Here is a 230,686-nt window from a genome sequence, read left to right on the forward strand (position 1 = left end):
ATCTGCACTTTGGTCTCTACCTTGTTCACGTTCTGACCGCCAGCTCCTCCTGAACGAGAAGTATGAAACTCAATATCTGCCGGATTGATTTCTATTTCGATGTCATCATCTACTATAGGTGATACATACACTGACGCAAACGAAGTATGTCTTCTTCCTCCTGAATCGAACGGAGAAATACGTACCAATCGGTGTACTCCTATCTCTGATTTCAGGTTACCGTAAGCGAAATCACCTTCAATTTCTAAAGTAGCAGATTTAATTCCGGCCACATCCCCAGGCTGATAGTTTACTTGCTTCACCGTATAGCCATGAGACTCACCCCACATGATGTACATCCTATTCAGAATATCTGACCAATCCTGACTCTCCGTACCTCCAGCTCCGGGATTGATCTCAAGAATGGCTCCTAGCTGATCTTCTTCACTGCTAAGCATCTTCTTAAACTCAAGATCTTCAACCGCCTTTTCTGCTTTGGCAAATTCCTTATTCATATCCTCGTCACTCACTTCATCTTCCTGATAAAATTCATTGAGTGTTTCCAGATCTTCCATAAGCTGATTCACCTTAGCAAAGCTATCAGTCCATGTTTTTTTGGCTCTTATGCCTTTCATTACCTTTTCGGCTTCTGAGGGATTATCCCAAAACCCGGGCTGGGCGGTAACCAGCTCTTCTTCTTGTACCTCGGCTAACTTTTTATCGTAGTCAAAGGTACCTCCTCAAGGCCTCTACACGCGCCTTCAAGTCTTTCAACTCGTCTGTAGTCATAGTTTATATTTAATTTAAAAAAAGCAAATGTATAACTTAAAAGAGAATTATAAACAGGAAATGGAGGAGATTAAATTTCACCCACCCTTAGTTTAAATTTCTTACCTATTTTCACATTTTTACGTTGCAAAAGGTAGAGGGTGACGGCCCCTGCTGCCAAAAACGCTCCTACCTTTAATGATTTGGTATCTACGCCTTCGCCATTCACTACTACTCCATTAAGAATATCTAACGCAGGAAACCCAATAGCCCCGATCGCTACAATAGAGGTTACAGTAGGCAAAAGAGTACTTTTCCGTTTCCTTGTGATATCTATTTTATCTATTTCTGACAAGGCTATTTTCGTATTATGAAGAGTTACATATCCATTACCTAACCCTTCAATAGTTCCCGTGCTCCAATAATTATCACCTTTAAGTTTTAACCTTATTTTATCCCCTGGCCAAAAAGAATACTTGGGAGGCATACCCTTTTTAGCAATAATCAATCTATCTTGAGATATAGCAGGAAATGAAAGAACAACAATAAAAGCTGAGAGAAGAAGTTTTTTCCAAATCATACTTAATATAGGATTTTTAATATTGACTTTTATGATATAAAAAAGAGGTTACTATTGATAGTAACCTCTTTTTGTTATGGTACAAGTTGATTATATCTTTCTTAACCAACCAAATTGATCTTCCTTATTACCATATTTAATATCATCCAGCTCTTTAAGAACTTTATTAGAAAATTCTCTCTTAGCTATATCAGGCAAAGTATAATCCTTTCCTTCATATGCTATTACCTCAATATGAGCAATGGTAGCTGCAGTTCCTGCACCAAAGGCTTCTTGAAGAGATCCATCTTTAATAGCGGCCATAACCTCTGCCACCTCCACTTTTCTCTCTTCTACTTCTACTCCCCATGCCTGAGCAAGTTCGATAACGCTTCTTCTAGTAATACCGTTCAAAATGCTATCTCCTGTTTCAGGTGTTACTAACTTACCGTTGATGATAAACATCAAGTTCATAGTACCAGATTCCTCCACGTATTTATGCTCTCTACCGTCTGTCCAGATTAATTGATCATAACCTTGAGATTTAGCCAGCTGAGCAGGATACAAGGTAGGCCCATAATTACAGCCCGTTTTGCAAGCTCCACTACCTCCTTTTACTGCTCTTACAAATTCCGTTTCGATCTTTACTCTTACCGGCTTAGCATAATAAGCTCCCACAGGGCAAGTAATGATCATAAATTTAAAATTCACAGAAGGAGTAACTCCAATGTAATCATCATCAGAAATAACAAATGGTCTTATATAAAGCGCTGTACCCGGCACAGAAGGAACCCACTGTTTATCTAGCGCCAAAAGTGTATCTAATCCATCATAGTATACTGATTCATCTAGCTCCGGCATACACATTCTTCTGGCTGAGAAGTTTAATCTTTCCAGATTTTTATCTGGTCTGAAAACCGCTACATCACCGTTTTCATGTTTATAAGCTTTCAAGCCTTCAAAAATAGATACACCATAGTGCAAAGATGGGTTGGCAGGGCTCATCTCAATCGGCGCATAAGGATTAATATTTAGGTTTTTCCAATCACCTTCCGCATAGTCTGCCATAAACATATGGTCTGAGTAAACCTTCCCAAAAGGGATATTATTAAAGTCTACCTGACCTATTTTACTGTTCTCAATTTTCTGAACATGTATATTTTGAGTATCTATCATAACATAAAAATTAAATTCTTAAGGAGAGCAAACAAAATTATCAAAAAATTTAGTACCTAAGATGAAATTGTTTACATTTTTGGCTTCCATGCAACCTCTTCCGCTTGCAGGTCATCTGACATTTTGCGGGCAAGCATAAATAAATAATCAGAGAGGCGATTAAGGTATTGAATTACCAATTCATCTACAGGCTCTACCTCGTTGAGAGCTACCACCAGGCGTTCTGCCCGGCGACAAACACAACGGGCAATATGGCAAAAAGAAACAGACTGAGCTCCTCCGGGAAGCACGAAACTTTTCATAGGTAGCAAACTAGCATCCATGATGTCTATTTCTTTCTCAAGGCATTCAATATCTTCATGAGAAAGATGAGGCACTTTCACTTGAGTATTACCAGGCTCAGTAGCTAAAATAGAACCTATGGTAAACAATCGATCCTGAATTTCAATAAGAAAAGCTTTTCGGAGTTCATTAACTTTTTGATCTCGCACCAAGCCTATGTATGAGTTCAACTCATCAATAGTGCCATAGCTATCTATTCTTAAATCAGACTTCGAAACTCTCTTTCCGCCAAACAGAGCTGTCTGGCCTTTATCTCCAGTTTTTGTATATATCTTCATCTACACTATACTGACTGCCGCTCGGGGCGAGTCACATTCTCATTTATCACATCCGTTTCTACTACTCCATCTCTTAACCTTATTATTCTGTGTGCATAATGAGCAATATCATCTTCGTGGGTAACCATAATGATGGAGTTTCCCTTATCATGTAACTGCTGAAAGAGTTCCATAATATCATAAGAAGTCTTGGTATCTAAGTTACCTGTAGGCTCATCTGCCAGAATAATACTAGGGTTATTTACCAGCGCTCTGGCAATGGCTACCCTTTGGCGCTGCCCACCAGAAAGTTCATTAGGCTTATGATCATAGCGTGTACCCAAGCCTACATTATTCAAAGCCTCCATCGCTATTTCTTCACGCTCAGACTTTTTATAGCCAGCATAAATAAGTGGCAAAGCTACATTTTCTAACGAAGACGCTCTGGGCAGCAGGTTAAAAGTCTGAAACACAAAGCCTATTTCCTTATTTCTTATTTCGGCAAGTTCATTTTCAGTAAGGTCACTAACATTTTGATTATTAAGAATATAAGCACCGTTAGTAGGTGTATCCAAACAACCTATAATATTCATTAGAGTGGATTTACCTGAACCTGAAGGCCCCATAAAAGCCACATATTCACCTTTATCTATACTAATAGAAATGGTTTTAAGTGCTTCCACGGTTTGGCTACCCATTTTATACACCTTAGAAATGTCGTGTGTTTCAATAATTTTTGTCATATAGGAGATAGGCTTATCTATTCAAAAATAATAAATATTGCTGTTATCCACTAATAACGTAAAGCCGGAATGTATAATGTATAATTATTCCTTAAACGGCAAATTACTCTACTGAATGAGTCTTATGCCCTCTGAGCATTATTTCTCCTTACAGATGCTTCAGAACTGCCTCTATCACCTGATCATCTTTAAGTATTCGCGTATGTCCCAGCCCCTTAGTCGTTACCCTCTTGGCTTGCGGGTAAACATCCATGAAACCTGTGGAGTTGCTCAAATCTACCTCATTATCATCTTCGTCATGAATCAGCAGTATATCTATAGGGCGCAGCGACTGAGCTATATACACGGCGTCGTACGTTTCAAAAGGCTGACCGTATTTCTTTTGCACATAGTTCTCCAAATACAACTTAGAACCTTCTGAAGCTTTGATACTCTTTTTAAAAGGTTCGATAATTTTCCCCTTTAATGTAGGGCTGCTTATCATTACTAATTTACTGGCCTCCACACCTTGATGTATGGCATGCAAAGCAGCTACTCCTCCTAAAGAATGTCCTACTATCATTTCGAATGGACCAAATTCCTCATGCATCATGATTGTGATGTCAGCAAATTCCATCAAATGTGATTTCTTCCCTTCAGATAATCCATGTGCTTTGGCATCAAATGATACAACTTGATAGCCGGCATTGTTAAACACAGGAATAAATTTTCTAAACTGGGTGCCTCTTCCCATCCAGCCGTGGCAGAATAAAACAGGCTTCCCCTCACCCCAGATGTAATATTGTATTTTGTTACCATTATACTCTAACGTTCCTTTTTTAGCTTCAATACGAGCATCTTGCTCTCCATAAGGCACCTTAAAGCGTACCGGACTAAAAAAGATATGAACAAACCACCTTTTAGCTATAGATGGTGCTAACTTTTCTACTTTTGGAAACAACCACCCAATTATTTTTATAGGTAATGGATGTTTAATTTTCTTCTTTTTACTCATAAAATTAAGACCGAACGGTCTTTTCTAATCCAAATTTTTTTACTTCCTTAACAGCTTCTCACTAATATAATTCTTTAAATAGTCAGCTGCTATATCTATGCTTTCTCGGCTATCTTTCACTCGAGAAATCACCAAAGCACCCTCTAAAGTAGCAATAAAAAGAGTTGCCATCTGAGAGATATTGATATCTTCCACAAATTCGCGTGCCTCTATTCCCTCCTTAAGCTTCATTTCAATATAACATTGTAAGCCATTAACCCCTTCCTGAGCCTTAGCTTTAAGCAAAGGGTGCGTATTCGCAGCATCCATCGCTGTGTTAAAAACCGGACAGCCCCCACCCATAACCATAGGGTCATCATAAATAGACACGAATACATCTATTAGAGAATTTAACTTCTGAAAACAAGTTGTATCTTCCGCCAGCCTGTCTTTAAAACGTTTTAAGAGTCTTTTATAATTATAGTTGAAAGCTTCAAGTGCTATTTCATCTTTGTTTTTAAAATGATTATAAATACCCCCCTTCTTGAGCTTCGTGGCATCCATTATATGAGTCAATGAACACCCATGATACCCATATACGTTAAACAATTCGGCCGAATGTTGTATTATTTTCTCCTTTGTTGCAGCACCTTTCATATATAATATCTATCATCTAATAAACTAATGAATCACACTAACTCTAAAATAAAAATAATTTTATCATTTTAAAACATCACGCAAATGGACCCGTTCTAGACATAGAATAATCATATTTCACACACCCCATATTACCAGAGAATGTATGGAATATTTCAACAACCTAAACCCCTCATAAAAATGATGCTATTAAGAAAACATTTGACTATTCTTTTCATTTGCATTTTGTGCTATTCCTGCACAGAAAATGAAATCCTCGAAGAGCCTAAAGCTACGCCAGAAGATTTTCAAAGTAATAATGTAAGCCCGTCTGGATTTATTGAATTGGGAGGAAACACCGTGTCTCACGATCCCTGTCTAATCAAAGAACCGAATGGACTTTGGTGGGCTTTTATGACAGGCACTGGAGTAGGCGTAAAATACTCTTCTGATGGTGTAAACTGGACGCAAGGTGTACAAGTTTTCCCTAACGAACTCTCATGGTGGCGAAATTACGCACCAAATATGGGGCGCAATGATGTTTGGGCTCCTGACTGCTTCTACCATAATGGTCGATATTGGCTATACTATTCCGTATCAGAATTTGGAAAAAACAACTCTGCCATAGGACTCACTTCATGCTCGAGCATTGTAAGAGGAGATTGGCGTGATGATGGTGTAGTAGTAAGCACATCTCGAGGTAATAACGCAGCCAATGCCATAGATCCTAATATTATTAGAGACGCGAGCAACAATTTATGGATGGTGTACGGATCATGGTTCGATGGTATAAGATTGGTTAGGCTGAATAGCTCAACTATGAAACCCACCGGCACTCATTATGCTATAGCTAGAAGAGGTGGTGGCATAGAAAACACCGATATAGTGTACAATAATGGCTATTATTACCTATTCGTATCACTTGGTGTGTGTTGCAACGGTGTAAACAGCACCTATCGTATTGCCTATGGAAGATCTACCAACATTACAGGTCCTTATTATGACAAAAATGGTGTAAACATGCTCAATGGTGGAGCAACTATCCTGGATGCCGGCAATGTAAGATGGAAAGGCCCCGGAGCCCCTGACATTTATAATAACAACGGTAATTACCTATTAATAAGACATGCCTATGACGCTCAGCAAAACGGCACTCCTAAAATGCTTATTAGCGATCTGTTTTTCGTAAATGGCTGGCCTACTTATTAAAGATACTATACTCATTCTTACTCACTGAAAAATGTGGGTGGGAATGGGTTTCAAACCTTCACTTCAACATCACTCTTTCCTTCCGCTAAATAACTTCTCTCAAAAAAGTTAATTACTCCGTTATCTTCAACCATAATTACGGTAGAGCACCTGGAGCCATAGTCAGGGCTTTTTATAAACATAGGGGAGAGCATCCGTTCCATTTCCACGCCCACACCTGTATCGGGCAAACTTGTATCTGGCGGTTTCACATCATCGTGAAGCGTTTCTATCAATTCATGAGGTAGTAGATTGCCCTTTTTAATTTGATCGGCTAGCTTTTGCTTGCCTCGCTCCACTTTTGGCCACGGAGTATCCAGCAAAGCATTACTTAGCCCATGAATACCAGCATCAATCTTATGAACGCCTTGCTGGTAGTTCCCATAATAATAAAGGCCATTTACATCTCCGCATATAAGATTGAATCCATTGTACTGCTGACCTTTAGCCTCCACCTTTTCTAAATAGCCCTTCGCATCTTCTTTTCCTGAAAGGAAATCTGACACCAAATGCCCTCTGGAGGGTGCATTATCTTTGATGTTTCGCAAGTCACGATAATTGGTAATCATAGCCAGTCGGCCATTTTTATTTACCCCCATCCAGGTACCACCAGCCTCCAAATCCCGCCCTGCTAATACTTGAGGATTATCGCTCCAAAAATGCGCTGACTCTGTCTTCCTGACATAGAATTCATCACGGTTAGCAGCTACTACTAAAGGGTATTTTTCATGCTGCTTGTAAGCTAAAAGAATAAGACACATATTAAAAAAGCTCTAATTGCTCTGGCAGTAAGCGAAATGATTTTCTATGATAATCAGTGACCCCATGACTTCTGATAGCTTCTCTATGATTTTTAGTTGGGTAGCCCACATTGCTCTCCCACTGATAAGCAGGAAATTCCTTGGCCAATTTATACATATACTCATCTCGGTAGGTTTTGGCTAAAATAGAAGCCGCAGCAATTGATAAGTACTTGCCATCACCTTTTATAATACATTCAAATGGTATTTCATTATGAGGTTTATACCTGTTTCCATCTATCAGCAGCAGTTCAGGCTGTGTCTCAAGTTGATCCACCGCTCTATTCATGGCTAAAAAAGAAGCATTCAGAATATTTACCTCATCTATTTCATTATTATCTACAAATGAAACAGCCCAGGCAATGGCTTCTTTCTCCACATCTAGCCGTATTGCTTCTCTTTGTTTTCGACTAAGCTGCTTACTATCATTAAGCACTTTATGCTTATAATCATGGGGAAGCACCACTGCGGCGGCCACAACAGGCCCAGCCAAACAGCCTCTGCCTGCTTCATCACAACCCGCCTCTATTTTATCTTCACTGAAAAAGGATAATAACATATTTAACAAAAATAATTTATCCACGTTACATCCAAAAAAATATCAACCGCTTTTAACCTCACTTAGCAAAACCTTTTTTCTATTACTATTTTAATAGATTTGCAGCGCCTTGCCTATCAACTGACTAATTATGAAAAAACAAGAAAAAAATCCCTGGACCACGCTTGACCGAAAGCAAATGTATGAAAACCCTTGGATAAAACTGGAAGAGCATCAGATCATTAACCCCGGGGGTGGAGAAGGAGTGTATGGAAAAGTGTTCTTTAAAAACAAAGCGATTGGTATTATCCCTATAGATGAAGAAGGTAATACGTGGCTTGTTGGTCAGTATAGATACACTATTGATGAATACTCTTGGGAAATACCCGAAGGTGGCGGCCCTATGCATGAGGAACCTTTAACCTCCGCTAAAAGAGAACTGAAAGAGGAAACAGGCCTAATAGCTAACCACTGGGAAATGATTATGCGCTTTCACACTTCTAACTCTGTTACTGACGAGGTGGGTTACATTTATCTGGCTAAAGAATTAACACAAGGTGAACAAAACCTGGAAGAATCCGAATCTGACTTAATAGTTAAAAAACTGCCTTTTACAGAAGCTCTGAAAATGGTAATGAACCAGGAGATAACAGATAGCATGAGTGTAGCCGGCATATTAAAAACGGCTCGCATATTAGGAATATAACAGTTAATAGAAGTAGGCAGAGCGCCTGGAGAGCATGAAGAAGAAATTATTTATTGGCCACTTCAAAAAAAACCTGGCACTGGCACTACCTGTAATGATCAGTCAGCTAGGCCACATGATGGTCAACGTAGCCGATAGCATGATGGTAGGGCAGCTCGGTGCTTTGCCTCTGGCAGGAGCCTCTTTAGCCAATGTAGTATTTAACCTCATACTTATGTTTGGGATAGGGGTTTCTTATGCTATAACCCCACTTGTGGCAGCAGCTGATGGTGAGAAAAACACTTCCAAATCAAGTGAGTATTTAAAGCATGCCTTCCTTATCAATCTGATTACCGGATTCATTTTATTTTCTCTTGTAAAAATAGGAGGAAATGTACTTCATCACATGAATCAACCGGAAGATGTGGTGGACATATCTTTACCTTACCTGAATATCATTACACTTTCAATGGTGCCATTAATGATATTTCAAACCTTTCGCCAATTTGCAGAAGGGCTATCTCACACTACCCAGGCAATGATTATCGTGATAGGCTCTAACCTTATCAATGTAGGGTTGAATTATCTATTCATCTATGGTTACGAACCATTACACATACCTATGATGGGGCTTAATGGTGCCGGTTGGTCTTCTTTGATTTCAAGGATTATCCTGGCATTATGGATGGCACTTTATATTTACAGAGGAAAACCATTTCAAGACTTCAAGGCAGGTTTTAGTTTTAAAAACTATAAAGCTATAATTATCAGAAGACTGTTATCCTTAGGACTGCCTGCTGGTTTCCAATTTGTATTTGAAGTTGGAGCCTTCGGCTTTGCGGTAATTATGATAGGATGGCTGGGAACTAAACCACTAGCATCACACCAAATAGCTATTAATCTGGCCGCAATTAGTTACATGATGGTTTCAGGCCTTTCGGCGGCAGCCACAATACGAGTAGGAAATCAACTGGGTAAAAAGAATATTCACTCATTGAAAATGGCTGCTACGACGCTTTTCATTATGTCTCTCATCTTTATGAGTTTTACAGCCATTCTTTTTATTGTTGGCCGGCATTGGCTTCCTTCACTATATATCCATGATCCTGAAGTAATCGAGATCGCCTCTACTTTACTCATTATTGCTGGTTTTTTCCAACTTTCTGATGGTATACAGGTAGTTAGCCTCGGCGCTCTAAGAGGCCTGTCAGATGTAAAAGTACCAACAGCACTTACCTTTATTGCCTACTGGGTTCTGGCATTGCCTTCAGGCTATTTTCTGGCCTTTGAACTGGAAATGGGGCCGAGAGGTGTCTGGTATGGACTATTAATAGGCCTCTCTCTAGTAGCCGTAATTATGATCACCAGATTCTATGGGTTAGTAAAAAAACTAGACGGAAAATGGTCCGGTATCCAACCTTCAAACCCGTAAATAGAATTTATATATTGATCCGAATATAATTCACTTTTCGCGTTTTTACACTTATCTTTGTTATTCATGAATAAAGATCAGACCATAGCTCTATACCAGCCGGTACTGCATCAGATCGCCCTTAGAATGGTGGGATCTATTGCTGATGCTGAAGATATAGTTCAGGACACCTTCCTGAAGTGGCTAACTGTGAATCATGAAAAAATAGAAAATACTAAGGCCTATCTCATACGAGCGGTAACAAACAATTGCCTCAATCACCTTGAAGCTCTTAAGAGAAAAAAAGATGAATGCCTGCAAAATCTTAATCCTGCCGAACTAATAGATTGGTACAAGGAAAAAGATTTATTCCATTTCGATATGGAAAATGAAGTTTCTGCGGCCTTAGCCATTATCCATAAAAGACTAGAGCCTGTAGAAAAAGGAATCTATGTACTTAGAGAGTTTTTCAACTTTGATTATGAAGAATTGCAGCATATCTTCGACAAGAAAAAAGATAACTGCAGGCAGCTTTTTAGTCGTGCAAAGGATAAGCTTACTCAAGAAACCAATAAAATTAAAATAGACTTACCTCAAACTAATTTTATAGAGAATTTTAAAAAGGCTTGTCATATAGGCTCTCCTGCAGATTTTATAAAAGGAGTGAAGCAAGAGATTATGGAGAAACTAGAAGGAAAATCTTTTTAAAAAATTTTCTTCTTTTTTTGTCACAAATCAAAAACCCACCTGTCTTTATACTAAACGGGGTGTTACAGCCCACAATAACCACCTTAAACAAATAATTGATGGAAGTAATATTCATATTTTTTATAGCGCATTGGTATTTGTCTCTGTTTTTTCAGACATTTTTCCTGCACCGATACGCTTCTCACAAAGCTTTTACCATGAGTAAAGGGTGGGAGAAAGTTTTCTTTATACTCACATGGTTCTTCCAGGGGTCTAACTATCTCAGTCCTTATGGCTATGGAATAATGCATCGCATGCACCATGCTTACGCTGATACACCTAATGATCCGCATTCTCCAAAATATGACGAAACCATATGGAAAATGATGTGGAAAACGAAAACCATTTATTCGGACATCACCAGCAAAAAAATGAAGGTAGATGCTCGTTTTACTCAAGATGTACCTGAATGGGAGGCATTCGACAAATTTGCCAGATCATGGGTATCAAGACTCATTTGGGCAGCTATTTATGTAGCCATATACTGGCAATTCGCTACCGTATGGTGGTTATGGTTATTGCTACCGGTTCAATTTTTATTATCTCCTATACATGGCGCTATCATCAACTGGTTTGCTCATAAGTATGGATACACTAACTTTAAAGTAGGTGATACCTCTAAAAACTTCTTACCAGTGGATTTCTTAATGATGGGAGAAAGCTATCATAACAACCATCATAAACACGGGGGCAGACCTAACTTTGGTGGCATAAGATGGCATGAAATAGACCCTACTTACGTAGTTATAAAAATACTAGATGGATTAAAAATCATCAAAATCCAGAAATACAAAGAAATAGAGCTTACAGAAGTTAAAAAAGCTGCGTAAAAATATTTAGCATATAAGAATTGTAAAGGGGTAAGGATATTTTATATCTTTACCCTTATTTTTTTAAACTTATTCAATACTTACTTATTATGTTAGAAATTTTTGCTATCATTTTTATCTGCCGTAAAAATTCAGAGATTGTTAAGAACAAAGGCCTAAAACCGACTAAATACATCATTTTTACAGTAGTTCTATGGATACTTTTTGAAATCATAGGCATGTTCCTCGGTATGATTGTGGTTCAAGATTCTGTAGCTGGTTATATATTTGCTCTAATAGGCGCTGCTTTGGGAGGTTTTATTGCTTACCAAATAGCCAAAAATGCTACACCTGCTAATGATTCATTAGAGATAGACAATGTACTAGATTCTGGTCTAAGATAATGTTATCCATAAATGAATGGCCTGATTTTAATCATTAAGTCAGGCCTCAATACAATATTGTCAAGGCTAGTAATTTTCTTCCTCCTATTTATTTACTTTCCCCTCACAGTCCATCTCATCGCCTTATATAAAAAATATTTAAAAGAAGGCTTCTAAAACAACAACATTACATTAAAATCATTATCTTTTGTCTACTAAAAGACAATCGACCTAATGATTCACCCTAACACGAAACTCCAATACATCAGCAAGGCTCTGGGGTATGGAGTAGTCGCCACCAAATTTATACCTGCAGGCACCATAACTTGGGTTTTAGACGAACTGGATCAGGAATTCACCCCTTCTCAGGTAGACGAAATGGATGACATTTACAAAAACATCTTAGATATATATTCATACCGTAACAACAAAGGAAATTATGTACTCTGTTGGGATAACGGTCGCTTTGTAAACCACAGCTTCAACTCTAATTGCTTCACCACTCCCTATGAATTTGAGATAGCTGTACGAGATATTCAGCCAGGAGAGCAATTGACGGATGATTATGGCTATTTAAATGTAAGCTCCCCGTTCAGAGGAATACCTGAAGGCACTAAAAGAAAGGTAGTTTATCCGGATGACTTAGTGAAATACGCAAAAGTTTGGGACAAAAAACTGGCTCCTGCATTTATGAAAATCCTCTCTCGTGAGCAGCCGCTAAAAAGACTCTTTACTGAAGAAAAATGGGGAAAAATTGAATCAATAATGGCCGGAGAACAGCCGTTAGACTCATTACTTACCTGTCATTATCAAGAAACTGAAGTATAAGCGAGACTATGGTTTTAGTGGTTTTTTAAAAATAATGCTATCTTCATGCCATGCAAGCAGGAAAAAAAGTTAGTTTTTCAAAAACCACTATTACCGAATTAATGATTCCATCCTATGCTAATTTCGGTGGAAAAATCCATGGAGGTATACTCCTTTCTCTTATAGATAAAGTAGCCTATGCATGCGCCTCCAAGCATGCCGCAAATTATTGCGTAACCGTATCAGTAGATAATGTAGAGTTTTTACAGCCGGTAGAAGTGGGTGACCTCGTATCTTTACATGCATCAGTTAACTATGTTGGGAAAACCTCTCTGATAGTAGGCATTAAGGTAATAGCTGAAAATGTAAAACAAGGAAGTGTAAAACACACCAACACTTCGTATGTAACCATGGTGGCCAAAGATGAAAATGACAAACCTACAGAGGTCCCACCACTTATATTAGAAGAAAGTGATGAAGTAAGGCGGTTTTTTGAAGCTATGAAGCGGAAAGAACTTAAGTTCTCTTTCAATAAAAAAATGCATGAAACCAAAGAAGCCATGAATTTAAAAGAGGCTGTAGAATTATTAAGCGATCAAAAATGTGACATTCGTTTGCCTCGATAAAATTAACAGGTTATCAAACATTATTAAATGATAACCTTTATATTCGCTTTCATTATCATTCATTTTTAACAGTTATTTGCCCATGAAATTCATACGCGGTATTCATGCTGCCTATGCAATGCTCATTTTTGGTCTGTCCTTTTTGGTGTTCTTCCCTTTACTGATGATCCCTATCATCTTCCCTAAACACCACTATCTGGCAGGAGTATTTAACCGCTGGTGGGCCATTGTTTTTCTATCTCTCATTTTTATACCTTTTGAAAATGACATCAGGTACAAAAGGGAGAAGAATAAAAATTATATATTTTGCCCTAATCACTTTTCTTACATGGACATCCCCTCAATGGGCCTCAATCCTGAAAACAGCATATTTGTCGGGAAAAATGACATGGAAAAGATTCCATTTTTCGGGTTCATGTATAAAAAATTACATATTACAGTAGACCGAAATAGTCTTAAAAGTCGCTATTCTACCATAGTAAAAAGCGGACAAGCAATAGATGAAGGTAAAAACCTAACCATCTTTCCTGAAGGAGGGATACTTTCTAACAATCCTCCACAAATGAGCCGCTTCAAAGATGGCGCATTCAGAATAGCCATAGAGAAACAAATTGACATTATTCCTGTAACTATTCCCTTTAATTGGATAATTTTGCCAGAGCATACGGTGCTGCCCAGGCGACGTAAAATGAAGATCATTTACCACGAAGCCATCAGTACTAAGGGCTTAACGCTCGAAGATGTTGACATGATCAAGCAAAAAACTTATGATGTCATAAGTGCGGAATTAAATAAAACTATTGCATGAACATAGACAAAGACCTTCTGAATAAAATCGCTCATCTGGCCAGGCTTGAATTTGATGAAAGCACTGCTGAAGAAATGATGGCAGACATGACGAAGATCCTTACCTGGGTAGAGAAGCTAAATGAACTCGATACTGATAATGTAGAGCCGCTTACCACTATGTCTCATGAGGTGAATGTATTACGCGAAGATGAAGTAAAACCTCACCTAAGCCATGAACGCGCCCTAAAAAACGCTCCAAAAAAAGACTCCGATTATTTCAGAGTTCCTAAAGTACTAGAGTAAACTATAACTATGCAATCCAGATTATTTTGGAAGGATTGGCCCAAGCCTCTTAAGACCCTATATTTTATTCTCTTAACCCTGGCTTTAGCCTCCGTATTGTGGTTTGCTTTTAATTATATCATTGGTGCTGAAGGTGCCATTGGCTGGGAGACTCTTGCAAAAACAGAAAGAGTAAAAGTACTTATTGACTCCTTTAAACTCGGCCCCTTTACCCTCAACACAGCAGATGACAATATACTATTCCTTCAGTCATTTACCAGCCCTGAAATACACATCAGTGTTTTTTCCTATTACCTCCTTTTAGGAATTACAGTAATAGGAATGGTGATTTTTATCACCATAGTATCTGATCTCAATAATTTTTGGTTCTTCGTTGGCCTCACTATATTCCTGGCCATATTAGTAAATTTCAAGCTTGAAATATTACTCCTTATGGGTAGCTCTGATAAATGGGGACTTATCATTGCCATTATCTGCTACCTACCGATCAGTTATTATTTTAACAGAGTAAATAACACTATTTCATTTACTACCCGGCTTGCTGTTTACGGCATCATAACAATGGCATTAGGAGCTGGCATTTATTTCACCGCTGAAGTTGACCAGCCATTTCTTTATATGGCAGCCTATAGCGTAATTAACCCTTTGCTGGTATCTCTACTTTTCATCATAGTAATAGCGCATGAAATTATAGCTGGCTTTATATATATATTAACGAAATCAAATAGTGCCTCTTCTAAAAACACTGTCACCCATTTCTATGTGATCTCTGCCATCTATATTGTAAATGTACTACTACTTTACTTACGCGAAAGACATATAGTAGAGTGGGATATTATTTATCTTAACCTATTCATTTTACTCACTATTTCAGCTATTTTAGGCATATGGGGGTTTCAGCAAAGAACTATTCAGTTTAAAAACATTTTGACCTCTGAATATAATGGCGCTCTACTTTTCATTATCATGTTTGTTTGCTGCTTTTGCACAATAGCTCACTTTGCAATCACCTTTAATGATCCCGCTATTGAGATATATAGAGACATTATTGTATACTCACATCTTGGATTTGGCATTATATTCCTGATCTATATTACTAGCAACTTCATTGGCCCTCTAGGCAATAATATGCAAGTATATAAAGTGCTATATGCGCCTACCCAAATGCCTTATTTCACTTTCTGTCTCGCTGGGCTAATAGCTTCTTCCGCATTTCTTTTTTCAGCAGGTTGGAAGACAACGGTAAACCAGGGTTATGCCACTTATTATAACGGCATTGCCGATCTACACTACCTTAATAACGAGCTAACTTTAGCGGAAGCATACTATAAGCAAGGTGCCTTTTTTGGCTACAATAATCACAAATCGCACTTTATGCTTGCTACCATTTCAGAGAAAAAGCAAGACGAGATTCAGACGGTGGTTAATTATAAAAAAGCCACTGCCAAAAACCCAACACCGCAAGCATTTGCTAATCTCAGCAGCATTTACAGCGATCAAGACAGATTTTTCGATGCACTTTTCACCCTAAACGAAGGTCTGGAGAAATTTCCAGAGCACCCTTTATTAGAAAATAACCTAGGCATAGTGTACTCCAAAACCAACATTGTAGATACTGCGCTATATTACCTTGATAAGGCCATCTCCGCAGAAGAAGCAAAGAAGGCGACTCAAAGCAACTTACTAGCCCTTTTAGTTAAAAATCAAATACCTGTAAATGCAGATTCTCTTTTTGAAGATTGGGATATAGCCAATGACCTTATTTCATTGAACAATAAACTGGCGCTTAAAAACCAATTGAGGGAGCCTGCCCAATCGGATTACTTTCCATCTGATTCAGTAATTTCTTTTTTAGAAGCATCAGTTTTATACAATCAAAGTTTCAATCGTCTTTTCGCACAAGATTCTCTAAACAGCGCGCCCATTTTAGCACTAACTAATAATGATGCTAATGCCTCTACCTATGAAATGTTATCCTTTGGATTAAGCATGAATTGGTACAAGCAAAACAACATTAACGCTGCCTTTAGAAAAATGAACTGGCTAGCCAATAACAGTCCTTATAGCGAAGGTAAGTACTTCAATACTTTGGGGTTATGGGCTTTACAGCAAGATGCGCCCGAAATAGCCGCAGAGCATTTCCGATGGGCTGAAGACCAATATTCAAAAGAAGCTACTTATAACAAGGCTATCGCTTTAACCGAAGCTTCTCAGATACCTTTAGCATTGGAAACATGGGGCCAGCTTGCAGAGTCTGGAGACCAAAAAACCAAAGAAATAGCTGCTACGATGCTCACTATTTTGAATCCTAGCCAACCAGACTTCAATCTTCTGGCAGAAAATCAAAAATATTTATTCTTAAGATATCAGCTCAGCTATAGAGACACAACGCTTTTCAACCAACTGGTAAACGGGCTTGCAGACAGTAATTATAAAGGCCAGGCCATTTTAGACATGTCTAAGAAGCTTTGGAAAAAAGATATGGAAGAGGCTGCCGTCACTTATTACACCATGCTTTCAGGCCTGCTGATATCAGATAAATCGCTTTTCGAGAGTATACAGTGGTATGAATTAAAAATGCTGGCCGCCCAAGGCAATATCAGAGGGCTAAGCACAAAAATTAATCAAGGGATTGCATTTGATAAGGCTCATAATATAGAAAGGCATTATTATACCGGTCTCATCAATGAAGCCAGTGGCGACACTACACAAGCCCGTAAAAATTATGAAGCCATCGCTTACATGAACCCTTTTAAAGAGGAAGCCACCATTGCCGCTGCCAATTTCATAGGCACCCAAGATAAGTTTGAAGCCTATAATATCCTCTTGAGTGCTATCGAGATCAACCCTAACTCAGTAAGACTCCTAAAAGCTTATATATTACAATGCGCCCGGGTAAGGCTGACCAATTACGCAGAATTAAGTCTTCAAGACCTAAGATCGCTGATATCAGCCGATGCCTACAATCGCTTTGTGAATAAATATTACCAACTGGTAAAACAGGTGGAAGAAGAGGACGCAAATTTTTAAAACCGGCCTTTGGCCTTAAAACAAAAACCCATGGATTTAAAAAAAGTACAGCTAAACGACATACACGAAAAACTTGGTGCTAAGATGGTGCCATTTGCCGGATATAACATGCCGGTAAGATATACCAAAGACATTGAAGAACACAATAAGGTGAGAAATAGTGTAGGTATTTTCGATGTATCTCACATGGGTGAATTTATATTAAAAGGCCCTAAAGCTTTGGATTTGATCCAAAGAGTAACCAGTAATGATGCCTCTAAAATTGTAATCGGCCAAGCTCAATATTCTTGCCTTCCTAATGAAGATGGTGGTATCGTAGATGATCTTTTGGTTTATAAAATGGCCGAAGAAGAATACATGGTGGTAGTGAACGCATCTAACATAGAGAAAGACTGGAACTGGATTTCCAAATACAATACTGATGGTGTAGACATGACCAACATTTCTGATGACATGTCATTATTTGCCGTACAAGGGCCTAAAGCCACACAGGTTTTACAAAAGCTAACTACCACCGATCTTTCTGCCATCAAATTCTACCATTTCTCAGTAGGTACTTTTGGTGGAGTTCAAGATGTAATCATGTCAGCTACTGGCTACACCGGAGCTGGTGGTTTTGAGATTTACGTTAAAAATTCAGATGCCGAAAAAATATGGAATGAAATACTAAAAGCTGGGGAGCCTGAAGGTATTCAACCTATCGGATTAGGCGCTAGAGACACACTACGAATGGAAATGGGCTTTTGTCTGTATGGTAACGATATAGATGACACTACCTCACCTCTAGAAGCAGGCTTAGGCTGGATCACTAAATTCACAAAAGACTTTACTAACTCTGCTTCTCTGAAACAGCAAAAGGAAGAAGGTATCACTAAAAAACTGGTAGGTTTTAAAATGGAAGATAAAGGTATTCCTAGAAAAGACTATGAAATCCATGATGCTGATGGCAATGTAATAGGCCGTGTTACTTCTGGCACCATGTCTCCTACGCTGGGTCAAGGCATAGGACTAGGCTATCTTGAAAAAGAGTTTGCTTCACCGGAAACTGAGATCTTCATTTCGGTAAGAAATAAACCTCTAAAAGCCTTGGTTAAAAAATTGCCTTTAATCTAAAAAACTGTTAATGAAGACTATTGATGTTTGTTTGAGCCCTGAGCTCATTCATCTATTTGATTTAAAGGGTAAGCTGGTGGTCATCGTAGATATTCTACGAGCCACCTCTTGTATGACTACAGGTATGGCCCATGGAGTAAAGGCTATTCGCCCTTTTGCTGATCAGGCTGCTTGCCGCGAAATGAAAAAGCAGAATTACTTTTTGGCTGGAGAAAGAAACGGCATCAAAGTGGAAGACTTTGATCTGGGCAACTCCCCTTTCGACTATATGCAAGAAGAGGTAAAAGGAAATAAAGTGGCCGTTACTACCACTAATGGCACTGTAGCCATTGAAAAATCAGCCGAAGCAGATGAGATAGTAATTGGCTCTTTCTTAAATATAACAGCCGTAGCCGAATACCTAAAAAATCAGGACAAAGATGTTATTGTATTCTGTGCTGGCTGGAAGGGCAAGGTAAACCTGGAAGACTCACTCTTCGCAGGGGCTTTGGTAGCTAAACTAAAAGATGATTTCGAATCTGCTTGTGATGCCCCGCTGTTTGCTCAAGCGGCTTTTGAATACACTGAGGCCAGCTTGCTAGAAGCAGTAAAAAACTCATCTCATGCCAAGCGGCTAAATGGCATGAACATTCATGAAGATATTGAATTCTGCATGAAGCTAGATGAATATAAAGTAGTGCCCGTAATTAGAGATGGAGAAATTACGCTAAGCAACTAATTACTTTAGCTTCTCATTGTTTTTATGCCTGTCCTTATCCCGGATAGATTTCTTCTCCAGGTTCTTTTTAAAGGCCTCTGTTAAATCTATTCCGGTTTGATTGGCCAGGCATATCAATACCCATAATACGTCCGCCATTTCATCTCCAAGATCTTTATCTTTATCTGATTCCTTTTCTGACTGCTCCCCGTATCTACGAGCCATTATCCGAGCCACCTCTCCTACTTCTTCTGTAAGAATAGCCATATTAGTAAGCTCGTTAAAATACCTCACTCCAGTGGTGTTAATCCACTTATCCACTATTTCTTGGGCTTCTTCTATCGTCATTTTTTGTCTTTCGAATCAATAATTATGGTCACCGGCCCATCATTTACCAGACTCACCTTCATATCAGCTCCAAACTCACCGGTTTGAATCTTCTTTCCAAAATCGGCTTCTACCTGAGCAATAAATTTTTTATATAGAGGAATAGCTACATCCGGCTTAGCCGCCCTTATGTAAGAAGGCCTATTCCCTTTTTTTGTACTGGCATGTAACGTAAACTGACTTATCAATAAAATATCTCCATTAACATCTTGCACACTCTTATTCATAACCTCGTCATCATCATTAAAAATGCGCATATTGGTTATTTTCTTTGAAAGCCACTGAATATCTTCAGTATCATCAGCATCTTCTATACCTAACAGCACCATCAGTCCTGCACCAATCTCACCTTTAACTTCGCCTTCTATTTTTACTGAAGATTCTGAAACTCTTTGAACAACTGCAATCATTAAAAACTAATATTTTTGTAATTCTTCTGATTCGTGAATATGCACTCCTTTGGTTTTATCCTTAGCTAGAGCTAACATAGCCTGAGCCACTTTACTTGATTCTACGGGCTTATATTTCTTCAATGCACCTACAAATGCAAAAGAAAAAAGCTTAGAGATTACACTAGCAGCAGCTTCTCCTGGCCTTTTCTCTTCTCTATCTCCTAACAGCAAAGACGGTCTAAATATATGAACCGACCTGTATTTCATTTTAGCTAAGGCCTCCTCCACTTCACCCTTAATTCTATTGTAGAAAAAAGTAGATTTCTTATCAGCTCCCATTGCTGATATTAGTAAGTACTTACTAGCTCCCTGCTTCAAACCTTTTTGAGCTACTTTTAAAGGATAATCAAGGTCTATTTGTTTAAAAGCCTCTTTATTTCCTGCCTTTTTTATCGTAGTGCCTAAGCAGCAATAAATATCGTTAAAAGCAAGCCCCTCTATGCGCTCATCCACGTTGTCAAAATCGGCAATAACAGTTACTAGCCGATCATTCTTAAATTCTAACTCATGCCTACTTACAGCATAAACCTTGTAATAATAATGATCTTTTAATAAAATATGAAGTAACTGATTACCGATGAGCCCGGTACTGCCTAAAACAAGTGCTGACTTTTTTGTGGAATTCATCCTTAGTTAACCTTTAAACTCAGCTAATGTTATTTTTCTGCAGATCTTCCCAATCAAGAAACCGATCTATTTCGTCCTGAATTTTCTTATAAACCCAGAGCATAATACCAAAGTCATCAATCAAACCAGTTACAGGAATAAAATCAGGAATGAGGTCTATAGGCATTACAAAATAAATGAGCGCGGCTATGGCCAGCAAAATGCTACTGGTTTGAACATCTCTATAAGCGCCATTAATATAAGCCTTCACCATACGTATGAGAGTAAGAGCATTTTGGAGCGGCCTATTGCTTTTATTTTTATCCAGCACATCTTGAATTTTCTCCATAGCTCTTTTCAAAAGATCATTAAGCTTGCCTCTGTTCTGATACATATCAGAAGCCATTTGTTGAGCCTTTCGAAAAAACTTATTATCCTGACCTGTAGTACTCATTTAAAAAGCCTGTCTAATTTCATTTTTTAAAGCCAAAAGAGTGGATTGAATTTTATCATCATTCTGATTTACCGATTTCTCAAAAAGCTGTTTAGCAAGATCCAGGTTATCTGCCTCTGGCTTTAGCTCACTCATGGCCTCGTTAATCATGGTAATTAACCCTTCTTTAGAACTCTTCACCATTTCCCAGACCTCGTCACTCATATATAGCTGCTGAGAAACGTTATGATTATATTCCTCACGAATTTCATTAATCATTATCTGCTGAAACTCTCTGGCTGTATACTTACCATTATTTAATCGTAAAATAAGACTATTGAGCGTAATCCTCTCTAAAAACAAGCAAACACGCTCATATGCATGCAGTCGGTTAGGCAGTACTGTTTCAATGCTTTTGCCTCTAATTTCCATGCTTTGTTTAGCCAGCTCTTTATCCAAAAAAGATTTTACTACCAGGTACATAGCGTATAATACTATAGCCGCCGGGATTAATAGTTTAGCAAATTCAATAACTAATTCCATATATTTTGTTTGTTCTGTCTCTAAATTAATGAATTCGATGAGTATACCATCAAAATATTTCCACTACGAAGATATTGAGCTTAGCCGTTATTTAAAAAGTGTGAATTCCGAAATTAATTTTTTCTTTTCTAAGTTTACAAATAGAAACATAAAAGAGAAATTCATGGATGGATTAGTGCCCGTAACGCTTACCCCAAAAGCAGTGGAGGAAGTGAAAAATATCATGACAAACAAGAACATTCCTGAAGGCTATTCATTGAGAATAGGCATAAAAGGAGCCGGAGGATGTGCGGGCTTTACTTATATGCTTGGGTTTGATCAAAAAAAAGACAACGACTTAGAATATAAACAAGACGGGATACCTGTACTAGTTCAGAAAAGGGAAACTATGTACCTACTAGGACTCGAGGTAGATTTTTATGAAGGAGCAGATGCTCGAGGATTCACTTTCGTGAAAACAGGAGAGAATGTACCTCAATAACTTTGAAGCTTCTCTCCTTTTTACATTTATCGTTTAGCCTTTAGAGTTACTTTAGACTCTCTACAGTCACCTCCAATAGGTGGGTTAAACTTAGATAAAGATACTTTAACCTTATCCACTGCTTTTATTTCTTTTATTACCCGGTCGGTAATCCTTTTTACCACGTGCTCCAATAACTTGGAAGGGATTCCCATCTCTTCCTTCACTATTTTATAGAGTTGCTCGTAGTCTACTGTATTATCAAGGTCATCATTTTCAGCCGCTTTTAGGAAAACAGTCTTTACAGCTATGTTTACTTCAAACTGATTTCCTTTTTGTCTTTCCTCATCATAATAACCGTGGTATGCCTTAAACTTCAGGCCTTTCAAAGCTACTTTACCCATTACTCTATATCATCAAAAAAAGATGTACTCTTACTACTCTTTTTTACTGTATTTTTCTTTACTGTATTCTTTTTTACTTCTTTGGGCTTCACCGGGGCGGATTCCACTACTGGTTCAGGTTTAGGTTCTGGCTTAGGCGCTGGTTTTTCCTCCACTACCACTTCTGGCTCAGGCTCCAGATCCTCTTCCGCCTCAAAATGATCTATTTCCTCATCAGGATAGCTTTCATCCTCTTCTTCCAGCTCAGGAGAATATTGAGATTGAGATACAGTAACCGGCTCTTCCTCTTCTAGCTCTTCCTCCTCAACCTCCTGCTCTTTCTCTTGGTCCTGCATATATTTCCTTCTATAATCATCCTCCATCTTCAGCAAGGCCTCTTTGTCCAGCTTCCGTTCTTCCCTAATAGGACTTTCTTTACTATCTTCTGATTCTGAAGACACATTACCTACTACCTCAAAAGTAATTTCATTAAGCGTTTCCTTTTCAAATTTAAGGGCACTTTTAGCAGCCTTATCTATTGATTCACGCTTAATGCGTAACATTTCTTCTTCAATATTAAACTTCTTTTTATGGGCTTTCACTCGCTCTACTTTATCTAAGGCTTCAGTAGCAAAAGTCTTAATATCAGATAAAAGATCTTCCTTAGCATTATCAAGAGTACGGTACATCTGAGCTATGGTTTTCACTTCGGCTTCCATATCCTCAATGGTAGTTCTTGATTTTATTTCAGCCTCCTCCATAATATCTTTAGCTCGGTTCTTGGCATCATTAAGTAAAGCTTCGGCTTTCATTTGTGCCTCTCTAAGATGTAGCTCGGCAGTTCTATTAGCCTGATCGATCATATTAGCGCCCGTATCTTCGGCAGTCTTCAAGGTCTTGAATAGCGAGTTTTCAACTTCCCGAAGCTTCTCCACTTCTTTTTCAGAAGATTCTAATTTTATTTTAAGTTCTTTATTTTCATCAACGAGCTTCTCCCATTCTTGTGACATAGTTACTAAAAAAGCAGTAACCTCGTCTTTATCTAAACCTCGAAATGCTTTCTCAAATGTTTTTTGTCGTATTTCTAAAGGCGTTATTTTCATAGCATAATTTTGAGTGTAGTTGAACCAACTATTAATTATTAAACTGAATATCCCATACTGATATTGCCCTATCATCTCCGGCACTAATCAAAAGGTTATCATACTTAGACCACAATAATTTATTTACAGAAGTTCCATGTCCTGCATGTCTGGCCTTATCTATAACCTTCAACAAACGAAAGCTATTATTATCCCAAACTTTTATGGATTTATCCATGCTACAAGTTACAAAATGTTTACCATCAGGACTAAAATCCAAATGATTAATGGCGTACATGTGAGCCACAATATCCTCTAGCAACAAATATCCTGCTTTACTATCCCATATTTTCAGGTGTGCATCTCTACCCGCGCTCATTAAAAACTGAGTATCAGGCGCATACTTTACTGTAAACACTGAGTTATCATGAGCCTTAAACTCATACTTAAGCTCAAAGTCTTCTAAGGAATAGATTCTAATTTTGTTATCACTATACCCCACTGCCATCTCACCTAGGGTTTTGTTTATCGCAATAGTTCTGGCGCTGTAATCTGCCGAGGCAATCTTATATACTACTCTTAAGTCACCTGCATTGACTATAGTTATTGTACCCTTCTTATCTCCTATAATCAAGAAATCGTGATAAGACTGAATATCAAATATAGCCTCGTCTGTTAGCTTTAAAGAACCTATTTCCTTTCTATTTTCCCAGTCTATGATATGAATGCCATCATAGTTATGCCCTACTGCCAGTAAGTTTTTAGATTGCATGTAATGCAAGGCATAAATAGAATTAGGTAATTTAGCTATCAGCTGTCCGTTTTCAGAAGCTTCCAGGTTCCAGTACACCACCATACCATCTCCAGCACCTGAAAAGAAAATGTGATCATATTGCGTTCTCTCCAGGGTATACACACAATCATTATGTCCGGTAAAGGTTTTGAGTTTGGAAACATTAACTTTGCCCATGAATAATGATTATTTTACAAAATTTTAAAGCAAAGAAGCAAGTTTCCATTCAGTAATCAAATGCCACTTCATAAAATCGAAAAAATAAATAGCAACAGATTTCTGGCTTTATGGCACATAGAAGAATCTTACGAGCATCTGTTTGAAGCTGTAAAAAAAGAAACCGAAGAGTATACTATGCTTACGGCCTTTCGGCATGAAGACAAAAAGAAAGAATGGCTGGCTTGTAGGCTTACCATTATGTCCTTATGCCAAGAACTAAACTTGCCCTATCATGGTGTAGTAAAGGATGAACACGGCAAACCATTTCTTAAAGGCTGTGACGCAGAAATTTCATTATCTCATTCTTATCCGTATGTATCTGTATTACTAGACCTGAAAACCGATGTAGGTATAGATTTGGAACAAAAAAAAGAAAAACTTATAAAAGTGCAGCACAAATTCCTTAGTGAAGCAGAAACTCAAAATGCTGATAACAACATAGAAAAACTTGGGATTTACTGGTGTGCTAAAGAAGCCTTATACAAAATTTGCAGCTCTGAGAAGCTCTCTTTCAAAGAGAATATCAAAATAGCACCTTTTGACTTAAAACCTAAAGGAACCATATTTGGCAAAATAATTGTCAATAGTATTACCAAAAGCTATGAATTAGAATATAGAGTAGAAGAAAACTATATCTTAGCTTTTAACATTAATTAAAGTCATGAATAAAATATTGATCATAGCATTATTGACCATAGTACAGCTACCATTGGCTTTAGGGCAAAAGGTAGATGACTTTACATTAAACAACGTTACCAATAACCAAAAGGTATCCCTCTCTGATTATAAAGACAGCAAAGGGGTAGTGGTAATTTTCACCAGTAACGTCTGTCCTTACTCTGTTTACTACGAAGGAAGGATCACTCAGATCATCTCAGAATACAGCAAAAAGGGTATCAGTTTTATTTTGATCAATGCGCATAATGAAGATAAAGAATCTGAAAGTGACATGAAGAACAAAATGAACACTTGGGGTCTTAATGTTGCTTATTTGTCTGATAAAGAACAAAAAGTAATGAATGCCCTACATGCAAGCAAGAGCCCCCATGCCTTTTTACTTAAAAATAATGGAAGCCATTTTTCAGTTTTTTACCAGGGAGCCATAGATAATAACCCACAGGTAGCTTCAGACGTAAAAGAGCAGTATTTAAAAATTAATATTGACAACTTACTCTCAGGACAACCTGCAACTAGCAATGTTAGACCTATAGGATGCATGGTAAAAAGGGGATAACCCCCTTTTATATACCTAAATGCCCATGATCCCCTACGCTTTCAAGCAGAGTCTTTATTTCTTCTGACTTTGAATGATCTCCTATTTTATCAAAAGAAACAACCAAGTTTCTTAAAACTCTAAGTACAATATCTCTATTATCGCAAGGCTGATAGAAGGTTTCCTCAGGGTTCATCCTTAGCTCATGAATATAATTATCTATATCATCTTTAGAGAAAATAAGTCCCCTATTAAAGGCATTAATATAAAACTGAGAATAATTCTCATTTTCGCTCTTATAAGTAAGAATAAACAAGTTTGGCAAATTAACACCATAAACAGGCATCTTTAGCTTTCGCGCTACGAGCATATAAAGCACACAGAGAGATATAGGATTCCCTTTTCTTGACTCCAAAACCATATTTATCATAGAGTTACTCGGAGAGTGAAAATTCTTAGTATTAGCGCCAAATTTTAGTTTGCTGAAAATCACACTATTCAAAAGTCTCACCTGATCATAAGGGTGAATATCTGGTTTAAACTCTAACCAAGCGTCATAATAGATCTGCTCAAGATCCTGCTTAAGTTTAGTATACTCTAAATCAGGATATTGATAGGTCGCCACTATCCACATACCTTCGAGCAAGTCAGGCTCATCTTCAGAAAACCATTTCACTAACCGCTCCTGTATCAGATCGAACTGCAATACATGTATCAGCTCCTCTATGCGCTCCTGAACCAAAGGATTTAAATTACTTTCCCATTCTGTTTCTAAGATAGGAATCATGTTTTCTCCCAGTGAGATAATCTTTTTCTCTACATGCGCAATAATTTCAGCGTCTTCATCATCCAATAACGATACTAAAGCCTTCAGTTCTTCTTGTTTCATTCAATAATTTAAGTTTGAATAACCCCAACATTAAACTTTTCTACAGGAGCATGGTTTGCCGCCTCTATGCCCATAGATATCACCTTTCTTGTTTCTCTAGGGTCAACAATGCCATCCACCCACATTCGTGCTGCTGCATAATATGGGCTAAGTTCTTCATTATATTTATCAGTAATTTCTTTTAAAAGAGTTTCTTCTTCCTCTTTAGATATTTCTTTACCTTGAGCTTTTAATGTAGCTACTTTTATTTGTAGCAGTGTTTTAGCCGCAGAGGCACCACTCATTACCGCCATTTGGGCAGAAGGCCAGGCATATATAAACCTGGGATCATAGGCTTTACCACACATGGCATAATTACCTGCACCATAAGAATTACCTATTACAATGGTAAATTTAGGAACAGTAGAGTTAGCCATAGCATTCACCATTTTAGCTCCATCTTTAATAATTCCACCATGTTCCGCCTTACTTCCCACCATAAAGCCGCTCACATCCTGTAAAAACACCAAAGGTATCTTACGCTGATTACAGTTCATAATAAAACGTGCAGCTTTATCTGCAGAATCAGAATAAATCACCCCCCCCATCTGCATCTCTCCTTGCTTACTCTTTACTACTTTTCTTTGATTCGCCACTATTCCAACAGCCCAACCATCAACACGAGCATAGCCGCATACTATGGTTTTACCATAGAGCTCTTTGTATTCGTCAAACTCGCTTCCATCTACCAGCTTCCTAATAATATCCTTTATATCATAAGGCGCTGCTCTATCTTTAGGGAAAGTGCCCAGCAAATCATCAAAGCTTTCTGGCTTCATGGTTTCTTTTCTACTAAAGCCTGCTTTCTCGGCCTCTCCTAGTTTATCAAAAAGTGATTTTATATAGTCAAGGCAAGCCTCATCATTATCAAATTTATTATCAGTAACACCTGAAATTTCACAGTGGGTAGTAGCTCCACCTAGGGTCTCATTGTCTATATTCTCTCCTATAGCTGCTTTTACCAAATAAGAACCCGCTAAGAAAATAGAGCCTGTTTTGTCTACGATCATAGCCTCATCAGACATAATAGGTAAGTAAGCCCCGCCAGCAACACAACTGCCCATGATAGCCGCTATTTGCACTATACCCATAGCTGACATTTTAGCATTGTTTCTGAACTGACGCCCAAAATGCTCCTTGTCTGGAAAAATTTCGTCTTGCATTGGTAAGAATACACCAGCGCTATCCACCAGATAAATAATTGGCAGATGGTTTTCCATTGCTATCTCCTGTGCTCGAAGATTCTTTTTGGCCGTGATAGGGAACCAGGCTCCAGCTTTTACAGTGGCATCATTAGCCACCACTATGCACATACGACCCTGCACTTTAGCTAATACGGTTACCACTCCTCCAGAAGGGCAGCCTCCAACATCAGCATACATGCCCTCTCCTGCCAGCAGGCCTATTTCTAAAAGATCACTATCATCATCTACCAGATAGGCAATACGCTCCCGCGCTGTCAGTTTGCCTTTATGGTGTTGCTTTTCAATTTTTTTCTCTCCTCCACCAAGCTTTGTCTGATCGCTCTTTTTTTTAAGCTTGTAGATCAGCTGCTTGTGGTGGTCTTCATTTTTATTAAATTCAATATTCATAAGGGATAGCACACAGTAATAAAAGCTCAGTATTAAAACCTAAGCTTCCATCTCCTGCTTTTTTTGTGTAAAAAGAGATTTCATCTCTTATAAATTTAAAACAAAACAGGCAAAATCCAGTGCTATTAATGAAGGAGAGTAGTTAAAAGCAATAGTTAATCCTCTTCTTCCTTATTACGATTACGTTCTATTTTAGACTTTTTCCTGCCAAATGGGGAGAAAAAATCTTTGGGTTGGGTGTCTAAATGGATCAGTAATTGATCCAGTGTTTCAAAAGTATTATTGAGATTATTATAAAGTGAATCCTCATTTATAAGCTTACCCAATGTACCTTCATTATTAGAAAAATGCTCTATAGCCTCATTAAGGTTAGTTAAGGCCTTGTTTGCCTGATCCACAGTATGGTTCAACTCCAATCTCTTTAAAGAGTCACTAAATACAGTAAGATTAGATAAAAGTGGTTGAGTTTGTTTCAAAGTAGTATTAAGCTCACCTCCTACCTGATCAAAAGTAGTATTGATAGATCCTAATTTTTGCTTTACATCTGCAATAGTAGCATTCAAAATGACAGGAGTCTTTTCAAAGCCATCCATCATCCTGTTAATTTTTTCGCTATTGCCATTGAGATTATCTAATATGGCGTTTATTTTCTTAATAGTAGCCTCCAAGTTATTAGCCACTGGCTGAGCACTTTCTGCTAAGATATCTGCAATCCCTTTATCTAACACGGCTAAGATAGTATCACCAGGTTCATGAAGTTTTTTAGCATTTCCTGTGCTCAATAGAATAGATTTATTGCCAAGAAAATCACTATTCAACTTAGCTGTAGCTGAGTCTCCTAACACGATATCTCCACTGATATCCATTTCGACCAAAATCTGATCATCGTGATTTTGAAGTAAGTTAATTCTACTCACTCTACCCACAGCAAAACCATTTACCAGCACAGGGTTAGACACACTTAGTCCGTCTACATTTTCATAAATAGCATAGTATTTATTATTAGATGAGAAAAAATCCTGTCCTTTTAAATAGTTAAAGCCTAAATAAAGTATGGCGATTGAGAATACCATAAATACGCCTACTTTTAATTCTTTTGACACCTTCACTTAATAATTATTTATTTAAAGACTCTATTTCATTTTTATAGTCTCGGAAAGCTCTAAAGATTCCTGAAGCTATGTTACCTTGAACAGATGAATTGTTCAGTTGTTCTTCCTCGGTACTATTAGAAAGATAACCAATTTCTACCAGAACACTGGGCATGGCCGTACTCCATAATACATAAAGGCTAGATTGCTTAACACCTAAGCTATGTCTTCCTGCCCGGGTTTTAAACTGATTCTCTATCTGTGTTGCCAAGTAAATACTTTTTTCTTGAAAAGCAGACTGAGTTAACGAAAAAAGGATGTATGATTCCGGAGAATTGGGATCAAAATCATAAGTTTTTTCGTAGTCTTCCTCTAAAAGGATCACAGAGTTTTCCCTTTTCGCTACTTCTAAATTTCTACCTGTGTTTTGTGCGCCCATCACATAAGTTTCCGTTCCTCTTATCTGATTTTTTCTAGTGGTACTTACGCTTTCGGGCAAGGAGTTAGCATGAATAGAAATAAAAACATCAGCTTTATTTTTATTTGCTATTTCCGCCCTGCCTTTCAGGGTCACAAAAGTATCATCATCCCTGGTGTAAATGACTTTTACATCAGGTAAATACTCTTCTATGTAGCTGCCTAATTTCAGCGCTACTTTCAATACAAGGTCCTTCTCTTTCGTGCTACTGCCATGAGTACCAGGGTCATGTCCACCATGCCCAGCATCTATTACAACTGTTTTTACTTTAAAATCAGTTTTTTTTATCTGAGATGATGAACTTAGCAAGGTAATTGCTAAGAGAAGAAAAACTATGGTAATATTCTTCACAATCTTTCGCTTCTTAAAAGTTATTCCAATAACTTTGCACAAAATTGTAATTTTTTCTCTAAAACCGAAAAATCCGCTACTCAAATTGAAATTCTGGTATTTAGCCAAACACGGTTTACTTTTAGTTTTTTTTGGTTTCTTCATTGCTTTAGGTCATGCTCAAACTCCTGAAAAAAATATTAGTACACCTAAGGAGGTTCTAGGTAATGAAAACATGGAAGCTGACACTATCTCTAATAACAGTGACAGCACCGCATTTGTTGCAGATTCCACAAAAAGTGAGACTCCGAAGAGTGATATTGAAACAACAATCAATTACTCTGCCAGAGACTCTATTAACTTTTCTGTCGACTCAAAGATAGTGAAACTTTATGGTGATGCTAAAATTGATTATGGAGCTATCAAGCTAGAAGCCGATCACATAGAAATAGACTATAACAATCATACACTTACTGCACACGGCAAAGAAGACTCTTTAGGTAGGAAGGTGGGCTACCCCATATTTAAAAATGGTGCAGAGACCTATGAAACCAAAGACATTAGTTATAATTTCAAAACCGGAGAAGCAAGAATATCAGAGGTAGTAACCCAACAGGGAGAAGGGTACCTTCATGGAGAAACCGTTTATAAAAACTCAAAAGATGAGCTCTTTAGCATCAATAACACCTATACTACCTGCGACCTGGCTCATCCGCATTATCGCATAAGGGCTAGAAAAACCAAAGCCATACCTAATGATAAAATAGTTTCAGGTCCGTTCAATCTGGAAATTAACGATGTACCAACGCCTTTAGGTTTTATCTTTGGTATGTTCCCTGCTAAAAACGAAGCTTCATCAGGAATTATAATTCCTTCTTACGGAGAGGAACGACGTAGGGGATTTTATTTAAGAGGTGGGGGTTATTTCTTTGATATTAGCGAATATGTAAAAATAGCCGTACGTGGAGATGTATATTCTAAAGGGGGGCATGGAGTACATGTAAACAGTGTTTACAAAAAAAGATATGCTTATAACGGTAATGTGAACTTTGACTACACCAAGCTAAGACTCTCAAACAACATAGAAGACGAAGACACTCGAAATGACTACCGCTTGGCTTGGAGTCACTCGCCTCAATCTAAAGGTAATAGCAGATTTTCGGCTTCAGTTAACGCTGCTACCTCTAGCTATAATACCAATAATTATTTGGGTATAAATACACCTGAAGCTCAAAACAGCATTAACAACTTTACCCGTAAGTTAAGCTCGAACATATCTTACTCCAAGACCTTTCAGGGAACACCTTTTTCTTTAGGCTTAAGCATGAGACATAATCAAGATGTTCAAACTAGAGAAGTAGATCTATTACTTCCTTCTCTAACTTTCAACATGTCAAACATCTATCCATTTAAAAATAAAAATGGAGCCTCTAACAGCTGGGTAGAAAAGATAAATGTTAGATATTCATTAACAGGAACAAATACTCTCACTAACAATTTAGGAAAAATTGGATCTGATCCCACTATTGATAGTATAGCTCCTTTTGATTTCCAAAATTTTGGGACCTTCTTAGAAAACTCTAACAAAGGCTTACAACATAGAATACCATTAAGCACATCATTTAAAGTACTAAAGCACTTTACGGCCTCCCCGTCTATCAACTATACAGAAAACTGGTATTTTGATAAGCTGGCCTGGGAACTAGATGAAGACAACCCTAACCAGGCTGTAGTGGCAGACACTATTAATGGCTTCAACAGGGTTTATGAATATAACTTCAGCACTAGCTTCAGTACCAGGCTATATGGCTTTTTCAATCTAAAAAAAGGAAAAGTGAAGATCCGACATGTAATGAACCCTAATATTTCATTATCATATAGGCCTGACTTTGGAGCAGAAAAATACGGCTATTACCAAGAGTTAACCACTGAAGAAGGAGAAACTATTCTAAGATCTAGATACCAAGGGTATGCTTACGGAGCCCCTTCATATGGTGAAAGCGGTTCTATTAGCTTTTCATTAAACAATAGTTTGGAAATGAAAAATGAAGCTAAAACAGACTCCACTAATAAAGCGACCAAAGTACCGATCCTTAACAATTTCGGTTTTAATACCGCTTATAATTTTGTTGCGGACTCATTCAAGCTGTCAAACATCACTTTCAGAGCTAATACATCTGTATTCAAAAAGAAAGTAAATATTAATTTAACAGGTACTGTTGATCCTTATGTTTATGTTTTAAATGATGTTACGGTTAATTCACAAGGAGACAACATATATGATCAAGACAGAATAGACCAATACACTTGGAATAACGGACAAGGACTCGGACAGCTCTCTAATGCCAACCTAGCCATAAGCACGAATCTCAACCCTAGCGGGCAGAAAAGTGATGAAAAAACACGTGAACGGATAAATAACTCTGATTTAAATCAAGCTGACAAAGACTTTTTACTTAATAACTCGGCCTCTTATGTAGACTTCACTATACCTTGGAGCTTAAGAGTTAACTACAGTTTTAATTATTCTAAAGTGGGCTTCAGAGATGCCAAGATCACTCAAACAGTAAGACTATCAGGAGATTTTTCTCTTTCTGAGAAATGGAAAGTAACTTTTAATACTGGCTATGATTTCGAGGAAAAAGCCGTTTCTCTTACCAACTTTGGTATATCGAGAGATCTACACTGCTGGGAAATGAATATGAACTGGACTCCTTTCGGTGTATATACCAACTATAATTTTACTATAAGAGTGAAGTCATCCTTACTTCAGGATCTTAAACTGAACAGAACACGAAGCTTCTACGATAATTAAGAGATCAAAACAAGGCATAAAAAAAGGAGTTACTATTCAAGCAACTCCTTTTTTTATGCCTTGTATCTGCTTATCCTTCAATCCAAGCAGTAACTTCTTCTAAAGTCGGATTTTTAACATCCTTCATTTTTAGTTTCTTCCTTGTACCACATACATCATTAAACAATTTACTAGGCGTAGCCTCTTTCAGTTGCTTAATAGTAAGAATACCTAATTTCTGAAGGATAGGCACTAATTCTTCTCTAACGCCTACTTCTACAAAATCAGCTGCGGTGGCATATTCAACTTTCTTCTCTGGTTTCATCTGAGGGAAGAAAAGCACATCTTGGATAGAATTAGAATTGGTCATGATCATGGTTAACCTATCAATACCTACACCTAGACCTGCTGTAGGAGGCATTCCATATTCCAGGGCTCTTAAGAAATCTTCATCAAGAGTCATAGCTTCTTCATCTCCTCTTTTTCCTAACTCTAGCTGCTCCTCAAATCTCTTTCTCTGGTCTATCGCATCATTAAGCTCAGAAAATGCATTACAAATTTCTTTACCATTAGCTATAGCCTCAAACCTTTCTACTAACCCTTCTTTTTCTCTATGTTTTTTAGCTAAAGGAGACATTTCTACAGGATAGTCAGTAATAAAAGTAGGCTGTATAAGCAACCCTTCACATTTCTCTCCAAAAATCTCATCTATAAGCTTTCCTTTACCCATTGTTTCATCAATAGGAACATTCAGCTCTTTAGCAGTTTTTCTAAGTTCAGTCTCATCCATTTCAGAAATATCAATTCCTGTGAAGTGCTCAATGGCTTCAAACATGGTAAACCTTTTCCATGGTCTCTTGAAGTCGATAACATTTTCGCCCACTTGCACCTTTGTAGTTCCGTGCAAATCCAAAGCTACCTTCTCTATCATCTCTTCTACCAAGTCCATCATCCAGTAGTAGTCTTTATAGGCTACGTATAGCTCTACTTGCGTAAACTCAGGATTATGAAAACGTGACATACCTTCATTTCTAAAATCTTTAGAAAATTCGTATACACCATCAAACCCCCCTACGATCAATCTTTTCAAATACAACTCATTTGCTATTCGCAAATAAAGCGTCATATCTAAAGTATTATGATGTGTCTTGAATGGTCTTGCAGCTGCTCCTCCATAGAGGGGTTGCAAAATTGGCGTCTCTACCTCAAGATATCCCTTATCATTTAGGTAATTTCTCATTGAGTTCACCAACTGCGTTCTTTTTATGAAAGTATCTTTAACATCAGAGTTTACTACCAAATCAACATAACGCCTTCTATACCTTAACTCAGGTGATGAAAAAGCATCATGTTTCACTACGTTGCCCTCTTCATCTTTTGTCTCTTTTACTACTGGCAACGGCTTTAGTGATTTTGAAAGCACTACAAGGGAAGTCACATGAATAGATAACTCTCCTGTTTGGGTAGTAAAAACATATCCTTTTATACCAATAAAATCACCTCTATCAAGTAATTTTTTAAATACAGTATTATAAAGTGTTTTATCCTCATCCGGACATATATCATCTCTCCGAACATAGATCTGAATCTTACCTTTAGAGTCTTGCAATTCAGCAAAAGAGGCTGATCCCATCACTCTTTTACTCATGAGTCGTCCTGCCAGCGAAATATTCTTATAATCGATCTTCTGCTTCTCGTAGTTTTCCTTTATTTCCTGAGTTGAAACATTCACCTCAAATAATTCTGACGGATAGGGATTAATGCCTAATTTTTCTAATTCGGCCTTCGCTTCTCTCCTAACGAGCTCTTGTTCGCTTAACTGCATAATTTTTTAATAATTCGGATTTTCAAATACTGAAACTGCAAAGATAGATTAAACTACCAAAATTAACTTATTATTTTTCTAGACTAATAGAAATAGAATGAAATTATAGAATATTTCGTATATTAGAATTGCATTTTCCTTGAATAAATCATTTAAACGATTTAGGTCATAAAATAGTAACAACTTTTGTCTATAGTGTTTTGTTATTTATTTAACTATGTGATTACTAACTAGTAAAACCATTACAATATGAAGATACAATTACGGCTTTTAAGAATCTTCGCCTTTTGCATTTTTGTCAGTTCAACTATTATGTTGAAGGCACAAACTCCCGACCCTACAAAGATGTTAAGTTGTGGAGAAATAAATATAGGAGATAAATTATACAGTGCATCTTCCTTTGAAGGAAGTGACAACTATACTTTGGCCATTTCGGATTTATTCTATCAGCTACCGGCCGGTACAGTTACCAATTTCAGCTTTATTGAAGGACAGCTACTTATAAAGGGTAATCAAGGCTTTTTATATGGTAGATTAAAACTGTCAAAAAATGGCTATGGAGTAAATCCTGTAGGTTCAGAGTGGCATATGGTTTTACAACTGGATGCTACCACTCATAACACCCCTAATGCTTCTTTAGGTCAACCTAAATCCGTTACTGACCAATGGCAATATTTTCAACTGAATACAACCGAATCTAAGCTATACAATAAGAATAGACCTACTGAACCAATTACATTTCAGAACCTGGCTACTGACTTCATAGTACAAGTAGGTAAAGGTGCTAATAATCAAAACGCTAATATTTTTGGGGCATCATCTAATTTCGATTGGTTATATGCCAGCTCAGGAGGAAGTGGTAAGTTAGCCATAACGGCCAACAGTATCTGCCCTGAACTAAACGCTTCTATAGCAGGAACTGCTACAACATGTCCGGGTGAATCTACTACACTTTCTATAGGATTAGAAGGTAAAGCTCCTTGGGAAGTCATTTACAAAATAAACAGTGTCACTCACACTGAAACTGTAACAAGTTCACCATATACTTTTAAAGTAACAGAAACAGGGCAATACTCATTAGTCTCTGTACTCGACGATAATGGCTTTTATGCTAAGGTGTCTGGTTCAGCTACCGTTAATAATTACACACTTCCTAATGTTTCTACTTTACCTACCACGAAAACGATTTGCTCTGGAACAGATGCTACTATAAGTATTTCTTTTTCAGGAACTGCTCCATATAGTCTAACCTATAATGATGGTGGTTCAAATAAAACATTCACATCCAACAGTACTACGGCTAACCTAATACTTCCTGTAGGATCATACCACTTTACTGCAGTAGGTGATGATAATTGTTCAAAAGCTATTGATTACACTGTTGAGGTAAAGAAGGAAGATCCCTTGTCAATCGCCATAAATACTCCTGATGCTTTCTGTTATAACAATGGAAAAGTCTCTTTAACCCTAACAGGAACTGGCACTGCTAATACGGCCAATTGGTCAAAAATAGGAGGAGCAGGACTCCTTGAAGTAAACGGAATATCTGCTACATATACACCCGCTAAGGAAGACGAAGGCAAAGAAATAACTTTTAATGTTGAAGCAGCTAATGGATGTACACCAAAAGCTACTGCCACTAAAACTGTTAAAATATATAATGCAGTTGCTGGTTTTACCGTTTCTCCCGAGCCTGTGGAAGGACTTTATATACCAGGCATAGAATACACTTTCAAGGCTAATGACCAAGGCCAGGCAAATTATACTTGGGACTTTGGGAATTCGAATAACAGCAATGAGCCTGTAGTTACTTATACTTATTCAGAAAAAGGAGAGTATAATGTAGTGCTCGATGTTAAAAATGAGGTATGTACCGCTACAGAGAGCATGCTAATCAAAGTTAGATCTGGCAATGTTCTCTATATACCTAATGTATTCAGTCCAAATGCTTCCAACCCTGAGAACCAGGTAGTAAAAGTATATGGAGAGAATATCTTAGATAAAAATTTCACCTTCCAAATCTACAACCGATGGGGATCAGTAGTTTATAGAACTAATAACCTTACTGAGGCACAAGCAACAGGGTGGAAAGGTAGTTCTAAAGGAGAAGAGCAAGAAAATAATGTATTTACTTATATAGTTCGCGGACAATTTGAAAATGGAGAATCTTTTGAAAAAACAGGTACAATTACACTGGCCAAATAACCAAGAGTTTCGCGAAAAAGTAAGAGTTTGTTGTTTAATAGTTGTTTGCATAGTAGGCTTTAATTATAACCTTCAGGCTCAAGACGCTGTATTCTCTCAGTTTTATAATACTTCCTTATATCTTAACCCCGCCTTGGCAGGGTTTGAAGAGAACTTTACGATTGGTGTTTCGCACAGGTCACAGTGGAGAAGTTTAAACTTCCCCTACACCACAAGTCAGGTTTCTTTGATTTTACCTTATTACGAATCAAAGCACACTAAGCCTTTTGGACATATAGGTGGTTTTGGTGTTTCTGTATATAATGATGTAGCAGGAGAAAATAAAAACTTTAAGACTACTGGTGCTAATGCCAGCTTTGCTTATAACCTTCCGCTAGATAAACAATATGTTAATCAGATTTCATTTGGTTTACAAGCAGGTATAATTAACAAAAGAATTGACTCTGATGGTTTACAATGGGGGGAGCAGTACACCCCTTTTCTTGGATTTGATCCCTCTACTACTCCTTCTGATGGTGAGACTTTTGATCCAAGAACATTTTTGGACATAAATTCTGGAATATTCTGGTTTCATAACCCTATTCAAGAAGGGAGAAAAATCATCAAAAGTATAAACTCAGGATTCTCTGTTGCACATATGAATCACCCTAATGAATCTTTATATGAGGAAGATAACAACAGACTACCTTTACTTTATAAATATCACGGAGGTATTGTATTTAACCTATCTCAGAAGGCAACAATCTCAGCCAACATATTCAGTTCACAACAAGATAAAGAATGGCAGCATAATCTGGGTTCCTATTTAAGCTATAAGTTAGGATCGAATACAGGGGGGCAATTCAAGTATGTGATCGCTAGAATAGGTGGATGGTATAGAATAGAGGATTCATTTATTTTTCTGACAGAATTTGAAACCTCTGCATTTAAAGTAGCCTTCAGTTACGACTTCAATAACTCTTCTCTAAGATATAATGATCGAGGCATAGGCACATACGAAGTTCATTTATCTATGCATTTCGCAGATCTAGCCCCGGCCAAATCAAGATATTAATAATGATCAAACATTTTATTTATATACTCATTACATGTCTAGTTCTTACTAGCCAGGCCAATGCTCAAAAAACACTATGGGCATCTAAAGTTATTGAATTTTCATCTGAAAGAAAGACACCTATTCACCTGGCCCAATTGGCAGGAGAATCATATAAGGCGAGTCAAATTCTAGGAGAACCAGACATTTATCCTGGCAGCCAGGGCTCTAGCCGGGCTTGGACTCCGCAAAAAACGGACAAGGTAGACTACATTAAAGTAGGTTTTGCTGAGGCCATACAGATTCAGCAAATAGCCATTGCCGAATCTATTAACCCTACAGCAATATGGAAAGTCTACGCTTATGATGAAAGCGGCAAGGAGCACTTTATTAACGAGTTTACTCCTAGAAGCATCCCTCTAAAAGGCAGAATCCTCAATATTTTCACTGATCTAACCCCTTATAAGGTAACAGCAGTAAAGGTAGAAATCAACGGGAAGACTGTACCTGGTTATAATGGAATTGACGCAATTGCAATATCAGACTCCCAGACGCCTATAAGAATAGATATGAAAATTGCAGATGGCATTTATAAGTCTGTTCAAGCTCAAAAGTTAAGTGATAGCATCAACAGCCCTTACAAAGATCTAAAACCGCTACTTACACCCGATGGTAAAACCATGTTTTTCAGTCGTGTAGGGGACCCTGAAAATATTGGAGGGGCAAATGACTTGGAAGATATATGGTTTTCAGAAAAAAACAGTGACGGTGAATGGTTGAAAGCAAAAAATATAGGAACTAGCCTTAATAACAAGGGACCCAATTTTATTTGCAGCGTCACACCCAAAGGTGATGGTTATGTCCTTTTGTTAGGAAACCGTTACTTAAAAAACAAAATGACTCAAGGTCTTTCCATTGCTACCCAAACTAAAGAAGGGCTTTCTGGTATAGAACCAGTCATTATCGAAAATGAGGAAAATTTCTCTCCTTTTGCTAATTACTATTTGGGGATTAACCAACAAATTATCATTATGTCTGTTCAAAGAAGAATTAGCATAGGTGGCCGTGATCTATACGTTAGCTTCAAGCAAGAAAATGGACACTGGTCTACTCCTAAGAATCTTGGCAGCACTATAAATACTATAGACGAAGAGTCCTCCCCTTTTTTGGCAGCTGATGGTAAAACATTATATTTCTCATCTAAAGGCCATCTAGGTTTTGGGGGTAGTGATGTATATGTATCCAGAAGACTTGATGACACATGGACCAACTGGAGTACGCCAGAAAACCTGGGACCGTACATTAACTCTGCTGATGACGAAATATTCTTTCACTTGGCATATGACAGCAAATATGCCTATTACACCAGAGGCAACGGAGAAGATGCAGATATATATAAACTGGAACTACCTGCTTATGAACTCCCAGACCCTACTGTAGAGATAAATGTTAAAGTCATCAATAAAAACACACAAGAACTAATACCTGAAGCCAAATTAGTAGTTTATAACAAAAGCATGGATATAGCCGAATGGCGTCCTTCCACAGATAATAGCGGAATCTTTGACTTCATAATTCCAAAGGGGTATGCCTATGAAATTTTCGCTAAAGCTAGCCAATTCCTATCTGTAGATACTCACCAGATAGATCTAACTAGAGTATATGAAAGTGATACATTAGAGTATGTATTACACATGACTCCCATAGAAGTGGGAGAAAGGGTGCCTTTAGACAATATCTATTTCGACTTTGACAAAGCTACCTTACGAGATGAATCAATACCACAATTAAACAAGGTCATTAGGTTCATGGAAGAAAACCCAAAAGTAACTATTCAGCTAGATGGCCATACCTGTTCTATAGGCTCTAAAAGCTACAATCAAAAGTTATCTGAAGACCGCGCGAAATCTGTAATGAATTATCTTTTAAAGGAAGGGATAAAAAAGAAAAGAGTTTCTTCTTTAGGTTATGGAGAAGCTAATCCTATTGCTTCTAATCAATCAGAAACTGGTAGGGTTAAAAACAGACGGGTGGAGTTTGTAATCACTAACAAATAATACATCTAGGGCTTCACCTTACAATCTGTTGATTGTAAGGTGAAGCCCTTCTTTAATTATCTTTTTTCAATTCTCTTCTTCTCTTCATTTCAGCCCTTATTAATGTAAGCTCTCTACTACTTTGCCCTTCTACTGATGTGTTTTCAGTAGCCCTTCTAAACAAATAGGGCATAACCGCTCTCACTGGGCCATAAGGCAAATATTTACCCACATTATACCCTGCTTGCGCCAAGTTAAATGAGATATTATCACTCATACCGTACAGCTGAGCAAAGAAAACCCTAGGATCGTCATTTTTCATACCATGCTTTTCCATTAGCAAGGTAAGGTAAAGGTTACTGTACTCATTATGAGATCCACACATAAAGCTTATTCGCTGTTTATTATCCATGCAAAAAGAAAGTGCTTCATTATAATCCTTATCCACCGCATCTTTATTAGCATGGATAGGACTCTTGTACCCCTTATCTTCGGCTCTTTCTCTTTCCTTTTCCATATAGGCACCTCTCACCAGCTTGGCTCCTAGGTGATAATTACCCATAGCAGCATCATGAAATGCTTTTTTCAAATTGCCAAGCATATCTGACCTATATAACTGATAGGTATTAAACACTATCGCCTTTTCCTTATTATACTTGGCCATCATTTCATATACTAACTCATCAATAGAATCCTGTATCCATGATTCCTCGGCATCAATCAAGATAGGAACATTATGTTGATAGGCTGCCTCACAGATATCTTCTACCCTACCCTTTAACTTCTCATAATTACTATGATCCTTCTTATTAAATTTTTCCTTTGATTGTCTCTTTCTCAAAGCAGATGTAGAACCTATACCTGTCACTTTAAACACGCTAAACGGAATACCTTCCGTTTTAGAAGCAGTAACTATAGTATCTATAATCTGCTTTTTCACCTTCTCATAATTGCTAGTAGTATCAACACCTTCAACCGAATAATCAAGAATAGAACCTACATTATACTCATTTAATTCTTTTATCGATTTTAAACTATCCTGAATAGTTTCTCCTCCACAAAAATGTTCGAACACTGTTCTCTTAATAATCCATTTTATTGGCAAGCGCATCGCAAGTGCTGCTTTTACTGCCACCATAGAAATCTTAGATATGTGTGGATTATTTACCACTGAAAATACAAAGTTGGCCTTAGCCAATGCCTTATCAGATTTAGACTGAAATGCTACTGCCGTATCGTTAAAAGATATGTTAGATTTTAATTGCATAGTAATGAATAATTGTGCGAATATATAATATTAATCATTTAGCTCTCTCTTCTTTCAATTTTTAAATATCTTTATTCCGCGATGAAACAAGTTGTAAACATAGACGAACTCAGAGACAAAATAGACTCCATAGATCATCAGCTTTTAAAGCTACTTAATGAACGTATGGAACTCGTGAAAACAATAGGTCATATTAAAAAAACCACCAACGCGAGTATCTACCGCCCAGAAAGAGAAAAAGCCATCATAGATAGACTAACCTCTGACAGCAAGGGAATGTTAGATAAAGGAGCGATTGAAGCCATATTTCTTGAAATTTTTGCTGTTAGCCGAAATATCGAGCTACCGGAAAAAGTTGCATACTTAGGGCCTGAAGGTAGCTTTACTCACCAGGCAGCAGAAGCCCGATTTGGTGCCATGGGCGAATATATTAGCCTTAAAACCATTCAATCGGTCTTTGAGGCAGTAAATACCGAGCGCGTAAGGTTTGGAATCATCCCTATTGAAAATAATCAGCAAGGCATGGTTAGCGATACAATTAATGTTCTTTGTGAATATGACATTAACATAGTAGCTGAGGTACCTATGCCTATCCAGTTTTCATTTGCTTCAAAAAATGAGAATATAAAAACCATCAAAAAAGTATACTCTAAAGACATTGCTTTTAAACAGTGTGGTAAATTTGTAGATGAATATTTTGACAAAAGTGTAGAGCTTATACCAGTAGAGTCTACCTCCAAAGCCTCCAAACTAGCTTCTGCAGAAGAAAATTCCGCGGCCATATGCTCTCATATCGCGGCTAAAATGTATCATCTGCCCATTTTATTTCAAAACATTGAAGATAGCCCTGACAACTATACCCGCTTTTTGATCATTAGTAAAAACTTCAATAATGTATCTAGCGGAAATGACAAGACTACAATTCTTGTAAAGCTATCTAACGACAATGAACCAGGTAGTCTAGCCTCATTCCTTCAGAGTTTTCATGAAAACAGCATTAACCTCACTAAAATAGAAAGCTACCCGGCAAAAGAGGGGAAAGGCTTCAAATATTGGTTCTTAGTAGAATTTGAAGGGCATAAGGACGATGAAAAAGTGAAAGTAATTATGCAAGATCCTAACATCACTGTAAAATGGCTAGGTAGCTACCCAAAATTCTGTTAATAATTTCAAATCATCAAAAAGTTTATTCGTGGAAATAAGTGAAAGCATAAAATTCACAGAGAAAGCGGCGGAAGAATTGATAAACCTTCTCAATACCAGCAGCTATAATAAAATAGCTGTTCTAGTAGATGAAAATACCAAAGCTCACTGTTACCCTCTACTGGAAGCTCACCTTCCGCAGCATTTACTCATTGAAATAAGCAGTGGAGAAAGCCATAAAACTCTTGATACCTGCACCTTAATATGGCAGGAACTTACTGCTACTGCCTTTGATCGTAAATCATTATTTATTAATCTAGGAGGAGGGGTTATTGGTGATATGGGCGGCTTTTGTGCCAGCACGTACAAAAGGGGCATAGATTTTATTAACATCCCCACAACTTTACTATCTCAGGTAGATGCCAGCGTAGGAGGAAAGTTAGGGATAGACTTCAATGGGTACAAAAATCATATTGGCCTATTTAAAGACCCTGTTGCAGTTATTATCGATCATTTTTTCTTAAAAACACTCCCTGCAAATGAACTTCGCTCAGGTTTTGCTGAGGTGATCAAACACCATCTCATTGCTGATAAAAACGGATGGAGCAAGTTACAAACACATGCCTTCCCTAATATCGACTGGACGGAATGTGTGAAACACTCTGTGAAAATAAAATCGGGCGTAGTAGACAACGACCCTTTAGAATCTGGTTTGAGAAAAATTCTAAATTTTGGTCATACTATTGGCCATGCTATTGAAAGTTATTTACTCAATAATAATAGAGCGGTGTTACATGGAGAGGCTGTAGCGGCAGGAATGATTTGCGAGAGCTACTTAAGCCTAAAACGTGGATACATAAACAAAGAAGAACTTCAGGAAATAGAAACCTATATCCTAAGCATATTTGATAAACTTAATATTCTAGAAGCTGACCTCGAAGGCATCAATCAATACCTCGTTCAGGATAAGAAAAATAAGGAAAATAGAGTAATGGCTTCTCTACTTCAAAAAGTGGGAGAAGCTAATTGGGATATAAGCATATCAAATACAGAAGCTAATGAGGCTATTATATACTATAATAACCTTTAAATATAATATGCTTCTATATCATCATTTATATCAGCAATCTTTCTTTGTGAAGATTTTAAATCGGATGATCTGGTGGGTAAAGTATTTCTTCCCCTTCCTGCAGAAGCTACTGTTAAAAGAGCGCCTACAGATAAACTTAAAGCTAAAGCCAACCTTCTTCTGTTTTTCATTTTCTTAAAACTGTTGTTTTTTCTTAGTATAATGTCATAAATAATGCCATTTTTAAAAACGCTGACTTAAGCCAATTGTTACATTAATATTTCGAATCGTGGACATAAAAAAAATCTCAATAAAAAAACATAACAAACTACAGCCTACTACTATATCATTGCCAGCATCAAAAAGCATTGCTAATCGGGCTTTAATCATAGATGCGCTATGCAAATCACAGTCTGACATTAAAAATATTTCAGAGGCCAGAGATACTCAAACCATGCTGCGTCTACTAGCCTCTAACGATGCAACCTGGGATGTGCTGGATGCCGGAACCACAATGAGATTTCTAACTGCTTTTTCAGCTGTTACTCAAACCGAAAAGATATTAACCGGCACACCCAGAATGCAGGAAAGGCCAATAAAGGTATTAGTAGATGCACTAAGTAAGCTTGGCGCTAATATTACTTATTTAAAGAATGAAGGGTACCCTCCTATTAAAGTAAATAAAATAGAGAATCAGGTTACTGATCGACTGGAAGTTCCTGGTAATATCAGTAGCCAATACATATCCGCCTTATTAATGATTGCCCCAATATTACCTCAGGGCCTTGAAATACAGCTCATTGGAGAAATAGGGAGCAAGCCATACATTGATATGACGCTAGCTGTAATGAAGTCTTTTGGTGTAACTGCCAGCTGGGAAGGAAGCAGCATTATTATAACGCCACAACAATATCAACCAAACCAATACACAGTAGAGCCCGACTGGTCAGCTGCCAGCTATTGGTATAGCTTTGTCGCCCTTTCAGACGAAGCCCAGATAGTACTAACAGACCTCAAGGATAACTCCATTCAAGGAGACAGGAAAATGGCAGATTTCATGACTGACTTAGGTGTTACTACCACCTTTACAGAAGAAGGAGCCGTTCTCACTAAAAGCACTCATAAAAAACAGGCCAGCATAGACTTCACCCATTGTCCTGATTTAGCCCAAACAGTAGCTGTAATCTGCGCCATCAAAGGAATAGAGTGCCACATGACAGGCCTTGATAGCTTAAGGATAAAAGAAACCGATAGAATTAGTGCATTACAAAATGAATTAGGAAAATTCGGAGGACAACTAACAGAAAATTCCAGCCAGTGGACATTAATTCCAGCCACTGAACCTTCAAAATTAAGCACCCCTGAGTTTGACACCTACCATGATCATAGGATGGCTATGGCTTTTGCTCCTTTAGCTACTCATTTTGACATTACGATCAATGATCCTTCTGTGGTAAACAAATCATACCCAAGCTATTGGGAGGATGTAAAAAAAGCAGGTTTCGAAATATTAGAATTGTAAAGAATTGAAATAAGAGAGAGCTTGGATTATTCTAGATCCATACCAAGAGAACATTTCACCATCTACCAGATGAATATTTGAAAGAGCACTTACCCTTTCAAGTTCTCTTTTATGCTTTTCTTTAAAAGGAAATGGCTCTGAAGATAGCAATATCAAATCAGGCTTAAGCTCATTAATTTCCTCCAAAGATAATTCAGGATACCTTGGCACTTCTTTAAGCACATTTTTCAATCCTAAAGTCTCTAGCACGTTATTAATATAGGTATCTCCTCCCACAGCCATATATGGTTTTCTCCAAATCAGATAAAGTACTCTTTTAGCCTCCCTTTTATGGAGACTCTCCAGCCCATTATTGATCTTATCAATAATACTTTGTGCCCGTCTTGCCCTGCCGGTAATAGCACCTATATCTCTGATCATTTCAATAGCCTCTGGAATGCTCTTGATATCAGTAAGTAAAAGTGAGTATTTAGTTTGAAGGAGTTCTATTCCTTCTTTATAGTTCTCTTCTTTATTGCCAATAATTAAGTCAGGAGTGAGTTCATCAATAACATCAAACTTAAAGTTCTTTGTTCCTCCTATTTTGGGAATAGACTTAGTAAGCTCTTTGGGGTGTACACAAAATTTAGTAACACCTATTATTTGATCTTGAAGTTCTAAGTTAAAGAGAAGTTCTGTGATGGAGGGCACTAGGGATATGATCTTCGGGCAATGAGGCCCCTTCCCCTCATTACCCATATGATCATTAAGCTCTTTTATTGCATAACTTTGCATATTACAAAGTTAGGGCAACACTAGTTATATTAAAAAATAAGCCTAACAAGCTTCAATCAGACTCTGGTGGACAAGTTAAAAAAATTTGGTATCACGGTGGTAAAAGCTTTTAGCTTTTACCACCTTTAGCTTTAATAAACTCAATTAGTCCACCTAGTTATATCAATCGCATTTTTTTTACACCTGCAAAGTTCCTTTTGCAATGTTACATAGCACTAATACAATGATATATTGAGAATAAGGCTAATGATACCAATAAGTTTAAAAAATGATTATCCTTGATTAACTTAAAAAATGATTATCCTTAATCAGCTATATCAAGATTGCCATGCTTGACAACTGACCTGAAACTTTTAATTGAGACTGCTCAATAACTTTTTGGTTCAATTCGAAAGCCAATTTGTTATTTACAGTTCTAAAATTGATTCCGCTACCTTTTTGCCCTAAGCCCGGTTTATCTGTAATTATAAGTGTAGAGCTATTAGACAATTTACCTCTGATTTCGTCGAAGTCTTTGCTACTTCCCTTAGCCACGTACAAGATGTGGCAAGATGAAATTTCAGAAGGACTATTAAATTTCTTTACGACAAATTTTTTGTTACCACGTAACTTGCCGCCATACCACGTATTCAACGTGTTATACACCTCATCATCACCTATTACAGCAATAACAAAATTTTGGGACTGATCTGAACTTGGCCATTGGATATACTTGATGAAGTTATAAATCATCATCGAGTGAATCTCATGAATTGGCCGTCCTTGTGCACGAGTGGTTCCGAAGAACGCTACCAGCATAAATGCTGTCAACAGAGTTGTAGATTTTAATATTTTCATAATTCTTTACTAGTTGGACTCTTACCCAATAACCAAAGCCAGTGCCAATCATGAAAACATCTTTAACGCGTAATAAAAGGGGTTTTTAGAAGAGTTAAAAAGTGAAATATTCCCAATTAGAGATTTTAATTCTCTAATTGGGAGGTAATGTTTTTTATTTTATGTATCGAAAATCCTGACCATCTTGAACATTTAACAAGAATTGGTATATAAGCTGGATTACATTTTCTACATCAGCTCTATGAACAGTTTCCACGGTAGTATGCATGTATTTCAGAGGCAGCGATATTAAAGCAGAAGCCACACCTTCATTAGAATAAGCAAAAGCATCAGTATCCGTACCCGTAGCCCTAGAAGCCGCTGCCCTTTGGAAAGGGATATCATTTTTTTCAGCAGATTCAATGATAAGCTTCAGCACATTATTGTGCACTGCAGGGCCATAAGTGAGCACTGGGCCATCACCAGCCTTTTGTAATCCATTTTTAATACGATCATATAGTGGTGACGTAGTTTCATGACAAACATCTGTAACTATAGCCAAATTCGGCTTTATCCTCTCAGCAATCATTTGTGCCCCTCTAAGACCTACCTCTTCCTGTACAGCATTAACGATGTACAAGCCAAAAGGAAGCTCCTTTTTATTTTCCTTCAGCCTTCTTGCCACTTCGGCTATCATATAGCCACCCATGCGGTTATCTAGCGCTCGGCCTACCAAAAAGTCCTTTCCTAGCTCCATTAGTTCATCATCGAAAGTCATAACACTTCCTACATGAACACCCAGCTCTTCCACCTCTTCTTTATTATTACAGCCAATATCAACTATAATATTTTTCAAAGTAGGTTTTTCTTCGTTTTCTTTATTTCTAACATGTATAGCAGGCCAGCCGAAAACACCTTTCACAATGCCATTTTCAGTATGAATATTTACTCTCTTAGAAGGTGCTATCTGATGATCAGATCCTCCGTTTCTCTGCACGTAGATATACCCCTCATCATTAATATAGTTAACAAACCACGAAATTTCATCGGCATGAGCCTCTATTACGACCTTATATTTAGCTGAAGGATTTATTACACCTACCACAGAACCATAAGTATCTGTGAAATACTCATCGATATAGGGTTTTATGTATTCTAACCATATTTCCTGACCTGATGACTCAAAACCAGTAGGTGAAGAATTGTTTAAGTACTTCTCTAAAAATGATTTACTCTTATTATCCATTCTTTGTTTTTATTTATATAACAGACCTTGTAAGGCCTCCATCTACTTTTATATTTTGCCCGGTGATATATGCAGCATCATCCGAAAGTAAAAATTTCACTGTTTTTGCCACTTCTTCCATAAGCCCCTGCCTTTTCATAGGTATTTTATTTACTATTTCTGCAGTTGCTTTAAAGCTATTAATATAACCAGGCAGTACATTATTCATTCTTATATTATTAACAGCAAATTCATCAGCATAAAGTTTAGCATAATTAGCTAATCCTGCTCTTAAAACAGAAGAAACAGGAAATGCCGCAGAAGGCTCCGTAGCAGCAAATGTAGAAATATTAACATAGACGCCTGATCCTTGCTTTTTCATAATAGGCGTAACTAAAGCTGCCATTTTTGCCACATTTAATAAAACCAGGTTTAAGCCATGATGCCACTCTTCCTCAGAAATCTCTAAAAGACTTCCTCCTGCCGGATGCCCTGTATTATTCACCACGCTATCAATTCTTCCGAATTTTCCCATAGTGAGATTAACTAGCTTTTTGAGATCACTTTTTTCAGTAACAGATCCTTGAACCCCTAAGGCTCCTAACTCTTCAGCCAGCATCATCACTTTTTCTGACCGTGACAATAGGGCCAATTCATATTCAGCTTTTAATGCTATAGCGCATGCTCGTCCAATACCCCCACTGGAACCGGTAATAATTGCTACTTTTTTCATTTACAACGGTATATTGCCATGCTTTTTCCTAGGCAAAGTGGCTACTTTATTCTCTAACATTTTAAATGCTCTGATCAGCTTAGACCTGGTATCTTCAGGCAGAATCACTTCATCAATATATCCACGATGTGCAGCACGATAAGGGTTAGCAAACTTACCGGTATATTCATCAATTTTCTCCTGAAGCTTAACTTCTGGGTCATCAGCGGCACTTATTTCTTTTCTAAATATAATTTCTGCGGCACCTTTGGCTCCCATTACAGCTATTTCTGCCATAGGCCAAGCATAGTTCATATCTGCGCCTATGTGTTTAGAGTTCATTACATCATAAGCCCCACCATAGGCTTTTCTGGTAATAACGGTAATACGTGGAACTGTAGCTTCACTGAATGCATATAGAAGTTTGGCTCCATTCGTGATTATGCCGTTCCACTCCTGATCAGTACCTGGTAAAAAGCCGGGTACGTCTTCCAGTACCAACAAGGGGATATTAAAACAATCACAAAACCGAACAAAACGAGCGCCTTTGGTACTGGCATTTATATCTAACACTCCCGCCAATGAGGCCGGCTGATTTCCCACTACACCAATACTACGCCCTCCTATCCGTGCCATGCCTACTACTATATTTTCAGCAAAATTTTCATGCACTTCTAAAAAGCTATCTGCATCTACAATACCATTGATGACTTCCTTCATGTCATAGGGTTTATTAGGATTATCTGGAATAAGATCATTCAGCTTAGCCACTGTTTCATCTTCCTTCACTTCATATGGATATACAGGTGCATCTTCCTCACAGTTTTGAGGAACATAAGATAGCAGTTTTTTTATCTCATTTATACAAACGGCTTCATTGGCACAGGCAAAATGCGTTACTCCACTTTTAGTGCTATGGGCACTAGCCCCACCTAGCTCCTCTGCTGTTACATTCTCCTGAGTTACGGTTTTAACTACATTAGGCCCCGTTACAAACATATAAGAGGTGTTTTCCACCATAAAAATAAAATCTGTTATGGCTGGTGAGTACACTGCTCCTCCGGCACATGGCCCCATTATGGCAGAAATCTGAGGAATAACCCCAGAGGCCATGGTGTTTTTAAAGAAAATATCAGCGTATCCTGCTAGTGACACCACTCCTTCCTGTATCCTGGCTCCACCTGAATCATTCAATCCAATTATAGGAGCTCCGTTTTGCATAGCTAAGTCCATTAACTTCACTATTTTCTCAGCATGTGTTTCTGATAAAGAGCCGCCAAAGACTGTGAAATCTTGCGAAAAGACATATACTAGCCGGCCATTTACAGTGCCATAACCCGTAATCACACCATCACCAGGGTAATATTGCTGATCTAGACCAAAATCTTTACAGCGATGCATTACAAACTTACCGATCTCCTCAAAAGAGCCTTCATCTAACAGCAAGTGTATTCTCTCTCGAGCGGTGAGCTTCCCTTTATCATGCTGGGTCTGAATTCTATCTTCTCCCCCTCCTAAAAGTGCTTCTTTTTCTTTCTCTTTTAGTAAGGCATACTTTTCCTTGTTAGTAGGCAGAGTGTAAACAGGCTTTTTTGATTTCTTTTCGTCCATTTTTCATGAGTTAGTCTATATCAAATATAAAGAAATTGATATGGATAAACTTGCTTAGAATACATTTTCCCGTCATAAAAGAGTAAGAGCCAATAGAGTTTACTTAACTTCGAACAAATTTTTATTATATATGAACAAAGTAGCCATCATTGATTGCGGAACTAACACTTTTCATCTACTTATAGCTGAGTTAAGTAATGGTTCTTTTAATATTTTATATTCAATAAAGACTCCGGTACGAATTGGAAAAGGAGGTATTAGCAATGGTATGATCATGGATGATGCTGTACTGCGTGCCACTAAAGTACTTAAGAGTTTTTCTGAAACCATTCAAAAATATGAAGTGACTGATATACGCGCTTTCGCTACCAGTGCTTTCAGAAATGCTAAGAATGGGGAAGAAATTAAGCTGCAGATAAAAGAAGTTACAGGAATAGACATTCAGATTATTTCAGGAGATGAAGAGGCTTCACTAATTTTTTCAGGGGTAAAAGCAGCGGTAAAGCTAGGCAGTGCCCCTTGTTTGATCATGGACATAGGAGGCGGCAGTATTGAATTTATCATTGGCACAGAAAAAGAAATGCTTTGGAAAAGAAGCTTTGAAGTAGGAGCCCAAAGACTTTTAGATCAATTTCATAAAAACGACCCCATAACTGAAGAAGAGATCAGTGATCTGGAATCATATCTTGACAAGCAACTAGCCCCTTTGCTTGAAGCTATTGAAACACACACACCAACAACCTTGGTAGGCTCCTCCGGCACCTTTGACACGCTGAGTGAGATATATTGCAGAAGCAAAAATATAGCTTTTGCAGAAACCTCAAGCGAACTACCTCTAACCTTGCAGGCTTACGAAAATATTCATAAAGAATTACTCATTAAAAACCGTGATGAGCGTATGAACATTCCGGGCATGATAGAGATGCGAGTAGATATGATAGTGGTAGCTTCTTGTGTAATTAACTGGTTATTAAGGAAGAGTGTATTTAATAAGTTGAAAGTTTCTACTTACTCCCTTAAGGAGGGGGCACTGTATGAGCTATCTTAAGCTATTTTAACCGTCTGATCTCACAATACTTGCATGATATGCCTTAAATTTGCGAACTATGGAGGATAACATATATTCTGAAAGCAAATTAAGAGAATTTACAGAGGCTGTATTTCTAAAAATGGGATGCAGCGCTGAAGATGCTGAAAAAGCCACAGACGTATTACTCAAAGCTGACTTACGCGGCATAGACTCACATGGTGTGGCCCGATTAACGGGTTATGTAAGACTTTGGGAAGCAGGGAGAATTAACCCAACGCCAGAGGTAACGATAGTTCATGAAACGCCAAGCACTGCAGTAATAGATGGAGACGGAGGTCTGGGACTAATAGTAGCCATTAAAGCTATGGAAATAGCCATGAAAAAGGCCGAGCAAGTAGGTACAGGCTGGGTGAGTGTTAAAAATTCAAATCACTTTGGTATAGCTGGCTATCATGCCATGCTGGCAGCAGAAAAAGATATGGTGGGAATGGCTATGACTAATGCCAGTCCACTAGTAGCACCTACCTTTGCTACCGAACGCATGCTAGGCACTAACCCAATAGCTGTGGCCATACCCACTGCCAAACAACCTATGTTTGTTGCCGATATGGCCACTACTACTGCAGCAAATGGTAAGCTTGAAATTTTGCAAAGACAAGAAAAAGATGCCCCTGTAGGCTGGATTCAGAACAAAGAGGGTAATAATTCCACTAATCCTTTTGAGCTTAAAGACGGTGGAGCTTTACTTCCACTAGGCAGCGACAGGGAACACGGCAGCCATAAAGGTTACGCCCTGGGTTCTATTGTAGATATTTTTTCAGCAGTATTTTCAGGAGCCAACTATGGCCCATGGGCACCTCCTTTTGTGAGCTTTTTACCACTGGCCAAAGATCCTGTAGGAGAAGGGCTTGGGCATTTTCTCGGAGCAATGCGTATAGATGCTTTTAGACCAGCGGAAGAGTTCAAACATCATATGGATAACTGGATAAGCAGATTTAGAGACACGAAGGCTGTAGAAGGTAAGACAGTACTTATTCCTGGTGACCCTGAGAGAGAAGCTGAAGCTAAAAGAAAAACTGATGGTATACCTCTCAACCCTAAAGTGGTAGCTGACCTCAACGAGGTAGCTGAAAAGATGGGACTTTCTTTACTTTGATTATATAATTAAGATAAAAAACAAGGCCGTTTTTTAAAAGAAGCGGCCTTATTTTTTGCCTGTTCTCACCCCGCTTTTAATTAGGGCAAGAAACCTCCTGTTTAACACCAGAAGGCTTAGCTTAAAAAATGACACTACAGCGCCGACCTATAATTTACAACCAACAACCACTACAAAATTGGAAGCAAGCCGGCTCTGCTGTATATGTCAATCAATTTTTTAATCTACATTGTCATGAAGAAATCTATTATTACCTAAAATCTGATTATCATCATTCAGGTTATATTTAGATACATGAGGCTCAGAAGAATGAGGTACATTTTGCAGTCTGATGTCTTTTCTAAGATAAGCAGGCACATCCAGCTTCTCTTTAAATTCATCGGCATTCATCTCATTTCTATTAAGCCCTTTCAATCGATCTATTCTTTCCTGAGCCTTTTTACGCATAACGTCTTTAGTGCTCTTGTTGAGATCCATCATACCATCATCATTAATAAGCTGATCAGAGCCATCACCTTCCTGCATGAACTCGAACTCATCTTCTAACTCAGAAAATAGGCCATCGTCACCGTCATCATCATTAAAATCAGAATTTACGGGACTAGTAAAAGAGTAGCTTCTATTTGGTTCTGAAAATTTATTATCAAAAGATGAAGCATCATTACCATTATTGATATTGCGCTTAGTAATTTCTCCTGAATTATGATTTACAGAATTATCATTATCAAACATGTTTATCTGCTTATTAGCATCTAAATCATATACCTTACGAGCCGACCCTTCCTCCTGCTGCTTTTTTTCTCTATTCTTTGGCAAGTAGGCATGATCATGGTCGAACCCCGTTGCAATTACAGTTACTCTAATGCTATCTCCTAAATCAGGATCTACACCATGGCCGAATATCACCTCAGCATCATCTCCAGCTTCTTCCTGAATGTACTCGGTAATTTCAGTAAGCTCATCCATTTGTAGCTCAGCCTGCTCACCAGAAATAATAGAAAGCAATATTTTCTGTGCTCCATGAATGTCTTTGTTATCCAACAGAGGTGAAGCTAAAGCTTCTTCAGCCGCTTTTCTAGCTCTGTTTTCTCCTTTAGTTTCTGCAGACCCCATTACTGCGGCACCTGCATTGTGCATTACAGTGCGCACATCTTGAAAGTCAACGTTAACATAGCCAGCCACCGTAATTATTTCTGCAATACCTTTAGCTGCGGTAGTTAACACGTTATCAGCCTGAGCAAATGCAGTACCGATAGAGAGATTTCCATAGATTTCTCTCAGTTTATCATTAAGAATTACCAGCACGGTATCACAACTTTCTTTTAGAGAGTTGATCCCCGCTTCAGCCTGATTAGCCTTTTTCTTTCCTTCAAAACCAAATGGAGCCGTAACGATACCCACCGTAAGGATATCCATTTCTTTAGCTATTTTGGCGATTACAGGAGCAGCTCCGGTTCCGGTACCACCTCCCATACCTGCTGTAATAAATACCATTTTAGTATCATTTCCTAACAGGTCTCTAATATCTTCTTTACTCTCTAGAGCAGCATTTTTACCTACTTCAGGGTTGGCTCCTGCCCCCAGTCCTTCGGTAAGGTTAACCCCTATCTGTATTTTACCTGGAACAGAACTTGTTTTCAGGGCTTGTGAATCTGTGTTACAAACTACAAATTCAACATCTTTAATACCCTGGCTAAACATGTGATTAACAGCGTTGCTCCCTCCGCCACCAACTCCAATCACCTTTATGATGGACTTGTGATGTTTGGGTATATCAAATTTATAAGCGTTTTCAGACATAGTATTTTTTGTTTAGTGGTTGCAAATTTTTGACCTTCTTAATAATCATTTTTACTATCCAAATCGTCGATCAAAAGGCCTTTAGTTTTATTTAAAATCTTACTGAAGAAGTCTCCACTTCCAGCCTTTTTCTTCTGTTGTATACCGGGACGTCCGGATACCTTCACCTCATTGTATCTGTTTTCTCGCTCATCAAGAGCTCTAAAGCCAGACAGCACCAACCCAACAGAAGTAGCATACATAGGACTCTTCACTATGTCCATCTTGCTTCTGCCAAGATGTTCATTAGGATAACCTATGCGGGCATCCATGCCAGTCATATACTCTACCAGTTGCTTTAGACAGCTGAGCTGCCCACCACCACCAGTGATCACAATGCCACCGGCTAATCTGTTTTCAAAACCAGACGTAATAATTTCTGTATGAGCCAGTTCTACAATCTCTTCCATCCTTGCCTCAATAATGTGTGCCAGGTTCTTAACAGAGATCTCTTTCGGCGCACGATTTCTAATGCCAGGAATAGAAACAATTTCATTAGGACTTGCCTCTTCAGCAATAGCCTTACCAAATTTAGTCTTCAATACCTCAGCCTGGTGCTGCATTACCATACACCCCTGTTTTATATCTGAGGTAATAATATTCCCTCCAAAAGGTATCACTGCTGTATGACGAATAATATTATCATGGAAAATAGCAATATCAGTAGTACCACCACCAATATCAATAAGGCAGATGCCTGCTTCTTTTTCTTCGTCACTTAGCACAGCCATACTAGATGCTAATGGCTCTAAAATCAGATGTTCTATCTCCAGACCTGCTCTTTTCACACACTTATTAATGTTATTAATAGCATTAGTCTGTGCAGTAATAATATGAAAATCAGCTTCTAGCTTTACACCAGACATACCTACAGGATCTTTAATACCATCTTCATAATCTACTGTATAGTCCTGTGGCATAACGTGAATAATTTCACTGCCAGGAGGAATTACAATCCTGTACATATCATTATTGAGGCGATTGATATCCTCAATAGTAATTTCATCATCCTTGGTATTACGAGTGATACTTCCATGATGTACAGAGCTTCTTATGTGCTGACCAGCTATACCTACATTAACAACTCTAATATCAATACCTGATTGATCTTCTGCCTCACGAACGGCCTTCTCAATAGCATTTACCGTTTTGTCAATATTTGTAACTATGCCTCTGATCACTCCATCTGACTCGGCCTTACCCATACCAAGAACTTCCAGCTTGCCGTACTCATTCTTCCTTCCTACTATGGCGCAAATCTTGGTGGTGCCGATATCGAGCCCTACAACGATTTTATCATTTTCCATGGTTGTAAATTTATTTTTAAGTGGTTGTTTTCTTTATTTCTTTTATTTCTTACTATCGTTATTCCGCTATTATCTGTCCCTCATATTCCAGGTTTACCCTTGTATAAGTATTCCATCCTTTTTGCGGTAAGATGTGATCGTAGAATATTTTTAACTTTCTAAACTTTCTTTCCAAATCTTCAGGCTTACCAAACTCCACATACTGCTTTGTTACCTGAGGATATAAAAGCACATTTAATTTTTTATCGATATCAATCTGAGCTATCTGTGCCTTCCAGAATTTGTCATTATTGATATATCTTATTAAATCATAAATCTTCTTTCCTTCATCAGTAGAGGTCAGATCATGCTTTACCAGCTCCCTCCCGTAGTCTCCACTAATGAGCGTGACTCTAGATGTATATTTGCTAGAAACAGGCAGAACCGCTCCATCTTCAGAGATATAGGCATCCGGACCTTGGTTTTGAATAACACGAGCTAATGGACGACGAAGCTCTACCTTAACTAAAAGATTACCTTTTAAATCTTTATAAATCTCAGCTTCTTTGATGAACTTGTCCATCTCCACACTTTGCTCTATGTCTCTAAGGTTCAACTCTTTAAAGCTAGTACCCTTCACTGCTTTATTTCCATTATCAGTCATAAGGGCCAAAACATCAGCCTCATCTACATAATAGTTTTCATACTGATTAGCAATTCTAATCACTACATCTTTACATACTTCTCCACTTTGCCTGCTATCAGTAAAGCCAATAACAGATATCAGCACCACACCTGCTATAAGCAGCTTAGCCCCGATCTTCATCTTATACTTCTTTAACATGATACCTGCTCTTTAACATTTCTTTAATCGGCTCCACCAGCTTATCTATATCTCCCGCTCCGATGGTGGCCACTACTTCTAGTTCTTTTTCTTTTAAGTTATCTATCAGCTGCTCTTTAGAACACTGCTCTTTTTTATTAATAGTAATATTATCTAACAAAAGTTTTGAAGAAACTCCTTCAATAGGTTCTTCTCTGGCCGGGTAAATATCTAGCAAGATGACTTCGTCAGCCAAGCTTAGGCTTTCTGAAAATTCATTAGCGAAGTCCCTAGTTCTTGTAAACAAATGTGGTTGAAAAATAGCTGTTACTTTTTTATCAGGATACAAGGCCTTCAATGAACTTAAAAAAGCCTTAATCTCTACCGGATGATGAGCATAATCATCTACAAAAACTATTTGCTCAGATCTCAGCACATATTCAAACCTCCTTTTTACTCCCAGATACGACTCCACTCCCTTACGAATATCTTCCTCACTCAACCCCAACTCTAGACCTATGGCTATAGCTGCTGTTACATTCTCCACATTATGAAAGCCTGGAACCCCAAGCCTCAATCCTTCTATCTTAACCTGCGCATCTTGATAATCAAATTGAAAAAAGCCATTATCTAAGGTGACATTATCGGCGAAAAACTCACCGTACTCCATTCCATAGGTCTTGACTTTTCCTTCGAATGAATCATCTACAAGCTCATTTACTATTTTATTATTTATGTATAGCTTTCCATTATGTCTTAATTTATGTATAAAGTCTTTAAACGAATTCTGAAGTTTATTCTTATCTCCATAAATATCCAGGTGATCAGCATCAGCTGATGTCACCACGGCTAAATTGGGAGATAACGTCAAAAACGACCTGTCAAACTCGTCAGCTTCTACCACGGCTATTGCTTTATCAGTATTATTAGCTATGAAATTAGAGTTGTAATTAGTAGCTATTCCTCCCAAAAACACTGTAATATCCTTACCTGCCGATTTCAAAATATGCGACACCATAGAAGACGTGGTAGTTTTACCATGCGTTCCTGCCACCGCCACTGTAAAAAACTGCTCACTAATAAGTCCGAGCACTGCCGATCTCTTCTTAATTTCATATCCAAGATCTTTCAGATGGTTATATTCCTTATGTGAAGCAGGTATAGCCGGGGTATATATCACCAGGCTGCTTTTCTTATCATCTATAATCTCTGCAGGAATATTTTCTATCTTATCTTCATAATGAATAACTATACCCTCCTCTTCCAGCCTTTTGGTAAGAGCTGTAGGCGTACGATCATAGCCGCTTACCTTATAACCATTATGGGAGAACCACCTGGCTAAGGCACTCATACCAATACCTCCTACACCTATAAAATACACGCTATGGTAGCTATCCAACTTCAATTCAGTATACTTATCAATTCGTTTACTATATCATTTGCTGCATTAGGCCTTCCCATATTCTTAATATTAGCTCCTAATGCTGTTTGTCTTTCTTTATCATTTAAAAGCTTCAATGCTTCCGGAATCAACTTCTCCTTTGCTTCACTATCTTTAATCATTATAGCAGCATCTATCTGTACCAAAGCCATCGCATTCTTTGTTTGATGATCTTCCGCCACATTAGGAGAAGGTATCAAAACCACTGGCTTACCTACCAGACATAACTCCGAAATAGACAATGCACCTGCTCTTGATAGTATCAAATCAGCTGCTGCATAAGCCAAGTCCATCTCTTTTATAAATTCCATTACCCTAATATCCGTCAGATCAAAGCGCTCTGCCTTACCCTTCATTTCGGTATAATAGAACTTACCCGTTTGCCAAATCAGTTGCACATCAGCATCTAGTACCTTTTGCAACTGATCGATAATACTATTATTTATCGTTCGAGCCCCCAAGCTTCCTCCGAGAACGAGAATAGTTTTCTTACTTGATGAAAAATTAAAATGCTTTAATGCTTCATCTCTTTTTTCATTCACTTTTAAAATATCCCTTCTAACAGGATTACCGGTGAAGACTATTTTCTCTTCAGGGAAATATTTTTCCATCTTATCATATGCTACGCATACTTTTTTGGCTTTATCTCCCAACCTTTTATTAGTAATTCCTGCGTGAGAATTCTGCTCCTGAACCATAGCAGGAATACCCTTAGCAGTAGCAGCTAACATAGTAGGCCCACTAGCATATCCTCCGAAGCCAATCACCGCATCAGGCTTAAACTGCTTTACCAATTTCTGAGCCTTCATATAGCTAGAGATAAGCTTAACAGGAAAAAGCAGATTATCTATGGTTAGCCTTCTTTGAAGTCCACTTATCCAAAGCCCCTTTATTTCATAGCCAGCTTCCGGAACTTTAGTCATTTCCATTTTACCTTCCGCTCCTACAAAAAGAATTTCAGCATCAGCATAGCGATGCTTAATTTCATTAGCTACAGCTATAGCAGGATAGATATGACCACCCGTGCCACCACCACTAATAATAAATCTATATGGTCTGTTTTTACTCAATCTATTTACGCCGCTCTCGCTACATTTTTTGTTATCCCTGAACTTTCCTTCCAGCTGGTATCGGTCTCTCCACGGCTCACACTTAGTATTATACCTAGTGATAAACCTGTAAATAATAGAGATGTACCTCCCATACTCACCATAGGTAGTGGCAAACCTGTAACTGGCCCAAGTCCCACTACAACCCCCATATTCACCAAGGCCTGTAACACTAATGAGAAACTTAGCCCTGCAGACAACAGCCCTCCATAAGCTCGCTCACTCTTTACTACGGCCTTCATGCCTCTGGAAAGTAGCACCAGATAAAGTACTAGCACTACTACGCCGCCCACCATACCATATTCTTCTATGATTATTGCATACACAAAATCTGAATACGGGTGAGGCAATATATTTCTTTGCTGACTTTGACCGGGCCCTTTACCTGCAACACCACCAGTAGCTACAGCCAAGCGAGCTTGCATGGCCTGAAAAGGCAGCTTATCCTCATTTAAAAAGCTCTCAATACGACTTTTTGCAGTCTCTCCTCTCACTCCAAATTTCAATGCTACAACGCCAGAAAGTGTTCCTACAAAAACCAACATAGCCAAGTATTTTACAGGCACCCTACCTATAAACATGATAAGCATACAGGTGAGGAATAATAAAATGGCTGATGACAGGTTGGTTAATGCTATTAAACCACAAATAACGCCACACCAGATCAGTATAGGAATCAATGACTCTTTAAAATCTGCTATGTTTTGCTGCCTTTTGGATAGCATGCTGGCCAAGCTGGTTATCAAAGCCAAACTAGCTAAGTCTGAAGGCTGAAAAGTAGCATGAATAATAGGAACACTAATCCAACGGGAGGCATCATTTAGACTTACTCCGTTAGTAAATGTATATAGCAATAATGGCACACTCACCCACAAGGCAAGTCTGGATATTCTTGAATAATACCTATAATCCACTCTGTGAGCCAGCCACATAGCAAAAAGCCCTACTCCAATAAGGATAGTATGCTTTAGCAAGTAGCTCTCAGGATTTTTCATATGCTTAAAAGCCAATGTACCTGTAGCACTATACACCACCAAAATACTGATGAGTGACAGCGCAAACACCACAGCCCAGATCACAGGATCTCCCTTCAAATGCTCATCTACCCATGCCTTGATCTTAGTCATTGCTCAATTTTCTTACTTTCAAACTCTTCTTTCAATTCTAATACTGCCTTTTTAAACTGATCTCCACGATCTATATAATTATTAAAAAGGTCGAAACTGGCACACGCAGGCGAAAGTAATACCACATCATGCGCCTCCGCATATTGCAATGCAGACCGTACTGCATCTTTTATATTAACTGTTTCCAGCAAATCTATTATCTGATCATGAAAAGCCTCTCTCAGTTTGGTGTTGTCTTTTCCAAGACATATTAATGCTTTTACTTTAGCATTAACACGCTCCATGATCAAGTTATAATCATTTCCTTTATCGACTCCTCCGGCTATCCAAATCAGCTGCTCACTAAAGCTATCTAATGCATACTTTACTGAGTCTACATTGGTTGCTTTAGAATCGTTTATAAAATCCACTTCATTGATAGTGGCCACATACTCTAGCCTATGAGGCGCATTTTTAAAGCTTTTTAGACCTTTACGAATCGCTTGCTCACTTACTCCAACTATCATTGCCGCCCTTATGGCAGACATCATATTGATGGCATTATGTGGACCTCTTAGGGTAGTTTCCGCCTGACTGACAACTATATCATTGCCAATATTCATCTCTGTTCCTGAAAGATAGTTTTCTGCCTTTTCTGTAATAGACACAGGGTGTTTAACTCCTGAAAAACTACTCTCAGCAAGTCCATTTATTACCAGTTCATCATCTGAATAAAATATGAAATGATCTGTCTCATTCATATTCTTAATTAACCCAAACTTAGAATCGACATAATTAGATAAATCGTAATTATATCGATCAAGATGATCTGGTGTAATATTTAAGAGAACCCCCACAAATGGCTTAAAAGACTTCGTACCATCAAGCTGGAAGCTGCTCATTTCAACTACATAGTAGTCAAAAGAATCTTCTATCACCTGTTTGGCTAGGCTATGCCCTACATTACCCGCCAAGCCTACACTAAAACCCGCTTCTTTTAGCAAGTGGTAGGTTAGTAGAGTAGTGGTAGTTTTACCATTAGTGCCAGTAATAGCAATAATAGACGCTTGAGTAAAGCTAGATGCAAACTCTATTTCATCAATAATTTCAATTTGCTTCGCCTTACACTTTTGAATGATGTCTGCTTTTTCAGGTATACCAGGGCTTTTGATAATAATAGAAGAACTAAGAATTTCTTCTTGAGAATGCACACCCTCTTCAAAGACAATAGCTGCGGCTATCAGCTCTGCTTTATAGCTGTCTTTGATAGTGCCGGCATCAGAAACAAACACATCATATCCTTTAGCTTTCGCCAAAAGAGCTGCGCCTGTTCCGCTCTCTCCCGCTCCTAATATGGTTACCTTATTTTTTACCATTCAATTTGTAACTGTTCCATCTCTCTTATTGATGCGAAAATCATCGAAAAGCGTTTCCTCATGGGATTGGTTGCTCTTTTCAGTAATTCCGTCATCAATGAAAATAACTTTAAATAAATGTCTGCTACTGTTATCATTATCAAGAAGTTAATTTTTGCACTTTCTTATAATTCCAACATCACTAGCCTCTACGAAAATTCTACCTCAGCTTAAGAGTAGCCAAACTTATAATGGCCAATAGTATTCCTACTATCCAGAACCTGGTAACTATTTTCGCTTCATGTAAATTTTTCTTTTGGTAATGGTGATGTAGCGGAGACATTAAAAATATCCGTCTACCTTCTCCATATTTTTTCCGAGTGTACTTAAAATAAGACACCTGCAGTATTACTGATAGGTTCTCAATAAGAAACACCCCACATAATATAGGAATCATTAATTCCTTTCGCACTACTAATGCTATTACGGCAATTATTCCCCCTAAAGAAAGACTTCCAGTGTCTCCCATAAAAACCTGAGCTGGATAAGAATTGTACCACAAAAAGCCCAAACAAGCCCCTACAAACGCAGTGCAAAAAATCACCACCTCTCCCAAATTGGGAATATGTAAAATATTGAGATAATCACTGAAATCCACCCTACCAGATAAGTAGACAAAGATGGCCAGTGTAAGCCCAATAATGGCGGATGTACCCGCCGCGAGCCCATCAATACCATCAGTAATATTAGCCCCATTAGATACTGCAGTGATAATAAAAATCACGATCAGCACGTAAATCAGCCAAGTATAATCATGACCTAAAAAGGAGAATACATTATCATAATCAAGTTCATTATCTTTAAAAAAGGGTACAGTAGTTTTGGTAGACTTTACATCTTCATATTCTCTCACTATTTCATTATTCTCTACAATACGTGTATCAGAATATTCTCTGATCACCACATCATCATTAAAGTAAAGCGTTACTCCCACTATGAGGCCGATGCCTATCTGACCTACAATTTTAAATTTACCGGCTAAGCCATCTTTATTCTTTCTGAATACCTTTATATAATCATCGAGAAATCCGATAATACCCAACCATAGTGTAGACACTATCAATAATATTACATACACATTATCCAACTTGGCAAAAAGCAGAACAGGAATGAGAATACCACTCAAAATGATAATCCCTCCCATGGTTGGTGTTCCCTTTTTTTCCATCTGCCCTTCAAGGCCAAGATCTCTTACCGTTTCACCTACCTGCTTCCATCTGAGATAGTTGATAAGCTTTTTTCCGAACGTGATAGTAATTAACAAAGAGATAAGCGCAGACATACCTGCACGAAACGAAATGTATTGAAATACACTCGCTCCAATCAAATCAAAATGTTTCTCCAGATAGTCAAAAATATAGTATAACATCTATCTCATTTCTCAAATAAGTTCAACATCCTTCCAAGTACTTCCTTATCATCAAAAGGATGTTTTACGCCCTTTATTTCCTGATAAGTCTCATGCCCTTTACCAGCTACGAGTATTATATCATTTGCTCCAGCCATCATACAAGAGGTTTTAATTGCCTCTTCTCTATCAGCTATCACAACTGTCTTTTTATATTCTACAGGACTTACTCCTTCCTGCATTTCCTTTATAATTTCCATAGGATCTTCATCTCTAGGATTATCAGAGGTGAGTATCACCTTATCACTCCATTTACAAGCGATAGATGCCATCAGAGGCCTTTTTGTTTTATCTCTATTTCCACCACACCCTACCACAGTTATCACCTGCTCGTTGCCTGTGCGAAAATTGCTTATGGTTTCCAATACATTTTGAAGTGCATCAGGAGTATGCGCATAATCCACAATAGCTGTAATCTGCGACCCAGATTTTACTTGTTCGAACCTACCCGTAGCACCCTCTAATAATGACAACTCCGTAAGTACATCATCAGCATCCTGCTCTAAAAGAATAGCTGTTGCATATACTGCCAAAAGGTTATAAGCATTAAAATCACCTATAAGCCTGAACCAAACATTTTTATTATTAATGTCCATTTCCAGACCCTGAATAGTGTTCGCCACAATCTTTCCTTTAAACTCGGCTACACTTTTTAGTGCAAAGGTGTTTTTAGTGGCTTTAGTATTTTGCAGCATTATACGACCACGCTTATCATCTACATTCACCAACGCAAAAGCTGAAGCAGGCAAATCATCAAACAACTTTTTCTTGGCTGCTATGTATGAATCAAATGTTTTATGATAATCCAGGTGATCATGAGTAATATTCGTAAATATCGCTCCAGCAAATAGCTGCCCTGCAATTCGCTCCTGATGAATAGCATGGGAGCTCACTTCCATAAAAGCATATTCACACCCCTGGTCTACCATTTCTGCTAAGAGCTGATTAAGACTGATAGGGTCAGGTGTAGTATGAGAAGCAGGTATCACCGAATCTCCTATTCTGTTATTCACTGTAGATAACAACCCTACATAATATCCCATTTTACTAAACAGGTTAAAAAGTAAAGTAGCTACAGTGGTTTTGCCATTCGTACCTGTAACACCTACCAGCTTTAGCTTTGTAGAAGGCTCTCCATAAAAATTAGACGCCATTAAACCCAAAGCCTTCGCGCTATCCTTTACTGCCACGTAGGTAACATCACTACCAATAGCCTCCGGCATAGTTTCACAAACAATTACTTTGGCGCCTTTGGCTATAGAAGATCCGATATAATCATGCCCATCTGACTGTGTTCCTTTTACAGCAACAAACAAAGTACCTTCTTTTACTTTCCTTGAATCAAAAGCAATATCATTCACCTCACGGTCCATATCACCGCTGGTAGAAACTAAAGATACTTTATACAATATGTCTTTTAAAATAGGCATTAACTCAATTCTATTGTTACTGTACTTCCTTTCAATGCTTTACTTCCTGGGTACTGTGATTGATTCACCACTCTACCCTTACCTTTTATATTTACTCTGAGGCCACAACTTTCCAATAAATAGAGAGCATCTCTCAGAGTCATTCCTTTTACATCAGGCACATACTTAGTGCTTACCTGATTGTCTTTCCAGGAAATAGAATTTCCCTTTAGGGCCGTAGTAACCCAATCGTCCTGGCTGTCTCCTCTATGATTAGAAATGCCCAACTGATTACAGATATAACTCAGCTCCTCGTAGTTGCCTGACTTTATAATAGGGAATACATCTTTCTCTGCTATAAACTCTTTAGGCATAGCCTTGTGCATATCAATATCTCTAGAATAAATATTATCAGCTATTTCCTTAAAAACAGGAGCAGCTACACTACTTCCATACTGCCTCCATCCTTTTGGATTTTTTATCACCACTATAGCACTGTATTTAGGGTCATCAGCAGGGAAATAACCAGCAAAAGACGTGATATACTTCTTGGTGTATCTTCCATTTTCTAAAATCTGGGCAGTACCTGTTTTACCTGCTATTTTATAATAGCTATTTCTTATATTCTGAGCCGTTCCTCTCTCCACTACTCCTTCTAGCATAATTTTCAGCTTGCTCAAAGTCTCTTTAGAGCAAATTTCATCGTTTAGCACTACGGTATTATATTCATCCAATATCTTATCTGCCCTTCTTATGCTTTTCACCAAAATGGGCTTTATTAACTTTCCATCATTAGCCACAGCATTATACATAGCCAGCGATTGAATAGGGGTAAGCTCCAAACCATATCCATAAGCCATCCATGGTAAAGTGATACCGCTCCATCCTTTATCTGTTGGCCTTTTTATCTTAGGTATACCTTCTCCTTTTATCTGCAAACCCAAAGGTTGAGACAAGCCAAGGTTGTCGATATATTGTAAATACCTTTCTGGGTTAAGCCCGAAATATTTATCCACCAACTTAGCCATAGCCACGTTTGATGATTTTTCAAAAGCCTGTTGTACTGTAATAGTACCATACCCTCCAAGGTCATGATCTCTCACTGTATTGTCATAAAACTTCAAGATACCATCTCCGGTATTCACACTGTCGTTTAAACTGATATTGGTATCCTCTAAAAGTGCTATCATGGTAGCTAACTTAAAAGTTGAACCTGGCTCTCTTAATCCACCTACAGCATAATTATACCTTTCAAAATAATAACCTGCTTTACTTCTGCTCAAATTAGAAATAGCCTTAATCTCACCAGTATTTACCTCCATAACTACTACCACACCATAATCTGCCTCATGATATTCCAATGCTTTAAGCAGTGCTGTTTCAGTAACATCTTGCAGGTTAATGTCTATAGTACTTTCAATATCGTATCCATTTTCGGTTTTTATATCATTGCTATCAAATAGAGGCTTCTCACCACCACCTGCAAGCTTTTGATATAGAGCTTCTCCATCTTTGCCTGACAGCTGCTCATTAAAGCTATATTCTAGCCCGGCACCTCTGTGGTTTTCATTCACAAAACCAATAGTCCTTCTGCTCAGGTTAGCAAATGGATGAAACCTTTTATCTACTTTTTCGAAAATTACCCCTCCCCTCAATTGTCCTTCTCTAAAGATGGGCCATCCAGACATTTTCTTTTTATCCTGGTAGCCGACCATCTTACGATTAAGCCTTAGGTACTGCCTACCTGTAGATCTGGCATTTTTTAGCCTTCGCTTATACGTTTGCTTAGACTCATCTTTAAAAAACTTAGATAACATTAAAGCCAGAGAATCTACCCCCTGGTTAAAAACATCATCTGAAGCTATGGTAGCATCAAAAGCGAGTTTATAAAATGGTAATGACGTGGCGAGCAAGCTGCCATTATCAGAATAGATGTTACCGCGAGTAGCTTTTACTTTTTTGTACTTCACATTAATCTGCTCTGCCATTTCCTTCCACTTCTCACCTTGAGCAAACTGAATGACTCCAGTTTTCACTACTATAGCAATAGCAAAAAGCGTTACCAAAAGGAACGCCACCCTAACTCTTAATAATATGGATTTCTTAATATTCACTTATCCTTGATAACTATTTTTTCAGGTGGTTGCAAACTCTCTTTCAATCCTAATTTTTTAACATTTTTAGCTACTTCAGACTGCTTACTGGCGAACATGTAGTCAGCCTTTAAAGTGGTATAATCAGCCCGTAAATCTTCTACCTCTACTTTTAACCTATCTATTTTTCTAATATTCTTTTCTGCATAATGGCTATTACCGATATAGAATATACCTATAGCCGTTACAAACAACACATGTGGTAAATACTTTACTGGCAAGCCATGTTCAAATGCCGTGTCTATACGCACCCACTTTTCTAATCTGGCGAAAATACTTCCCCTACCGGTATCACTACCTTCTCCGTTCTTTATTCTATAGGTATTCGTTGCCATAACTATAACTTTCTTCCTATCCTCAATTTGGCGCTACGCGCTCTATTATTTCTTTCTATCTCACTGTCATCAGCCACAATAGGCTTTCTGTTTACAGGCTCCAACGGTCTAAGCACGTTACCATAAAAATCCTTCTCTACCTCACCAGACATTTTGCCTTTAGCGATAAAATTTTTTACCAGCCTATCTTCCAGCGAATGATAAGACATCACTACCAACCTACCATCTTCTGATAAAACTTCAGCACTTTGCTCAAGAGCTTCTTCCAAGGCTTTCAACTCCTCATTCACCTCTATACGTATAGCCTGGAAAACCTGGGCATAATACCTATTTTCCTTGCCTCGCTTGGTGTACTTGCTCAAAATATCCTTCAGCTCATTTACTGTAGTTATTTCAGTATTCGTACGTCTGGCCACGATCGCCGCCGCCAATGTTTTAGCATTCTTCACCTCGCCGTACATACCAAATATCTTATGCAGTTCATCCTGACTATAAGTATTCAGCACATCTCTGGCGCTCTTACTGGCCGATTGATCCATTCTCATATCCAGCTCCGCATCAAATCGAGTAGAAAACCCTCTTTCTGCAGCATCTATCTGATGAGACGAAATGCCCAAATCAGCCAAAATTCCATCTACAGATTTAACCCCATACATTTTCAAATATCTTCTCAAATGCCTGAAGTTTCCTTCTATAAAAGTGAAAGACTCATCACTGATTCCATCAGCATTAGCCTTAGCATCCTGATCCTGATCAAAACTAAACAGACGTCCTCCATCTAGTTTGGCCAGTATAGCCTTGGTATGTCCACCACCACCAAAGGTCAAATCCACATAAACCCCGTTGGGCTTAATATTGAGTGCATCTATACACTCCGCCAACATTACCGGATCATGATAGCTCATTTATTCACAAATTTTAACCAAAAGCCCAATTGCCTTCCGTTATTTAATCATCCAAATATTTCTGGGCCAGTTGCGAGAACTCAGCAGGATCACTTATCAGATGCTCTTCATACCTCTCAGGATCCCATATCTCCACTTTATTACCCATACCTACCACCACAGCATCCTTTTTCAAGCCTGCATAACTCAGCATCAACTTAGGTATGAGAAATCTCCCAGTATTATCAAGCTCAACTACAGAACTACCCCTGAAGAAGTTTCGCTGTAGCTTTCTATACTCTTCATTAAACTCATTCAACCCAGCGATTTTTGAGTAGATTTTTTTAAACTCTACCATGGGGTAAAGAATCAAGCAAGGCTCAAATCCACGACGCACAACTAACTCATTACCAGATGTTTCTGGTAAGTTAGCTTTGATCTTTGCTGGTAAAACCAGTCTACCCTTAGCATCGATCTTGCACTCATATTCACTAGTGAAAAATGCCATTGTGGACGGTATGCTTGAATTCTAATAAACAAACATAAAAAATTATTTGACATATTCCACCACTTTTCTCCACTTTCCGCCACATTTTTACATTTTCTTACATAGAAATTACAAACAAGTAACAAAGTGATAATCTGTATGTTCGCTCTTAAGATTAAAAAGCTCTTTTAATCTTAAAGGCACCACCTTTCAACTCCACAATCGCAGTTCAAACCCTCTTATAAAGAAAAAACAAAGCGTGGGAGAAAGTGGGAGAAAAATTCCAATTTTCGAAATAGTGGGGAGATGTGGGGGAGTTATTCCGAAGCCGGTCATAAATTTTATTTAAAGATTTTTTCAAAACGCTAATCCCTCTGAAACATATCTCGTTATTAAACATACTAGATAAAAATCTCCTAATTTTGTGTTATGAAAAGAGTAGTAGTAGGAATGTCCGGTGGTGTAGACAGTAGCGTAGCGGCTTATCTGTTAAAAGAGCAAGGCTATGAAGTGATCGGAATGTTCATGAAAAACTGGCATGATGATACTGTAACTATTAGCAACGAATGCCCATGGTTAGAAGACAGCAATGACGCTATGATTGTCGCTCAAAAACTAGGTATACCTTTTCAGGCTATTGATCTGAGTAAGGAGTACAAAGAGCGTATAGTTGATTATATGTTTGATGAGTATCAGAAAGGCAGAACTCCCAACCCGGATGTGCTATGTAATCGCGAAATTAAATTCGATATTTTCTTAAAGGCGGCCAAACGACTTAAGGCGGACTTTATAGCAACGGGTCACTATTGTAGAAAGGGCGAAGTAACTGATGCGGATGGTAATACCAGCTATCAACTTCTTGCCGGAAAAGATAAAAACAAAGATCAGAGTTATTTCTTGTGTCAGCTCACTCAAGATCAATTGGCTCAATCATTATTCCCAATTGGGGAATTAGAAAAACCAGAAGTTAGACGAATTGCTAAAGAACAGGATTTGGTTACTGCGGATAAGAAAGATAGTCAAGGGCTTTGCTTTATAGGTAAGGTGAGATTACCTGAGTTTTTACAACAGAAACTAGAACCCAAAAAGGGTGTGGTAGTAGAAATTGATGCAGAGGCAAACAACTATGCGACTAATCCAGTAAACACCCTCATTAATGGAGCTGAAACAGAGACGCTAACTAAGCTCTCTACAAGCTTTACCTATAAAAAGGGAGATGGCAAAGTAGTGGGAGAACATAATGGAGCTCATTACTACACCATTGGCCAAAGAAAAGGATTAAACATTGGAGGTACACCAAAACCTTTATTCATTATTGAAACAGATACTGAAGAAAATGTAATTTATACCGGCCAAGGCGAAGACCATCCTGGACTTTACAGAAAAGGGTTAAAAGTAGCCACTGAAGATGTGCACTGGGTGAGACCAGACCTTAAACTTGAAGTGGGAGAAAGCAAGGATTTCAAAGTAAGAATAAGATACCGACAAAATCTGGAAAAAGGCACCTTATTTATGCGTGAAGATGGTCTATATGTAATTTTTGACACTCCACAAAAAGCTATAGCACCAGGACAGTTTGTAGTTTGGTATGAAAATGAAGAACTAATTGGGTCCGGCGTTATCGGATAATAAAAAATGGAGGCTGAACATAATCAGCCTCCATTTTTTATTATGAATTCAAATATTCATTGATCGCATCTCTCAAAGTCTCGAAGGTATTAACTAACATCTCTTCATTTTCTTCCAGCAAGGTCACTCTAAACCCTAATAAATCTGACTGAAATGATGATATTGGCACTATACAAATGCCCTTAGTGGCTAACAAGTAATAGGTGAATCTTTTATCAAAATCCATTTCAGGAGTGATCCATTCTTTTAGCAAATTCTTAATCCCCTCATTATCCGTCTGCAATTGCTGATTTTCATTCAACACTCCATCTTCAAAAAGTATAGTATTATAAAAAGCTCCTTTTGTTTCTATATACCTAATCCCCTTTACATCTTTAAGAATCTCCGTTATCAACTTATTCCTTCGGTATATCTGTTGATTACGGTCTATAATATATTCTTGATACTTAGGGTGCGAAAAAACCTTAGGTATGGCCATTTGTGGCAAAGTGGTGGAGCAAACCTCTAAGGTTTTTGCATCCTCCAATGACTTACAGAAACTATTAAACTGGCTATCCTTATCTCTATTATAAAATTCCATCCAGCCACAGCGCGAACCTGGCCAAGGTAGCTCCTTAGAGATACCTTTCATAGAAATACCAGGTCTATCTCCAAGCATTTTCACTAGGGGTAATGTATGCATATTTGGCTGTGTAATAGCCATATATATTTCATCACTAATCAGTAGCAAATCAAACTCTTCCGCTATTTTTACAATCCGCTCTAAATACTCTACAGGGTAGATCATACCTGTAGGATTATCAGGGTTAATTATCAGTATACCTACAATATTAGGATTATACTTCACTTTGTTATATAGCTCCTCTAAGTCCGGATACCATGAATTCTCTGGATCTAGCTTGTAAGTAAGAGCATTACTGCTTGCGTGTGCGGCCTCAGCACTAGAATGGGTAGAATATGCAGGGGAAGGCCCTATAATTCTGGAAGTCGGGGGTAAATATTGATATAGCTTAGAAATCGCATCACCTAAACCATTGAAGAACAAAACATCGTTAGCCGTGATTTGCACTCCACCAAGTTGGTTAGTTCTATCAGCAAGGAATTGGCGAGTTTCTAAAACACCCTTAGAATGACAGTAACCGTAACTTTTATCAATAGTTACCAGCTCTGACACTATCTCTTTTATCCAAGAAGGTATTTTGGCATTTTTTTGTATTGGATCACCTATATTTTCCCAGGTAATGGGTACTCCACAGGCCGCCACCTGCTCAGCTTTTTGCACAATCTGACGTATTTCATATTCGAGCTTATTAGCCCCATCTGAAAGAAGTTTTCTACGCATAATATAATTTAATCTACCTTTTCATCTAAGCCTGAAACACCACCTGAAACCACGAATTTCATAGCATCAGCACCGTTCATGTTCAAAGGCTTAACATGCAATTTATCAACAAGGAAATGATTTCCGGAAAAGTTATAAGAGTGAGGTAAATAAACAGATACATAACCGGGTAAGTCAAGTACCTCTAAATCCGTTTGGGTTATAAATCCTATCTTAAGGATGGTGCCACCTTCCGTTAGCGCAACGGTAACAGGCACATTAAATTTCTTCTGATCGCCCACAAAAGCGCCTATCAAATCTTTAATAGAGGTATAAAGAATGTTCACCAATGGAATTTTAACCACATACTTTTCTAACTGGATAAAGAAAGGCCTAGTTATAAAAAATGAGGCGAGATAGCCTAGAAAGGTGATATTTACGACAATAATAATAAGGCCTAAACCAGGAATATTAACAGGAATCAGGCTATCTAGCCAATCTAATATTTCATAGATGATGTAAATGGTTAAAGCCAAAGGCACTACAAATAGTAAACCTCTGAAGAAATAAGACAAGAACCTATTAAGGGTGAATTTACTCATGCTTTTTATTCTTATAACACAAAAAAAGGGTTTCTGTAAACAGAAACCCCTTAAAGATATTAAAATTTTGTTTCTATCTATAGAGCAATACCAATGAATGATTTAAAGGCTATGCCCATTAGGCCTGTGATTAACATAGTAATACCTAAACCTTTAAGTCCATCAGGTACGTTAGAATATTTCAATTTCTCTCTAATAGCCGCTAAAGCTACAATAGCAAGCATCCAACCAATTCCTGATCCAAAACCATATACTGCAGCTTCAGACAATGCATAGTCCCTTTGAACCATGAAAAGTGATGATCCTAAAATAGCACAGTTTACAGCAATAAGCGGTAAGAAAATACCTAAAGAACCATACAAAGAGGGTGAGAATTTTTCGATGATCATTTCTACCAACTGCACGATACCAGCTATAATAGCGATAAACATAATGAACTGAAGAAACTCAAGACTTACACCAGCGAAATCTGCACCTAACCAAGTAAGCGCTCCTTCTTTAAGGATATATTCCTGCAACAACCAGTTTACAGGTACTGTGATAGTAAGCACGAAAACTACAGCAGCTCCAAGTCCAATTGCCGTAGATACCTTCTTTGATACAGCAAGAAATGAACACATACCAAGAAAGTATGCGAAAATCATGTTATCAATGAATATGGATTTTATTCCTAAACTAACTAATTCCATTATTAATGTTTTTAATGTTCTACGTAACCTGTTTTGGACCTCTGTACCCATATGAGGATTCCCAGTACCATAAATGCACCGATAGAATCAACCATAAGACCATTAGTAGGGAAATTGCTCCAACCGATAGCTTCAAAGATCTTGAAGTCAAGGATCGATCCTGAACCAAATAACTCTCTAAAGAAAGCTACTGCCAAAATAACCCATGCATAACCAAATCCACTACCAAGCCCATCCAACACAGAGTCATAAGGTTTATTAGCCATAGCAAACGCTTCCAGACGGCCCATAACGATACAGTTAGTAATGATAAGACCTACAAAAGCTCCTAATACTTTATACATATCATAGCTGTAAGCCTTAAGCACCTCACTTACCAATGTCACCAAAGTAGCGATAACCGCTAGCTGTACAATAATTCTTATCCTGTTAGGTACAAGGTTTCTTATTAACGAAATAATAAGGTTTGAAGCTGCAATTACGAAAGTTACAGCGATAGCCATAATAAGGGTAGGCTGTATTTTCACAGTTACTGCTAATGCCGAACATATTCCAAGAACCTGTACTGTAATTGGGTTATCTTCACTTAAAGGATCAGAAACAAGTCTTTTTCTTCTTTTCGAAAAAAGAGCTTCCGCCGGCTTTACTTCCACCGCATCCTTTTTTTGTTCTAAAGTTTCAGTACTCATAATATTAAACTCTTCGTATCAAAATATGATTTCCTTAAAGGTTTGCCACCTCTCCTGAATTAAGCTTTTCAAAATAGGCCTTGTAACAAGAAAGATAATTCTTCAGCATAGCGTTAACTCCTTTTCCTGTTAATGTAGCTCCAGACATTCCATCTACTTCATGATCTGAAATATTAGTGTGTCCTTCACCTTTTAACATACTAACAGAAACCAAGTTCCCCTGCTCGTTAAAAATCTTTTTACCTACGTATCTCTGTTGAATTTGAGGAGTAGCTATTCTCGCTCCAAGTCCGGGGGTTTCTCCTTTGTGATCAAAAGACACACCGGCAATTGTGTTCAAATCATTCTCTATAGCTGCAAATCCCCAGATTTTATCCCATAACCCTGATCCATATATAGGTAAAATATAAGCATAAACCTCTTTACTTGAAGGATCCTTTCTGTATTTAAACACAGGATATAATCTATCTTCCGGCTTCTTTTTGTAATTTTTAAGAACATCAACATTCTCTGCCTGGATATCAGCACCTTTTTCATCTTTAGTAACTTCGTTACCGCTATAATCTACCACTGTAGATTTGATATGCTCATCATACATTTCCAAAATCTCATTCGGCTTCATAGCACTTAATTTTTCTCTGTCTGTAACAGAAGACAAAATTTGAGTTTTGGTATCCAGTTCGATAGACTTCTTCTGAGCTGGTGCCAGCCCTTGAGAAGCGAGTGACAGCAGACCACCTACAATTACGGTCATTACTGCTGTGAATATTATTATATAAGCGTTAGACTGTCGCACGTTGTAACCTCCTTTTTTTATTAGCAATTACTACATAGTGATCAATTAGAGGAGCGAACACATTCATTAACAGAATGGCTAGCATAATTCCCTCCGGATAAGCTGGGTTAAATACTCGAATTACTACGGTAAGCATACCTATTAATAATCCGTATATCCATTTACCAGACTCTGTATGTGCTGCAGTAACAGGGTCTGTAGCCATATAAACAGCTCCAAAAGCAAGACCACCAATTACTAAGTGATAATGAGCAGGCATAGCCATATATTCATTTACAGCTAATAGATTTAATAACCATCCCATCGCATATGCTCCACCAAACACACTCACCATTACTTTCCAGCTTCCTACTCCTGTAATTGCTAAAATAACAGCTCCAACTAAACACATCAATGTGGAAGTCTCTCCTATACAACCCGGCATGAAACCAAAGAACATATTAGAAAAACTAAAAATACCATCTGCCCAGCCTTGTCCGTATTGATTCAGCGATTGAACAAAACCTTCTCCATTTTCCACTATCTGCGCTCCAATGGCCAAAGGAGTAGCTCCTGTAAAGCCGTCTACAGCCTGACTACTTTCTCCGATATAAGTCCATACATCACCAGAAATCTGGCTAGGGTAAGCAAAGTATAAAAACGCTCTGGCTGTTAAGGCTACGTTCAACACGTTCATACCTGTACCTCCAAAAGCTTCTTTAGCTATTATAACAGCAAATACTGTTGCTAATGCCACTTGCCATAAAGGAATATCTGGTGGCAATACCAAAGGAATAAGCATTCCAGTAACTAGGAATCCTTCATTTACCGGGTGTTGCCTCACTACTGAAAATATGAACTCTACTCCCAAACCTACTGCATATGAAACCACAACAACAGGTAGAACTTGAATTGCTCCAACCAAAATCATATCTCCGAATGAAGCCTCTGGTTGACCTAAAGCAATAAAGTGCTGATAACCCACGTTATAGATACCAAATAATAGACATGGCAATAAGGCGATGATAACAGTCATCATCAAACGCTTCATGTCGATAGCATCCTTTATTTGCGCTCCAGTAGACCTTGTGGTGTGATTAGGAGCGAAAAGGAAGGTTTCATGCGCTTCATATAAATAGTAAAACTTCTCCCATTTTCCTCCCTTCTCGAAGTGGGGTTTTACTTTATCTAGTGCATCTCTTAAAAATTTCATCCTATGAATCTATATTCTGTTAACTATATTGCATCAAATTAATTCCTTCTCTTATGATTGCCTGGACATCATGCTTAGATACATCCACAAATTCACACAGAGCTAAATCTTCTTCGATTACTTCATAAATACCTAAAGCTTCCATCTCATCAAAATCTTCTGCCAAGATAGCTTTCAGTAAATAGGTAGGAAGAATATCCATCGGTAACACCTTTTCAAACACTCCTGTTTGAACAAAAGCACGCGGTTCACCTTTCGTATTTGTATCTAAAACGTACTCCTTTTTAGGATTAAGGAATGACAATAGACCAAAGGCTCTATGGAAACTAACTTTATTAGTGGTAGGAAGGATCCATCCGAACAATTCATATTGATCTCCCTCTGGCAACACTGTAAGCATATTATCAAAGTAATCTAAATGACCGTTGATATCTATCCTAGTACCAGTAAGAGCATTACCTGAAATATATCTAACGTGATCATTGTTTAGGTTACCCTCTACAAATTTCTTGATGCTAGCACCTGTATAGGTTTTGTAATATTGAGGCTTAGTTACTTCAGAACCAGCCACAGCTACTATCCTCGAAGCATCATGTATACCTTCAAGGAAAAGCTTACCTATCTGAATAACACCAAATGGGCTAACCGTCCATACTATGTCTCCTTTGTTTATAGGATCCAAATGATGAATTTGTACTCCTACGTTACCAGCAGGATGAGGACCAGAAAACTTGTTGATTTCAGCATTTTTCACCTGCGAGAATACAGGAGATACTTCGGCATCACCATTCACATTAACGTGAACTAGGCCGGTAGTCAGCTTTCTCAGTACATTTATCCCTGCCTGAAAATAAGTTTCCTGACCTTTGAACAAGACATCAAAGTCAGGAGCAAGAGGGTGAGAATCAAATGCTGAGATAAAAATCGCCTTAGGCGTCTCCTCAGGGTCAGCTATAACCCCATAAGGGCGCTGAATGATATTGGGCCATACACCACCTGTTAAAAGTTGCTCAATGGCATCTCCTCTTGTTATAGAGTTCAACTCAGTTGATGAATACTTTTTAAAGCTTTCGTATTGGATTTCTTTATCAGCCAAAATCACAACTTCGAGGATCTTTCTCTTCTCTCCTCTTCTAACCTCTACCACCTCTCCGCTTACCGGAGCTACGTGAAGAACTTTGTTGTTTTTTTTGTCAAAAAGTATGGGGGTACCTGCTTTTACAACATCACCCTCATTAACCTTTAATTTTGGCCTTAAAATACCTTGAAAACTCGTGGGCTTAAACGCAAAAGTCTCCGGTTGTGCTACTTCCGCGATCTTCTTTTCAGCTTTGCCCGCCAGGTTGATATCAAACCCCTTTTTTAGCTTGATGAATTTAGACATGCTATACTTTAAGATTCAAATCTTATCTTTTAAAATCGAGGCAAAATTAACAATTTTTCCTACAATAAAAATTAATGTATTAATTTAAAACAAATAAAAATTAGCCACTTTTTAAGCGGTAATTGTTTCTTTTTTCTGTTCCAATATCTTACCTAAAGCCAGCCTAACAATATGGTCAACCTGCTCTTCTAAAGTAAGAAATGAACTATCTACTTCCACAGCATCATCGGCTTTCCTTAAAGGACTCACCGCTCTACTGCTATCTATTTTATCTCTTTTTTCAAGGTTACTGATAATCTCAGCAAGATCTACCAGTTGTCCTTTTTCCATTAATTCCTTTTGCCTTCTTCCTGCCCTCACATATATATCAGCCACCATGAATATTTTCAGCTCTGCATCAGGAAAAACCACGGTACCTATATCTCTTCCATCCATCACCACACCACTCTTTTTTCCAAGCTTTCTTTGCTGAGCCACCATAGCCTCTCGCACAGACTCCAACGCACTTATCTGGCTCACATTCTCTGAAATATACATCTTTCTAATCTCACCTTCTACATTGAGGCCATTCAAAAAGGTGTCTGTTCCTTTATCCTTATTGTTTTGAAAAGTGATGTCGATTTTATTGAGGGCGTTTTCTACCTCTTTTTTATTGGTAAGACTAACATGATTCTGCTGGAAATATAAGGTAACTGCTCTATACATAGCTCCTGAATCTATATAAGTATATCCTAGCTCTGCCGCCACTGCTTTAGCCGTGCTGCTTTTACCGCATGCTGAATATCCATCTATAGCCAGTGTTATTTTCCTCATATTAGCAATCTTTCATTGGGCAAGGGATAGGCTTACCTCTCTTCAACTTACCGTTGCGCTTACTAGTAGCACAGCCTGTAAGTAAAAAGGCCATAAGCCCCGCCATTAAAACATATTTTGAAAACGTCATTAGCATCTACATCACAAATATAAAACATAAAAGATTAGTTAAATAATCTGTAGACCGGTTATTCTCATTAACATTTTAAGACATTTTTGCATTTAAACTTTCAAACAGGAAAAGTATGGCTTCCACAACCTAGAAAAGCATATTTTCGTTATATTAAAGAGGTCATAAACAACTTTAATATGGAATCAAAAACTCAAGGTAAAGCAGAAAAAGTTTTTCAGGATATAGGTAAAGGCATTGATGAACTTATAAAAGATCTTCATAGGGCCAAAGAAAAAATGGAAGTTGAATATGAGGATGAAATTAATGAACTCAAACGAAATAAAGAGACCTTAAAATCAGAGTTCAAAGATTTTAAAGAAAACAACAAGGGCAAATGGGATGAAGTAGAAAAAAGTCTTCATAACGCTGCTAAAGAAGTTCAAAATGCCATGGAAGCATTATTCAAAAAAAAGAAGGAGGGTTAACCCTCCTTCTTTTTAAACTTTTATCTTACGGATAGATACTAGGCAGTAACTACTTCAGATGCTTTTTTAACAGTTTTTACAATACGAGCTGCTATCTTATAAGGGTCACCATTAGAAGCCGGTCTTCTATCTTCTAACCATCCTTTCCAGCCATTTTCAACTGTAGCGATAGGAATTCTTATAGAAGCTCCTCTATCTGATACTCCATAGCTGAATTTATCAATAGATTGAGTTTCATGAGCACCTGTAAGCCTTTGATCATTGTCAGCTCCATATACCGCAATATGCTCTTTCACTAATGGTCCAAATGCTTCACAAATAGTGTCATAAGCATCTTTAGCGCCAGCGTTTCTTAACGTACTGTTAGAGAAGTTAGCGTGCATACCTGATCCATTCCAATCTCCCTTTAATGGTTTTGGATGCCAGTTGATAGACAAGCCATATTTCTCAGCGGTTCTCTCTAGAAGATATCTTGCAATCCAAACTTGATCACCTGCTTGCTCTGCTCCTTTAGCGAAAATTTGAAATTCCCACTGACCGGTAGCCACCTCAGCATTGATACCTTCTACATTAATACCTGCTTCAAGGCAAAGATCCAAGTGCTCTTCAACAATTTCTCTACCATAAGCATTATTGGCGCCTACTGAGCAATAATAAGGCCCTTGAGGACGAGGGTAACCACCTGTAGGGAAGCCCAATGGTAAATTAGTAGATGGATCCCATAAGAAATACTCTTGCTCAAATCCGAACCAGAAATCATTATCATCATCATCTATAAGAGCTCTACCATTACTTTCATGAGGAGAGCCATCAGGATTAAGCACTTCTGTCATCACCAGGTAGCCATTTTTCCTATCAGGATCAGGGAAAAGAGCAACAGGCTTTAACAAGCAATCAGATGAATTTCCTTCTGCTTGTCTCGTAGAGCTCCCATCAAAAGACCACATAGGACAGCTTGATAATTTTCCATCAAAATCAGAAACGATTTTAGTTTTACTTCTTAGTGTTTGCGTTGGCTTGTAACCGTCAAGCCAAACGTATTCAAGTTTTGTCTTTCCCATAGTTTTTTGAATTATTTAATATTTGTTACCATTCGATTTTCTTATCTTTTTCTTTTAGAATTTGAGTTTTGAGCTCATTATTCAATCTATCAAGATACTCCTCACTTTGTCTTGTTATTTTCTTTAGCAAGGTTTTTCTTCCCTTAAACTCCTCCTCTATTACGGGTTCCGTTTTTTCCTTTTCAAGCTCAAATTTGGCATATCTATTCCTAGTCATTGGGGTAAAATAAAAATCATATGCTATGTACCTGAATTTTTCATCCTTCACCTCTATATCAATGGTAAAATCAAGTACTCCGGCAGGGCTGCCCACTTTGCCTACTAAGCTATTTATAATCTTAATATCTACGCTTATCTGTATTTTATCACTTACTATTTTTAACGCGTTGCTGTCATATAAATTATAAACCGCCTCCTTGAGACTACTCTCCAGCACATACTTCTCAACCCCGGTGCAGGACACCACCTTCTGATAGGTAATAGTATCTGTAGTACTACCATCAGCAGGTAAAAGTGTTAGAAAAGTGAGCAATATTACCGAAGTAAATGTCATATAATTTTATTTAAAACGAATAAACAGCCGCAGCCACCAGTTGAAATGCTCCTCCTGTAAATTCATTATGTGAATCTATAAACACATCTTCAGAAGCAGTATCATACCTTAACTCAGGAATAAATTTAAGATTGCCAGAGCCAATATTAGCCGAAAAGGTAAATGCATCAACAGATATATCGTCTATAGCATCTCTCTGCACGAAATGTTCAAACCTGAGCCCTAAAGAAGTAACATCACTTATTTTTAACTGAGGATAAAGTGCCAGGCCATAAAACCCAGTATCTTCAGCGGTATTTAAAAGCTTAGGTTCTTCGTTAGCACCATAAGTAGCTGCATTTACACCCAGATAAAAATTATCTGTAAATTGAAGTCCTGCTGTAATATCAAACTCAGTTCCGCTTTGTTCCCCTGTAATTAAGTTAAAGTACAAGTCATATCCTGCGGAGGGACTATATGAAAGCTGCAGACCAATATCTTTACTGGAAGTCATATCAGTATATTCATTCCAGTCATTAAAAACCCCTACCATAAGACCGAATTTTTCTGATAACGCAAAATCAAATTTTAAACCTGCATTTTGAAATGGCCCACTGGTAAAAAGGTAAGAAGTAGAATAATTGAAGTTACCTGTTGGAGATATTACTTCATACCCTACAAAAGTGCCCATATATCCTCCGGAAACGGTCACCATATCACTGAGCTGATAGGCAACATATAGATTCTGAATATGAAAAGAATTATTATCAGCTCCTGAATTTGGAATAGACTGCGATTGTCCCCTCGGCCCAAATGATATATCTCCTACAAAAGAAGCCTTACCTACCTGCTGCGAGGCAATGAGGTTTACCATACCGATAGAGAATGAGTTCTGATCGGAGGCAAAACTAGTAGGTATGTTTGGGTTGCCAGAAAAGTCATACTTATAATAGGTATCAACAGATCCTGATATAGATAGAGGGGTTGCTTCCTCTATCTCATCATCCTGCGCTTTGAGTGTTGTACAAATCAAAAAAGTAGCCATTAATAGTAATAAATAATACTTTTTCATTTTACTTTGTGTTAAGGTTAATAGTTATGTTAGCTGTGAAGTCATATATCCCTGGAAGATGGGTGAGAGCACTTCCAGGGTGACTTCAGTTAAATTTCAATTGATTCATTTAGAACTTCTTATTCATCATATATGATAGTATAGCCTCTGATTCCATGCTCGTGACTATCCATACCTTGTCTCTCATGCTCTGCTGACACTCTTATTCCTACTGTATATTTCAAAACAATGAATATTGCGAAGGCACTAATGAATGCTGTAGCTCCACATGCTGCCACACCTATTAGCTGAGATGAAAAACTTAATGCATTAGCTGCTTCTGCGGCAGTGCTTACTACATTACCAGCTGCATTTATAAACTCGCCATTATCGTTTGTTATAGCTTTAAAACCGAAAATACCAACTGCAAGAGTGCCCCATACACCACAAGTCAGGTGAACCGACACTGCTCCTACCACGTCATCTAAATGAAATTTATCTAAAGCTACTGCTGATAGCACTACCAGTATTCCTGCAATAAAGCCTACCAACAAAGCATAGTTAGGAGAAATAACATCTGCGCCAGCTGTAATTCCTACCAATCCGGCAAGAATACCATTAAGTACCATACCTAAGTCTAGTCTGTTAAACATAAAAAGTGCGGTAAACATAGCACCTAAACCACCTGTACAAGCAGCTAAAGAAGTGGTGACCAACACCAATGAAACGGCTTCTGGATCACCTGACAACACAGACCCTCCATTAAAACCAAACCAGCCTAACCATAATAAAAAGACGCCTATTACAGCCAAAGGAACACTTGACCCTGGCTTATCTACCACTTTACCATCCACATACTTCCCTATTCTAGGACCTAAGACAATAATACCTGCCAAAGCACCCCATCCACCTACTGAATGAACCAAAGTAGAACCAGCAAAGTCATAAAAACCAAGCGCATCTAACCATCCTGTACCCCATTTCCAACTTCCTACAATAGGGTAAACCAAGCCTACGAAAATAAGGGTGAATATAAGGTAAGCTGATAATTTGATTCTTTCTGCTACGGCTCCTGATACGATGGTAGCAGCTGTAGCAGCAAACATGGCCTGAAAAAGAAAGTCAGTCCAACGGGTATAAGCACCACTTGTGTAAGCAAAAGTCTGATCTCCCTCATTCATTTGAGGAAAGAAACCATCAAACCCGAAGAAAAAGCCAGGCTCGGCAGTTCGTGGGTACATCAAACTAAAGCCTATCAAATAAAATGTCACCAAGCCGATGATTGGTGTTAATGTATTCTTAAAAAGGATGTTCACTGTATTTTTCGCCTGTCCGAAACCAGCCTCCACTGTAGCAAAGCCTAAGTGCATAATAAAGACCAGCGCCGTAGAAATCATCATCCAGACATTGTTGGCTGTAAATAGCCCTGTGTCAACAGCCACCTGCTGGATGGCCATCGCCTCATCCAGAATCATACTTCCGCCCACTTGAACCAAAGAAGATAATTCTGCATAAATCATATAAAGCATAATAAAGGAGTTAGTTTAAGATTGATTTGTTAATTATATTTTGACTTATATATCTATATCCAATTAAACATCGAAGAAAAGCTAATTCTTGTAATTTAGGAAATATTCAGGTATAAATTTTAACCCACTTTTAACTTAATAAGACAAAATAACATAAATAAGAGGTAAATATTACACCAACAAAAGAACATTTATTATAAATAAATATACACTAGGGTATAAATACAGCCAACCATTATGAAAATGAAAATTGCAATCGTTGCAATTTTTAAAAAGTGAAAATTTTACAATCACTAAGGCTTATGTGGAATATCTCATATTATTTCACTCATAAAGTAAAATTAAGTAGAGCCTTAAAAGCAGCCTTACAATGAAAGAGAAAGAAAACAATGACAATTCAGGCTTCTATATAAAAGGTTCTGCATCCGATTTCATTGAGCTTAAATGAGGAATGGCAAATAGCTCAAAAACTACCATATCAAGCATCTGGCAACATTATTAATAAAGCTAAGCACCACTTAATATCTACACCTTAGATTAGCCATAAAAAAGAGGCCCTCTCAAAATCACTGTTGAGAGGGCCTCTTTTTTATTAGATTTTCAAGGAGGTATTATCAACTACCTCCACCAAACAAATTTTGTATAAACTCTATCTTAAATATATCATTAAAAATAATGAAGACCATAAGCATTAACAAGAATGCCATACCAACCTTCTGTGCATTTTCAAGGAATTTATCTGACGGCTTGCGTCCAGAGACCATTTCATAGGTAAGAAACATAACATGTCCACCATCAAGCGCTGGTATAGGCAATAAATTCATGAAAGCTAAAACCATAGACAGCAGACCCGTCATACTCCAAAATCGTTCCCAGATCCATTCACCTCCGTAAGCCTTGGCTATACCAATAGGACCAGAAAGGGATTTAGTTACAGAAAGATCTCCGCTAAACATTTTACCAAAGGCCTTAATTTGCAAAAACACTATTCCAAATGCCTTTTTTGTTCCTTTAGGAACAGACTCTCCAAATGAATATTCAATCTGATCAGTGTATAGATCAGCAGGATTAACAAACCCTACTCCAAGGATAGTATCATTTTTAAAGTCATGAGTAAAAGTTAGTACATCGCCTCCTCTTTTCACTTTGAAATCTACACTATCTCCCTTGTAGCTTTTGATGTATTCTACGAGCGCTTTCTGATCTTCAAAAGGCTTCCCGTTTATTTCTACAATTCTATCTCCCTTCTCTACACCTACTTTTTCTGCTATAGATCCTTCCTGAACTTTTTCAATTATAGTAGGCAAGTTAAAAGACACAAAATTACTCTGAGCCTCTTTACTGTTCATTTTATCTATGAAGTCACCAGGAATAGGCACATTTACCTTTTCTCCATCTCTTATCACAGTATAATAAGCACCTGACCCCATAAATGTGTTAGGATTAAGTATTTCTGAAAAATCCTCGACTTCTTGTCCATTAATTTTGATAACCTTATCACCTGTTTTCAGACCTAGCTCCTGCCCAAGATCTAAAGCTACGATGCCTCCATTTTCATTAATAGCATCATTTGAGATGAACATTTCACCATATATAAAGGTAAGGAAAATGAAAATTATAACACCGGTAATTACGTTTACTATAATTCCTCCCAGCATTACAATTAATCTTTGCCAAGCCGGCTTTGACCTAAACTCATATGGCTTAGGTGGTAATTTCATTGCTTCTTTATCCATGGATTCATCAATCATACCTGAGATTTTCACGAATCCACCTAAAGGAATAGCACTTAAGGCATACTCTGTCTCTCCATATTTAAAGCTGAATATTCTTGGAGGAAATCCAATTGAAAATTGCTCAACGCGCATTCCAAAGGCTTTCGCTGCTAAAAGGTGGCCCATTTCGTGCAGCCCAACCAAAATTGATAAGCTCAGAATAATCTGAGCTGCCATAATTAATCCTTCCATTTATTTTATTAATTCTAGTGCTTTTATTCTTGTTTCTTTATCTGTATTTACATAATCCTCAAAAGAAGGACTACTAATAAACGAAATTTTCTCCATACATGTCTCCACAATGTCTGACATTTGTAGAAAACCAATATTATCTTTTAAAAATTCCTCTACTGCTATTTCATTGGCCGCATTGAGCACGCAAGGTAAATTACCTCCTTTATTAATAGCTTCAAACGCTAAAGCTAGATTACGAAAAGTATCGGTATCGGGTTGCTCAAATGTTAATTGAGGGTATTGCATAAAATCAAACCTAGGGAAATCTGACTTGAGCCGCTCAGGGTAAGCTAATGCATACTGAATAGGCAACTTCATATCAGGAAGACCCATTTGGGCTTTAATAGAGCCGTCTTGAAACTGCACTAAAGAATGCACAATAGACTGCGGATGCACCACCACTTCTATTTGATCGATATTCACACCAAAAAGCCATTTGGCTTCAATCACTTCAAGGCCTTTATTCATTAAAGAAGCGGAATCAATAGTTACTTTGGCACCCATATCCCAATTAGGATGTTTCAACGCCTGTTTTTTAGTAACATGAAGCAACTCCTCTCTAGTCTTCCCTCTAAAGGGACCACCAGAGGCAGTGAGAATTAGTTTTTCAATGGAATTATGAAAATCTCCTACCAGGCACTGAAAAATAGCAGAGTGTTCTGAATCAACGGGATAAATATTAACCCCTTTCTCCTGAGCCATTCTGGTGATCAGCTCACCCGCCACCACTAATGTTTCTTTATTGGCTAAGGCTATACTTTTACCTGCTTCAATGGCTCTTATAGTAGGCTTCACTCCACTGTACCCCACCAAAGCGGTGAGCACCAAATCTATGGAGTCCATATCTACAACAGCAGCCAGCGCATTTTCTCCTGCATACACTTTGATATCTTCAGGATCTAAAACCTCAAATACTGTTTTATAATGAGCATCATTAGCTATTACCACAGCATTAGGTTTAAATTTTTTGGCTTGCTGTATTAGCAGTTCAAAATTATTTTGAGCGGTAAGTACCTCCACCTCAAATTTATCGGGGTTAGCCTCTATTACCTCCAGTGCCTGAGTTCCGATTGAACCTGTAGAGCCCAGAATGGCTATTTTTCTTTTTTCTGACAAAACTTTTATTTTACTAAAACATCTGATTCCAAACCACTTCTAACCTGAAACAGCTCCACCCAGCCATGTTCTCTTTTCAAATCAGGATGGTGTTCGTTTATATATTCTTTGATTTGCTCTTCATATCCAGGGAACAAATCGTAAGGCTTTCCTTTATATAAGGATTTAAATTTAAAGTCTCTTTTTCCTGTAACGGCATCCTTATGACTCTTCCTATTAAATTCTATTATTCCTGAGTATTCCTTTAATTTATCCGGCTTTGTTGACTCTAGAATAGTCAAAGGCTCAGAGCCTTCACTAATTAAAAATATGTATTTCTTAATCTTCCAATTACTATCATGAATAATTGATCCCCCACTTTCTTGAGAAAAAGGATCCACCAGACTTTGGTAAATCAGGTTTTGAGTATTTATATTAATGATATTCTTCACACTAGGGTAAGTTTTATCATCATAATAAAACTCATATTTAGACAAAAGGGCACGACTTTTATCTTGCTCTAATACATGGTAAAACCCAAATCTAGCTCTACCGGTAAGCTCTTGACCTACTACTAAAGGTAATGAATAGAATTCCCATTTCTCATTTCCTTTATAATAGTGAAATTCAACAACTTTTTCAGAAGTAAAAGTGTAGAGTTCATCTCCTTTCTCTAAGGTAACTACATCAGTAACGTAATTATAGTTGAGCTTTCCTTTTACAACTTTTCCGTTGTCTAACTGCACGCTACCGTCAAACCATTCATCTTGTTCTTTAGAATAATGAATGCCCTTTATACCATCACTATCACCAATGGCTCCTGGCTGCCCCAGAACGGCGATGCTACACGTTAAAAACAACAATACTGATAAAAGAAGTCTCATTGCAAGGTTATACTCTATAATTAATCAAAGCATCAGCGATCTTCCTATCATTAGATAAACGAGGTACTTTATTCTGACCTCCCAGCTTACCCTGCGATTTCATATAGTTAATAAAGGAATCTCTCTTAAGTTCTACCACCTCCAGGTTTCTCAGAATGTTACCTGAAAGCAGATCATCATAGTAAGTGTTTAATTTTTGAAGCTGTGAATTTAGTTCTTTTTCAAAGGCTTTCAAATCTGATGGCGCGTTTGAAAACTCAATATACCATTCATGCAGTGGCAACCCCTCAGTCGGAGTTACTTGTGGAGCTACTGTAAACTCTACAATCTCAGCTTCAGGAAACTTCTCAAGCGTAAATTTCATGGCCTTCTCCACTTCCTCGCCAATTACATGCTCTCCAAAAGCGGAAATAAAATGTTTAATTCTACCAGTAACCAATAGCCTGTGCGGGTATTTAGAAACAAACTTCACTGTATCACCAAGGGAATAGCCCCATAAACCGGCGTTATTACTAAGCACCACGGCATAATTTACGCCTACCTCCACTTCATCTATGGTAAGCCTGGTAGGTTTTTCATTAAAAAACTCATCTGCAGGAACAAACTCGAAGAATATTCCTGAATTAGCCAACAGCAATAAACCTTCTTCTGTCTGGCTATCCTGATAAGCTATAAAACCTTCTGATGCCGGGTAAGTCTCTACAGAATCTACTCGCTTGCCAATACTTTCATATAATTTGGCCTTATAAGGCTCAAAATTCACCCCTCCGTATACAAACAGCCCAAAGTTTGGAAATACATCTTTGATTTTCTTGCCTGTTCTTGCCTGTATTCTATCAAAATACATTTGCACCCACGGTGGGATACCCGAGATAAGACTCATATCTTTATCTATAGTCTCATCTATGATCTTCTCCAGCTTCTCTTCCCAGTCTTCTATGCAATTGGTTTCGTAGCTCGGCATCTGGTTAGTTCTTAAGTAGCCGGGCACATGGTGATTTACAATACCAGACAACCGACCGGTGTTAATACCTGCTTTCTTGGTCAGAATCGGGCTGCCTGACAAGAAAATCAACTTACCATCCAAAAACTGTGACTTGCCTGTTTCATGCACATAGCTCAGCAAGGCATTTTTGGCACTATTAATATGATTAGGAATAGAATCTTTAGTGATGGGAATGTATTTGGTCCCCGAAGTAGTGCCAGATGTTTTAGCAAAATATTCAGGCTTTCCTGGCCATAAGATATCACTATTACCTTCTACCACCTGCTTTACGTAAGGAGATAGTTGTTCGTAGTCCCTGATCGGAACGTGCTCCTGAAAATCTTTAAAATTTTTTATATCGGCAAAGCCATGATCCTTACCAAATTTAGTGGCAGCTGCCCTTCTGATAAGTTCATCAAAAACCTTTTTCTGATACTCTCCCGGCCTGGCAGACCACTTCTTCTGTTGCCTTACCACATAAGAAGCCAACGGCTTGCTTAAAGTTGATCGTATTCCCATGGGCACAAAGATAAATAACTCTTGCTCATAGCAGGTGCTAAAAAGCAAAAGGTGTTTAACAAATATTAACTGAATAATATAAAACTTGCGCAAAAATGTCACGTTCTTTATAACTGCACAATTTTTGATAACTAAACTGCAAAAATTAGAAATATGCGAAAAACACTTCAGATCATACTACTAAGTTTTACTGCCGGTTTAGGAGGGGCTTACGTATTTGACCTTTATAAAACCAATCAAATAACGTCCTCCAACACTACGGACAGTAGTCAATTTCAACTTGTAAACAATCATGGCGAGCAGATTTCAAATAACCGATCTGCCCTACCTGCTACTGATTCAGACTTTGTTTTAGCTTCGAAAACCAGCACCAAAAGCGTGGTTTACATCAAAAACATATCAGAAACCGCTTACAGAACCAGCTACCTGGATTGGTTCTTTGACCGCAGCCCCGGCAAGCAGACTCAGATCAGCAGCGGTTCAGGCGTGATTTTTTCTGAAGACGGATATATTGTAACTAATAACCACGTAGTACAGGGAGCAGACAGACTGGAAGTAGTTTATAACAAAAAAATATTTGATGCTGAGCTAATAGGTACTGACCCTTCTACTGATCTGGCTGTACTTAAGGTAGACGGAGCATCATTACCTGCCATTCCGCTTGGCAGCTCTAAACAACTCAATGTTGGTGAGTGGGTTATAGCAGTAGGAAATCCATTTAACCTTACCTCTACTGTAACAGCAGGTATAGTAAGTGCTAAAGGCCGTGAAATAAATATTTTGCAAGGGAAGTTTCCTATTGAATCTTTCATACAAACAGATGCTGCCATTAACCCAGGCAATAGCGGTGGAGCATTGGTTAATAAAAGCGGAGAGCTAGTAGGTATAAACACGGCCATTCTATCGATGACAGGCTCTTATGCTGGTTATGGTTTTGCTGTACCTATTGATATAGTAAAGAAAATAGTAGGTGACCTCATAGAATATGGAGAAGTGCAGAAGGCTTTCTTTGGAGGAGAAGTATCTGATTTTGATGCCGCTATTGCTAAGCGAATGGATATCAATATTAAAGATAATGCCGCTTATGAAGGTGTATTGCTAAGCCACGTGCAAAAAGATGGAGCTGCTGCAAAAGCAGGACTAGAAGAAAATGACGTCATTCTTTCAGTAAACAATATCTCTGTAAATAGCCGTAGTGAATTTGAAGAGGAACTCAGCTATCACTCTCCTGGAGATAAAATATCAATTACGTACAAAAGAGATGGCAAAGTGAAAAGCGCGAATCTATCACTTACCAATAGAGAAGGCACCACCAGTATACTTAAAAGAGAAATATACACCTCTGAGTCTCTGGGTGCTCAATTTGAATCTGTACCTAAAGTAGAAAGAGATTTATTAGGAATTGAATATGGTGTGAAAGTATTCAATATTCAAAATGGCCTTTTAAGAAGAGTGGGCGTATCAGAAGATTTTGTTATTACTGATATTAACCGAGTGGCCATAGATGACCCTGAAAAATTAGTGGATATATTAGAAAAAATAAGAGGCAGGGTAATTATAGAAGGCGTAAACAGTAAAGGTAGAGAAGGTTATTATTCCTTCTACTTAAGATAAATAAGAGAAGGCTGCTTCCTATTGATCAATAACGAAGCAGCCTTTATTTTTTAAAGGTTAGAAATTCCAACCCATATCCTCACTCCGGTTTGCATATTATCTACATCATCATAGCCAGCCACAAAGTCTACTCGCATTACTTTTAAAATGTTTCCCACTCCAAAATAAAGCTCGCGACAATTCATCTAACAAGAGTCAAAAATTAGCATAAAGATCGTAACACCTCCCATTTTAAAGTGAATAGATATAAAAAGTAAGTTGATTAATTTAATCTTATTAATTATAAAAGCTTTTTAATATTAAAAATAATTTGAAAAGTCAAATTTATTAAACCTCATTTCACTCATCAAATCATGTATCTAACATTGTTTTAAGCCAACATTTGCCTTAGGTTACGAGGCATAATTTCAGCCACTTCAACCAGCGGTATTTTACCTTAGTAGTATTCAGTAATCACCCCTACCTGAATTCCGTGAAAATTCAATGCTCATGAAAATTTGCAATCACAAAAATTCATAAACCCTTATAAATCATCTAGTTTTACTAAAACAACAACAAAAAATTCAATCATAATGCCGGGACAAGAGAGGAAAGCATCACAGAATAGCCGCCAAACACTACTGAAAAACGCTGTCGAATTACTTCCAATGGAAGGACTCGAAAAGACCAACTTTTTATTAGAAGAACAGCAATTATATTTTTGGTTAGAAAAGGGAGATAAAGATCCATTAGAAAAGAAGTGCTATTTTGTACATTGCACAGATATTAAAAAAAGATATTACTTTGTATCTAAGCCTGTAGCGCTGAAAAATCTAAATAAATATCTCATAAAGGATTTTGAAGGCGAGCAAATGTATATGTCTGAAGTTAGCAGTGGGCTAAAGAAGATATCGAAAAAGAAAAATACTTTTGAGCCTGTTCATGTTTCAGAAATTTCCAAGATTCTAAGCGGGAAAGACTTCGAAGAACTTCAGAATCAAGAAGAAGAGCGCATGCTAGCTTACCGGTCAGATGAATTTGACTTTGAAGCCAACTTACATATTCATGCCAACTATGCCACTATCTGGTTTAATGACTCTTTGATTTTCAATTTCTATGATGACCAGGAGGCCTGGCTTAAGTTAGCCGACAAGCAATTAAAGAAATTTGAATTATCACCGCACGATACCGCATCTGACAGACAAAAAGAGGAAGTTAAAAATGCCCTTGCAAAGTTAGATAACAGCCAGCAGGAATATAATCGCAAAAGAGATCTTTTGATAAATCACCCTGAATTAAGGAAACTGTTATTGAATGGTGACTTTTCAAGTCATTTTGACAATTTCAGAGCAGGCAAATTTGAGATTATAGATAATGATGTAAATGAAGAAGGTGATTTTACCCTCCTCAATAGTCAGTGCCTGATCATAAATGGAAACCTTAACGTAAAGGGCTCTCTATTAATGAAAGAAGGGCCTAAAACAGGGCTTATATTTAATGATGGGCAGGTCATAGTAACAGGTAACGTTACTGCAGAGAATCTGATCATCTCCGCTATACTCAGTCCATTATTTATAGCAGGAAAGACAACTGTAACAAATATACTGATTGATAGCCACCATATACATGCTGCCGTCCCTCCACATGCTCACATTCTGCTACATCAGCATAAGCCAGGCAACAAAAATGAGCGATATACTTACGATAAAGAAGCAACTCCTTACAATGGTTATATCTCTGATGAAAGCATTTATCAGGAAGCAAAATACGGTTCCTCTTATGAATACAAGCCTGATTTAATCTTAGATAAGATCAAAAAAGGAGAGCAGTTTCTAGATTTCGATCAGCAGGTTGAAGTAGACCTCACCCCGTTTAAAATCAATGCATTTATTAACATGATGACTTACTGGGAAGATTACTACGGTAGCCTGGCTGGCTTTGAGAAGCTCGACGGAATATATGAAGACCACCAGATAAAAGAAGGCGATATATATCCTGGTGCTGGCGACTGGGTAGTAGTAGACCGCAGGAGCAACACGGGTACTTACGGCTATAGTCATGATGGTGGCGGCATATCTTCAGTAATCATAAAAAGCCCTAAAAAACACGGCGTTAACTATAAAGAAGAGCCTATTGAAAGAAAAGTAGCTCCCATTACTTTACTAGAAAGGTATCAGTGGATTTCTGATTTATTTATCGACTGACTCCACAGAACTACCCCATCTCCTTTTGGTCATTTTGAAGATGCCGATGACATCAACAAAAGCTATGAGGAAGAAAAAAGTGAGTTTCCTACGGATCCGCACCTTGCCTTATACTGGTTATTGCACTTTGGCTTCAGCTTAGATAAAAGATATGATGAAGTAGCTGCCATAGTAAAAGAGCATCAGCTAGACGACGAAATGTACCGTATCTACGATACCTTAATATTCTTCGAGAACACAGATGCTTTTTATGACATCGAAATAAAGAAAAGTGAAGAAGCCAAAGAGATCTTTTTAAGAAGAAGGGCTTTTTTAGTGTTCTTTACCCAATCTCAAAGTTACAGAGGCGGTAGTGATAATTTGCAGAACTGGTGGAATTCAATAATCATGTATCCTAAAGTAGAGGACAACCTGATTACAAGAATGCGCTGGCTGAAAAACAATCTCAAGAAGTACAACCAATGGAATGAATTTGAGGCTCTAGTGAAAGATGATCAGAAAGACATTTGCCTGCTCTCTTATGTATACGCCTGTAATCCTAACACTGAAGATAAAGCCAGCCATGCTGATAAACTAGTCAATGAGCTCTTCACCTACAAAAATGTGTGGAAAGATGAGCATAAGAGAAAGTTTGCAGAAATTATGCTTTGGGATGTGCGTGATTTTGTGTCAGACAAAGAGGCTCTAAAAACTACAGCGGCTTTTTATTTTAATGGCAATGAAGTATCTAAAGAATATCAGGATATATTGGCCGTACTGGGTGAGCAAAATGAAAATGTAGCTGCATTGAGAGAACATATAGCTGCCATTGACCAATTCATAGAAGGCTATGACAGGTTCAAAACCCCAGCGGAAGAAAAAGCTAAAATTGAGAAAAACATATTCGATTACCTCGATGGACTAACTCCAGAAATACGCCTTGAAACATTAATGAACCTTAAAGGCAGAGATCTACAACGCATGTGCTTTGTATACCTATGGAGGGCAGATATTGAGAATAAAAAAGAGGCATTATTACATTTATTTGTAAACTCAGATTTTAGCGCTCATGATATCAATGAAAAGCTCTTTGGAGAAGACTTCCCTAATTTCATAAAAGGTGAGGATGATCCTAATCTGGAAATGGCCAAAGCCCTTTTTGAAGTGGCACCTAATCTATTTGATAGTGATTACTCCTGGGAAAAGTCTATACAAAGTGCCGCTGTATTTTTCTTAACCTCAGCACACCTACCTTCAGTTTATGATTATTTTATGGAAAAGGTGATGGCTCCACTTACTCCAGCAGGTTACAAGAAAAAACAGGTTATTTTCTCCAGCATCTATACTACTCAATATGACACAAAGATTAATCCTTCTTTAAATTTCTCCAAAGAACAAATAGAAGGTGTATTGGAAGCCATGATAAAGCTCTTCTTAAGAGATGGAGGCAATTCTGATGCAGAAAGAGTGATATTTTATTGTCAAAACCCTGCAGCAGAAGAATGGATACGCGCCCGAATGAATGACAAAACTTGGATGAAGCAATTCGCCTCTATTCAAACAGCATATGATCCTTTAGATGAAGAATTAGAAAGCTGCTTCGAATCCGCTTTGGAATTTATAGAAGAAGAAAAAAGCAAATAAGAGCTTCCTCTGAAAACCGAACCCTGCAAGCTGTTTTTAAGTTTGCGGGGTTCTTTGTATAAGTGATATTTGCTTTCTGAGCGAGATTATTCAATTGCTTACGGCCGGGATGACGCCAGTTATGTTAGGATATAAAGTTTTGAAATACGCCAAAAAACAAAAAAAGGTGCCACAATGGGCACCTTTTCGTCGCAACTAGTAAATAGGTCTTATTTACTTATTCTCTTCATAATTTTTAGCTACCTGATCCCAGTTCACTACATTCCAGAAAGCAGAAATATAGTCTGGTCTTTTGTTTTGGTAGTTCAGGTAGTAAGCATGCTCCCATACGTCTAATCCTAAAATAGGAGTACCTCCACAGCCAATCCCTGGCATAAGTGGATTATCTTGGTTAGCTGTAGAGCAAACTTCTACTTTACCTCCTTTATGCACGCATAGCCAAGCCCAGCCAGAGCCAAACTGTGTAGCAGCGGCATTAGAAAATTCTTCTTTAAATTTCTCAAAAGAACCATAAGCAGCATTAATAGCTTCTGCTAATGCTCCTGTAGGTTCTCCACCACCATTAGGTGACATTACTTTCCAGAATAAGCTGTGATTGTAGAAACCACCTCCATTATTTCGTATTGCTTTATTATCTGTATCTTCAGCCAGTAAGCTTTCTATAGACTTGCTAGCCATAGCAGTTCCGTCAATAGCATCATTAAGTTTTGTTGTATATCCAGAATGGTGCTTACCGTGGTGAATTTCCATTGTTCTTGCATCTATGTGCGGTTCAAGCGCATCATGAGCATACGGTAAATCGGGTAATTCGAAAGCCATAATTTTATTAGTTTTTAGTTAAACATTTTTCATATTCTAAAAAAGGCGAATTATTTATCTCTCAACCTTTTAAAAAACGTCGTAACTATCTGCCCTGCCTCTTCCGCAAAAGGGCCCCGCACTATTTTAGTCTTAGGGTGCAGCATAGCTGGGTTTATAGTCATAAACCCTCTTTTATCATCTGCAGCTGCATATACCAGCTTTCCTAACTGACTCCAGTACAAGGCTCCTGCGCACATTCCGCAGGGCTCTAATGTTACATATAAAGAACAGTCAGAAAGGTATTTTGTTCCTAAAAAATTTGTGGCTGATGTTAATGCCAGCATTTCTGCATGAGCTGTAGGATCGCCTAAAGCTTCTGTTTGATTATAAGCGCGAGCTATTATGGTATTATTAGCTACCACCACTGCTCCCACGGGTATCTCTCCCTGCTCCGCGGCTATGGCAGCCTGCTTTAGGGCCTCTCGCATGTAATGTTCATCACTATGTATGGTTAATGCCATTATAAGCTCCCCTTTACTTTTAAGCTGTTCATAATTTCACCTGCCGCCTCTTGCCATTTTTCTTTGAGCTGCATAGGGCAGTTAAAGCTAAATACAACAGTTTTCCCCCTCACAATCAGGTACTGAACATAAGCATATTTACGCACAGGACCTTTTTTGGTAAAACTATTCTGCTCACCATTTATTTGGGAGTCAAACTCAAAATAGATAAACTCACGTCCATTGATTTCTTTGATACCTTCACTAATCACCTCTACTTCGTCATACAAATTAAAGAGGCTGGCCTTAAAAAAATCTTTAGCAATGGCCGCATCAGAGGGCATCCACTGGGTGGCAGAAATATTGATACTAAACCCTACATAGCGGCTATCATCAGTATATGCTGCCAGCGGTTTACGTACCGAAGGGTAACGCTGCGCAATATCATCTGCCGACATAGGGTAGAAGTTTTCTGGTAACTTGGCGGTGATATCATCATTCACCTTAGTTTTTACCAGTTTATCCTGTGCTGAAAGCAGCAAAGGGAACATGAATAATAAAATAGAAAGCTTTAACATAGATATAAGCGAAATTTATACGGTATCGTTTTTACTCAGAATGAAATACATTTAACTTTGGGCCACCAAAATTAAAATATTTTAGCATGCTTCGAACACATACTTGTGGTGAATTAAGAATTAACGATGTAAATTCAGATGTAGTATTATGTGGCTGGGTACAGCGCATAAGAAATAAAGGAAGTGTTATATGGGTTGATCTTCGCGACCGGTATGGCATTACTCAGCTTATTTTTGAAGAAGGACATACAGAAGCAGCTATATTGGATACCGCCAATAAGCTAGGCAGAGAGTTTGTCATCAAAGCTTCAGGAAAAGTAATAGAGCGCCTTTCTAAAAATGATAAAATACCTACAGGAGAAATTGAAGTAAAAGTTTCTGATCTGGAAATACTTAATAAGTCAAAGACCCCTCCTTTTACTATAGAAAATGACACCGATGGTGGTGATGACCTTCGCATGAAGTATCGCTACCTTGATCTTAGAAGGAATAACGTAAGAGAAAACCTTTTGCTAAGACACCGCATTATGCAAGAAGCAAGAGCTTACTTAGACGCTCAAAGCTTTACTGAGGTAGAAACCCCGGTTTTGATAAAATCTACACCAGAAGGTGCTCGTGATTTTGTAGTACCTTCAAGGATGAACCCAGGCGAGTTTTACGCACTACCTCAATCACCACAAACTTTCAAGCAGTTACTAATGGTATCTGGGTTCGACAGGTATTTTCAAATAGTCAAATGCTTCAGAGATGAAGACTTAAGAGCTGACCGCCAGCCTGAGTTTACACAGATAGATTGTGAAATGTCATTTGTAGAGAGAGAAGACATCATCAGCACGTTCGAAGGCATGATAAAACACCTCTTCAAAACGGTGAAAGGCATTGATATAACAGAAATCGATCGTATGAGCTACGACGATGCTATGAAATATTACGGATCTGACAAGCCTGACACAAGATTCGACATGAAATTTACTGAGCTTAATGAATTAGCTCAAAACAAAGGATTTAATGTATTTGACAGTGCTGAACTGGTAGTAGGTATCTGCGTAGAAGGCTGCGCTGAGTACACCAGAAAGCAACTAGATGCATTAACAGACTTCGTAAAAAGACCACAAGTGGGAGCCAAAGGCCTAGTTTATGTAAAATGTAACGCTGATGGTTCATTTAAATCTTCGGTGGACAAATTCTACAGCCAGGAAGACTTACAGCAGTGGGCTGATGCCATGGGTGCTAAGCCAGGTGATCTTATGCTGGTATTGAGTGGCGAAACCAATCATACCCGTAAGGCACTTAACGAGCTAAGACTACACATGGGTAGCGAGCTAGGCTTGAGAGATAAAAATACTTATAAAATACTATGGGTATTAGACTTCCCTCTTTTAGAGTGGGATGAAGACACCTCTAGATTCCATGCTATGCACCACCCCTTCACCTCGCCTACTCCGGCTGATCTTGATAAACTGGAATCAGATCCTGGTGCAGTGAAAGCGAACGCTTATGATATGGTTATCAATGGTGTAGAAGTAGGTGGTGGATCGATAAGAATCCATGACCGCGAAATCCAACAGCGCATGTTTAAGCAGCTAGGCTTCTCTGATGAAGAAGCGAAGGCACAGTTTGGATTCTTAATGGATGCCTTTGAATATGGAGCTCCTCCGCACGGTGGTATTGCATTTGGTTTTGACAGGCTATGCTCTTTATTTGGTGGATCAGACAGTATCAGAGACTTTATAGCATTCCCTAAAAACAATGCTGGTAGAGATGTTATGATTGATTCTCCTAGCGCTATCCATTTAGATCAGTTAAATGAATTAGGAATAAAATTAAAACAATAAGTTTTAAAGAAAACATCAATTAATCAGTAGCAGGCTGGCCTAAAAGTAGCTTTCAAGTCCTATTAGTCTCTCTAAATCTCCATTATTCTAAACAGGGAGATATTTTGAGTACTTTAATATGACACTAAATCAAGCAGATACTTTTGAGCCAGCCTCTTTTTATGCTTACCCCATACATCTGCACTTCAAAAAAGAGGCATGTCCCCATTATTTATTAACTTAACATAGTTTTATTTTTTAACCAAAAAGTCGATTTTATTACTTCAGCCAAGACTTCTGCGAGTATTTAATATTATTGTAGTATGTTACAAAGTGCGGTAGATTATAAAAACCTTCTTGACACGTTAGAGGCCTTGATATATGGCGTAAATGCTCAAGGTCATATTACCTATGCTAATAAATCATTTCTCTCATTTATAGGAATTGATGAAGATAAACTCATAGGTAAACCTTTTTGGAAGCAGGCCACTAACGCTCATGAAATAGAGAAAGCCTTTGAATTACAACTCTCCCAAAAGAAAGAAAAAGCCGTTTATTGGCTTAAGTTCAACAAAAAGCTTGCTTTAAAACAAACCATTTCTTTTTCCTTTTCTGAAAAAGAAAACCTGCAAGGATCGGTAGTAGCGTCAATCATCGCCCCTACCAAAATAGACAGCAAAGATCAACCCTTTGATCTTACCAATTACATTTTAAATTCCATGTCTGAATCTGTAGCCGTTTATAATACAGAAGGGCAACTGATCAAAGTAAATTCTGCAGGTAAGAAAATGTTTGGTTTTGACCTAAAAACTCCGGTCAAAGAAATCACATCTAGCTCTATCAATATATTGCACCCGGATAAAGAAACGCCTCTATCAATGGAGGAGCACCCAAAATATAGAGTGCTAAATGGCGAATATATTGATAACTATGAGCTCTATGTGATTAATAATATTACTAAAAAAGGCATTTTTATAAGCGTTAATGCCCGCCCTGTTACCGATACTGATGGCACTGTTATAGGTGCCATAATAGTAGGCAGCAATATTACTCACAGGAAAAACTCAGAATTTGAAGCCCGAAAACAATCTGACCTCTTAGATCAGGCTCAGAAAATGGCTCAAATAGGCCACTGGGAGGTAGATTTACAAACTCAAGAAATATTTTGGTCTTCACAAACCAGAAAAATTCATGAAGTGGATGAGGACTATGTGCCTACTTTAGAAGAGGCTGTTAACTTTTATGATTCAGAATCACTGCCCATAATATCTAAAACCATAGAGGAGTGTGTAAAAACTGGTGATAGTTGGGACTTGAAACTAGGCATTATATCAGCCAAAGGTAACTACAAGTACATTCGTACTATCGGGCAACCCGTAATACAAAACAATACCGCAATTAAACTCTATGGAGTTTTTCAAGATATTAGCCATGACCGCAAGCGCGAGGAGCAACTTATTGCCTTTGTAGATGCTGCCCCTGCAGCCATAGCCATGTTTGACACTGACATGAAATACATCGCCGCCAGTGACAAATGGTACAAAAACTATAAACTGTCCGATAAAAAAATTATTGGTCTATCTCACTATGAAATCTTCCCTGAAATAGGAGAAGAATGGAAGCTCACGCATCAAAAAGCACTTGCTGGAGAAATCTGCAAGGCGGAAGAGGATCGCTTTGAACGACATGATGGAAGCATTCAGTGGTTAAAATGGGAGGTAAGACCCTGGTATGATCTTTCTGGAAAAATCGGTGGCATCATTATGCTTACAGAAGATATTACTCTTGAAAAACTCCATAAAGAGGAACTGAAAAACGCAAAAGAGGCGGCAGAACTCGCTGCCCAGGCCAAGGAAGAGTTTCTCTCTACTATGAGCCATGAGATTCGAACCCCTATGAATGCCGTGATAGGCATGACTCACCTTCTATTACAGGAAGAGAAGCTTCCACATCAGGAAGAAAACTTAAAAACATTACAGTTTTCAGCCGAAAATCTTTTAGTTCTTATTAATGATATCCTTGATTTCAATAAAATAACAGCAGGGAAAATAACCCTGGAAACAGTTCCTTTTAATCTCAAAGAACTGGCTAATAATATCAGAAAATCATTTCAGTTTAAAGCCCAGGAAAAACAAATCAGGCTAGCTTTCATTTATGATAATGACATTCCTGAAAGTCTGATCGGCGACACCACACGTATTAATCAAATTCTGGTAAACCTGGTAGGTAATGCCGTTAAATTCACTTCGGAAGGTACTGTCCGCATTACCATTCAGTTACTTAAAGACGCTCAAGATGAGGCTACTATAAGCTTCTCTATTAAAGATACGGGCATTGGTATACCTGAAGAGTACCAAGCAAATATTTTTGAAAGATTCACACAAGCCGAAAAAGAGACCACCAGAAAATTTGGAGGCACCGGACTAGGCCTGGCCATTACCAAAAAACTATTGGAATTACACCATTCAGACATAGAGCTGATTAGCAAAGTTAACCAAGGGTCTGAATTCAGGTTTAACATTACTTTTCCTAAAGCAAAAAAAGATTTAGTTACAAATAGTCCTAAAACAGAAAACGTGAAAGAACTAGCTAACTTAAAAATACTATTGGTAGAAGATAATGTAGTAAATCAGTTGATAGCTACTAAATTTCTAGAAAACTGGCAGATAACGGTTGAAGTAGCTGACGATGGACAGCAGGCCATAGAAAAGCTTACCACCAACACCTATAATCTGGTGCTAATGGACTTACAAATGCCCGTGCTTGATGGCTACGAAGCTACACAGGAAATCAGAAAAAATTCAGCTTATGATCAGCTACCAATAATTGCACTTACTGCAGATGCCACCACTAACATTAAAGAAAAAGTAATGAAAGTAGGCATGAATGATTTCCTTACCAAACCGATTAACCCAGAAGAGCTTAAATCAAAAATAATGCTACATGCTGTAGAGAAAGCTGGCGCTGTTGCTCACCCATCAAAAGAGAGCGCTAAATCAGAAATAACTGAAGACACTATTGACTTCACCTTGATCTATCAAATGGCTCAAAATGACACCACCTTTGTTATTACTCTGATAGAATCATTTAATAAAGAGCTTAAAATGTTTTATGATGATTTTCGCAACGCTGCCAATGAATCTAATACCAATGAAATGCATCGACTGATTCATAAACTTAAACCATCCTTTGAGCTTTTCAGCCTGGATAAGTTGTTAACCAAACTGAGAGAAACCACTAAAAAGGTAGAAGAAAACGAAATTAGCGACCTAAACAGTGAAATTCAAGAAATAGAAGACTCCACCCAAGCCACACTGACTACGTTGGAGGTTAAAATCAAGGAACTTAAACACTCCGTTTAACCACCCTAAGGATAGATGACTTTAGCTCCTGAGGGTTAAATGGCTTAGAGATAAAACCTTCCAACCCATTATCGCTAAAGCGCCCCTTACCCATTAATGTTACTGATGCCGTAAGTGCGATGATGGGTATAGAACTATATTTACCCGCCTCTATACTTTTTATCTTCTCAGTAGCTTCATAGCCATCCATTCCTGGCATTTGTAAATCCATAAGAATGAGATCATAATAATGATTCCCCACTAGCTTTAAAGCTTCAAAACCATCATGAGCAACATCATATTTAATACCCCAAGAATCTAGAAATCTACCTGCTATGTACCGGTTTGTTTCCATGTCCTCAACCAAAAGCACTTTTAAGCCATCCAGCACATTTTCATCTTTATTCATTTGGGCCATACCAGAAGAATAATCCATTTTTCTCAGATAAAGCGTAAAATTGATGGCGTCTTCTGTCTGCTCAAGTTCTGCGCCAAGCATCTTTATCAGCTGCTCGGTAAAAGTGATAGGAAAATTATCAGTATCTTCTGTGAAATGCCCTAAGCCATCAGCTCGCGACACTGAAAAAGACACCTTAAGCTGCTCCTCCCCCTCTTCTAAAAGCTCTATAAAAAGAACTAGCAAATTAGGAGTTTTCTTAGCGAATCTACGAAGACATAATCTTAGAAGCTGTTTTAACCGTAGCGGTTCACCTACTAAAAAATCTGGAATAGCCAGATCATAATTGATTTTTAGATTATCCTTATCATTTTTAAACTCTGTAATAAGCTCTCCTAATAATGATTTAAGGTTAAAAACTATCTGCTTATCCTTAAGCTCCCCTCCATACATCTCATCATTATCCAACAGCTCGTTAACTACATTAAAAAGATTTTCAGTAGAATTTTTCAGTAGCTGCACATCCTTTTTCTCTATCTTATAGCCCAGTTTAGGATCATCTAACAGGTAATAAACTCCCATAATCTCATTAAGTGGAGCTTTTATTTCATGACTCATGAGGTGGAAGAGGTCATTTTTAGTATTAATGACATCCATAAGAACTTGCTGCTCCTTACTCTTCTCCAAGTAAGCCATTACTAGCTTGGCTAGCATTTTTAAAGATTCCTTTTGCTTTTCAGTAAGTTCTTTCGGCTTATCATCAATAACGCATAACGTGCCCAAAGCATGGCCTGTAGGACTCAAAAGTGGGCAACCCGCATAAAATCTGATATTGGGATCACTAGTAACTAGTGGGTTATCCGCAAACCGATCATCTGAGGTAGCATCAGTTACCTGCATAAACTGTCGCTCTCTTACTGGGTACCAGCAAAAAGCCTGCTCTATTGGTGTTTCTGTAACATCAATCCCTACCTTAGACTTGAACCACTGCCGTTTATCATCCAAAAGAGAGATTAAAGATATAGGTACCTCACAAATATTAGATGCCAGTGCAGTAATATTATCAAGAATAACATCCACATCAGTATCCATGATTTGATATGAATGAAGTACTTTCAAGCGTTCTTTTTCTTCCTTATCCACTAGTTATAATTACCGAATCAAAACTTTAAAATTCATTAAAGATAAGATATCGATCTGATAAAAAGAAAGCAAAAATTACCTTTAAGAGATGTATAATATAATCATTTAAAGTATACGAACATACACAGCCATAAAAAAAGGTTATTCTAAAGCAGGGTGCTTTAAAATAACCTTTTCCAGATGTAATGAAATGGCCTTTAAGCCTGTACTATCATTTTTCCTTGATTCTTCCCGGAAAAAAGTCCTAAGAAAGCCTCTGGAAGCTTATCAAAGCCTTCCACAATGGTTTCTGTGAACTTCACATTACCTTCCCTTATCCATTGACCGAGCTTTCTCATTCCTTCAGGGAATTTGTCTTGATAATTACTCACAATAAAGCCTTTCATTAGAACACTTCTGGTGAGCAACATAGGCTGTATTCTTGGCCCTGTAGGAGTCTCTTTACTGTTATATAATGATATTTGCCCACACAGTGGAATTCTTGCATGAAAGTTAAGATTCATTATTACCCCATCAGAGACTTCACCGCCTACATTATCATAATAAATATCTACGCCATCAGGACAAGCCTTTTTCACCGCCTCTTGCATATTACCTGCGGTTTTATAATTGATACCTTCATCATAGCCAAATTCACTTTTCAACATCTCTATTTTCTCATCAGATCCAGCTATGCCTACTACTTTACAACCTTGTATTTTGGCTATCTGCCCTACTACTAACCCTACTGCTCCTGCAGCTCCGGATACCACAACAGTTTCTCCCTCTTTCGGTTGACCGATGTCCATCAACCCAAAATAAGCGGTAAGTCCAGGCATACCCAGTACACCAAGGTAATAATGTAAGGGCACATCTTCTTCCCCCACTTTTCTAAGTTCTTTAGCTTCAGCCACAGTTTGTGTAGCCCATGGCAAGTTACCAATTACATAATCTCCTTTAGCAAAATCACTACTTTTACTCTCTTCTACCTGAGCCACTACTCCTCCACTTATAGGCTCTCCTACTTCAAAAGGAGCTACATATGACTTAGAATCACTCATACGACCTCTCATGTATGGATCTACGGAATAAAACTTACCCGTAAGCAATACTTCTCCATCCTTTAACTCGGGCAGCTCACGCTCCTCCATTTTGAATGCTTCCTTATTAGGCTCTCCCTTTGGTCTCTCTGCTAATATTATCTGCTTTACCATATCATTTTATATTTTATAACACTTTTATATTCTGTGCTTTTCATGTGAAAAACACCCAAGAATATAACGATATCAACTCCACAATGTTCCTTTAAATCAGCGTCAATTAAAGAGTAGTAGCTAACAAAAAAAGGAGGTACTACAGCCCTCCTTTTTTTCCAGTATATCTATTTTATATTACTCAGCTCCACAATGCAAATCAGTAAAGGTATAACTATAATCAGCACACTTTTTGGTATTTACTATTACCGCCATTCCATAACTATAGCCATCAACACACGTAGTCCATTCACTTACTTCTCCTTTACCTGTCATATCTCCAAACCCTGATTTCAAAGTCCATTTATTCACTCCACCTGTGATATCACTAGTGGTCATGGCATTAAAAGTAGTAGAATTTAGATACTGCTTCAAATAATAGACTGAACCGTTAAACCTATTAACCCCGTTTTCATTTTTGAGATACAATTTATCTGCTTCCCAGCCCTTATGCAAATATGTGCGCTTTTTACAAATCCAGCCAGCCCTTGAATTCTCTGACGGAATTGGTGCAGTATATGCAATAGAATAACTCGTTACATTTTGATCCAAGTTGTTATCCAAATGATCTATCATTATCACTTCGTCGTCCTCAAAATCAACTGAACTTAATTCATCACCTGATTGCGCTTGCTTACTTTCATTCACTTGTTCATTAACTATCAGCTTATACACACCAGAAGTATTCTCCTGAAGCAACACCTCAGTGTTAGCACTAATTCTCATGGTTACATAATATCTCCCAGACTGATCATAAACCTTCAAATCTTTTGAAAACAACGTCTCTCTATGCTGTTGAGGTTCACTTATCATTGTAGACTCCTCCTCTTCATTACATGAAGCAAACATCCCAATTATCAATGCACTAGCAAAGACAAAATACTGGGTGGCGAAAACAGTTTTTCTAAGGTTGAATAACATGGTTTTAAGATTTTAATAAGTTAATTATTTATAATATTTAATATACATAATATATGTAAAATATATTATAATTAAAATATTTGATTATTTTTTAATCTTAAATTAAGATTAAAAATTTATATCACAACCTAAAGCACACCCAATTCTTGCAATACCTTTCTAGTAATATGCTTTCTACAACCAAGAAACTGATCATTTTTTTCATTACGATTTTTGGTAATTCGGGTAGCAAAGAAATAAACCTCTTCTCCTTTTTCTACATAACCAACCCACCAGCCTATATCTCGACCATCTTTATTAGTCCAGCCTGTTTTAGCTCTTAGCGTATAGTTATCAGTTTTTTCTTCCACCATCATGTTTTTAACTATGCCGAATGACCTTTTTGAAAACGGAAGTTTTTCTTCATAAAGGCCTATAAGCATCTTTATTTGGTCTACTGGCGCCACTGCAAAACCACCAAAATTCCAGAAATCATATCCCTCCACTGAAAGATTATTGTTTCCATAGGCCGCTTTGGCAAGCACCTCCTTATACTGCTCTTTACTCAAATCCTTGGCCAATTCTACATACACCCAAGGTACTGAAAACTTAAAAGCATCCGCTAACGACATATCACGGTAAGTATCCGGTCTGTTACCGTATTTTGACTCATCATAATTTTCTTTGCCAATCCAAGGCACTAACTCCTTATCATCTTTTAATACCTCATTTTCCAAAGCAATTAATGAGTTAATGATTTTAAAGGTAGATGCCGGAAGTGTGGGCCTATTGCTATCCTCTACATCATTGGTAATGTACTGACCCGTCTGATAATTATAAACCGTAACGCTACCCTCTACCTTACATTCTGATAGCAAAGATTGATAAGTATTTTGCGCATTTAAAGTTAAAAATGCCAACTGTAGAAGGCAGGTGATAATAATTCGCATTGAAATGATTTTATAAAAAGTGAAAAGAAATCTCGAATCTAATTGGCAGCAAAGATGTCACTAAAATGCATCCTTCACAAGATAAACGATTCTAGAAGCGAACCATATTTATTCAATACCTTCCAAATGATGTTATGGAAATTCTGACTTTACAGTCAATTCGGTTGCCGTATAAATCACAGTAAAATTTACGGCCTTATACTGTTTCTAAAACGAACAAATAAAGATAACCTTACCTAATAGAACAGAGGAGAATTAAGAGCTTGAGAAACCAGGCATGCGACACCTTAACCAAGAAATATGTGTGATTCACAAAACTTTTGATAGCCTTTTAAGGTGTCTAATATTGCCATCTTTCGATTTATAGTATCGTCACTTCTTCCAATTATTATTTAAAGCTGGTTCGCCAGCTTACTCCTACTGTCAGTGTATAATCTGGAGCAGTATCACTCAATGGCAGACCTCCTGCAAGATCTAACTGGAGATCAGGAGTAACGCCATAGGTAAAGCCGGCGTCAAACACATGATATGAAGGAAAATCATGGGCAAAATAGCCGTAGATTTCAGCAAAAGCGCCTAAATTACCTGCTAAAGATGCTGAAAAGGCCGTTGAATACGCCCAAGTGGTTTCTCTAGAATCATCCCAATTGGCACCAAAGCCATGTGACCATGAATATTTATCATTAAAAACATGTTCTAATAATAGTCTGAACCCATAGTTAAAATGATCATTTTTAAAACCTTCAGCGCCAATACTCCCCGGAGTAAAAACAGGAGCAAAGGTAATGGCGGGCCTCAAAAAATTTTGCTCTACTACTTTAATTTTTGGAGCTATAGTAATTGGCTTAAGGCCGTCTACTTCATTAGAAAGAGTATCTAAACCTTCAATATCCATTTTATCTCTACCGTAAGATGTCTGAACTCTCATCTCTAGCCAGTTAGATATTCCGTACTTCAAATTAAGGTTAGGAATATCACTAGAAGTAAAATCCCCTTCTTTTACTCTTGAGTAGCCCAGCTCCGCCTGTAGCATCCCCGGAGCCAGCAACTGAATAGCATCAGTAGTATTAGGGCGATCAGTAAAAATGGAATTCTGAGCCACGGATAGTTGCACAAAGAACAGAAGAGGAATACTTAACAGTAAAAATTTATTCATAGCAGATCTTATCGTTTGATAGTATAATGAAATTATCAAAAGAAAGTTTAATAATTTTCAGATACATAAGATAGAGTACAATATCAATAGAGAATAGTGAACCTATCTTAATATTTAAAATTTAACCTCTGAAGTTTAATGGTAATCTTGATTAAAATCAATCGATTAGCACTAAGACTCTACTTACAGACGGACTAGCTAGTTAAAAGATTGAAGATTGTTAAACCAATCCAAAGCTTCTTTCTCATCAGAGAAAAATTCTGTTTTAAGACTTTGTTTCGCCTTCTCTTTCCCAAAAGTCTTTTTATGCGTTATATCAGAAAAAATACTTTCAGAATTCAATACAGCCATCCCTTTAATGTTGGCATCAATATATCTAGGTACGATAGTATCGTCGTGCCATTTCTGTATTTCATCCGTAATAGTTATGTTAGATTTCCTGGAATCTATCAACAAGAAAGATGGCTTCTTATTCAACACAAATTCAGACAAATGAGATACCACCTCTTTAAAAATATCCTTAGACAAAAAGTTAGATTCCCATTTAAAACAGACCAGACTTATTTCCTCATCAACACTAAGAACATATCGGTCGTTTTCTTCAACAGGTATAAGTTTCATAAAATTAAATATTAAAAAATCAGCTAAATATAAGTACAATAAAAGTTAAGTATACGTACAATCTTAAAGAAAATGAACAACTCTGACTAAGATAATTCACCTCTAATATTTTAAACTTATAATTTAAATCCTATCACAGTGGTTACAACTTAACATTAAAATCATAACACTCTATGTATTAACCAAATACTTATTTAGAGTAGATAATGAAAGAATTGAGGCTGATCATTTACATACTCAAACGTAATATTTTTACGCCCCATTCGATCCATTAATGGTTGTAAATCCTCTTTCCTTTTAAGCTCTATACCTATTAGTGCAGGTCCTCTATCTCTGGCATTCTTTTTAGAGTATTCAAAGTGAGATATATCATCATCAGGCCCTAAAACATCTATGAGGAATTCTCTCAAGGCACCAGCTCTTTGAGGGAAATTGACTATAAAATAATGTTTAAGCCCCTCATAAAGCATAGACCGTTCTTTTATTTCCATAGTTCTGGTAATGTCATTATTACTACCACTCACTACGCAAACCACATTTTTGCCTTTAATTTTATCTTTGAGTATTTCCAAAGCTGTAATAGCCAATGCACCAGCAGGCTCTACCACTATGGCTTGCTCATTATAAAGTCTTAATATTTCACCACACACCAAACCTTCAGGAACGGTTATAACATCGTCTAAAAGCTCTTTGCAGATTTCAAAAGTAAGGTCTCCAACCTTTTTCACAGCTGCCCCATCTACAAACTTATCTATTTTGTCTAGTATGACTACTTTGCCCTGATCCAGAGAAGCACGCATAGACGGTGCCCCAGCTGGCTCTACACCTATTATGGTAGTAGATGGAGAGAGGGTTTTAAAATAACTGCTCATACCAGAGGCCAAGCCTCCTCCTCCTATAGGAAGGATAAGATAATCAATAGGTTCGGTGCTATCTTCCAGTATTTCTTTACCTACAGTGGCTTGTCCTTCAATAATCTTTTCATCATCGAAAGGAGGAATAAACATCACCTGATTTTCTTGGCAAAACTTAGATGCCTCCTCAAAAGCATCATCAAAAGTATCTCCTGTGAGCACCACTTTCACATACTCTTTCCCGAACATCTTCACCTGATTCACTTTTTGACTCGGCGTAGGGGTAGGCATAAAAATAGTGCCTTGAATTTGTTTTTTAGCACAAGCGAAAGCAACACCCTGAGCATGATTGCCAGCACTGGCGCAGGCCACACCATTGGTCAATAATTCAGGAGAAAGGCTTTCTATTTTATTATAAGCTCCTCTTATCTTATAAGATCGTACCACCTGAAGATCTTCCCTCTTAAGCATAATATTAGCGTTAAACCTATCAGAAAGAATAGGGTTAGGCATTAGAGGAGTACGAATGGCCACACCTTTTAAATTTTCTGCTGCTGCTAATATATTATCTATTGATATTCTTGCTTTGTTCACTTCCGGCTTCATGATCTTATTAAAAAAGTTGTTATAAAATAACAGGCAGTCACAAAATGACTGCCTGCTACCTAAAGTTGTTTTTATTAGTTATTCTCAGGTCTGAGCTTTCTCACTTCTGAACCTGCTTGCCACATTTCAGAATCCCTAAGCTCCTTAAGCTCTACTTCTAACTTCTCTCTATAGTCTGACTTGCTATTGCTATCTATTGATCTCTGTGCTTCATTACCTGCTGCTACTTCTTTGTATAGCTCCTCAAATACAGGCTTAGACGCATCACGGAATTTCTTCCACCAGTCTAAAGCTCCTCTTTGGGCAGTAGTAGAACAGTTAGCATACATCCAGTCCATTCCATTTTCTGCTACTAAAGGCATAAGAGACTGAGTAAGTTCTTCTACTGTTTCATTAAAAGCCTCAGAAGGAGAGTGACCATTAGCTCTTAGTACATCATACTGAGCAGCAAATATACCTTGGATAGCTCCCATAAGCGTACCACGCTCGCCTGTAAGATCTGAGTATACTTCTTTTTTGAAATCGGTAGGGAAGAGATATCCTGAACCTACACCTATGCCTAAAGACACCACTCTGTCTTTTGCTTTACCTGTAGCATCCTGAAATATAGCATAGCTTGAGTTTAGCCCTCTGCCTTCAAGGAACATTCTTCTTAATGAAGTACCTGATCCCTTAGGCGCCACCAAAATAACATCTATATCTTCCGGCGGAACAATACCTGTTCTCTCTTTATAAGTAATTCCAAAGCCGTGAGAAAAATAAAGCGCCTTTCCTGCAGTAAGATGCTTTTTCACTGTTGGCCACAAACTAATCTGGCCGGCATCAGATAACAGATATTGAATGATAGTTCCTTTTTCGCAAGCCTCCTCTATTTCGAAAAGAGTTTCACCAGGCACCCAACCATCAGAAACGGCTTTATCCCAGGTTTTAGATTCTTTTCTTTGTCCAATAATAACATTAAAGCCATTATCTCTAAGGTTAAGCGCCTGACCTGGGCCTTGCACTCCATATCCAATAATTGCTATAGTCTCTTCTTTTAATGTATCTTGAGCTTTTGCCAATGGGAATTCCTCACGGGTCACCACCTCTTCTGTCACTCCGCCAAAATTAATTTTTGCCATGTTCTAGTTAATTAGTTATTTGTATTAAAAATTGTCTGTTATAATTTCTTTCGAATGTGTCTCCAATGCCTCTAGGTAGCTTTTGAAAGTACTCATTTGGTTCGATAATGATACCCTTCCAGACCTCACAAATCCATGCAAACCAAAAGGATACAGCTCATCAAAAAGCTTATGAGTTTCTTCCTTAGTACCTGTTTTTTCTATGATTATGAAACCATTAAGCATCTCCTTCACAAAGGCATTATTATCTCTTACCACCTTGTGAAGCTTTTCCAAATCAAGATCATCTTCTCTTTTGATTTTGTACAAAGCGATTTCGCTATGTATGGTCTCAGCATCAGTAAAACAGTAAGCTTTTAACACTTCTACCTGCTTTTCTATTTGCTTCACTACTTTCCTGGTTTTCTCTTCTGTATCCTCTATCACTATTGTGAAGCGGTGAATACCAGGATACTCTGACTCTGAAGTAGTAAGACTCTCGATATTGATATGTCTTTGGGTAAACTGAGCAGAAATACGATTCAGTAACCCTATTTTATTCTCTGTAAATACTACTATGGTGTATGACTGTTTCACTTTATTATTATTTATGGTTACTCTAATCTGATATCCTCCACACTAGCACCAGTTGGCACCATTGGGAACACGTTATCTTCTTTTTCTATCATCACTTCCAGCAAGTATGATCCTTCGTAATCCATCATCGTTTTTAGTGCTTCATCCAGCTTGCTTCTATCACTTACGGTGCTAGCTTCCACACCAAAACCTTTACTTATAGCCACAAAATCAGGATTGGTAAGTTCGGTAGACGAATACCTTTTATCAAAAAACAACTGCTGCCACTGGCGAACCATTCCTAAAAACTGGTTATTAAGAATAATGATTTTCACAGCAGCTTCTGTTTGGCTAATGGTGCCGAGCTCCTGAATAGTCATTTGAAAACCTCCGTCTCCAATAATAGCTATTACTTCTCTTTCAGGCGCTCCCAGCTTTGCTCCTAAGGCCGCTGGCAAACAGAAGCCCATGGTGCCCAATCCACCTGAAGTAACGTTGCTTTTAGACTTTTTGAAGGTAGCATATCTACAAGCCACCATCTGATGCTGACCTACATCTGTAACTATTACAGCTTCACTATCAGTTAGGTCATTCACTCTTCTCACCACTTCGCCCATAGTAAGTCCGGGCTTAGTAGGATTAAGTTCTTTCTCTATTACTTTTTCAAATTCTATGGCCTTATACTCATCAAACTTTTTACGCCATGCTTCGTGCTTATTCTCCTTACACATGGTGTTGAGCACCTGCAATAGATCCTTAGCATGTCCTAGCAGAGCTATGTCTGACTTCACATTTTTGTCTATCTCGGCAGGGTCTATTTCCAAGTGAATAACCTTGGCCTGCTTAGCATAACGATTCAAATCTCCAGTAACCCTGTCATCGAAGCGCATGCCTATGGCTATAAGCACGTCACATTCATTGGTAAGTACATTAGGCCCATAATTTCCATGCATGCCCAGCATACCTACATTTAAAGGATGGTCGGTAGGCAAAGCAGATAAACCTAGCAATGTCCATGCAGCAGGTATACCTGTTTTTTCTACAAATTCTTTAAACTCATCTTCAGCATTGGCCAATATAACACCTTGTCCAAAAAGGATATAGGGCTTTTTCGCCTGATTGATCAGAGCGGCAGCTTTTTCAATTTCATCATAATCTATAGCAGGATTAGGAACATAACTTCTAAAACCCGTGCAGTGCTTATAGGTAAAATCAAAAGAAGCCACTTGAGCATCCTTAGTGATATCTATGAGTACAGGACCAGGTCTACCAGAGGTAGCAATATAAAAGGCCTTAGCTATTGCTCCGGGTATATCTTCAGCTTTAGTTACCTGAATGTTCCATTTAGTTACAGGCATAGAAATGCTCATAATATCAGTTTCCTGAAAAGCATCTGTACCCAGTAATGGAGAGGCCACCTGCCCGGTAATGCATACCAGAGGCGTGCTATCTATTTTGGCATCTGCCAGACCAGTGATAAGGTTAGTGGCTCCTGGCCCTGAAGTAGCAAATACTACTCCTGGCTTACCGGTTACCCTGGCCATTCCTTGCGCCGCATGTATTGCGCCCTGTTCATGACGCGTCATTACATGCTTAAGCTCTTTCTGAAAGTGATAAAGAGCATCATATGTTGGCATTATGGCACCTCCTGGATAACCAAACACAGTGCCGACATCTTCTGCTAGAAGCGATCTGATTATTGCCTCAGATCCACTTATATTCTTTTTGGAAATTTCTTCGTTCTCACCAACTGTTTTGGTTAATGTATCCATAATTAAAGATCAGTTATACACCCTAAAGATGCAGATGAAACACTTTTTGAATATTTATATAATACTCCACTAGTCTTTTTCAATGGTGGAGCTATCCATTTTTCTTTTCTGGCTTTCATAGTTTCCTCATCTACCAGCACCTCTATGGTATCGTTGGTAGCATCTATGCGGATAATGTCTCCATTTTCTACTAAAGCAATCGGGCCTCCATCCTGGGCCTCAGGAGTGATATGGCCTACTACGAAACCGTGTGTACCCCCAGAGAATCTACCGTCAGTTATCAATGCAACAGACTTACCCAAACCTGCTCCCATGATAGCTGCTGTAGGCTTCAACATTTCCGGCATGCCGGGGCCGCCTTTAGGCCCTTCATAACGGATCACCACCACTTCACCAGCTTTCACTTCTCCGTTACTTATCCCGTCATTAGCATCATATTCACTATCAAAAATGTGTGCTGGTCCTTCAAATACTTCTCCTTCTTTACCTGTAATTTTGGCCACACCTCCATCAGGAGCCAGATTCCCTCTCAAAATCCTGATGTGTCCTGTTTTTTTAATAGGGTCAGAGAACGGCTTAATAATATCCTGTTCCTCTGGCAAACCAGGTAATTCTTCTAAGTTTTCTGCTAAAGTTTTACCTGTCACAGTCATGCAGCTACCATCGATAATACCTTCTTTGAGCATCAGTTTCATTACAGCTGGCACACCTCCATGCTTATGCAAGTCTTCCATAAGATACTTACCACTTGGCTTTAGATCTGCCAGGAATGGGGTGCTATTACCTATTTTCTGAAAATCATTTATATCAAAATCAATTTCAAAGGCCTTAGCTATAGCCAGCAAGTGCAATACAGCATTAGTAGATCCTCCGAGCACTGTAACCAGCTTTACCGCATTTTCAAAAGACTTTCGAGTAACAATATCACGAGGTTTCAAATCCAGCTCTATCAGCTTTTTCATAGCTGCCCCTATTCGAGAGCACTCCTCGTCTTTTTCTCCACTAGTAGCCGGATTAGAGGAACCATAAGGCAAGCTCATGCCTAGCATTTCTATGGCAGAAGCAATAGTATTAGCAGTATACATACCTCCACAAGCTCCTGCTCCGGGGCATGCATTATGTACGACTCCGCTGAAATCTTCTTCAGAGATAGATCCTGCTATTTTTTGACCAAGCGCTTCAAAAGCACTTACCACATCCAATTTCTTGTCTTTATAACATCCGGGAGCAATTGTTCCTCCATATATCAGTATCCCCGGTCTGTTTAATCGGCCCATAGCAATCATTGCTCCGGGCATATTTTTATCACACCCTACTACCGTTACCACGCCATCGTACGATTGTGCATTAACCACTACCTCAATAGAATCTGCGATAATGTCTCTTGAAGGCAAACTGTATCTCATACCCGGTGTACCCATAGAAATACCGTCACTTACACCTATAGTATTAAAAATAAGGCCTATGAGCTCTTCTTTATTGATACTTTCTTTAGCCACTTTAGCTAAATCATTGAGATGCATGTTGCAAGGGTTGCCTTCATACCCAGTGCTTACCACACCTATTTGAGGCTTTTTAAGATCTTCATCTGATAACCCTATGGCATGCAGCATAGCCTGAGCGGCTGGCTGTGTAGGGTCTTGTGTTACTGCTTTGCTGTATTTATTAAGATTTTCTGACATTTATCTATACAATTGTAAGTCCTTGATATTCATTATGCTGCACTTTATTACGGTACATCATGTATAAACTATTACTGGCTGATTCATCCCAATTACCTTTAAATTTCTCACCATTAATAGCTCCTATGGGCGTTATTTCTACCGCTGTACCCGCGAAAAATGCATTATCAGCATCATATACTTCTTCTGGTGTAAAATGCTTTTCTATTACTCTTATTTCCAGCTCCTTAGCTAGCTCCATAATAGTGGCTCTGGTTATACCTGGTAAAATATTTCCGGCAGGAGGAGTGTATAAAACGCCGTCTTTTTCAAAAAAAACGTTAGCCCCAGGCCCCTGAGCTACATTGCCATGTATATCTAATAACAAAGCCTCATCATAGCCTAGCTTTTTAGCTTCAGTGGTAGCCAATACAGAGTTTGTATAATGCCCTACCACTTTGGCTTCCATAACACAAGACTTAGGGTTGGGTCTTTGATAAGAAGAGATCATTACATTTAACGGCCCATTTCCCAGATACTTAGCCCACTCCCAAGCTCCTATAAACACGTTAGTTTCCGAGGCCGGAGTAAGTGCCATATTCATCCCCTGATAAACTAATGGTCTTATATAGGCATCCGTAAGGTTATTTTTATCCAACAACTCATAGGTGATACTCACCAGTTCTTCTATCGAATAAGGCAGCTCTATGTGCATTTTAGCGGCCGAATATAGCAAACGGTCATAATGTTCTTTGGCTCTAAATATGTTGCAGCCATTCACATTCTTATATGATCTAATACCTTCAAACACACCTATTCCATAGTGTAGTGTTTGGTTATACATGGTGGCAGAGGCGTCTTTAGCCTTTAGCCATTTGCCATTTTGAAAGACGATAGTATCGTTGTTGTAGTACATGGCTTTTAAATTTTAATCATAAAAAAAGCGCCAACCCTCGGTAGGATTGGCGCTCTATAAAATTTTATAGACATAGCATCACCAATCCCTCATGGTTCTCACCACGACGCTAATAATAATCAGGGAAATATTGATGTTTACGCTTTTCATTGTCGCTCTTTGTTTTAAAGCTAACTAAATAGTTTTTGAAATAATAGGGCTGTGGTATGTTTTTTTCCATGGCCATGGCTACACGGCTAACATTTCCTTGATATAAGCAGCCACCTTATCTCCTACCTCTTCCGTTCCTACTGGGTTTTCTCTATCTATATCTTCAGTAACAAAACCATCATCCACCGCCTTAAGCACGGCATCTTGAATGGCTTTACTCTCCTCCACTAAACCAAATGAATACTCTAAAAGCATGGCTGCTGAAAGAATAGCACCGAAAGGATTAGCTATATCTTTACCTGCCGCCTGTGGGTAAGAACCGTGAATGGGTTCAAAAAGGCTTTGTGCTGTACCTATTGATGCTGAAGGCAGCATACCTAAAGACCCCGCAATAACAGAGGCCTCATCGGTAATGATATCTCCGAACATATTTTCTGTAAGCACCACATCAAAATCTTTAGGATTTTGGATGATTTTCATGGCTGCATTATCTACAAACATAAAATCTAATTGTATGTCTGGATAATCAGAAGCCATTTCTTGAACGGTTTCTCTCCAAAGTCTGGAAGTTGCCAAAACATTAGCCTTATCTACCAAAGTAACTTTCTTGCCTCTGTTACCAGCTGCCTGAAAAGCCAGCTTAGCGATCCTGGTGATTTCTTCTTTGCTATAATTACAAGTGTCGAAAGCCTGGTTGCCATCTTCTGATCTTCCTCTGGGCTGACCGAAGTAGATACCCCCTGTTAGCTCCCTGAACACTACGAAATCAGTACCTTGAATAATGCTCTCTTTTAAGGGCGATTTAGAAAGCAGGGCATCATAACTTTTTACTGGCCTCACGTTAGCAAAAAGATTAAGCTTTTTACGCATAGCCAATAATCCCTGCTCTGGCCTCACTTTAGCCTTCGGATCATTATCATATTTAGGATGGCCGATAGCACCAAATAATATGGCATCTGCAGCACGGCAAACATCTTCAGTCTGCTGAGGAAAAGGATCGCCTGTAGCATCTATAGCCGCAGCACCCACATGAGCTTCTGTGTAAGTAAACTCATGGCCAAAGGCCTCCTCTATAGATTTTAGTGACTTTAATGCCTGCTTTGTAACTTCAGGACCTATCCCATCACCAGGCAATATTGCTATTTTTTTCTTCATTCTTATATTTTGCTAAAAGGAACAATCCTCGGAAGTAGGGTAACCTAAACCGGATAAACCTACGAGAGGATTGTTTCACCCATCATTATTTCATTATACTATCAGATTCATAAGCCTTCACCTTATCAAGGTTACTCAGCAGAAAATCTATATCATCAAAGCCATTTTTAAGGCAGTGCTTTTTGTAAGGGTTAATTTCAAACTCTTCACTGATATCTGATCCTACCAATGTTACGGTTTGAGTATCTAGGTCTACTTTCACTTCTGTATTAGGATCAGCATCTATGGCATCAAAAAGCTTTTCTGAAAATTCATCTGAAACCTGAACAGGCAGCAAGCCGTTATTCAGAGCGTTATTCTTAAAAATATCTGCAAAAAAGCTGCTTACCACTACTTTGAAACCGTAGTCATAAATAGCCCATGCAGCGTGTTCTCTGCTAGAACCACATCCAAAATTCTTTCCTGCTACCAGCACTTTCCCTGAATATGTATCTTTATTCAAGACAAAATCTGCATTAGCATTTCCTTTGTCATCATAGCGCCAGTCGCAAAAAAGGTTCTCACCAAAGCCTTCTCTGGTAGTAGCTTTAAGAAACCTGGCAGGTATAATTTGGTCAGTATCTATATCCTGAAAAGGAATAGGAACGCAAGTTGATATTAATGTATCGAATTTATCCATCTGTAATTTTAGTCTTCTATCATTTCTCTAACATCAGTTATATAGCCGTTAAGTGCTGCCGCCGCTGCTGTAAGTGGGCTGGCCAGCATGGTTCTGGCTCCAGGTCCCTGTCGACCCTCAAAGTTTCTGTTAGAAGTAGAAACACAATATTTTCCTCTAGGTACTTTATCTTCATTCATACCTAAGCAGGCCGAACAGCCTGGTTGACGAAGCTCAAAACCAGCTTCGGCTAATATTTTATCGATACCTTCAGCTTTAGCCTGATCCTCTACTTGCCTGGAGCCTGGGATGATCATAGCATTTACATGCTCTGCTTTTTTCCTTCCTTTAACCAAGTTGGCTACCAGCCTAAGATCTTCAATGCGAGAATTAGTACAGCTACCTATAAATACATAATCAATTTTTTTACCTAACAGCTGCGTTCCACCTTGCAGATCCATGTACTCCAGTGATTTTTTCAGACCGGCACTGGCCTCACCATTACCTCCTGGGATACTCTGCGTAATACCAATACCCATTCCTGGATTAGTACCATAGGTGATCATAGGTTCTATATCTTCAGCCTTGAAGTGATATTCTTTATCAAACTTAGCTTCAGGATCTGTTTTTAATGTTTTCCAGTAAGCGAGTTTTTTATCCCACTCTTCTCCCTTAGGAGCGAATTTTCTATCTTTTAAATAAGAGAAGGTGATTTCATCTGGAGCGATCATCCCTCCTCTAGCTCCCATCTCTATACTCATGTTACAGATAGTCATACGAGCCTCCATAGAAAGTGACTCTATAGCCGAGCCACAGAACTCTATGAAATATCCAGTTCCACCGCCAGTGGTGATCTGAGAGATAATGTATAATACAATATCTTTAGAAAGCACCCCGTTTTTCAGCTTACCATCCACCTGAATTTTCATGGTTTTGGGCTTCTTTTGAAGAATACACTGAGTGGCAAAAACCTGTTCCACTTCACTAGTACCTATACCAAAAGCGATGTTACCAAAAGCACCATGAGTAGAAGTGTGGCTATCTCCACATACGATAGTCATACCGGGCTGTGTGATTCCCAATTCCGGCCCTATTACGTGAACGATCCCTTGATAAGGGTGTCCTAAGCCATAGAGCTCCACCCCAAACTCATCACAGTTTTTCACCAAAGTTTCTACCTGATGACGTGAAAGCTGATCTTTAATAGGTAAATGCTGATTCATAGTAGGAACATTATGATCAGCAGTAGCCACCGTCTGCTCAGGACGGAAGACGCCTATACCTCTTCTTTTTAGCCCTGCAAATGCCTGTGGGCTAGTAACTTCATGTATAAAATGACGGTCTATATATACAACCTGCGGTCCGTTTTCAATTTCCTGAACCACATGCTTATCCCAAATCTTATCGAAAAGTGTTTTTGACATCGAAATATTAAAAAATTAAAAATTTGTATTGGTGATTAAGTACTGACTCACCAAGCTTTTAAGCTCAGCATCATTCACTACACTTACTCTGTCTGCTACTTCAAGGAATTTTTCGTAAACAGTTTCCAACTCATCTTTACTCAATTGCACTCCCAGCTTGCCCATTCTGAAATTTAAGGCAGCTCTTCCGCTACGAGCTGTAAGAATAATAGAAGACTCATCTACCCCTACTTCTTCAGGAGCAATAATCTCATAATTATCTCTGTTTTTGATTACACCGTCTTGATGAATACCTGATGAGTGAGCAAAAGCATTGCTACCTACGATGGCCTTGTTAGGCTGCACAGGCATATTCATAGTGGAAGATACCAACTGACTCATAGGATAGATTTTAGTGCTATCTATACCTGTTTGATAGTTTAACCAATTATGTTTTTTCAAGATCATTACCACTTCTTCTAATGAAGTGTTTCCTGCTCTTTCTCCAATACCATTAATAGTACATTCAACCTGACGAGCTCCATTTTTAATCGCTTCTATACTATTAGCTGTGGCTAGGCCTAAATCATTATGGCAGTGTGTTGAAATAGCTACATTTTCAATACCTATTACATTATCACAAAGGAATTTGATTTTCTTACCATATTCTTCTGGCAAACAATACCCAGTAGTATCAGGAATATTCACTACAGTAGCACCTGCATTTACGGCTACCTGAATAACTTTAGCAAGAAATTCATTATCGGTACGGCCCGCGTCCTCTGCATAGAATTCTACATCTTCTACAAATTTCTTAGCATACTTCACGCATCTTTCCGCACGCAACAAAATATCTTCTCTGGTAGTTTTTATTTTAGTAAACACATGCTGATCAGAAGTACCAATACCTGTATGTATTCTGGGCCTCTTAGCATGTTTCACAGCATCAGCTGCTACTTCAATATCTTTTTCTACCGCTCTGGAAAGTGCACAAACCGTAACATCTTTTACTTCTTTAGAAACAGCTTCTACAGACTGAAAGTCTCCCGGACTAGATATAGGGAAACCAGCCTCTATCACGTCCACTCCCAGCTCTTCAAGTGCTTTTGCTATTGTGATCTTTTCGTTTTTAGACAAGCCACATCCTGGCACTTGCTCGCCATCTCTTAAAGTCGTGTCAAAAATTTGAATTCTGTTGTTCATATTAAAATGGTTCCGTTTCAATTTATTGACATCAAATGTAAGGAGTATGTATACTTTGGCCTTACCTAAATAAGCAGTAAATACAATTTCTAAATGCTCTTTTTTTCGCTATAAATTGACTATAATTGCCATATATGCGATTTTTAAATTAATATATTTACGATGTCTAAGGAGAAATCAGACGTTTTATTTTTGCTCATTAAATCGCTAAAAAAAAGTGAAAAGCGATACTTCAAGGTATTTGTCAACTCTGAAAATGATAATTCTGCCAAGAAATATGTCCGTTTATTCGACCTTATTGATCACCAAAAACATTTTGATGACAATGAATTATTAAAGAAAGATCCGGATTTAAATCCTGCCCAGCTTTCTAACTTAAAATCTCATTTATACAAGAAAATCCTTCAAAGCATCAGGCAGTATAATCAAAGCTCTGTTATAGATATACAGATAAGAGAAATGATTGATTATGCGCAAATCCTCTTTAATCGCAGTTTGTATGATCAGTGTGCTTCCATTTTAAAAAAAGCAAAAAAACAAGCGTTAAAAACCGGGAACCTAGAACTACAGCTGGAGATATTGAAATGGGAGAAAAATGTAATCAACCAAACCGTAGGGCAAGGCAACCAACTGAGAGTTAATAGAATAATTGAAGAAGTACAGGACACTAACAATCGCATTAATAATATTAATATTTTCACTAACCTCTCTGCCAAACTCAATGCCCTGTACTTAAAAATAGGATTTATAAGAAACGAGAGCGATTTTGAGCAATTGAGGGAAATGTTCAACTCCAGCATGCCCTCTTATGATGAAAAAAAACTCTCATTAGATGAAAAACTCAATCTCTACAATCTTTATGTAGGGTATTATTTCTTTATTCAGGATATTGAAAGTGGCTATTTATATGCTCGAAAATGTGCCGACTTGTTTGATGAACACAAACAGATACGTACCTCAAAAATAGAAGCTTACATTAGAGCGCTCAATAATTTATTAATAGCTCAATACAAACAGTTCAGATATTATGAATTTGTACAAACCAGCAGGCAACTGAGAGAAATTAGGCAGTTTCCTAAAAACGTAATGAATGAAAACATTCGGTTGAGGCTCATTAAATATACCTATGTACATGAGTTTAACCGTTTTTTCATGCTTGGGGATTTTGACATTGGTGTTGCTCTAATGAAAAAGATCCAAACTGGCTTAGAGCATTTCACTTCACTTCTAGATAATCACTCCAAGCTAATTATGTACTACAAAACCAGCTGCCTATATTTTGGTAATGGAGATTATAATGAAGCCATATTTTATCTCAATCGTATTTTAAACTCGGAAAACGTAGACATCAGAGAAGATGTACACTCTTTTGCCCGAATCCTCAACCTGATAAGCCATTATGAACTAGGCAATGTAGATGTAATTGATTATTACATCCGCTCCACGTATCGGTTTTTATTGAAGAAAGATGACTTACATAACTTCCAAAAATACATTCTCAATTTCCTAAAAAAACTAAGCTATCAATTTAAAGAAAGCCAACTGATCCCTGAATTCATAAAGCTTAGAAGTCAGCTACTCTCATTAAAAAACAACCCTTACGAGAAAAGAGCCTTTGTATATTTTGATATTATAGAATGGCTGGAGAGCAAAATACAGCAGAAGCCGGTAGCGGCTGTTATTAAAGAAAAGGCAATGGCTATATTAAAAGAACAACGTAATGAGCCTTATAACGAAAAAAGCCTTGATTAGAATGAACTAACCAAGGCTTGTATATCTAATTATTCAAGTGCCTATATCATCATTGAACACCTCCTGCTTTCACCACTTCCACTTCTTTACCCATCAAGGTAGCGCTAATGCTATTATCATACATAGCCTCACATTGTATGGCTGGCATATAATAAGTACCTTGATAGCTGGCATTTAAAAGAATTCGGAAAGTTTTGCTTTGATTACGCTTCAAATCAAAATAGGTATACACTCTATCATCACGAATGTCCTGATAATCGGGAACGTCTCCACTGGTGAACTGATCCATATCGTTTAATCTGGCATTATGAATCTCCCAGCCAGAAGGAAATATTTGAGCTAAAGCAAGATTTTCATAACCTCCTCTTAGACCTGGATTAACTACTGTAACCTCTGCCACAAAGTCTGTACCTTGCTCTAGGCTAGTAGGATCAATAGGATCTCCATTTGTTGTCATATACTCTACCCTCATTCTTAGGTTATTAGAAGAAGCCTCTTCTTTTCCTCTCACTGGCGTACCCTCCAATATCACTCGGGCATAAAGCAGTCCGTCAGAATCATTTTTAACCTTGAGAGAATTAGACCCGCTATCTTTAACTCCCAATTCAGACTGAGACACAGGCAACTCCGTGCTTGCAGTCACCGATTTACCAGAGTTCATGGCAAAGGTATATTTGATAGATTTGGTGCCTTTTTCATTTCCTGTGAAATGACCAATAGCGATAAGACAGTAAGCTGTAGTTTGAGTGCTCATCCACTCTTCCGAAGCCATTCTACCTGAAATTCGTTTCAATAGAGCAAAAGCCTCCTTTTGATTACCTAACAAGCTCAATGTTTCTAATATCATTGCCTCATCTCTCAGGGTAGATCCATAAGAATATCCTAGCTCACGATAGTCTTTTACGTCAGTAGATAAATTACTAACCAGCTTTTGAGCAGCCTCTTTCTGCCCTGCTTTAGCATAAGCAGCTGCGAGTCTCCAAGCACCGCTTACACTCAGGTTACCTTCTTCTCTCAACCTGTTCATAGCGCCAGCTTCCGGTGCACCAGCAAGGGCTAAAGTATAGAGACGATAAGCCTGCATAAGATCATCACTGTAGTAGCTGTTATTATTTCTCCACTCAGCAGCCTTTCTTCTTTGATACTTTTTCCACTTACGGATAAGGTCAGAAGGAACACTATATCCTCTCTTCTCTGCTTCTATTAAGAAATGTCCTGCATAAGATGAACCCCAACTGTTAGAGTCATCACCTCCAGGCCAGTAAGAGAATCCGCCATCACTCTTCTGGAAAGTTCTTAAGCGACTAATTCCGGCATTAATATTTTTCTCTATTTTTTGCTTTTCCTTCTCATCAAGGTTCATCATAGATGAAAGGTATAACTGAGGAAATACCGATGAGGTAGTCTGCTCAATACAGCCATGGGGGTATTGAATAAGATACTTCAACCTCTTTTTAAGATTAATAGGTGGTATGTTAGACACCTCTAAAGTTGCCAGGTTAGTTCCTGCCATGCCTATAGCCTCAAAGCTGGTATTCCAATCTTCGCCTTCCTGTAGCAGCACATCAATTACCTTAGTCATAGGAGGATTAGGATTTCTTACATCAAGCTCAATGTCAGCATGTGATCTTTCACCCGCTCCAGTGGCATTAATCTTAACCTTACCTATACCTAGCTTAGATTTCACTTTCAAATCAAAATAAACCACTTGCTCTCCAATTTCATTAAAAGTGATATTCTTAGAATCACTACCCACTATTTCAAAGAGATCATTGGCCTCTATATTTACTTTTACGTTCTTCACTTTTTTCTCGGCAGCAAAAACTGTTACTGGTAATTTTACCAGCTCTTCAGGCCCTAATACCCTGGGTAGTGTTCCTAGCACCATAAGCGCCTGCCTTACAGGAGTAGCCTTTTCTGCATTACCATAAGCTCCCTGATTACCAGCCACTACCATTGTCCTGACAGAGCCCACATACTGAGGCATAGTGAATTTATGCGTTTTGGCTTCTCCTGGCTTAATAGTAAAAGGTCCCATATATTTCACTACAGGCTTAAACCTATTCGCTTTAGCTGTGGCATTTTTAGTTCCTTCTTCATCACCACCTATGGCCAGCAAACGCTCCACCTTACCACCATAAGCTCCCATTACATAATCAAAAAGATCCCAGGTTCTCACCCCTAAAGCCTCTCTGGCATAGAAAGAACCCCATGGATTAGGCGTAGGGAAATGAGTCAGATCCAACAGCCCTTCATCTACTACAGCCACGGTATACGTCATTTTTTTCTTACTCTTTTCAGAAACAGTAATAGACACCTCCTGCCCTGGCTCCAACACATCGGGCATAGCTATCTGTGGTTCAAGAATAGTATTAGGATTTTCTACTCCTAATGAAATAACACCATACAGTCTGATAGGTAGATCGTTAACCGTCTGTTTATGCTCTTGAATCAAGGTAACGAACACATAAATGTTAGGAGCCATGGCTTCGGTTACGTCAAAAGCAAAGTTAGTTTCTCCTTGCTGAGTATTTACCCAATAAGATTCTAATACTCTACTTCCATTTTCAACACTTACTAAAGCCCTACCTTTATTACTGCTAGGTATTTTTAGAGACACTTCCTCTCCCACTTTATATTTATCTTTATCAGCAGTAAACGTAAGCATGGTTGCTCCACCAGGCATTTCATCACGGCTACCACCCCATGAAGTATAATGAACTTCTCCTGTACAATGACCACTTACAGGATCACACACTCGGATATAATATCTACCCCAATCATCAAGATCAAAATTGAAAGTTCCCTTACCATTAGTAGTGTTGGCTGTTCCTTTTACCACTGGCGTAAGACTAGATCTACTGATATAATTGGCAATATTTTCACCATCCTGGTTCCACCACCATCTCCAATCTAAACGATATACTTCTATCTCTACATTTTTTCTTGTAACCGGATTTCCATCTGCATCTACCGTAGCTATATCTACCTGATTAGGCTTATTATAAAATAATCTGCTCCAGTTTCTAGACTCCGGAAGCTTCATGCCAACAAAGGTTTCGTAAGGATAGTAAGGCAATGAAAAATTATCAATACTGAAATTACCACCTTCTTCAAACACTTTACCAGTAAAATAGGCCTTAAGCATACCTGGAGCCTCATTATGAGTAGCCAAACTAGCATTTACTGTAGCCTTACCTTCTTCATTAACATATCCTTCAAATATCTTTTTACTCTCACTGCTAAAGTGACGGGCAGGATCATCAAAATTATAGGCAGGGTATTTTTCAAATGATGTTTTAGCCGGCGCTAATAACATCTCAAATTCCGCTTTTAGATTTCTGGCAGGCGCACCATGTAGCCAGCTTACTGTTAGGTCCCCATTAACCTGATTATTACTGTTAGTAATTTTATCTGTACCAAAATCGAGCTTTATTTTCAGCCTATTGGGCTTTACGGTCTCAATCTTAATGTTTTTAGAAAATTCAACTCCTCCCACTTTTACTGAAGCTGTCCAATTACCTGTAGGAGCATCAGGGCTGGTGACCATCTCAAACTTATAAAATCCGTTTTCACCTTCAGCTCTAATTGTTTTTTGCGTTAGCTGCCAAGAAGGGTTGTACAACTCCATGATTACAGGGTGTGTTTCAGGAATTTTCTTAAGCTTGTCTTCTAAAACAAAGGTAAGGTGCAACGTGTCGCCTGGCCTCCAAACGCCTCTTTCTCCATAAATATAACCTTTAATACCTTCCTGAACAGTAGACCCGCTTACGTTAAAGTTACTTAGAGAAAGTGACGAGCCATCATCCAACTTCAAGTATCCTTTTTGCTGATTATCAGAAGCCACTACTACAAAAGGACGCTCCTTAAGATCCAGGATCACCATACCATCAGCATCTGTAATGGCCGAGCCTACTACCTGCTGCTGAAAATTATAGACATCGACCCTTACTCCAGATTTAGGCTCTGTAGTTTTGAGATCAGTTACCCATGCCTGTAGCTGTCCGCCATTTCCTCTCTTAGCAATTACACCCAGGTCTGAGGCCAGCACATTTTTAATAACAGGATCATGGTCTATAAAATACGATACATGACATGGGTTATCTCTTTCTCTCCATCTATAATCAGGGTTATACTCATATGATCTATATGAGTCATAGGCACTAAATTGATCATCATCTTCCCAGTTCATTTCCTCAAGAGGCTGCATATCTTCTTCTGTCTCTGACTCTCCACAGTAATAAACAGATTGATATTTTCTAAAACTTAACCTCACTTGATAGATAGCTCCTGGCTCTGTACTGATCAGCTCTGCAAGATCAAGAGTAAAACGATTCCATTTACCAAGATCAACAATCCCAGAAGTGTTTAACGCTACCGTCTTTCTAAGCACGGGCTTACCCACGCTCCTCAAATAGCTACTTCCGTTTAAATCATTGCTTTGAAGAAATTGGACAATGTTATTCTCATAGATTTTGATAATCTCCACATCCACTGCCTTTAAGCTCACCGCTTCAAAAGGAAGCACCAAACCCTCTGTACTAGGCAGAATATTACCTTTGCCCACTACGCGCACATCTGGACGCACTTGAGCGAAAGTAACGGTGTGATTCTCACTACCTTTCAATTTATAATTCAGAATATTTCTAACTCCTGAAGATATCGTTACTCTTTTATCTCCAGCCTGCCTTACAGGAGGATACACATATACTTGATTCTCTTTAATATCATAATCAAGTGAGCTTAGCCCCTCAATAGTAATGAGTCCATCCAGATTTTGCTTAGGTTTAAGAGGATCCGAAAACTGCACTACCAGATACTGACTCGGGCTTTGCACCACGCGTACATCCACCACCTTAAAATCACCTAAAGCAGGTATAACTATCTCCTTTTCCTCGTCTCTATCTACCCCAATAGCTGCACCATGCATCTTAAGCATTACTTTGCTTTCAGAGTCTGAGCGCTTTACATCTTTAATTAAAAAACGATGATCATTTTCTGTGTGCTGCCAAGTGACAGGCAAAGCATTTCCCTGCTGGGTAGCCTCTAAAAGTTTCTCAAAATCTTCAGAAGCAGCATAATCAGCTGTATAAACAACACCAATTATACTTAGCTTTTTCAGCTCTGTATCCGCTTCAGTTTCAACATTTTCCACACTCAAATCATAGTTTTGAGTTATTATCTGAAATTGATAAGAAAAAGTAGACAGCTCGTCAGCTACTTCTAATAACTCTGACAAGTGAAAGTTCACCGAATAAGTCTCTCCAGACTTCATCCTTTCCGAAGGCTGAAACTCAGCGGTACGGGTATCCACCCAAACGGCCTTTCCTTTTACAGAGGGTGAAAATTCAAAAAGTTTTTCTTTTACCTCTTTACCAAACTCAGTAGAATCGGCTACATCTTTAGCCAGACGAATTCGGATGCTTGAACCAGAAGGTACTACCCCCGCCGTATACGAAGTTATGTAAGCACTAAAAGCAGGATTTATAGTGGCACTTTCAACAATTTCAGCTTTACTATCCTGGTTTAAATAGGCGATCCCTGCCACCGCCAAAACCACCAGCAACACGCTGAATAAAACAATTTTTCCGGTTATACTTTTGAGCATATCAAATAGAGTTATTAAAAAATGATGATCGTTTCAAAGGAATGAATATGATACGCGATGTGATTATAACCACCTCTTGTGTGCAATCAATGTTATAGATACCTTTGCCTCGAATTAAATATACTCAAAAGTGAAAAAAATTCAGATTATTGTATTCATATTGCTATCTGTAATTGCATGTAAGAAAGGCAAATTCACGGAAAACAGGGATATAGAAATTGAAAACAAGGAGGTTCCGCCAGAAAAAAGGGCCGAAAAAGACTTGTATGATGAAGTGATGGATGTACATGATGAGGCTATGCCCAAGATGGATCGCCTGATGAAATTAAAAGGTCAGCTTCAAGAAAAATATGACATAGGTAAAGATCAGGAAAAGGCTACTGAAAATGATCTTGAAAAATACCATGAGGCCATTAAAAAACTGGAAAAAGCCGATGAAGCTATGATGGAGTGGATGCATAAATTTGAACCACAAGAAGACAATACCGATCATGACAAAGTAATGGAATACTATCAAGATCAAAAAGAAAGCATCATAAAGGTAAACGAGCAAATGGAAGAGGCTATGAAAAATGCAGAGGCCACTTTAAACCAGTAACATCAAGCGTTTTACACAAAACATTTATAGAGCCTCAGATTGACTTTATTTCGATTAATAATACACTAATCTGAGGCTCTAATTTTATTTTTAATCCTTTTTAGCTTTCGAATGAAAGTTTATTATGTGAATATCTACAGCCAGAAAAACTGAAAAACGGCCATAGGTTTCACTTACCATATCAGCATTATCTACCGTAACCTCGTGTAGCCTTGGACCTATCTGATAACCGGCACCAGCTGATAGCGGCACATCTTTAAAACCATATACGCCAAAAACTCCTGGAGAAATGATATCTTTTAGCTGAATCTGCGGCACACTCTCGGTGGCATCATCATTAAACCTAAAAGAAGCCACACTGCCAATATCAATCAATGACAAGAATACTGAAAAGGACGAGCCTTTCCCTCCCCAGCTCATAGCTACCCCAACCGGAGCGGACAGGCCAGCTGCCAACTGGTAATTATCCTCATCATTGATTTCAATATTTTCATAGCCTCCATAAAGCCCCACATAAGCGTTAAGAGCCACATTGAAAGAGGTATACCTTTTTATGCGAGAGCTACCCACAGGCAGAGCCACCGCCTCTATAGCTTGCTGCACCTCGTCACTGGTTTCGGCCTTAGCCACTATGGCAGCAAAATTTCCATATTTAATAAATGCCTTCAAAAATGCCTCGTGCTCTTCTTTCAGCGGCCCTTCTGTAATTCTATCAATAACAAAGTCTCTATACCAACTAGCCAAATCAGAAATAGCAGAAACATACTGCTTCTCACTTATATCCATATGCATATCACTCAAATACCGAAATGACATGATATAGTTACTCAGCTCTTGAAGCTCATGCCCATCCACCAAACTTTGATACACCCCTTGAGATGTCTCCATAAAATCCAAAGAGGCGCTGAAAAGCTGATGGTAATTCTGATACTCTGCTCCTTTTTCAGGATGATTATTAAGTTCTTTTATTTGAATAAAGCTCTTATCTACCCTAGCACCCTTACTTAATACAGGAACAATAACCTTATCTCTTAATTTGGAAAGTTTCACTAAGCTTGAAGCCCCCTCACGCAATAGATCTCTAACGCCTTTTCCCACCAAAGTAAGCTTAATCCCTCGCTGTCTTTCATACAAATGCAACTGCTGAAATAGCAACCCTAAATATATCTTAAAAGTAAGCTCATCCTTAAAGGCCTGCATATCATCAAAAGAAATCCAATACCTTGTTTCAGGATTAGCATATCTTAAAGATTGAGAAACAAAATCAAAGACCACTAATGTACCAAAAACATCTGGCTCAAGTAGATTAAGACTATCAGCAAGAATCTCATCATTAATAACATAACTATGTATAGCATCACCAATATGATGCCCCTCTCCCAGCTGATCAGCCAAGTACAAGCCTCCTGAAAGCATGGTTTTCAAAGGAGGAAAAGCTTCGAAAGCAGCTTTCATAGCATCACTATTCACTAGCTTTCGCATGTTGATCAGTATACCTGAAATATCCTTCTTAAATCCTTCCCGAAGCATCTCTATGTACCCTGAAAACATATAAATTTCATCTCCAATTACCTTCAAATTTTGGTAAGTAGCCGGAAACAGCAATCTTAACTGCTCTTCAGCCTCTAATTTTTCTTTAAAATCATTAAAAAAGGCAATTGACAATTCTTGCTTAGTACGCTCCACCAGAAACTTAGCCATTCCATCCACCATAGTGGTCACATCTACTGCACCAGCAGCATTGAGAGCTCCTGACAAAAAAGAGGAAGGAGAAGAAGCTTGAGACTTTTTACCCGGCACAATAGAAATAAAAGGATTATCACTGGTAGAATTAAACATATCCTCAATATTATTCCCTTCCTCCACATATCGAGCTGAAATGTTGTTCAGTTGCAATGTATCAGCACCATTGATTCCATTAATATCAATACTAGCTTTTCCATTTTTTAACTCACCATATCGCTTCAAAAATAGAGCATCATAATATGGGTTTTGAGCCCTAGATACTGATATAAAGAGGCACGCCATTACAGCAAGCGCTATATACTTCATAATTTATATATTTTAAGGGTTTCCGGGTTGAATTCAGAAATATTAAAGGCCTTTTGTTTTAATAAGGAAAACACATCAGCCTGATCATTAAAAGAAATTTCTCTGGCCAGCAAGCCACTGGTAATAGCCGTATAGATGCTATCTCCCTGATCCTGGTAATAGAAAGATGGACTAGTGTAAGTAGACCATTGTTTCATATTATGATATACAAAATCTATCTGCTCAGGGTATTTACTCTCCTTATTACTTAGGTACACTGACTCTGCAGCTCCAACAGAGATCACACCTGGTATTTTAGCCAAAAAAGAGCAGTTATTGTCTTTGAATAAATTATCCCTACCTCCAGCACCTACTACTAAAATACCTTTTGCAGTTATTTCCGCCATCAGCGAATCTATTACCCCAGGCCTTACAGAAAAACTCATGTTGATAATATCTGGCTGAGGTCCACCTCCATGTAAAATATATTCCAGAGCCTTTTTCACAGCATCCATATCAGTGCTACCTGTATCTTTTAGCACTTTGTAATCGAGAATTTCACAGTTGGAGGCCAAGCCCTTCACTCCTCGCGTCAATAAAGTTCTGCCTCCTATAATACCGGCCATAAAAGTACCGTGCCATGGAAGGATAGCCCCATCATTATCAGAGACGAAGTTTCTTTGCTCTAGAACGGCCTCCTCCAGGTCAGGGTGAGTTTGAATGCCCGTATCTAAAATAGCTATTATTGTTTTTCTAGAGCCTAAAGCAGGCAGTTCTCCATTAATTTTGACTAACTGTGAATAATCAATTAGATGTTTAAACTCTATAAGCTCGGGCTCCTCTATCTTCTGAAAGCCCCCGCTCCAATAGTAATCTCCATTCTTATCTTCATACCATACAGCGTTATCTTGAATAACGCCGCCCTTCACTTCTTGAATCACCTCAAGGTTCTGATTGGCATAAAGCACACCTTTTTTATTCCAATCATAAGGAAAAGGCTCTTTAGACCGAATAAAGACGTCTCTGATAGAACGCACCTTCATCATTAGCCCACAGGTTTTATTGTCTTACGCTCCTTTTTCTCCGGATTATCCCCTACTCCCCTTAGGCTAATAAGTCGATTTAATAAATCAAACCAAAAAGGTGACCCTAAGGATATGGCCAGTGCAGTAATGAACCACCCGGCCAGCTTCAAAACAACACAGACTACCCCAGATACTGAAGCGTCGCAACCGCGCAGGCTCTCATCATTCCACCCCAGCCCCAGCATATTTGTATTTGGCTGAATCTGTTCATCTAAAAACTTACCTAACTTATTACTTACCTGCCCCACAGTAGTGGTAGTATCCATATCTCCGCCAGGAGTATAGGCAGAATCTGACTTGGCGTAAGCAATATAATTAGCGGCAGACTCCAAAACTGATTTTCGTACCTCCGCATTTCTATTTAAAATCTGGTATACCTGAATTGTATCTATGTTGAAAGCAAGCGCTATCACCAGGCCTATGCCAAATGTTATTTTCTTGAGCTTTCGGTTATACCAGCCTTTTGCTCTATCCATGGTCTGTTCAAACCAATTTTCCAGTTTATCAGAAAAAACATTCCAATCATTACCTGCCTCTCTGGCAAAAGTTTTAAGCAGCTCCACTGTCTCACCTTCCATATCCAACTGCTCTATCTTATGGAAAATATCATCTGCCGTACCTTTAACCACACCGCCTACTTTAGCCACCTTCCTGCCAGAAAGAATAATCTCTATCAAAACCTTAGAAAAGGCTTTGGGCTCTATATAAGCAGGCAAACTTTTATCAGTTCTGCTTAGGTATTTTATGAGTGGATGGTTATAAAAATCTGCTGATAACTGCTGTTGACTCCTATCGTCATCAAGCATTCTTCTTATGGCCGACTTCAGATTTTTACCCCGTAGTCTGAATATAGAAGCTATTAATTCATTGACAATAGTAGAGAGCAAGCTAAATAACAGGTAAATAAAAACTATTCCTATTACCACTTCCAATATAGGAGATCCGAGCATAGTAAGTTTAGGCTTTCAATTTAGATTTAGACGGAAAGTAAATTAAAGTTATCCAGTCAGTCAACTATACTGATTTAAATTATTCTATATTCTACTACAGAAAATAATTTAAGTGAGTCAATCATAGCACATAATATGATTTGAAAAATAAAAAAACTGCCATATCAACACAGCCCCAAACACATGAGTTTGCCTAACTTGTTAAAACTAATCTGAGAATAAAAAAGAAGACTATAGAGAGCTTAACCTTTGAACTCCAGCACTATTTGAAGATAGCGCCCGAGCTTACCGGCCGGGAAGCCGTTTTGCTTAAACCAAACGAGATAATCTACAGGGAGCTTCATTAATTTAGTCCCTTTATACTTACCAAAAGGCATTCTATATTCTAAAAGTTCGGCCATTTCCTGTCTGGCCTTATTCATATCTATCCCATCCATACTTACAAATATAAAAAGGCCTGCTAGCAAAACTAGTCAGGCCCGTAAACAAAGCTGCGTCTTTATCAAATTATCTCACTATCACACTCTTTGTTAATGTATATAGCTCTGATTTTAAAGTCACTATATAAATTCCCTTTTCAAACCTTGACACATCCATCTTTGCTACATTATCAAAATTAGCGTCATATGTTTGAGAGAAAACATTCATACCACGGCTGTCTGTCAGTTGAATCATCACCTCTTCTGAGCCAAAACCATCCACTCTTACATTCAGCTGATCAGTAGCTGGGTTAGGGTAAGCAGTTACTTCTAAGCTTCTCACTTGCTCATTAAAAATGTGAACTAACACTGAGTAATCGTACTTACCATCAAAATCTGTTTGTTTTACTCTGTAATAGTTTACGCCATTATTAGGAGAATAATCTTCGAAGTTATACTCAATAGTTTCTGCGCTATTTCCAGCACCATCTACTTTACCTATTTCTTGAAAAGTAAGACCGTCGATTGATCTCTCTATTGTAAAAAAGTCGTTGTTCAACTCAGAACCTGTAGCCCAAGCTATTTTCACCATATTATTTATAGAAACAGCATTTACATATAAGAACTCTACAGGAAGTACTCCATACATGGCATAATTATATAGAGAAGGATCGTTATTAAAAAGATCAGTCTCTGAAAGGATATTTGGATCGGCTCCATCATTAAACTCTGCACCTCCTTTTGGGCTAACATCTCCATATACATACAAAGCGTTTACACCTGATTCTAAATTATAGACATCAGAACCACCACCAGCCGCTAGGTTAGATTTCACTATGGTTCTTCCTTCATTTACTGTAACAGTACCTCCGTCAGTTTTTAAATTTCCATTAACTATCAACAACCCTGTGTTATTTACCCTCAAATTAGAGCTTCCCCCCACTGTTAAATCTCCATTCACCCATAAGGTATCATATACAGTAACTATAGCACCTCCTCCAAGAGTTAAATCACCATCCCTTGTAATAACACCATAAACATCTACATATTCCACTGATCCACCAACATTAGCACTAGGGTTATTCGCCATCGAAATCTGGCTTTTATTCCAGGCATTATCGTCTAACCAAAGTCCGCTAAAGTTGTTTTTTGAATTATAGCCATTTTGTCCGTATGCTATTCCTGAGATAATCATTAAGAAAATTACTGTGTAAGCTTTCATCGTATTATGCAGTTTTGTTTACGTTTGATCTGCTACTTTCAAATGAAATACCATACCTAAACCAAAAAATTAAACGCCTTAAAATCAAATACTTACAATTAAACCATTCTGTAAGGTGGAATATTTGGATTCCAAAAAATCATTTTTACCTCCATAAAACGGAAAAATACCTACCGGTGGAATGTATATTTTATGCACTTAAATGCTACATTTTTCTATAAAACATCAGGCCTACAATTTCAACATACCCTTGTAACATCTTTTTTACAGAAAAGAAAAAGATTGATAAATCCAATGTGTAGCAATTATCCGTAAGGAGAAAAAGCTATGGTTCCTAAACATTTCAAAACCCCCTATAACTGCTAGTGAGATAGAGCTAAATATCAATTATAGCCACTGACAACTACTCTACATACTTACCTGCACAAGCGATATTGAGAAAATCCCATTTAAGCCGATTTAGCCTTAATGCTATTCGTTATGATACTCACCAATTATTATCCTAAACACAAAAAAGGCCTGCTGGTAAAACCAGACAGGCCGATAAACAAAAAACTGCTTCTTTTTATATTTTATCTCACCACTACACTCTTAGTTAAAGTGTATAGTGCTGATTTTAAAGTCACTATGTAAATTCCTTTAGTAAGTCCAGATACATTGATCTTGGCTACGTTGTCAAAATTAGCGTCATATGTTTGAGAGAAAACATTCATACCTCGGCTGTCAGTCAATTGAATCATCACCTCTTCTGAGCCAAAACCATCCACTCTTACATTCAGCTGATCAGTAACTGGGTTAGGGTAAGCAGTTACTTCTAAGCTTCTCACTTGCTCATTAAAAATGTGCACTAACACTGAGTAATCGTATTTACCATCAAAATCTGTTTGTTTTACTCTGTAATAGTTTACTCCGTTATTAGGAGAGTAATCTTCGAAAAGATACTCTATAGTTTCTGCGCTATTTCCAGCACCATCTACTGTACCTATTTCTTGAAAAGTAAGGCCATCGATTGATCTCTCTATTGTGAAAAAGTCGTTATTCAACTCAGAACCGGTAGCCCAAGATATTTTCACTATATTATTTACAGAAACAGCGTTTACATATAAGAACTCTACAGGAAGGGTACCTGTGGTAACAAAGTTGTAAAGCGAAGGATCATTATTGTATAAGTCTTCCTCTGTTAAAAAATATCCATCTGCTGCATTTCTACTACCATTAAATTCTGCACCACCGTTTCTAGAAGTACTTCCGAATACATAGAAAGCATTACTTCCGCCATCAGGGTTTTCTATACCTGATCCACCAGATGAACTAAGGTTCGACTTCACTATCACTCTACCACGATTTACTGTAAGTGTACCTCCTCCTGTATCAAGATCTCCTTCCACGATTAAAAGACCTGTATCTTCGATTGTTAGCGTAGCACCACCAGTAACCGTAAGATTTCCTTCAACCCACAAAGTATCAGTAAGGGTGACAGCTGCGCTACCTGAAAAAGTAAGATCTCCTGCTCTTCTGATAACTCCAAAAATATCTATGATGTAAGAAGATCCTGCATTCTCCCCTGGAGTATTAGCCATACCAGCATCACTCTTAGTCCATGTAGAGGCGGCTTCCCAAGTGCCTTTGTAGTTATTGTTTGAAGTATATTTTTGCTGAGATTGAGCTGAAAATCCGATTAAGATCATTAACAAAGCTGTGTAATATTTTTTCATTTTTTGCAGTTTTTTATTCGTTTAGATTGGATTTTACAAAACCCAATCCAAATTCGGAAAAACACAAACAAACACTCATTATCAATCACTTATGAAATATAAAGCAAATTATAACAAATAAAATTATCCCATAATAGAATTTTCTTCCGCAGATTGGAAATATACATTAAGAAAAAAGGATGATATAAGGATTATAAAACGCATTATTCAAATTTAAAATACATTGGATTCATGATTCGTTACACCTGTAATAGAAACGGCCGTTAATAAAAGAATATTTAAATTAGGGTAAACAGACGAACGGACCATGGCATTAATCAGCAAGAAAAAGAAGACTTATACAGTGTCTAACCTGCTACGAGGGTACCTTAAAGAGAACGATAGGGAAATAGACCTGCCTATTTCTTATGCTGATTTGCAGCGATACAATAATTCAATCTCTCTACTAGATAAAAATGATAAGGACACCTTGTGGGAAACGGTATTTTATCCGCAGGCTGATATGGTTCATATTCATGATAGCCTGAAGAAGATTTATGCCATCATAAAGGCGGACGGAGACCTTTCTGTAATGCAACACTTATTCGTAGACAGAATAGACCTCTGTGTATATGGAAACACACAGCCTTTCAGGGCCAGAATAGTCAACCAAATCAATGATAACTTTGATTATTTCTACATCAAAAATGCTGATGCCTCCAGAATTTATGGTTTAGAGCTTGAGCATCTGTTATCTCCCAACAGAATCAGCTATGTAGTAGATAGAGATACTTTAATAGAAGAACACATAGTAGGCATTCCTGGTGATCAGTTTATGAAGCACCATATTAACAGTGACAACGTGAACAAGATTAGGTTATCAAAGGAATTTGTGAAATTTAATGAGAGGTGTTTTGTAAGGCTTTTGGGCGACATGCATTCCAGCAATTTTGTAATAGACATTACCCCTGATTTTGAAGACGTAGATTACAGAATAAGAGCTATAGATTTTGACCAGCAATCTTATGAAGGAAGAAAATCCATTTACTTACCTCAATATTTCAAGCAAAACAACCCTCTTATACATATGGGCATTAACTGTATGACTCCAGAAACTGTAAAGCAATATCAAAAGGAAGAGCGCTTTCTCATAGGTACCAGATATAAAGCAAGTAAATTAAAAATAAAACATTTACTACGGGTGATGAGTCAAGACACTATTTCTACGCCAGAGAATATAAAAACCCTAAAAACAGATCTTTACCATCATTACAACAATCCAGAATTTTTAAAATGCCACTCTATGGGAAACCTGTTAAAGGTAAGTTTGGAAACCGTGCTTCAGCAAAATCCCCCCTATCAGTTTCCTATAAAAGAATAGTAAAAAATAAGGCTTGGTGATTTACCAAGCCTTATTAGTGATTAGAATAATTCATTGTACTTAGCTGACAATTACTGTTTCTACTTTTTCTTTTTTAACATACCTATAATATGCTTTTTTTAGTGAACCAGCTATATGCGCCACATATTCTCTACTTTTACTTATTATAGGCCTTTTATCTCCCTCTGCTGTTCTTATTTCAACAGCATACTTATCTTTCGCTACTATCATCCATAGTATACCCCCAAAAATAAGCGCTACACCCAAACCTATCGATAGCATGTTAGAGTCGATTAGGTAAATAGCCTCTTCTGTAGTATATGTCAGGTCTGTAAACATCTCCATAGAACCCAGAACTATACCTAAAAAGCCAAGGATAAAAAGAGACACACCTGGCACCTTGCTAGCAGGAATTCTTTGCAAGTTTACATTAGTAATACCATCAAGATTATAAGCTTGCTTTTCAGTGTAAAATTTGTCTCTTGTAATTTTCACACCATGACCATCAGTATATATTATTTCTTCGTTTTTCATCTGTTTCAAATTTTAGTTGAATTGGTTTGGTTTAGATGTTACCGATAATTTAAAGACAAATTAGGTGCCGACAGCCATTGTGCCGTTTTCTCCATAAAAAACAGTAGCCAATGTATTTACCACGAGTAATTTATTCCCCAATAAGGTGTGATTTTTACTCCTTTTCGTTTATTTGCATTTAAACGAAATCACGTTGATAGTAGCAAAACCAAAAAAAGGAACCCTGTTTTCGCTAGGCTTGTTTATAGTTTTAGCTGTAGGTCTGGCCACGTATATTACTTACACCATGCTTCAGGGCCAACCTGTTTGGTATCAGTATGCACTGGTAGCTTTACTATACCCTATAGGAATAGGCCTGGCTATTAAGGTGGTGTGGGGTTATAAAGTGATAACAGTTGGCAAAAACAAGATCAGCATAAAGTACCCTATTCGCTTTCAGACAGTTGAATACACCCTTAAGCAACTTATCTCATGGAAAGAAGCAATTGTAAAAACGGGAACTGGCACTTTTAAAGAGGTTTCCATTAAGTTCGATAATGGAAAGGTTTTAAACCTTTCCTATCAAGAACATACTGATTACCCGCAGGTGATTCAGTATCTAAAGAAGAAATGTCCAAGAAAAGCTATAAAATAAAATGCTAAAAAATGTATTACTAGTTGGGCTTGGCGGCTTTTTAGGCAGTACCTGCAGATACCTCACCTACTATCTTATTGATAGAAAAATAGAGTCTTTATACCCTTGGAGTACGTTTACGGTTAACATTGTAGGGAGTTTAATTTTAGGCTTGCTCTTGGGTTTTATAGCCAAAGCAAACTTGGCCAATGATCACCTAAGACTCATTTTTGCCGTTGGGTTTTGCGGCAGCTTTACCACCTTTTCCTCCTTTATGTACGAAAACCTCTATCTATTCCAACAAAAGGCTTATTCCACATCAATACTCTATTTAATAGGGAGTATTATTTTAGGGTTTATTGCTGTATTTGCAGGTCAAGCCGTGGGGAAATCAATGATTTAAGCCATCCACAACATCAGCTTATTCATCTTCATCAGTTCTTTTATTACTGATTTCGTCTTCTTTTAAATCTCTAAAAAAGTTAGACCATCTCATAGGGTTAAGAAAGTTATTAGGGGGCATTTGGCCGGTAAGCTCATACAATCGGTTATACCTCATTTGATCATAATAATAATCCGATTTTGTATTTTCATCCACCGTTTTATTTATATCCCTTTTTACTTCATGCACCAAGTCTTCCATACCTTTTTTAGGCTTAGTATCTAAAAAGGCCTTTTCGAAACTATCTACTGAAGGCCACGGGAAAACAACTACCTCATTTAGAAGAACTGTTTCTTTTCTCATCAGCTGCACTAAAGAATAATGATCAGAATGCAATTCAAAAGGCATAATAAACACCCCTTGATTATACCCGATAGAAGAAAAATTTAGTGTATCTCCAGGATTTATAAAAACAGTAAAATATCCGCTGTTATCGGTAGAGGTACCATACATGGTCCCCTTTATTTGAACACTAACGTAAGGCAAGGATTCTCTATTATCAGCATGTAACACCATACCTACCACTCGCACTGAGTTAGCAGTTTTTTGCGCCATTACTGCACTAGATATTAAGAGTATTGCAAATATTAATCCTGCCTTACGTTTCATATTTTCTGTTTATTTATAATTATTTATGCTTCCAATCGTATTTATCAAGAGAATCCAGGCATGCCTTCAATAAGGCAATGCTACCATCTATATCCTCTTTATGCGTCATTTCTATTACTTGATGTAAATGTCGGGTGGGCACTGACACGGCACCTGATATTGCTCCTCGCTTACCCATTCGTTGTAATCCTGCAGTATCTGTTCCTCCTGCAGTAAGCACCTCTGTTTGCCATTTTATATTATTATCAGTGGCCGTTTTCTTCATGTAATCTACCATACGATAATCACAGATAGTCATGGCATCAAGAATTTTTATCGCTGCACCTTCTCCCAGAGCGGTTATTTTCTCGTGAGAGGCTGCCCCTGGCAGATCATAAGCTACGGTAGTATCCAAACCAAAACCAAAATCAGGATCAATAGTATGAGCAGCTACATTAGCCCCTCTTAAGCCCACTTCTTCCTGAACGGTAAACACGCCATACACATCATAAGGATGATCTTTTAAATTCCTTAGAGTCTCTATTAGTATATATACAGAAACCCTGTTATCTAAAGATTTACAGTTCACACAGTTTCCCATTTCAATCAGCTCCCGCTCTCTGGTAATAGGGTTACCCACAGAAACCACTTTCTCCACCTCTTCTTTACTCATACCCAGATCAATATAAAAATCTTTAATCTTTGGCATTTTTGTTCTCTCTTCAGGCTCCATTACATGCACAGGTTTTGTACCCATAACTCCTATAACATCTTCCTTACCATGGATAATTACTCTCTGAGCGGTAAGTGTTTTAGGGTCAAAACCTCCCAGTGTAGTAAAACGAACAAAGCCTTTATCATCTATGTGAGTAACTATGAAACCGATCTCATCCATGTGAGCGGCTACCATTGCTTTTTTATCTGACGAAGCGCCCTTTTTTAAAGCGATTACATTACCCAAATTATCTACCTCTACAGAATCTACAAGGGGAGTAACCTCTTCTATTACAAGATTTCTTATTCTGCTTTCATATCCGGGAGCTCCAGGAGCTTCACATATCTTTTTTAATAATGCTACGTCTACTGACATTTGTTTACTTTTTATAATAGTGAATTCATTACCTGGTCAATATTAACCAATAACGCATATATTCTGTTTACAAACCTTTCAATATTTAAGTAAAGCTGTACCAAAACACCAGAATATAGCATTCACTAAATTTCAAAAAATACTCTTTAAAATTTGTGGTTTTAAAAATAAGCTCTTTATATTGCAGTATCAATTACTCTATTTGGTAGTTGATTTATAAAGAAGAGGTGAGAGACAGGCTCGAAGATCCTCTGGCAACCATCAATCAAAAATGATATAGGTGCCAAATCCTGATCCTAAGGGAGAATATAAATTGACTGAACAATGAGCACTTTCAACAACATCAAATCAGAATTCCGAAACACAGCAAAGCAATTCATTTCTTGCTTCACATCAATTCTTTGTACTTTTTTCAATATCAACATCAACATGTGCTGTTGTTGTTGCTGTTGTTGCTAAGCTAATATTTTCATATTAACCTTAGCACATAGCCTTAGGATAATTAGCCTACGTGGCTATTCTATATCCTTTCGCTAACACCACATCTCGTATTTTTCAATCATAAAAACAGAATAAAAATGGCAATACATATTACAGACGAATGCATTAACTGCGGAGCTTGTGAGCCCGAGTGCCCTAACACAGCCATCTACGAAGGCGGATCTCCCTGGGCTTGGGGAGACGGCACTGAGCTTGGATCAGTAGAACTGGAAGATGGATCAGAAATCCCAGGAGATGAACCTCAGGAGCCCTATTCAGAAGAATTCTTTTATATAGTATCTGGAAAATGTACCGAATGTGTGGGCTTCCACGAAGAACCTCAGTGCGCTGCCGTATGCCCCGTAGACTGCTGCGTACCTGACCCAGACTATGAAGAGAGCAACGAAGAACTAGAAGACAAACAACAATGGCTACACGCCTCCTAATTTTTAAAAACTCATATGTCAGATTACAAACATTTTGAAACGCAAGCAATAAGAAGTCAGAGCGAAAAATCTCCTTTTAGAGAACACTCTACTCCTATTTATATGACCTCCAGCTTCACTTTTGAAGATGCAGAACAGGCACGTGCCCTTTTTGCTGATGAACAGGAAGGTAATATTTACACCCGCTTTTCAAACCCTAATAATAATGAGTTTATAAACAAGCTTTGCTTATTAGAAGGCACTGAAGATGGAATTTCTACAGCATCGGGCATGGCAGCAATGTTTTGTAGCATGGCTGCTCTGCTTCAAAGTGGCGACCATGTATTGGCATCACGCTCAGTGTTTGGTTCTACACACCAGATTTTTACTCAGATTTTCCCTAAGTGGGGCATCACCCACTCCTATGCAGACATTAACAACCCTGACGAATGGGAAGCTAAAATCAATAAAAACACTAAAATGATTTTTGCTGAAACGCCGTCTAACCCTGCCTTAGACATTATAGACCTGGAATGGCTAGGCAAGTTGGCGAAAAAGCATAATCTAATATTAAATATAGATAACTGTTTTGCAACTCCTTACTTGCAACAACCAGCTAAGTTTGGCGCCAACCTCGTTACCCACTCCGCCACCAAGTTTATGGATGGACAGGGCCGAACCATGGGAGGTGCCATTGTAGGCGACGCAGACCTGATCAAAGAAATTCGCTTTTTTGCCAGACATAGTGGCCCGGCCATGTCTCCTTTTAATGGATGGATACTTTCTAAAAGCTTAGAAACTCTAGCCATAAGAATGGACAGACACTGCGAGAATGCTTTAAAAATAGCTGAATATTTGGAAGGACATAAAGAATTGGAGTTAGTAAAATATCCGTTTTTAAAGTCTCACCCAAAACATGAGCTAGCCAAAAAGCAAATGAAACTAGGCGGTGGATTAGTCACTTTTGAGGTAAAAGGGGGCATTGATAGAGGGAGAAAATTCTTAAACAACCTAAAAATGCTGTCTCTTACAGCCAATCTGGGAGATTCTAGAACCATAGCCACGCACCCTGCCTCCACCACTCATTCTAAACTCACCGATGAAGAAAGAGCCAATGTGGGCATTACACCTGGATTAGTAAGAATATCTGCCGGGTTAGAAAACGTGAATGACATTATAGAAGATATCGAAAATGCCTTAACGGCATCTGCTCAATAGCAGATTACACTAACATAACCAACTACCACTAAACAGAAACTATTAACAAGAAGGAATATGAGCGTAACATTTAATGACAAAATTTCTAAAATAGCTCAAAAGGATATTAAAGAGCTGGAGAATAAAATCTCGGCTTTTAAAGGAGGAGAAATTGATGAGGAGCGATTCAAAGCATTTAGGTTAGCCCGCGGTGTTTATGGACAGAGGCAGCTGGGAGTACAAATGTTTCGTATCAAATTACCTTATGGAAAGCTCACTGGAGAACAGCTGGTAAGAATAGCTCACCTCTCAGAGCAATATACAAACGGAAACCTGCACGCCACTACACGTCAAAACATTCAGCTACACTATGTGCACCTGGAAGACACCCCCGAAATGTGGGCTAAGCTGGAAGAAACAGGAGTAACTACTAAAGAAGCCTGCGGTAACACGGTGAGAACTGTAACAGCCTCAGATATTGCAGGCATAGATCCTAATGAACCTTTTGATGTTTCTCCTTATGCTGATGCTGTAACTCAGTATTTTTTAAGAAACCCCATTAATCAGGAGATGGGAAGAAAAATAAAAATGGCTTTTTCTTCCAGCGAAAAGGATTCTGCGCTTACCTATATTCATGACTTTGGCTTTATCCCAAAAATTAAAGATGGCAATAGAGGCTTTAAAGTAGTAATAGGTGGTGGACTGGGAGCACAACCATTCTTGGCGGCAACTGCCTATGAATTTTTACCTGAAGATAAAATCATTCCTTTAATAGAAGCCGGCCTTAGGGTTTTTGACAGATACGGAGAAAGAGAAAAAAGATTCAAAGCCAGGATGAAATTCCTCATAGAAGAAAAAAGAGGACTTGGCTTAGAGAAATTTCTAGAACTGACTCAGGAAGTTCAAAAATCCTTAGCTAACCATAGCGTTCCTGTAGAAATTTCAGAAGATCGTTTTATCATTCCTGAAGAGAAAGCACTTCCTGTTTTCGCTCAGCCTGATGAAACTCTTTACAACGAATGGCTTTCTACCAATGTATTTGAGCAAAAGCAAAAAGGCTTTTATGCTATAAAAATAAAGCTGCCTTTGGGAAACATACAAGCAGAAGCTGCACGCCAGCTAGTAGCTAAGCTAAACGGATATGTGGCTGATGATTTCAGAATTTCTATTAGCCAGGGTATTATTTTAAAATTTGCCCGAAAAGAATATTTACCTTATATATATCAGGTACTTTCTTCCCTCAACCTGGCCCAGCCTGGTAGTGATTCTATCATTGATATCACAGCCTGCCCCGGCACTGACACCTGCAACTTGGGAGTGACTAACAGCACAGGCATAGCTGAAATATTAGAAGATCTTATTTACAAGGAGTACAACCATTTGGTAAAAGACTCCGAAATAAAAATAAAAATAAGTGGCTGTATGAACTCATGCGGACAGCATATGATCGCCAATATTGGCTTTCATGGCAGTTCTATTAAGCATGGAGAGTTAGTAATACCTGCCTTGCAAGTAGTAATTGGCGGCGGAGTAGATGAAACAGGCAAAGGCTTTGTAGCGGATAAAGTGATAAAACTACCTACCAAAAGAATACCTGATGCGGTGAGAAGTTTACTCAATGACTATGAAGAAAATGGAAATGAGGGTGAATACTTCAATGATTATTATGTAAGACAAGGTAAAAAATATTTTTACGATCTTCTTAAATCCTTCGCTAACCTTGAAACCATCACCAATGATGATTACAAAGACTGGGGCGAAACAGACAACTTTATTCCTGAGATAGGTACTGGAGAATGTGCCGGAGTTACTTATGACATGGTAGGCACTATTATAAATGATGCCAGCGAAAGATTAGAGAAAGCTAAACAAGCTTTAGAGCAGGGTTATTATGCAGACTCTATCTATCACAGCTATAGCGCACAGGTGATTGGCGCTAAAGCACTTTTACTAAGCAAAGATGTGAAATGTAATACTCACATAGGCATTATTAAAGATTTCACCACCTATTTCTACGAAAACGGAGAAGTTGATTTCGGAAAAACCTTTGAAGAAAAGGTATTAAAAATCAACGACAATGAGCCTTCTGAAGCGTTTGCCAAATCTTATTTAGAGCAAGCGGATGAGTTTTTCTCTATAGTAATAGCTATTAGAAAAAAACAACTAGAAAATGGAAACTTAGATAAAGAAGTACTTAACCCTTACAGAGCATGAGCAATTCGGGAAGATTAACATTAGTAGGTGCCGGACCGGGAGATCCGGAATTAATCACCATAAAAGGAGCCAAAGCTATCGCTTCAGCCGAAGTGATTCTCTATGATGCTCTGGTAAATAAGGAATTATTAAAATATGCTGTTACAAGCAGCCAAAAAATTTATGTTGGAAAGCGTTCAGGCAAACATAGCTCTACTCAGGACGAGATCAACCAACTTATAGTAGACCATGCCTTACAAGGCAAACATGTGGTACGGTTGAAAGGGGGTGATCCTTTTATTTTTGCTCGAGGAAAAGAGGAATTAGATTACGCAGAGAGCTTCGGCATCTCTACAGATGTAGTTATAGGTATTTCCAGTGTTAACCTACCTGGTTATTATGGCATACCGCTCACCACCAGAGGTGTAAATGAAAGCTTTTGGGTAGTAACAGCTACCACTCGCAATGGTGAATTATCTAAAGATGCGGTACTAGCAGCACAGTCAAGCGCCACCGTGGTATTTTTTATGGGCCTAAAAAAGCTCAAAGAGATTGTAGCGCTTTACAGTGCTTTTAATAAAGAGCACCTGCCAGTAGCTATTATCTCTCAAGGGTCATTACCTACCGGCAGTGTAGTGGAAGGTACCTTAGAAACTATAGTAGAAAAAAGTCATGATATTCCTGCTCCTGCATTAATAGTAGTAGGAGAATCAGTTGGTGAGTATTTAAACAACCACCAACCAGTACATGCACAAGCCAGATCATAATAAAAATGAGCAGAAATCAACTATTCCCAATATTTCTAAAAATAGATAAGATAAGAACCCTATTAGTAGGTGGTGGTGCCGTAGGCTTAGAAAAGCTGGAGGCACTGCTCAAAAACAACCCAGAAGCTTGGGTGAAGCTGGTAGCTACTGATATATCGGATGAAATAAAAGAAATAGCCAAAAGCAAAGAGAATATTGAATTAGTAGAAAGGCCTTTCAAACCCCAAGACCTTGAAGGAGATATTCAGCTATTGATTTTAGCTACTGATATTAGAGAAACTAATAAAGAAATTTATCAATTAGCGAAGCAGAAAGGTATACTCACTAACGTGGCGGACACCCCTGATCTTTGTGATTTTTATTTAGGTTCTACTGTTACCAAAGGAGACCTCAAAGTAGGCATCTCCACTAATGGTAAATCTCCCACTTTCGCTAAACGCTTTAGAGAAGTGCTGGAAGAGATACTGCCTGAAGAAACAGATAGTCTGATCCAGAATTTACATGGGATCAGAAATAAATTAAATGTGGGTTTTGCGGAAAAAGTAAAGATATTAAATGAACGTACAAAAGAATTGGTATCCTCAAGAGGATCTGAAAAGTAACTTGGCTGATTCTGACTTATCATACAGTAAACTTTCTCCATTAGAACGAATGGAGAAGTTTTTTAATGATCATAATCCGAAAGACATTCTCATCACTTCATCGTTTGGGAGTTCTTCAGCCCTACTTCTGCACATGATCAGCAAAGTAAAACCTGACCAGCCGATACACTTTATAGATACTTCATATCATTTTGAAGAAACAGTAAAGTATAAGGATCAGCTGGCAGAGCAGCTGAACTTGAATATCGTAGAAGTAAAAGCTAAGCCTAATAAAAATAGGTTTACCGATCAAAATAAAACCTATTTACAAAATCAGGATTTGTGCTGTTTCATTAATAAGGTAGAACCCCTCAATGAAATAAAAGCTCAGCATAAATTTTGGGTTTCCGGGCTTATGGCCCATCAAAATGCGAACCGTAAAGACCTCAGTATTTTTGAGCAAAAGAATGAGATCGTTAAGTTCTACCCCATTCTGGATATGACTGCTGAAGAAGTAGAGCTATACAAACTTATATATGAGCTTCCTTCGCACCCTTTGGTAGAAAAAGGGTATGACTCTATTGGCTGTAGCCATTGTACTCAAAAAGGCACAGGCCGTGATGGCCGCTGGGCTAACCTCAATAAAACTGAGTGCGGCCTACACGCCTAATCTAAAAAAAACAATCCATCTGGTTAATAGCACGTTTAAACCCGCTAAAGATGCTTTAGCGGGTTTTAGCGTATGGTTATTATTGTTTTCACAATAGAAATCTGGTTATTCGTTTTATTTTTGAGATAAATTAGCTTGACAGAACGCCACAGTAAACAAAAAACTAAAGCATACTGCTACAAGCAAGTCAACTCCTTGATTTGAAACTTATGATCCTACATTAAGACTTTATGGAAAATATTTAACTCAAGAGTACTGATATCGCAGAACAAAAAAGTATTAAAAAGCCTTTTGAAAATATTAAAAGGCACTACATAGAAATATATATTCAATGAAAGGTAAGATTATTCTAGCTTTCCTACTAGCTCTGGTAGCACTCACAATGATAGGTTTTGTGGGCAGAAATACGCTCACTCAACTTATTAATTCCATAAAAAAAGAGTCGGAACCCAACCTTAAGCTCTCCCACTTAAAAGAAATAATTGCTGACCTAAGAGAAGCCGAAAATAGTGTAAGGACCTATACTATCACTCAAAACCCTGAGAACCTCACTCCTTTCTACCAGGCGGCTACTACTTTTGACAACAAAATGCAGACGCTCTATGCGAAGATCAAAAACAAAGATCAGATGAGACTGGCCGATTCTATGGAATCTCTAATAGGCCAGAAGTACCTCATCATGAAAAAGCTCATCGATGTAAAAAAGAACCAAGATACTAACAAAGTATTAGAGCGGGTACTAGATAATATTAACCGACTAAAAGAACGAGATTCTATTCCTGACTTTATTGATAGCGAAGGCTTCGACATCAATATGCTTACATATGACCGCATTCAAAAAGTAGATCTACCTCAGAAAAGAGAGATTGAACAAAAGCGATCATGGTTTCAGAGGCTTTTTGGCAAAAGCAACAATGACAGTAACAATGCCATTACAAAAGAAGATGAAGATAATAACTCTACAGAACAGATAGCCTCTAGCAACCAGAACGAAAAGCCAGAGAATGCTTTACCTTCTCAAGACCATAATGACACTTCCAGGGTTCTCATTTCTACTACTCTACCAGATTCTGGCCATGACATAAGCTCTACAGAAATAGGCCATATAATAAGTGAAATAGGCAAAGAAGAAAACAGAAACTTTCAAGCCATAAAAAATCAAGAACTGCGCCTCACTACCCAAGATGTAGATATAATGTTAAAGGTACTGGCGCTAGCCAATAAGTTTGAAGATAAAGAAAAGAAAATATCTCAAAATAGAGCCGAAAATGCTCAGCTTACTACTACCCGAGCCAAAAAGTTTATAAACATCACTTGGGTGGCCACATTAGCGTTGTTCGCGGTTCTACTATTAATCATTTTTAATGACATAAGAAGAAACCAGAAAAATAAAGACAGGCTAAAAAAAGCTAAAGAAAAAGCCGAAAAACTGGCCAAGGTAAAAGAAGAATTTTTATCTAATATGAGCCATGAAATTCGTACACCTCTAAATTCTATCATTGGCTTCACCGAACAGCTTGATGGCACAAACCTCAATTCTCAGCAGCAAAACTACCTTAAAAGCATCAAGCATTCTGGCGGCCATCTGCTTAGGCTAATTAATGATGTGCTAGACTATGCTAAGCTTGAATCAGGCAAGCTATCAATGGAACAAATTGGATTCAAAGTAAGAGAAAGCATTAAAAACGTTGTAGATTCATTTAAAACACAACTATCGAAAAAAGGCCTTAATGTTAACTTTCATGTAGATGCTGATATTCCTCAAGTCTTTATAGGAGATCCTGTTCGTTTCGAGCAAATACTTATCAATCTACTGAGTAATGCCATCAAATTTACAGATGTTGGCAGTATTGACATTGACATGAAACTTCATAAAATAGAAGACAAAGACTGCTACATAAAACTTAGCGTAACAGATTCTGGAATAGGTATTCCAGAAGAAAAGTTAAACTCCATCTTCAAAGATTTCTCTCAGGTAGACTCTAGTGTAACCAGAAAATATGGAGGCACAGGCTTGGGCTTATCAATAGTGAAGAAGATCGTAAAAATACTAGGAGGCAACATTTCATTAAGCAGTAAGGAAGGAGAAGGCACCACCTTCTTACTAGACTTAAGATATGACATAGGCTCTGAGGCTGATTTGAGTGAATTAAAGAAAGCTACCATAGATTATTCTAAGCTAAAAGGACATAAAATTATGGTGGTAGATGACCAGGAATACAATCTAGAGCTTATCAAGGTCATTTTTGATAAGTGGGGCATTGTAGGTACGCTTATCAGTTCTGGCCAAGAGGCTATTGAAGATTTTAAAGCAAACCAGTATGACCTCATTTTCATGGATATGCACATGCCCGAGCTTAGCGGTATAGAAACAGCCAAAGCTATCCGAGAACTAGAAAATGATACTAGAACACCGATTATTGCGCTTACAGCCGCTACCTCTCAAGAAGAATCGGACAAATGCCTGGAAGCTGGCATGGACGACTGCTTGCTGAAGCCTTTCACCCAAAAAGAATTATTCGAGACTATATCTAATACTTTACTCGGACAAGAGGCCGCCGAATCTATCACAGAAAAAGAACAGACTCCCGTAGTGGAGAAAAAAAGCAATTTAGACCTGTCTGACTTGGAAATGCTAGCTGATGGAGACCCTACTTTCATAGTTAATATGCTTACAATTTTCATCAATAATTTTTCTATAGACCTAAAAGAGATGAAAGAAGCCATAGCCAATAAGGAGCTGGGTAAAGCAGGAAAAAAAGCACACAAAATGGCATCTCCTTCCAGGCATCTTGGTTTTAGTGAATTGGCAAGCATATTAAAAGAAATTGAAATGAAATCTGAAGATGAATCAAACTTTACATCAGTGGAAGAGTTAATACAGAAGGTTGATAATTTGTACCATATCATTCTTCCTGAAATAGAAAGTGAAATTTCAAACCAAAAAGAATCAGAGCCAACAGCATAAAAGATATGGATATTTTAAAGAAACAAACAGAAGAAGAGGTCTTAAAAACCATAGACACACAAAAAATCCTTAAATTTTTTGTTGTGGATGACGATGAGTATTATAATACTTTGGTAAAAAGCTACCTCCAGAAGATCGGCAAGGAAAATGATTTCCATGCAGAAACCTATAGTTATACTGATGGCTCTTCGTGCTTAGCTCATCTGGATGAAAATCCGGATTACATCATTTTAGATTTCTACCTGGATGCCAACAATGACATCACGCTCACAGGATATGACGTATTAGAAAAAATACAACAACACAACCATAAGATCAACATTATAGTCATGTCTCAAAAACATGAATGGGCTAATTTTGAAGATGAATTTAAAAAATTCGGAGCGATGGGCTTCCTTAAGAAAGATGATTTTTTCTACAATAACCTGAGATCTATGATCATATCTGATAATATTGCTACTGCTTAATTTTTCTACAAAAATAAAAGACTTATTTTTAGAGCCATAAATTGGCTATAATTAAAGATGTCTAAGTTTTTAGTGTTCGTAGTAGAAGATGATGAGTGGTACAGAGAGCTGCTCAGTCATAACATTGCTCTTAATCCTGATTTTGAAATAAAGAAATTTGACAGTGCCAAAGCTGTACTTCAGGAGCTTGACAAAAACCCCAATGCCATCACGCTAGACTATCGGCTACCAGACATGGAAGGCGAAAAAGTACTACAGCAAATCAAAGCCTATAATCCTGAAATAGAAGTAATCATTATTTCTGAGCAGGAAAAAATAGAAACTGCTGTAAATCTCCTCAACCTGGGGGCTTATGACTACATAGTTAAATCCAGAGACATTAGAGATAAGCTACTGAACACGCTTAACAACATACGTAAGCAGGCCTCTTTACAGGCCAGAGTAGCTAACCTACAAGAGGAAGTTGAAAAAAAATACAGCTTTGAAAATAGTATAATAGGCCATAGCGAAAGTATTAAGAAGGTTTTCGCCCTTATAGAAAAGGCTGTAAGCAATAACATTAGCGTCACCATTACTGGAGAAACCGGAACGGGGAAAGAGCTGGTAGCCAAGGCCACACATTATAATTCAGCCCGAAAAAATCAGCCTTTTGTACCTGTGAACGTAGCTGCCATCCCAAAAGAATTAATTGAAAGTGAGCTCTTCGGTCATGAAAAGGGCTCATTTACAGGTGCCAATTATCAAAGAATAGGCAAGTTTGAAGAAGCTGATAAAGGCACACTATTTCTCGACGAAATAGGAGAAATGGATCTTACCCTGCAAGCAAAATTACTACGAGTACTGCAAGAAAAAGAAGTAACTCGTGTGGGAAGCAATAAAACCATCAAAATAGATTGCAGGATCATTGTGGCTACGCACCGTAATTTATTACAAGAGGTAAAAAAAGGAAAGTTCCGTGAAGACTTATACTTCAGGCTGTTCGGCCTTACCATAGATATGCCTCCTCTAAGAGAAAGAGATAAAGACATTATTACTCTGGCTAAATATTTCATTAATAGATTTTGCCAGGAGAATAAAAAAGAACCACCGGTGCTTAGTAACAAAGCGCAAAAAAAACTCCTCAACTATACATATCCAGGCAATGTACGCGAGCTAAAATCTGTAATAGAATTGGCCGTGGTAATGTCTAACAATGATGAAATAACTGAAGATGACATTAACTTCAGCAATAATGAAGAGCTATACGACCCGCCTACACATGGCCTTACACTTAAAGAGCATACTACCCGGATCATAAAACTCTATTTGAAAAAGCACAACGATAATATTAAAGAAGCCGCTAAAGAATTAGATATAGGTTACTCTACCATATATCGTGTATTAAAAAATGAAAACATGGAGGAGGACGAAGTATAAGTCCTCTCCTTTCTCTTTCCTACACTACTTCCCCCCTATTTCTGCTCTTTAGAAATTTTCATTTTAACAAAATTTGTCAAAATGAAAAGGACTTTTACTTTTTACAAAAAATCAATAAACTGATTTTCAGTAACTTATAATTATTTTTCGATTTGGAACGAGATTGGAAATACATCTGGCATATTACAAATCGCTTGAACGAAAATGAATGGATGTAGTAAAAAAAGAGATCAAAATAGCCATAGTTGAAGACGATATATTTTATGCAGAAGCTCTTAGAAAATACATAGACAATGAGTTCTCTAAAAGTGGAAACAGCTTAGATGTAAAGGTTAACCATTACCTCTCAGCGCAACAATGTCTAGAAGAGACAGATGCCGACGTAGACATTATATTACTCGACTATTACTTAGAAGATGACGCAGGTGATATTCCATTTCCGGGCATATCACTTTTGAGAGCTATCAATAGTTATTGGAAGAGATCAAAAGTGATAGTGATTTCTGGACAAAACAACCAGGAAGTAACTATAGAACTGTTTCAGAATGGAATATATGAGTACATCATGAAAGATGAACAAACATTTTCAAGGCTCTCCTCTACATTAAGAAGAGCCATTAGAGAAAAGATTTTAGATTATTACATATAAAAAAAGGGTATTGAAACTCCCTGAAAAGTTTCTAAAAACAGAAATCAACAATTACCAATATGAAAACTATTCAAAGATATATAGCAGTATTACTTATAGCACCAGCATTTGTAGCCTGTAACCAGAAGAAAGTAGATCAGTTAACTTCAGAAAACCAAGAGCTATCATCAGAGAAGCAAGAGCTGAGCACTGAACTGGAAGATTACATGAAAACCTTCAACGAAATAGAAGCTAATCTTAAAGAAATTAAATCAAGAGAAGATAAAATTAATTTAAGCACTTCAGATAACGTAGAATATAAAGAAGATGACGCGAAAAAAGCTGTAGTAAATGACATCAAAGCCATCAACACTTTGATGGCTGAGAATAGAGCTAAAATGAGCGAGTTACAAACTAAGCTTAACACAAACAGTAGTGAGTTTAAGAAAATGGTAGCTAACCTTAATTACAGAATTAAGCAGAAAGATAATGAGATCGCCACCATGAAAGGTGACCTTGAAAAGCTTAATATAGAAAAAGAGCAGCTTACAGAGAATGTAGAACATTTAACTTATACAGTTGATACTCTTTCAAATGCCAATAGCGAAAAAACTGAAGTTATCGCTAACCAAACAAAAACTATAGAGGAACAAACTGAGTCTTTAAATACTGGCTATGTAGCTATAGGTACCAAAAAAGACCTTGAAGAAGAAGAGGTTATCACCAAAGAAGGTGGTGTATTAGGCTTAGGTGCTACAGAAAAACTTAAAGCAGATATGAACAATAAGGCCTTTAGTAAGATTGATATATCTAAGACTAATAGTATACCCGTATTTGCTAAAAAGCTTGAGTTAGTAACTAGTCACCCTACAGACTCTTATGAGTTAGCTTGGAATGATCAGGATCAGATAGAAAAATTAGTAATTCTTAACCCTGCTAAATTCTGGAACTCATCTAAATACTTAGTAGTGAAAGTTAACTAATAGCACATATTTAATGCAATTCACAGAAGGGTTCTACCACAGAACCCTTCTGTTTTACATTGTGTATAATAATTTCTACACTAAGGGGTTATATGCGCAAAACATGCTTTAATATTGCATATCAGACCTTTTACAACAAATTGGCATACTTTTTACTTTAAAACATTCAAATCTTAAAAATCTTAAAGAATTAACCTATGATACAATCACAATCTCAGAGGAAATCCAAATCACTCTCACAGTATTTATTAATGGCTATGGTGGCGCTTTTAATAATGTTTAGTGCAGGGTGTAAGAGTAAAAAACAAGCCGGGGATATCTCTGATGCTGACGCTGAAAAAGCAAAGATGGAACAAGAAGCCAGACAAAGAGAACTGGAAGCTGAAAGAAGAAGAGCTGAAGAAGAAAGATTAGCCAGAGAAAAAGCCAGAGCTGAGGCAGAGGCCGCTGCAGCTGCTGCTAACAAGCCAGAAAACAAATTAGCTGATTATTTTGAAGCCATTGCTAACGCATCTTCGACCTCTTCGGCCAACAGTAGTATCAATGAGGCATTAACCCTGTTTTCATCTCCTGACGCACCTGTTCTAATCGTTATTAGCCAATCAGGCAGTCAAAAAGATTATGACAGACCTACTACCATAAAAGAATACCTGAACTACCTGAAAGATCAGAAAAAGAATGTCAACCGAATAAGTGATCTTCAGTTTGACGCTTCCGGAAAAATAAAAGAAGTAGAACTTGCTAAATAATTGAAGATATACAGCTTAAAAATAGAGACTATGAATAAATATAATATAATAATCGCTTCACTATTCTTTTTAGCCTTAGGAAATGTTTACGGCCAGAGCGCTGACATTAGCCCTGAAAGAAAACAGGCCATCGATTCGCTGGCATTAGAGAAAGTGAGAGACTTAAGTAAATACATTAGTATAATCGGTAATAAGGAAACACCATTTTCTGAGGCTAATCGTGTAATGGACAGAGCTGAAGAGCTATTTGCCACCGATAGTGAAATTGGTGTATCATCATTAAGCACTAATGATATTAACTATTACAAAATCAGAAAATACTTCGAAAGACTTATGGCCCTTAACTATGACAGGGTAAAAATAAAATGGTATGACATCCATTACATAAGTGACTTAGAGCGTCAGCCTGATGGCCGTTACGTAGGAGTAGTTACAGTATATCAAAGATTTGAAGGTACTTCTGACGATGGCATGGAATACAAAGACACCACTAAAAAGGACATAACCATCTACGTAGAAAGAAAGCAAACTCAAATTTCCGGACGTACCATAGAATTCTGGGACGTAATGTTAGGAGATATTAGAGTTACAGAAACTACCGCATGAAGTCGTTCTTAAGAAGTTCAATATATTTTATAATACTATTCTCATCCATACACTCACAAGCTCAAATTGTGGGTGATATGGATGATGAAAGTAAACTCTACGCTGAGACTAAGCAGGTAAACCAGTTCTTCAGAAGATTTAATGGAGAAGAAGATGAAAAGGGTGATCGCTATTACCCAAAAGATCGTCAATATCAAGACGCTAAACTCAGACAGAAGTATATAAGTATACTTTTTGATTCGCAGAACAGAGGCATTAAAAATGATCTGAAAGAAGAGTTTATCAGCAACGTTACGTCTAAGGAAGCTCCAAAAATTCTTGATTTCCATGGAGACAAATGGTTTTCAGAAGTGCATACTACCTTCAGCTACGAGGGTAAAGATATACCTATAGTACTGTTTATGAAGCTGGAGAGAGAGAGCAAAGGATATAAATGGGGAATATTTAAAGTATACGCAGATGTGTTTAAAGACTACTTAAAAAAAGACACTTCTAATCATGATAAATTCCTGCATCCTTTAAGTCATGAATTAGATTTCATGAACCTGAGAAAAGCACTTAACGAAAATCAGCAAAGTGTTAGCCAGTTTACGGCTAATAACTACAAGCCTGATTACCTCACTTTGTTTTTATATGAAATAAAAAAAGGTGATCTTAAGTTCAAAACAATTCAAAATGTAAAATTCCATTTTTTCCAATTAAACGGCTGGTACTTTGAGCTCTCTGAGTTTAACAGGCCTGGCTACAATACAGGCTGGCTGATGTCTAACCTGGTAAAAGTAGCTGACAAGGATAAAGACCTTTTGGAAAAATATATCTATTATGAAAATAAATAAATTGACCTACCTTATCCTGATACTTTTTCTATCAGGACTTAGCCATGTAAGCTTCTCTCAACAGAAAATTGAGGAGGAACAAATGGATCAGTATGAAGAAAAAGTAAAGGAGATCGTTAATTTCCTTGAATATGTACTCAATACTCTGGGCGATAAATCTACCTCCGCCCGGGATAAGGATGTCATTATTAACCAGAGTTTCACCAAAATATTTAGAGATACCGAAGTACAAGTAGAAGATGATCTCGATGAAGCAAGAGACGTAATAACCAACAAAGATGTACAGGCCTACCTAAAGGATATTGATTTCTTCTTTAAAGAAGTAAAATTCGATTTTAATGTAGAAGATATCAGCCATTATATCAATGATAACGGCGAGCTTTTCTTTAAAGTAAGTATGACCAGAAATCTGAAAGGAATATCTCTTGAAGGCGACTCTGTAAACAACACCAAAAAACGATTTATAGAAGTAAATCTAGATCAAGAAGCTCAAGATCTCAAAATAGTAAGCTTATACACCAACCCGCTCAACCAAAAAGAAGCTTTAGCCAAGTGGTGGAATGCCCTTTCATATGAGTGGAAAGCTATTTTTAAAAGAAAAGCTGGCGTAACACAAACAGCCACTGATAGTGATATAAAACACATCACTGAAATAGATGAATTAGACATTTCTGACAATAAGTATATTACCAACATAGAGCCTCTTTCTGTATTGAGTAATCTCAAAAGATTAGACATTTCCAATACCAATATTGAGGATCTTAAACCTATCAGAAACCTGACTAATTTGGAGGAGCTGAATGTATCATTCACTCAAATAACCACTTTAGAAGCACTGAAATATGCCAGCTCACTCAAATATTTACAGGCGCAGCATACCCCACTTAATGACATAAGTATACTATCTCGCCTTACTAAGCTTCAAAACATAAACTTGAATAGTACTCAAGTACAGGACTTCACAGCACTATCTGGCGCTAAGCAACTTATTACATTAAATTTATCGAAGACTAACCTATATACTCTGATTCCTATTGGTAATATTACGGCCCTTAAAGAACTAAATATATCAGGCACCCCAATAGATAATCTGGGATCTCTCAGCAACCTTTCTCAGCTCGAAATATTGAAGGCAGATAGCACTCCTATATATTCGCTAGATCCTTTAAAAGGTATGGCTCAGCTAAAGATATTGTCCATCAACTATACCACTATTGATGATTTGAGCCCTCTTGGCTCCATAAGTACTTTAGAAAAAGTATACTGCGACAGCACTAATATTTCTAAAGATGATGCCAATGACTTTATGGCCTCTAACACTGGCATATTAGTGATTTTTGAATCTGATGATCTTAAAAGCTGGTGGGGAAATCTGAGCATTGCATGGCAAGATATTATTAAAAAATTCGTGCCTATAGAAGGAGAAACCCCGTCTAAAGAAGAGCTTGCGAAAATTACGGCCCTCGACTCTATCAATTTTGACAACAATCTTTATATACAGAACCTAGAGCCATTAAGTAAACTAAGAAAATTAAAAAAACTGATTGCTTCTAACACTGCCATCGCTGATCTATCTCCTATTTCAGGCTTTCGAAATCTAAATTACCTAGATGTAAGCAACACTAAAGTAGAAGATTTTAATACTCTTTCTCAATTTCAGCAATTAGAGGTACTAAAAGCTAACAGAACTGCTCTAACTTCTTTAGACACCCTAATGGAGCTAAGCAGACTAAGACTGATAGAAGTAGATTTCACTATGATTAAAGAACCGGAAGTAGAGGCGTTCTTAACCCAACACCCAGATGCTCTTATCATTTTTAAATCCGAGTATTTAACAGCTTGGTGGGGAGATCTATCTTCTGAATGGAGAAATATTTTCTCTATACAAACTTCTTTAGGTGGTGATCCTAATAAATATCAGCTCCATAAACTGATTGAATTGACGAGTGTTACTTTTTCTGAAGCAAATGTATCAAGCCTTAAACCACTGGAAAACTTCGTTAGAATAAAAGAATTGAAGTTTACGGGTACTGGTATTTCTGACCTAAGCATTTTAGGTAAGTTCAAATCATTAGAAAGGCTGCAAGCCAGCAAAAGCCCTGTTTCGGAGTTAGAGCCACTTGCTAAACTTTCTAACTTAAAGTATCTGGATATTTCCAATACTCCTGTTGATGATTTGAAACCATTAAGCGAACTTTATAGCTTGGAAGAAATTAACTGCGCTGGTACTCAGATTAAAAGACTTCGAGACTTAGATAACTTAGCTAATTTAAAGGTATTGGACTGCTCTAATACTAACATAAAAAAGCTGGACGAAGTAGCTCATTTGAGCCTGAAGGTGCTAAAATGTTATAATACCAGAACATCAGACGGACGCGTTGAGGATTTTAAAGAGACCAATCCTGAATGCAATGTGATATACTATTAAAATATGGCTAAGGCAAAAAAAAAATCTACCAACAAAAAACGGAGCAAACTAAATTTTAAATTTTTCCTTAAACTAATAGCAGTGGGACTTATAAGTGTACCACTGCTATTAGTGCTTTTCTACTATTCAATAAAAGGTGGTGTTTTCGGCGAACTACCAGCCGACCATATTCTAAGCAAAATAGAAAATAATGTTGCCACAGAAATCTACAGTGCCGATTCAGTACTAATAGGTAGATTCTATTTGCAGGAACGCACCCGAACAGACTATGATAATATTTCTCCTAATGTAATCAATGCATTAGTAGCCACTGAAGATGCTCGCTTCTATGAGCATGACGGTGTAGACAACCGTAGTTTACTAAGAGTAATTTTCAAAACACTGCTACTCGGAGACAGAAGCTCCGGTGGAGGTAGCACAATTACTCAACAGCTTGCAAAAAATCTTTTCCCAAGAAAAGATCATGGCTTTCTTAGCATGCCAGTGACCAAAATAAAAGAAGCTATTACCGCCAGGAAATTAGAAACCATATACAACAAAAAGCAAATTCTCGCTATGTACCTTAACACGGTTCCTTTCGGAGAAAATATTTACGGTATAGAAATGGCAAGTAAAAGGTTTTTCAATAAAAAGGCTAAGTACCTAAAGCCTCAGGAAGCCGCAGTAATAGTAGGAATGCTAAAAGCCAACTACACCTACAACCCTAGGTTATTCCCAGAAAAGTCCTTAAAAAGAAGAAATGTGGTGCTTTACCAAATGCTCAAGTATAACTACCTTGATGAGCAACAATATAACTCATTAAAGAAGAAGCCGCTAGAGATTAACTACACTAAAATCACACACAATACGGGTATAGCCACGTATTTTAGAGAATACCTAAGAAGTGAATTAGAAGATTGGTGCGAAAAGAACACCAAACCAGACGGAAGTACTTATAACCTGTATACTGATGGTCTAAAAGTCTACACCACGATCAATTCTTCTATTCAAAAATATGCTGAAGCCGCTACCAGTAGCCACATGAAAGAGCTGCAGCAAATTTTTAACAATCACTGGAATACAGGTAATCCATGGAATGCACAAAAATCATTACTGACAGCAGCCATACATTCCTCGCACCGATATAAGCAGCTCAAAAGAAAGGGACTAAAAGAGAAAGAGATTATTGAGCAGTTGAATAAAACCGTTCCTATGAAATTATTTAGCTGGAATGGAGATCAAGAAGTGAAAATGTCTCCTATTGATTCTATAAAGCACAACCTTACTATGCTACAAACTGGCACCATGGCTATGAATCCTGATAATGGAGACATACTAGCATGGGTTGGCGGTATAGACTACGAATATTTCAAATATGATCATGTAAACATCAACACAAAAAGACAGGCTGGCTCTACTTTTAAACCTTTTGTGTTTGCTGCTGCACTAGAAGCGGGTGTTGATCCTTGTGATTTCGTATCTGGAGAGAAAACTACATACACCAACCACTCTGACTGGTCTCCTGGTAATGCCAGCGCTGATGAATACAATAAAAAGTATACTTTTAAAGGTGCGTTAGCACACTCTGTAAACACTGTAAGCGTTAAAGTGCTAGAAGAGGCTGGTATAGAAAACACCATAGATTTAGCCCACAGAGCAGGTGTTATTAGCGAATTACCAGAAGTACCGTCCATAGCTCTTGGCACAGCTCCTGTATCGCTCATGGAAATGGTAAGTGCTTACTGCACCTTCGCTAATGGAGGATATGCGGTAAAACCAAGATACATAACCGCAATTACTGACAGCCGCGGAAAGGTAATTAAAAGAGTTAAAGAAGAAAAAAGCAAGAATAGAGTTATCAAGGAAGAGACATCTATGATGATCAGCTCATTGCTACAGGCAGTGGTAGATGAAGGTACGGGAGCAAGGTACAGATCGAAATACAAAATGACCAATGACTTTGCTGGCAAAACCGGCACCACACAGTCTAACGCTGATGGCTGGTTTATAGGCTATAATCCTGAAATAGTAATAGGTACTTGGGTAGGAGCAGACAATCCAAGTATTCACTTTAACAGCACCGGGCTGGGCTCTGGAGCCAGTATGGCCCTACCTATAGTAGCTAAGTTGCTAGATAAAATTCAAGATAATAAAAAGCTTAGACCCATGGGCTATGCTAAGTTTTCTCCTCTGCCTGACAGGTTAGCCAGGTACTTGGACTGTGAAGCTGAAAAAGAAGATAAGCAATTTATGCAGTGGCTGTTTGGCAAAAAAGACGGGCAAGACGAAGAAAATACAGCTACTTTTGGAGAAGAAGAGGAAGAAGAAAAGAAAAATATTTTCAATAAAATAGGTAATATCTTCAAGAAGAAGAAAAAGGATTAATCATCCGTCTTTTCTAAGTGCTTTAAGCTCTTTCATGTAACGCTCATAATTATCAAAATCTCGAAGGCCATGGTGTATTCCCGCCAGGCCTTCTATTACATTTTCATCTTCAGGATCCTGCTCATACGCATTTTGCATATAAGGCAGCGCTTTTTTAAAAAGCTCAATAGTATCATCTTCAAACTTATCAAACTCATCCAGTTCCTCATCAAAATTAAGTTCCAGAATCCTATTCACCGCCTCATTGTAATACAAGACACCCAAACTATAATTAGCCACTTCATTTAAAGAGTCGTTGGCCAGTACTATTTTAAAAGCATTCTCAGCTTTATCAAAATAGACACTTCCTTTTTGCTGCACATCTTCATCAGCATAGCCAATACCCAAAGCTAGATAGAACTGATCTCTAGCAGAGTCTGTAACAAGACTGGAATCAGGCAATATTTCAGCCAAGCTGTCAAACTTGTAATAACTATTTATTGCATCTTCAAACCTCTCAGCCTGAATCATAACCATAGCATCATTATAATAAGTAGAAGTCAGATATTTTATACTTTGCTTCGTTTCGGCCAGATACCGCCCCTCTTCATCCATTCTTATTACTTGAAAAAAGCATTGAATAGCCTGAGCACGTAAGTTCTTATTAGCGGCGGTTGGGTTATTCTTAAAAATATCTTTATAAATAAACCCTTTGATATAATAGGCTACCATCTGGCTCTGATTCACCTCTTCCTGTAATGCCGAGTCTATTAGCTGTTTAGCCTCCTCAAGCTGTCCTTCCTGATAAAGCCTAAGTGCACTACTCAAAGGGTTAGACTGCCCGAAAGCGCCGAACGAAACTATGAGAAACAATATGTGAATAATATATTTCATATTAATCTACCGTTTTAGCTAGTAATTTTAATTGATCACTAGGCTTTAGTTGATGCTCAGATAAATTATCTACACTAATTTCAAATTTCTGTTTATTATGTTCATAATAAAAATTTATCCCAACACCATTACTTAGCGGTCCATCTTTATCAGAAACAATTAAGGTATTACTCAATTTTAAATGGTCTGATAACTTACTAACCTCTCCATTTTTGGATTTTGCAATGTATAAGATGTGGCATTCAGGTATTTTCATCAAGTCGTTATAGACCTCAATTTCAAACCTTTGAGCTCCTCGCGTCTTTTGACTAGCCATTTGCCTCAACTCCATTTCTAAAGCTGGATAATTACCAAATATTACTATTTTGAAGTTCCCTACAGTCTGCTCTGCTGGCCACTCTATATACTTAGAGAAATTATACAGAAAAATAGCCTTTACTTTAGCATTGATGTCTGGAACAATTGAAAAGCTCAGAAAAGAAAATATTGCCACTGGCAAGACACACGCCTGTATCCAAAATGATCTTGTTCTTAATATGTTCTTAAAAAATATCAAAAAATGATTCTTTAACTATTTCTCTTTCTGAGTAAATAATAGGCTACTCCCCCTCCTAATAATAAAAATATAGACGAATATAGCCACCATTTGTCAATAAACTCATCTGAATGTTGAACTTTCAAACCTTCAGATGTCTCATTTATATTCACCTCCTCCGCCTGACTTTCCAGTCTTTCAAAAGCTTTATATACAACCTTTGATCTAGCTACCATAGAAGTACAACAAACTGTTGCCTGAGCCTTATTCACCACTTCCAATTTCAGATCATACGAACTCATACAATCATCAATTAGTAAATAGTATGACGAATCAATGGAGATATTACGGAAAGAAAATTCCCCAAAAGTATCTATCATAGTAGTATCCAAAGTCTTTCCTTCATCCGCAACCAATATTACTTGATAAGCAGTCTTCAAAATGTCTTCCATAAAAAATTTGCCACATAGATCCGCTTCCTTCAAATTCAGCCCTTGTTTCTCTCCTGAAGATCCTATAGTAAAACGATTTAGCAAAGAATCCGATAAAGAATCATGTTGAAGAAAACTACTACCCCCAGCTACCCTCAACTCCTCATGCTGAGCAAGACGCCTTTCATGTTTTGCTCCTCGCTTGTCCCCCTCCTCAAATAAATGACTATTAATTTTTGCATCGTTAACTTTAAGCCTAAAAGCAGCTATCTTATAAGGGTCCAAAGGCCTATATTTAATCACCTCTGCTCTTGTAATACTGCTAACTTTATCTAGCTCTACACCATTTTCATCTTTTATAACCAGCTCCACATTCATCCCACTATCCTTCTCATCCAACAGTACGCTATATTTTCCTGGAGATGGAAGCCTTCTAAAATTAAATTCTCCCTGTATATTGGTTGAAACAGCATCCACCACTTCGTCTTGATCATTAAGTAGCATTACCTGATGATCAGATACAGGGGTTTTATTCAAAGTTAAGGTTCCGGAAAGAGAGGCGTCACCCTTCCTGAAACTTATAAAATCAGTTATGTAATTAGATAATTCACGATAATTGAAGATGTTTTCATCATCCCGGCTTGAGTATTGTCTTAGAATGTCACCTTGTGCACCTTTCACCAATAGCCTAAGGTTCAAGTCCTCATCCTCTTTAGAAAAAACTACTGCATAGTCTCCATTCTCACTCAGTTTTCTAAACTGAAAAAATCCATTCTTATCTGTAATAGCCACATCAATCACTTCCCCTTGGTCATCTATCAATAAGACTCTATGACTACCCAAGTCAATTTGTTCATCCAAAATATCTCCTGAGATTTCACTATTCTTTTCTAAAAGGACAGTAATTTCGCTCCTTTCTTTCTTACGCTTAGAGTACCGAAAGTAGTTGTCTAATCTTTTAAGATTACTATCTTTCACTCTAAACTCATCAACCACGGTAAGTGATAACGGCTGCTTGCTATACTCGAAAGAGATAGAAAAGTGTGCTTTATAAACTTCATTATCACAACCACTACGATTGGAAGTGATGAAAGCAGTGCTATTATCTTCCAACCGAAAGTAATAGTCATCTCGGCCTGAGTTGATCCCTTTACCCAGATTATAAATACTGCCTACACTCTGCTGCCAGTTTATCTCCGCCATAAAAACATCAAAACCTCCCAAACCGATTCTACCAGAACTACTAAAAAACAAATGTCCTGTATTGCTATCAAAAAACGGAGTCACTTCATCCTCAGGAGTGTTAATGCCTTGTAAATTTTTTGCTTCAGAAAACCGCCCCTGTCGGTCCATTTCTGACATCCATAAGTCATACCCACCGGCTCCACCTGACCTATTAGAGCTAAAGAATATCACTTCTCTCTTGCCACTGAAAGACACCACTACAGCCTGTTTGGAAGAACTATTGGGTTGATTAACATTAGAATTCAGTTTTATGGGATTTCCCCAACCTTCACTTAATCTTTTACTATAATATATACTGCAGTTATCATTATCTCCTATTCGCTCACAAACCGTGTAATAGAGCCTTTTGCAATCAGCCGATAAAAAAGGACTTATTAAATTGGCTGTTTTACTCACTTTAATATCCAATAATCGACTTTCTCCTTCTTCTTTTATAAAAAGACGATACACCGTCGTGCTGTCTATCGTTACTATAAGATCATCATTAATTTTATGCTCTACCGGTTGTTTTAATGTATACTGACTAGAAAAAATCTCTTGCCCTCCACAAGTAGCCACTGACTGTATGTCATGCCCTGGTGTAGCTATATTTAACTTTCTAAGCTCCGCACCAGCTGCCATTTTTTTAATATTAGCTATGCTCCAGCACTGCCTGATGGCCAGATTAGCCCTCTTCAGTTCCTCCGGATAGGATTCATTATGATCAGAGACAAACTTCTTCAGGTATATTAGCGCTTGATCATATTGTTCTATACCTTGATAAATGATACCCAGATGATACCAAAATAGATCATTTTGTTTGTCACCATCAAGAAGCTCTTCATAAAGAGATAATGCCTTACTATAGCAATGGATTGAAAAATAGGCATCTGCTAGCTTTAGTTTGTACTCGTCTGCACCTGTAAGCCTTACCAGCTTTTGCAACGGATCGATAGAAGCTGAAAAATAACCATGCTCTAGGTAGTAATCAGCCAAAACCAGTAACTTATTTTCATCAGTAGGCACTTTACCCTCATGATGGAAAGACTTAACACCTTGCCCATAAGAGATAGTACATAAAATCATAATAGACAGAAAACCTAATACTCTCATCATTACAACTTGGAAGTTAGGTTATGAATCAATTTGGTTTGAGCCTTAAATTTTTTATGAAAAATAAATAACATACTTATTTTTAAACCTTCATCTCTTGATACGAAACACGTGCCCTTATCGACTAAATCTCGCATTAAATTTTTCTCATTATAATAAACCCAATAGGTAGTAAGCTATAATTATCCTAATCTCTCGTAACTATAAAAAAGCAAGATGCTAAAAGAAAAAAGCCAGAAAATTACTATTGAAGAAATCAATAGTACTCTCCTGGTGAGTCACAACCAATATATAGTGTTTTTCTTATTTTAAGACCTCCTTGAAGACTCTCTGATAACGAGCTGAGAAGGAATGATATGCCTGAAGTTTTTACCTTTTTGAGATGAATTGATCTGATCGAAAAGACATTCTGCTGCTTCATATCCTATTCTGTAAGGATTATGCATCACAGAGCTTAAGTGAGGCATCACTATTTCACAAATAGGAAAATCACCAAAACCTACTACGGCCACCTGCTGTGGAACATTTATACCCATGGCTTGTAGAGCAAGAATTACCTCTACCCCGATCTCATCATTGACAGAAAATATACCGTCAATATCTATAGGTCCAGAGATAAGGTTTCTCACCGCTTCTCGTCCCTTTTCTGGATCGAAATCACAAGGGATGATCAGCTTTTCATCTATAGGTATTTTATTATCTATAAGTGCCTGCTTATAACCTAAAAGCCTATTATGACTAGCTCCTAAATTATCTGGGCCAGCAAGGTGAGCAATTTTCTTACAACCGATTTCGATCAAATGGGTAACAGCTCTGTAAGCCCCTTTAAAATCTTCTGCTTCTATCTTTGGCACCTTAAACTGATCACTGGTTCTATCAAAAAGTACCAATGGCATATCACCATCAATGATCTGTTTTATATGCTTTAAGTTTTTACTGCCTTTGGCCAAAGAAACAAGAATACCATCTACACTACCCGCCATCAAAGAAGAGATGTATTTTATCTCTTGCTTGGTAGATTCATTTGTCTGACAGATATATACCTGATAATCATTACTACCAGCCACTTTTTGTATACCGCTTAATACAGAAGAAAAAAAGTGGCTCGCTATTTTAGGAACAATAACTCCAATAGCATACGTTTTTCGGGTACGAAGGCCACTAGCCATCTTGTTCACCTGATAGTTCATCTTTTTAGCGAGCTGCTTAACCGATTTTCTGGTCTGCTCATTAATATCAGGATGATCGTTTAGTGCTCGTGAAACCGTTGAAGGTGATAAGCCCAGAGTGAAAGCTATATCTTTTAAAGTTACTCCCATTTAAGTTATTGTTAAAAAATTAACCAGAATTACACATAATTAACGTTAATATAACGACCAACTATTATAAATCTGATTATTAATTCGAAAATTATCTATAAGTGCGCACGAAAGGAGTCGAACCTTCACGCCTGAAAGGCACTGCCACCTGAAGACAGCGCGTCTACCAATTTCGCCACGTGCGCGTCGTTAGAGTTATCGCTTTTAATAACAATAGTAGTAGTTTAATCTAAATGTGCGCACGAGAGGAATCGAACCTCCACGGCCGCAATGGCCACCAGGCCCTCAACCTGGCGCGTCTACCAATTCCGCCACGTGCGCATAAAAACGATTTAGGTAGTATCAAAAGGGCCACAAAAGTAATAAGTTTTATTTTATAAGCAATACCTTGCCCCTTACTATTTTTTCCAAATCGAATTTAAAAAGTAGCCTTTGCTGTCATAAAAATTATTCTGGATCACAAATCCCACTTTAGAGGCCATACTTTCAACATCCTTTACATTATATTTTTGTGATATTTCCATATGCACAGCTTCCCATTCATCAAACTCTATGGCCTGATCCATGATCTCAACTTTCTGTTTTTGAGCACTGACCAAATAGCTGGTTGTAGTTCCGGTGTATGGATCATAGGTAGGCCAGTGTTCAAATTTAGACACATCAAAATTACCCCCCAGCTCATTATTTATTCTATCCAATAGGTTCAAATTAAATGATCTGGTCACCCCCTCTTTGTCATTATAAGCATTGATAATAACGTCAGGGTCTTTCTTCAAATCAAAACCGATCATTACGAGATCTCCCTTTTGTAATGAGTCATATAATTCCTCCAAAAACTCCATGGCCTGCTCATATCTAAAATTACCAATATTAGACCCTAAAAAGAGCACTACATTTTTAGCTTGCGTATTTTTCAGCTTTTTCAATACAGAAAAATACTCTCCTTCCATAGGTTTCACATTCAAATCAGGAAGCTCTTTTTCCAATGATTCTGATAGCAATGACAATACATTGCCCGAAATATCTATCGGAATATAACTGAAATCTGTATCTGCCTGTACAAAAGCACTGAGCAGCACCTTAGTTTTATAACCATCTCCTGCTCCAAATTCAATTAAATTAAACTGCTCTTCGTCTCCTTTAAAAATTTGGAGCATTTGCTCCTTATTCGTCTCTATTATTTCAAACTCACTTCTGGTAAGATAGTACTCATCCAGCTTCATTATTTCTTGAAACAGGGCGTCACCTTTCTCATCATAAAAATATTGAGAAGAAAGCCTCTTAGGAGTGGCATTTAGCCCTTCCAGCACGTCTTTTGCAAATTGTTTATTCATCAAAGTATTTTAAATGTATTTAGCCAACCTCAACCCGGAAAACATCCATCTAAGATGAGGGTGGAAAAAATTTCTATAAGTAGTTCTAACATGGTTAGCAGGAGTAGCACAAGAGCCACCACGCAGTACCATTTGGTTTACCATGAACTTTCCATTATACTCTCCTACTGCCCCAGCTGGCGCTTCATAGTACGGATAAGGCAAATATGCACTGCTAGTCCACTCCCATACATCACCTAAAAACTGGTAATTATCGCCTTTCTTAGCCGTAGGGTTACAATGGTCAGATTCCATGAAATTTCCAAGGTTCAAATCTTGAGAGTAAATATTAGCCGCTACCTCCCACTCAAACTCAGTAGGAAGCCTTAAGTCCTTCCACTTAGCATAAGCGTCTGCCTCATAATAGCTAATATGAGTTACAGGAGCAGCAAGGTCTAACTGCTGCAGACCACCTTTAAGAGAATAGTAATACCATACTCCCTCTTTTTTATACCAATAATCAGGCGCTTCGATACTTTCTCTGTTTACCCAATCCCATCCATCAGAAAGCCAAAACCTGAAATTGTTATATCCGCCGTCCTCTACAAACTGTAAATATTCTCCATTAGTAACCAGCCTGTCCATAATGGCATACTCATGCAGAAAAACCTTATGCACACCTTTTTCATTATCAAAACAAAACCCATCTTTCTGATGACCTATTTGATAAACGCCTTCCTCAATTTTTAAAAAATCACTTTCTTTGACCTCCGCAGCATCAAGTGATTGTTTATTCATCTGTTTCAAGTAAGCGGGGAGCAGGGGGTTGTGTCCAAGAATGTATTTAATATCATAAAATAACAACTCCTGATGCTGCTGCTCGTGCTGCAGCCCCAACTGTAATAGGTTGAAGACCTCTTCCGGCACTTCATCTTCCAATAAACTATCCATATGCTCATCCACATATTGCCTATAGGTCATCACTTCTTTCAAAGCCGGCCTAGTAAGGTTTCCTCTGTTGGTCCTCACTAGTCGTTCTCCTACACTTTCATAATAGCTATTAAAAATAAAGCCAAAATTCTGGTCGTAAGGCTGATAATTCTTTTTATAGGGGATCAATATGAAAGTTTCAAAAAACCAAGTAGTATGCCCCAAATGCCATTTCGGAGGACTAACATCAACAACAGGCTGCACTACATAATCTTCAGGAGAAAGCGGAGCGCAAATATGTTCAGTAGTTTGCCGAACGCGCCAAAACTTCTCTTTTGGCTTTACTTCTTCCAATACCATAAATAGGTTAGTTTAATGATTTTAAGAATAGATTAGTTGTAAAAGCTGCTTAGTAACTTACAAATACAACAAGCCTATATACCAAAAAGTTATGTACTCAAACTGCCATTTTCTTCCTTCTTGGATCTACGTGATTCGCGTAATTATAGTTTTAATGGAACCTAATATCTATAGAGATGGGTTGCTATCAGAGGTTTATTTTTTATAGCTCTATTACCGACTATAATCCACAATAACCAGTGTTAAAAAAAGCATCGCAATATGCGTTTTTTGACGTATATTGGCAGACTTTTTAATAATTTCTAGAATTATCCCATGTATATGAAACATAATGTAAGAAGAATCTTTGCGGGGCTGGCAATCGCATTAAGTGTTTATAACATAAATGTATACGGACAGGATGCCGTACAGGACAGCAGCCAGGCACCTCCCAAAAACTGGTTTATTCTTGATCATGCCAATGATGATGTGGAAGGTGTAAGCGTAGAAAAAGCCTATAATACCATCCTCAAAAACAAAAAGTCAAAGACCGTAACGGTAGCTGTGATAGACTCAGGAGTGGACATTGACCATGAAGACCTACAGGGTAAAATATGGATTAATGAAGATGAAATAGCTGGTAATGGTATTGATGATGACAACAATGGTTATATAGATGATCGTTATGGCTGGAATTTCATAGGTGGTAAAGAGGGTAATGTAGAGGAAGACACCTACGAACTCACCAGAATTTACAACGATCTGAAAGCTAAATATGGCGACAAAGAAGCTAAGAAGGTTAAGAAAAAAAACAAAGAGGAATATGAGTACTGGTTAAAAGTGAAAAAGAACTTTGAAGCTGATTATGAAAAGGCTCAACAGCAATACCAGTTTTACTCTACCTTCCACAAAAATCTCATGCGCTATAACAATCTACTTCAGTTATACTTAGACGTAGATGAGGTAAGCATGGAAGATTTAAGATCTGTTAATACTAGCGACTCTATTATACTTGCTGCCAGAAATATGGTAGGCATCATATTACAAAACGTAGGGGATGAAGCTGATTTTGAACAACTTGATGAAGAATTAGCTGAAGCTGAAGAGCATTTTGCCAATCAGGTAAACTTCGCTTTCAACACAGAATTTAACCCCAGAACAATTGTAGGTGATGACTACAATGATCCCTATGAAAAAGGATATGGAAACAGTGATGTAAAAGGCCATGATCCTAGCCACGGCACGCACGTTTCAGGCATAATAGCTGCCAATAGAGATAATGACCTGGGTATTAAAGGTATTGCTGAAAATGTAAAAATAATGGTGGTAAGAGCTGTACCTGATGGAGATGAAAGAGACAAAGACGTGGCTAACGCTATTATATATGCCGTTGACAATGGTGCACAGATCATAAACATGAGTTTCGGAAAATCTTACTCTCCACAAAAAGAAGCTGTAGATAAGGCTGTAAAATATGCCGAAAGCAAAGGGGTGCTACTGGTACATGCGGCGGGCAATAGCTCTAAAGACCTTGATAAATCAAACAACTTCCCCACCAGAAAATTTAAAGACTCTAAAGAATTAGCCACTAACTGGCTAGAGATAGGAGCTTCTGCTTGGGATGATGACGCTAGCTTTGTGGGTTCATTTAGCAACTATGGTAAAGAATCTGTAGATATATTTGCTCCGGGAGTAGATATTTACTCTACCACTCCTGATAACACCTACAGCTCTTTTAATGGCACTAGTATGGCCGCCCCTGCCACCACTGGCGTAGCTGCATTACTTATGTCTTATTACCCTGAGCTATCTGTAGATCAGATTAAAGATATAATTACCAAATCAGCGGTGCATTTCGATGAACTAAAAGTGATGAAGCCAGGTGATGAATCTATGGTAGACTTCAAAAGCCTTTCCATTTACGGAGGCCTTTTAAATGCTTATGAAGCGGTAAAACTAGCAGAGTCTATGACCTCAAAATAAAGGAAGTTTAAAAATAATTGCCTTAGACACAAAACCGGACTAACTTTAGTCCGGTTTTTTATTTTACTATAATACAATGCAAATACTCGTACACGCACACTCAGGACTCAGATGGTTAGTACTCATATCGATACTATACGCTATTATCAACGCAGCAGGCAAAACAAAAGGAACCGTTCCTTTTACCGAAAAGGATAAAAAAGCGGCCTTATTTGCTCTTATTTTTACTCACATACAACTAATAGTGGGTATTATTCTTTATTTCATCAGCCCAAAAGTAATCTTTTCAGGTTCTTCTATGGGTGAGCCCGCTTTAAGGTTTTTCTTAGTAGAACACAGCTTAATGATGCTGATAGCTATCGCATTAATAACTATTGGCTATAGCAAAGCCAAAAGACTTACTGATGATGGCAAAAAGTTTAAAACCATCTTAACTTTCTATGCCATAGGACTGTTAATCATGTTAATATCAATTCCTTGGCCGTTTAGAAATTTGGGTGGAAGCTGGTTCTAAATTACATATAGACAAAAGACTTGAGATCACTCAGGGAGACATTACTCAACTGGAGGTAGAAGCCGTAGTAAATGCCGCCAACTCATCGTTATTAGGAGGCGGTGGCGTAGATGGAGCGATCCACCGAGCTGCAGGCCCTGAGTTACTCGAGTTTAACAAAACCCTTAAGGGATGTAAAACCGGAGAAGCTAAGTTGAGCCCCGGCTTTAACCTAAAGGCAAAAAATATTATCTCCACCGTCGGGCCTATCTGGCGGGGAGGTAATAATAATGAAGATGGGCTGCTAGCCAACTGCTATAAAAACAGTCTTTTACTTGCTGAGAAGCACCATCTCAGCTCAATAGCCTTTCCTTCTATAAGTACAGGAGTATATGGCTTTCCGTTTGAAAGAGCCGCTAAAATAGCCCTGAAAACCACCCTCTCTTTTTTAGCGCAAAATTCCTCCCTCCAAAAAGTAATACTCATCACTTATAGTGGTGATGATTACAACAGTTTAGTACAGCTCTCAAAACAAGAGATATGAAACAAATATTTATCATCCTGCTGCTATTCACTACAACCATAAGCATAGCCCAGGTACAGCATAATTTTGAAAAAGGTCCTGAAAACACCAATTGCCATGAGCTTCCTCCTGAATTTGCAAATCATAATGAAGCTATAAAAGCTCTTACTTCCACCACTTTCAGACTGAAAGAAACCCTTTCCATATCGAAACACCTTAACCCACAAGCACTACGCTATTATTCTTGTGATGGCAAAAGCGGCTACCTGGTAGCCAAAGAAACGGATTCTACATATCAGGTATATCCTCAAATACCCTATAAGCTTTGGCAGGAATTTAGCGAATCTAAAGATCCGGTATACTTTTATAAAGAAAAGATAAAGACTCAATATTCCAAACTACCTCAATAAAACTAAAAAACAGGTTCTACAGTATAACCCTTTTCTTCTAGCAAGTGTAAAACACCTTTCCCTCCTCCTAAATGCCCTGCTCCTACAGCAAATAAACTTGGCTTTTCTTTGGCCATATCTATTATATGAGGCAGCCAATTCTCATTCCTTTCATATAATAATAAATCCGCATAGTCAGCATACTGAGGATCTTCAACCACCAGCTTAGCTAATTGCTTTACATCCTTCTCTTTATAGGCCTTTAGCAACTTATTAAAATCATTCCTTGCCTTGTCCTTATCAGCGATCAACTCATTGACAATCTTTATTTGGTCTGCCTCTGGTATACTATCAAAAACACCTACCTGAAATTCTACGGTCTCCAGGCCTTCCACTGGTATTTCATTAGACTTAGCCATGTTTACAATTTCATTTTCAAAGGCAATAATCTCATCACAGTTTAGCAGCTTGGGCAAGATCATAGTTAACAATACAAAAGGCTTCATTACCCCAAACTGAGTCATAGTAGCTCCATATCCTTTTTGAAGAAAGGCATTAAGACTATCTAGCTCGCTTTTAGAGAATTGATCAGAAATATTTCTAAACCCAGGATTCATAGATAGTTGCTGTATCTTCATCATCATAGCAGGGTCATCCATATCTATCTCAAGCACTGCTCTATCAACATGAGTCATAGCATTTTCTACTGTAGTTGACATACTGTAATCTTCACTACACATCATATGAATAGTGCCAAAAATATAAGAAGGCTTAGAAATGCCCGGTCCGGTGAGCTTGAATAATAATGACGACTCCTGCCCCCTCAACAATAAGGGAGTAAACAATATCACGAACAGCAAATAAACTTTTCTCATATTCCGGTTTTAAATTGACTACAAATAACTCTTCTATAAATATAATAATCCCCACATCAATACAGTTATAGAAATGAAACTTATCTCTATGAAAAAGACCTCAACGGCCGGTAAGCTTCAGCATCTTCCGGTCTGCTGAGGTTCTTCACTATTATTTTTAGCAAGCTATCCTTTTCTTTGCAACCTTAAATCGGCATTTGGTGTCTATACAGTACTTAATCGCAAGTATATGTTTCTAGGTATTGAAATAGCAAAGAAGGTAGTGAACACGGCAAGAGTTATTATTTTCTCTCTTCTTATTATTAGCTGTAGTCTGGATGACTCAGAACTAACAGATCAAATTAATGCTGATAACGAGAAAATTGAGGCCTACCTTACAGCTAATAACATTAATGCCACCAAAGACAATAGCGGCATTTACTATCAAGAGCTTTCTACCAATAGCACAGGCACCTCGGTAAACAATAATGACGTACTTTATATACTTTACACTATACAAACCCTTGATGGAAAGATACTGGAGCAGAGCTCTGACTCAATAGCCGTACCTTTTTATCATAACTACCAAAGTGTGATCCCTCTTGGGCTGGATTATGGCATGCAACTCATGAAAAGTGGTGAGAAATTCCGATTTTTCATTCCCTCTACCCTTGCCTATGAAGAATACAGCAATAGCAATTTTTTCGACGCCTACACTAACTTTATAATGGATGTAGAACTGGTAGAGATTAAAAACAAGGCCAGTATATATTTAGAAGAGAAAGATAAAATACGCTCATTTTTAGATCAGAAAGATTTAGATGATGAGAATCTAGAAAATGATCTTTATTACAGTGTAATAAAAGAAGGCCGCGGTAAGAGACCATCTCCAAAAAGCAGTGTAACCATTAACTTTGTACGAAAATACCTAGATGGCACCATCATAGAGCAAACCAGTTCAAGTCCAATAACTTTCCAGCTTAGCAATAACGAAGCAGTAGAAGGCCTGGAACGAGGAATATTAAAAATGAAAGAAGGTGGCAAAGCATTAGTTATTATGCCCTCCCGACTAGGTTTTGATGAAAGCCTACAAGTGTTCCCTACCAAGCTCAGAACCCATCTACTAAAAGATAAGATTATTTTCTCCAGCGTCGAACCATTCTCTCCCCTAATATATGAAGTAGAATTATTGCAGGTTCTATAAATCCATGCACGTTCAACCCCTATTTTCTACATTATATCGATTTTAAATTATATAATTGATCGGTTTTTCGGATTTTCAGTAACATAGATGCCCTTGCCTTGTTGACATGATTGATTTAATTAACCACACCTTTAAAAATGAAAGCAAATCTTCTACCTGATTTTCTGATCATTGGAGCCGGAAAATGTGGCACCACTTCGGTCGATAATTATTTAAAGCAACACCCTTCTATCTATGTAACTAATGTTAAAGAGCCTAATTTTTTTGGGTATGAATTAATTAAGCCCGAGGACTTTGAAGACAAATCAAAGCTTAAACATTATTACGATTCGGTAACCGACCTGAAATCTTATCAAGCTCTGTTCAGCCAAGCTAAGGCTGACCAACTACGCGGAGAGACTTCAAACACCTATCTATATCATGATAGGGCTCCTGAAAGGATTAGATATTATGTGCCAAACGTGAAAATGGCAGCTATTTTCAGACAACCTGCCGAAAGGTTATACTCCAGATATTTACACCTGGCAAGAGAGAATAAACTACCAACCAAAAGCTTTGATGGCGTACTAGACAAAAACAGTATCTGGTGGGAGCGAAATGATTTGATGAAAGAAGGGTTTTATTACAAAAACCTGATTCGCTTCTTTGATTACTTCCCTAAAGACCAAATTAAAACTTACTTGTTTGAAGACCTTAATGGCAACCCACAACAAGTAATGCAAGACATCACCCACCACATTGGAGCAGATAGCTCATTTGAGTACGATTTCTCTATCCAATACAATAAATCTGGTTTTATTAAAAACAAGTTTTATGACAAAATGGTGGGGCATAACAGCGTGATCAAAAATAGCATAAGAAGCTTAATGCCAGAAAAAGCGTATTCCAAACTACAGAATTCACCTTGGGTAAGGAAAAAATTCACTGACATTAAAAACAAAAACCTGGCAAGGCCTAAGCTTGATCCTGAATTAAAAAAGAGAGTAACTGAATTTTACGCTGATGATATTCAAAAACTTTCTAAGCTTATTAATAGAAATTTAGATCACTGGCTTGCTTGATAAAGGTTTTCTAAGTTTTCATTAGATAAAAGTGGGCCTAATAATATGGCCCGTTTTTATTATATATCCGCTATTGTCCATGTATTGCTTGAGCGCTTGATCATGGTAGGTCATAAACGTACCTTTCTTTTATACACTTCCAATTATCCACTCACAACTGGCCGTAGCATCTGCTACGATCCATATATTGCTTGAGCGTCCGCTCAAATTCCTTTCTTCAAACACAAACTCGTATTCATGAAATACTGACTAAGCATTGTAGCTACAGACATACGCTTATCCCATTCCGAGCAAATGCTCTTGATTATGGCAGGTCGTAGGACCGCTGCGCTTAACCTACGACCAGTGGGAGCAGGCGGGAACGAGGGCTAGAATTAACCTATTAAAAAATTACTATAAATTAATTGATCATTTTCCAAAAACTCCATTATAAGTTTTCCATCTTCCGAAATTACAGGAAAGCCTTGCCGAGAGGTTAGTAGAATCTCCTCCCAATATTTAAAAAAATCCTTTGTCTTTAAAATTAAAACAACACCTCCATACCCCACCTCAACTACTATCTTATCCTTTTTACTCATTTCACTTTTAGACAAAATGGAGATTAATTGCTCATTACCATCATTCAAAAAAGAATAAACAAATGAAGGGCAAATTAAATCCCAATCAATGTTGCCTCTATATTGGGTGTTTTTATAATCCTTTATCTCTCTTAATCCAAATTTTTCAATAATATTGTATTCATACTTAGGATGATTGTAAGATAAAATTGATTCTGTTTTTATAAATTTATTTAAATGTGGATGTATATACATTAGAAAATATTTTTTAATGTTTTTTCGTATACCTCTTTATTCATTTTGATGGGTATAGCCCCTTTTTCTGTGGCTTTTTCCCAATTTATATGAGCTCCCAACTAGTCGTAGCATCCGCTACGATCCATATATCGCTTGAGCGTCCGCTCGAATTCTTTTCTTTACGAACAAATTCATATTAATGAAATACTCCCTGTGCATTGTGGCCTCAGACATCCGCTTATCTCATTCCGAGAATATGGTAGGCCGTAGGATCGCTCCGCTTAACCTACGACCAGTGGGGGATTATAAATTACTGTAATCAAAATAAAACAGACAGCTTTCTGGATCAAAATAAGCAAGTCCATAATGAGCTACATCATTTTTTACTTTACCTGCCAGCAAGATTCCATCTTCACCTATTTGACGAAAAAAAAATGGAGTCACATATTCGATATTCATTGAGTCTAGAGAAATAACACTGGAACTCATTTGTAATTGACCATAAAAGTTTGAACAATCCTTAATCTTTAATACAACTCCATATCTAGTATCTGAGCTAGTTTCCATCATCATTAAGTTGCCTTTCTCTTTGATTTCATAGATCAAAGGTAATTTCACCCCCAATGTTTTTCTCGTGTCTATATAATAACTTACCCTGCTTTGACACAAATAAAAGCCAAGAACAATCATCAAAAAACCTAGTAAAACTATCTTTTTCATTATTTAATACTTCCTACTTCTTTATATCCCTTCTTATCTGAAGTTACCTTGAAATCATCACCATTTCCCGTAACAATTTGAAATGCTCTTACTTTTCGCACGGCACCTTCTCTTAAGTTTGGCCGTAGCATCCGCTAGGATCCATATATTGCTTGAGCGTCCGCTCAAATTTCTTTATGCACAAACTTGTATTCATGAAATACTGTCTGTGCATTGTTGCAGTAGACATCTGCTTATCTCATTCCGAGCAAATGCTCTTGATTATGGCAGGTCGTAGGACCGCTGCGCTTAACCTACGACGTTTACAAGGAGGACAGAAAAAAGAATACTTGCCTAATCGTAGGGCAGCTCCGTTCAACCTACGACCAGTGGGGGCCGAGCGACTGCGGGGGATTGCAGAGGGACTACCGAGCCATTAAAAATCTATATATTAAATAAACATTTAACCCTATCAAAACCAATAAAAGCAAAGTAGTATCACGTCTTTCACAAGAGTTAAATGAGGATATGCTCAAAATCTCTTTATTGTACCAACTAATACCATATACCTCTCGATTTTTTATTAAAGGATTTACTTCTTCCAAATAAAAAGTAATACTGTCGCCTTCACCCCAACTTAAAATTTCATCTCTATCTATCATTTTGTAGGCACAACCACTGAGCTTAAAACGATAATTATTTCGATAAATCTTGAATATGTAATTATATCTAGGCACATCACCACCATATATTTTTTCTATTGGTTTTTCTCTCAATATACCTGAAATAGATATTAAGTTATCCTTCAGAGTTGTCCGATCAAAAAAAAATATAATAACTATGCCGCATGTAATTATCAGGATCCATAAAATATTTTGTCTTCGTTTCTTTTTCATATTATTGATCAGCCTTGTTCTTGCCGGTAACCTTGAAATAAAAGTCTTTAGCCATTTTTCTAAATGTCTTCTTATAAAAATCCTCTGTTAAGTCAGGTAATTTTACTCCTTGTTTTTTAAGACTACTCCACACTTTGCTTGAGCGTCCGCTCAAATTCCTTTCTTTACGTACAAACTTATATTCATGAAATACTGACTAAGCATTGTGGCTTCAGACATCCGCTTATCTCATTCCGAGCATATGCTCTTGTACATGGTAGGTCGTAGGACCGCTCCGCTTAACCTATTGCCAGATGGAGCGGCTGCGGGTGGAGCTAATCACATAAATTCGATTTTTCTTTATCAAAACTTAACTCTATTGTCTTACTCTTAGGATGATATAGAATCAAATCTTCATCGGACAAAGATTTGATCTCGATTTCTTCTTTAGAACCAGTTTTATAATTTAAAATTAATTTATCCCCATCTTTACTCCAACTGCCATTCTTAGAAATGAAGCCTTTAGTCTCGAAAGTATTATCTTCTTTTAAAAAAAAATACTGACATCCTTCTTGGATAACGTCTTCATTAGTTTTTAAGTTGATAACTTTTTTCAAATACCAATTTCCAACAACTTCTTTACTTTTATTATTGTTGCATGAAATTAAAATCATACAACAGGTTACAATTATTAAATTTTGTCTCATTATTAATTTATCACCTATGAATTTTCAATATCTTTTTCCGGAACGGTTAGTATCCAAGCATCTTCAATCCCCTCTTCTTTAGCAACCTCTCTCAATTCAAGGGCATCTGTAAAATCATGAATACTATAATCTTCTGCTATCACTAGATAATTGCCCTTATCAGATTGCGGAAGAATTCGAATGTTGGCGTCTTCATATTTATCTTTTAGAGATTTTGCATAATTCCTCGCATTTTCTCACAACTGGTCGTAGCATCCGCTACGATCCATTCATAGCTTGAGCACCCGCTCAAATTCCTTTTTTATGTACAAACTTGTATTCATGAAATACTGCCTGTGCATTGTGGCAGTAGACATCCGCTTATCTTATTCCGAGCAAATGCTCTTGTTCATAGTAGGTCGTAGGGCAGCTCCGTTCAACCTACGACCAGGTCGAGAGAAACCACCATGCAAAGCATGGCGGGAACTAGGGGTTATCTATAAGACCTTACTTTTAAAGTTGTATTACCTCTTCGAGGCTTGGAAGAGGTGATTTGATATTGAATCAGAGAATTATTGGGAGCTTCCCCCTTCTATTACTTAATTTTCCCCCTGAGTTTTCTTCTTTAATCGATAACTCCTGAAAATTTACACCTAATTCAAAAATATCCATAAGGTTATTATCGGATTTACTAATAAAATCAAGCCACTCTGAATAAGTATGAATATCAAGGATATTACGAAAATTAATATACTCAGGCTGGTCAAGTGAGGCATCAAAGTTTGTCAACTCCTGCGGCAATTCGAGTGAAACCACCTTTCCCTCCCCAAATGGCACCAACCAGGTGTGATAAACATTTTCCTTTTCAATATCAAAAATCATGAAATCTAGATCGCCAGAAACAGAATATTTAATAACTTCTCCATCATACATAAGATCGTAATCATAATTCATTGTGCCAATATAAATACCATCTTCTCCATATGTTCTTTGCCCATATTCAAATTTATCATTCTCATAATAAACTTGAGTGTAGTAATCTGAGAATCCTTCTTTAGGATAAGATATATTAAATCCCTCATCGGTAAACTGATCTCTAAAGCAAACATAGAATCCTGAATTAAAGCTATTCGGATAGGCTCTAATTCCAATTGTTGCCATATTTAAAGACTCCGGTATAGCTAATGTTTTGGAAACTATATCATTATTCACCAATCCAAGATCTACAAGATTATCGCCTTCTGTGATTTCAGTAAAAACACCGTATTTTACAAATTGATCCTGATCATTAGATGCTACAATATAAATATCAGAAGGGTTAGTTTTCAAATCTGTATTATAACCATTTTCCACATTCACTCCAAAGTAAGAAATAGATTGATCATGAGCACTTACTCTATAGCTAGTGCCCTCTTTTGCATTTTGAAATTTCAAGTCTGCCCGGTAAGGATATTCAGATTCCTCACTCGTATAAACCTTGTATAGAACCCATTTTCTGCCTTTATTAACTTTTGTATAAGTTATAATTTCCAATTCTTCCCCATTATTGTAAAGTAAGCCTTGGGATAAGTAAAACTCACTACCCTCGAATTGAGAGGAATACAAAACTACACTATCTCCATTTGAATATTCGGTAGAGGCTATAAGGCTACCAGTTACATCCGAGAGAAATACAAAACCACGCATACCTTCGGCAAGGTTATCACCTTGAACCTTTATAGAAACCAACACACTATCAATGGGATTTTCAATTTGAGGTTCATCAGAAATTAAAGGATCATCATCTCCACAGGATAACAGACATGCTGCTAAGCAAACAATTAATAGCCTTATGATTGTGTTGGGATATAACATTTAAAAATTTTGGTTAAAGATAAATTCCAATTTTAACGAAAAAATATCATTTAACTGATTGAATTGAATCATTTATTACTTAATCACCCTGATGAATCCAAATGAATTCGGTGCCATTAAAATAGAGTAACCCTACGGAGCATTCCTCCTCTCTTATGCTAATGGCATCATTTTCAAGCTTAATTTTCTTTTCGCCTAACACATCACCATTTTCCTTAAAGGTAGTTTTCATAAACGTACCTTTCTTTTATACACTTCCAATTATCCACTCACAACTGGCCGTAGCATCTGCTACGATCCATATATTGCTTGAGCGTCCGCTCAAACTCCTTTCTTTAAGAACTAACTTGTATTCATGAAATACTGCCTGTGTATTGTAGCCTCAGACATCTGCTTATCTTATTCCGAGCATAGATCATGGTAGGTCGTTGGACCGCTCCGCTTAACCTACGACCAGTGGGTGCAATTTCTAGAAAAGAACGTCTTTTATAAATAAGATAAGTAACATTAATAACATAGCTATTAAAGCTCCATAACCTCTAGCATATGGATATGGATTATCATCGGTAACAGAATTAGGGTGTAACATCACTGATAAAAATCTTCCCATATAATAAGCAAAAACAAAGACACCAATTATTAAAGTATAAAAGAGAACTATTTTCACATTTATTTATTATCTCCTGTTTCTTCAATGTATTTTATTGTTCCTTGAACACCAGAAGTTGTATTCAAAACCGCATCTAATGCTTGATTTGATTTAGAGTAAACATTTAAAACTCCTTGTCCCCCAGAAGACAACCCTAAAAATTTCATAATATATCTCATCACCTGTTAGAGCATCACTTATTGTACCCCCTATTGTATATATTTTCCCCCGTTGGCGCGCGTTTTCAAAACGCGTGACCAGTTTAATATAAACATATGCGGAACAACAAGGACTTTGATCATCAATAATTTTCATCATTCCTTCCCAGGTTAGCGGACTAGATGGCACGCATTAAAAACAGCGCACCAACGGCTACGGACATACGCAGAACCACAGGGGCTAATATTAAATACATCTTTTCTTAAAGCACTAGCTTGCATTCATGAAATACTGACTGTGTATTGTAGTCTTAGGCATCTGCTTATCTCATTCCGAGCATATGATAGGTCGCAGGACCGCTCCGCTTAACCTACGACCAGTGGGGGGGGTTCAGACATCTGCTTATCTCATTCCGAGCATATGATAGGTCGCAGGACCGCTCCGCTTAACCTACGACCAGTGGGGGGGGTTCAGACATCTGCTTATCTCATTCCGAGCATATGATAGGTCGCAGGACCGCTCCGCTTAACCTACGACCAGTGCGGGGGTAAAACAATCGCTTGGCTACAGCCGAGTGATTATTATGCTTTAGGCCTCTGGCCGATATTGCACTAAATGCCCTGATTCTAAATACCGAAAACGTAGAGAAAGGCCTGACATAACCTGACTCTAACTATACTTATCCCAATGCATCTATACCTTACCGGCCAGAGGCCTCAGTAATAGTCGTCACACGGCAGAGCCGAGCGACTGCGGGGAATCGCTTGGCTACAGCCGAGTGATTATTATGTTTTAGGCCTCTGGCCGATATTGCACTAAATGCCCTGATTCTAAATACCGAAAACGTAGAGAAAGGCCTGACATAACCTGACTCTAACTATACGTATCCCAATGCATCTCTACCTTACCGGCCAGAGGCCTCAGAAATAGTCGTCACACGGCAAGAGCCGAGCGACTGCGGGATTAAATCTTAACCCATATATGGTTAAAAAAATCACCCTCTTTATAAAACCAAGTCATTTCCATACATTCTTCAAGTTGATCATCATAATAATCAACCTTATACAGCCCTTTGGATTTTGAATAATAAAACTTCCTACCTAGTGAATCAATTTTGACATCAGCGTAATTAGAAACTCTATTGTGATCTGGACATACCATATTTTGTTCAATAACGTAGATCGTATCGGAATCTAAAACTAATAAACCTTTATGGCCTGATACCAACACACCACGCTCTTGTTCATAGTAATCCGTTCCGTTTTGTGTAAATTTAGTTTTCTTGTCCCCAAGTTTTGCAATTGGTATTACCTCAATATTATTGTGTTCCTTAAAATATTGAATCACACATAATGTATCTGATTTCAGACCTGTAAAGAGCAGTCCGGATTTTACATTATACAATTTGTGCTTTTCAATTAATGAACCAAAATCTCCTCGATTGTTTCTAAATTTGTTGTTCTGGTTCAATACTCCACAAGAAATTACAACCAAAGAACCAAGGCAGATCCATCCTCTAATTATCTTTCTTCTTTCTTTCATTATAAAATTTCTTGACCCATTTAGTTTTACTTTCATAGTCTTTCTTGTATTCCCCGCCATCAAGTGCATTCGAAACATCATCATAAATTTTGCGAGCTAGAGAACCTTCTGGGGCTTCAGAACCTGAAATTGAAGACCCACTATCTATTATCTTTTTTTGATCCTCAGTCAACTTTTCATAATCATTAGCAGTCATATGATCCTCGACACCATAATCTCCATCACCCTTACCATCTACAATATGCTCTTGCAAATGAATCAAAATTTCATGAACAATTGATTCTAAATTCCAATCTACACCACTCATAGCTTGTTGTCCTTCCAAGGCAACAAAATGGATTTGACTTTTCCCATCTAAAATTTGCTCCCGAATAAGTTCGATATTAATGGCATATTTCTCAAACCTTTTTTCCAACTTCCCTCCATAATCTACCCATGCAGGTGATAAATTTGGGTTATTTCTGTTCTTTAAATAATACCTGTATTGTTCAATTGTTTTACCTGAAAGAGTGTTCGTATGCCCCTGTCCAATACCACCGTTTCTCATATGGTCACCGACAACAAAGAAAACTGCCGCTTTTTCTTTTAGTTCGGGTTTCTGTATGGATTCCCAAACTTGACTTAAGACTTCATCGTCATGAATTACTTCTAATTCGATGTCAAACCCATCTTCAAATGAAGTTGTAACTATTAGTTCTTCTAGTCCGTCAAGGTCTATAGCCCAAATGGGCATATTCCCAGCAAATTGATACGGAGTATACCAGGGATAAGAAGCTGTAAGCGGATCCACAGAGAGGAATCGTCCAATAGCCGGATTATAGATCCTAAACCCATAGTCATAATGCGTAAGGGCTATGCGGTGCTCGGTGGCTTCTTGCTCTATTTCTTCCAGGGTTTTGCCTTTATAGGTTTGCCATATCTGGTTAGAGGTTAGGGCGTAGTTATAGATTTTTATGTCATCAAAAATGGCGGCGGTGTTGTAGCCGTCTACTCCCAGTCGGCCTATGTATATAGGGCGGTTGGTAATGTTCAGCCTGGTAGTGGGGTCTATATAAATGCCACCGTCATACACGCCGTTTACATATAGTTTAAGGTCTCCGCCTTCACGCACCATGGTGAGTTGGTACCAATCATCAAGGATGAGGTCATTCGCAGATAGGTAGTCTCAGAATCGATTATACCTAAATATAACCAATCAAAAAACCCCAAAAAGAGCATAGCTCTATTCGGGGTTTTACTTTAAACATTGAATTATATCATTTATGACCTAAAGATCTAAGCTCAATTATTTAGATGCTTTTCTATGGTCGACTAATAAAAAGAGTCTATCATTAAAATCATATAAAAACAGCCTCCTCTTATTTATTTCCTTATTATCTTTTTGGAAATAACTTCTTTATCCAATCTCATTTTTATAATGTAGGTGCCAGATTTAAAATCTTTCATATTTATTTCATTGTAGCCTTTCTCCACATTTACTTTTTTAAGTAGCGTGCCATTCATGTCATAAATACTCAGATTCCCCTCTTCCGGTGTGCTTGGTAAGGTTATAGAAAGAACATCTTCGGTTGGGTTAGGGTAGATCGAGAGGCCATCTATTTCGGCACTTAGGGCTTCAGCACTTTCTCTAGCTAAACTAGCTGTAGATCCAAAAGTAATGTAGCCGTTACAGTGTAGCCACTCACTATATTGCCCTCCGCAAGCATCGTTTTGCCAAACACCAGTATTAGTAGCCATATTTTCTGCCTGCAGTGTATTTCCATTGACCTGAATATAGTCAACCCTTACATCTCTTGATTCATTGTCATTAATAAACTCTACATTGATATTTCCTGACAATGATGTAGTTGCGGTATAGTTACTCATCGCAGTATTTAAGGTCCAAGTTTGCACGGCAGTACCATTTACAGATAAGCGAATCTGTTCGCTACCATTGGTACCCTGCGCTCTTACTATAATGGTTTGACCTCCGGAACCTCCACAGTTACTAGCAGCCGAACCTGCTCCGGAAGGAGCCGAACCCGCGGTAAATACCAGTTTATCCAATAAAGCACCATCTTCACGGTAAGCAATTCGCAAAGTGTGGTTACCTGCACTTAGGGTATAAGGCTGCACTTGCGCCCATGTCCAACTACTAAAAGGCCCTATACCATTCCACATGAACCATGAGCCGCCATCTACACTTACCCAAAAAGAGTCATCATCAGCATTAGGGGTGATGGTACGCGCCCATAGGTTGTAACTACCGCTTTGACTTACAGTGAAATTATAGCTGATCTGTCCATTTGCTGCCGGCGCCGCATCCAGACTATTAAGTCCTGGCTGTACACTTACATATTTATTATTAGAAGCATTAGCATCATTGGTAGTATTCCAAAGAGATCCTACCGTTCCGCACTCTGCTTCTAACCATATAGCTTCTCCTGATGGAGGGTTAGGGGTATCTCCTAACAATGAAAGCATCTTTACAGCATACCTCCTCCCTAGTTCACGGTACCCTGCTGAGGTAAAATGCAACCTGTCTGACACTGCAGTACACCCACTAGAAGAAATAACATGTGCGTTTGAAATCACTTGAGGAAGTCGTGCAATGAGTGAGTTAGCACCTGCCGCAGCTCCGCCTTGATCCGCATTTACCACTTCTCCTGCTAAAATGGGAACGTTGGCAGGGTTTAGGTTAAGATCATTCATCAGGTTATTATAAATAGCTCTCACTTTATTAGGCCACTGATTGTCTCCTGCATTAGACTCTCCTTGGTGCAGCAAAATACCTTTAATCACACCATCTCTTTGAGCTTGTTTTGCCAAGCTAACTAATCTACCATAAGGATTACCACCATATTCATTGGCAATATTTCTTAACCAATCAGGAGCTGTAGCTAAATATGACTGATAATTATTCTTATCAAAAAGTTCAATTTTACATCCTGCAACAGCTACATGCACTACCCCCACCTTTACATTTGAAGGCAGGTTAGCTATCATTGTTTTTCCGAAATTATCAGCAGGAGAAAGGCCAGTATAGCATCTACAGAGCGGAGGCACCGCCGTGTACCATGACCCCATACTTCTCCCGAGGTTAGGGCAGTTAACAGCTTCCATCACCCGAAAGCGTGAATCTACCTGACGATCTTGATTCTCAATAGCCCCCTGACCTTCCATATTAGACTGACCAAAACAGAGATAAATATGGAAATTAGGATCTTGCGATTGAGCACTTGTAAAAACAGTGAGCAATACCAAGAGGGTAAAAATTTTTATTGGGTTTAGGTTCATGAGATTAATGATTTTAAAGTATTTTAAGATTTAAAATTGCCAACTAAGCGAGTTTCATTTTATAAATAATAGCAGTGTATTTTGGCTATTGCTTTTATCAGGATGTTGATAATGGCTTAATCATAAATTTTGAGTTTAGTGTTGAATTTGTTGTTAAGATAAATCTATTAGAGGGGCATAAATGCCAGAAATGAGACTTTTTAAACAACATATGTTGCATATAAGATTTTTGTTCCAAGCTTTATCATAAACGAGAAGCCCTCTCGCTTTTAAGCGCTGCTTTGGGTTGGAAGCCATTCCTCTTAGGTTCGATTAGGGCCCTTTGCGGAAAAGGTCTCATTATCAACATTTGACCAATTTCAATTCCTCTTAGGTGCGATTAGGGCAAGCTAGAGACTATTGTACACGACTTTCATCACAAATTTCAATTCCTCTTAGGTGCGATTAGGGCAAATAGGATGTATTTCCATTTGCTTCTATGTTGTATTTCAATTCCTCTTAGGTGCGATTAGGGCAAATTTAATTATATGTATGTTATTATTTATGCTTCTAATTTCAATTCCTCTTAGGTGCGATTAGGGCTTTCACCAAAAGTCACTCCAACCATAGCTATTTCAATTCCTCTTAGGTGCGATTAGGGCTATTTCTAACTGCTTTCCATACACCCTTAGAATAATTTCAATTCCTCTTAGGTGCGATTAGGGCCAGAAACCGTACTGATGATGAGCTATTAGAATCAATTTCAATTCCTCTTAGGTGCGATTAGGGCCAGAAACCGTACTGATGATGAGCTATTAGAATCAATTTCAATTCCTCTTAGGTGCGATTAGGGCTAAAATATAAACCGCTATCTTGGTACTATAATTCATTTCAATTCCTCTTAGGTGCGATTAGGGCCCGGATACGGCCATTCTGCAAAAGATCTAGCTATACCCATTTCAATTCCTCTTAGGTGCGATTAGGGCCCAAAGCTCAGGCCGGGGACGACCTTTCAAAATTAGATTTCAATTCCTCTTAGGTGCGATTAGGGCAGGAGGTTTAGTTAAAACATGTGGTCGTCTTTCAGATTTCAATTCCTCTTAGGTGCGATTAGGGCTAGGCATTCTCAAACTTAATATCGTGCAGTTGCTTAATTTCAATTCCTCTTAGGTGCGATTAGGGCAACTAGCAAAATATTTAATACATCTAAGAGAAATATTTCAATTCCTCTTAGGTGCGATTAGGGCAAGCAATGAGGAATAGTGTATTAGGTAGTATTAGATTTCAATTCCTCTTAGGTGCGATTAGGGCAAGCAATGAGGAATAGTGTATTAGGTAGTATTAGATTTCAATTCCTCTTAGGTGCGATTAGGGCAGTAAAGAAAAGAGGTAATTGGAAATTAAGACCTATTTCAATTCCTCTTAGGTGCGATTAGGGCTCATAGGAAGCGTTTTAAGCCACGGAAATGCGCAATTTCAATTCCTCTTAGGTGCGATTAGGGCAACATCTTTAATCTTTTCCATAATATCAACAGTATTATTTCAATTCCTCTTAGGTGCGATTAGGGCCAGATTTAGAACTTTTATTTAAGATTTTGAATGATGAATTTCAATTCCTCTTAGGTGCGATTAGGGCTTCTTGACCTCGTGTGCGAGGAGTTTATTAAACAGAATTTCAATTCCTCTTAGGTGCGATTAGGGCAGTGGACCCGTGTAGAGGGTGTAAATAACGCTAATATATTTCAATTCCTCTTAGGTGCGATTAGGGCATAGAATTAACTAAATACCAAAGATCAAAAGTAAAAAAATTTCAATTCCTCTTAGGTGCGATTAGGGCATGTACTAGAAAAGCCTTGCATGTTGTCTCAGGGAAAAATTTCAATTCCTCTTAGGTGCGATTAGGGCAAAAGCCCTTAAAAAGATAAACAAGGCACTACATATATTTCAATTCCTCTTAGGTGCGATTAGGGCTAAAAGACAGTTACCGTTTCTAACTCAATGCCCTAAATTTCAATTCCTCTTAGGTGCGATTAGGGCAATTGAATCACTTAGAAAGCGAGCTATCAAAATTGGATTTCAATTCCTCTTAGGTGCGATTAGGGCCACGATACGTTTAAAATTCCTTATTTAGAAAGTCATTTCAATTCCTCTTAGGTGCGATTAGGGCACTGGATCCATTTCCAATCAATACATTGCCTAATGTATTTCAATTCCTCTTAGGTGCGATTAGGGCAATCACTTTCATTTATTAGATGTATGAAGTTTTTTAGATTTCAATTCCTCTTAGGTGCGATTAGGGCTCACTATTAAAAGTTACCTCTTGACCTTGAAGAAATTTCAATTCCTCTTAGGTGCGATTAGGGCGGAGGTATATCATAAGAATTGTAAGTTATATTGTTATTTCAATTCCTCTTAGGTGCGATTAGGGCTACAATAATTGCAGTAGGCAGCGAAAGAACGATATATTTCAATTCCTCTTAGGTGCGATTAGGGCTGTTTTCCCGAGTAAAACCTGATAGTTTTGCTGTTTTATTTCAATTCCTCTTAGGTGCGATTAGGGCTAATTTCACAGTCTCGAATACAGTAATTTATGTCGATTTCAATTCCTCTTAGGTGCGATTAGGGCTTAATATAAAGTATCTGATTTTCAAGATACCTACTCTCATTTCAATTCCTCTTAGGTGCGATTCGGGCTTAATATAAAGTATCAGATTTTCAAGATACCTACTCTCATTTCAATTCCTCTTCGGTGCGATTAGGGCTAAAGTTGATGATTATGAGTTGAAGTTTTCAGATAAATTTCAATTCCTCTTAGGTGCGATTAGGGCTTTGATAAGTCATCAAGATCAAACAAAACTGGACTATTTCAATTCCTCTTAGGTGCGATTAGGGCTAAAGTTGATGATTATGAGTTGAAGTTTTCAGATAAATTTCAATTCCTCTTAGGTGCGATTAGGGCAAGAGACTTTACCATCTCAACTGTACCTTTATTTTCTCATTTCAATTCCTCTTAGGTGCGATTAGGGCAAGAGACTTTACCATCTCAACTGTACCTTTATTTTCTCATTTCAATTCCTCTTAGGTGCGATTAGGGCGTTTGATCTTGATGACTTATCAAATGAAGACGAAACAATTTCAATTCCTCTTAGGTGCGATTAGGGCAACAGGAAGTTTTAGAGCTAAGGCGAAAGATTGAAGAATTTCAATTCCTCTTAGGTGCGATTAGGGCCAAGTGCAGTCCAAAAACCTTTACGGTCATAGAAATTTCAATTCCTCTTAGGTGCGATTAGGGCTCGATACACTTCGATAGCTCATCACAAATTGCCAGATTTCAATTCCTCTTAGGTGCGATTAGGGCGGCAAAACACCAATAAAGAAGAAAAAATAATAATCAATTTCAATTCCTCTTAGGTGCGATTAGGGCATTACTCTTTTTCCTGAACTGACTGAAGATCAAAAGAATTTCAATTCCTCTTAGGTGCGATTAGGGCCCCGCCCGTTTAATCATAAAATACAGGCGAAATGGCGTTTAAAACAACATTTCAAAAAACTTTTTCACCAAAATGTCGTCGACCCCCGATAGTATAATTTACCCCAGGGATCGACGACACCGTAAACAATTAATAATCAAACAATTAAACCAAGCAACATGAAAGTCATTTGATCCTTCCTCTCCCAAGCTTAGAGACCGACGACTATAAGAAGTTATCAATCTTATTTTTTTCTTCTCCCACTACCTCCTTTTCAAGCCATCTTTCATCTTTACTTTTAAAAAGTATCAAGCTATCATCACCCCTCATAATTTCTTTGGCCTCTATTTTTAATGATTTCAGCTGAACTCCTGTAAGCTCGCCTTCAAATACAGAATTTTGGATCCAATGCAAATAGCGTCGGCACAGTTTCAACATCTTCGCTACTCGCTTTTGGTTCATATCATATACTAAAATAACATACATAATTTTACCACCAGGCCTTAAAAGGTTGATACTCTTTCGCTCCAATTAAATGATTACAAAGCTTGTAGCATTCTAATTTAATGAGATGCTTATAGCTTACATGCCTCCCCAAACTGCGGTGTTTTATGGTTTGGTTAAGCCGGTCTTCCCAAGCTTTTAAGAAAACCTTCTTGCCTTTTTCCTTCAGGGTAATTCTACCCGTTCCATCATGAAAATCATCAGCCTTGAGCTGCTGTTTATTCAGAAGTGAGAAAATGACCCTATCGACTAACAATGGCTTAAATATTTCTGCAATATCTAAGGCTAAACTAAACCTACGAGCCCCTGGTTCATGCAAAAAGCTGATGGTAGGGTTTAACTGCGTATGATAAATCTGATCAAGACAAATGGTGTAGCAAATCATATTGCCAAAACTGATCAGACTATTGACTTCATTTTTTGGAGGTTGCTTACTCCTGCCCTCCATTTTCAAATCTTTCAAAATCTCATCAATACCAATATAGTAGCACTGTCTGATATTCCCTTCAATACCCATTAACTGATCTATCGCCTGACTTTGATCAATATCTGAGATCCACTGCTCTATAGTATCAATAGTCGGAGTAGTATTTTTACCTCTATTTTGATAATACTTCAAATTACGAAGCATATTATGCGCAGCTCCTTTGATTAGCGGCCTGGCTATTTCGAGACGCTTTTTATTAGATAAATAATGCCGGGTTTGCTCTACCTGTAACTTGCCAGCCTGTAAATATTCTTTGGCATAAAAGCTACCTGTATAATGCTCATAGTAATCAAAAAAATGGACGTTTATCCTGCTCTTCCCTAAAAAGTTATACAATGCGGAATTAGCATCTAAACTGCCATATAAGTATAGATCCGAAACATTTTCAACAGGAATATATTTAGGCATTAACTCTTTCCCATTATCATCTACCGGAGTAAACTTCAGCGTATTATCTTTTCTACTGAGTCTGCCGGGATTAAAGAGGTAGTATGTCTTTTTCATTTATTATAAAATTAATACTCATTACTCTACCCAACACAGATCATAATAACTACACTTTTTACAAAAGGACTTATTTATCTTCTCAGGTACCTTCTCCTGACGGGTAATTTGTTCTATTTCGTGCTCTACTTCTTCTAAATAATGGACATCATCATCAGAAAGAAACACTTCCATAGTCTTCTTTAAGGTAGGGTATTCCAGAATAGCTGTAGCCTCTGGCACTCCTGCTCTACGTAATAATAACAGGTAATATTTTACCTGCCACTGATGAGCAGTCTCCATTTTTCGGCTCTTCTTTATTTCATGAACCACCTTATTCTTCTCATCATAAAAGTCAATTTTAGCTACACCCAAATCCAGTTCTGTATATTTAGAAGCTCTTTGCGGATAGCTACTCTCATGAATAAGCTTTGCCTCTTCCACCACTTCAGAAGTATGCTCCATTTGTATTCCTCTACTAAAAAGCCATAATTTACGATGGCAAATATGATAGTAGTTGATATGCGTAGCCGTAATTATCATTTAGATATAGTTTACACGGTCACCATACCAAAACCCATACTCCCTTTCTCTCCCAGGCCTGTGCTCCATATCAGCTCTTGCACCTCTGTACTGGCGCTAACATTACAACTAAAAAGCCAGCCTCTTATTTTTATATTTTTACCATCAATTTGTTTAACAGATATAAGTTTAGATCTATGATTTACCCTTATTATTTCGATGTTAATGTCTGGCTCCTGCGAACTGGATTCACCTACCACACTCAAAACTTCTGTTGCTTTTTTGTGCCTCAGCTTGAGGTTATTCATTAACTTCTCTTTAAAGGCTTTATCTTGAGGTGCTAAGAATTGGGTATACCTTTCTCCCTGATGAGCTGGCCGAGTAACACAACATGGAGAAATGAGCTTATAAGTCATTGTGCCCATCATTAAAGGAGGTGGTACAACTCTAATTTCACTTACCTTTAATGCTAGCTTATAACCCGAACCTGAGATATTCAAAGTGTCATTTGCCTTATTAATGCCATTTATAAAGTGCTCAGCGGCCTCTGGTAGCAGGAAGCCTATTTCTATAGAAGCATGATTACCCAAAAGCTCAAATAGGCCTTTATCTTTATGTAAGTAATAAGGACGAATATCTAGAGCACTGAAATTGAAAAATTTATAGAATTTGTTCCGTTCTCCATACCCCTTATCATGAAGAAATTCAGCGTATTTTGCATTGCCTGCAGCTATTGATTTATAAATCCAGCTACTTATATAATATTGGTAATTAACAGGCAAAAAAGGCTCGCCTTCACCCAAACTAAATGTTATTTGAAGTCTCATTATCGATAATATTTAATGGTAATAAATGTGCTGATGTAGCCTTTAAATAAACCTGTCTTCAGATTTAATATCTACAATGTGAAGGCGCTTTCTATCAAAAGTTACAGCAAGTAATTTCACTAGCTTAGCCAGTTCTATTTGAGTACATTCTGTGCCTCCACGCCTAAGCTTATCATAAACTCCTTTAGCGGCTCTTTCAAAGGATCTTTTGAGATCAAAAACCTCTTTATAACTAAGAAAATTATTCTCATGCATACCTTGATTAGGAACAGTACTCACCTCATATTGCAAATCTTTATCCCTCTCTTTAAGGTTACTCACCGTGTAACGGATTATTTTATAAGGCTCTTCCTGAAGTACTTCTATGTCATCAATTATTTTATGCTGAAGTATCCAGTCTAAGGAATATTCCAATTCCTTTTGCTGCACACGATCATGGATTTTAACCACCATCCCTCCTTCTCTAAAGGTGAGGTAAGTGTTAATATAATTTCTCCACCAGCTGACCCATTGCCACGCTCGGGGAGCCCTCTGTTCTAATTTCTCATATAATTTCTGAGCCTTCCACCCTTTTTCATTATAAGGAACCGATGATAGCTTAAGCGACTCCTTAACCAAGCTGTTGATCTTTTGATCGATTGATTCAAACAGGTTATATCGTGCTTTAGATACATCATCATAGTTATCCAACTCATTTTTCTTTCTGGTCATGTATTTATAAATATCATAATCCTGATATCTGATAATGCTGTTTTTAATACACCATAAATATTCGCCCAGATAAAGTGGAACCCTTTCAGTATAAAACTTTCTGCCCTGGAGTTCATCTTTCATTACTGCAAGAAAATCATAGTAAGACCATTCCTTAGATTCACTTAGTTTTTCTTGCAAGCGGTAATACTTTCTATCTGTACACATGACCACCTTACCCTCTAAATCGCCTCTGGAAACCCTGCCAAAACGCTGAACAAAATTCTGGAAATACTTCCCTGGCTGCATTATACAGTAGGTCACATCATAATTGACCCCTACCTCGGCCTTGTTGGTAGCCAATATGAGATTAGCCGCTTTGATATATTCCTGTTCGGGCTCACCCTCAGCCACATAACCCGTGCTTTGATATATTTCATACTCTGGTAACTCACCTTTCAGATAATCCGCCAATTCCTGAACATGCCGAAGCTGATCTAAAATCAATAATACCCGCTGCTCTTTCAGCACTTCTTTTAGTTCGGGCAGTTTCTCCTCTATTAACCTAGTCATATCATCAGAATCAACAAACTCCACCTCTAGCTCTCCGTGTATAGGCCTGGATTCATTTGGGTCTGACACTATCTCTTCTATAATTTCTTCAAATGCATAGCCATTTTCTTGGAGCAATTGCTTTAAACCTTCTTCTGGCGTGGCTGAAACAAAAAGAAAACGAATGCTACTTCCTGTAGACTTAGCAGGATCGAAATGTGGCAAAAACATTTCTCTAATTTTCACCATAGTGAGAATATTGGCTATCTGTGCTTCGTCATACAAGTGGTATTCATCAAAAACTATGTAACTCAATAAACTCATAAACTGAGAAAAGCGAGTAGATCCTGTCTGGCTAGTTCTAGATAACTGATGATAGCCTCCATGCATGGCAAAATTGATAATATCCGGATTAGTAATGATCAGATCACTATCTTCCACTATTTCAAGTGCTTTTTTCCATCTTCCATGACCTTTCACTCCTTCTTTAGACAATTCCGAACCTGTAAGCTGCCGGGTTTTTATTTGCGGATAGGTCTTCGTGAAACTAGCGGTAAGCTCCCTGATTAGCGCATTGGTGGGCAAAACAATCAACCCTCTTACTCTGGCACTACCTCCTATACCCTGCTTAGCCTTTTTAGCATTAAGAACAGGGAACGGAAAGGCATAACTCTTGCCTGTGCCAGTAGGTGCGGTTATGATTGTAAATTCAGGAAGTTTACCGAAATCAAGTTTTATGCGCTTCTGCACTTCATGTAAAGCACATTCATTACCGTTAATCATTTCTACCTCATCAGTTTGTTTTACATACTGAGGCTTAATATTTATTTTAAAGCTATCCATGATTAAATACTGGCTTAAAAATTTCCAGAACGTCTTCCTTATTCATTTGCTTGATCAGGTTGTAATTCTCTAGCAAGAAGGAGAAGTTCACCTTATCTTTCTCCAGCATGAGCGCTGTGGCAATATTGAGATTATTAAAAACGGTTTTAAGCGAAAATGCATTTAACCAGAAATCCTGCGCTCTACTTTCCTCCGCTTTCTCTATTACTACCATAGTTTCCAGGGCCCTGCCCATACGTATAACCGGAGGCAACGCTATGGGCTTTTCTGAAAGTACCAGAGCCTCAAACTCTGACCCCAACCGAATTCCCTGCACTTGTCTGAAGTTCTTAAATGGCGACTTGCCTGAATTTTCAATAGCCTTTACATCAATGTAGCCATCTACATTAAAAAGGGTATTTTGGATATAGGCTTCTGTCTTTTCATGGTTCGAAACGGGTCTCGCCACGGTACAATAGAAGCCAAAATCAGCTATCTCTGCATACTCTGGCTTTTTTCTATGCGTATAATCTCTTTGCCCCAAGGCATTTCTTATAGCATAGTTTAGCGCTAAATCTCCCAGAAAATCACCGGTTACGGCTGCTGAGGTACTTCCCCCTGACACTTCAGTAAAATAGAAGAGATGACTCATCAGAGATAACCTTATTACCTGAGCCTCCATTACTTACCTCCTTTGGCCTTCACTATGTGAATATCTTTAAGGTATTGCTCACAGTCGGCATGTGCTTTGGCGTAGAGTGCATTCATACCTTCTTTATCTTGCCACAGCTCATTGACCAAAGAGACGAGCTTCTCTCCTTTCACATAACCTTGCTCGCCATAAGCTTTAGTCATGGCCGCATCTATGCTGGCTGAAGTGGTTTCATAGTTAACATCATCATTATTCCAATTTTTAGAGATGCTATAGCTGTTAACGGGTTGTTCAAAATCCGCAAAACCGACACCTAGGATATGATTTTTAACATTAGCGGTACTGGTAGTAGTGCTTTGAGCAAAGTAGCGGGTCTCGTTCATCACGCATAACAAAAGGTGCACAAAAAGCTCTGGGGTTACATTTTCTAAGGTAATAAAATGAGGCAGGTAGGTGCCTGGCTTCACATATTGTACCTGAAAGAGAGATTGCCTTAACTTGCCTTCCTCCTCATTCCACATTGTGCCGCCTTCACTCAAGGCATTATGCTGCAGGGTAGCGGTAATCTGATTAATATCTCTCAGTGAATAGGCCCAATCATATATCACCCGGCTGGTTAATGCTACGGAGTCTCCACTTTCGGTAACGCTATCTCCAAAAAGCACAGAATTAGGGTTAGCCAATTGCTGACTTTTCTTAATCACATTATACCTTAGCTCTTTGTCTACTACCCCAAATTCACGACATAACTTTAAGCCCAACAGTTTTTCTCTGCTTTTCAGCTTTCTCGCTGGCACTTCCACTACATCCCGCATTTCAGAAAGTTTAAAGGTGATAGTCTCATCAGGGTAATTACTACGGATGATGGCATTACCAATCACCTCTCTTAATACTGCGATCTTGATAGAGCCCAGAGCATTATCCTTAAGGCTGGTAGTAAAAAATTTTTCAGGTATTAAATCATATATGGTCTTCATAGTATTAGTTTTTAAGATTTGAAATTAAATTCATGTACTCATGCACATATTTTTGACTGTTTTTAGACAAAAGAGATTTCACGTTTTCTTCATTTACCTCCTGATCCTTATCTACCAGTTGTTGATATACTTTTCGAGCTGTATTTTCTCTCATGAAGCTTAATGAATGTTCTTTGAATAGAAAGGCGAACTGATAGATCCAATCTTTCTCTACATTGACAGGAGGGATACTTCCTTTCCAATCTTTAATAAAAAGATCATCATAAACCGCAGTAGCGAAGTCTTTGATGACCTCCATATTATCATGCTTTTGTAGTCTTAATTTGCGATATATTTCGCCGCATATCTTTTGGATGATATCCTCTCTGGTACTACCTTGTTTGTGATATTTTCGCAAATACTCCATGGCGGTGCGAATCATCCAGGTTTCTTCTGCACCACTTCTGAAACCAACATCAATCTTTATTGCCAGTTTCACTAGCTGTTCTGTTACTGTCATTCCTTTAAATTTTTGTGGATATTTTTTATAGAATTTTTGAAGTGAGTCAAATATTTTATTCTGATCCTCATCCCCTAAGAGGTAGTAGAGTTTAAAGTAGGCACTCCTGCTCTGAGCTATTTTCAACAGGTTGCTTTCTATCCTGTCTTTACCAAAGCGCAACACCAAATACATTTCATCTAGCACTTCTTCTACATGAATAAGGCGTATGCTATCCCACTCTAAAAGTTTTAGAAAACGAGGTGCATTATCAAAATGAAAAACAGCCCTGTGAGGAGTGTAAGGAGTCATAATACCTGATATGTAGGTACGCAACCCCATATGCTGCACTAGCCGCAGGCACTTTCTTACAAGAAAAAAGGTGGGTTCTACCTTAGGGGCTAATTGTATAAAGTCAAGATTATATAGGTTATAATGGAATTTAGCATTCTTATCAAACTGAATAACGCCATCTTCCAAAACGCTTAGTTCATCTTTAGCCTTCACACAGCTAGTCACTATATCACGATCAATGTCTAAGCGTGCTTCGAAAAAATCATGATAAATCATAAGGTTAGCATCTCCTGTGGAAAACATGGAGGCTCTCAGCTTATTTTCCTCAGCAAAAAGTGATGAAATGTGACTTGTTTTATTGCTCAGTGAAGTAACGGTACGATTACTAAACCCTCTGGCTTTCATACCAAAAGCAACCACTGCTTTATAAGGAACCGTACCCGCTGTACCGGTAAATGCACACATTTCCTTTTTAATAGGCACTTCCGGAGAATAATCATTTAAAAACTGAAGGTTTACATGCCCGGGACATTCAAAGTATTTTAGAAAAATCTGCTGCTTTACGGAGTCTTTCTTTTCCTGAGACTCAAAATGATTAATTATGCTATTCTGAAGGTCTTCCAAATACTCATCAACATCATCCTGCTCCCGAATGGCTAACCATGTTTTTATAAAATTGAGATAGGTTTTATACAGAGCATTGGTACTATTTACCTTATCAGATATGAATTGAAGTAAGGCTGGTATGGTGCTTACCTCCTCTCCGGTGTCTTTTAGCACTATGATTTTGGGCAATTCTCTTTGCTCCTCTGTCCACTTTTTAAAATCTTTATTCCACTCTGAATTTTCTTTTGTATTTAGCCACTGTATTTTATGAAGGTTATAAACTTTCATAAAAAGCTCATCCTCACCATCATCAAAAGTCTCAAAGTAATTAATTAACAAACGGCCATTGTCATCCTTACATTCTAGCGGCAATCCATAAGCCGCCACCAGCTGCTTGCTAAAGGTTACAAATGCATCAAAATCTTCAATTTTAGCAGGTGTATTAGGAGATAAAGCCAGAAAACGGTTCTTCATCACATCAGTCACTTCATCCAAAACTTCATAAGTAAACGGTGCAGAGCCGATGAAGCCGAAAGTGCACCTTTGCGCATCAACATTAGTGAGCTCTACAAACTTGATATCCTCCACGCTACCCTGCTCATATTCCTTTTCTATGGCCGCATACTCCGCTTCAGTTACGGGTTCACCCCAAAACACGAAACCCTCTCGCAGAGCCAAAATCACCTTTTTACCGTTCTTGAGCAGCACCTTTCTGGCAACCTGTAAAAGATTCTGACTTAATAGTGTATAAGGATTATGCCTCACCTTAATAAAGGATACAGACATAGGCACTATAGCCTGAATGCCTCGAAGCTTGCGGCTAATACTATCATGTAACCTTTCTATGCTCTCAAGATTTTCATTTTGTATAGAAGCTATGCCATCAGCCAAGTGCGCGAGTTTCCTCTGCACACCCACTATTTCATCTCTATTGAGCGTTATGGGGTAATCTTCAGATGCAACCCAGCTACCATCTTCAGCTGCAAGAGCCAGATAGTAGACATTACTTTTATGCTGATCAAAAGAATGCAGAAATTCATACACTGCTAATTCCGCCACATGCTCATCTAGCTGAGAAACCCCTACTTCAAGATCTGACCGATCAGAGGTTTGCTGTGCATGTAACAGCTTATTGCTATCATGAAAAGAAAAGCCTAAAATGAACACCCTCAGATAAAGATCAGCCTCATTATCTGAGTCATAACCGCGCTCCTGCATATACTTTTCATAAAGAAAAAGCGCAGGAATAAGACCGGTAAGAATATGTACATGGTAAGGCATATCGTAATAATCTGCCCACTGTTTACCATCTACAATAAACAGCCCTTTAGCTGAAGTAGTAGTGTGTCGACCGATTAACTTAGCCAGTACGGTATCAAAATATTCGCGCACTACATTTTGAAAAAGCTCGGTTTCAAAATAGTTTTCTATTAATTGATATTTCATTTTTTAACCTTTAGTAAAGCATCATGTATAGAATAAATTACCTGCTCATAAACTCATCAATCAGGTATCGGCCATAGGCCTCCGATGATTTCCGCACAGAGTCTTCATAAAACATGCAGTAACAAGCTGCGGCAAATGCATAGATGGATAAGATTGAAAGCAATAGTATATCTGCATGCCACCAGGCATACGCTAATGCTGGCAGACTTAGAATTATGGCCAGCCAGGCAGATGGAATGAGATTTCTTAAAAAGCCATATCGGATTAGAGCCGAACGAATGACCACTGATTTCACCACATTTTTAAGCTGATAAGATGCCTGATTTAATTTTTGAACTGCCAGGGCCTCATTCTCCTGTTCTTCTAATTTGGTAGGCATTTCAATATCAAAATACCGGATAAGCTTATCTCTATACTTTATCTTCTGATCTTCAGAATATTTAGAAGTGGCACCATAGAGCATCATATAAGCAGTAGGAAAGCCTTTTTGCCCTTCGGCAAAAAAGATTTTCTTTTCCCACTTTTTACCTAATGTGGCTAGCCAGGCACTGAGCCCCCAGGCAAGCGCCACACAAATGAACAAGCCAATGACATAGAGCGTGGGAGTTTCCTGAGTATCCTTCAGGGCTGAGAAATAAATCCATATCACCAAAGGAATAAGACCTAATAAAGCAGGTAAAAACCGTGCTCCCAGCATGTATTTATCTAGCCATTCGCTTGATTCTTTAGGATTAAAGTCAGTTAGTAATTTATTACTCAGTTTAACCTCAAATGGATCTGAAGAAGCATAAAGGTTATGCTTGCTCAGAAAATCTTTCATGTCATCATAACCAGCTGATTTGGCTATGGCATCTATGTTTTCAATTCGGAAAGATTTAGTAGCTTGAGGATCTAGTTTTTGAGCATTCCTACATTCATAGAAAGTATTTTTTAAATATTTCTCCTTTACATTTTCAATCTTTCCGTCTATTACTAATTTATGGAGACCTCCTCCAGTAAATTTATATCCATGCTTAATAGCCAGCTCTTCCAATAACTTAAGACAGACTTGGACAGGATAACTTTGATCAGCCATATTATCTTCATTTCATTAATTATGAAGGCAATATGAGTATTCGATAAGGCGGGAAAAATTCTGTTTTGTGAAAGGCAGGAATTACTTTGTGAAAGCGCGTTTTTAAGATACTATGTTAAATATCTCTTTTATCAGAGGTCGATAAGTCTTTCCTATATCTACCTTATGGCCATTTTTTAGCACTAATTGATTTCCCTGAATGTAGTTTACGCAGTCAGTATTAATGACATAAGATTTATGTACCTTGACAAATTTCTCGGGTGAAGAAGCAGCCTTTATGACATTCTCATAAATGGTCTTCATGTTTTTGGGTATCGATGAGATTGTACCTTCCACACAATGTATGGTACAATAAGAACCATCAGCTTCCAGATAAATAATATCATTAAGTGATAATTTTTTGAACCTCCCCTCCTTCTCATGAATAAAAAGATCATTAGTGTTTTCCATCACTTTTTTAGTAGAAACAGTGCTATTTTCTACTATAGAAAGCGCTTTATCAAGGCTTTTTATAATAAGAGCATCATCAAAGGGTTTCATCAAAAAGTTGACCACTTCCAGATAAGAAACCCGCCTCATCACTTCAGGATCCGCATAATCGGTAAGAAAGATAATAGGCACTCTGGCTTTTTGCTGTAGAATATTGGCCGTGCTGATTCCGTCTAAGTCACCGGCTAATTTGATATCCATAAAAACCACATTTGGAGAGTCATTATCAAAATTCCTAATAGCCTCTTCTCCGGAATCATAAGTGAGTATATCGTAATCGCCAAACTGCTTTATGCTTTTAGATAAGTTAAAAGCTATCAATGGATTATCTTCAACTATCATTATTTTCATCATCACCTAGCCAACTATTTTAAAGTATTCTTAATGCAAAAAATCACCTTCTAAGGTGCAAAAGCTATATATAAAGATATAATTATTAAATTAATATTGCATATCAAGCAACACTTCTCATGTATAGGCAACGCCAATTATGTACATTTAAAAACCAAATAAGAGGCATTTTAATGGTCTTGCTCCTCTTTATTTTTTGTATTAGTGAGACGCAAGGAAACGATTTAATTCCAACAGAAAAACCTACCCTTGATAACACTTTATCTAGCGACAGCTTAAAAAAGCTAGGAATTTCTTTATTACTTGAAAAGAAATATACTCTTGCTGATTCCGCTTTTATTTCCTGTATAAATGCCTCTAAGAGAGAACACAACCTCATAAATGAGGGAAAATGCATTAGTAATCTGGCTAGTTCTCTTCTTAATCAGCAGCGATATGGTGAAGCACTGCCCCTTTATTTACAGGCTATTGATATTTACCAAAAACATAACCAGGACACACTATATGCTCAGACGTTAATTAATATAGCATTGGCCTATAAAAAAATTGATTTGTATGACTCCGCCATGGTAAACCTTCACAATGGCATTAAAATATTAGAGCGGCTCAAATCAAAACCTGATCTTATGAATGGCTATAACATTTTAGCCACTACACTTAGAAATTCAGGCAGCAATTCGCCTTTGACCTATTTTCAAAAATCACTGACCATAGCTCATGAACTCGATGACAAGCAACATGTAGCCAAAATATATAACAACATTGGCAATTATTATCACGACGAGGAAGCATCTGATAGTGCCATTTTATATTACCAAAAGAGTTTGGCATTAAAACCTAAAGGCGCCAGACAGGCTACCACATTGCTCAACCTTGGATTAAGTTATATCGCCTTAGAAAAGTATGACTCTGCAAAACATTATCTACACTTATCATATAATTTGCGAAATAAATCCGGCTCAGGTGCTTCTATTTTTAAATATTACATTGAACTAATCAGGCTCAATACATTATCGGGTGATAACGATAGCACTGCTTTCTATATCTCTCAAGCAGACTCCATACTAAGTAGCATATCTGTACCTCTTAACTTAGTTTATGATTTTAGTGATGTAAAACACAAGGCTTTTGCTGCTCAGGGTCAATCACAGAAAGCATTAGAACTGGCAGAATTACTTATAGAACTAAAAGATTCATTGATTAACGAACAAAAGCAGCAGCTTGTCAGCAGATATGAAGTTGCTTTTAGTGTCAACGAATGGAAAAAGGCTTTTGAATTAGAAGCACTGCAACGGAAACAAGATAAAACCACTTATCGATGGATTGCCACCTTCATACTCATTACTTTATTCTGCATGCTACTATATGCCTGGTTTCGTTCCAGAGAAGCAAAAAAAGCCAAAATTCAGTTTAAAGAGCTTAATCACAGAACCAATAATTTACTTTCCATTTTCAGTAGTCTCATCATTTTACAAGAAATGAAATTAACCACTACTACTGAGCTAAATGCTTTCAAAAAGATTAAAAGTCAGGTAGATATACTTAATTCGGTATATAGATTGCTCGGAAACCCTACTCAATCTAACAGTAAATGGATCGCTTTTGATAATTATATATTACATATCTGCGAAAGCCTATGCCTGGCCGTAGGACTAAAAGCGGATGACTATACTATAATCAATAATATGCAGCAAGTTAACATTCATGAAAAACAATGTAATCCGCTAGCGCTCATAGTAAATGAGATAATTACTAATGCCATTAAATATGGAAAGGACGATCAAGGACACCTTACACTAGAATTTATGCTATCTGAAATCAATAATGAAATAACATTGGAGATAAGAGACCAGGGCTATGGCTTTAGCAATGACACCGGACGCAAAGGAGAAGGCAGTGAAATCATAAAACTATTAGGAAAGCAACTCCGGGCTGATTACAGTTATGGAGAAAATGGCTCCTCCGACTTTAAAATAAAATTCATAAAAAAAGGGCTATCTCAAGAGTAGTAACTTAGTTAGTGATTGTGACTTGAAATGTCTTCCTATCTAAGATAATTAAGATTTCAAGAGACCTCCATCTGACATACAAGTTGCTTTTTAGATAGCCCTTTTCGCTCTATTATACTAATCCTGTATTATAGGATCTTCTTCATCTTCACCTCCGCCAGTATCATTAGCCAAGAATTGTGAACTATTGAACTCAGATAGTTGAGTGTCATTTTTTTGAATGGGTTTTACATCTTCACTTTCACAAGCTACTGCACATACAAATATTAAAACTATTACTGCTGAATTTTTAACTATGGTTTTCATAATATTCCTCTTTTTTGGCTCTACCAAGCTCTCATGAGCCTGGCAAGCCGGGTTAAACATGTTTTCACATGTTCCCCATGGCAGGAGGAAAAGGATACAGTCGCAAATCAACACAGCGCCTCCAGGCCGTACTTATTTGCTTCTATATCAGGCATGACATGTAGACATAATATTTTTCTATAAGCGCACCACCTAATACCTGGATTAAGTGATAAGCTCTTTATTATATCTGTGCTTACATAGACCTTTTAATTATCCGCGGGTAGGCCTAAATCAGGATGCATCCGTCCGGCGTCATAATACCATCAGGAACTTGATTGCTCTAATTTAAATAGGTTATTTTGGCACATAAGGCACAGTGCGGCACGTGCTATAAGTACTTTCAAAAAGAACTTATATCGTTGAATATCAGTAAATTGAGGTGAAATATTTTTTCAACAGCATTTGATAAAATGCTAGAATTCCAGTTCGGGAGCGTTTAAGCATAGCGATAACGCGTTCGTGTGACAGTGAAAATCTTCTCAGAGATCAATGCCTTTATCAATAAAAATATACAGCGCTCATTAATGCCATCAGCCAACTGAACTCTAAGTTTATAAGCACTCGCATTATTTGGCTTCAATGTGAAGGCTTTATCATTATCTAGCATACTTTTGCACGCTATTTTTTTGATTGTAAATATTTAAATGAAACTACTACACTTTTATCTGATATTGCTCTTTCCTTTCCTGCCATTTGTAAGTCTTTCGCAAGATCATAGGGCTGAGATACACTGCAAGCATTGGCTAGGAGGCTACCCTTATGGAACCCCTGCAACCAATGATTTAATTATTCGAGATATCTATGCCTTAAGCAATAATGATGATACTAAGTTTGCCGACTGGGTGGCTTATAGATTAGACCCTGAATTAATTTCAGGCAGTAATAAAAGCAGAAAATGGAAAGCAGATCCTTGGTTAGATCCTTCGGAAACCCTTGAACCAGAACCACACCATGGTGATTATAAAAATGCCTATGACTCTATCCATACTGATCGTGGCCACCAGGCACCTTTAGGCAGCTTAGATGGCTCACCTTTTTGGTATGAAGCTAATTACCTTTCTAATATTACACCTCAAAAATCTGATTTAAACCAAGGAGCCTGGGTGACACTTGAAGAAAAAGTAAGAAGTATGGTGAATAAATACAAGGTGGTTTATGTTATGACTGGTCCTTTGTATGAGAGAGAGATGCCACCACTTCCTTTCGCTGATGAACCCCATAAAGTGCCTAGTGGATACTGGAAAATAATTCTTGTGGAAATGGAAAATGGACATATTGAACCCCTTGCTTTTATTTTCGACCAGGATACTCCAAGGGGTTCCGCTCTGCAAAACCATCTTTATACCATTGATGACGTTGAACTAAGGTCTCACCTTGACTTTTTGTGGGAGCTAAGCGATTACAAGGAAAAAGCCATAGAAGCTAACAAAAATGAAGACTGGTTTGAGATCAATATTAAATAATTACCAAGAGGTGATTGTGTTAAGGGCTTAGCGTTTTGTGAGATTTTTAAATCAAATTGAAAAAGCTGGATCAGCTTATTAAAAGAGCTGAGGTAATCACGCCAGAGTTTCATAATCTTAGACCAGGTTGAGAGTTATTACAAACCATCAATTTACTCACCGAATAACTCACCTAGCTATTGGTTTTATATGAATAAAACGACATGGACAATAAACAAAAAAGCCTCTTTAAATATCTTAAAGAGGCTTTTGGTGTCATTTGACTTGTGAATTGTGGAGCCGGAGGGATTCGAACCCTCGTCCAGTGAAGGCAACTATCGTGTCTTCTACATGCTTAGTTGTCATCAGATTGTCGGGTAAAGCCAGGCCGACAACAGCCAAACATTACCTTAGTTGCGATCAATTTCGCACTGGCATCACAACCCTGCCGGCGCTAGTTCTGCTTATTCGACATCCCAAATTCAAAACCTGCAGAACAGAGGTTTTGTGGGATGTGGCCCGGGAACTGCGTCTGGCAGCTCAACCGATTAAGCCTGCATTCTTAACGAATTGTTAAGATTAGGCAGCCATGGCGTAATTAGATTCGCCAATTGTGTTGTGGAACTATCTTTCAAGGCTCTCATCCCATGAGCCTGCATGCTTACCCACGTAATCACACATCCTGTCAAAACCGGTCGACCCCGGTTTGCCAAAGAACTACAAATATAAACGTAAATAAGTTCTTTAAACAACCTATTCACGATATTATACTATATTATTTTATAGCTTAAATCTGTTTGATATTTTCGTAACTTATTATCAATCAAGATCTCAATGAAAGTATTTCTATTTACGCTATCCTTTTTCCTCATCACCCATCTAGCCTCAGCTCAGATTCTCAAAGTAGATAAGGGAAGTATAGACTCCGACTCCTCTAACTATTTTATGGGCAGCATTAATATTGACTTCAACCTGAACAACAAAAGTGCTACCGCCGAAAAAAACATTACCTATACCGGGTTAGAAGGTTCTTCTGACTTAGTATACGTAGGAAATAGACATGCATATATATTAATAAACGATATCAGTTATATAAAATCTACCGGAGGACCACTCATTAGTTCTGGATACACCCATTTCCGAATTAACTTTTTAAGGAAAAGAAAACTCTCTTATGAGAGTTTTTCTCAGGTACAATATGATAACGGCCGACAAATGCCTTTTCGTTTTTTACAGGGAGCCGGAATAAAAATAAGATTGAAAAAGTCTGGTAAAAACAAGATTTTCATGGGCATTGGTGCTATGTATGAAAGAGAAAACTGGAACTCTCTAGAAACGGAAGGAAAAATCATAAGCAAAAACATTTGGAAAACCTCTAATTACATTACTTCTAAGCTTACTATTAATGAAAATGTAGACTTTAATATAATAGTCTATTATCAGGGAGGATATGATTATGACGATGAAGTATTCAGGCATAGAGTAAGTGGAGATGCTGTATTAAACATAAAACTAACCGATAAACTGGCTTTTAACACTAGCTTCACCGCTCAGTACGAAGATAAGCCTATTATCCCCATCAATAACTTTGTTTACTCTTTAACTAATGGCTTTAAGTTCACCTTTTAAACCAGGGTATGAGAGCGTCTGTTTCACCTGTTTTTTATTTTTTTCTTTTCACTTTCAGCGGGACTTCTTAACTTCGAGCGATGGATAAATTTGTTGTATCAGCGCGGAAGTACAGACCTACAGGTTTTGAAGAAGTAGTGGGTCAAAGTCATATTACTACTACTTTAAAAAATGCGATAGACAACAATAAACTGGCTCAGGCATTGTTGTTTTGTGGACCAAGAGGGGTTGGAAAAACCACCTGTGCCCGTATTTTGGCCAGAATGATCAACCAGTTTGATGAAAAGAGCGAAGGCAATTCATTAAACATATTTGAGCTAGATGCTGCATCTAACAACTCCGTAGATGATATCAGAAATCTTATTGATCAGGTACGTTATCCACCTCAATATGGTAAGTATAAGGTATACATTATAGATGAGGTTCACATGTTATCTAATGCAGCCTTTAATGCCTTTCTAAAAACACTGGAGGAGCCACCGGAATATGCTATATTCATCCTGGCCACTACAGAAAAACACAAGGTAATACCTACTATACTTTCACGTTGTCAGATTTTTGATTTCAACAGAATTCAGGTTTCTGATATTGCAGATCATCTGAAAGACATAGCCGAAAGAGAAGATATAAAAGCTGAAGAAGAAGCACTACACCTTATTGCTCAAAAAGCAGACGGTGCTCTTAGAGATGCTTTATCAATATTTGACCTTATAGTAACTTTCTCGGCCGATAGAAATGTTACTTATCAATCTACCATCAACAATCTTCATATTCTTGATTATGAATACTATTTCAAAGTAGTAGATCATTTATTAAACGAAGATATCACACAGTCTCTATTAATTTTTGATGAAATTCTTAAGCAGGGATTTGATGGACATAACTTTATAGTAGGCCTAAGTGAGCACTTACGCAACCTGATGGTTTCTAAAGACAATGCCACGGTACACCTGATGGAGGTTCCGGCTAATACCAAAGAAAAATATGTAGATCAGGCCAATAGAGCGTCAAAGTCATTTTTACTTACCGCTCTTAATATTTCCAATCAGTGCGATATTAACTATAAAGGAAGTAAAAATCAGAGACTGAGTGTAGAGCTTATGCTCATGAAGTTAGCTCATATTAACTCAGCCATCAGTCTTGCTTCTGAAAATGGTCTAAAAAAAAAAGTGAGCTAAGCGAAGCTGAAGAAAAGGAATCAGCACCAGACGCTGACGAAAGCTCTTCCACACAAACAGAAGCTCCTGCCTCCCCTGGTTCAGGAGCTACATCTACCTCTGCGGTAAAGCCCGCAAAAAGACTTAGCATGTCTAAGTTAAAAAGCACTACTAGGATACCTAAAAACCTGGATGATCTGGCAAAAAAAACAGAGGAAGAAAAAGGCGAAGAAGAAATACATCACGTAGAGGAAACGTTTGGCTCTGACAGTTTCACCCCAGAACAGCTCACACAGGTATGGAATGACTTCGCCGAAAGTCGAAAAGCTGAAGGTAAAAATTCTGAGCATATGGTAATGAAGCAGGAATTTTACTTAAAAGATCCTACTACCATAGTCATCAAATTTCTGAACCCTGTAAAAATCGATATTTTGGATAGGTTTAGGCCCGCTCTTTTAAAGCACCTAAAAAGAAAACTGAACAACGGAAAAATATCTCTAGAAACAGAACTGATAGAAGCTCAGTCTCAGAGAATGATCTATACCAATCAAGAGAAATTTGCTTACCTCACGGAGAAAAAGCCGATACTAAGAGATTTACAAAACAGGCTGGGTCTTGACACAGATTTCTAGCAAAAAAAAGCCTCCGTTACACGGAGGCTTTTTTTTATTTCTTCTTCTCTTTATAATTTTTGTATGTATAAACCAGGCCGAGATTAAGTGCCTGACTTATTTGTAATTCGTCAATCTGATCATAGTCATACAAGAGGATACCACCTACTGATACATCTATAAATTTATTCACCTTAGCTGCCAGCGTGAGATCAAGGCGGTGATCTAATTTTTTCACTTCTAACTCCTTGTAGTTAGCGAACATCATATACTTCCACTTCAAATTCAGGTTTTCAGCTATATCCTTATTAAAATCAGCCACCATCTGGAAGGCCAATGATTCAAACCTTGTTTTATCTCCCGGATCTACGCCATAAGCACCCGCCTCTGATAGTTGATCATTATTAACGACAGTTAATCGTGGAGAAAAAGGTCCTAAACGTAGTGTAAAGTAATCAACAGGATGATATTCAAAACCCCATGAGGAGGTAATAAAAGCAGGAGACATAAATTCTGATATTAAACTATCACGCATAGTACCATCAGCCTGCTCTACGTCATACTCGTAGCCCCTATCAAACTGAGATAAAAAGGTCAATGATGTGAAAAAGGTCCATTTCTCATTTAATATTCTGCCATACTTAGTATCCAGAAACAAGCGATCTACGGATTTTCGACTTCCCTGATCTTCGTTTTTTACAAGGCCATACCCTAAGTCTATAGTATTATCCCAAGAGTGAATGTCTTTTCTATAGTTAGCCTTATAAGTAAGGTTGGTATTAAGGCCTATGGAGTTAACGCCTCCTCCTTGCCAATTTTCAGAAAAGGAAGCCTGATTGAAGCTTAAACCTCCTCTAAAATCCTTTTTCCAATAAGTAGTGTCTTTGGGAATAGTATCGTTTTGTTGTCCATTAGCAGATAAAAAGCTAAATAGACATACCAGTGTTAAAGGTAAAATAACCTTAAACGCATTTACATGTTGCATTATAATAGTCTGTTTTTATAAAGAGTTAAAGCTAAAAAACAGAGCTTTTTAAAGATTGTTTACCTTAACTTCCTCTAAAGCAGATTCCGTAAGAGGTTTTGTTATGAATTTTATAACATGATTATTGTTTACAATCTTATCAATGTCTCTTTTGTTATCAGAGCTAGAAAGAATAATCACTTTGCATTTATCTTTAATTGCATCACTGAATTTCTCAAATTCATATAAGAAAACAAAGCCGTCTACAATAGGCATATTTATATCAAGAAAAATCAGGTTTGGTAGGTTGTCGAGATCATCCTGATTTTCTTTTAAATAGTCTAGAGCACTTTTTCCGGAGTTTTTCACCTCAACCCTGTTAGCAAACTTGGTGATTTCAATTATACGCTTACTGATGAAGTTATCAGTATCATTATCATCCACAAGCATTACTAAATCGATCGCCTTAGAGTCAGTCAACTTTCTGCTGGTTTAGTTAAAAATTCAATTTTTTGAAGTTCGCATAAAAAAAGAAACTAGCTCCAATTTTTTCCATAAAAATCGGCCTTTTCATTTCTACTATGCAAACATAGCAATTAAATAAGTTTTTTAATCTTAAATATAGATCTAAGAATTTCAAAAAGTAACTATTGAAATACGAACCATAAATTAAATAATTATACTTTAATTTCAATTACTTATTTGGCCTTTTTACGATTTTTATTTTCTCTCCAAGGCCTATGCTAAAGTCTGTCTTGTCATTCCACTTCATTATTTCTTCAATTGTCACTTCATACTTCTTGGCTATATTATACATGGTATCTCCCTGCACTACTGTATGGTATATCTCCTCCACCTCGCTTCGCTCTACAGGAGCTGATTTTTCATCTTCAGCCATACGCTTCTCACCCTCAATCATACTCTTATTATAGATAACCAGCTTTTGATTTATACTCAGTTTCTGAGAAATATCCATATCATTCCATGCTAGCAAATCCTTGATAGTGATATTATACATGCGAGAGATAGAATAAAGTGTTTCTCCTGGTTTCACCACATGCACCTGACTTCTTCCCTCAAAAGGCTGCTGCTCGTTCTCCTCCATCACTTCTTCTTCATCTACTTCCCCCTCTTCTATAGGGTCTGCATATTCCTGACGAACCGATGGCTTCACTTTATTAACAGAAGGAGTCTCATTTTTAACCACAGAAGCATCTGATTCTTTTATTACAGGTTCAGCTACTTCCTCCATAGCAATTTCTTGCTCTTGAGGAGCCTCTTCTTTTTTCACTATGCTTTTTGATGAGATTACCTGGGGCTTTTCATCAGGCTGTTTCACCTCTCTGTACTCCGGCTCTATTCTGGCAGGCCTAATAAACCTCAGCCAAAGCACTCTCCCCGCCTTCACCTCGCCATCATTTTTCCTTATTCGGTTCTTAGACTTTAGCTTTTTCAGTTTAATACCAAACTTTTGAGATACTGACCATAGATTTTCTCCTGGCTGAATAACATAATAATGAGTCTTTGCCTTATTTTTCTTCTTCTTAAAATAATATACCTGTCCGGGTATTAATCCGCTACTAATATCAATATCATTATACTTAAGAAATTTTTTCAGATCCACTTCTCCCCTTTCTGCCAATTCTGGTATTTTATCCCCTGCCTTAGCCATGGTAGCTGGTATACCATTTATATCAACAATGCTCCCTCGAGAAGCCATTACATAATCTTCATACACAGGAAATTTATCAGGATTATCAAAGTCATATTCTACGGTTCTACTTACTTCCGGCTGAGTATTATTATTATTATTATTACTATCTTTAAAAGCAGCCAGATTCACGTTTTGCAATTCGGTAATAGGTACTATCACAGTATAAGTTCTATCTTCAGGAATTTTCCCTTTTCTTAACCACTTATTATAGTCCTGAAGCTGCGCAAGACTCACCCCTGTTTCTCTGGAAATATCCTTCAAGGTTTTACCCGCACCATTATTATACTCTCTAAGCTGCACTAAACCTGCCTCTCCCACGGCATCCTGAAAAGCAATTTTATGAGCCAGATATTTTTTAACATACCAATACGTTTTTTTATTGATAACCATAGAGTTAGCTCCCTCATCACCTTTTCCCAAAACCCTCATAGCCCCACCTGCGCCCATCTGATAAGCCTGAAGCGCATGCAGCCAGTTATCAAAAAACTGATTATTCTTCTTCATATATTTGGCCGCTCCACGAGAGGCTGATACAATGTTCATTCTCTCGTCTATATGCCCATCTACTCTCATACCCACCTCTTGGGCTGTAAAATCTTTAAATTGCCAAAATCCTACTGCATTGGAAGTAGATACAGCATCAGGTATAAGAGCACTTTCTTGGAGCACCAGATACTTAAAATCATCGTGCAGCCCTTCTTCTTTAAAGACCCTTTCTATAATGGGGAAATAAGAACGAGCCCGTTCTACCTTAATATTAAAATACTTAGGACTCTTTGTGAGTGCATCCACATCGTCCTGAATTTCTTTCCGAGCCCCTTCAGCGATGCGTAACTTTATACCTGCAAACTCCATCCTGGAAGGCACTCTGGAGCCCTGAGCCTGGACAAAGAAAGGCATCATAAATAGAAGGATCAATAATCTTTTGGGCATAAGAATGTTAAATTTTGCGCATTACCATTAAACCATCGCGTATAGGAAACAGAACGTTCTCCACACGCTCATCATTATGAACTTTTTTATTAAAATCGAGAATTGCCTGTGTTTTTTTATCTACCTTTTCTCCTACCACCTTACCACTCCACAGCACATTATCAGCTATAATGAAAGCGCCAGAGGGCATTTTATCGATCACCATATCAAAATAAGCGGCATAGCTGGCCTTATCAGCATCTATAAAAACAATATCCGGCTGAATATCTAGCGTAGGAACTACCTCTACGGCATTACCTATCATGTAATCAATACATGCAGCCAATCCGGCATCTTCAAAATACCTCCTCACCATTTCTTCTAACTCTTCATTAACATCTATAGTGATTAGTTTTCCTTCAGGAGCCAGCCCTTCTGCCAGGCAAATAGCTGAATAGCCTGTATACGTGCCTATTTCAAGAATGCATTTGGGCTTTATCATGTGACTGAGCATAGAAAGCACCCGACCCTGAAGATGACCAGAAAGCATTCTTGGCCTCAGTACATTAGCATGTGTTTCTCTGTTTAGTTTTTTTAAAACCTCTGATTCAGGTTTAGTATGTTGCTCTACATACTGCTGTAATTCCGCATCTGTAAACTCCATATAAGGTCAATTTATTAGATAAAGAAATGAATTAAAATATTGTTTATAATTTAATTGTCTGGCAAAAAGGTTAACTGACTAAGCTGACTCTCATCAAACATTTCCACGGCTATATCCTGCAACTCAGAAGCTGTTATACTTCTGATTTTAGCAAACACATCTTCAAGTGATTCTACATGTCCCTTATCCAATATGCTTTTTGCCATCATGAGCATAAGGCTGGTATTATTCTCCTCTGCCATAGCCAGTTGACCCATTAGCTGCTCCTTAGCTGTATGCAGCTGCATTACTCCCAGCGGCTTCTCTGCAAATCTTTTCAACTCCTTCTTCACCAACCTAATGCTTCTCTCTAGCTGACCAGGTTCCGTACCAAAAAAAACCGCAAAAAGACCAGTATCTATATATGATTGTAAACCTGCATCTATGGAGTACACAAAGCCGTGTTTCTCTCTCAGGGCAAGGTTAAGGCGTGAATTCATACCCGGACCTCCAAGTATATTTACCAGCAAGAAGAAAGCTAATCTCTTTTCATGACCTATAGGATAAGTAGGCCTACCAAGCGCACACTGTGCTTGGGTAAGATTTCTATAGACCACTTTTTCTGCTGGTTTGTATTCCAAGAAAGGTTTTCTCACACGTGCTGCCGAATAGCACGGAACTCCGCTAAGATATTTATGAGCAAGACGCTCCACTTTTTTTAAAGGTATATTCCCGACAGAGCAAAATACAAGGTTCTCAGTATTAAGGTTTGCCTTTAAAAAATCTTTAAAGTCCTGCCTTTGAAATGATTTAACACTATCGGCAGTTCCCAAAATATTCATTCCTAAAGGATGATCTCCAAAGACAAGGGTATCAAAATCGTCTTGGATAGCATCTTCAGGACTATCATAATACATGGCCATTTCTTCCAGTATTACATTTCTCTCTTTTTCAATCTGCTTTTCAGGAAAAATAGACTCGAACGTGATATCAGCAAGTAGTTCTACAGCCTTTTCAAAATAACTATCCAGCACAGAGGCATAAAAAGCTATTTTTTCTTTAGTGGTATAAGCATTGAGCTCACCTCCTACAGAATCTATCCTATTAAGGATATGAAAAGCTTTCCTCTTTTGTGTGCCTTTGAAAGCCATGTGCTCCCAAAAATGTGCTATTCCCTGATTTTGTGCTGTTTCATCTCTGCTACCAATATCCAGCATGAAACCACAATGCACAATCTTAGTATTAGACACCTGTTTATGTATTACCCTGATGCCATTCTCAAGGGTAATTATATCGTAATCATCCATTCTGTTTCTCTTGTCAACCGCAAATCTACGTCAATTTTTTCTTTAACCATGAGTGAACTGAGACAGCATACACAGGAATACTACATCTCACAGAGAATGATGCATAGAGGCGCCTAAGCCATACTTTCAAGTGCGCTGACTAGATATTACAATCTGTCGAGCACTTTTTTTATTAGCGAGTCAATAATTTCGGTGGGATTTTTCGCAAACTCATTTTTTACCCTGTTGGCTATAATGGCATTTGCACTCAGCACATCATGTCCTAGCAAGCGGCCCAAAGAGTAATAACCAGCTGTTTCCATCTCAAAATTGGTAAGCCACATATCTTTATGATGAAAATAATTAAGAGTCTCCATCAGCTTAGGGTTCTTTAGGTCGAGTCTGATTTTTCTACCTTGAGGACCGTAAAATCCTGGGCAAGTGACGGTATTACCAATCAACATATCATCGCCCTGAATTTGTTCTTTTAATTCCTGAGACCCTCTAACTACATAGGGTTGAAAAGGCAATCGCACCTGCTCCTGTAGCTTTTTGCCTACTTCATTTTCAAAGTCATCTTGAGGCAAATTATAAAAGCACATGAGCGTATCCAGGCCCACAGCATAATCAGAAAGAAGATGCGAACCTAAGGGAATATCTTGAAGAGCACCAGAAGTGCCGATTCTTATCACTTTAAGTTTCTTCTTCTTTGGTTTTTCCTCTCGTTTTCTAAAATCAATATTAGCGAGAGCATCTAGCTCGGTAAAGAAGATCTCAATATTATCAGTACCCATACCAGTACTGATAACGGTGATCTTTTTACCTTTATAGGTGCCTACATGAGTAATAAACTCTCTTCGATTCATTTCAAAATCGATATCATCGAAGTATTTACTCACCATAAAAACCCTGCTAGGATCTCCTACCGTAATAATAGTATCAGAGATATGGTTAGGCATTAAGTTTAAGTGATAAATGCTTTTATCCTTATTAAGGATTAGTTCAGATTCAGGAATTTTCACCATAATTCATTTCAGGCTTATATACCGGAAAATATATGTAATTCCCGGTATTACAAAAAATAGCATTAAATAACCTCAACCAACTAAAACAACGTTATCTTTCCACTACCTGAGCAGGATTACCGAAAACAGTTTTACCTGCTTCTACATCTGCAATTACTACAGATCCTGCTCCTATTCTGGCACCTTTACCTATTTTAACTCCGCTCACTATAGTTACACCTGAACCTATGAATACTTCATTGCCCACATGTACGCCAGTATTAATTACGCTCCCGGCACCTAACTGAACGAAATCCCCCAACTCAGCACTATAATCCACTACTGAGTTAGTATTTAAGATGCAATGATTGCCCACTTTAGCATTATCAGCAACCCTTGCTCCCATATTAATAAAGTTTCCGTGCCCAATGTAAGCGGTGCCAGCAATAACTGATGCTTGATGGATAGCATTCACAGGCATTACTTTTCTTCTTTCATTGAGCATTTTCACTATATTCTTGCGATATTTATTATCATCTATAGCTATAAAAGCCTCACATTTTTTTCCGATATATTTTAAAAATCCGTCATCATCGGTAGCACCTAGCACACTAATTTCATCCATCTCGGTGCCATGAAGCTTCTCATCATCGTCCAGAAAGCCATATATCATGATATCATTACTGTCAAATATATCTCTTGCAGCACGCCCCATGCTATTAGCTCCAAATATCATTACCGGATTCTTCATATTCATTCCATTTAGTTGAAACGACAAAGCTACATTTAAGTGGCTATTTTATCAATTTATTAACCTTTTCTATCAATGGGTTTTGTATACACACTAAAAGTAAAAGCACAGGCAAAAAACCTACTTTATACCTAACCAAGGTTCCAAAATTTGGTGCGGAAAGTGCCAGAAAAACAGCCAGAATAAAACAATAGAAAATCGATGCCATCAAAACAGTATTTATTTTAGCATTACTCCATTTTTTTCTGAAAAAGGCCGCACCTACCAAAATAAACAAAATAAGATTTTCGAACCCAGCCAATATTTTCAGCCAATAAGTGCTCTCTGCTAATAATGGTCTAAATAAACCTGCAAATAGAGCCTGGGGTACATGAACGGCCAGGCTTGAAAAATCAGGATTTAACTTTCCGTAATGAATCACGTCCTCTACTTCTGAAATTTGATGATACAGGTAGTAATTATCCACTATCACTGCCGCCAGGCGTTCTAGATAAAAATTAGGATGAAGTCGGGTTATTCCTAGGGTAAGAATTATTAGTAGTAAAGAAAAAATAAAGACAGAACTCCATAGCGACCTATTGCCTATCATTTGGCTCACTAGTTGAAAGCATATAATTACTAAAATCATAAGCAACAGCACGCCACAATAGTAATATTTCACCTGCCACAACAGCCAAAGCATACAAAGGCCCCTGATAATAGGAAGCAGACCTGGCCTTTGATTTTGAAAATACCACTTAAGAAATGTACCTAAAATATAGCTAAGTGCTCCGATAGCTACGGCTTCTTTCAACAACCCAGAGCTCCAGAAAACCAATGATGGCCAAAAGAACAATGAAAGGCAGATCGCCAGCCTATTGCCAGGAAAAATATAGATAACCGTTTTAGCTAAAAAAAGCACCCCTGAAAATGCCAACAACGAAAGGAATATTGAAGTACACCAAAAATTGCTATATGTAAAAATGTTTACAATACTAACCAGCTTAGACATAAACACTATTCCAGGCTGACCTTGAAACCCAGTATAGACCATTTTGCCCCATAAAATATCCCAGTAATCTGACGGAGCCGTGAACAAGAGCTGAGTTAAAGCACTGCCATTTTCAAAGTAATTGATAATATCTCCACCTTCATAATAGTAAAGATACAGGCACCCTAACGCCAAGGTAGTGATGAATTTAAAAGCCACTGCAGAAAAGAAAACCTGCCTGCCTAAAAAGTGATATTGATAATACAGCTTTCTAATAATGAAGCCTATCAAGATGAGATCAAGGATAAATATAAATACACTCACTTGCCTCTAACCAATGAAAGCCCCATGCTGCAAGAAAGGCACCTCCTCCTTTTACAATAATTATTATATAACTGAATGAGCGCCTGACTATCATAAGCAGACAGAGGCTTTCTATCCAGATTTGTCCAGATATCTAAGATTTTATTTTTTTCACTTTTAATTTTCTCCAGCAGAGCTATTGCCTTATCTACGTAAACGTTGTTATCCATATAAGTACCATAAGCGAAGAGCAAGGGTACTACAGTATTGATGAGTATATTATCTATACTAGCCTGCCCAATCTCATGGCCACTCTTAGCGGCTACCTTACCCCATTGATAATGATTTTTCCAGTAGTCAGTCAATGGATATTTAAAGATTGATGCTGCACCAGAAGTATCGCTGATGTTGAGAAATTTATTAAAAAGATGCAGGTTATTGGTTAGAATTTGACTCAGCTGAGCCAGCCTCACAGTAGGAAAGTTAGCCGGTCTTAGCCTAAGGAGTTTCCAATGAGCCTCCGTAAGATTTTGCTCCAAGGAATATTTGTTTTTTAAAAAGGCATATTCCTTTTTTAGCTCATCCTGATAGGGTTCATCCAAATCATCGTCAAACAAACATGCCTGTCCAAATAGTAATGCTTCTACCTGCAAGGGACTATCAGCGTGCTTCCTTATTATTTTATATGGCAATGATTTCGCCAGTTCATAAAAGGCCTCTGAATTTATTTTAAAACCCATATTTCGACACAAAAGTCGGTAAGCAGTTTCTTCCCAGTCATTATTATTAGCCTCCAGTGCCTCTATTACCAGAGCTGCCTTTTGCTGCATCCTTTCGGCCAAAGCTTTATCAAGCATAGTGACCCAGGTAATATCAGAAACCTGGTGTAACTGCTCCTGACATGGTATTTTATAAGGATTATTAATAAGGTGCTTATAGTTGAGAATCAATTTTTCATCAACTCTGTTTTTCAATTCGATGGTGGGAATTAATGAGCCATCTGTTCTTTGCACTGGTTTATCATTATCCCAGACTACATGCAGTATCACATTATCATAAGCCTGATCGGTATGATGCCCGTGCTGTCGCCATTCAGAAGCCTTAACATGCAGCTCCACCTGGCCATTCCACTGCAAACCTGCCACTATTATTTTAGCCTCTTTAAAATCAGGACCGGCGTCTGTATTGTGCACACCCGGGAACAACACATTAACCATCTGATGATCCCGGGTAGCTAGTTCGGTTTTATCAAAATATTGAAATTTCCATATAAAGTGAAGAAAGGCTTCCTCCATTAAACAGTTTTAAACTCCGCCAAATATTGCTCCATTTGCTGTTGGAGTGCTTGCGCCTCCTTACCCGCGGCTTCGGCAAAATCTTCTTCTTTAGAAGCGTAAATAATGCCTCTTGAGGAATTTACCAATAAACCACAGTCTTTATTCATACCATATTTAGACACCTCTTCTAAGCTACCTCCTTGCGCGCCAACACCGGGCACCAAAAAGAAGTTATCAGGGGCTATTTCTCTTATCTGCCCTATTTTATCTGCCCTTGTAGCTCCTACTACAAACATTAGCTGATCATCAGTAGCCCACTGCCTGCTTTTCCTTATTACCTCTTCATAAAAAGCCGTATCGTGTTCTCTATTGGTCATTAACTGAAAATCATTACTTCCCTGATTAGATGTATGAGCTAATAAAATAACCCATTTTCCAGGAAAATCCAGGAAAGGAGACACAGAATCTTCACCCATGTAAGGAGCTACTGTAATAGAGTCAAAATCCATGTTTTCAAAAAAAGCCTTAGCGTACAGCTTAGAGGTATTACCGATGTCTCCTCGCTTAGCGTCGGCTATAGTGAAAATGTCTTTTGGAATATACTCAACTGTTTTCTCCAAACTTTGCCATCCCTTTGCTCCTAAGGCTTCATAAAAAGCAATATTGGGCTTATAAGCAACAGCAAAATCCTTAGTTGCATCTATAATGCACTTGTTAAACTCGAAGATAGGGTCTTCATACTCTAGCAGAAATTGAGGAATTTTTTCCAGGTCTGTGTCTAGGCCAACACATAAGTATGATTTCTTTTGACGTATTTGGGATATCAGTTCGGCTTTATTCATATAAGCAAAAATAAAAAAAGGGTGTTAATACACCCTTTTTATCTTATATGTTTTTAGTAATCTATCTCAAATCAATTACTTCTACGCCAGGATATTTAGAAGTATCGAAAGCAAAGAATGAATCTTTAGGGTTAATATTAGTCTTGAAATTCTTAATAGTGTATTCGTACTGATTTCCTGACTTATCAAACATTGTCCATCCTTTTAGGTTTTTAGTCTTCTGAGAGATAAATAGCTTAATTTTAAAAAACTGGGCATCTTTATCATTGGGCACCAAATCCACTTCAGCTACGGTTTCTCCATTTTTAGAAGTTTCTGGGCTTACAAGCATATATTTATAACCACTTTTATAAGCCTCATAAATTTTTGAAGGAGAAATCTCGTCTTCAGAAGGGGTATAGTTATCAATATTTACTTCGTTTACATCTGGTAGATAAGTCCAAACGGTACTGCCATTGTTAATAACAACCTGATCATCCATTTCCAACTTATACATATCACCTTTTACCGTGATTTTACCATTAAACTCCTCATTGATGTTGTCTACCTCATTAACCATAGCAGACGTGATATCAGCGCTATAAGCAGGTATCTGCTTCATTTTGGTGCTCATCGCATCTAATATTTGCTTGGCCTCAGGGTCTTTCTGAGCAAAAGCAACTATTCCTATTAGTACAAACATGAGGATGAAAGAAATCTTTTTCATTACAGTATGGTTCTTATTTAAATTTTAAATCTCAACATAGCGTGCAAAGGTAGAAAAATATATATGGGAGGCACAAGAAATGCCATTTTTCCCATTTATAACAATTAAACCGTACGCTGGTTATAGATCACTCAATAACTGTTCCAAACTGTATTCATCCGACACTAAAACTTCACGAGCCTTGCTTCCTTCGAATGGACCAACGATACCAGCGGCCTCTAACTGATCTATAATCCTACCCGCACGATTGTATCCAAGCTTTAATTTTCTTTGAATAAGTGAAGTACTTCCTTGCTGATGCAACACGATAAGCCTGGCAGCATCATCAAAAAGAGCATCTCTATCTGCCAGGTCTACCTCTCCTACAGCAGAACTTTCGTCATCACCTACATACTCCGGCAATAGATATGCTGATTCATACCCTCTTTGTTCTCCGATATATTCACATATTCTTTCCACCTCCGGAGTATCTACAAAGGCACACTGAAGACGGATCATATCTGAACCTTGTGAAAGGAGCATATCTCCCATACCTATAAGCTGATCTGCCCCCCCGGTATCAAGAATTGTTCTAGAGTCAATTTTTGAGGTCACCCGGAATGATAAACGCGCAGGGAAGTTAGCTTTGATAATACCTGTAATAACGTTAACAGAAGGCCGCTGAGTAGCCACTACCAAGTGAATACCGATAGCCCTCGCCAGCTGAGCCAGTCTGGCAATAGGGGTCTCTACCTCTTTACCTGCTGTCATCATCAAATCAGCTAACTCATCTATTACTAATACTATATAAGGTAAGAAACGGTGACCCTTTTCAGGGTTAAGTCTCCTATTTATAAATTTGGCATTATACTCTTTAAGATTTCTGGACCCTGCATCTTTAAGCAAATCATAGCGGTTATCCATTTCTATACACAACGAATTGAGCGTATTTACCACCTTTTTTGTATCGGTAATAATAGCTTCTTCAGTGTTTGGCAACTTAGCCAAGAAGTGTCTCTCTATCTTATTAAAAAGGGTAAGTTCCACTTTTTTAGGATCTACCAATACTAACTTAAGCTGTGATGGATGCTTTTTATATAGCAAACTAGTAAGCAACACGTTCAAACCTACTGACTTACCTTGCCCTGTAGCCCCTGCCATGAGTATGTGAGGCATCTTAGCCAGGTCTATTACGTGCACTTCATTAGATATAGTTCTACCCAAGGCTACAGGAAGCTCCTTGTCACTCTTCATAAATTTCTCGGTAGAGAATACTGATTTAATCCCTACCATTTCCCTGTTTTCATTTGGCACTTCTATACCAATGGTTCCTTTTCCAGGAATAGGCGCAATAATACGTATTCCCAAAGCGGCAAGAGAAAGCGCTATATCGTCTTCCAGGTTTTTAATTTTTGAAATCTTCACCCCAGCTTCAGGCACTATCTCATATAAAGTTACAGTAGGCCCAATGGTAGCTTTAATACTGGATATGCCTATTTTGAAATTGACTAAGGTCTCAATGATTTTATCCTTATTCTGCTCCAGCTCTTCTTTAGTTACCTGAACCACGCCTGTATCAAAATCATCTAACAATTGTAGCGAAGGATATTTATAAGATCCTAAGTCTAAAGTAGGATCATAGTTTTCCTGCACAGAGGCTGTGTTTTCCTTATTCACGTCGGCATCTACAGAAAAAACAGGCTCCTCTGCTTCCACTTTCTTGCGTTCTGGCAAAGTTACATCAAGCTCTAATCCAGGGTTACTCTCTTTTTTAGGTGTATTGACAGGTCTTTGTTCTAAGACCACTTCGTTTTTCTTAGGAGGTTCTTCTTCCTGTTTCTTCACCACAGGCTTTATTTCTTCTGTCTTATCCGGCCAGTTATCTTTCTCATCTACATAGCCTTCTAATTTTTCATCAGCGGCAGCCTTACCACTAAGTCCCTTCTCAATATCCTCTACCCCATCTTTTATTTTGCCTTTAAAACCTAAGATGGTAGTAACATTAAAGAAGTAGATAATAAACGCTATTAATGAGAAAATAAGTAACAGGATAGTACCCCATCCAATTAACCCTTCTAGTACTATGGATAATTGATAACCAATGCCTCCACTCAAAAAGCCCCATTCTGAAACACCTTCAGTACTAAATACGAGATACCCTAATAAAATGCTTAACCAGATAGTAAAGAACAAACTAAACACCAGCATAGAATAGATAGAGATCAGCTGTTTTCTGAATACTATTTTGTACCCCACAATGAACAGTAATGGCGGAGTAAAGAAGGCAGCTAGACCAAACCAACGGAATATAAAATAATGAGAAAGATAAGCGCCTGAAGATCCCAGCCAGTTTTCGGCTTCTCTGCCTGACTCTATTATCCCAGTTTGCCCAATCGCTTCCACCACACTCTGATCTGCCTTACCTGTAAAAAGGTAAGAGATAAAGGCTGTAAGTAAAAATAGAGAACTAATAAGTAGAAAGAAACCAAAAGTCAGGTGAAAACGCCTGTCTTTTAAAAAGCTTATTTTGAAATTGAACTTGAGCTTTTTACTGCTCTTTTCCTTTTTCTTAGTTTGCTTAAATGTATTTGATTTATATGTGTTTTTGGCCATGTTATAAAAAAGACAAAGCTAATGAAAAATTAACGCCATATCCAGACAAAAAATGTAAGTAGCTAGTTCATTATCTCCACAGATCTGTATGTGCAGTACTGCTTTCAAATGTGATGAACTCATTCATCCTTTATCTCAAAATGTAAAATATAATACTTAAAATCAACCCTTTACGCGAGACACCAGGACTTTATTAATTTGTTTTATCAAAGCAGGTCCTTCATAGATAAATCCTGTATATACCTGAATGAGTGAGGCACCTGCATCTATTTTCTCCAATGCATCTTGAGCGGACATAATGCCCCCTACTGATATGATAGGAAACTCTTGGCCCAGCTTGCCTCTCAAAAATCTCAGTATCTGCGTAGACCGCTGAGTAAGCGGCTTACCACTAAGCCCGCCAGCTCCAATCTCTTCTACTAGCTTTTGAGAAGTTTTCAACCCTTCTCTGGAAATAGTAGTATTATGAGCTATTAAACCATCTAATTGCACTTCCTTTACAATATCCACAATATCTTCTAGCTGACCTTCGGTTAAATCAGGAGCTATTTTTAAGAGTATAGGCTTAGGCTTTTCTTTTGTCAAATTCAGGTTAATCACTGCTTTCAGCAGTTTGGTAAGCGGTTCTTTATCCTGCAGTTCTCTAAGGTTAGGAGTGTTAGGAGAACTCACATTAAGCGTAAAATAATCAACCACCGGGTATAAAGTCTCAAAGCAGTATTCATAATCTTCAAAAGCCTTTTCATTAGGCGTGACTTTATTTTTTCCGATATTTCCTCCAACGATTACATCAGACTTCCGCTTTTTCAACCTCTCTACAGCGGCTATTGCTCCATCATTATTAAACCCCATGCGGTTAATAATGGCCTTGTCTTGTGGCAAACGAAACAAGCGGGGCTTATCATTACCGGGCTGCCCTTTCGGCGTAACGGTGCCTATCTCAATATGTCCGAACCCCAGGCAAGCCAGTTCATCAATTATTTTAGCATCTTTATCAAAACCTGCAGCAAGACCTACCGGATTTTTAAAGCGGATACCAAAAAGCTCTCTCTCCAAACTTTGGTGCTCATAACAAAACATACTCCTCCATATACCCTTAACACCTGGTAATGGACTAAGCTTTTTTAATAGACTAAAAGTAGAATGATGTACTTTTTCAGGATCAGCCTTGAACAACAAGGGCCTTATTAAAGATTTATACACTGGATAAGGATTAATTATTTTGCAGTTGCAAAGATAGCATAATGAGAAACCTTCACCATCAAATTCATAAAAAGCACCTTTACTTTTCTATTGATTGTCTAAACTGACGTCTAATTGCTTTTGTACGAACTCCTTCTCCATGTCGGCCAGTTTAGTAGATCTTTCTTTAACGCTGGAATTAGCAGCGGCCATCACTTCTGTTTTTTGAAGGAAAAAGCTATGCTCCTCTACGCTAAGTAAATGATCATAAGGGCCTCTACCTGAAATTAGCTTCACAAAAATAGGTGCTGTTTCTATAGCTATAAAAAGAAGAATAATAAATAGGTTAGCCATATAAATCGCATCACTTTCGCTAGTAAGCCGATCCAACGCTTCCATCCTGGCAGCAGGACCATCCAGTTTACTTTGTTCAAGCTCATGCATATCTCCTTTCATCTCCGCATCCAAAGCCATTAACTCTTTAGATTTTTGTGCTATTAAAGCATTATTCTGAGTTGATAATTCTTGTAATTCGGCATCAACGCGATCAGCATTTTCCTTTTTGATCTGATAAATAGGCCCAGGGTTTCTTTTGCCTGTACCTCCAGTACCATCAGCCTCCTGCTGTGCTATTCTTCTCAATTCATTTCTTCGATTTTCTTTAGCCAGAATTTCCCCCTTCAATTCATTTATTTCTGAAACCAACAGCTGCCTCTGAGAAGTAAAACGTGAAGCCACCTGACCTTCCTGCCTGGCAAATAGCTCCTGTTCCATCACACTGAGCTCTCCTTTAATCTCATTTTCAAAAATCTTCATCTCTAACGGCTTGGCTATAACTAAAGAAATAAGAAGAGCCAAAATTATTCTTGGAGTAGCCAACATAAACTCCTTAAAAGGCTTCCCTTTTTTTCGCATACTGGAAACCACGTATCTATCCAAGTTAAGAATCATTAAGCCCCAAATGAGTCCAAACGCTACCGACCACCAAGGATTAGCTGTAATTGTAAATAAAGCATAACCACCTGCAAGGGCTGCAAAAAGCCCGGTGAAGAATATAGTAGCCCCTACGCCTACATATTTAGTGCTATCTGTTGGGCATTTTTCCAGCAACTTTATATTAGCCCCTGAGCAATGCCAGAAAAACATTTTCAGTTTATTCATGAATTTCAATCTAAATATTTTTTAGCAACCAATAGTATGCCAGCCATTAAAATAAGCCTAGAAGCTTATTTTAATGTTAAGATGTTCTATTATGAACATACGAGGTGTACGGTTTGTGAATTGCTTCAATTTATTAGTTTAAGGTTAAAAGTGTTTTTAGGCTTACAAATTAATTAACTTAATCACGGTGATAGGTGCCTTTTGCGTAACCTTCTCCTAAGAGGGTATTGCTATCTTTAATTTCCAAAAGGAGATCACTTTTATCAGTTTGTATTCTTATAAAATCATTATCAAGCACATAACTTGTTGGATATTTCAGCCCAAAAATCGCATCGATAACTACAACAGTTGTTCTTCCTTTAAACTCCAGCTTCTTATAAAAACGATTATCATTCGAAATGTAGGTTCCTTGTAGATACGCATATGAACGATAGTTTTTTCTTTCTACGGGAGGCATCGAACTATATTCTGCCAAATACTTCTTAAGACTTTTAAATATTTCGGAGGAACCGGAAACATTGTAATTATCATCTACCCAAAACTCAAATGGTATATAATTAGAGTTTAGACTTTCTTCGTATTCATTCTTATTAATTAAGCTATCCATGGTAATCTTAGAAATTCTATCCTCATCTAAAGTATATGTTACACATTGAATGATTTTAGGATTAACTTCCAAAATTGAATCTAAAAGGTTTGTGACTTTTTCTTTAGTTTTCACCACACTATCTTCATAGTGAATTGAGTTAATATTATAACTAGTGTTAAGACTCATTAATGAATCTATCAATTCGAGATATTCCGTTTTAGAAAATTTCTTGCCGTTTGAATCAGTATAAATAAAGCGGTCTGACATCATATTTTGAGCCTTCAATAACTCCAAGTTATTAAGTGCGGACACAAATGACTGTACCCTGTCCTCTTTTGGAGGCTTACAGCTACCAAAACATAAAATCATTAAGAAAACAAACTGAATCCTAATTAATGCTTTCATTGAAAATTTATGTTAACATAAATAATTTAACACCAAATAAAGCAAATACAAAATAGGTGGAAGCTTTAGTTATAAAAAAGGAATTCCGTCTATAAACTTTTCTGATAGTACATTCACTTTTAGAGTGTATTCTTATTAAGTTCATAAGTAAGAATGCATTCATATACCATTAACTCCTCGGATGAAACTCCTGAATAACTTGTTTTAAATAATCTCTATCTAGGTGGGTGTATATTTCGGTGGTGGTGATGGATTCATGGCCTAGCATTTCCTGCACAGCCCTTAGGTCTGCCCCACCTTCTATTAAGTGAGTAGCAAATGAATGTCTGAAAGTGTGCGGGCTAATACTTTTTGTCATACCGATGGCCTTCGCCAGGTTTTTTATAATCGTAAAAATCATCACCCGAGTCAACTTCTTACCTCTTCGGTTTAAAAAAGCATAGTTTTCATGTCCATCGGCTATATTCAAGTGTACTCTCACTTCTTCAATATAAATTTTGAGGTATTTCAGAGCATCTCTGCCTACAGGAACAAGCCGTTCCTTATCGCCTTTACCAATAATCCTCAGAAAGCCGATGTCTTCATAAATATTGGTAAGCCGAAGGTCTATTAGCTCAGAAACCCTCAGGCCTGAACTGTAAAGCACCTCAAGCATAGCACGGTTACGCTGACCTTCGGGCGTAGAATGATCAATGGCATTAAATAGCTGTTCTATTTCATTAAAACTGAGTGTATCTGGCAGCTTCCTTCCCAGCTTAGGACCTTCTATGAGCGCTGTAGGATCTTTATCTATAAGGTCTTCATACATCAGATATTTATAAAATGCCTTAATGCCAGATAATATACGCGCCTGAGAATGAGAGGTCATGCCCAGCTCGTTTACATACTCTAAAAAATCCTGCAAGTGTGCTGAAGAAATGTCTAATGGCATCACTTGCCAATTGGACATCTCAGTAAACTGTTTTAGCTTTACGATATCATGAATATAGGCTTCTATGGAGTTAGCTGAAAGCGATCTTTCAAGCCTGATATAGTTCTTAAATTGCTGTATGGCTGTATCCCAATTCATGATAATTTTTCTAAGGTTCATCAATTGTTTAGGTGTCACCTAAGAATAACTGTATTTTTGAATGCGACTTTAAAGATATCATGAAAATATTAATAGTTAATGGCCCTAATCTAAACCTCTTGGGAAAAAGAGAACCAGAAGTATATGGGAATCAGGATTTTGAAAGTTTTTTCAACACATTGAAATCAAACTTCAGTGACAATGAATTGGAGTACTTTCAATCTAACATTGAAGGCGAACTGGTGGGTAAAATCCAAGAAGTAGGCTTTAGTTATGATGGTATCATTTTAAATGCAGGCGCTTATACCCACACTTCTGTAGCTATTTCTGACGCTATTGCAGCTGTTACCACACCGGTAATAGAAGTACATATCTCGAACATTTATGCCCGAGAGGAGTTCAGACATAAAAGTATTATTAGCAAAGAATGTATCGGGATGATCTCAGGACTGGGTCTTGAAGGCTACCTGCTGGCTATCACTTATCTTCTTAATAAAAAGCAAAATTCATGATCAATTTCTACCCCGGGCCCTCCCGTGTGGACGAAAATATTCCCGCTTATGTGCAAGCCGCGTATGACAAAGGGATACTAAGCATAAACCATAGAAGCGATGCTTTTATGAAAATGTGTGCTAAAACCGTAGGATTACTAAAAGACAGGCTCAATATACCTGAGAGTTATACTATTTTCTTCACCTCTTCAGCTACAGAATGCTGGGAGATTATAGCACAATCCATAATAGATACCAATAGCTACCACTTCTACAGTGGTGCTTTTGGAGAAAAATGGTTTGATTATACTAAAAAAATCAATCCTTACGCTATTGGATATCAGTTTGATCAAGAGCAGGAATTGAAAACTGGTGAGCTGGACTTATCATCAGAAACAGGACTAATCTGTATAACACAGAATGAGACCTCTAATGGCACTCAGATTTCTAATGCCAGAATAGGCAAGTTAAGAAAGAAATACCCCAATCATTTAATAGGTGTTGATGCTACCTCTTCTATGGCTGGTGCAGCATTAAACTTTAGTAATGCCGATATCTGGTATGCCTCTGTACAAAAATGTTTTGGTTTACCTGCAGGTTTAGGTATAATGGTATGCTCCCCTAATGCTATTGCCAAAGCTCAGGAGCTAAAAAAAGGCAATCATTATAACAGTCTCACATTTATGATTGATAAAATGAGAGACTACCAAACTTCATATACTCCTAATGTAATGGGCATCTATCTGCTAATGCGTGTTATGGAAAGCAGAAAAGAAATTTTAAAAGTGGAGAAAAAACTAAAAAAGAGGTTTAAAGCTTACGCTGAGCTAGTAGATGACGCCAGCGAAGATTATACCTGGCTTATAGAAAATGAAGATGTAAGATCTAATACTGTATTAGTAATAAAAGGAGATCCTGATAAAGTGCAAGAGCTAAAAGAAAAAGCAGCTCAGGAAGGAATCATACTCGGCAATGGCTATGGAGCTAACAAAGTTGACTCCTTTAGAATAGCTAACTTCCCAGCAATAAAAAAAGACGAAGTAAAAACACTGAAGAAGTTTTTAAGGAAGAATCTTTAAAAAGGGTTCTTCCTTGTTATGGAGAGCCACAAATATCAATCAAAATCACATATTGAAAATCCCCAAAAATAAGGTAAGAAGACTTATTTTTGGGGATTTTTCGATTAATAGTGTCAAACAACCGTGAATAATTAAACACAAAAGGCATCACTATTTTTCAATATCTCCACCTACTGAAGTAAAAATGATTCTAATACAAGAATCATTTCCTCCCAAACTTCCCAAAACAATATTATCCACTTGTAGGAAAGCTAATCGTTTAGTCTATCCTAAAACCAAGAAAATTAATTTCATAGAAGAATTTTTGATGAGCTAAAGGGTTAAATAGAACACATAATTTTTCAGGCTAAGCATGATCGCATCAAACATCTGATTTCTCAAGATCCTCAAACACAATTAATAATATAATTAATTTTATTTATAGTATGTATAATTTGCTTAAAAAAACTATTAATATGCAATTATTTTTTTATGTTTGATCTTTAATATCAATTAACCCTACCATGTATTTTATTAATAATAAAAGATTATTATTCATTTTTCTTTTTTTAATTTTTAGTGAGATCCTACATGCCCAAGACAGACATGTATTTACAAAAACAGTTCTACCTTCTCCTCAGTCTGAATTTTTGGTAAAACATATTGCTTACCCAACAGGCAACTTTACAGGTGCTCCAGACATTACGATACCCTTATTCAGTATTACCGGAAAAGACATTGATTACCCACTGTTTTTGCGACATCACATCAAAAACTCAAAAAACACGAGTGTATTTGGCAGAGGTTGGTCTCTACAGGGCACTGGATTAATTACAAGAGTAATCCATGGCATTGATGATTTATCTGATAATGGGTATGCTAAGGGTGGTGAAGTAAATAGTATGGAATTAAATGATACCAACAAATTAAAACTGCTAACTAATGATATCGATGCAGGACCAGATCTCTTCTATTTCAATTTTAATGGTTATGAAAGTAAACTTATGCTTTCTAAAGACGGCGAAGTATTAACAGATGAAACTCTTGGTCTAAAATTCATTATTCCATCTTCGCAACTGGGGGCATGGAAGGTGACAGATAACCAAGGCTATACTTATTTTTTCGGTGAAGAAAAAGCGTTAGAGTTTTTAAGCAAAACAGGTAATTATGAAGGTTTAGTCTCATCCTGGTATTTAAGTCGTATCGTATCTCCCATGGGAGATACTCTTAATTTTAAATACAGTAGCACCATTCAAAAAAGACAGGCAGAAAATGAGTCCGGAAATTTTACAAAGAACTATCATCACCCCCTATATGAAGCTGAAGTTGAAGGCTCCTATAACGTACCTAAATTGATCTCAATCGAAATTAAGAACTCTACTGTTAGTAAGCACATTGGCATAAGTTATTCTAATTCACCCTCACTAAGTGAAAAACTAATTAGTTCCATTTGGCTCTATAGTAATGGCTTAAAGCATGATGATATAGTTAACGGCAAAAGTGAAATACTCGGAGGTCAAAATCAAATAGCTGAAGTTAAATTTTTCTATAATGGAAATGCCAGCCCGTTTGATTTAGAATATGTATATCATTTTGATCAAAACAATCACGAACCGATATCCTCACAAAAACTTAGCTCCTCCATTGCTCACGGAGACCACACCATCAATACCATTGAATATAATGATGGGAAACAGGAAAGATTTCTATATACGGAGCACGATCTTTCCGGATTTGCCGATCGTTATTTCCGACAATATGCAGACCTAGGTGTAAAACTATCAGAAGCAATTGTTAGCGGTGCAGAAGACAATTATTCAACCACTTATGAATATAAAAGAATAAACGGAGATGCATCTATAATGTTAGCCTCCTATGACAATTATTTAACCATATCTTCCTCAAGATGGGTAGACCGTCCTCTATCAAAATCTCAAGGTTTGATCACTCAAAAACACGTAGGCTCTATATACGATAAATTTTTGGGTGGCTACGAGGTATATTATGATGAGGTAAATGTATCTAGTTCAGGAAGAGGTAAAATAAAGTATAAATATACAATTCCTCAAATTGGCGAATCTCATGAGCAAGGCTATTACAAAGAAGCTTTTTATAGCCCTATTTACTCATTAGACTTTTCAGGTGGTAAACTCTCTGAAAAGATCTTATATAAAAAAGTGGGCCAGCAATACTTAACCATTGAACGTCAAAAATTCAATTACACCGAACTAAACAAACCTGCTTTAAGAGGAATTAATTCTATATTTTACGATTATACAGAACAAAAATCTCCGCAAAACACCTTAGATAAACTTTACAAAAAACAATTGATCAACAATATGAGTATTGATGAGATTTCAGGCTATCAGACTTATAATATCACGGTAAAAAACAGCATTCTTAGTAATTCAATCATTACCAAAATAGACCCTGAACGCCAGATAGAGAGTAAGTTATCCACAGAGTATAGCTACGATGACAGTTTTTTACTGAAAGAAGAACTTACCACTTACCCTGATTTGAATCAATCCAAAGCAACCTATACGTATACAAAGAATTACCCAGACAAGGCGGTTTTTTCAGAAATGATAGCTAGAAATATGCTATCATATGTTGTAGAAACTTCGTCTTACAAAAAAAGAAATAACAAGGAGGTTTTCTTTAAGACTAGTGGCAGCATAACCAATTATGATCTTTATGATGCTAATCATAGCAGAGGGTATATTTTACCTTCCTCTATATACGTTTGGGAAAATACAGGAGAAGAAGCTCCCTCATCTGATGTGCCTGATATTTCTGCAGAAAATTACAAATGGCTATCTAGTTATGTGTACGATAAAGAAGGAAGTGTAAGTGATATAAAACATAAAGGCAAACCAGATCAAGCTTTTTTATCAGATTATGAATTTGGGTCACGCGTATTTGTTGCATACAATGCAACTAGTGATGATATATATTATAATGGCTTTGAGAGTGATAACATAGAGCCATCTCTAAGCATAACGGCAAAATATGGAGATAAGTGCTTAGTAGCAGAAGAGTTTCAGGTTCCATTTGTGCCGGAAGACAGCGAAGGCTATATTTTATCTTATTATTACTATGAAAATAATCAATGGAATTATGAGCAAGTCGACTACACTCCCACTATTAAGAAAGGGGAAGCTATAGATGAAGTGAAGGTCTATCCAAGAAAAAGTCATATTCAAACTTCAACCTACGATGAATACGGCCATAAGCTTTCCGAAACTGATCAAAATGGATATTCAATATTTTTCGAATATGATTCTCATGGAGACTTAGAAATAGTCAGAGATAATGAGGCCAATATTTTAGAGTATTATGATCGAAATAGAGCCCAATTCCCTAGTGACTGCAATTATGATGACACAAAACCAATAGAAGCAATTATGATGGACTCTAAAGTGAGTGTGAATTTCGGGTATGATGTAACTAGTGAAGTTGTTGCAAATGGTGGCTGCGGAAGCTTAAGTTTCGAGTGGTATATAGTTGCAGGCAACAAGACCATTCCTATCAACATAGAGCATTATGAAAGTTACTATACTTTTAAAGCTAATTATTGTACCTCGAAAATTTTTGTAAAGTGTAAGGTTTCTGATGAAAATGGATTTTATGCCCCTATTACGGTTACGAAAGAAGTAAATATCAGAGTGGAAGATATTAAACCATCCATATCTATCAAGTCTATGACTCACGGCGGCAGTTTTACTCGATTTTGCAGTGGAGATCAATTGAATTTCACCGCCATTCCTACCAATACCTGCGGCAGCCTTTCATATCAATGGGTGTATAGTTACAACGGACAAAAGCTGTCTTCTACTAGTGCCAGGGCCATTTTCCCCTATATGGGCAGAGGCACCATAAAATGCACTGTACGAGATGATTTTGGTAACACTGCATCCAGCGCAACGAACATAGCCCCTGACAAAAACTGCCTTAATTAACTAAATAAGATAATAAGTTTAAAAATATAAATATGAAATACTATTACCTAAGTGTATTACTAGCACTTTTATGTTTTAATTTTCATTATTCTTTCTCTCAGGTTAATCAAAATAATGATTCCACCTCCACAAATTATCAAATCTACCGAGAGCCACCTCCCTGCGTAGGAGGTTGTGATCCTGGTGACGGTAGACCTACATACCCCGGAAATGGAAATTTACACATACCTGAGAAGCCTAGTTTCTCCGTATCCGGATCACTATGTAATAGCTCTCGAACTTTAAGCTGGAATGGTACACCTGATAGTAAAGACGTATGGTATTGGCAAACCTCTGCTAATGGTACTAGTAAGTCTTATAGCTATAAAAATAAAACTGTAACCACTTCAGGCAGATACTATTTGAGAGGCTATGGAAAATATAGTAAACAGTGGGGACCAGCAGCAAGCGCATACGTTGAGATTCAGCCTGTTTCCAAACCACCTGCCCCTAAGATATTAGAATCGAGGCCAGGTTATACAATATTAAGTAAAACTTATGGTTCTTATTGGCAAAACTCACCTTCAGGCACCAGCACCTCTAATAGCGCCAATTATTTGGCTGTATATAAAAGTGGTTATTACTATTTAAGAGCCAGAAATAACTCTACAGGCTGTTGGAGCGGAGCTTCATCGGTGAATGTATCCATAAACACACCATATACCCTACCGGTAATTAAGGCTGTAGGGGAAAATAAAATAAGTATTAAAAAGCCATATGTAGACATGGCTTTAAATACAACCTACACAACCTATCAATGGTACTTTAATGGAAAGCATATTTCGGGAGCCACTAATGCAGTTTACAAAGCCTTTAAAGAAGGATATTATCATGTAGTAGTAGGAAATTCGCAAGGAGTAAAAATACGCTCAGATTATTTTAGAGTTGAAGATCTAAATAAAAGTAATAATATTTCTTATAGTGCCTCTCATCACATACAAATAGATGGCATCAAAACTATAGAAGAAGTTAAGAGTCAAGACTATGAAGGCAAGAAAAATGTCTCCATAAGCTATTATGATGAATATAAAAGAAAGTCTCAGGATATAATAGTAGGAGGTGCTCCAGATGGCAAAGATATGATCCAAGGGTATACTTATTCGCGCAATAATAAAAACAAGAAAACATACCTCCCTTACTCATCTAATAGCAACACCTCTGAATACAGAACGGCTTGGAAACGAGAATTAGAAGAATTTTATAACGACCATGACAATGGTGAGAATAAAAAGGCTTTATTCGAAGAAATAATTTATGAGGACTCTCCTTATGATAAAGTGACTCAATCTTCATCTGTAGGAAAAGATTGGCAGATAGGAAGTGGGCATGAAAGAACCTATGATTATCATCTCAATGACGGAACAGAAAAAATCATTA

At 37.8% G+C, this 230,686-nt stretch carries 202 protein-coding genes, 2 tRNA genes, 1 other RNA gene, 1 pseudogene, 1 CRISPR repeat array and 1 riboswitch (2 of these 208 cut by a window edge); of the genes and pseudogenes, 68 read left to right on the forward strand and 138 right to left on the reverse strand.

Features of this window, described 5'->3' with window-relative positions; all coding sequences use genetic code 11:
• The 7 genes from prfB to JL102_RS10220 all read right to left on the reverse strand — a co-directional run.
• A protein-coding gene (gene prfB / locus JL102_RS10190; RefSeq protein ID WP_202244295.1) for a peptide chain release factor 2 occupies positions 1-768 on the reverse strand; the annotation gives its coding sequence in 2 pieces (ribosomal slippage) (positions 1-707 and positions 709-768; 1,098 coding nt in all); it reaches 331 nt to the left of the window's first position.
• 70 nt (positions 769-838) lie between these two features.
• Positions 839-1,327, reverse strand: a complete 489-nt coding sequence (locus tag JL102_RS10195; RefSeq protein ID WP_202244296.1) for a hypothetical protein — start codon at positions 1,325-1,327, stop codon at positions 839-841.
• Between the two features lie 90 nt (positions 1,328-1,417).
• On the reverse strand, positions 1,418-2,482 hold the full coding sequence (locus JL102_RS10200; RefSeq protein WP_202244297.1) for a branched-chain amino acid aminotransferase: 1,065 nt from the start codon (positions 2,480-2,482) through the stop codon (positions 1,418-1,420).
• 71 nt (positions 2,483-2,553) lie between these two features.
• Entirely contained in the window at positions 2,554-3,102 is a 549-nt protein-coding gene (locus tag JL102_RS10205; protein WP_202244298.1) for a cob(I)yrinic acid a,c-diamide adenosyltransferase, read from the reverse strand.
• Between the two features lie 5 nt (positions 3,103-3,107).
• On the reverse strand, positions 3,108-3,824 hold the full coding sequence (locus JL102_RS10210; RefSeq protein WP_237390551.1) for an ABC transporter ATP-binding protein: 717 nt from the start codon (positions 3,822-3,824) through the stop codon (positions 3,108-3,110).
• Positions 3,825-3,972: 148 nt separating this feature from the next.
• Positions 3,973-4,818 (reverse strand): alpha/beta fold hydrolase, encoded by an 846-nt coding sequence (locus JL102_RS10215; RefSeq protein WP_202244299.1) that lies wholly within the window; start codon positions 4,816-4,818, stop codon positions 3,973-3,975.
• Positions 4,819-4,857: 39 nt separating this feature from the next.
• Positions 4,858-5,454, reverse strand: coding sequence for a TetR/AcrR family transcriptional regulator (locus JL102_RS10220; RefSeq protein ID WP_202244300.1), 597 nt, complete (start codon positions 5,452-5,454; stop codon positions 4,858-4,860).
• Positions 5,455-5,634: 180 nt separating this feature from the next.
• Here JL102_RS10220 and JL102_RS10225 point away from each other — a divergent pair, with 180 nt between their 5' ends.
• Positions 5,635-6,642 carry a glycoside hydrolase family 43 protein gene (locus JL102_RS10225; RefSeq protein ID WP_202244301.1) on the forward strand — a complete coding sequence of 336 codons (1,008 nt, stop codon included), beginning with the start codon at positions 5,635-5,637 and terminating at the stop codon, positions 6,640-6,642.
• A gap of 50 nt (positions 6,643-6,692) precedes the next feature.
• On the opposite strand, the gene JL102_RS10230 is transcribed toward JL102_RS10225, so the two are convergent.
• Both JL102_RS10230 and JL102_RS10235 read right to left on the reverse strand, forming a co-directional pair.
• The gene (locus tag JL102_RS10230; protein WP_202244302.1) at positions 6,693-7,442 is read right to left on the reverse strand and encodes an NRDE family protein; all 750 of its coding nucleotides are present in this window, start codon (positions 7,440-7,442) and stop codon (positions 6,693-6,695) included.
• Between the two features lies 1 nt (position 7,443).
• Positions 7,444-8,040: a ribonuclease HII gene (locus JL102_RS10235; protein ID WP_202244303.1), complete on the reverse strand. Its 597-nt coding sequence runs from the start codon at positions 8,038-8,040 to the stop codon at positions 7,444-7,446.
• A gap of 130 nt (positions 8,041-8,170) precedes the next feature.
• Here JL102_RS10235 and JL102_RS10240 point away from each other — a divergent pair, with 130 nt between their 5' ends.
• From JL102_RS10240 to JL102_RS10295, 12 genes are all read left to right on the forward strand, one after another.
• Positions 8,171-8,725, forward strand: a complete 555-nt coding sequence (locus JL102_RS10240) for an NUDIX domain-containing protein (RefSeq protein ID WP_202244304.1) — start codon at positions 8,171-8,173, stop codon at positions 8,723-8,725.
• 34 nt (positions 8,726-8,759) lie between these two features.
• Positions 8,760-10,136, forward strand: a complete 1,377-nt coding sequence (locus JL102_RS10245) for an MATE family efflux transporter (RefSeq protein ID WP_202244305.1) — start codon at positions 8,760-8,762, stop codon at positions 10,134-10,136.
• 66 nt (positions 10,137-10,202) lie between these two features.
• Entirely contained in the window at positions 10,203-10,823 is a 621-nt protein-coding gene (locus JL102_RS10250; RefSeq protein ID WP_202244306.1) for a sigma-70 family RNA polymerase sigma factor, read from the forward strand.
• A gap of 98 nt (positions 10,824-10,921) precedes the next feature.
• Positions 10,922-11,692 (forward strand): acyl-CoA desaturase, encoded by a 771-nt coding sequence (locus tag JL102_RS10255; RefSeq protein ID WP_202244307.1) that lies wholly within the window; start codon positions 10,922-10,924, stop codon positions 11,690-11,692.
• An 89-nt stretch (positions 11,693-11,781) separates the two neighbouring features.
• Positions 11,782-12,075 (forward strand): hypothetical protein, encoded by a 294-nt coding sequence (locus tag JL102_RS10260; protein ID WP_202244308.1) that lies wholly within the window; start codon positions 11,782-11,784, stop codon positions 12,073-12,075.
• Between the two features lie 213 nt (positions 12,076-12,288).
• On the forward strand, positions 12,289-12,882 hold the full coding sequence (locus tag JL102_RS10265; protein WP_202244309.1) for an SET domain-containing protein: 594 nt from the start codon (positions 12,289-12,291) through the stop codon (positions 12,880-12,882).
• A 50-nt stretch (positions 12,883-12,932) separates the two neighbouring features.
• Positions 12,933-13,487, forward strand: a complete 555-nt coding sequence (locus tag JL102_RS10270; RefSeq protein ID WP_202244310.1) for an acyl-CoA thioesterase — start codon at positions 12,933-12,935, stop codon at positions 13,485-13,487.
• A gap of 82 nt (positions 13,488-13,569) precedes the next feature.
• Entirely contained in the window at positions 13,570-14,295 is a 726-nt protein-coding gene (locus tag JL102_RS10275) for a lysophospholipid acyltransferase family protein (protein WP_202244311.1), read from the forward strand.
• Positions 14,292-14,579, forward strand: coding sequence for an Asp-tRNA(Asn)/Glu-tRNA(Gln) amidotransferase subunit GatC (gene gatC / locus JL102_RS10280; RefSeq protein WP_202244312.1), 288 nt, complete (start codon positions 14,292-14,294; stop codon positions 14,577-14,579). The genes JL102_RS10275 and gatC overlap by 4 nt, the downstream gene beginning before the upstream one ends.
• A gap of 9 nt (positions 14,580-14,588) precedes the next feature.
• Positions 14,589-17,609, forward strand: coding sequence for a tetratricopeptide repeat protein (locus JL102_RS10285; protein ID WP_202244313.1), 3,021 nt, complete (start codon positions 14,589-14,591; stop codon positions 17,607-17,609).
• Positions 17,610-17,639: 30 nt separating this feature from the next.
• On the forward strand, positions 17,640-18,722 hold the full coding sequence (gcvT, locus tag JL102_RS10290) for a glycine cleavage system aminomethyltransferase GcvT (protein WP_202244314.1): 1,083 nt from the start codon (positions 17,640-17,642) through the stop codon (positions 18,720-18,722).
• A 10-nt stretch (positions 18,723-18,732) separates the two neighbouring features.
• Positions 18,733-19,440, forward strand: coding sequence for a 2-phosphosulfolactate phosphatase (locus JL102_RS10295; RefSeq protein WP_202244315.1), 708 nt, complete (start codon positions 18,733-18,735; stop codon positions 19,438-19,440).
• Here JL102_RS10295 and JL102_RS10300 read toward each other — a convergent pair whose 3' ends face one another.
• The 5 genes from JL102_RS10300 to JL102_RS10320 are packed head-to-tail and all read right to left on the reverse strand — an operon-like array spanning position 19,441 to position 21,840.
• A complete protein-coding gene (locus tag JL102_RS10300) occupies positions 19,441-19,767 on the reverse strand; it encodes a nucleotide pyrophosphohydrolase (RefSeq protein WP_202244316.1) in 327 nt (108 codons plus the stop codon).
• Positions 19,764-20,216 carry a D-aminoacyl-tRNA deacylase gene (gene dtd, locus JL102_RS10305; protein WP_202244317.1) on the reverse strand — a complete coding sequence of 151 codons (453 nt, stop codon included), beginning with the start codon at positions 20,214-20,216 and terminating at the stop codon, positions 19,764-19,766. Before dtd ends, JL102_RS10300 begins: the two co-directional genes overlap by 4 nt.
• A 6-nt stretch (positions 20,217-20,222) precedes the next feature.
• Positions 20,223-20,885 carry an NAD-dependent epimerase/dehydratase family protein gene (locus JL102_RS10310; protein WP_202244318.1) on the reverse strand — a complete coding sequence of 221 codons (663 nt, stop codon included), beginning with the start codon at positions 20,883-20,885 and terminating at the stop codon, positions 20,223-20,225.
• A gap of 19 nt (positions 20,886-20,904) precedes the next feature.
• Entirely contained in the window at positions 20,905-21,318 is a 414-nt protein-coding gene (locus JL102_RS10315) for a YkvA family protein (RefSeq protein ID WP_202244319.1), read from the reverse strand.
• Complete coding sequence (locus JL102_RS10320) at positions 21,319-21,840, reverse strand: DUF7935 family protein (RefSeq protein WP_202244320.1); 522 nt, start codon at positions 21,838-21,840, stop codon at positions 21,319-21,321. It lies immediately after the preceding gene.
• A gap of 37 nt (positions 21,841-21,877) precedes the next feature.
• Between JL102_RS10320 and JL102_RS10325 the strand changes: the two genes are divergently transcribed.
• Complete coding sequence (locus JL102_RS10325; RefSeq protein ID WP_317191630.1) at positions 21,878-22,321, forward strand: HesB/IscA family protein; 444 nt, start codon at positions 21,878-21,880, stop codon at positions 22,319-22,321.
• Between the two features lie 26 nt (positions 22,322-22,347).
• On the opposite strand, the gene folB is transcribed toward JL102_RS10325, so the two are convergent.
• From folB to JL102_RS10340, 3 genes are read right to left on the reverse strand one after another with little or no spacing between them, the layout of a single operon-like run.
• On the reverse strand, positions 22,348-22,704 hold the full coding sequence (folB, locus tag JL102_RS10330) for a dihydroneopterin aldolase (RefSeq protein WP_202244321.1): 357 nt from the start codon (positions 22,702-22,704) through the stop codon (positions 22,348-22,350).
• Positions 22,704-23,786, reverse strand: coding sequence for a DivIVA domain-containing protein (locus JL102_RS10335; RefSeq protein WP_202244322.1), 1,083 nt, complete (start codon positions 23,784-23,786; stop codon positions 22,704-22,706). Before JL102_RS10335 ends, folB begins: the two co-directional genes overlap by 1 nt.
• A gap of 31 nt (positions 23,787-23,817) precedes the next feature.
• Complete coding sequence (locus tag JL102_RS10340; protein WP_202244323.1) at positions 23,818-24,735, reverse strand: WD40 repeat domain-containing protein; 918 nt, start codon at positions 24,733-24,735, stop codon at positions 23,818-23,820.
• A 60-nt stretch (positions 24,736-24,795) separates the two neighbouring features.
• On the opposite strand from JL102_RS10340, the gene JL102_RS10345 reads away from it, so the two are divergent.
• Together JL102_RS10345 and JL102_RS10350 are read left to right on the forward strand one after the other, a co-directional pair.
• Positions 24,796-25,434, forward strand: coding sequence for a 4'-phosphopantetheinyl transferase family protein (locus tag JL102_RS10345; protein WP_202244324.1), 639 nt, complete (start codon positions 24,796-24,798; stop codon positions 25,432-25,434).
• A 4-nt stretch (positions 25,435-25,438) separates the two neighbouring features.
• Complete coding sequence (locus JL102_RS10350) at positions 25,439-26,011, forward strand: redoxin domain-containing protein (RefSeq protein WP_202244325.1); 573 nt, start codon at positions 25,439-25,441, stop codon at positions 26,009-26,011.
• 7 nt (positions 26,012-26,018) lie between these two features.
• On the opposite strand, the gene JL102_RS10355 is transcribed toward JL102_RS10350, so the two are convergent.
• The 4 genes from JL102_RS10355 to JL102_RS10370 all read right to left on the reverse strand — a co-directional run bounded on the left by JL102_RS10355 (position 26,019) and on the right by JL102_RS10370 (position 30,430).
• On the reverse strand, positions 26,019-26,879 hold the full coding sequence (locus JL102_RS10355; RefSeq protein WP_202244326.1) for a transglutaminase-like domain-containing protein: 861 nt from the start codon (positions 26,877-26,879) through the stop codon (positions 26,019-26,021).
• 8 nt (positions 26,880-26,887) lie between these two features.
• Positions 26,888-28,510, reverse strand: coding sequence for an acyl-CoA carboxylase subunit beta (locus tag JL102_RS10360; RefSeq protein ID WP_202244327.1), 1,623 nt, complete (start codon positions 28,508-28,510; stop codon positions 26,888-26,890).
• Between the two features lie 155 nt (positions 28,511-28,665).
• A complete protein-coding gene (locus tag JL102_RS10365; protein WP_202244328.1) occupies positions 28,666-29,619 on the reverse strand; it encodes an MlaD family protein in 954 nt (317 codons plus the stop codon).
• Between the two features lie 7 nt (positions 29,620-29,626).
• A complete protein-coding gene (locus tag JL102_RS10370; RefSeq protein WP_317191631.1) occupies positions 29,627-30,430 on the reverse strand; it encodes an N-acetylmuramoyl-L-alanine amidase family protein in 804 nt (267 codons plus the stop codon).
• An 85-nt stretch (positions 30,431-30,515) separates the two neighbouring features.
• Here JL102_RS10370 and JL102_RS10375 point away from each other — a divergent pair, with 85 nt between their 5' ends.
• A complete protein-coding gene (locus tag JL102_RS10375) occupies positions 30,516-33,224 on the forward strand; it encodes a putative LPS assembly protein LptD (protein ID WP_202244559.1) in 2,709 nt (902 codons plus the stop codon).
• 70 nt (positions 33,225-33,294) lie between these two features.
• On the opposite strand, the gene lysS is transcribed toward JL102_RS10375, so the two are convergent.
• Entirely contained in the window at positions 33,295-35,028 is a 1,734-nt protein-coding gene (gene lysS / locus JL102_RS10380; protein ID WP_202244330.1) for a lysine--tRNA ligase, read from the reverse strand.
• 249 nt (positions 35,029-35,277) lie between these two features.
• Here lysS and JL102_RS10385 point away from each other — a divergent pair, with 249 nt between their 5' ends.
• Genes JL102_RS10385 through JL102_RS10395 form a run of 3 tightly spaced genes read left to right on the forward strand, consistent with a single transcriptional unit; the run spans position 35,278 to position 40,323 of the window.
• Positions 35,278-37,233, forward strand: a complete 1,956-nt coding sequence (locus JL102_RS10385; RefSeq protein WP_202244331.1) for a T9SS type B sorting domain-containing protein — start codon at positions 35,278-35,280, stop codon at positions 37,231-37,233.
• Positions 37,199-38,287 (forward strand): PorP/SprF family type IX secretion system membrane protein, encoded by a 1,089-nt coding sequence (locus tag JL102_RS10390; RefSeq protein WP_202244332.1) that lies wholly within the window; start codon positions 37,199-37,201, stop codon positions 38,285-38,287. The genes JL102_RS10385 and JL102_RS10390 overlap by 35 nt, the downstream gene beginning before the upstream one ends.
• Positions 38,288-38,289: 2 nt before the next feature.
• Positions 38,290-40,323: an OmpA family protein gene (locus tag JL102_RS10395; protein WP_202244333.1), complete on the forward strand. Its 2,034-nt coding sequence runs from the start codon at positions 38,290-38,292 to the stop codon at positions 40,321-40,323.
• A gap of 52 nt (positions 40,324-40,375) precedes the next feature.
• Here JL102_RS10395 and JL102_RS10400 read toward each other — a convergent pair whose 3' ends face one another.
• Positions 40,376-41,569: a proline dehydrogenase family protein gene (locus JL102_RS10400; protein ID WP_202244334.1), complete on the reverse strand. Its 1,194-nt coding sequence runs from the start codon at positions 41,567-41,569 to the stop codon at positions 40,376-40,378.
• 81 nt (positions 41,570-41,650) lie between these two features.
• On the opposite strand from JL102_RS10400, the gene pheA reads away from it, so the two are divergent.
• Both pheA and aroB read left to right on the forward strand, forming a co-directional pair.
• Positions 41,651-42,733 (forward strand): prephenate dehydratase, encoded by a 1,083-nt coding sequence (pheA, locus tag JL102_RS10405; protein WP_202244335.1) that lies wholly within the window; start codon positions 41,651-41,653, stop codon positions 42,731-42,733.
• Positions 42,734-42,761: 28 nt separating this feature from the next.
• Complete coding sequence (gene aroB, locus JL102_RS10410; RefSeq protein ID WP_317191632.1) at positions 42,762-43,802, forward strand: 3-dehydroquinate synthase; 1,041 nt, start codon at positions 42,762-42,764, stop codon at positions 43,800-43,802.
• Here the strand turns inward: aroB and JL102_RS10415 are convergent.
• Positions 43,799-43,972, reverse strand: a complete 174-nt coding sequence (locus JL102_RS10415; protein ID WP_202244336.1) for a hypothetical protein — start codon at positions 43,970-43,972, stop codon at positions 43,799-43,801. The two genes, aroB and JL102_RS10415, sit on opposite strands and share 4 nt — an antisense overlap.
• A gap of 98 nt (positions 43,973-44,070) precedes the next feature.
• Here JL102_RS10415 and aroA point away from each other — a divergent pair, with 98 nt between their 5' ends.
• The gene (gene aroA / locus JL102_RS10420) at positions 44,071-45,303 is read left to right on the forward strand and encodes a 3-phosphoshikimate 1-carboxyvinyltransferase (RefSeq protein ID WP_317191633.1); all 1,233 of its coding nucleotides are present in this window, start codon (positions 44,071-44,073) and stop codon (positions 45,301-45,303) included.
• Here the strand turns inward: aroA and JL102_RS10425 are convergent.
• From JL102_RS10425 to JL102_RS10445, 5 genes are all read right to left on the reverse strand, one after another.
• The gene (locus JL102_RS10425) at positions 45,292-46,077 is read right to left on the reverse strand and encodes a helical backbone metal receptor (RefSeq protein WP_202244337.1); all 786 of its coding nucleotides are present in this window, start codon (positions 46,075-46,077) and stop codon (positions 45,292-45,294) included. The genes aroA and JL102_RS10425 overlap by 12 nt on opposite strands.
• 312 nt (positions 46,078-46,389) lie before the next feature.
• Positions 46,390-46,914, reverse strand: coding sequence for a YfiR family protein (locus tag JL102_RS10430; RefSeq protein ID WP_202244338.1), 525 nt, complete (start codon positions 46,912-46,914; stop codon positions 46,390-46,392).
• Positions 46,915-47,068: 154 nt separating this feature from the next.
• Positions 47,069-48,139: a M42 family metallopeptidase gene (locus tag JL102_RS10435; RefSeq protein ID WP_202244339.1), complete on the reverse strand. Its 1,071-nt coding sequence runs from the start codon at positions 48,137-48,139 to the stop codon at positions 47,069-47,071.
• A 13-nt stretch (positions 48,140-48,152) separates the two neighbouring features.
• Positions 48,153-48,851: an SDR family oxidoreductase gene (locus JL102_RS10440; RefSeq protein WP_202244340.1), complete on the reverse strand. Its 699-nt coding sequence runs from the start codon at positions 48,849-48,851 to the stop codon at positions 48,153-48,155.
• Entirely contained in the window at positions 48,852-50,441 is a 1,590-nt protein-coding gene (locus JL102_RS10445; RefSeq protein ID WP_202244341.1) for an acyl-CoA carboxylase subunit beta, read from the reverse strand.
• A gap of 130 nt (positions 50,442-50,571) precedes the next feature.
• On the opposite strand from JL102_RS10445, the gene JL102_RS10450 reads away from it, so the two are divergent.
• Both JL102_RS10450 and JL102_RS10455 read left to right on the forward strand, forming a co-directional pair.
• Positions 50,572-51,489: a Ppx/GppA phosphatase family protein gene (locus JL102_RS10450; RefSeq protein WP_202244342.1), complete on the forward strand. Its 918-nt coding sequence runs from the start codon at positions 50,572-50,574 to the stop codon at positions 51,487-51,489.
• A 58-nt stretch (positions 51,490-51,547) separates the two neighbouring features.
• On the forward strand, positions 51,548-52,627 hold the full coding sequence (locus tag JL102_RS10455) for an Ldh family oxidoreductase (RefSeq protein ID WP_202244343.1): 1,080 nt from the start codon (positions 51,548-51,550) through the stop codon (positions 52,625-52,627).
• 219 nt (positions 52,628-52,846) lie between these two features.
• Here the strand turns inward: JL102_RS10455 and ftsZ are convergent, their stop codons facing one another.
• The 13 genes from ftsZ to mraZ all read right to left on the reverse strand — a co-directional run bounded on the left by ftsZ (position 52,847) and on the right by mraZ (position 68,343).
• Entirely contained in the window at positions 52,847-54,427 is a 1,581-nt protein-coding gene (gene ftsZ, locus JL102_RS10460; protein WP_202244344.1) for a cell division protein FtsZ, read from the reverse strand.
• 38 nt (positions 54,428-54,465) lie between these two features.
• Positions 54,466-55,773 (reverse strand): cell division protein FtsA, encoded by a 1,308-nt coding sequence (gene ftsA / locus JL102_RS10465; protein WP_202244345.1) that lies wholly within the window; start codon positions 55,771-55,773, stop codon positions 54,466-54,468.
• A gap of 58 nt (positions 55,774-55,831) precedes the next feature.
• A complete protein-coding gene (locus JL102_RS10470) occupies positions 55,832-56,596 on the reverse strand; it encodes a cell division protein FtsQ/DivIB (RefSeq protein WP_202244346.1) in 765 nt (254 codons plus the stop codon).
• A complete protein-coding gene (murC, locus tag JL102_RS10475) occupies positions 56,580-57,980 on the reverse strand; it encodes a UDP-N-acetylmuramate--L-alanine ligase (RefSeq protein WP_202244347.1) in 1,401 nt (466 codons plus the stop codon). The genes JL102_RS10470 and murC overlap by 17 nt, the downstream gene beginning before the upstream one ends.
• Positions 57,977-59,086 carry an undecaprenyldiphospho-muramoylpentapeptide beta-N-acetylglucosaminyltransferase gene (gene murG, locus JL102_RS10480; RefSeq protein WP_202244348.1) on the reverse strand — a complete coding sequence of 370 codons (1,110 nt, stop codon included), beginning with the start codon at positions 59,084-59,086 and terminating at the stop codon, positions 57,977-57,979. The genes murC and murG overlap by 4 nt, the downstream gene beginning before the upstream one ends.
• A 5-nt stretch (positions 59,087-59,091) precedes the next feature.
• A complete protein-coding gene (locus JL102_RS10485; protein ID WP_202244349.1) occupies positions 59,092-60,252 on the reverse strand; it encodes an FtsW/RodA/SpoVE family cell cycle protein in 1,161 nt (386 codons plus the stop codon).
• Positions 60,249-61,607: a UDP-N-acetylmuramoyl-L-alanine--D-glutamate ligase gene (murD, locus tag JL102_RS10490; protein ID WP_202244350.1), complete on the reverse strand. Its 1,359-nt coding sequence runs from the start codon at positions 61,605-61,607 to the stop codon at positions 60,249-60,251. Before murD ends, JL102_RS10485 begins: the two co-directional genes overlap by 4 nt.
• A gap of 199 nt (positions 61,608-61,806) precedes the next feature.
• Complete coding sequence (gene mraY, locus JL102_RS10495; RefSeq protein WP_202244351.1) at positions 61,807-63,015, reverse strand: phospho-N-acetylmuramoyl-pentapeptide-transferase; 1,209 nt, start codon at positions 63,013-63,015, stop codon at positions 61,807-61,809.
• Positions 63,016-63,020: 5 nt separating this feature from the next.
• Positions 63,021-64,484, reverse strand: a complete 1,464-nt coding sequence (locus JL102_RS10500; RefSeq protein WP_202244352.1) for a UDP-N-acetylmuramoyl-L-alanyl-D-glutamate--2,6-diaminopimelate ligase — start codon at positions 64,482-64,484, stop codon at positions 63,021-63,023.
• The gene (locus JL102_RS10505) at positions 64,484-66,577 is read right to left on the reverse strand and encodes a penicillin-binding protein (protein WP_202244353.1); all 2,094 of its coding nucleotides are present in this window, start codon (positions 66,575-66,577) and stop codon (positions 64,484-64,486) included. The genes JL102_RS10500 and JL102_RS10505 overlap by 1 nt, the downstream gene beginning before the upstream one ends.
• Complete coding sequence (locus JL102_RS10510; protein WP_202244354.1) at positions 66,574-66,951, reverse strand: FtsL-like putative cell division protein; 378 nt, start codon at positions 66,949-66,951, stop codon at positions 66,574-66,576. Before JL102_RS10510 ends, JL102_RS10505 begins: the two co-directional genes overlap by 4 nt.
• 2 nt (positions 66,952-66,953) lie before the next feature.
• Entirely contained in the window at positions 66,954-67,856 is a 903-nt protein-coding gene (rsmH, locus tag JL102_RS10515) for a 16S rRNA (cytosine(1402)-N(4))-methyltransferase RsmH (protein ID WP_202244355.1), read from the reverse strand.
• 43 nt (positions 67,857-67,899) lie between these two features.
• Positions 67,900-68,343, reverse strand: a complete 444-nt coding sequence (gene mraZ, locus JL102_RS10520; RefSeq protein WP_202244356.1) for a division/cell wall cluster transcriptional repressor MraZ — start codon at positions 68,341-68,343, stop codon at positions 67,900-67,902.
• Between the two features lie 408 nt (positions 68,344-68,751).
• Here mraZ and mnmA point away from each other — a divergent pair, with 408 nt between their 5' ends.
• On the forward strand, positions 68,752-69,951 hold the full coding sequence (mnmA, locus tag JL102_RS10525) for a tRNA 2-thiouridine(34) synthase MnmA (RefSeq protein WP_202244357.1): 1,200 nt from the start codon (positions 68,752-68,754) through the stop codon (positions 69,949-69,951).
• 40 nt (positions 69,952-69,991) lie between these two features.
• On the opposite strand, the gene JL102_RS10530 is transcribed toward mnmA, so the two are convergent.
• The 8 genes from JL102_RS10530 to cmk form a co-directional block, all read right to left on the reverse strand.
• Positions 69,992-71,293: a pyridoxal phosphate-dependent aminotransferase gene (locus tag JL102_RS10530; RefSeq protein ID WP_202244358.1), complete on the reverse strand. Its 1,302-nt coding sequence runs from the start codon at positions 71,291-71,293 to the stop codon at positions 69,992-69,994.
• 8 nt (positions 71,294-71,301) lie between these two features.
• Entirely contained in the window at positions 71,302-71,874 is a 573-nt protein-coding gene (locus JL102_RS10535; protein WP_202244359.1) for a DUF502 domain-containing protein, read from the reverse strand.
• Between the two features lie 77 nt (positions 71,875-71,951).
• Positions 71,952-72,563, reverse strand: coding sequence for an NADH:ubiquinone reductase (Na(+)-transporting) subunit E (gene nqrE / locus JL102_RS10540; protein ID WP_202244360.1), 612 nt, complete (start codon positions 72,561-72,563; stop codon positions 71,952-71,954).
• 11 nt (positions 72,564-72,574) lie between these two features.
• Complete coding sequence (locus tag JL102_RS10545; RefSeq protein ID WP_202244361.1) at positions 72,575-73,252, reverse strand: NADH:ubiquinone reductase (Na(+)-transporting) subunit D; 678 nt, start codon at positions 73,250-73,252, stop codon at positions 72,575-72,577.
• 34 nt (positions 73,253-73,286) lie between these two features.
• The gene (nqrC, locus tag JL102_RS10550) at positions 73,287-74,006 is read right to left on the reverse strand and encodes an NADH:ubiquinone reductase (Na(+)-transporting) subunit C (protein WP_237390552.1); all 720 of its coding nucleotides are present in this window, start codon (positions 74,004-74,006) and stop codon (positions 73,287-73,289) included.
• A 28-nt stretch (positions 74,007-74,034) separates the two neighbouring features.
• Entirely contained in the window at positions 74,035-75,240 is a 1,206-nt protein-coding gene (locus JL102_RS10555) for an NADH:ubiquinone reductase (Na(+)-transporting) subunit B (protein WP_202244363.1), read from the reverse strand.
• Between the two features lie 19 nt (positions 75,241-75,259).
• Positions 75,260-76,624, reverse strand: coding sequence for a Na(+)-translocating NADH-quinone reductase subunit A (locus JL102_RS10560; RefSeq protein WP_202244364.1), 1,365 nt, complete (start codon positions 76,622-76,624; stop codon positions 75,260-75,262).
• Positions 76,625-76,735: 111 nt separating this feature from the next.
• Complete coding sequence (gene cmk, locus JL102_RS10565; RefSeq protein ID WP_202244365.1) at positions 76,736-77,437, reverse strand: (d)CMP kinase; 702 nt, start codon at positions 77,435-77,437, stop codon at positions 76,736-76,738.
• Positions 77,438-77,746: 309 nt separating this feature from the next.
• On the opposite strand from cmk, the gene JL102_RS10570 reads away from it, so the two are divergent.
• Positions 77,747-78,034 (forward strand): sll1863 family stress response protein, encoded by a 288-nt coding sequence (locus JL102_RS10570; protein WP_202244366.1) that lies wholly within the window; start codon positions 77,747-77,749, stop codon positions 78,032-78,034.
• 38 nt (positions 78,035-78,072) lie between these two features.
• Here the strand turns inward: JL102_RS10570 and JL102_RS10575 are convergent, their stop codons facing one another.
• From JL102_RS10575 to JL102_RS10610, 8 genes are all read right to left on the reverse strand, one after another.
• A complete protein-coding gene (locus tag JL102_RS10575) occupies positions 78,073-79,095 on the reverse strand; it encodes a glutamine synthetase beta-grasp domain-containing protein (protein ID WP_202244367.1) in 1,023 nt (340 codons plus the stop codon).
• A 25-nt stretch (positions 79,096-79,120) separates the two neighbouring features.
• Complete coding sequence (locus JL102_RS10580; protein ID WP_202244368.1) at positions 79,121-79,648, reverse strand: hypothetical protein; 528 nt, start codon at positions 79,646-79,648, stop codon at positions 79,121-79,123.
• Positions 79,649-79,658: 10 nt separating this feature from the next.
• Positions 79,659-80,699: an outer membrane beta-barrel protein gene (locus JL102_RS10585; RefSeq protein WP_202244369.1), complete on the reverse strand. Its 1,041-nt coding sequence runs from the start codon at positions 80,697-80,699 to the stop codon at positions 79,659-79,661.
• A 119-nt stretch (positions 80,700-80,818) separates the two neighbouring features.
• The gene (locus JL102_RS10590) at positions 80,819-82,153 is read right to left on the reverse strand and encodes an ammonium transporter (RefSeq protein WP_394369240.1); all 1,335 of its coding nucleotides are present in this window, start codon (positions 82,151-82,153) and stop codon (positions 80,819-80,821) included.
• Between the two features lie 668 nt (positions 82,154-82,821).
• Entirely contained in the window at positions 82,822-84,174 is a 1,353-nt protein-coding gene (gene rseP, locus JL102_RS10595; protein ID WP_202244370.1) for an RIP metalloprotease RseP, read from the reverse strand.
• A complete protein-coding gene (locus JL102_RS10600; RefSeq protein WP_202244371.1) occupies positions 84,175-85,332 on the reverse strand; it encodes a 1-deoxy-D-xylulose-5-phosphate reductoisomerase in 1,158 nt (385 codons plus the stop codon).
• Between the two features lie 5 nt (positions 85,333-85,337).
• A complete protein-coding gene (locus JL102_RS10605) occupies positions 85,338-86,195 on the reverse strand; it encodes a hypothetical protein (protein WP_202244372.1) in 858 nt (285 codons plus the stop codon).
• Between the two features lie 7 nt (positions 86,196-86,202).
• Positions 86,203-87,699: a GH3 auxin-responsive promoter family protein gene (locus JL102_RS10610; protein WP_202244373.1), complete on the reverse strand. Its 1,497-nt coding sequence runs from the start codon at positions 87,697-87,699 to the stop codon at positions 86,203-86,205.
• Between the two features lie 153 nt (positions 87,700-87,852).
• On the opposite strand from JL102_RS10610, the gene JL102_RS10615 reads away from it, so the two are divergent.
• Positions 87,853-89,313: a S1C family serine protease gene (locus JL102_RS10615; protein ID WP_202244374.1), complete on the forward strand. Its 1,461-nt coding sequence runs from the start codon at positions 87,853-87,855 to the stop codon at positions 89,311-89,313.
• Between the two features lie 50 nt (positions 89,314-89,363).
• On the opposite strand, the gene JL102_RS23795 is transcribed toward JL102_RS10615, so the two are convergent.
• On the reverse strand, positions 89,364-89,498 hold the full coding sequence (locus JL102_RS23795) for a hypothetical protein (RefSeq protein ID WP_262896857.1): 135 nt from the start codon (positions 89,496-89,498) through the stop codon (positions 89,364-89,366).
• A 387-nt stretch (positions 89,499-89,885) separates the two neighbouring features.
• Between JL102_RS23795 and JL102_RS10620 the strand changes: the two genes are divergently transcribed.
• Both JL102_RS10620 and JL102_RS10625 read left to right on the forward strand, forming a co-directional pair.
• Positions 89,886-91,496 (forward strand): hypothetical protein, encoded by a 1,611-nt coding sequence (locus JL102_RS10620; RefSeq protein ID WP_202244375.1) that lies wholly within the window; start codon positions 89,886-89,888, stop codon positions 91,494-91,496.
• A 120-nt stretch (positions 91,497-91,616) separates the two neighbouring features.
• Positions 91,617-93,119 (forward strand): hypothetical protein, encoded by a 1,503-nt coding sequence (locus JL102_RS10625; protein WP_202244376.1) that lies wholly within the window; start codon positions 91,617-91,619, stop codon positions 93,117-93,119.
• Positions 93,120-93,332: 213 nt separating this feature from the next.
• Here the strand turns inward: JL102_RS10625 and JL102_RS10630 are convergent, their stop codons facing one another.
• From JL102_RS10630 to JL102_RS10640, 3 genes are read right to left on the reverse strand one after another with little or no spacing between them, the layout of a single operon-like run.
• The gene (locus JL102_RS10630) at positions 93,333-93,938 is read right to left on the reverse strand and encodes a superoxide dismutase (RefSeq protein ID WP_202244377.1); all 606 of its coding nucleotides are present in this window, start codon (positions 93,936-93,938) and stop codon (positions 93,333-93,335) included.
• Between the two features lie 50 nt (positions 93,939-93,988).
• The gene (locus tag JL102_RS10635) at positions 93,989-94,441 is read right to left on the reverse strand and encodes a nucleoside deaminase (RefSeq protein WP_202244378.1); all 453 of its coding nucleotides are present in this window, start codon (positions 94,439-94,441) and stop codon (positions 93,989-93,991) included.
• Entirely contained in the window at positions 94,441-94,998 is a 558-nt protein-coding gene (locus JL102_RS10640; protein WP_202244379.1) for a hypothetical protein, read from the reverse strand. The genes JL102_RS10635 and JL102_RS10640 overlap by 1 nt, the downstream gene beginning before the upstream one ends.
• A gap of 86 nt (positions 94,999-95,084) precedes the next feature.
• Between JL102_RS10640 and aspS the strand changes: the two genes are divergently transcribed.
• Both aspS and JL102_RS10650 read left to right on the forward strand, forming a co-directional pair.
• Positions 95,085-96,833 (forward strand): aspartate--tRNA ligase, encoded by a 1,749-nt coding sequence (gene aspS / locus JL102_RS10645; protein ID WP_202244380.1) that lies wholly within the window; start codon positions 95,085-95,087, stop codon positions 96,831-96,833.
• Between the two features lie 302 nt (positions 96,834-97,135).
• Positions 97,136-100,174, forward strand: coding sequence for a PAS domain-containing hybrid sensor histidine kinase/response regulator (locus JL102_RS10650; RefSeq protein ID WP_202244381.1), 3,039 nt, complete (start codon positions 97,136-97,138; stop codon positions 100,172-100,174).
• On the opposite strand, the gene JL102_RS10655 is transcribed toward JL102_RS10650, so the two are convergent.
• From JL102_RS10655 to JL102_RS10730, 16 genes are all read right to left on the reverse strand, one after another.
• Positions 100,158-101,693 (reverse strand): response regulator, encoded by a 1,536-nt coding sequence (locus tag JL102_RS10655; protein WP_202244382.1) that lies wholly within the window; start codon positions 101,691-101,693, stop codon positions 100,158-100,160. The genes JL102_RS10650 and JL102_RS10655 overlap by 17 nt on opposite strands.
• Before the next feature lie 197 nt (positions 101,694-101,890).
• Positions 101,891-102,886 (reverse strand): NADP-dependent oxidoreductase, encoded by a 996-nt coding sequence (locus JL102_RS10660; RefSeq protein WP_202244383.1) that lies wholly within the window; start codon positions 102,884-102,886, stop codon positions 101,891-101,893.
• A gap of 177 nt (positions 102,887-103,063) precedes the next feature.
• Positions 103,064-103,846, reverse strand: coding sequence for a hypothetical protein (locus JL102_RS10665; RefSeq protein WP_202244384.1), 783 nt, complete (start codon positions 103,844-103,846; stop codon positions 103,064-103,066).
• A 128-nt stretch (positions 103,847-103,974) separates the two neighbouring features.
• Complete coding sequence (locus JL102_RS10670) at positions 103,975-104,775, reverse strand: class D beta-lactamase (protein ID WP_202244385.1); 801 nt, start codon at positions 104,773-104,775, stop codon at positions 103,975-103,977.
• Between the two features lie 388 nt (positions 104,776-105,163).
• Positions 105,164-105,931: a transporter gene (locus JL102_RS10675; protein ID WP_202244386.1), complete on the reverse strand. Its 768-nt coding sequence runs from the start codon at positions 105,929-105,931 to the stop codon at positions 105,164-105,166.
• A gap of 198 nt (positions 105,932-106,129) precedes the next feature.
• Positions 106,130-106,552, reverse strand: coding sequence for a hypothetical protein (locus JL102_RS10680; protein ID WP_202244387.1), 423 nt, complete (start codon positions 106,550-106,552; stop codon positions 106,130-106,132).
• A gap of 194 nt (positions 106,553-106,746) precedes the next feature.
• Entirely contained in the window at positions 106,747-108,012 is a 1,266-nt protein-coding gene (gene ilvA / locus JL102_RS10685) for a threonine ammonia-lyase IlvA (protein WP_202244388.1), read from the reverse strand.
• A 74-nt stretch (positions 108,013-108,086) separates the two neighbouring features.
• The gene (ilvC, locus tag JL102_RS10690) at positions 108,087-109,133 is read right to left on the reverse strand and encodes a ketol-acid reductoisomerase (protein ID WP_202244389.1); all 1,047 of its coding nucleotides are present in this window, start codon (positions 109,131-109,133) and stop codon (positions 108,087-108,089) included.
• 24 nt (positions 109,134-109,157) lie between these two features.
• Positions 109,158-109,709, reverse strand: coding sequence for an acetolactate synthase small subunit (gene ilvN, locus JL102_RS10695; protein WP_202244390.1), 552 nt, complete (start codon positions 109,707-109,709; stop codon positions 109,158-109,160).
• Positions 109,710-109,726: 17 nt separating this feature from the next.
• Positions 109,727-111,460 carry a biosynthetic-type acetolactate synthase large subunit gene (gene ilvB / locus JL102_RS10700; RefSeq protein WP_202244391.1) on the reverse strand — a complete coding sequence of 578 codons (1,734 nt, stop codon included), beginning with the start codon at positions 111,458-111,460 and terminating at the stop codon, positions 109,727-109,729.
• A 2-nt stretch (positions 111,461-111,462) separates the two neighbouring features.
• Positions 111,463-113,142 (reverse strand): dihydroxy-acid dehydratase, encoded by a 1,680-nt coding sequence (ilvD, locus tag JL102_RS10705; protein WP_202244392.1) that lies wholly within the window; start codon positions 113,140-113,142, stop codon positions 111,463-111,465.
• Between the two features lie 4 nt (positions 113,143-113,146).
• A complete protein-coding gene (locus JL102_RS10710; protein WP_202244393.1) occupies positions 113,147-114,037 on the reverse strand; it encodes a branched-chain amino acid transaminase in 891 nt (296 codons plus the stop codon).
• A gap of 228 nt (positions 114,038-114,265) precedes the next feature.
• Positions 114,266-115,342, reverse strand: a complete 1,077-nt coding sequence (gene leuB, locus JL102_RS10715; protein WP_202244394.1) for a 3-isopropylmalate dehydrogenase — start codon at positions 115,340-115,342, stop codon at positions 114,266-114,268.
• A gap of 85 nt (positions 115,343-115,427) precedes the next feature.
• Positions 115,428-116,021 (reverse strand): 3-isopropylmalate dehydratase small subunit, encoded by a 594-nt coding sequence (gene leuD / locus JL102_RS10720; protein ID WP_202244395.1) that lies wholly within the window; start codon positions 116,019-116,021, stop codon positions 115,428-115,430.
• A gap of 8 nt (positions 116,022-116,029) precedes the next feature.
• On the reverse strand, positions 116,030-117,424 hold the full coding sequence (gene leuC / locus JL102_RS10725) for a 3-isopropylmalate dehydratase large subunit (protein ID WP_202244396.1): 1,395 nt from the start codon (positions 117,422-117,424) through the stop codon (positions 116,030-116,032).
• 15 nt (positions 117,425-117,439) lie between these two features.
• On the reverse strand, positions 117,440-118,606 hold the full coding sequence (locus JL102_RS10730) for a 2-isopropylmalate synthase (protein WP_202244397.1): 1,167 nt from the start codon (positions 118,604-118,606) through the stop codon (positions 117,440-117,442).
• Positions 118,607-118,768: 162 nt separating this feature from the next.
• Here JL102_RS10730 and JL102_RS10735 point away from each other — a divergent pair, with 162 nt between their 5' ends.
• A complete protein-coding gene (locus JL102_RS10735; RefSeq protein ID WP_202244398.1) occupies positions 118,769-120,358 on the forward strand; it encodes a hypothetical protein in 1,590 nt (529 codons plus the stop codon).
• A 49-nt stretch (positions 120,359-120,407) separates the two neighbouring features.
• Here JL102_RS10735 and JL102_RS10740 read toward each other — a convergent pair whose 3' ends face one another.
• The gene (locus JL102_RS10740; RefSeq protein WP_202244399.1) at positions 120,408-125,966 is read right to left on the reverse strand and encodes an alpha-2-macroglobulin family protein; all 5,559 of its coding nucleotides are present in this window, start codon (positions 125,964-125,966) and stop codon (positions 120,408-120,410) included.
• 130 nt (positions 125,967-126,096) lie between these two features.
• Between JL102_RS10740 and JL102_RS10745 the strand changes: the two genes are divergently transcribed.
• Positions 126,097-126,564, forward strand: coding sequence for a hypothetical protein (locus JL102_RS10745; RefSeq protein ID WP_202244400.1), 468 nt, complete (start codon positions 126,097-126,099; stop codon positions 126,562-126,564).
• Between the two features lie 90 nt (positions 126,565-126,654).
• Here JL102_RS10745 and JL102_RS10750 read toward each other — a convergent pair whose 3' ends face one another.
• The 6 genes from JL102_RS10750 to JL102_RS10775 form a co-directional block, all read right to left on the reverse strand.
• Positions 126,655-128,616: a hypothetical protein gene (locus JL102_RS10750; protein ID WP_202244401.1), complete on the reverse strand. Its 1,962-nt coding sequence runs from the start codon at positions 128,614-128,616 to the stop codon at positions 126,655-126,657.
• Positions 128,613-129,641, reverse strand: a complete 1,029-nt coding sequence (locus JL102_RS10755; RefSeq protein ID WP_202244402.1) for a S8 family peptidase — start codon at positions 129,639-129,641, stop codon at positions 128,613-128,615. The genes JL102_RS10750 and JL102_RS10755 overlap by 4 nt, the downstream gene beginning before the upstream one ends.
• Positions 129,641-130,630, reverse strand: a complete 990-nt coding sequence (locus tag JL102_RS10760; protein WP_202244403.1) for a hypothetical protein — start codon at positions 130,628-130,630, stop codon at positions 129,641-129,643. The genes JL102_RS10755 and JL102_RS10760 overlap by 1 nt, the downstream gene beginning before the upstream one ends.
• Positions 130,631-130,872: 242 nt before the next feature.
• Positions 130,873-131,067, reverse strand: a complete 195-nt coding sequence (locus JL102_RS10765) for a putative quorum-sensing-regulated virulence factor (protein WP_202244404.1) — start codon at positions 131,065-131,067, stop codon at positions 130,873-130,875.
• A gap of 70 nt (positions 131,068-131,137) precedes the next feature.
• Positions 131,138-132,271, reverse strand: coding sequence for a T9SS type A sorting domain-containing protein (locus JL102_RS10770; protein WP_202244405.1), 1,134 nt, complete (start codon positions 132,269-132,271; stop codon positions 131,138-131,140).
• Between the two features lie 572 nt (positions 132,272-132,843).
• On the reverse strand, positions 132,844-133,986 hold the full coding sequence (locus tag JL102_RS10775; protein WP_202244406.1) for a T9SS type A sorting domain-containing protein: 1,143 nt from the start codon (positions 133,984-133,986) through the stop codon (positions 132,844-132,846).
• 307 nt (positions 133,987-134,293) lie between these two features.
• Here JL102_RS10775 and JL102_RS10780 point away from each other — a divergent pair, with 307 nt between their 5' ends.
• Positions 134,294-135,346, forward strand: a complete 1,053-nt coding sequence (locus tag JL102_RS10780) for a hypothetical protein (RefSeq protein WP_202244407.1) — start codon at positions 134,294-134,296, stop codon at positions 135,344-135,346.
• A 60-nt stretch (positions 135,347-135,406) separates the two neighbouring features.
• Here the strand turns inward: JL102_RS10780 and JL102_RS10785 are convergent, their stop codons facing one another.
• The gene (locus JL102_RS10785) at positions 135,407-135,880 is read right to left on the reverse strand and encodes a DUF6232 family protein (RefSeq protein ID WP_202244408.1); all 474 of its coding nucleotides are present in this window, start codon (positions 135,878-135,880) and stop codon (positions 135,407-135,409) included.
• 193 nt (positions 135,881-136,073) lie between these two features.
• On the opposite strand from JL102_RS10785, the gene JL102_RS10790 reads away from it, so the two are divergent.
• On the forward strand, positions 136,074-136,514 hold the full coding sequence (locus JL102_RS10790; protein WP_202244409.1) for a hypothetical protein: 441 nt from the start codon (positions 136,074-136,076) through the stop codon (positions 136,512-136,514).
• Position 136,515: 1 nt separating this feature from the next.
• Entirely contained in the window at positions 136,516-136,896 is a 381-nt protein-coding gene (gene crcB / locus JL102_RS10795) for a fluoride efflux transporter CrcB (RefSeq protein WP_202244410.1), read from the forward strand.
• 18 nt (positions 136,897-136,914) lie between these two features.
• Here crcB and JL102_RS10800 read toward each other — a convergent pair whose 3' ends face one another.
• Both JL102_RS10800 and JL102_RS10805 read right to left on the reverse strand, forming a co-directional pair.
• Complete coding sequence (locus JL102_RS10800) at positions 136,915-137,544, reverse strand: carboxypeptidase-like regulatory domain-containing protein (RefSeq protein ID WP_202244411.1); 630 nt, start codon at positions 137,542-137,544, stop codon at positions 136,915-136,917.
• A 19-nt stretch (positions 137,545-137,563) separates the two neighbouring features.
• Positions 137,564-138,613 carry a M42 family metallopeptidase gene (locus JL102_RS10805; protein WP_202244412.1) on the reverse strand — a complete coding sequence of 350 codons (1,050 nt, stop codon included), beginning with the start codon at positions 138,611-138,613 and terminating at the stop codon, positions 137,564-137,566.
• 211 nt (positions 138,614-138,824) lie between these two features.
• A riboswitch (SAM riboswitch) is annotated at positions 138,825-138,928 on the forward strand.
• A 263-nt stretch (positions 138,929-139,191) separates the two neighbouring features.
• Here JL102_RS10805 and JL102_RS10810 point away from each other — a divergent pair.
• The 16 genes from JL102_RS10810 (at position 139,192) to JL102_RS10885 (ending at position 158,371) form a co-directional block, all read left to right on the forward strand.
• A complete protein-coding gene (locus JL102_RS10810) occupies positions 139,192-139,539 on the forward strand; it encodes a 4Fe-4S binding protein (protein WP_202244413.1) in 348 nt (115 codons plus the stop codon).
• Positions 139,540-139,554: 15 nt separating this feature from the next.
• Positions 139,555-140,736, forward strand: a complete 1,182-nt coding sequence (locus tag JL102_RS10815) for a trans-sulfuration enzyme family protein (protein WP_202244414.1) — start codon at positions 139,555-139,557, stop codon at positions 140,734-140,736.
• Positions 140,737-140,793: 57 nt separating this feature from the next.
• Positions 140,794-142,929 carry a HEPN domain-containing protein gene (locus JL102_RS10820; RefSeq protein WP_202244415.1) on the forward strand — a complete coding sequence of 712 codons (2,136 nt, stop codon included), beginning with the start codon at positions 140,794-140,796 and terminating at the stop codon, positions 142,927-142,929.
• A complete protein-coding gene (gene cobA / locus JL102_RS10825) occupies positions 142,926-143,675 on the forward strand; it encodes a uroporphyrinogen-III C-methyltransferase (protein ID WP_202244416.1) in 750 nt (249 codons plus the stop codon). The genes JL102_RS10820 and cobA overlap by 4 nt, the downstream gene beginning before the upstream one ends.
• A 5-nt stretch (positions 143,676-143,680) precedes the next feature.
• Positions 143,681-144,277, forward strand: coding sequence for a precorrin-2 dehydrogenase/sirohydrochlorin ferrochelatase family protein (locus JL102_RS10830; protein ID WP_202244417.1), 597 nt, complete (start codon positions 143,681-143,683; stop codon positions 144,275-144,277).
• Positions 144,231-144,926: a phosphoadenylyl-sulfate reductase gene (locus JL102_RS10835; protein WP_202244418.1), complete on the forward strand. Its 696-nt coding sequence runs from the start codon at positions 144,231-144,233 to the stop codon at positions 144,924-144,926. The genes JL102_RS10830 and JL102_RS10835 overlap by 47 nt, the downstream gene beginning before the upstream one ends.
• A gap of 331 nt (positions 144,927-145,257) precedes the next feature.
• Positions 145,258-147,894 carry an ATP-binding protein gene (locus JL102_RS10840; RefSeq protein WP_202244419.1) on the forward strand — a complete coding sequence of 879 codons (2,637 nt, stop codon included), beginning with the start codon at positions 145,258-145,260 and terminating at the stop codon, positions 147,892-147,894.
• A 5-nt stretch (positions 147,895-147,899) separates the two neighbouring features.
• Entirely contained in the window at positions 147,900-148,361 is a 462-nt protein-coding gene (locus JL102_RS10845; RefSeq protein WP_202244420.1) for a response regulator, read from the forward strand.
• 57 nt (positions 148,362-148,418) lie between these two features.
• On the forward strand, positions 148,419-149,777 hold the full coding sequence (locus JL102_RS10850) for a sigma-54-dependent transcriptional regulator (protein WP_202244421.1): 1,359 nt from the start codon (positions 148,419-148,421) through the stop codon (positions 149,775-149,777).
• 208 nt (positions 149,778-149,985) lie between these two features.
• Positions 149,986-150,426: a response regulator gene (locus JL102_RS10855; protein WP_202244422.1), complete on the forward strand. Its 441-nt coding sequence runs from the start codon at positions 149,986-149,988 to the stop codon at positions 150,424-150,426.
• A 59-nt stretch (positions 150,427-150,485) separates the two neighbouring features.
• Positions 150,486-151,388, forward strand: coding sequence for a Cbp1 family collagen-binding glycoprotein adhesin (locus tag JL102_RS10860; protein WP_202244423.1), 903 nt, complete (start codon positions 150,486-150,488; stop codon positions 151,386-151,388).
• Positions 151,389-151,585: 197 nt separating this feature from the next.
• Positions 151,586-152,137, forward strand: a complete 552-nt coding sequence (locus tag JL102_RS10865) for a nucleoid-structuring protein H-NS (RefSeq protein WP_237390553.1) — start codon at positions 151,586-151,588, stop codon at positions 152,135-152,137.
• Positions 152,138-152,167: 30 nt separating this feature from the next.
• A complete protein-coding gene (locus JL102_RS10870) occupies positions 152,168-152,743 on the forward strand; it encodes a hypothetical protein (RefSeq protein ID WP_202244424.1) in 576 nt (191 codons plus the stop codon).
• A 77-nt stretch (positions 152,744-152,820) separates the two neighbouring features.
• Positions 152,821-153,579: a hypothetical protein gene (locus JL102_RS10875; RefSeq protein ID WP_237390554.1), complete on the forward strand. Its 759-nt coding sequence runs from the start codon at positions 152,821-152,823 to the stop codon at positions 153,577-153,579.
• The gene (locus JL102_RS10880) at positions 153,566-156,007 is read left to right on the forward strand and encodes a leucine-rich repeat domain-containing protein (protein ID WP_202244426.1); all 2,442 of its coding nucleotides are present in this window, start codon (positions 153,566-153,568) and stop codon (positions 156,005-156,007) included. Before JL102_RS10875 ends, JL102_RS10880 begins: the two co-directional genes overlap by 14 nt.
• Before the next feature lie 81 nt (positions 156,008-156,088).
• Complete coding sequence (locus tag JL102_RS10885; protein WP_317191634.1) at positions 156,089-158,371, forward strand: transglycosylase domain-containing protein; 2,283 nt, start codon at positions 156,089-156,091, stop codon at positions 158,369-158,371.
• On the opposite strand, the gene JL102_RS10890 is transcribed toward JL102_RS10885, so the two are convergent.
• From JL102_RS10890 to egtB, 8 genes are all read right to left on the reverse strand, one after another.
• Positions 158,372-159,244: a tetratricopeptide repeat protein gene (locus JL102_RS10890; protein ID WP_202244428.1), complete on the reverse strand. Its 873-nt coding sequence runs from the start codon at positions 159,242-159,244 to the stop codon at positions 158,372-158,374. It lies immediately after the preceding gene.
• A gap of 1 nt (position 159,245) precedes the next feature.
• Complete coding sequence (locus JL102_RS10895; RefSeq protein WP_202244429.1) at positions 159,246-159,800, reverse strand: YfiR family protein; 555 nt, start codon at positions 159,798-159,800, stop codon at positions 159,246-159,248.
• A gap of 11 nt (positions 159,801-159,811) precedes the next feature.
• Complete coding sequence (locus tag JL102_RS10900; protein ID WP_202244430.1) at positions 159,812-162,550, reverse strand: hypothetical protein; 2,739 nt, start codon at positions 162,548-162,550, stop codon at positions 159,812-159,814.
• Positions 162,551-162,855: 305 nt separating this feature from the next.
• Positions 162,856-163,866, reverse strand: coding sequence for a LacI family DNA-binding transcriptional regulator (locus JL102_RS10905; protein WP_202244431.1), 1,011 nt, complete (start codon positions 163,864-163,866; stop codon positions 162,856-162,858).
• A gap of 102 nt (positions 163,867-163,968) precedes the next feature.
• Positions 163,969-164,051 (reverse strand) — tRNA-Leu (locus JL102_RS10910).
• A 51-nt stretch (positions 164,052-164,102) separates the two neighbouring features.
• Positions 164,103-164,187, reverse strand: a tRNA-Leu gene (locus JL102_RS10915).
• 77 nt (positions 164,188-164,264) lie between these two features.
• On the reverse strand, positions 164,265-165,200 hold the full coding sequence (gene egtD / locus JL102_RS10920; RefSeq protein WP_202244432.1) for an L-histidine N(alpha)-methyltransferase: 936 nt from the start codon (positions 165,198-165,200) through the stop codon (positions 164,265-164,267).
• A 9-nt stretch (positions 165,201-165,209) separates the two neighbouring features.
• Complete coding sequence (egtB, locus tag JL102_RS10925; RefSeq protein ID WP_202244433.1) at positions 165,210-166,469, reverse strand: ergothioneine biosynthesis protein EgtB; 1,260 nt, start codon at positions 166,467-166,469, stop codon at positions 165,210-165,212.
• A 321-nt stretch (positions 166,470-166,790) separates the two neighbouring features.
• On the opposite strand from egtB, the gene JL102_RS10930 reads away from it, so the two are divergent.
• The 4 genes from JL102_RS10930 to JL102_RS10945 all read left to right on the forward strand — a co-directional run bounded on the left by JL102_RS10930 (position 166,791) and on the right by JL102_RS10945 (position 169,857).
• A complete protein-coding gene (locus tag JL102_RS10930) occupies positions 166,791-168,431 on the forward strand; it encodes a S8 family peptidase (RefSeq protein WP_202244434.1) in 1,641 nt (546 codons plus the stop codon).
• Between the two features lie 76 nt (positions 168,432-168,507).
• Entirely contained in the window at positions 168,508-168,945 is a 438-nt protein-coding gene (locus JL102_RS10935; RefSeq protein ID WP_202244435.1) for a cytochrome B, read from the forward strand.
• On the forward strand, positions 168,929-169,468 hold the full coding sequence (locus JL102_RS10940) for an O-acetyl-ADP-ribose deacetylase (protein WP_317191635.1): 540 nt from the start codon (positions 168,929-168,931) through the stop codon (positions 169,466-169,468). The genes JL102_RS10935 and JL102_RS10940 overlap by 17 nt, the downstream gene beginning before the upstream one ends.
• Positions 169,465-169,857 carry a hypothetical protein gene (locus tag JL102_RS10945; protein ID WP_202244436.1) on the forward strand — a complete coding sequence of 131 codons (393 nt, stop codon included), beginning with the start codon at positions 169,465-169,467 and terminating at the stop codon, positions 169,855-169,857. The genes JL102_RS10940 and JL102_RS10945 overlap by 4 nt, the downstream gene beginning before the upstream one ends.
• Positions 169,858-169,859: 2 nt before the next feature.
• Here the strand turns inward: JL102_RS10945 and JL102_RS10950 are convergent, their stop codons facing one another.
• Complete coding sequence (locus JL102_RS10950; protein WP_202244437.1) at positions 169,860-170,711, reverse strand: TraB/GumN family protein; 852 nt, start codon at positions 170,709-170,711, stop codon at positions 169,860-169,862.
• 229 nt (positions 170,712-170,940) lie between these two features.
• Between JL102_RS10950 and JL102_RS10955 the strand changes: the two genes are divergently transcribed.
• Positions 170,941-171,894 (forward strand): FKBP-type peptidyl-prolyl cis-trans isomerase, encoded by a 954-nt coding sequence (locus tag JL102_RS10955; protein ID WP_202244438.1) that lies wholly within the window; start codon positions 170,941-170,943, stop codon positions 171,892-171,894.
• Between the two features lie 137 nt (positions 171,895-172,031).
• A complete protein-coding gene (locus JL102_RS10960) occupies positions 172,032-172,955 on the forward strand; it encodes a sulfotransferase (protein WP_202244439.1) in 924 nt (307 codons plus the stop codon).
• 374 nt (positions 172,956-173,329) lie between these two features.
• Here the strand turns inward: JL102_RS10960 and JL102_RS10965 are convergent, their stop codons facing one another.
• From JL102_RS10965 to JL102_RS11060, 22 genes and pseudogenes are all read right to left on the reverse strand, one after another.
• Positions 173,330-173,767, reverse strand: a complete 438-nt coding sequence (locus JL102_RS10965) for a hypothetical protein (RefSeq protein ID WP_202244440.1) — start codon at positions 173,765-173,767, stop codon at positions 173,330-173,332.
• A 285-nt stretch (positions 173,768-174,052) separates the two neighbouring features.
• Positions 174,053-174,469, reverse strand: coding sequence for a hypothetical protein (locus JL102_RS10970; protein WP_202244441.1), 417 nt, complete (start codon positions 174,467-174,469; stop codon positions 174,053-174,055).
• Between the two features lie 404 nt (positions 174,470-174,873).
• Complete coding sequence (locus tag JL102_RS10975; RefSeq protein WP_202244442.1) at positions 174,874-175,344, reverse strand: hypothetical protein; 471 nt, start codon at positions 175,342-175,344, stop codon at positions 174,874-174,876.
• Positions 175,345-175,658: 314 nt separating this feature from the next.
• Complete coding sequence (locus JL102_RS10980) at positions 175,659-176,030, reverse strand: lipocalin family protein (protein WP_202244443.1); 372 nt, start codon at positions 176,028-176,030, stop codon at positions 175,659-175,661.
• 14 nt (positions 176,031-176,044) lie between these two features.
• On the reverse strand, positions 176,045-176,173 hold the full coding sequence (locus tag JL102_RS23800) for a hypothetical protein (protein ID WP_262896858.1): 129 nt from the start codon (positions 176,171-176,173) through the stop codon (positions 176,045-176,047).
• 400 nt (positions 176,174-176,573) lie between these two features.
• Positions 176,574-177,863 carry a hypothetical protein gene (locus tag JL102_RS10985; protein WP_202244444.1) on the reverse strand — a complete coding sequence of 430 codons (1,290 nt, stop codon included), beginning with the start codon at positions 177,861-177,863 and terminating at the stop codon, positions 176,574-176,576.
• 79 nt (positions 177,864-177,942) lie between these two features.
• Positions 177,943-178,095, reverse strand: a complete 153-nt coding sequence (locus tag JL102_RS10990) for a hypothetical protein (protein WP_202244445.1) — start codon at positions 178,093-178,095, stop codon at positions 177,943-177,945.
• A gap of 437 nt (positions 178,096-178,532) precedes the next feature.
• Entirely contained in the window at positions 178,533-178,679 is a 147-nt protein-coding gene (locus tag JL102_RS10995; protein WP_202244446.1) for a hypothetical protein, read from the reverse strand.
• Positions 178,680-179,634: 955 nt separating this feature from the next.
• Positions 179,635-180,213, reverse strand: a complete 579-nt coding sequence (locus JL102_RS11000) for a hypothetical protein (protein ID WP_202244447.1) — start codon at positions 180,211-180,213, stop codon at positions 179,635-179,637.
• Complete coding sequence (locus tag JL102_RS11005) at positions 180,188-181,168, reverse strand: RHS repeat domain-containing protein (RefSeq protein ID WP_317191637.1); 981 nt, start codon at positions 181,166-181,168, stop codon at positions 180,188-180,190. Before JL102_RS11005 ends, JL102_RS11000 begins: the two co-directional genes overlap by 26 nt.
• A pseudogene (locus tag JL102_RS23805) lies at positions 181,142-181,357 on the reverse strand (LamG-like jellyroll fold domain-containing protein); the annotation flags it as partial. The gene JL102_RS11005 and the pseudogene JL102_RS23805, both read right to left, overlap by 27 nt.
• Positions 181,358-181,575: 218 nt before the next feature.
• Positions 181,576-183,489 carry a sialate O-acetylesterase gene (locus JL102_RS24010; RefSeq protein ID WP_202244449.1) on the reverse strand — a complete coding sequence of 638 codons (1,914 nt, stop codon included), beginning with the start codon at positions 183,487-183,489 and terminating at the stop codon, positions 181,576-181,578.
• A gap of 289 nt (positions 183,490-183,778) precedes the next feature.
• Positions 183,779-186,959: a CRISPR direct-repeat array (repeat unit 30 nt; unit sequence ATTTCAATTCCTCTTAGGTGCGATTAGGGC).
• 204 nt (positions 186,960-187,163) lie between these two features.
• Positions 187,164-187,424, reverse strand: a complete 261-nt coding sequence (gene cas2, locus JL102_RS11015) for a CRISPR-associated endonuclease Cas2 (RefSeq protein WP_202244450.1) — start codon at positions 187,422-187,424, stop codon at positions 187,164-187,166.
• 4 nt (positions 187,425-187,428) lie between these two features.
• Positions 187,429-188,433: a type I-B CRISPR-associated endonuclease Cas1b gene (gene cas1b, locus JL102_RS11020; RefSeq protein ID WP_202244451.1), complete on the reverse strand. Its 1,005-nt coding sequence runs from the start codon at positions 188,431-188,433 to the stop codon at positions 187,429-187,431.
• Positions 188,434-188,454: 21 nt separating this feature from the next.
• Positions 188,455-188,955: a CRISPR-associated protein Cas4 gene (cas4, locus tag JL102_RS11025; protein WP_202244452.1), complete on the reverse strand. Its 501-nt coding sequence runs from the start codon at positions 188,953-188,955 to the stop codon at positions 188,455-188,457.
• A gap of 11 nt (positions 188,956-188,966) precedes the next feature.
• Positions 188,967-189,761, reverse strand: a complete 795-nt coding sequence (gene cas6 / locus JL102_RS11030; protein ID WP_202244453.1) for a CRISPR-associated endoribonuclease Cas6 — start codon at positions 189,759-189,761, stop codon at positions 188,967-188,969.
• Between the two features lie 42 nt (positions 189,762-189,803).
• Positions 189,804-191,846 carry a type I-D CRISPR-associated helicase Cas3' gene (gene cas3 / locus JL102_RS11035; RefSeq protein ID WP_202244454.1) on the reverse strand — a complete coding sequence of 681 codons (2,043 nt, stop codon included), beginning with the start codon at positions 191,844-191,846 and terminating at the stop codon, positions 189,804-189,806.
• Positions 191,839-192,507, reverse strand: coding sequence for a type I-D CRISPR-associated protein Cas5/Csc1 (cas5d, locus tag JL102_RS11040; RefSeq protein WP_202244455.1), 669 nt, complete (start codon positions 192,505-192,507; stop codon positions 191,839-191,841). The genes cas3 and cas5d overlap by 8 nt, the downstream gene beginning before the upstream one ends.
• A complete protein-coding gene (cas7d, locus tag JL102_RS11045; protein ID WP_202244456.1) occupies positions 192,507-193,454 on the reverse strand; it encodes a type I-D CRISPR-associated protein Cas7/Csc2 in 948 nt (315 codons plus the stop codon). Before cas7d ends, cas5d begins: the two co-directional genes overlap by 1 nt.
• Before the next feature lie 4 nt (positions 193,455-193,458).
• On the reverse strand, positions 193,459-196,278 hold the full coding sequence (locus JL102_RS11050; RefSeq protein ID WP_202244457.1) for a hypothetical protein: 2,820 nt from the start codon (positions 196,276-196,278) through the stop codon (positions 193,459-193,461).
• Between the two features lie 37 nt (positions 196,279-196,315).
• The gene (locus JL102_RS11055; RefSeq protein ID WP_202244458.1) at positions 196,316-197,353 is read right to left on the reverse strand and encodes a hypothetical protein; all 1,038 of its coding nucleotides are present in this window, start codon (positions 197,351-197,353) and stop codon (positions 196,316-196,318) included.
• A 102-nt stretch (positions 197,354-197,455) separates the two neighbouring features.
• Positions 197,456-198,196 (reverse strand): LytR/AlgR family response regulator transcription factor, encoded by a 741-nt coding sequence (locus JL102_RS11060; RefSeq protein ID WP_202244459.1) that lies wholly within the window; start codon positions 198,194-198,196, stop codon positions 197,456-197,458.
• A gap of 116 nt (positions 198,197-198,312) precedes the next feature.
• Between JL102_RS11060 and JL102_RS11065 the strand changes: the two genes are divergently transcribed.
• On the forward strand, positions 198,313-200,202 hold the full coding sequence (locus JL102_RS11065) for a tetratricopeptide repeat protein (RefSeq protein ID WP_202244460.1): 1,890 nt from the start codon (positions 198,313-198,315) through the stop codon (positions 200,200-200,202).
• 117 nt (positions 200,203-200,319) lie between these two features.
• On the opposite strand, the gene JL102_RS11070 is transcribed toward JL102_RS11065, so the two are convergent.
• Positions 200,320-200,508 (reverse strand): hypothetical protein, encoded by a 189-nt coding sequence (locus JL102_RS11070; protein WP_202244461.1) that lies wholly within the window; start codon positions 200,506-200,508, stop codon positions 200,320-200,322.
• 686 nt (positions 200,509-201,194) lie between these two features.
• Between JL102_RS11070 and JL102_RS11075 the strand changes: the two genes are divergently transcribed.
• Positions 201,195-202,013 (forward strand): DNA/RNA non-specific endonuclease, encoded by an 819-nt coding sequence (locus JL102_RS11075; protein WP_202244462.1) that lies wholly within the window; start codon positions 201,195-201,197, stop codon positions 202,011-202,013.
• Positions 202,014-202,284: 271 nt separating this feature from the next.
• Here the strand turns inward: JL102_RS11075 and ssrA are convergent.
• Positions 202,285-202,695, reverse strand: a transfer-messenger RNA (tmRNA) gene (ssrA, locus tag JL102_RS11080).
• A gap of 131 nt (positions 202,696-202,826) precedes the next feature.
• Here ssrA and JL102_RS11085 point away from each other — a divergent pair.
• The gene (locus JL102_RS11085) at positions 202,827-203,621 is read left to right on the forward strand and encodes a DUF481 domain-containing protein (RefSeq protein WP_202244463.1); all 795 of its coding nucleotides are present in this window, start codon (positions 202,827-202,829) and stop codon (positions 203,619-203,621) included.
• 80 nt (positions 203,622-203,701) lie between these two features.
• Complete coding sequence (dnaX, locus tag JL102_RS11090; protein WP_202244464.1) at positions 203,702-204,799, forward strand: DNA polymerase III subunit gamma/tau; 1,098 nt, start codon at positions 203,702-203,704, stop codon at positions 204,797-204,799.
• On the opposite strand, the gene JL102_RS11095 is transcribed toward dnaX, so the two are convergent.
• Positions 204,756-204,929, reverse strand: a complete 174-nt coding sequence (locus JL102_RS11095; protein ID WP_202244465.1) for a hypothetical protein — start codon at positions 204,927-204,929, stop codon at positions 204,756-204,758. The two genes, dnaX and JL102_RS11095, sit on opposite strands and share 44 nt — an antisense overlap.
• On the opposite strand from JL102_RS11095, the gene JL102_RS11100 reads away from it, so the two are divergent.
• Positions 204,928-205,410 (forward strand): hypothetical protein, encoded by a 483-nt coding sequence (locus tag JL102_RS11100; protein WP_202244466.1) that lies wholly within the window; start codon positions 204,928-204,930, stop codon positions 205,408-205,410. The two genes, JL102_RS11095 and JL102_RS11100, sit on opposite strands and share 2 nt — an antisense overlap.
• A 34-nt stretch (positions 205,411-205,444) precedes the next feature.
• Here the strand turns inward: JL102_RS11100 and JL102_RS11105 are convergent, their stop codons facing one another.
• The 16 genes from JL102_RS11105 to xerD form a co-directional block, all read right to left on the reverse strand.
• A complete protein-coding gene (locus JL102_RS11105; RefSeq protein ID WP_202244467.1) occupies positions 205,445-206,374 on the reverse strand; it encodes a DUF3078 domain-containing protein in 930 nt (309 codons plus the stop codon).
• Between the two features lie 48 nt (positions 206,375-206,422).
• Positions 206,423-206,803 (reverse strand): response regulator, encoded by a 381-nt coding sequence (locus JL102_RS11110; RefSeq protein ID WP_202244556.1) that lies wholly within the window; start codon positions 206,801-206,803, stop codon positions 206,423-206,425.
• 244 nt (positions 206,804-207,047) lie between these two features.
• Positions 207,048-209,000 carry a lytic transglycosylase domain-containing protein gene (locus tag JL102_RS11115; protein ID WP_202244468.1) on the reverse strand — a complete coding sequence of 651 codons (1,953 nt, stop codon included), beginning with the start codon at positions 208,998-209,000 and terminating at the stop codon, positions 207,048-207,050.
• A 7-nt stretch (positions 209,001-209,007) separates the two neighbouring features.
• Positions 209,008-209,643 carry an O-methyltransferase gene (locus tag JL102_RS11120; RefSeq protein ID WP_202244469.1) on the reverse strand — a complete coding sequence of 212 codons (636 nt, stop codon included), beginning with the start codon at positions 209,641-209,643 and terminating at the stop codon, positions 209,008-209,010.
• Positions 209,644-209,693: 50 nt separating this feature from the next.
• Positions 209,694-210,929, reverse strand: a complete 1,236-nt coding sequence (locus JL102_RS11125) for a M16 family metallopeptidase (RefSeq protein WP_202244470.1) — start codon at positions 210,927-210,929, stop codon at positions 209,694-209,696.
• Between the two features lie 146 nt (positions 210,930-211,075).
• Complete coding sequence (locus JL102_RS11130; RefSeq protein ID WP_202244471.1) at positions 211,076-211,933, reverse strand: nucleoside phosphorylase; 858 nt, start codon at positions 211,931-211,933, stop codon at positions 211,076-211,078.
• Between the two features lie 91 nt (positions 211,934-212,024).
• Positions 212,025-212,663, reverse strand: a complete 639-nt coding sequence (locus tag JL102_RS11135; protein WP_202244472.1) for an acetyltransferase — start codon at positions 212,661-212,663, stop codon at positions 212,025-212,027.
• A 43-nt stretch (positions 212,664-212,706) separates the two neighbouring features.
• On the reverse strand, positions 212,707-213,957 hold the full coding sequence (locus tag JL102_RS11140; protein ID WP_202244473.1) for a hypothetical protein: 1,251 nt from the start codon (positions 213,955-213,957) through the stop codon (positions 212,707-212,709).
• A complete protein-coding gene (locus JL102_RS11145; protein ID WP_202244474.1) occupies positions 213,954-215,231 on the reverse strand; it encodes a DUF2851 family protein in 1,278 nt (425 codons plus the stop codon). The genes JL102_RS11140 and JL102_RS11145 overlap by 4 nt, the downstream gene beginning before the upstream one ends.
• Positions 215,231-216,055 carry an orotidine-5'-phosphate decarboxylase gene (gene pyrF / locus JL102_RS11150; protein ID WP_202244475.1) on the reverse strand — a complete coding sequence of 275 codons (825 nt, stop codon included), beginning with the start codon at positions 216,053-216,055 and terminating at the stop codon, positions 215,231-215,233. Before pyrF ends, JL102_RS11145 begins: the two co-directional genes overlap by 1 nt.
• Before the next feature lie 61 nt (positions 216,056-216,116).
• Positions 216,117-216,761, reverse strand: coding sequence for a LolA family protein (locus JL102_RS11155; RefSeq protein ID WP_202244476.1), 645 nt, complete (start codon positions 216,759-216,761; stop codon positions 216,117-216,119).
• Between the two features lie 120 nt (positions 216,762-216,881).
• Positions 216,882-219,353: an FtsK/SpoIIIE family DNA translocase gene (locus JL102_RS11160; RefSeq protein ID WP_202244477.1), complete on the reverse strand. Its 2,472-nt coding sequence runs from the start codon at positions 219,351-219,353 to the stop codon at positions 216,882-216,884.
• 162 nt (positions 219,354-219,515) lie between these two features.
• On the reverse strand, positions 219,516-220,556 hold the full coding sequence (locus tag JL102_RS11165) for a quinone-dependent dihydroorotate dehydrogenase (RefSeq protein WP_202244478.1): 1,041 nt from the start codon (positions 220,554-220,556) through the stop codon (positions 219,516-219,518).
• Between the two features lie 87 nt (positions 220,557-220,643).
• Complete coding sequence (locus tag JL102_RS11170) at positions 220,644-221,696, reverse strand: DUF4407 domain-containing protein (protein ID WP_202244479.1); 1,053 nt, start codon at positions 221,694-221,696, stop codon at positions 220,644-220,646.
• 178 nt (positions 221,697-221,874) lie between these two features.
• A complete protein-coding gene (locus tag JL102_RS11175; RefSeq protein ID WP_202244480.1) occupies positions 221,875-222,690 on the reverse strand; it encodes a hypothetical protein in 816 nt (271 codons plus the stop codon).
• Positions 222,691-222,859: 169 nt separating this feature from the next.
• The gene (xerD, locus tag JL102_RS11180; RefSeq protein ID WP_202244481.1) at positions 222,860-223,759 is read right to left on the reverse strand and encodes a site-specific tyrosine recombinase XerD; all 900 of its coding nucleotides are present in this window, start codon (positions 223,757-223,759) and stop codon (positions 222,860-222,862) included.
• A gap of 80 nt (positions 223,760-223,839) precedes the next feature.
• Here xerD and aroQ point away from each other — a divergent pair, with 80 nt between their 5' ends.
• The 4 genes from aroQ to JL102_RS11200 form a co-directional block, all read left to right on the forward strand.
• Positions 223,840-224,271, forward strand: coding sequence for a type II 3-dehydroquinate dehydratase (aroQ, locus tag JL102_RS11185; protein ID WP_202244482.1), 432 nt, complete (start codon positions 223,840-223,842; stop codon positions 224,269-224,271).
• A complete protein-coding gene (locus JL102_RS11190) occupies positions 224,268-225,329 on the forward strand; it encodes an aminotransferase class V-fold PLP-dependent enzyme (protein WP_202244483.1) in 1,062 nt (353 codons plus the stop codon). The genes aroQ and JL102_RS11190 overlap by 4 nt, the downstream gene beginning before the upstream one ends.
• A 503-nt stretch (positions 225,330-225,832) precedes the next feature.
• The gene (locus JL102_RS11195) at positions 225,833-229,270 is read left to right on the forward strand and encodes a hypothetical protein (protein WP_202244484.1); all 3,438 of its coding nucleotides are present in this window, start codon (positions 225,833-225,835) and stop codon (positions 229,268-229,270) included.
• Positions 229,271-229,302: 32 nt separating this feature from the next.
• A protein-coding gene (locus JL102_RS11200) for a DUF6443 domain-containing protein (RefSeq protein ID WP_202244485.1) crosses the window boundary here: on the forward strand, positions 229,303-230,686 show its 5' end (the start). Its footprint extends 4,142 nt past the window's final position; the window shows 1,384 of its 5,526 coding nt (coding positions 1-1,384); the start codon lies at positions 229,303-229,305; its stop codon lies off the right edge, out of view.

Origin of the sequence: Fulvivirga sediminis (assembly GCF_016757215.1) — a bacterium.
Classification (GTDB): Bacteria; Bacteroidota; Bacteroidia; order Cytophagales; family Cyclobacteriaceae; genus Fulvivirga; species Fulvivirga sediminis.

Coding starts and splice junctions, on each gene's coding strand:
- JL102_RS10485 (WP_202244349.1), bottom strand. CDS start 60,252: ATGACTAAGATCAAGGCATGGGTAGATGAGCATTTGAAGGGAGATCCT.
- JL102_RS10630 (WP_202244377.1), bottom strand. CDS start 93,938: ATGGCTTTCGAATTACCCGATTTACCGTATGCTCATGATGCGCTTGAA.
- JL102_RS11135 (WP_202244472.1), bottom strand. CDS start 212,663: ATGAAGAATCCGGTAATGATATTTGGAGCTAATAGCATGGGGCGTGCT.
- JL102_RS10675 (WP_202244386.1), bottom strand. CDS start 105,931: ATGAATAAATTTTTACTGTTAAGTATTCCTCTTCTGTTCTTTGTGCAA.
- JL102_RS10620 (WP_202244375.1), top strand. CDS start 89,886: ATGCCGGGACAAGAGAGGAAAGCATCACAGAATAGCCGCCAAACACTA.
- JL102_RS10210 (WP_237390551.1), bottom strand. CDS start 3,824: ATGACAAAAATTATTGAAACACACGACATTTCTAAGGTGTATAAAATG.
- leuB (WP_202244394.1), bottom strand. CDS start 115,342: ATGAAGAAAAAAATAGCAATATTGCCTGGTGATGGGATAGGTCCTGAA.
- JL102_RS11055 (WP_202244458.1), bottom strand. CDS start 197,353: ATGGCTGATCAAAGTTATCCTGTCCAAGTCTGTCTTAAGTTATTGGAA.
- ftsA (WP_202244345.1), bottom strand. CDS start 55,773: ATGGAAAATGATAAAATCGTTGTAGGGCTCGATATCGGCACCACCAAG.
- JL102_RS10345 (WP_202244324.1), top strand. CDS start 24,796: ATGCCACTTCATAAAATCGAAAAAATAAATAGCAACAGATTTCTGGCT.
- JL102_RS10815 (WP_202244414.1), top strand. CDS start 139,555: ATGTCAGATTACAAACATTTTGAAACGCAAGCAATAAGAAGTCAGAGC.
- JL102_RS11195 (WP_202244484.1), top strand. CDS start 225,833: ATGTATTTTATTAATAATAAAAGATTATTATTCATTTTTCTTTTTTTA.
- egtB (WP_202244433.1), bottom strand. CDS start 166,469: ATGGTATTGGAAGAAGTAAAGCCAAAAGAGAAGTTTTGGCGCGTTCGG.
- JL102_RS11100 (WP_202244466.1), top strand. CDS start 204,928: ATGTCTAAGTTAAAAAGCACTACTAGGATACCTAAAAACCTGGATGAT.
- JL102_RS10950 (WP_202244437.1), bottom strand. CDS start 170,711: ATGAGAAAAGTTTATTTGCTGTTCGTGATATTGTTTACTCCCTTATTG.
- cas5d (WP_202244455.1), bottom strand. CDS start 192,507: ATGGAGGCTCAGGTAATAAGGTTATCTCTGATGAGTCATCTCTTCTAT.
- JL102_RS10610 (WP_202244373.1), bottom strand. CDS start 87,699: ATGGGAATACGATCAACTTTAAGCAAGCCGTTGGCTTCTTATGTGGTA.
- JL102_RS10355 (WP_202244326.1), bottom strand. CDS start 26,879: ATGAAACAAGAAGAACTGAAGGCTTTAGTATCGTTATTGGATGATGAA.
- cobA (WP_202244416.1), top strand. CDS start 142,926: ATGAGCAATTCGGGAAGATTAACATTAGTAGGTGCCGGACCGGGAGAT.
- JL102_RS10340 (WP_202244323.1), bottom strand. CDS start 24,735: ATGGGCAAAGTTAATGTTTCCAAACTCAAAACCTTTACCGGACATAAT.
- lysS (WP_202244330.1), bottom strand. CDS start 35,028: ATGCAGTTAAGCGAACAAGAGCTCGTTAGGAGAGAAGCGAAGGCCGAA.
- JL102_RS10470 (WP_202244346.1), bottom strand. CDS start 56,596: ATGTTAAAGAAGTATAAGATGAAGATCGGGGCTAAGCTGCTTATAGCA.
- pheA (WP_202244335.1), top strand. CDS start 41,651: ATGAAACAAGTTGTAAACATAGACGAACTCAGAGACAAAATAGACTCC.
- JL102_RS10585 (WP_202244369.1), bottom strand. CDS start 80,699: ATGAAAAAGTATTATTTATTACTATTAATGGCTACTTTTTTGATTTGT.
- JL102_RS10820 (WP_202244415.1), top strand. CDS start 140,794: ATGAGCGTAACATTTAATGACAAAATTTCTAAAATAGCTCAAAAGGAT.
- JL102_RS10545 (WP_202244361.1), bottom strand. CDS start 73,252: ATGAGTACTGAAACTTTAGAACAAAAAAAGGATGCGGTGGAAGTAAAG.
- JL102_RS10560 (WP_202244364.1), bottom strand. CDS start 76,624: ATGTCTAAATTCATCAAGCTAAAAAAGGGGTTTGATATCAACCTGGCG.
- JL102_RS10740 (WP_202244399.1), bottom strand. CDS start 125,966: ATGCTCAAAAGTATAACCGGAAAAATTGTTTTATTCAGCGTGTTGCTG.
- JL102_RS10255 (WP_202244307.1), top strand. CDS start 10,922: ATGGAAGTAATATTCATATTTTTTATAGCGCATTGGTATTTGTCTCTG.
- leuC (WP_202244396.1), bottom strand. CDS start 117,424: ATGTCAAAAACACTTTTCGATAAGATTTGGGATAAGCATGTGGTTCAG.
- JL102_RS10510 (WP_202244354.1), bottom strand. CDS start 66,951: ATGGCAACGAATACCTATAGAATAAAGAACGGAGAAGGTAGTGATACC.
- JL102_RS11155 (WP_202244476.1), bottom strand. CDS start 216,761: ATGAAAAAGATTTCTTTCATCCTCATGTTTGTACTAATAGGAATAGTT.
- JL102_RS10865 (WP_237390553.1), top strand. CDS start 151,586: ATGATACAATCACAATCTCAGAGGAAATCCAAATCACTCTCACAGTAT.
- JL102_RS10300 (WP_202244316.1), bottom strand. CDS start 19,767: ATGACGATAGAAGAAGCCCAAGAAATAGTGGATAAGTGGATTAACACC.
- JL102_RS10575 (WP_202244367.1), bottom strand. CDS start 79,095: ATGGGAAAGACAAAACTTGAATACGTTTGGCTTGACGGTTACAAGCCA.
- JL102_RS10325 (WP_317191630.1), top strand. CDS start 21,878: ATGAGTATACCATCAAAATATTTCCACTACGAAGATATTGAGCTTAGC.
- JL102_RS10265 (WP_202244309.1), top strand. CDS start 12,289: ATGATTCACCCTAACACGAAACTCCAATACATCAGCAAGGCTCTGGGG.
- JL102_RS10435 (WP_202244339.1), bottom strand. CDS start 48,139: ATGGATAATAAGAGTAAATCATTTTTAGAGAAGTACTTAAACAATTCT.
- ilvB (WP_202244391.1), bottom strand. CDS start 111,460: ATGGATACATTAACCAAAACAGTTGGTGAGAACGAAGAAATTTCCAAA.
- JL102_RS10240 (WP_202244304.1), top strand. CDS start 8,171: ATGAAAAAACAAGAAAAAAATCCCTGGACCACGCTTGACCGAAAGCAA.
- JL102_RS10845 (WP_202244420.1), top strand. CDS start 147,900: ATGGATATTTTAAAGAAACAAACAGAAGAAGAGGTCTTAAAAACCATA.
- JL102_RS10295 (WP_202244315.1), top strand. CDS start 18,733: ATGAAGACTATTGATGTTTGTTTGAGCCCTGAGCTCATTCATCTATTT.
- JL102_RS10205 (WP_202244298.1), bottom strand. CDS start 3,102: ATGAAGATATATACAAAAACTGGAGATAAAGGCCAGACAGCTCTGTTT.
- rseP (WP_202244370.1), bottom strand. CDS start 84,174: ATGGAAGGATTAATTATGGCAGCTCAGATTATTCTGAGCTTATCAATT.
- JL102_RS11070 (WP_202244461.1), bottom strand. CDS start 200,508: ATGAAAACCATAGTTAAAAATTCAGCAGTAATAGTTTTAATATTTGTA.
- JL102_RS10385 (WP_202244331.1), top strand. CDS start 35,278: ATGAAGATACAATTACGGCTTTTAAGAATCTTCGCCTTTTGCATTTTT.
- JL102_RS10670 (WP_202244385.1), bottom strand. CDS start 104,775: ATGCGAATTATTATCACCTGCCTTCTACAGTTGGCATTTTTAACTTTA.
- nqrE (WP_202244360.1), bottom strand. CDS start 72,563: ATGGAATTAGTTAGTTTAGGAATAAAATCCATATTCATTGATAACATG.
- cmk (WP_202244365.1), bottom strand. CDS start 77,437: ATGAGGAAAATAACACTGGCTATAGATGGATATTCAGCATGCGGTAAA.
- mraY (WP_202244351.1), bottom strand. CDS start 63,015: ATGTTATACTATATTTTTGACTATCTGGAGAAACATTTTGATTTGATT.
- pyrF (WP_202244475.1), bottom strand. CDS start 216,055: ATGAATAAAGCCGAACTGATATCCCAAATACGTCAAAAGAAATCATAC.
- ilvA (WP_202244388.1), bottom strand. CDS start 108,012: ATGAAGCCGGAAGTGAACAAAGCAAGAATATCAATAGATAATATATTA.
- JL102_RS10400 (WP_202244334.1), bottom strand. CDS start 41,569: ATGCAATTAAAATCTAACATATCTTTTAACGATACGGCAGTAGCATTT.
- JL102_RS11110 (WP_202244556.1), bottom strand. CDS start 206,803: ATGCTTGTGGATGATAATGATACTGATAACTTCATCAGTAAGCGTATA.
- JL102_RS10780 (WP_202244407.1), top strand. CDS start 134,294: ATGGCATTAATCAGCAAGAAAAAGAAGACTTATACAGTGTCTAACCTG.
- JL102_RS10270 (WP_202244310.1), top strand. CDS start 12,933: ATGCAAGCAGGAAAAAAAGTTAGTTTTTCAAAAACCACTATTACCGAA.
- JL102_RS10735 (WP_202244398.1), top strand. CDS start 118,769: ATGTCTAAGGAGAAATCAGACGTTTTATTTTTGCTCATTAAATCGCTA.
- mraZ (WP_202244356.1), bottom strand. CDS start 68,343: ATGGCATTTTTCACTAGTGAATATGAGTGCAAGATCGATGCTAAGGGT.
- JL102_RS10880 (WP_202244426.1), top strand. CDS start 153,566: ATGAAAATAAATAAATTGACCTACCTTATCCTGATACTTTTTCTATCA.
- nqrC (WP_237390552.1), bottom strand. CDS start 74,006: ATGACCGTAATTGTAGGTGGTCTGCTGTCACTCGCTTCTCAAGGGCTG.
- leuD (WP_202244395.1), bottom strand. CDS start 116,021: ATGGATAAATTCGATACATTAATATCAACTTGCGTTCCTATTCCTTTT.
- JL102_RS10930 (WP_202244434.1), top strand. CDS start 166,791: ATGAAACATAATGTAAGAAGAATCTTTGCGGGGCTGGCAATCGCATTA.
- JL102_RS10810 (WP_202244413.1), top strand. CDS start 139,192: ATGGCAATACATATTACAGACGAATGCATTAACTGCGGAGCTTGTGAG.
- JL102_RS10535 (WP_202244359.1), bottom strand. CDS start 71,874: ATGAGTAAATTCACCCTTAATAGGTTCTTGTCTTATTTCTTCAGAGGT.
- JL102_RS10800 (WP_202244411.1), bottom strand. CDS start 137,544: ATGAAACGTAAGGCAGGATTAATATTTGCAATACTCTTAATATCTAGT.
- ilvD (WP_202244392.1), bottom strand. CDS start 113,142: ATGTCAGAAAATCTTAATAAATACAGCAAAGCAGTAACACAAGACCCT.
- JL102_RS11125 (WP_202244470.1), bottom strand. CDS start 210,929: ATGGATGATTACGATATAATTACCCTTGAGAATGGCATCAGGGTAATA.
- JL102_RS10285 (WP_202244313.1), top strand. CDS start 14,589: ATGCAATCCAGATTATTTTGGAAGGATTGGCCCAAGCCTCTTAAGACC.
- cas7d (WP_202244456.1), bottom strand. CDS start 193,454: ATGAAGACCATATATGATTTAATACCTGAAAAATTTTTTACTACCAGC.
- JL102_RS10590 (WP_394369240.1), bottom strand. CDS start 82,153: ATGATTCTGGATGAGGCGATGGCCATCCAGCAGGTGGCTGTTGACACA.
- JL102_RS10840 (WP_202244419.1), top strand. CDS start 145,258: ATGAAAGGTAAGATTATTCTAGCTTTCCTACTAGCTCTGGTAGCACTC.
- JL102_RS10750 (WP_202244401.1), bottom strand. CDS start 128,616: ATGAAGTATATAGCGCTTGCTGTAATGGCGTGCCTCTTTATATCAGTA.
- JL102_RS10415 (WP_202244336.1), bottom strand. CDS start 43,972: ATGAAAAACAGAAGAAGGTTGGCTTTAGCTTTAAGTTTATCTGTAGGC.
- aroQ (WP_202244482.1), top strand. CDS start 223,840: ATGAAAATATTAATAGTTAATGGCCCTAATCTAAACCTCTTGGGAAAA.
- JL102_RS10995 (WP_202244446.1), bottom strand. CDS start 178,679: ATGAAATTTTTAGGGTTGTCTTCTGGGGGACAAGGAGTTTTAAATGTT.
- JL102_RS10730 (WP_202244397.1), bottom strand. CDS start 118,606: ATGAACAACAGAATTCAAATTTTTGACACGACTTTAAGAGATGGCGAG.
- aspS (WP_202244380.1), top strand. CDS start 95,085: ATGCTTCGAACACATACTTGTGGTGAATTAAGAATTAACGATGTAAAT.
- JL102_RS10555 (WP_202244363.1), bottom strand. CDS start 75,240: ATGAAATTTTTAAGAGATGCACTAGATAAAGTAAAACCCCACTTCGAG.
- cas4 (WP_202244452.1), bottom strand. CDS start 188,955: ATGATAATTACGGCTACGCATATCAACTACTATCATATTTGCCATCGT.
- JL102_RS10900 (WP_202244430.1), bottom strand. CDS start 162,550: ATGATGAGAGTATTAGGTTTTCTGTCTATTATGATTTTATGTACTATC.
- JL102_RS10665 (WP_202244384.1), bottom strand. CDS start 103,846: ATGTTATTCAACCTTAGAAAAACTGTTTTCGCCACCCAGTATTTTGTC.
- JL102_RS10450 (WP_202244342.1), top strand. CDS start 50,572: ATGAACAAAGTAGCCATCATTGATTGCGGAACTAACACTTTTCATCTA.
- JL102_RS10320 (WP_202244320.1), bottom strand. CDS start 21,840: ATGGAATTAGTTATTGAATTTGCTAAACTATTAATCCCGGCGGCTATA.
- JL102_RS10605 (WP_202244372.1), bottom strand. CDS start 86,195: ATGAGACTTCTTTTATCAGTATTGTTGTTTTTAACGTGTAGCATCGCC.
- JL102_RS10195 (WP_202244296.1), bottom strand. CDS start 1,327: ATGATTTGGAAAAAACTTCTTCTCTCAGCTTTTATTGTTGTTCTTTCA.
- rsmH (WP_202244355.1), bottom strand. CDS start 67,856: ATGAGCTATCATGATCCGGTAATGTTGGCGGAGTGTATAGATGCACTC.
- JL102_RS10945 (WP_202244436.1), top strand. CDS start 169,465: ATGAAACAAATATTTATCATCCTGCTGCTATTCACTACAACCATAAGC.
- JL102_RS11115 (WP_202244468.1), bottom strand. CDS start 209,000: ATGCCCAAAAGATTATTGATCCTTCTATTTATGATGCCTTTCTTTGTC.
- JL102_RS11095 (WP_202244465.1), bottom strand. CDS start 204,929: ATGCTAAGTCTTTTTGCGGGCTTTACCGCAGAGGTAGATGTAGCTCCT.
- JL102_RS10250 (WP_202244306.1), top strand. CDS start 10,203: ATGAATAAAGATCAGACCATAGCTCTATACCAGCCGGTACTGCATCAG.
- JL102_RS10955 (WP_202244438.1), top strand. CDS start 170,941: ATGTTTCTAGGTATTGAAATAGCAAAGAAGGTAGTGAACACGGCAAGA.
- JL102_RS10890 (WP_202244428.1), bottom strand. CDS start 159,244: ATGAAATATATTATTCACATATTGTTTCTCATAGTTTCGTTCGGCGCT.
- JL102_RS10965 (WP_202244440.1), bottom strand. CDS start 173,767: ATGTATATACATCCACATTTAAATAAATTTATAAAAACAGAATCAATT.
- JL102_RS10760 (WP_202244403.1), bottom strand. CDS start 130,630: ATGCTCGGATCTCCTATATTGGAAGTGGTAATAGGAATAGTTTTTATT.
- JL102_RS10870 (WP_202244424.1), top strand. CDS start 152,168: ATGAATAAATATAATATAATAATCGCTTCACTATTCTTTTTAGCCTTA.
- JL102_RS10200 (WP_202244297.1), bottom strand. CDS start 2,482: ATGATAGATACTCAAAATATACATGTTCAGAAAATTGAGAACAGTAAA.
- JL102_RS10755 (WP_202244402.1), bottom strand. CDS start 129,641: ATGATGAAGGTGCGTTCTATCAGAGACGTCTTTATTCGGTCTAAAGAG.
- JL102_RS10980 (WP_202244443.1), bottom strand. CDS start 176,030: ATGAGACAAAATTTAATAATTGTAACCTGTTGTATGATTTTAATTTCA.
- JL102_RS10775 (WP_202244406.1), bottom strand. CDS start 133,986: ATGAAAAAATATTACACAGCTTTGTTAATGATCTTAATCGGATTTTCA.
- JL102_RS10335 (WP_202244322.1), bottom strand. CDS start 23,786: ATGAAAATAACGCCTTTAGAAATACGACAAAAAACATTTGAGAAAGCA.
- JL102_RS10220 (WP_202244300.1), bottom strand. CDS start 5,454: ATGAAAGGTGCTGCAACAAAGGAGAAAATAATACAACATTCGGCCGAA.
- JL102_RS10430 (WP_202244338.1), bottom strand. CDS start 46,914: ATGAAAATATTAAAATCTACAACTCTGTTGACAGCATTTATGCTGGTA.
- JL102_RS11130 (WP_202244471.1), bottom strand. CDS start 211,933: ATGGTGAAAATTCCTGAATCTGAACTAATCCTTAATAAGGATAAAAGC.
- JL102_RS10570 (WP_202244366.1), top strand. CDS start 77,747: ATGGAATCAAAAACTCAAGGTAAAGCAGAAAAAGTTTTTCAGGATATA.
- JL102_RS10445 (WP_202244341.1), bottom strand. CDS start 50,441: ATGGACGAAAAGAAATCAAAAAAGCCTGTTTACACTCTGCCTACTAAC.
- JL102_RS10660 (WP_202244383.1), bottom strand. CDS start 102,886: ATGGTAAAGCAGATAATATTAGCAGAGAGACCAAAGGGAGAGCCTAAT.
- JL102_RS10580 (WP_202244368.1), bottom strand. CDS start 79,648: ATGACATTTACTTCGGTAATATTGCTCACTTTTCTAACACTTTTACCT.
- cas3 (WP_202244454.1), bottom strand. CDS start 191,846: ATGGATAGCTTTAAAATAAATATTAAGCCTCAGTATGTAAAACAAACT.
- JL102_RS10710 (WP_202244393.1), bottom strand. CDS start 114,037: ATGTACTACAACAACGATACTATCGTCTTTCAAAATGGCAAATGGCTA.
- JL102_RS10530 (WP_202244358.1), bottom strand. CDS start 71,293: ATGCGTAGAAAACTTCTTTCAGATGGGGCTAATAAGCTCGAATATGAA.
- JL102_RS11050 (WP_202244457.1), bottom strand. CDS start 196,278: ATGAAATATCAATTAATAGAAAACTATTTTGAAACCGAGCTTTTTCAA.
- JL102_RS10650 (WP_202244381.1), top strand. CDS start 97,136: ATGTTACAAAGTGCGGTAGATTATAAAAACCTTCTTGACACGTTAGAG.
- folB (WP_202244321.1), bottom strand. CDS start 22,704: ATGGGTAAAGTAGCTTTGAAAGGCCTGAAGTTTAAGGCATACCACGGT.
- JL102_RS10640 (WP_202244379.1), bottom strand. CDS start 94,998: ATGTTAAAGCTTTCTATTTTATTATTCATGTTCCCTTTGCTGCTTTCA.
- JL102_RS10835 (WP_202244418.1), top strand. CDS start 144,231: ATGAACGTACAAAAGAATTGGTATCCTCAAGAGGATCTGAAAAGTAAC.
- JL102_RS11190 (WP_202244483.1), top strand. CDS start 224,268: ATGATCAATTTCTACCCCGGGCCCTCCCGTGTGGACGAAAATATTCCC.
- JL102_RS10975 (WP_202244442.1), bottom strand. CDS start 175,344: ATGAAAAAGAAACGAAGACAAAATATTTTATGGATCCTGATAATTACA.
- JL102_RS11120 (WP_202244469.1), bottom strand. CDS start 209,643: ATGGAGTTTACAGATGCGGAATTACAGCAGTATGTAGAGCAACATACT.
- JL102_RS10850 (WP_202244421.1), top strand. CDS start 148,419: ATGTCTAAGTTTTTAGTGTTCGTAGTAGAAGATGATGAGTGGTACAGA.
- crcB (WP_202244410.1), top strand. CDS start 136,516: ATGCTAAAAAATGTATTACTAGTTGGGCTTGGCGGCTTTTTAGGCAGT.
- JL102_RS11160 (WP_202244477.1), bottom strand. CDS start 219,353: ATGGCCAAAAACACATATAAATCAAATACATTTAAGCAAACTAAGAAA.
- JL102_RS10970 (WP_202244441.1), bottom strand. CDS start 174,469: ATGAAAAAGATAGTTTTACTAGGTTTTTTGATGATTGTTCTTGGCTTT.
- JL102_RS10805 (WP_202244412.1), bottom strand. CDS start 138,613: ATGTCAGTAGACGTAGCATTATTAAAAAAGATATGTGAAGCTCCTGGA.
- JL102_RS10860 (WP_202244423.1), top strand. CDS start 150,486: ATGAAAACTATTCAAAGATATATAGCAGTATTACTTATAGCACCAGCA.
- egtD (WP_202244432.1), bottom strand. CDS start 165,200: ATGAATAAACAATTTGCAAAAGACGTGCTGGAAGGGCTAAATGCCACT.
- cas1b (WP_202244451.1), bottom strand. CDS start 188,433: ATGAAAAAGACATACTACCTCTTTAATCCCGGCAGACTCAGTAGAAAA.
- JL102_RS11175 (WP_202244480.1), bottom strand. CDS start 222,690: ATGAAAGCATTAATTAGGATTCAGTTTGTTTTCTTAATGATTTTATGT.
- murD (WP_202244350.1), bottom strand. CDS start 61,607: ATGGTAAAAAATAAGGTAACCATATTAGGAGCGGGAGAGAGCGGAACA.
- cas2 (WP_202244450.1), bottom strand. CDS start 187,424: ATGTATGTTATTTTAGTATATGATATGAACCAAAAGCGAGTAGCGAAG.
- mnmA (WP_202244357.1), top strand. CDS start 68,752: ATGAAAAGAGTAGTAGTAGGAATGTCCGGTGGTGTAGACAGTAGCGTA.
- gatC (WP_202244312.1), top strand. CDS start 14,292: ATGAACATAGACAAAGACCTTCTGAATAAAATCGCTCATCTGGCCAGG.
- ftsZ (WP_202244344.1), bottom strand. CDS start 54,427: ATGTCTGAAAACGCTTATAAATTTGATATACCCAAACATCACAAGTCC.
- JL102_RS10225 (WP_202244301.1), top strand. CDS start 5,635: ATGATGCTATTAAGAAAACATTTGACTATTCTTTTCATTTGCATTTTG.
- JL102_RS10635 (WP_202244378.1), bottom strand. CDS start 94,441: ATGGCATTAACCATACATAGTGATGAACATTACATGCGAGAGGCCCTA.
- JL102_RS10315 (WP_202244319.1), bottom strand. CDS start 21,318: ATGAGTACTACAGGTCAGGATAATAAGTTTTTTCGAAAGGCTCAACAA.
- JL102_RS24010 (WP_202244449.1), bottom strand. CDS start 183,489: ATGAACCTAAACCCAATAAAAATTTTTACCCTCTTGGTATTGCTCACT.
- ilvC (WP_202244389.1), bottom strand. CDS start 109,133: ATGGCAAAAATTAATTTTGGCGGAGTGACAGAAGAGGTGGTGACCCGT.
- JL102_RS10395 (WP_202244333.1), top strand. CDS start 38,290: ATGATCAAACATTTTATTTATATACTCATTACATGTCTAGTTCTTACT.
- JL102_RS10235 (WP_202244303.1), bottom strand. CDS start 8,040: ATGTTATTATCCTTTTTCAGTGAAGATAAAATAGAGGCGGGTTGTGAT.
- JL102_RS10985 (WP_202244444.1), bottom strand. CDS start 177,863: ATGTTATATCCCAACACAATCATAAGGCTATTAATTGTTTGCTTAGCA.
- dtd (WP_202244317.1), bottom strand. CDS start 20,216: ATGATTGCAGTTGTTCAAAGAGTTTCAGAATCTTCAGTAAAAATAGAA.
- JL102_RS11000 (WP_202244447.1), bottom strand. CDS start 180,213: ATGAAAGAAAGAAGAAAGATAATTAGAGGATGGATCTGCCTTGGTTCT.
- JL102_RS10830 (WP_202244417.1), top strand. CDS start 143,681: ATGAGCAGAAATCAACTATTCCCAATATTTCTAAAAATAGATAAGATA.
- JL102_RS10680 (WP_202244387.1), bottom strand. CDS start 106,552: ATGAAACTTATACCTGTTGAAGAAAACGACCGATATGTTCTTAGTGTT.
- JL102_RS10455 (WP_202244343.1), top strand. CDS start 51,548: ATGGAGGATAACATATATTCTGAAAGCAAATTAAGAGAATTTACAGAG.
- JL102_RS10440 (WP_202244340.1), bottom strand. CDS start 48,851: ATGAAAAAAGTAGCAATTATTACCGGTTCCAGTGGGGGTATTGGACGA.
- JL102_RS10615 (WP_202244374.1), top strand. CDS start 87,853: ATGCGAAAAACACTTCAGATCATACTACTAAGTTTTACTGCCGGTTTA.
- JL102_RS10905 (WP_202244431.1), bottom strand. CDS start 163,866: ATGGGAGTAACTTTAAAAGATATAGCTTTCACTCTGGGCTTATCACCT.
- JL102_RS11065 (WP_202244460.1), top strand. CDS start 198,313: ATGTATAGGCAACGCCAATTATGTACATTTAAAAACCAAATAAGAGGC.
- JL102_RS11170 (WP_202244479.1), bottom strand. CDS start 221,696: ATGAATAAACTGAAAATGTTTTTCTGGCATTGCTCAGGGGCTAATATA.
- JL102_RS10855 (WP_202244422.1), top strand. CDS start 149,986: ATGGATGTAGTAAAAAAAGAGATCAAAATAGCCATAGTTGAAGACGAT.
- JL102_RS10260 (WP_202244308.1), top strand. CDS start 11,782: ATGTTAGAAATTTTTGCTATCATTTTTATCTGCCGTAAAAATTCAGAG.
- JL102_RS10360 (WP_202244327.1), bottom strand. CDS start 28,510: ATGAATATTGAATTTAATAAAAATGAAGACCACCACAAGCAGCTGATC.
- JL102_RS11075 (WP_202244462.1), top strand. CDS start 201,195: ATGAAACTACTACACTTTTATCTGATATTGCTCTTTCCTTTCCTGCCA.
- JL102_RS10935 (WP_202244435.1), top strand. CDS start 168,508: ATGCAAATACTCGTACACGCACACTCAGGACTCAGATGGTTAGTACTC.
- JL102_RS10765 (WP_202244404.1), bottom strand. CDS start 131,067: ATGGATGGGATAGATATGAATAAGGCCAGACAGGAAATGGCCGAACTT.
- gcvT (WP_202244314.1), top strand. CDS start 17,640: ATGGATTTAAAAAAAGTACAGCTAAACGACATACACGAAAAACTTGGT.
- JL102_RS10960 (WP_202244439.1), top strand. CDS start 172,032: ATGAAAGCAAATCTTCTACCTGATTTTCTGATCATTGGAGCCGGAAAA.
- JL102_RS10350 (WP_202244325.1), top strand. CDS start 25,439: ATGAATAAAATATTGATCATAGCATTATTGACCATAGTACAGCTACCA.
- xerD (WP_202244481.1), bottom strand. CDS start 223,759: ATGAATTGGGATACAGCCATACAGCAATTTAAGAACTATATCAGGCTT.
- JL102_RS11145 (WP_202244474.1), bottom strand. CDS start 215,231: ATGGAGGAAGCCTTTCTTCACTTTATATGGAAATTTCAATATTTTGAT.
- JL102_RS10990 (WP_202244445.1), bottom strand. CDS start 178,095: ATGAAAACTACCTTTAAGGAAAATGGTGATGTGTTAGGCGAAAAGAAA.
- JL102_RS10425 (WP_202244337.1), bottom strand. CDS start 46,077: ATGCAAAGTTATGCAATAAAAGAGCTTAATGATCATATGGGTAATGAG.
- JL102_RS11085 (WP_202244463.1), top strand. CDS start 202,827: ATGAAAGTATTTCTATTTACGCTATCCTTTTTCCTCATCACCCATCTA.
- JL102_RS11060 (WP_202244459.1), bottom strand. CDS start 198,196: ATGATGAAAATAATGATAGTTGAAGATAATCCATTGATAGCTTTTAAC.
- JL102_RS10230 (WP_202244302.1), bottom strand. CDS start 7,442: ATGTGTCTTATTCTTTTAGCTTACAAGCAGCATGAAAAATACCCTTTA.
- JL102_RS10215 (WP_202244299.1), bottom strand. CDS start 4,818: ATGAGTAAAAAGAAGAAAATTAAACATCCATTACCTATAAAAATAATT.
- cas6 (WP_202244453.1), bottom strand. CDS start 189,761: ATGAGACTTCAAATAACATTTAGTTTGGGTGAAGGCGAGCCTTTTTTG.
- JL102_RS10785 (WP_202244408.1), bottom strand. CDS start 135,880: ATGAAAAACGAAGAAATAATATATACTGATGGTCATGGTGTGAAAATT.
- JL102_RS10770 (WP_202244405.1), bottom strand. CDS start 132,271: ATGAAAGCTTACACAGTAATTTTCTTAATGATTATCTCAGGAATAGCA.
- JL102_RS10245 (WP_202244305.1), top strand. CDS start 8,760: ATGAAGAAGAAATTATTTATTGGCCACTTCAAAAAAAACCTGGCACTG.
- JL102_RS11105 (WP_202244467.1), bottom strand. CDS start 206,374: ATGCAACATGTAAATGCGTTTAAGGTTATTTTACCTTTAACACTGGTA.
- dnaX (WP_202244464.1), top strand. CDS start 203,702: ATGGATAAATTTGTTGTATCAGCGCGGAAGTACAGACCTACAGGTTTT.
- JL102_RS23795 (WP_262896857.1), bottom strand. CDS start 89,498: ATGAATTGTCGCGAGCTTTATTTTGGAGTGGGAAACATTTTAAAAGTA.
- JL102_RS10275 (WP_202244311.1), top strand. CDS start 13,570: ATGAAATTCATACGCGGTATTCATGCTGCCTATGCAATGCTCATTTTT.
- JL102_RS10875 (WP_237390554.1), top strand. CDS start 152,821: ATGGATGATGAAAGTAAACTCTACGCTGAGACTAAGCAGGTAAACCAG.
- JL102_RS10500 (WP_202244352.1), bottom strand. CDS start 64,484: ATGCCTATTTTAAAAGACATATTGTATAAAGTATCTTTAGTTTCTACC.
- JL102_RS10310 (WP_202244318.1), bottom strand. CDS start 20,885: ATGAATTCCACAAAAAAGTCAGCACTTGTTTTAGGCAGTACCGGGCTC.